Origin of the sequence: Mycobacterium sp., assembly GCF_044223235.1 — a bacterium.
Taxonomy (GTDB): Bacteria; Actinomycetota; Actinomycetes; order Mycobacteriales; family Mycobacteriaceae; genus Mycobacterium.
The window spans coordinates 393,095-562,619 of the sequence record NZ_JBGAME010000002.1 but is presented as its reverse complement, the minus strand read 5'-3'; the positions used below and the strand labels follow the sequence as shown (position 1 = coordinate 562,619).

The 169,525-nt window shown below is 66.9% G+C and carries 147 protein-coding genes, 1 tRNA gene and 3 pseudogenes (1 of these 151 only partly in view); 65 read left to right on the top strand and 86 right to left on the bottom strand.

What is annotated here, in order from left to right; translation table 11 throughout:
* The 3 genes from ADBZ6K_RS05705 to ADBZ6K_RS05695 all read left to right on the top strand — a co-directional run.
* Window positions 1-1,107: sugar transferase (locus tag ADBZ6K_RS05705; protein WP_526344850.1), on the top strand; the 1,107-nt coding region annotated here is incomplete at its 5' end.
* 73 nt (window positions 1,108-1,180) lie between these two features.
* The gene (locus tag ADBZ6K_RS05700) at window positions 1,181-2,917 is read left to right on the top strand and encodes an ArnT family glycosyltransferase (protein WP_526344849.1); all 1,737 of its coding nucleotides are present in this window, start codon (window positions 1,181-1,183) and stop codon (window positions 2,915-2,917) included.
* Window positions 2,918-3,742: 825 nt separating this feature from the next.
* On the top strand, window positions 3,743-5,074 hold the full coding sequence (locus tag ADBZ6K_RS05695; RefSeq protein WP_526344848.1) for a right-handed parallel beta-helix repeat-containing protein: 1,332 nt from the start codon (window positions 3,743-3,745) through the stop codon (window positions 5,072-5,074).
* A gap of 87 nt (window positions 5,075-5,161) precedes the next feature.
* On the opposite strand, the gene ADBZ6K_RS05690 is transcribed toward ADBZ6K_RS05695, so the two are convergent.
* From ADBZ6K_RS05690 to ADBZ6K_RS05605, 18 genes are all read right to left on the bottom strand, one after another.
* Window positions 5,162-5,611 carry a hypothetical protein gene (locus tag ADBZ6K_RS05690; RefSeq protein WP_526344847.1) on the bottom strand — a complete coding sequence of 150 codons (450 nt, stop codon included), beginning with the start codon at window positions 5,609-5,611 and terminating at the stop codon, window positions 5,162-5,164.
* Between the two features lie 713 nt (window positions 5,612-6,324).
* Window positions 6,325-7,578: a glycosyltransferase gene (locus tag ADBZ6K_RS05685; protein ID WP_526344846.1), complete on the bottom strand. Its 1,254-nt coding sequence runs from the start codon at window positions 7,576-7,578 to the stop codon at window positions 6,325-6,327.
* A gap of 64 nt (window positions 7,579-7,642) precedes the next feature.
* A complete protein-coding gene (locus ADBZ6K_RS05680; RefSeq protein ID WP_526344845.1) occupies window positions 7,643-9,121 on the bottom strand; it encodes a hypothetical protein in 1,479 nt (492 codons plus the stop codon).
* 113 nt (window positions 9,122-9,234) lie between these two features.
* Window positions 9,235-10,287, bottom strand: a complete 1,053-nt coding sequence (locus ADBZ6K_RS05675; RefSeq protein ID WP_526344844.1) for a glycosyltransferase family 2 protein — start codon at window positions 10,285-10,287, stop codon at window positions 9,235-9,237.
* A 35-nt stretch (window positions 10,288-10,322) separates the two neighbouring features.
* The gene (locus ADBZ6K_RS05670; protein ID WP_526344843.1) at window positions 10,323-11,678 is read right to left on the bottom strand and encodes an O-antigen ligase family protein; all 1,356 of its coding nucleotides are present in this window, start codon (window positions 11,676-11,678) and stop codon (window positions 10,323-10,325) included.
* A gap of 91 nt (window positions 11,679-11,769) precedes the next feature.
* On the bottom strand, window positions 11,770-13,092 hold the full coding sequence (locus tag ADBZ6K_RS05665) for a tyrosine-protein kinase domain-containing protein (RefSeq protein WP_526344842.1): 1,323 nt from the start codon (window positions 13,090-13,092) through the stop codon (window positions 11,770-11,772).
* A 14-nt stretch (window positions 13,093-13,106) separates the two neighbouring features.
* Window positions 13,107-14,843, bottom strand: a complete 1,737-nt coding sequence (locus ADBZ6K_RS05660; protein WP_526344841.1) for a lipopolysaccharide biosynthesis protein — start codon at window positions 14,841-14,843, stop codon at window positions 13,107-13,109.
* Window positions 14,844-14,846: 3 nt separating this feature from the next.
* Window positions 14,847-15,836, bottom strand: a complete 990-nt coding sequence (locus ADBZ6K_RS05655) for a glycosyltransferase family 2 protein (RefSeq protein WP_526344840.1) — start codon at window positions 15,834-15,836, stop codon at window positions 14,847-14,849.
* A gap of 139 nt (window positions 15,837-15,975) precedes the next feature.
* Window positions 15,976-16,845 carry a hypothetical protein gene (locus ADBZ6K_RS05650; protein WP_526344911.1) on the bottom strand — a complete coding sequence of 290 codons (870 nt, stop codon included), beginning with the start codon at window positions 16,843-16,845 and terminating at the stop codon, window positions 15,976-15,978.
* Window positions 16,846-16,868: 23 nt separating this feature from the next.
* On the bottom strand, window positions 16,869-19,289 hold the full coding sequence (locus ADBZ6K_RS05645) for a Gfo/Idh/MocA family oxidoreductase (protein ID WP_526344839.1): 2,421 nt from the start codon (window positions 19,287-19,289) through the stop codon (window positions 16,869-16,871).
* 10 nt (window positions 19,290-19,299) lie between these two features.
* Complete coding sequence (locus tag ADBZ6K_RS05640; RefSeq protein ID WP_526344910.1) at window positions 19,300-20,400, bottom strand: transferase; 1,101 nt, start codon at window positions 20,398-20,400, stop codon at window positions 19,300-19,302.
* Between the two features lie 10 nt (window positions 20,401-20,410).
* Complete coding sequence (locus ADBZ6K_RS05635) at window positions 20,411-22,051, bottom strand: lipopolysaccharide biosynthesis protein (protein WP_526344838.1); 1,641 nt, start codon at window positions 22,049-22,051, stop codon at window positions 20,411-20,413.
* 58 nt (window positions 22,052-22,109) lie between these two features.
* A complete protein-coding gene (locus ADBZ6K_RS05630; RefSeq protein WP_526344837.1) occupies window positions 22,110-23,027 on the bottom strand; it encodes a glycosyltransferase family 2 protein in 918 nt (305 codons plus the stop codon).
* 23 nt (window positions 23,028-23,050) lie between these two features.
* On the bottom strand, window positions 23,051-23,947 hold the full coding sequence (locus tag ADBZ6K_RS05625; RefSeq protein WP_526344836.1) for a hypothetical protein: 897 nt from the start codon (window positions 23,945-23,947) through the stop codon (window positions 23,051-23,053).
* A gap of 52 nt (window positions 23,948-23,999) precedes the next feature.
* The gene (locus ADBZ6K_RS05620; RefSeq protein ID WP_526344909.1) at window positions 24,000-25,226 is read right to left on the bottom strand and encodes a class I SAM-dependent methyltransferase; all 1,227 of its coding nucleotides are present in this window, start codon (window positions 25,224-25,226) and stop codon (window positions 24,000-24,002) included.
* Window positions 25,227-25,228: 2 nt separating this feature from the next.
* On the bottom strand, window positions 25,229-26,029 hold the full coding sequence (gene rfbF / locus ADBZ6K_RS05615) for a glucose-1-phosphate cytidylyltransferase (RefSeq protein ID WP_526344835.1): 801 nt from the start codon (window positions 26,027-26,029) through the stop codon (window positions 25,229-25,231).
* Window positions 26,026-27,210 (bottom strand): DegT/DnrJ/EryC1/StrS family aminotransferase, encoded by a 1,185-nt coding sequence (locus ADBZ6K_RS05610; RefSeq protein ID WP_526344834.1) that lies wholly within the window; start codon window positions 27,208-27,210, stop codon window positions 26,026-26,028. Before ADBZ6K_RS05610 ends, rfbF begins: the two co-directional genes overlap by 4 nt.
* On the bottom strand, window positions 27,207-28,238 hold the full coding sequence (locus tag ADBZ6K_RS05605) for an NAD-dependent epimerase/dehydratase family protein (protein WP_526344908.1): 1,032 nt from the start codon (window positions 28,236-28,238) through the stop codon (window positions 27,207-27,209). The genes ADBZ6K_RS05610 and ADBZ6K_RS05605 overlap by 4 nt, the downstream gene beginning before the upstream one ends.
* Before the next feature lie 753 nt (window positions 28,239-28,991).
* Between ADBZ6K_RS05605 and rfbA the strand changes: the two genes are divergently transcribed.
* Window positions 28,992-29,861: a glucose-1-phosphate thymidylyltransferase RfbA gene (gene rfbA / locus ADBZ6K_RS05600; RefSeq protein ID WP_526344833.1), complete on the top strand. Its 870-nt coding sequence runs from the start codon at window positions 28,992-28,994 to the stop codon at window positions 29,859-29,861.
* A 10-nt stretch (window positions 29,862-29,871) separates the two neighbouring features.
* Here the strand turns inward: rfbA and ADBZ6K_RS05595 are convergent.
* Window positions 29,872-29,970, bottom strand: a pseudogene (locus ADBZ6K_RS05595) (hypothetical protein); the annotation flags it as partial.
* Window positions 29,971-30,271: 301 nt separating this feature from the next.
* Between ADBZ6K_RS05595 and ADBZ6K_RS05590 the strand changes: the two are divergent.
* The 4 genes and pseudogenes from ADBZ6K_RS05590 to ADBZ6K_RS05575 all read left to right on the top strand — a co-directional run.
* Window positions 30,272-30,781 (top strand): annotated as a pseudogene (locus ADBZ6K_RS05590) (nitronate monooxygenase); the annotation flags it as partial.
* A 42-nt stretch (window positions 30,782-30,823) separates the two neighbouring features.
* The gene (locus ADBZ6K_RS05585) at window positions 30,824-31,474 is read left to right on the top strand and encodes a SatD family protein (RefSeq protein WP_526344832.1); all 651 of its coding nucleotides are present in this window, start codon (window positions 30,824-30,826) and stop codon (window positions 31,472-31,474) included.
* Complete coding sequence (locus ADBZ6K_RS05580) at window positions 31,471-32,220, top strand: hypothetical protein (protein ID WP_526344831.1); 750 nt, start codon at window positions 31,471-31,473, stop codon at window positions 32,218-32,220. Before ADBZ6K_RS05585 ends, ADBZ6K_RS05580 begins: the two co-directional genes overlap by 4 nt.
* A 147-nt stretch (window positions 32,221-32,367) precedes the next feature.
* A complete protein-coding gene (locus tag ADBZ6K_RS05575; protein ID WP_526344830.1) occupies window positions 32,368-33,528 on the top strand; it encodes a pyridoxal phosphate-dependent aminotransferase in 1,161 nt (386 codons plus the stop codon).
* A gap of 27 nt (window positions 33,529-33,555) precedes the next feature.
* Here ADBZ6K_RS05575 and ADBZ6K_RS05570 read toward each other — a convergent pair whose 3' ends face one another.
* Genes ADBZ6K_RS05570 through ADBZ6K_RS05560 form a run of 3 tightly spaced genes read right to left on the bottom strand, consistent with a single transcriptional unit; the run spans window position 33,556 to window position 37,630 of the window.
* On the bottom strand, window positions 33,556-35,502 hold the full coding sequence (locus ADBZ6K_RS05570; protein WP_526344829.1) for an acetoacetate--CoA ligase: 1,947 nt from the start codon (window positions 35,500-35,502) through the stop codon (window positions 33,556-33,558).
* Window positions 35,499-36,245, bottom strand: a complete 747-nt coding sequence (locus tag ADBZ6K_RS05565; RefSeq protein ID WP_526344828.1) for a 3-hydroxybutyrate dehydrogenase — start codon at window positions 36,243-36,245, stop codon at window positions 35,499-35,501. The genes ADBZ6K_RS05570 and ADBZ6K_RS05565 overlap by 4 nt, the downstream gene beginning before the upstream one ends.
* Entirely contained in the window at window positions 36,242-37,630 is a 1,389-nt protein-coding gene (locus ADBZ6K_RS05560; RefSeq protein ID WP_526344827.1) for an MFS transporter, read from the bottom strand. The genes ADBZ6K_RS05565 and ADBZ6K_RS05560 overlap by 4 nt, the downstream gene beginning before the upstream one ends.
* Window positions 37,631-37,806: 176 nt before the next feature.
* On the opposite strand from ADBZ6K_RS05560, the gene ADBZ6K_RS05555 reads away from it, so the two are divergent.
* Both ADBZ6K_RS05555 and ADBZ6K_RS05550 read left to right on the top strand, forming a co-directional pair.
* Entirely contained in the window at window positions 37,807-38,715 is a 909-nt protein-coding gene (locus tag ADBZ6K_RS05555) for a LysR family transcriptional regulator (protein ID WP_526344826.1), read from the top strand.
* 63 nt (window positions 38,716-38,778) lie between these two features.
* Window positions 38,779-39,546 carry an alpha/beta hydrolase gene (locus tag ADBZ6K_RS05550; RefSeq protein ID WP_526344825.1) on the top strand — a complete coding sequence of 256 codons (768 nt, stop codon included), beginning with the start codon at window positions 38,779-38,781 and terminating at the stop codon, window positions 39,544-39,546.
* Window positions 39,547-39,630: 84 nt separating this feature from the next.
* On the opposite strand, the gene hsaB is transcribed toward ADBZ6K_RS05550, so the two are convergent.
* Window positions 39,631-40,197, bottom strand: coding sequence for a 3-hydroxy-9,10-secoandrosta-1,3,5(10)-triene-9,17-dione monooxygenase reductase subunit (gene hsaB, locus ADBZ6K_RS05545; protein ID WP_526344824.1), 567 nt, complete (start codon window positions 40,195-40,197; stop codon window positions 39,631-39,633).
* Window positions 40,198-40,500: 303 nt separating this feature from the next.
* On the opposite strand from hsaB, the gene ADBZ6K_RS05540 reads away from it, so the two are divergent.
* The 6 genes from ADBZ6K_RS05540 (at window position 40,501) to ADBZ6K_RS05515 (ending at window position 47,676) form a co-directional block, all read left to right on the top strand.
* Window positions 40,501-41,607 (top strand): 2Fe-2S iron-sulfur cluster-binding protein, encoded by a 1,107-nt coding sequence (locus ADBZ6K_RS05540; protein WP_526344907.1) that lies wholly within the window; start codon window positions 40,501-40,503, stop codon window positions 41,605-41,607.
* Between the two features lie 175 nt (window positions 41,608-41,782).
* Window positions 41,783-42,676: an ATP-binding protein gene (locus ADBZ6K_RS05535; RefSeq protein ID WP_526344823.1), complete on the top strand. Its 894-nt coding sequence runs from the start codon at window positions 41,783-41,785 to the stop codon at window positions 42,674-42,676.
* Between the two features lie 4 nt (window positions 42,677-42,680).
* Window positions 42,681-43,796 carry a vWA domain-containing protein gene (locus tag ADBZ6K_RS05530; protein ID WP_526344822.1) on the top strand — a complete coding sequence of 372 codons (1,116 nt, stop codon included), beginning with the start codon at window positions 42,681-42,683 and terminating at the stop codon, window positions 43,794-43,796.
* Between the two features lie 108 nt (window positions 43,797-43,904).
* Window positions 43,905-44,435, top strand: a complete 531-nt coding sequence (locus ADBZ6K_RS05525; protein ID WP_526344821.1) for a 2Fe-2S iron-sulfur cluster-binding protein — start codon at window positions 43,905-43,907, stop codon at window positions 44,433-44,435.
* Window positions 44,432-46,825, top strand: coding sequence for a xanthine dehydrogenase family protein molybdopterin-binding subunit (locus ADBZ6K_RS05520; RefSeq protein WP_526344820.1), 2,394 nt, complete (start codon window positions 44,432-44,434; stop codon window positions 46,823-46,825). Before ADBZ6K_RS05525 ends, ADBZ6K_RS05520 begins: the two co-directional genes overlap by 4 nt.
* Entirely contained in the window at window positions 46,822-47,676 is an 855-nt protein-coding gene (locus ADBZ6K_RS05515) for an FAD binding domain-containing protein (RefSeq protein ID WP_526344819.1), read from the top strand. The genes ADBZ6K_RS05520 and ADBZ6K_RS05515 overlap by 4 nt, the downstream gene beginning before the upstream one ends.
* 47 nt (window positions 47,677-47,723) lie before the next feature.
* Here ADBZ6K_RS05515 and ADBZ6K_RS05510 read toward each other — a convergent pair whose 3' ends face one another.
* Entirely contained in the window at window positions 47,724-50,600 is a 2,877-nt protein-coding gene (locus tag ADBZ6K_RS05510) for an ATP-binding protein (RefSeq protein WP_526344818.1), read from the bottom strand.
* Between the two features lie 218 nt (window positions 50,601-50,818).
* Between ADBZ6K_RS05510 and kstR the strand changes: the two genes are divergently transcribed.
* The 3 genes from kstR (at window position 50,819) to ADBZ6K_RS05495 (ending at window position 55,827) form a co-directional block, all read left to right on the top strand.
* Window positions 50,819-51,490 carry a cholesterol catabolism transcriptional regulator KstR gene (kstR, locus tag ADBZ6K_RS05505; RefSeq protein ID WP_526344817.1) on the top strand — a complete coding sequence of 224 codons (672 nt, stop codon included), beginning with the start codon at window positions 50,819-50,821 and terminating at the stop codon, window positions 51,488-51,490.
* Window positions 51,491-51,537: 47 nt separating this feature from the next.
* Window positions 51,538-54,117, top strand: coding sequence for a trehalose-phosphatase (gene otsB / locus ADBZ6K_RS05500; protein WP_526344906.1), 2,580 nt, complete (start codon window positions 51,538-51,540; stop codon window positions 54,115-54,117).
* Window positions 54,118-54,279: 162 nt separating this feature from the next.
* A complete protein-coding gene (locus ADBZ6K_RS05495) occupies window positions 54,280-55,827 on the top strand; it encodes a virulence factor Mce family protein (protein ID WP_526344816.1) in 1,548 nt (515 codons plus the stop codon).
* Between the two features lie 34 nt (window positions 55,828-55,861).
* On the opposite strand, the gene ADBZ6K_RS05490 is transcribed toward ADBZ6K_RS05495, so the two are convergent.
* From ADBZ6K_RS05490 to ADBZ6K_RS05475, 4 genes are all read right to left on the bottom strand, one after another.
* Entirely contained in the window at window positions 55,862-56,962 is a 1,101-nt protein-coding gene (locus ADBZ6K_RS05490) for an Rv3575c family transcriptional regulator (protein ID WP_526344815.1), read from the bottom strand.
* A 58-nt stretch (window positions 56,963-57,020) separates the two neighbouring features.
* The gene (locus ADBZ6K_RS05485) at window positions 57,021-57,821 is read right to left on the bottom strand and encodes a metal ABC transporter permease (protein ID WP_526344905.1); all 801 of its coding nucleotides are present in this window, start codon (window positions 57,819-57,821) and stop codon (window positions 57,021-57,023) included.
* 65 nt (window positions 57,822-57,886) lie between these two features.
* A complete protein-coding gene (locus ADBZ6K_RS05480) occupies window positions 57,887-58,672 on the bottom strand; it encodes a metal ABC transporter ATP-binding protein (protein WP_526344814.1) in 786 nt (261 codons plus the stop codon).
* Entirely contained in the window at window positions 58,659-59,657 is a 999-nt protein-coding gene (locus ADBZ6K_RS05475; RefSeq protein WP_526344904.1) for a metal ABC transporter solute-binding protein, Zn/Mn family, read from the bottom strand. The genes ADBZ6K_RS05480 and ADBZ6K_RS05475 overlap by 14 nt, the downstream gene beginning before the upstream one ends.
* Window positions 59,658-59,772: 115 nt before the next feature.
* On the opposite strand from ADBZ6K_RS05475, the gene ADBZ6K_RS05470 reads away from it, so the two are divergent.
* Together ADBZ6K_RS05470 and ADBZ6K_RS05465 are read left to right on the top strand one after the other, a co-directional pair.
* Window positions 59,773-60,933: a GTP-binding protein gene (locus ADBZ6K_RS05470; protein WP_526344813.1), complete on the top strand. Its 1,161-nt coding sequence runs from the start codon at window positions 59,773-59,775 to the stop codon at window positions 60,931-60,933.
* On the top strand, window positions 60,930-61,319 hold the full coding sequence (locus ADBZ6K_RS05465; protein ID WP_526344812.1) for a hypothetical protein: 390 nt from the start codon (window positions 60,930-60,932) through the stop codon (window positions 61,317-61,319). Before ADBZ6K_RS05470 ends, ADBZ6K_RS05465 begins: the two co-directional genes overlap by 4 nt.
* A gap of 33 nt (window positions 61,320-61,352) precedes the next feature.
* On the opposite strand, the gene ADBZ6K_RS05460 is transcribed toward ADBZ6K_RS05465, so the two are convergent.
* On the bottom strand, window positions 61,353-62,210 hold the full coding sequence (locus tag ADBZ6K_RS05460; protein ID WP_526344811.1) for a sulfurtransferase: 858 nt from the start codon (window positions 62,208-62,210) through the stop codon (window positions 61,353-61,355).
* 37 nt (window positions 62,211-62,247) lie between these two features.
* Here ADBZ6K_RS05460 and ADBZ6K_RS05455 point away from each other — a divergent pair, with 37 nt between their 5' ends.
* Window positions 62,248-63,027: a LamB/YcsF family protein gene (locus ADBZ6K_RS05455; RefSeq protein ID WP_526344903.1), complete on the top strand. Its 780-nt coding sequence runs from the start codon at window positions 62,248-62,250 to the stop codon at window positions 63,025-63,027.
* Here ADBZ6K_RS05455 and ADBZ6K_RS05450 read toward each other — a convergent pair.
* Complete coding sequence (locus tag ADBZ6K_RS05450; protein ID WP_526344810.1) at window positions 63,014-65,212, bottom strand: heavy metal translocating P-type ATPase; 2,199 nt, start codon at window positions 65,210-65,212, stop codon at window positions 63,014-63,016. The genes ADBZ6K_RS05455 and ADBZ6K_RS05450 overlap by 14 nt on opposite strands.
* Window positions 65,196-65,480, bottom strand: a complete 285-nt coding sequence (locus ADBZ6K_RS05445; RefSeq protein WP_526344809.1) for a DUF1490 family protein — start codon at window positions 65,478-65,480, stop codon at window positions 65,196-65,198. The genes ADBZ6K_RS05450 and ADBZ6K_RS05445 overlap by 17 nt, the downstream gene beginning before the upstream one ends.
* A gap of 227 nt (window positions 65,481-65,707) precedes the next feature.
* On the opposite strand from ADBZ6K_RS05445, the gene ADBZ6K_RS05440 reads away from it, so the two are divergent.
* Entirely contained in the window at window positions 65,708-66,652 is a 945-nt protein-coding gene (locus ADBZ6K_RS05440) for a permease (protein WP_526344902.1), read from the top strand.
* Window positions 66,649-67,252, top strand: a pseudogene (locus ADBZ6K_RS05435) (TIGR03943 family putative permease subunit). Before ADBZ6K_RS05440 ends, ADBZ6K_RS05435 begins: the two are co-directional and overlap by 4 nt.
* Here ADBZ6K_RS05435 and rpsR read toward each other — a convergent pair.
* Genes rpsR through rpmB form a run of 4 tightly spaced genes read right to left on the bottom strand, consistent with a single transcriptional unit; the run spans window position 67,249 to window position 68,215 of the window.
* The gene (gene rpsR / locus ADBZ6K_RS05430) at window positions 67,249-67,506 is read right to left on the bottom strand and encodes a 30S ribosomal protein S18 (protein ID WP_526344808.1); all 258 of its coding nucleotides are present in this window, start codon (window positions 67,504-67,506) and stop codon (window positions 67,249-67,251) included. The pseudogene ADBZ6K_RS05435 and the gene rpsR overlap by 4 nt on opposite strands.
* 3 nt (window positions 67,507-67,509) lie before the next feature.
* Window positions 67,510-67,815 (bottom strand): 30S ribosomal protein S14, encoded by a 306-nt coding sequence (gene rpsN / locus ADBZ6K_RS05425; protein WP_526344807.1) that lies wholly within the window; start codon window positions 67,813-67,815, stop codon window positions 67,510-67,512.
* Window positions 67,815-67,979, bottom strand: a complete 165-nt coding sequence (gene rpmG / locus ADBZ6K_RS05420; protein ID WP_526344806.1) for a 50S ribosomal protein L33 — start codon at window positions 67,977-67,979, stop codon at window positions 67,815-67,817. Before rpmG ends, rpsN begins: the two co-directional genes overlap by 1 nt.
* Window positions 67,979-68,215 carry a 50S ribosomal protein L28 gene (gene rpmB / locus ADBZ6K_RS05415; protein ID WP_526344805.1) on the bottom strand — a complete coding sequence of 79 codons (237 nt, stop codon included), beginning with the start codon at window positions 68,213-68,215 and terminating at the stop codon, window positions 67,979-67,981. Before rpmB ends, rpmG begins: the two co-directional genes overlap by 1 nt.
* A gap of 81 nt (window positions 68,216-68,296) precedes the next feature.
* Between rpmB and mrf the strand changes: the two genes are divergently transcribed.
* The 4 genes from mrf (at window position 68,297) to ADBZ6K_RS05395 (ending at window position 71,367) form a co-directional block, all read left to right on the top strand.
* Window positions 68,297-69,490 (top strand): ribosome hibernation factor-recruiting GTPase MRF, encoded by a 1,194-nt coding sequence (gene mrf / locus ADBZ6K_RS05410; RefSeq protein ID WP_526344804.1) that lies wholly within the window; start codon window positions 68,297-68,299, stop codon window positions 69,488-69,490.
* Window positions 69,487-69,762, top strand: coding sequence for a type B 50S ribosomal protein L31 (locus tag ADBZ6K_RS05405; protein WP_526344803.1), 276 nt, complete (start codon window positions 69,487-69,489; stop codon window positions 69,760-69,762). The genes mrf and ADBZ6K_RS05405 overlap by 4 nt, the downstream gene beginning before the upstream one ends.
* A gap of 109 nt (window positions 69,763-69,871) precedes the next feature.
* Complete coding sequence (locus ADBZ6K_RS05400; protein ID WP_526344802.1) at window positions 69,872-70,135, top strand: hypothetical protein; 264 nt, start codon at window positions 69,872-69,874, stop codon at window positions 70,133-70,135.
* Window positions 70,132-71,367 (top strand): SLC13 family permease, encoded by a 1,236-nt coding sequence (locus ADBZ6K_RS05395; protein ID WP_526344901.1) that lies wholly within the window; start codon window positions 70,132-70,134, stop codon window positions 71,365-71,367. Before ADBZ6K_RS05400 ends, ADBZ6K_RS05395 begins: the two co-directional genes overlap by 4 nt.
* A 25-nt stretch (window positions 71,368-71,392) precedes the next feature.
* Here ADBZ6K_RS05395 and rlmB read toward each other — a convergent pair whose 3' ends face one another.
* The 5 genes from rlmB to carD all read right to left on the bottom strand — a co-directional run bounded on the left by rlmB (window position 71,393) and on the right by carD (window position 75,436).
* Window positions 71,393-72,334, bottom strand: a complete 942-nt coding sequence (gene rlmB, locus ADBZ6K_RS05390; protein ID WP_526344801.1) for a 23S rRNA (guanosine(2251)-2'-O)-methyltransferase RlmB — start codon at window positions 72,332-72,334, stop codon at window positions 71,393-71,395.
* Window positions 72,335-72,337: 3 nt separating this feature from the next.
* Window positions 72,338-73,747: a cysteine--tRNA ligase gene (gene cysS / locus ADBZ6K_RS05385; protein WP_526344900.1), complete on the bottom strand. Its 1,410-nt coding sequence runs from the start codon at window positions 73,745-73,747 to the stop codon at window positions 72,338-72,340.
* A 61-nt stretch (window positions 73,748-73,808) separates the two neighbouring features.
* Window positions 73,809-74,285: a 2-C-methyl-D-erythritol 2,4-cyclodiphosphate synthase gene (gene ispF / locus ADBZ6K_RS05380; protein WP_526344800.1), complete on the bottom strand. Its 477-nt coding sequence runs from the start codon at window positions 74,283-74,285 to the stop codon at window positions 73,809-73,811.
* Window positions 74,282-74,941 (bottom strand): 2-C-methyl-D-erythritol 4-phosphate cytidylyltransferase, encoded by a 660-nt coding sequence (gene ispD / locus ADBZ6K_RS05375; protein ID WP_526344799.1) that lies wholly within the window; start codon window positions 74,939-74,941, stop codon window positions 74,282-74,284. Before ispD ends, ispF begins: the two co-directional genes overlap by 4 nt.
* A 6-nt stretch (window positions 74,942-74,947) precedes the next feature.
* Complete coding sequence (carD, locus tag ADBZ6K_RS05370) at window positions 74,948-75,436, bottom strand: RNA polymerase-binding transcription factor CarD (protein WP_003921720.1); 489 nt, start codon at window positions 75,434-75,436, stop codon at window positions 74,948-74,950.
* A gap of 305 nt (window positions 75,437-75,741) precedes the next feature.
* Here carD and ADBZ6K_RS05365 point away from each other — a divergent pair, with 305 nt between their 5' ends.
* From ADBZ6K_RS05365 to disA, 3 genes are read left to right on the top strand one after another with little or no spacing between them, the layout of a single operon-like run.
* Window positions 75,742-76,326 carry a copper chaperone PCu(A)C domain-containing protein gene (locus ADBZ6K_RS05365; protein ID WP_526344798.1) on the top strand — a complete coding sequence of 195 codons (585 nt, stop codon included), beginning with the start codon at window positions 75,742-75,744 and terminating at the stop codon, window positions 76,324-76,326.
* Window positions 76,327-76,359: 33 nt separating this feature from the next.
* Window positions 76,360-77,763, top strand: coding sequence for a DNA repair protein RadA (gene radA, locus ADBZ6K_RS05360; RefSeq protein WP_526344797.1), 1,404 nt, complete (start codon window positions 76,360-76,362; stop codon window positions 77,761-77,763).
* 30 nt (window positions 77,764-77,793) lie between these two features.
* On the top strand, window positions 77,794-78,915 hold the full coding sequence (disA, locus tag ADBZ6K_RS05355) for a DNA integrity scanning diadenylate cyclase DisA (RefSeq protein ID WP_526344796.1): 1,122 nt from the start codon (window positions 77,794-77,796) through the stop codon (window positions 78,913-78,915).
* Window positions 78,916-78,924: 9 nt separating this feature from the next.
* On the opposite strand, the gene ADBZ6K_RS05350 is transcribed toward disA, so the two are convergent.
* The gene (locus ADBZ6K_RS05350; protein WP_526344795.1) at window positions 78,925-79,704 is read right to left on the bottom strand and encodes a hypothetical protein; all 780 of its coding nucleotides are present in this window, start codon (window positions 79,702-79,704) and stop codon (window positions 78,925-78,927) included.
* Window positions 79,705-79,763: 59 nt separating this feature from the next.
* Entirely contained in the window at window positions 79,764-80,384 is a 621-nt protein-coding gene (locus ADBZ6K_RS05345) for a carbonic anhydrase (RefSeq protein ID WP_526344794.1), read from the bottom strand.
* A gap of 29 nt (window positions 80,385-80,413) precedes the next feature.
* On the opposite strand from ADBZ6K_RS05345, the gene ADBZ6K_RS05340 reads away from it, so the two are divergent.
* A complete protein-coding gene (locus ADBZ6K_RS05340; protein ID WP_526344793.1) occupies window positions 80,414-81,292 on the top strand; it encodes an iron-sulfur binding domain-containing protein in 879 nt (292 codons plus the stop codon).
* A 54-nt stretch (window positions 81,293-81,346) separates the two neighbouring features.
* Here ADBZ6K_RS05340 and ADBZ6K_RS05335 read toward each other — a convergent pair whose 3' ends face one another.
* Entirely contained in the window at window positions 81,347-82,339 is a 993-nt protein-coding gene (locus tag ADBZ6K_RS05335; protein ID WP_526344792.1) for a GlxA family transcriptional regulator, read from the bottom strand.
* 71 nt (window positions 82,340-82,410) lie between these two features.
* Between ADBZ6K_RS05335 and ADBZ6K_RS05330 the strand changes: the two genes are divergently transcribed.
* Entirely contained in the window at window positions 82,411-82,653 is a 243-nt protein-coding gene (locus ADBZ6K_RS05330; protein WP_526344791.1) for a hypothetical protein, read from the top strand.
* Here ADBZ6K_RS05330 and ADBZ6K_RS05325 read toward each other — a convergent pair.
* Window positions 82,627-83,331: an alpha/beta fold hydrolase gene (locus ADBZ6K_RS05325; RefSeq protein WP_526344899.1), complete on the bottom strand. Its 705-nt coding sequence runs from the start codon at window positions 83,329-83,331 to the stop codon at window positions 82,627-82,629. The genes ADBZ6K_RS05330 and ADBZ6K_RS05325 overlap by 27 nt on opposite strands.
* 105 nt (window positions 83,332-83,436) lie before the next feature.
* Here ADBZ6K_RS05325 and mhuD point away from each other — a divergent pair, with 105 nt between their 5' ends.
* Window positions 83,437-83,754, top strand: coding sequence for a mycobilin-forming heme oxygenase MhuD (gene mhuD, locus ADBZ6K_RS05320; RefSeq protein WP_526344790.1), 318 nt, complete (start codon window positions 83,437-83,439; stop codon window positions 83,752-83,754).
* Window positions 83,755-83,776: 22 nt separating this feature from the next.
* Window positions 83,777-85,096 carry a serine hydrolase gene (locus ADBZ6K_RS05315; RefSeq protein WP_526344789.1) on the top strand — a complete coding sequence of 440 codons (1,320 nt, stop codon included), beginning with the start codon at window positions 83,777-83,779 and terminating at the stop codon, window positions 85,094-85,096.
* A 106-nt stretch (window positions 85,097-85,202) separates the two neighbouring features.
* On the opposite strand, the gene ADBZ6K_RS05310 is transcribed toward ADBZ6K_RS05315, so the two are convergent.
* The 6 genes from ADBZ6K_RS05310 to lysS form a co-directional block, all read right to left on the bottom strand.
* Window positions 85,203-85,745 (bottom strand): histidine phosphatase family protein, encoded by a 543-nt coding sequence (locus ADBZ6K_RS05310; protein ID WP_526344788.1) that lies wholly within the window; start codon window positions 85,743-85,745, stop codon window positions 85,203-85,205.
* Window positions 85,742-86,536, bottom strand: coding sequence for a CbtA family protein (locus tag ADBZ6K_RS05305; protein ID WP_526344787.1), 795 nt, complete (start codon window positions 86,534-86,536; stop codon window positions 85,742-85,744). Before ADBZ6K_RS05305 ends, ADBZ6K_RS05310 begins: the two co-directional genes overlap by 4 nt.
* Before the next feature lie 27 nt (window positions 86,537-86,563).
* Window positions 86,564-86,779 carry a CbtB domain-containing protein gene (locus tag ADBZ6K_RS05300; RefSeq protein ID WP_526344786.1) on the bottom strand — a complete coding sequence of 72 codons (216 nt, stop codon included), beginning with the start codon at window positions 86,777-86,779 and terminating at the stop codon, window positions 86,564-86,566.
* A 285-nt stretch (window positions 86,780-87,064) separates the two neighbouring features.
* Complete coding sequence (gene clpC1, locus ADBZ6K_RS05295) at window positions 87,065-89,587, bottom strand: ATP-dependent protease ATP-binding subunit ClpC (RefSeq protein ID WP_526344785.1); 2,523 nt, start codon at window positions 89,585-89,587, stop codon at window positions 87,065-87,067.
* A gap of 344 nt (window positions 89,588-89,931) precedes the next feature.
* Window positions 89,932-90,273 (bottom strand): histone-like nucleoid-structuring protein Lsr2, encoded by a 342-nt coding sequence (gene lsr2, locus ADBZ6K_RS05290; RefSeq protein WP_526344898.1) that lies wholly within the window; start codon window positions 90,271-90,273, stop codon window positions 89,932-89,934.
* A 113-nt stretch (window positions 90,274-90,386) separates the two neighbouring features.
* Complete coding sequence (lysS, locus tag ADBZ6K_RS05285) at window positions 90,387-91,865, bottom strand: lysine--tRNA ligase (RefSeq protein ID WP_526344897.1); 1,479 nt, start codon at window positions 91,863-91,865, stop codon at window positions 90,387-90,389.
* Between the two features lie 149 nt (window positions 91,866-92,014).
* On the opposite strand from lysS, the gene ADBZ6K_RS05280 reads away from it, so the two are divergent.
* A complete protein-coding gene (locus tag ADBZ6K_RS05280; protein ID WP_526344784.1) occupies window positions 92,015-93,280 on the top strand; it encodes an alanine racemase in 1,266 nt (421 codons plus the stop codon).
* Between the two features lie 9 nt (window positions 93,281-93,289).
* On the opposite strand, the gene mmsB is transcribed toward ADBZ6K_RS05280, so the two are convergent.
* Genes mmsB through chvE form a run of 3 tightly spaced genes read right to left on the bottom strand, consistent with a single transcriptional unit; the run spans window position 93,290 to window position 97,184 of the window.
* Entirely contained in the window at window positions 93,290-94,540 is a 1,251-nt protein-coding gene (gene mmsB, locus ADBZ6K_RS05275; protein WP_526344783.1) for a multiple monosaccharide ABC transporter permease, read from the bottom strand.
* Window positions 94,537-96,069, bottom strand: a complete 1,533-nt coding sequence (gene mmsA / locus ADBZ6K_RS05270; protein ID WP_526344782.1) for a multiple monosaccharide ABC transporter ATP-binding protein — start codon at window positions 96,067-96,069, stop codon at window positions 94,537-94,539. The genes mmsB and mmsA overlap by 4 nt, the downstream gene beginning before the upstream one ends.
* Window positions 96,070-96,080: 11 nt before the next feature.
* A complete protein-coding gene (gene chvE, locus ADBZ6K_RS05265) occupies window positions 96,081-97,184 on the bottom strand; it encodes a multiple monosaccharide ABC transporter substrate-binding protein (protein ID WP_526344781.1) in 1,104 nt (367 codons plus the stop codon).
* A gap of 363 nt (window positions 97,185-97,547) precedes the next feature.
* Here chvE and ADBZ6K_RS05260 point away from each other — a divergent pair, with 363 nt between their 5' ends.
* The 8 genes from ADBZ6K_RS05260 to araA all read left to right on the top strand — a co-directional run bounded on the left by ADBZ6K_RS05260 (window position 97,548) and on the right by araA (window position 107,231).
* A complete protein-coding gene (locus ADBZ6K_RS05260) occupies window positions 97,548-98,522 on the top strand; it encodes an ABC transporter substrate-binding protein (RefSeq protein WP_526344780.1) in 975 nt (324 codons plus the stop codon).
* 103 nt (window positions 98,523-98,625) lie between these two features.
* Window positions 98,626-100,215: a sugar ABC transporter ATP-binding protein gene (locus ADBZ6K_RS05255; RefSeq protein WP_526344779.1), complete on the top strand. Its 1,590-nt coding sequence runs from the start codon at window positions 98,626-98,628 to the stop codon at window positions 100,213-100,215.
* Window positions 100,212-101,333: an ABC transporter permease gene (locus ADBZ6K_RS05250; RefSeq protein ID WP_526344778.1), complete on the top strand. Its 1,122-nt coding sequence runs from the start codon at window positions 100,212-100,214 to the stop codon at window positions 101,331-101,333. The genes ADBZ6K_RS05255 and ADBZ6K_RS05250 overlap by 4 nt, the downstream gene beginning before the upstream one ends.
* Window positions 101,330-102,331: an ABC transporter permease gene (locus ADBZ6K_RS05245; RefSeq protein WP_526344777.1), complete on the top strand. Its 1,002-nt coding sequence runs from the start codon at window positions 101,330-101,332 to the stop codon at window positions 102,329-102,331. Before ADBZ6K_RS05250 ends, ADBZ6K_RS05245 begins: the two co-directional genes overlap by 4 nt.
* A complete protein-coding gene (locus tag ADBZ6K_RS05240; protein WP_526344776.1) occupies window positions 102,328-103,344 on the top strand; it encodes a LacI family DNA-binding transcriptional regulator in 1,017 nt (338 codons plus the stop codon). The genes ADBZ6K_RS05245 and ADBZ6K_RS05240 overlap by 4 nt, the downstream gene beginning before the upstream one ends.
* Window positions 103,345-103,351: 7 nt before the next feature.
* Window positions 103,352-105,019 carry a ribulokinase gene (gene araB / locus ADBZ6K_RS05235; RefSeq protein ID WP_526344775.1) on the top strand — a complete coding sequence of 556 codons (1,668 nt, stop codon included), beginning with the start codon at window positions 103,352-103,354 and terminating at the stop codon, window positions 105,017-105,019.
* Window positions 105,016-105,714, top strand: coding sequence for a class II aldolase/adducin family protein (locus tag ADBZ6K_RS05230; protein WP_526344774.1), 699 nt, complete (start codon window positions 105,016-105,018; stop codon window positions 105,712-105,714). The genes araB and ADBZ6K_RS05230 overlap by 4 nt, the downstream gene beginning before the upstream one ends.
* Before the next feature lie 5 nt (window positions 105,715-105,719).
* Window positions 105,720-107,231, top strand: a complete 1,512-nt coding sequence (araA, locus tag ADBZ6K_RS05225; protein ID WP_526344773.1) for an L-arabinose isomerase — start codon at window positions 105,720-105,722, stop codon at window positions 107,229-107,231.
* A gap of 20 nt (window positions 107,232-107,251) precedes the next feature.
* Here the strand turns inward: araA and ADBZ6K_RS05220 are convergent, their stop codons facing one another.
* The 11 genes from ADBZ6K_RS05220 to ftsH all read right to left on the bottom strand — a co-directional run bounded on the left by ADBZ6K_RS05220 (window position 107,252) and on the right by ftsH (window position 117,269).
* On the bottom strand, window positions 107,252-108,067 hold the full coding sequence (locus ADBZ6K_RS05220; RefSeq protein ID WP_526344772.1) for a type III pantothenate kinase: 816 nt from the start codon (window positions 108,065-108,067) through the stop codon (window positions 107,252-107,254).
* 5 nt (window positions 108,068-108,072) lie between these two features.
* Window positions 108,073-108,480 (bottom strand): aspartate 1-decarboxylase, encoded by a 408-nt coding sequence (panD, locus tag ADBZ6K_RS05215; protein ID WP_526344771.1) that lies wholly within the window; start codon window positions 108,478-108,480, stop codon window positions 108,073-108,075.
* The gene (panC, locus tag ADBZ6K_RS05210) at window positions 108,480-109,424 is read right to left on the bottom strand and encodes a pantoate--beta-alanine ligase (protein ID WP_526344770.1); all 945 of its coding nucleotides are present in this window, start codon (window positions 109,422-109,424) and stop codon (window positions 108,480-108,482) included. The genes panD and panC overlap by 1 nt, the downstream gene beginning before the upstream one ends.
* Window positions 109,421-110,368 (bottom strand): Rossmann-like and DUF2520 domain-containing protein, encoded by a 948-nt coding sequence (locus ADBZ6K_RS05205; RefSeq protein ID WP_526344769.1) that lies wholly within the window; start codon window positions 110,366-110,368, stop codon window positions 109,421-109,423. Before ADBZ6K_RS05205 ends, panC begins: the two co-directional genes overlap by 4 nt.
* An 83-nt stretch (window positions 110,369-110,451) precedes the next feature.
* Window positions 110,452-111,924, bottom strand: coding sequence for a DUF6779 domain-containing protein (locus ADBZ6K_RS05200; protein ID WP_526344768.1), 1,473 nt, complete (start codon window positions 111,922-111,924; stop codon window positions 110,452-110,454).
* A 116-nt stretch (window positions 111,925-112,040) separates the two neighbouring features.
* The gene (locus tag ADBZ6K_RS05195; protein WP_526344767.1) at window positions 112,041-112,514 is read right to left on the bottom strand and encodes a DUF3180 family protein; all 474 of its coding nucleotides are present in this window, start codon (window positions 112,512-112,514) and stop codon (window positions 112,041-112,043) included.
* Entirely contained in the window at window positions 112,514-113,047 is a 534-nt protein-coding gene (gene folK, locus ADBZ6K_RS05190; protein WP_526344766.1) for a 2-amino-4-hydroxy-6-hydroxymethyldihydropteridine diphosphokinase, read from the bottom strand. Before folK ends, ADBZ6K_RS05195 begins: the two co-directional genes overlap by 1 nt.
* 10 nt (window positions 113,048-113,057) lie before the next feature.
* A complete protein-coding gene (folB, locus tag ADBZ6K_RS05185; RefSeq protein WP_526344765.1) occupies window positions 113,058-113,456 on the bottom strand; it encodes a dihydroneopterin aldolase in 399 nt (132 codons plus the stop codon).
* Window positions 113,449-114,270: a dihydropteroate synthase gene (folP, locus tag ADBZ6K_RS05180; protein ID WP_526344896.1), complete on the bottom strand. Its 822-nt coding sequence runs from the start codon at window positions 114,268-114,270 to the stop codon at window positions 113,449-113,451. Before folP ends, folB begins: the two co-directional genes overlap by 8 nt.
* Before the next feature lie 44 nt (window positions 114,271-114,314).
* Window positions 114,315-114,923, bottom strand: coding sequence for a GTP cyclohydrolase I FolE (gene folE / locus ADBZ6K_RS05175; protein WP_526344764.1), 609 nt, complete (start codon window positions 114,921-114,923; stop codon window positions 114,315-114,317).
* Window positions 114,924-114,941: 18 nt separating this feature from the next.
* A complete protein-coding gene (gene ftsH, locus ADBZ6K_RS05170; RefSeq protein WP_526344763.1) occupies window positions 114,942-117,269 on the bottom strand; it encodes an ATP-dependent zinc metalloprotease FtsH in 2,328 nt (775 codons plus the stop codon).
* A 199-nt stretch (window positions 117,270-117,468) separates the two neighbouring features.
* On the opposite strand from ftsH, the gene ADBZ6K_RS05165 reads away from it, so the two are divergent.
* Together ADBZ6K_RS05165 and ADBZ6K_RS05160 are read left to right on the top strand one after the other, a co-directional pair.
* Complete coding sequence (locus ADBZ6K_RS05165; protein WP_526344895.1) at window positions 117,469-118,422, top strand: alpha/beta fold hydrolase; 954 nt, start codon at window positions 117,469-117,471, stop codon at window positions 118,420-118,422.
* A complete protein-coding gene (locus ADBZ6K_RS05160; RefSeq protein WP_526344762.1) occupies window positions 118,419-119,633 on the top strand; it encodes an LLM class flavin-dependent oxidoreductase in 1,215 nt (404 codons plus the stop codon). Before ADBZ6K_RS05165 ends, ADBZ6K_RS05160 begins: the two co-directional genes overlap by 4 nt.
* 7 nt (window positions 119,634-119,640) lie before the next feature.
* On the opposite strand, the gene ADBZ6K_RS05155 is transcribed toward ADBZ6K_RS05160, so the two are convergent.
* Window positions 119,641-121,194 carry a hypothetical protein gene (locus ADBZ6K_RS05155; protein WP_526344761.1) on the bottom strand — a complete coding sequence of 518 codons (1,554 nt, stop codon included), beginning with the start codon at window positions 121,192-121,194 and terminating at the stop codon, window positions 119,641-119,643.
* 155 nt (window positions 121,195-121,349) lie between these two features.
* Between ADBZ6K_RS05155 and ADBZ6K_RS05150 the strand changes: the two genes are divergently transcribed.
* Entirely contained in the window at window positions 121,350-121,832 is a 483-nt protein-coding gene (locus ADBZ6K_RS05150; protein WP_526344760.1) for a TspO/MBR family protein, read from the top strand.
* A 16-nt stretch (window positions 121,833-121,848) separates the two neighbouring features.
* Here the strand turns inward: ADBZ6K_RS05150 and ADBZ6K_RS05145 are convergent, their stop codons facing one another.
* The 5 genes from ADBZ6K_RS05145 to ADBZ6K_RS05125 form a co-directional block, all read right to left on the bottom strand.
* The gene (locus ADBZ6K_RS05145; protein WP_526344759.1) at window positions 121,849-122,544 is read right to left on the bottom strand and encodes an SDR family oxidoreductase; all 696 of its coding nucleotides are present in this window, start codon (window positions 122,542-122,544) and stop codon (window positions 121,849-121,851) included.
* 22 nt (window positions 122,545-122,566) lie between these two features.
* Entirely contained in the window at window positions 122,567-123,340 is a 774-nt protein-coding gene (locus ADBZ6K_RS05140; protein ID WP_526344758.1) for an MBL fold metallo-hydrolase, read from the bottom strand.
* Between the two features lie 9 nt (window positions 123,341-123,349).
* Entirely contained in the window at window positions 123,350-124,153 is an 804-nt protein-coding gene (locus ADBZ6K_RS05135) for an alpha/beta hydrolase (protein WP_526344757.1), read from the bottom strand.
* Between the two features lie 12 nt (window positions 124,154-124,165).
* Entirely contained in the window at window positions 124,166-124,993 is an 828-nt protein-coding gene (locus ADBZ6K_RS05130) for an alpha/beta fold hydrolase (RefSeq protein ID WP_526344756.1), read from the bottom strand.
* A 91-nt stretch (window positions 124,994-125,084) separates the two neighbouring features.
* The gene (locus ADBZ6K_RS05125; RefSeq protein WP_526344755.1) at window positions 125,085-126,038 is read right to left on the bottom strand and encodes a helix-turn-helix domain-containing protein; all 954 of its coding nucleotides are present in this window, start codon (window positions 126,036-126,038) and stop codon (window positions 125,085-125,087) included.
* A 110-nt stretch (window positions 126,039-126,148) separates the two neighbouring features.
* Here ADBZ6K_RS05125 and ADBZ6K_RS05120 point away from each other — a divergent pair, with 110 nt between their 5' ends.
* Window positions 126,149-126,892 carry an SIMPL domain-containing protein gene (locus ADBZ6K_RS05120; protein WP_526344754.1) on the top strand — a complete coding sequence of 248 codons (744 nt, stop codon included), beginning with the start codon at window positions 126,149-126,151 and terminating at the stop codon, window positions 126,890-126,892.
* On the opposite strand, the gene ADBZ6K_RS05115 is transcribed toward ADBZ6K_RS05120, so the two are convergent.
* From ADBZ6K_RS05115 to dacB, 5 genes are read right to left on the bottom strand one after another with little or no spacing between them, the layout of a single operon-like run.
* On the bottom strand, window positions 126,885-129,122 hold the full coding sequence (locus ADBZ6K_RS05115) for a molybdopterin-dependent oxidoreductase (RefSeq protein ID WP_526344753.1): 2,238 nt from the start codon (window positions 129,120-129,122) through the stop codon (window positions 126,885-126,887). The genes ADBZ6K_RS05120 and ADBZ6K_RS05115 overlap by 8 nt on opposite strands.
* A gap of 20 nt (window positions 129,123-129,142) precedes the next feature.
* Window positions 129,143-129,772 carry a hypoxanthine phosphoribosyltransferase gene (gene hpt, locus ADBZ6K_RS05110; protein ID WP_526344894.1) on the bottom strand — a complete coding sequence of 210 codons (630 nt, stop codon included), beginning with the start codon at window positions 129,770-129,772 and terminating at the stop codon, window positions 129,143-129,145.
* Window positions 129,773-130,747 carry a tRNA lysidine(34) synthetase TilS gene (tilS, locus tag ADBZ6K_RS05105; protein WP_526344752.1) on the bottom strand — a complete coding sequence of 325 codons (975 nt, stop codon included), beginning with the start codon at window positions 130,745-130,747 and terminating at the stop codon, window positions 129,773-129,775.
* Window positions 130,726-131,817, bottom strand: coding sequence for an Rv3626c family coenzyme F420 biosynthesis-associated protein (locus ADBZ6K_RS05100; protein ID WP_526344751.1), 1,092 nt, complete (start codon window positions 131,815-131,817; stop codon window positions 130,726-130,728). The genes tilS and ADBZ6K_RS05100 overlap by 22 nt, the downstream gene beginning before the upstream one ends.
* Complete coding sequence (dacB, locus tag ADBZ6K_RS05095; RefSeq protein WP_526344750.1) at window positions 131,814-133,196, bottom strand: D-alanyl-D-alanine carboxypeptidase/D-alanyl-D-alanine endopeptidase; 1,383 nt, start codon at window positions 133,194-133,196, stop codon at window positions 131,814-131,816. Before dacB ends, ADBZ6K_RS05100 begins: the two co-directional genes overlap by 4 nt.
* Before the next feature lie 150 nt (window positions 133,197-133,346).
* On the opposite strand from dacB, the gene ADBZ6K_RS05090 reads away from it, so the two are divergent.
* The 7 genes from ADBZ6K_RS05090 to lpdA all read left to right on the top strand — a co-directional run bounded on the left by ADBZ6K_RS05090 (window position 133,347) and on the right by lpdA (window position 142,925).
* Window positions 133,347-133,835 carry an inorganic diphosphatase gene (locus ADBZ6K_RS05090; protein WP_526344749.1) on the top strand — a complete coding sequence of 163 codons (489 nt, stop codon included), beginning with the start codon at window positions 133,347-133,349 and terminating at the stop codon, window positions 133,833-133,835.
* A gap of 124 nt (window positions 133,836-133,959) precedes the next feature.
* Window positions 133,960-134,493 carry a 2-oxo-4-hydroxy-4-carboxy-5-ureidoimidazoline decarboxylase gene (locus ADBZ6K_RS05085; protein WP_526344748.1) on the top strand — a complete coding sequence of 178 codons (534 nt, stop codon included), beginning with the start codon at window positions 133,960-133,962 and terminating at the stop codon, window positions 134,491-134,493.
* A gap of 23 nt (window positions 134,494-134,516) precedes the next feature.
* The gene (gene alc, locus ADBZ6K_RS05080; RefSeq protein ID WP_526344747.1) at window positions 134,517-135,554 is read left to right on the top strand and encodes an allantoicase; all 1,038 of its coding nucleotides are present in this window, start codon (window positions 134,517-134,519) and stop codon (window positions 135,552-135,554) included.
* Between the two features lie 229 nt (window positions 135,555-135,783).
* A complete protein-coding gene (locus tag ADBZ6K_RS05075; protein ID WP_526344746.1) occupies window positions 135,784-136,947 on the top strand; it encodes an NAD(P)-dependent malic enzyme in 1,164 nt (387 codons plus the stop codon).
* Window positions 136,948-137,133: 186 nt separating this feature from the next.
* Window positions 137,134-139,812, top strand: a complete 2,679-nt coding sequence (gene aceE, locus ADBZ6K_RS05070) for a pyruvate dehydrogenase (acetyl-transferring), homodimeric type (protein ID WP_526344745.1) — start codon at window positions 137,134-137,136, stop codon at window positions 139,810-139,812.
* 34 nt (window positions 139,813-139,846) lie between these two features.
* Window positions 139,847-141,121, top strand: a complete 1,275-nt coding sequence (locus tag ADBZ6K_RS05065; protein WP_526344744.1) for a 2-oxo acid dehydrogenase subunit E2 — start codon at window positions 139,847-139,849, stop codon at window positions 141,119-141,121.
* 46 nt (window positions 141,122-141,167) lie between these two features.
* The gene (lpdA, locus tag ADBZ6K_RS05060; protein WP_526344743.1) at window positions 141,168-142,925 is read left to right on the top strand and encodes a dihydrolipoyl dehydrogenase; all 1,758 of its coding nucleotides are present in this window, start codon (window positions 141,168-141,170) and stop codon (window positions 142,923-142,925) included.
* A gap of 179 nt (window positions 142,926-143,104) precedes the next feature.
* Here the strand turns inward: lpdA and lhgD are convergent, their stop codons facing one another.
* Window positions 143,105-144,301 carry an L-2-hydroxyglutarate dehydrogenase gene (gene lhgD / locus ADBZ6K_RS05055; RefSeq protein ID WP_526344742.1) on the bottom strand — a complete coding sequence of 399 codons (1,197 nt, stop codon included), beginning with the start codon at window positions 144,299-144,301 and terminating at the stop codon, window positions 143,105-143,107.
* Window positions 144,302-144,481: 180 nt separating this feature from the next.
* Between lhgD and ADBZ6K_RS05050 the strand changes: the two genes are divergently transcribed.
* The gene (locus ADBZ6K_RS05050) at window positions 144,482-145,621 is read left to right on the top strand and encodes a serine hydrolase domain-containing protein (RefSeq protein WP_526344741.1); all 1,140 of its coding nucleotides are present in this window, start codon (window positions 144,482-144,484) and stop codon (window positions 145,619-145,621) included.
* Here the strand turns inward: ADBZ6K_RS05050 and ADBZ6K_RS05045 are convergent.
* Both ADBZ6K_RS05045 and ADBZ6K_RS05040 read right to left on the bottom strand, forming a co-directional pair.
* A complete protein-coding gene (locus ADBZ6K_RS05045; protein ID WP_526344893.1) occupies window positions 145,618-146,013 on the bottom strand; it encodes a hypothetical protein in 396 nt (131 codons plus the stop codon). The two genes, ADBZ6K_RS05050 and ADBZ6K_RS05045, sit on opposite strands and share 4 nt — an antisense overlap.
* Window positions 146,014-146,069: 56 nt before the next feature.
* Complete coding sequence (locus ADBZ6K_RS05040; RefSeq protein WP_526344740.1) at window positions 146,070-147,065, bottom strand: TerC family protein; 996 nt, start codon at window positions 147,063-147,065, stop codon at window positions 146,070-146,072.
* Window positions 147,066-147,364: 299 nt separating this feature from the next.
* Here ADBZ6K_RS05040 and ADBZ6K_RS05035 point away from each other — a divergent pair, with 299 nt between their 5' ends.
* The 5 genes from ADBZ6K_RS05035 (at window position 147,365) to ADBZ6K_RS05015 (ending at window position 155,176) form a co-directional block, all read left to right on the top strand.
* Window positions 147,365-151,303, top strand: a complete 3,939-nt coding sequence (locus ADBZ6K_RS05035) for a Pls/PosA family non-ribosomal peptide synthetase (protein WP_526344892.1) — start codon at window positions 147,365-147,367, stop codon at window positions 151,301-151,303.
* Between the two features lie 92 nt (window positions 151,304-151,395).
* Window positions 151,396-152,709, top strand: a complete 1,314-nt coding sequence (locus ADBZ6K_RS05030; RefSeq protein ID WP_526344891.1) for a M1 family metallopeptidase — start codon at window positions 151,396-151,398, stop codon at window positions 152,707-152,709.
* Window positions 152,706-154,103: a hypothetical protein gene (locus tag ADBZ6K_RS05025; RefSeq protein WP_526344739.1), complete on the top strand. Its 1,398-nt coding sequence runs from the start codon at window positions 152,706-152,708 to the stop codon at window positions 154,101-154,103. Before ADBZ6K_RS05030 ends, ADBZ6K_RS05025 begins: the two co-directional genes overlap by 4 nt.
* A 12-nt stretch (window positions 154,104-154,115) precedes the next feature.
* On the top strand, window positions 154,116-154,829 hold the full coding sequence (ppgS, locus tag ADBZ6K_RS05020; RefSeq protein WP_526344738.1) for a polyprenyl-phospho-N-acetylgalactosaminyl synthase PpgS: 714 nt from the start codon (window positions 154,116-154,118) through the stop codon (window positions 154,827-154,829).
* Window positions 154,826-155,176 carry a DUF2304 domain-containing protein gene (locus ADBZ6K_RS05015; RefSeq protein WP_526344737.1) on the top strand — a complete coding sequence of 117 codons (351 nt, stop codon included), beginning with the start codon at window positions 154,826-154,828 and terminating at the stop codon, window positions 155,174-155,176. Before ppgS ends, ADBZ6K_RS05015 begins: the two co-directional genes overlap by 4 nt.
* On the opposite strand, the gene ADBZ6K_RS05010 is transcribed toward ADBZ6K_RS05015, so the two are convergent.
* Window positions 155,107-156,093: an NAD-dependent epimerase/dehydratase family protein gene (locus ADBZ6K_RS05010; protein ID WP_526344736.1), complete on the bottom strand. Its 987-nt coding sequence runs from the start codon at window positions 156,091-156,093 to the stop codon at window positions 155,107-155,109. The genes ADBZ6K_RS05015 and ADBZ6K_RS05010 overlap by 70 nt on opposite strands.
* Window positions 156,094-156,173: 80 nt before the next feature.
* On the opposite strand from ADBZ6K_RS05010, the gene ADBZ6K_RS05005 reads away from it, so the two are divergent.
* The gene (locus tag ADBZ6K_RS05005) at window positions 156,174-157,940 is read left to right on the top strand and encodes a hypothetical protein (RefSeq protein ID WP_526344890.1); all 1,767 of its coding nucleotides are present in this window, start codon (window positions 156,174-156,176) and stop codon (window positions 157,938-157,940) included.
* A 148-nt stretch (window positions 157,941-158,088) separates the two neighbouring features.
* Here the strand turns inward: ADBZ6K_RS05005 and ADBZ6K_RS05000 are convergent.
* Window positions 158,089-158,164, bottom strand: a tRNA-Thr gene (locus ADBZ6K_RS05000).
* A 61-nt stretch (window positions 158,165-158,225) separates the two neighbouring features.
* Window positions 158,226-159,443 carry a DNA polymerase III subunit delta' gene (locus ADBZ6K_RS04995; protein ID WP_526344735.1) on the bottom strand — a complete coding sequence of 406 codons (1,218 nt, stop codon included), beginning with the start codon at window positions 159,441-159,443 and terminating at the stop codon, window positions 158,226-158,228.
* A gap of 82 nt (window positions 159,444-159,525) precedes the next feature.
* Between ADBZ6K_RS04995 and ADBZ6K_RS04990 the strand changes: the two genes are divergently transcribed.
* Window positions 159,526-161,115, top strand: a complete 1,590-nt coding sequence (locus ADBZ6K_RS04990) for an adenylate/guanylate cyclase domain-containing protein (protein WP_526344734.1) — start codon at window positions 159,526-159,528, stop codon at window positions 161,113-161,115.
* 5 nt (window positions 161,116-161,120) lie between these two features.
* On the opposite strand, the gene topA is transcribed toward ADBZ6K_RS04990, so the two are convergent.
* The 3 genes from topA to ADBZ6K_RS04975 form a co-directional block, all read right to left on the bottom strand.
* Window positions 161,121-163,934 (bottom strand): type I DNA topoisomerase, encoded by a 2,814-nt coding sequence (gene topA / locus ADBZ6K_RS04985; RefSeq protein WP_526344733.1) that lies wholly within the window; start codon window positions 163,932-163,934, stop codon window positions 161,121-161,123.
* 208 nt (window positions 163,935-164,142) lie between these two features.
* Entirely contained in the window at window positions 164,143-164,733 is a 591-nt protein-coding gene (locus ADBZ6K_RS04980) for a hypothetical protein (protein WP_526344732.1), read from the bottom strand.
* A 157-nt stretch (window positions 164,734-164,890) separates the two neighbouring features.
* On the bottom strand, window positions 164,891-165,094 hold the full coding sequence (locus ADBZ6K_RS04975; RefSeq protein WP_011562175.1) for a cold-shock protein: 204 nt from the start codon (window positions 165,092-165,094) through the stop codon (window positions 164,891-164,893).
* A gap of 318 nt (window positions 165,095-165,412) precedes the next feature.
* On the opposite strand from ADBZ6K_RS04975, the gene sftH reads away from it, so the two are divergent.
* Both sftH and ADBZ6K_RS04965 read left to right on the top strand, forming a co-directional pair.
* Window positions 165,413-167,755, top strand: a complete 2,343-nt coding sequence (gene sftH / locus ADBZ6K_RS04970; protein ID WP_526344889.1) for a DNA 3'-5' helicase SftH — start codon at window positions 165,413-165,415, stop codon at window positions 167,753-167,755.
* A gap of 266 nt (window positions 167,756-168,021) precedes the next feature.
* Complete coding sequence (locus ADBZ6K_RS04965) at window positions 168,022-169,176, top strand: PAS domain-containing protein (protein WP_526344731.1); 1,155 nt, start codon at window positions 168,022-168,024, stop codon at window positions 169,174-169,176.
* Here the strand turns inward: ADBZ6K_RS04965 and ADBZ6K_RS04960 are convergent.
* A complete protein-coding gene (locus tag ADBZ6K_RS04960; RefSeq protein ID WP_526344730.1) occupies window positions 169,173-169,508 on the bottom strand; it encodes an Rv3654c family TadE-like protein in 336 nt (111 codons plus the stop codon). The genes ADBZ6K_RS04965 and ADBZ6K_RS04960 overlap by 4 nt on opposite strands.
* Before the next feature lie 7 nt (window positions 169,509-169,515).
* Window positions 169,516-169,525 carry the 3' portion of a TadE family type IV pilus minor pilin gene (locus tag ADBZ6K_RS04955; RefSeq protein ID WP_526344888.1) on the bottom strand. Its footprint extends 296 nt past the window's final position, so the window shows 10 of its 306 coding nt (coding positions 297-306); its start codon lies off the right edge, out of view — the gene reads right to left on this strand; the stop codon is at window positions 169,516-169,518.

Sequence of the window (169,525 nt, the reverse complement as noted above, 5' to 3'; positions counted from 1 at the left end):
GGCTATCTCGCGGTGGCACTTCCGGTGGGCGTACTCGGCTTGGTGCTGAGCAGGTGGATGTGGCGCGAATATTTGATGCGCAAGCGCGTCGATGGCCAATACCGAACCGCCGTCATGGCCATCGGTGAACGCGAAGCGGTCCAGAACCTCGCGAACGAGATCACGCGAAACCCCACCGATGGATATCAGGTCGTGGGGATCGGGATACCGGGCTACGGTCCGTCACGTGGCGAAAGCCTGATGGTCAACGGTCAATCCGTTCCTATCGTTGGCGGGGAGACCGATGCGCTGAACGCGATCCACACATGCGGCGCCGATACGGTGGCGGTCGCCGACACGGGACAGTTCGGGGTACTGGGACTCCGCAGGCTTATCTGGGAGCTCGAGCCGATGGGCGTGAATCTCGTCGTCTCACCCGGAGTGATGGATGTGGCGCTCAATCGACTTGTGATGCGACCGATTGCCGGTCTTCCGCTGTTGCACATCGAGAAACCTCAGTATCACGGGGCGAAGCGCTTTCAGAAGCGCGCCTTTGATTTTTGCTTCGCGATGGCCGCCCTCATCGGCACCCTACCAATACTTGTTATCACTGCCATCGCGATCAAGTTGAGTAGCAAGGGTCCCGTCTTCTACGCCTCCGAGCGCATTGGAATAGACGGCAGGCGGTTTTCGATGCTGAAGTTCCGCACCATGGTTGAAGACGCTGATAAACAGCTGGAGATGCTGCTGGACAGGAATGAAAGTGATGGTCTTCTCTTCAAAATTCGAGATGACCCTCGAGTAACACCTATCGGCCGCGTACTTCGACGCTTCAGCGTGGACGAACTACCACAGTTCATCAACGTGCTGCGGCAAGATATGAGTGTCGTCGGACCGCGGCCGCCACTGATGCGGGAAGTGGAAGCCTACGATTGTGACGTACAGCGAAGGCTGCTCGTGAAGCCGGGCATCACCGGTTTATGGCAGGTGAGCGGCCGATCCGATCTCTCGTGGCATGACTCCGTCCGCCTGGATCTCTCGTACGTCGACAACTGGTCGATGGTCGGAGATATCTTGATTATCGGGAAGACGATGCGCGCAGTGTTCCAGCGCACTGGCGCTTACTAGTGATATCTCCTCAGGCCGGGCAATGGCGGCTTCTCCAGGAACGGGCCAGGCCCTCCGCCGCGTACGAGTTTGATTGCTGAGTCCGGACATCAAGCTTCAGCCGGCGTCAGTTGAGGAGCGGTCGTTCCCGAGGCAGGGTGACCTCGCCGCGGCGCTGTTCGTCGTCGTTTGGGGTATCGGCTGGCCTGTACTGGTGTCAACGCTCAATTGTCCTTTGACGATTCCCCGCAACGACGCGTTCGCGTACAGCAGGATCGCCGAGGCGCTGGCCGACGAGGGCACGATCCACCTGGTCGGATACGGGAAGATGTCGCTAGTCGGCCACATCGCCCTCGCGCAACCATTCTTCGGGCAGATCGATGATCGCGAGGTCGCGGGAAACATCTTCGGCATCGTCATGATGACGATGGCGATTCTTCTGAGTTACACACTCGCTCGGTGTTTTCTGCGACGTGGGCTTGCGGTTCTGGCCACACTCACCCTGGCGTTCACGCCGGGCCTGGCCAACACGACGCCCACATACATGACCGAGCCGACGTTCCTGTGCCTCATTGTCGGGACTCTGCTCGCCGGTGTGGTCGGCTTTAGATCATCGAGCCACGCCCGGCACTGGCTGGTTCTTGGTGCGGTCCTCGGACTCACCAGCTTCACGGTTCGCGAGTTCGGGATAGTCGCTCCCCTCACGATTGTCGCAGTCTTTGCTGTCACGAACCGGGTCTCGCGGGCCTTCGCGGTCAGCGTAGCGGGTGCGGTCGTCATCGCATGTTTGGCCTTTTACGAATGGCACCAACACCTTCCCGGCCTCCAGACGACGGCGTTCGAACTGCACCCCCATGGGCTCGTCTTGCCCCCACGCGCACTGTTCACACTGGGCTTCTATGTGTTGCCGGCGACGCTGCGGCCGGCACTGGTGTTACTGCGCGCCCCCAGCCGACTCACCATCACCGGCGCAATCACCGCGGCTGTGCTGGCACTACCCGCACTCGCCGTCAGTCATCAACTCTTTCTCGACGACATGCTCGGACGATGGGGCGTCAGCGGACAAGCCGTCTTGAGCGGCACACGGCCGATGCTCTTTCCGCGGCCCGAGTGGATGGTGCTCCATGCAATCGCGCTTGTCGGCGGAATCTGCCTCGTTGTGGTCCTACTAGATCTCGGCAGGCGCCGACGACAGAAGCGCGGGCGCGATGCTCTCCTGCTGCTGGAGGCCTTTGCCGTCGCCTACGCGATCGGGATCGTGGTGTACGGGACGGTCGCAAACCAGCTCGACGACAGATACATCTGGCCACTGGTGCTACCGGTCGCAATCATCATCATCGGGCGCACACAGCGCCCTGTCGTCGACCAAGAGAAGCTGCGCACCCCATGGCTCGCGGTGGCGCCATTGCTCGTGCTTCTCGTGACCAGCACTGCCCTGAATCAGGATGCGGCCGCCTACGATGCTGCGCGCTGGGAGGCCGCTCAGGGGCTGGTCGACGCGGGTGCTTCGCCGCGTGACGTTGACGGCGGGCTGGAATGGGAGGGCGCTCACTCGCCGGCCATTGCGAATCTGGACACAGCCCACAATCTGGCGATCGACCCCTCGGATCCGTACTACACCGGCTTCTGGCTCCCGGCACACCGGTGCTTCGTCGTCAGCAATTCACCACCTGATCCCGGTGCAGAGCCCCTGACGACGCGGACCTACCGATCGCAGCTTGGCCTCAACACCCGAACGTTGTACGTGTGGTTACGGCCCGGACCAGGGTGCGAATCGAAGCTCGGCGGGTTGGGCGGCCTCGGAGTTCTGACGACGGACCGCCCAGCATAGACCTGTCGATTCACGAATGGCAGAAGCGATTTAGCTCTCGTACTTCATGAGGGACGTGTGCCCATGACACGGACTGGGCGGACGCCGCCGTTTGTTGAAAACGGTTCCAGCGCTGACTCTTCTGACTCTCCAACTGCCGTACACGGGCGGGGCTCGTATCTGCACGGACTGCGGCCGCCAACCCGGTGGTGGATACTCGCCGACGCGCCTGTCAACGGCCTCGCGGAGCAGGTCGCCATGTCCGGTGTGACGGGCCGCACTCGTCAATGAGATCACACAGCAGCCCGCGTAGGCCGGCATGCCGTCCGTCACCGCCCCCGAGACGTGCTGCTCGGGGGATGTCGGCCGCGGCCGGTCATCCGGCTGCCCTGGGCGTGGACATCGAGCACGTTGAGTAAGACTGGGTGGCAGCGGTGATTCAGCGTCATTGCCTCAGCCACTACATCGAGATCCAAACCAATTGGGGTGTTGAGAGATTCGTCCGCTTCGCACATCCCATCGTGGAGATCCGCCGTTGTTCTGACCGCCTCCGAACCCGACCTCGCTGCCGTTCCGCGACGCCGACCAATCCGCGATCAGCCTCGTAGCGGTCCCACGTCTGAGGGGCATATCTCCGTACCCTTGCGGGACATTCTGTGCCACAACATCTTCCGTGATAGTGTTCGAGATAAGAGAAGTGGTACCAAGTGGTCCTCGCCGTTGTAGAGCCAACGATGCCACAGCACCGCCGGCGGACTCTGACCCGCCAATGACCACGCCAGGCAGAATAAGGTCGTGGCGTCGGGGGGTATCACAGGCCTGTGATGAGTAGCGAGCGGAGCAAGCGTGACAAGTACAGAATCCGACGACGGAGTACCGCTCCTACCTTATCCACAATCCAGCGGCGAGCGGGCGCCGAACGGCAGCACGTTCTTCGTTTCGGCGCACGGAGACGACGGAAATCTCGGGACTTCCGCCGACGCTCCGTGGAGAACCCTTGGGCGTGCCATGAACGAAGATTTTGCCGCGGGGGATCTACTGCTGCTTGAGCGTGGTGGCACATTCTTTGGGCAGATCAGAAAGACACCAAGGCCGAGTACGGGCTTGCGGTGGACGATCGGAGCGTACGGATCGGGACCACAGCCCGTTGTGAGTGGTTACAAGATCCTCGATCAAGCCGCCCGGTGGGAGGCCGTTGGCGGCAACATCTGGCGAATCGATATCACGGAGCCCGCCGCATTCAGTGGTAACACGTCCAACACCAGCTGGAACATCGGTCATCTCCGGGTCGGAGAGGATGTTTTCGGCGTCTTGCGGGAATCGACATCGGCGCTGACGGGCCAGTGGGAGTTCCATTGCGCCGCTCCACATCTGTATGTCTACTCCGCGCAGAATCCGACCGTCGCGGCGGTCTCAGCGGGAGGTCTCCGCGCTGCCCCCGACGGCCCTCTGATCAACGTCCGAAGCAATACCGAAATCCTGGACTTGACCCTGACAGGCACTGGCGGGACAGCGATCACGAGCCTGGGTGAATTTGTGGACAACGTTCGAGTAGCCGGAAACACGATTCACCACGTTGGCGGTTCGGTGCTCACAGATCAGGGAAACGTGCGCTATGGAAACGGCGTGGAAGCCTGGATACCGTCGAACGGTTGGATTGTCGAGGACAATCTCATCTATGAATGCTACGACGTAGCGCTAACGTGTCAGGGCAACCAAACGTACGGCTTGACGATCAGCGATATTACGTTTAGGCGCAACATTTGTCACCATAATTCGCAGAGTATCGAGTTTTGGTCGTCGGGAAACCCAACCATCGATGGAACTGGCTTTTTCAGGATCCTCGTTGAGTCGAACATATTCTCGTGGGGTGGATACGGCTGGGGTGGCCCGGTGCGTCCGAATCAAGATCTGAGATGCCAGATCTGGACGGGTTTTTGGGAGTTGCCGACTGACATCAAGGTGCAGGGGAACACTTTCAACCAGGCCTTCTCGTTCTACCGATTTTCGTACCCGCATCGGCCTGTCGGCTTGATATGTCAACGCAACGATATAAGACTCTCATCGGGCACAAGGATGGAATTCCTCGAGCCAGACACGATTAATGACGCACAGTCGTGGGCATTGCGAGAAGCCGTTGAGTTCGATTCAACCTTTACGGTATTCGACGGTTCATAAGGGCGCGCCTCCACCGGCGCCGGACCGCCGCGCGCCGATCCACGCACCCTCATGAAGCTCGTGACGGATCACTACCGGCACTAGTCGCTACGGACATCCTTGGAACAAGCCGTGGGCCTCCCATTCGGGATGCGACTTCATACTCTCGGAGCACCAGGCCTGGCCTTCGGGCGTGCTACTCCTCCAGTACTCCATGTTCTTCTCTTCCCTGGCCGCCCGGCCTTCTGGACTTGCCGCCGAGTTGCCAACTTCGGTGGCCGATGCCAACCCTGCATTGCAGTTCAGGGAGAGCAGGAACCTGCTCTTATCGTTGCTGTCTTTCTGCCAATGGGTAACGATGCACTCGTCCATCGGCAGCCTGGTGCCAAAAACGGTCGCGATGACAGGGGTCGAACTCCACGCGCCAATCTGCGTTCGGGCATCTGCGTACGTCTTGCCCGTCAGGGAATCCGCCATGGCGACGCCACTGCCGAGTGCGGCCGCCGACACCGCCGCAGCACCGACGACAGCGCCACCCCGAGCAATGACCCTTTTCACGTGTGACCACCCTCCAAATCCGGTGTTAGCGACACGCGTGTCCACCGCGTGCCACGGCCAGCCGCGGGGGCGCCTGTAGCGTCTGTCCCCCACTGGATTCTCAGCCGAGCCTGACTGAGGTGAAACGTTCGGAGACTGAATGGATTCGTACACGGCATTCCTGCTCCGATCCCCCCGACGATCTAACTCGCAAATTTCTGCTTGTTAGCTTCATTGACAACGTTGGCCCGAGATCGCATCCCCGGGTTCCACGAAGCTACCATCCCGTTGCGCGCGCGGCAATGCACTTTTGGCAAATTGATACCGAGACTTGACATCAACGGTGGGCGGAGACTTCGATCTTGTCTGATCAGGCATCTATATGCACTACAGACAGTGTGATCACCGCACCGACACTGCGCCCCGACAATCGCACCCGGGCGAGCAGCGTGCACCACGGTGCCGTACATAGCAATCTCTAGTCGAACATGCCCCGGCCATCCGGAGCCCGCCGCTGATTCGGCGGCGACGCGGCCTACCCACGCCGAAAACTGCATCGACAGATCACTTAGTGGCAAAACAAGCATCGACTTCGGCCATGAACCCACGACTACGCAGAAGAGAGCCCCCACACTCAGCAGGACGTCGCAGTCCCCGCTACCGGGCCGCCCGGATGCCCCATCCCACCGAGCACGCTGTCCCGGGCTGCTGCGGCCTCAGAGAGTGCGCTGTTCCTACGGGCGCTGAAGAAGTGCCAGATCGTAGATGCGGTGAAGCCCATCCAGATGATCGCCGTCAGTAACGATTCGGCGCGCTACCGCCTGCCTGAACTCACGCGTTCCAGCTCGATGGACCGCGAGTTCGCTCTGGATAGCCCCCGCGAGGCCCTCCACATCCTCAGCCGCAAAGACCGTACCGGTGTCAGGGGAAACCATCTCCGGAAGCCCCCCGCGGTTGCTTACTATCGCCGGAACTCCGTGCTGAAGACTCTCCCGCACGGTGTAGGGACTATTCTCATCCCAACGAGAAGGATGAACCGTAACTGCTGCGCCATCGAGGATCTGCTTTAGCTCGCTCGGTTCGTATCGTCCCAAGAACTCAACATTTCGAAGTGCAAGCTCGGATGCCAACATCCGCAACTCCCCCGCCGCGTTTCCGGAACCAGCGATCCGAAGTCGAGCGTTCGGAATTCCAACCTGAACAAGTTTCCACGCCTTCAGAAGTGTGTCGACGCCTTTCTCGCGGGACAATCTGCCGGTGTACGCCACGGTGTTCTCCCAACCGTCTGCCGCATTCCGCGCAACCTCCGAACCCCAAGAGAGATCGAGGTATTCGATCGGCCCTGCAATCCAGGGGGACGCGCGCAGTGTAGACGCCATGAATTGCGACGGTGCGTGAATGACAGTGCCCGAGCGACGCCATACCTTGTCGGATATCGGAAGTTCCACTGCGGCGATGGCGCTCGGAACAATCGAACCGCGAACGCATTGCTTAACCAGAATATTCGAAGCGCGCTTCAATGTAGTTTGGTGTAGGCAGGCCGTACATCTTGTCTGATCATGGTCGTTCCAAAGTCGTTGGCTTGCGCATACGAACTTGTATTCGTGCGCTGTCGTTACGCTCGGTATGCGATTGACCCGTACGACGTGCCCCACGCTCGGGGTGAGTTGTCGACAAGTCATGTGAAAGTGGACCATTTCGGGATTGAACTCGCCGACGACCTTCTCGAGCTTGCGAGCGACTGTCCGAGAGTAGACGGAACTCGCTGCACTGATGGCCGCGTGAGCCCCGTGTCCGGAGAAGTCTCGATTTGGAGTGAAGGTGGCGCGGCCAGCTATCGAGTCCAACACTTGAGAACCCGGCGGAGGCGACATTCCGAAGAAATGCAGTTCGTGACCGGCGTTCTCGAGGTTGCGCGAAAGCCAATCGATGTACGTTTCCACCCCGCCAACGTGATGGAGAAACTTATTTACAATGAGGATCTTCATGCACAAATCTCCATTTGACGGGCGTGATTGCAGGGACTGACCATGCCGGCTTCTCCCTTCGGGGCTAATAAGCGCAGGTGCGCCCGGACCGGTTGGAAGTGAGGAGCCTGTGGCGGTCCTCAGCCGTATCTGAGTGCCGTGCCACGTACTTCATCGCATCGTGCGGCGACGGGAAGAACGCCAGTGTCTGAAACCACTCACTGTTCGAGTCTTGGCCGGTGGCAGCAGCCCACGCATGAGCATTATCGACCGTATATCGACCGGGGAATTGAATGCGAGTCTGCGGCCGGAGCACGATCACGTTATGGTCCATCGTGTATCCGCTGAGTTTGTCGTGCCCGCCGGCGGGAGTTGCTATGTATGAGTCGTACGCATTGAAGATCGTGTTTCTCGAGAAATCGATTCCGGCAGGATGCTGTCCGTCTATAAGGATGACGCTACCAATTCCAGGCTGGACCGGTACCGTCGAGCTTCCCCATGGACGTCCGGTGTTCATGCAGAAGTTGCTATTAACGCTGCATCCGATCGACGCGCCCTCCGGGCTGCGAACAGGGCCATATGCGCCGTATCGGAAGACCCGTGCCGTATTCCAGACCCTGTTGTACTCAAATGTGCAGCTTGAGGCCGCGACTACCGACCCGTGAATGCCGTCTGTCACCGAATACGCAGTGTCATAAACATCAAAGATGTCACTAGACCTCACGTGCGCAGACGATGCGCCCATGGCCAAGTCGATGGCGTTGCCGTATCGACGGCCCGCAGCCAATTCGGCGCCACCGATCTCGTGAATGAAGCAATCAACGATCTCCGTATTATATGCGCCATTTTGCTGATAGCCGCTGCCCCCTGAACCAACGATGTCGAGACCGGCTATCAATAAGTCACTGGTCGCGCCGATTATCGGGCCGTCGACCGCTATCCGCAGGTCCTCTGTTGCGCTAGTAGGATTCTCCGGTAGATATACGAATAGATGCCTTCCATCACTATAGAAATCCCATTCCAACCTGAGTTCGTGTATGCCCCACTTCTTGGAGCCCTCGATGCTTCCATCCACTCGTAGGAAGCCGACATTTCCTGAACGATTTTCCGTGTTCCCGCCCAATTTGGCGGTGTCCACGAGGTCGACGCGCCATATACGCGGCGCAACCGGCGTCCACGCATCCGCGCGGTCGACCACTTTGTATGCGCTGATGATCGGCCGCGCACCTGAGCCGTAGCCGGTGATACCGAGTCGCGATGGAGGCTGGCCGGCGGGACGCTCAGTTCTGATGTTTCCGAAAAACTCGTCACCGCGGCGAAATTTGATCGTATCGCCAGACAGTATTGTGCCATCGGCAATTGCATTGTTTATACGGGCAATCGACTGCCAAGGATCGTCGCGTGTGACGCCGGAATTGCTGTCATTGCCAGATGCCGAGACGAAGTAATCGCGACCCGATTCGAACTTATAGGCGACCGCACCTACCGTCACCGCGGTGACGATCCCCGCACCGGCTGATATCCGTAGGAAGGATCGGCGATTCATATTCTGAAATCGGCTCACATCAGCAAGTCTAACCCGGTTTTAATGCCTGCATCGTCCTGCAACATCGCCCTCCTGCCGGGACGCGATGGCGTATAGCGCACACCTCCCCGAGCGCGAAAATTTACTAAATACTAGGTAAGTCCCCGATCGGTTTCAATAGAGGACGGTCGCAATGCCCACTGTATGAGCCATACGCTCAAGCGAATCTGTTCGACAGCCCAACCACGGCCGCCCCGACGGAGTGCGGATGCACTGAAAGCGCACGACGCCGCGATCAGCCGCAGAATTCCGCCGATCAGAACGGCGAGCCGACCACGCCGAATGGATTCCGAACCACTCCAATCAGCCATCGATATGCTCGGCGCCAGCGCAAGCTCGGCGATACGTAACCATCTTTGCGAGTCGTCGTTCTTCTTCCGGCTTGCGCCGCCAACGTGCTCAGCAGCCAGGCGTTGATCCACCACGACTCGGTAGCCGTTGACACGGGCCCGATGGCAGATCTCTTGGTCTTCCAGGTACATCGGCATGCGTGTGTCGAGGCCCTTACCGAACACCTCGCCCGCAATCGCCATGAATGCGCCGCTGGTGATATCGACGTCGATCAGTGCAGCGTCAGCCTGGGGCTCGATGTTCCGTCGCCGGGTCAACATCAGCGCGGCGGCGTTCGGCGTGCCCATCGTATCGGCGATCAGCCGTCGCGCATTCCAGCGACGACGCATACTTCCGCGTTCGACCACCCCCTCGCCTGTCACCAACTTTGGAGCGGCCACACCCACGCCAGTCACCTCGAGAGCGCTGACCACTCCAGCGATGGTCGCCGAACTCGTTGCCACATCGGGGTTCAGCAGCACCACGACCCTCGGGGCGCCCCATTTCGCCACCGCAAGCGAGTACCCCGTGTTGACACCAAGGGCGAAGCCCGAGTTGAACTTGTTGACCAGGCTGATCGCGCGATCGGCGTGATTGGACAACTCCTCAGCAGCGAATTTCACCAGCTGCGCGTCGTCGCTGTTGTCCAGAACCACCAACCGGTTCACCGTGTCACCGGCCAACCACTCTTGTAGTGCCGGAAGCAAATTCCGAAACGTCGTCGCCGATTTGTAAGTGACGACGATCGCCAGCACATAGCCCGGCTGCGCCACACTCAAGTGCCGACCGGCGCGTCCCGCCTGATTTGAATTCATACTCACGAGCATGTTGGAAACCGACTCTCCCCTGATTAACGAGCTTCAAGCCTGAATTCGGCCAGCCCGGAGCGGACTGGCACATCATCTTCTGGGACGCCAGCACGATATTGGTAGCAAGCGGCTCCGACGACAAACCAGAACAGCATCTGATGTTGCGTAAAGAAGCCGGCACTGAGCAATCCTGGCAATTGCAGAACGAGCACGCTCCACATCGGATTCCGGAGATTCCAGACGGACTTTATAGCGATGACGGCGTATAGGATCGCCAAACACACGGCCGCCACCCAGCCCGCGCCGACAAGCGTCTGAATCAGAGAATTGTCCAGGAAAAGGAACCTCATGAAGCGGGCGCCCGCCTCGGTTATCTTGTACTGATCCGCCGGACCCCACAGATTCGATCCGTCGAGTGCTGCCGCGACCAATCGTTCACGATACGCACTCGAAGCTGAATAGTCGGTCTGCGTCTGCATATCGACTTTGGCCGAATAGACGGCATATACGGACACGCCGACCACGGCGAACGCGGCCGGCAATATCAACTGCCGTGTAGCGCTGCCATACGACCACCGAAGTATCGCCAGTCCCATTGCTATGCCGACGCATATCAATCCCGACCTACTGCCGGAAAGGAACACTGCCGCGGTGCACAATGCGGCCGCCGGATACTTAAACCGGCTGTGCGAGGTTAACCATAGATATAGTGCCGCCGCGAGGATTCCGCTCAATGCGATGCTGTGCCCCCACGTTACCTCCGCCCGGAGCATGCCACCGCGAGTTTGTACGTCCTGAAGAGATCCTGATCCCTCATTCAGGATGGGGAACAATTTGCCAATAGTTATGCAGGTGTCCGCTGTCTTCCCGTCGTAACCGGTACGCTGCGCGGGCGTGAGGGCGGCAATCTCACTTGCGCCTGGACCGGTACAACGCGATGTGCCATTCAACAGGGTTTCGAATATTGCGAACACAGCCAGCGTGAGACCGCCCCACCGAATAGAGTCGAGGATCTTGGCTGGAGAATTGTGCTCGCGCTGCGCGAGGAGCCCGAATACGAACGGCACAGCCCAAAAACCGACCGGAACGGTCGACGCGGCCGCGATTCCACCGAGGACGTAGCCGCCGACGGTAAAGGTCAAGAACAATCCGGCGACGACCGCGACCAATGGCGCGTCAATCCGTATGTCGGCACGCCCGCGACATATGACAGACACGATCCCGATAAGAGCAATCGCACACGGCGGGTACAGGTGTCCCGCGCCTGGAACTGCCGGCGCGACCCAGACCGGCAATACGACCATCGACCAGATGAACGTCTGGATGGGGTATCGCCACGCACAGACAAGGACGATAGGCACGGCCAATAGGGCGCATACCAAGAGCAAAATACTCATGACTGCGCTCCTCTCAGCTACGAATGTTGGATGACGATGTCGATTTGGATGACGATGGCGGAAGGTGCTTCGCCGACTGGCAGAAATACGACTAGAACCGCCGCGACTTTGGAGTGTTGCTGACGACGACGCCTACCGGGTTCGCGCCAACCGCGCGCAACTCCTTTACCGCGTCGCGAAGCTCCGCCTGTTTGGTGTCCTTGTAGCGGGCCACGACCAGCGTGCCATCGGATTCGTGTGCGAACACTTGTGTATCGGATCCGGACGATAGTGCGCCGCCGTCGATCAGTACGTAATCGAACTTGTCGCGAAGATCGTCCATCAGACCTCTGAACCTGTTGGAGCCGATCAGTTCGCTGGCGACGGCCGATGAGGGCATGCCTGAAGGAAGCACACTCACTCCATCGAAAGCTGTGGTTTGCAGCACCTCGGCCAGGTCCGCTCGTCCATCCAGAATGTCGGTCAGGCCCGAGTCGTTGGGAATGCCCAGATAACGGGCTACCGCTGGGGCCTGCAGATTGCCGTCGACGATGACGACCGCCAGATTCGCCCGCGCCAACGATCGGGCGAGGTTGATCACGACCGTGGTTGTGCCTGCGCCGGGCCCAGGACTCGCAACGGTGATCGCCTTCGGCGGCACGTTGGAGTTCAGGAGAACCAAACTGGTCCTCAGTTGCCGGTACGCGACACCGCTGGGTGTGGGCGGATCCAGGCTCACGACGTGGGATGCGCGGGCTTCGGAATCGACCGGGACCGCGACGAGGACGGGGAGGTCGCCTGATTCTTCAACTGCTTCCCTACTCTGTATCCGCGTATCGAATTGCTGGCGGAGGGCGGCCAATGCGATGCCAAGGAGTAAGCCGGCAATTATCCCAAGCGCGATATTGCGATCAGTCTGGGGCGTGACCGGAGCGCCGGGGACCGTAGCGTGCTGGTCCACGACGACCTGTACGTACGATGCACTCGGTGGCTGCCACGGCGGTATCTCGAGCTCTGTGACCATCGAGACGAACTCTTCCGATAGTGCGTTTGCGAATGTCGCGGCCCGCTCGGCCGAGGTATCCCGGACGCTGACATCGATCAAGACGTTCTCGGGGCTGGACACTGCGGTCACCTTCGCCGCGAGATCCGGCGCACTTATGTCGAAGCCATTGTGATCGATAGTCCGCTGGGCCAGGTCGGTTCCCATGATGAGCTGCGCGTACGACGCGACTCGCTGCTGGGAGAACAGGTTCCCGTTATACGCTTCGTTGAGTGAATTTGCGGGGGTGGCAACGAACAGCCTCGCGGATGCCGAATATATTGGCGTCACGTTAAGTGAATAAGCAACTGCCAACGCGGCGACGACAAACGTGGTCGCCAAGACCGTTATCCAGCGGTCACGAAGTATCTTAAAGTAGGCGTCGATTTTCATGCGTGTCAGCTTTCTTATTCGTTACCGAGCTTTGAAAGATCAGTAGTCACGTATCCGGATCCGTTGCGTTCACCTTCTCTGCGCGCATCGAACGCGTCCGGATCCTGGGATGCCGTCGATCGACTACTATCTCGAGAATCTCGAGCCAGGATCATTTCGCGGCTCACCCCGCCGCGCCACCGCGAACCGCGTTGTTCCCGAAGTCTGTGGCGTCCCTCGCCTCGAAGGGTGACTCGCCGGCGGAATGCGGCGAGCGCCGGCATTACCGATGGAATGTATTTCAGGCGCGATCCGAGAAGAACGTACACGACCATGAACACTGCCGCTCCGGTGCACAGCGGAACCAGAGCCTCCCCGCGCGTCGCCGGCGATGAAATGAAGCTGATCGGTGCGGCGAAAGCGGCTGCAACGATTCCGATGCAGAAGGGCCCGCAGACCGGAACGAAGAAGTCCCGTAGCGGGATCCGCAGTACCCGATGAATCAGCGTTACCGCGATTATCTGGCCGCTCGCGCTCGCGACGGCAACGCCGACCAGCACTCCGAAGAACCCGAACGCATGACCAAGGAACGTCGACAGGACCACAACCAATACAGTCGTGATTCCCGCCGCTACCACGATGACGCCCATCTCGTTGATCGCGAGGACGGTCGAGGTGAGAACTCCGGTGGCTACATTCAGCGCAAATGTCAGCGAAAGTACGATAGTCGCCGTGCGCACATCCGAGTGAGGGATTCCCAGCCAGAATGGGATGGCACTTGCGGAGACCGCCACCAGGAGGAAGGGAAGAAATACGCTGACTGCTGCGTTTTTCGTGGTGAGTTCTACGTACTGCTTGCGAATAGCGTCCCGACCGTCGGCGGCAAATGATCGCGTGAACTTGGCAGTCATCGCAGAGCATGTCGCGACGCCAACAGAACGTGTACCGAGCGCCAGCCTGTTTCCAAGCTCGTAAGCCGTTGCCGCCGCTGGGCCAACCACGATTCCTGCTACCAACTTGCCCGTATGCAACTGAATGATGTCGGCGACTGCGATCGACTGACTCTTCAGTCCGAATGGCAGGATCTGAGACAACGTGCTCCACCGGGGCAGACCCACATGGATAGCTCGTTCATCTGCTACTACGCACACCAGGATGACAAGCAGACCGACTGCACTACCCGCGACGCTGCCCGTTGCGAACCCACGAAGCGACGGTTGCACGATGAGGAGGCCGGCAACGCCCCCGATGGCGACACCGCTGGTGTAGAGAGCGATTCCCAGTCCAGACGGTAGGACACTTCCTCGCCCGAACGAGGCGGCAGCGAAAGCTTTCCCGATCAATCCCGCGATCAGGATGCAGATCGAGGATAGGAACAAGTACTGGGTGAGGGCCTCGTCCCCGGTCCTGATGACCGATTCCAGAAACGACGGAAAGGTCAACGGAACGAGCAACAGCGCTCCACCGAGGATTACGAGGACCATCAAACTCGTACCCAGCGTTGCACGTTCGCCGTGCCGGTCCCCCCTCGCATGGAAAAGCGCTACGAACCGCGTCACCGATTGCGATACCCCGAGATCGAACATTGCACCGTACTGGGCGATTGCACCGGTCATCGCCCAGTACCCGTACTGCCGGAACCCGAGCTTATTCACGACAAAGGGAACCGTGGCGAAGTACGCGATATAGCCGATGAACAGCGGAATGAGTTGAGACGTTGCACCAGCCTTCAGTGAGCTGGTGCCGATCTTACGAGTTCGCGTTTCGGTCACGACTCAACAGCCCATCATCGGACGCAGCGGTTTTGTCGTGCAGACGCTCCACAGATGTCGCCTGAGCTCAGAAGTCCGGTCACGCAAGGGTATTGGCGAAGACACGACGACGGTCCTTGCCGCCTTTGCCATCTCACGAACCCACAGCCAGCGAGCGGCGTTGCGGAGCTTCTTGTCGAGTTTGTCGTTCTTGGCTATGCCCGCGGCTAGCCACGCGCTATCGAGCCACGCCCTTCCGCTGTGTCGGTTCACCCCAGTAACGGAATCGTCGTGGTGCCACCTGATCGAAAGTTCGGTGTCGACCCACGAGGCGTCAGACTCGGCGAGGATTCGGATCCAGGCTTCCATATCGTTCAACTGCTGCACATTTGAGTTGAACCCGCCGACCGCGATGATCGTTTCGCGGCGGACCATCACAGACGTTGGCTCGCCAATCCAGTTTGCCGAGGAGTGTGAGCGCAGGTACCGGTAGATGATCGATCGACCATCGTTCATTTCAGACAGTGGCTCGAGTGGACCGTGCAGTGATGAACACCGGCGGCGCCAGTCCTCATCGTTCGTCTCGATACGCCTCGGCGCAAACGCGAGACCGATCGAGGGGTCGCGGAAGCGTGGAACGAGGGTTGCGAGGCATTCCGGGAGGAGCTGGTCGTCACTGTGGACGAACTGCACGACCTCGCCCCTGGCCTCCATCAGGCACTTATTGTGGTTACCGATAACCCCAATATTTGTGGGGTTCCTGATGTATCGGATCCGCGGGTCGTCAAACCGTGCAATTTCTTCGCGGGTCGCGTCCGTCGACGCATTGTCCACGATCAAGCATTCGAAATCCTGGTACGTCTGAGCGAGGACGCTCGATATACACCGACCGATGGTCGTCGCGCGATTGTGGGTCGGGATGCAGACGCTGACGTACGGCGAGCCGGGATCCTTGCGTGGACCGCGCGACTCGTCTGCGACGGCGTCGTCGCCTGGCATCAGAGCCTGCCCCACGTAGGCCTCCCACCGTAGACGGCGGCAATTCTAATCGTTTGCCCGCGGCTCCTGCGGACGTTTGCTGAACACGGATCGCGCAACAGCACGCCAGCACCCCGACCTATCGGCTGCACTTTGTGATTCAGTCGGCCGGGTGTCATGTTCTGACCGGCCAGTACTCATCCACCAGAGCCCGGGTAGAGGCGATATTGCCGCGACTGGAGGCACCGAACACTATTGATTCGATATTCGGCAGCTGACATACCCATTCGATTGCTTCGCGTGGCGGAATCGCGCCACTGGCGAACACCGACATGGCCACGGCACGGAACCGGCGCGTCTCCAGCGCGTCGACGTAGGCGTCGACGCCGCCTGACATGCGGAAGCCCAGTTTGTTGATATTCGAGCAGACGATCGGGTTGTCCAGGCCGACCCTGTCCAGCGCATCGAGCAGCCGCGGCAGATTCATCGTGATGAAGGCCGGTTCGGCGCCGTAGCGATTGCGAACGTGAGTGGCGAAGACCCGAAACGCCTCGTCGAAACCCAGTCCGAGCAGCAGGTCGACAATGACGTTCTGCATCCAGATCACGGGGGTGGGCAGGTCCGCGAACATCTTCAGTTCGGCGTCGATCAGCAGCGTGGAGATGCCCTCGACATCCTTACCCGCAAGGGATTTCGTGCCCCGCACGACGCTGTCGAGAAGACCCTCCTGCGGCAGAAATCGGCGGATCGCGCCGATGAAGCCGTCGTCGGTGATCGCGTTGGCGTACTTATGCGCATACGGCATGCACGGATAGAACTTCAGGTCTGCGTAGCGCTCCGGGTGGGCCCGGGCGATGTCGCAGATATCGCGGATACGGTCGTGCGTGGTGCACATGAATGTGGTCACGCCCTCCTCGTAGGCCGTATCGAGGACGCTCATGATTGCGGCGGTGTTCTGGAACCGCATCTGCTGGCTCCGAGCTTTCTCCTCGGACATGTGGTTGACACCAAAGAACTGATTGTCCCCGAACAGCAACCGATCCATGACCGGTGGTCTGGTCGCGATAGTCATGTGCTGATCCTTCCTCGTACGGCGCGAACCGTCGCGGACGCGCTCTGCTTGAGCAACTGGGCAACCTGGCCTGCCTGCCTCGGCTGGTGTACAGAAACACCCGCACGGTTCGCCACGCCACTGTCGGGCGACCCGATCGGAACGACCGCCCGCGCCGCGTCGTCGACGATCGCAGCAATCACCCGATCGGTGACTGTTGCAGAAGCGAAGTCGTTCTCCCCTTCAGTCTTGCCGGCGCGGGCCCGCTGGACGAAGGCATCCAGCTGCGCGCTGTACTCCTCGCCGCGCAGATAGAACCATGGGGCTTCGGTCATGTCGGTGGTGTAGCGGACATTCCAGCCGGCGCGGTACCCCTGTGGTATCGGTGCCGTGTCGCGGAGATAGACCTGGATCTCCTGCCGGTCGGCGTAGATCCGGCCGTTGGGGCCCCACAAGGTGATCTTGGTTGTCATCTTGCGCTGCGACTCGTCGGACCAATTCACGCACAGCTGGGCGGTACCTCTCGGGTAGTACAGCGTGGCCGCCACCGCGTCATCGATCTGTGCGGAGAAAACGCTTGTGAGCGCACCTCCGCCGACCCCGATCGGCTCGCCCAAATACCACGTGAGCAGGTTCAGCGGGTGGGCCGCGTAGTCATACAGGCTGCCGCCACCGGTGGTCCGCTGGCTGCGCCAGGTCTGGCCCGATTCCTTCAGCACGACTGGCCCGTAAGCCTCGACAAAGGCAGTGTTGACCGGTCCGATCGCGCCGAGCTCGAGTAGCCGCCGCACCTCACCGAAGGAAGCCACGAAGCGGTTGTGGTAGCCGACCTGGGTCACCACGTTGCGTTCGGCGGCCAACGCGGTGAGGGCCGCGCTCTCGGCCGGGTCCGTGAAAAGCGGCTTCTCACAGAAGACGTGGATGCCACGCTCGAGGGCCTCACGGACCATACTTGCGTGCAGGTGAGTCGGCGTGGCGATGATCACCGCAGCCGGCTTGGCCTCGTCAAGCATTCCCGTGAAGTCGGCGTACGTCGGTACACCCGTGTACTTGCTCAGCACATCGCGCATGTACTTCGTGGCGTCACAGACGCCCACCACACGCACACTTGGGTGGGCCTTGATCATCGACAGATGGGACAGGCCCATCTTCCCAAGCCCGACAACCGCGACATCGATCACGCCGGACAAACCTTCTCGATCGGGGCGGCGTTGAGCCGACGTGGACGGGCGTACGGCCGACGTGGATGGACGTTCGGCCGACGTGGTGGACGGGGTGGCCGGCGGCATACTCCGCAGAGACCTGCGCGGCTTGTCCGCTTTGGCCATGGCGGAGCGCAGCGCCCGTTCGTACTGTTCGCCAATGTGCTCCCACGTGAACTCGGCGCGGTATCGGCTGCGGCTGAATCTGCCCATCGCGTCAAGTCGCTGCCGATCGTCGAGCAGTCCGTCCAGGAGCGACGCCAGGTCGTCTTCCCCAGTGAAATAAGCGTTTCCGGTACCAGCGACCCAGCGGTTGAAGGAGTTGTTGTGTGCGACAACCGGGTTGCCAGCGGCCATCGCCTCGACCAGTGACGGATTGGTCCCGCCCACGGTGTGCCCGTGGAGATACAGCGCGGAATGGAACCGCAGCGCCCCCAGTCGTTCCGTGTCGAAAATCGCTCCGGGGAAGATGACCTCGCTTGAGGCCGCAGCGCGAACCTCGCGATGATAGGCATCGGTGTCGGTGTACGGACCGACGACAAGCAGCGATCTACCGCGCTCTCGCTGCGACCATGCCGACACGATCTCCAAGATCGAGTTCTCCGGGATCGGCCGGCAAACCACCATCGCGTACTTGCCCGGTTCAAGACCGAGCTCAACGACCGGCGCGGTCGATGCCGAGTTCACCTCGTGAGCGCCGTAGGCGATCGTCGTCACCCGGCGGGATCCGAAGTGCCGCTTGAGATATTTGGCGATCTCGGGGTGATCGGCGATCAATACGTCGGCGACGGCGCCCGCGATGCGCTCATTGCCAAGCAGAATTCCCTGCTTGGCAAGACCCCAGCGCGCCCGGGTCCACTCCATCCCGTCCATGTTTATGACGTTGGGGATGCCGCGGAGCCGCGGAGCGATGTCGAAGACCCCGGTGTTATAGCCGAAGGTCAACCATGCCTCGCGCGGACCCCGATGGCGCATCGCGTGACGTACCGACTTTAGATCGAACGACGAAGTGCCGAGCCAACCGTCACGCGCTTCGGGGATGCGGACCCGTTCCAGACCCTGCCATTCGTCCGTCTCGATGGGGCCGGTACCAGGTATCTGGCAGTACACGATCACCCGCCACCCGTGATCACGCAGATATCGCCCGACGTTCTCCGCGGCAGTTTCGAAGCCCCCGTACGCCGCGGGCACGCCGTGCGTTCCGAGAATTCGTACCGTCGGTATATCTGAATTCACCGTCATGGGACTAATGCGCCGCATCGATGCTCTCAATGTTCACCCATTTACCACCGTTCAACTCGATTTCGGGTAACTGCGCACGCACTTCGTCCATCAGATATGGGACCAAGGTCACCACGTAATCTGGCCGCGAATTTATCAATTCCGCCGGGCTGATAATTGGAATGTTCGTGCCAGGCATACGGCGCCCCCATTTCGCTGCAGATGCGTCCGCGATACCAGAGATTTCTGCGCGATCGACGTCCGCCATGGCGAGCGTCGCGACTACTCGGGATGCCGCGCCGTAACCGAACACGGTGTGTCCGGCTTCCCTCTGGGAGATAAGCCATGCTCTGAGGCTGTCAACAGAGGTCTTGGCCCTATCTTGGAGCCGAGCGACGTATGCGGGCTCACGAACGCCAACTTCTTCTTCTTCGCGCAGGATCCGCAAGACGGTCTCGTCCGGTGAACCATCACGTGTTGCTGCCAGCAACACTGTTCCGCCATAGAGGTCGAACGTCCAAGCCGTTCGCGGACGAAAACCCACGTCTGCCAGACTCTCGACCAGCGTGGATAACGAGTGATATGCGTAATGACCGAGCCGGAGAATGTTCCATTGTCCGTGCTCGACCATCGCCCGCAGCTCATGATATTGCAGCAGCAATACCCCATCGTCGGATACGCGGTGCGCGCGTTCCGCAATTGCGGCGGCCTGGTCTCTGAAATGCATCAGACCGAAAGAATCGATGACCACATCCGCAAGTTCGTCATCTGCGGCTATGTCGAGCCCTCGGTCGGCAATCAACTTCAACCATGACGCACCATGAGAACTTCGATACTCCGCGACTTTAGTACCAGGACGCAACCATCCTGCAGCTGCGAGGCGCTCCACTGCGTCCGCCGACTGCAGCACCGAAACTGCGGGCTCTACACCCCGCGGCTCTTCGGCGTCGGTGGGGTCGTCCATGAGCTGTGGCAACCCACATTCGGCGCATTGCCACATTTGCAATGAGTACGTGGCGTCCGGTCCGGGATCATCGACCAGCGGAAAATAGTCGGACGGTGGCTGGTCGCCAAGGTCGAGGACGATGGTCCCCGAGTTCTTGGCGCAGAGGCGACAAGACGGCATCGGCAAGGTTCTACCTCTCCCTACGGTGGCTTTGGCAGTCGCCGGACGACCCCTCGAAGTCCTGTGGGCCGCTTCGCGACGAAACGGGCGACAGCGCCACGGCGGCTTGAGGACCTGAATGCGTATCTCCAGGCGGAACGGTCTCCGGCTGAGCAACTCCTCCGTTCGTTGACGCATCGATCGGCGCGAGACCACGGATGCGAGGCAGATAGTCGAGCCGCCACCCAAGCGCGAGATAGAGAAGGCAGAACGCCACGCTCGACGCCAAGAACGGCACGACAGCCGAGGCGCGGTCATGCGGCGCCGCGATCAAACTGATCGGCAATGCCACGATTGACGCAAGTACGGCGACCGCGAACGGCCCGGAAATGGCGCCGAGGAATCTCCTCATCGGAATCCCAATCCGCGATTGCAGGAACCACACGCCGAGAAGATTCTCGACTATCAGCCAGCCGCCGTAAGCGGCGACGAGACCGTTGAACCCGAGCGTGACCGCCAGCGGAATCGCCAGGGCCACCGACATGGCGGCCGATGCGACCGCAGTCGCCGCGATGATTCCGGACCGGCCCGTGGCGAAGATCGTTGCGACACAGACGGCGGTCGACACATTTACCGCAATCCCCAGAGATAGAGCCGAGACCACGGTGACCACAGCGTCATGGCGAGCGCCGAGCCATAGAGGGACAGCCGAGGAGCCCGTCGACAAGAGGAGAAAGGGCAGGAATATCGCTACCGCCGCGTTTCGTCGGGTGAGTCGCGCGTACTGCGTGTGGATCGCACTCATCCCGCCGGTCGCGTATGCGCGGGTCAAATGGGTAGTGATCGCAACCGATGCGACCGAGCCGAACGCCTGAACTCCCTGCACCAGCCGGATTCCGAGTTCGTAGACTCCAGCAGCGGCGGGACCGATCACGATTCCGGCGATGAGCTTGCCCGATTGGAACAGGACGACATCGGCCGCACTGACCGCTTGGCCCTTTATTCCGAAAGCCATGATTTCACGAGCCAGGGCGCCGTTCGGGCGGCCCATCGTCACCCGACCTTCGTCGACGACAATGGCGACAACGACCGCGCACAAACCGAGGGCCGCCCCCATCGCAGTTCCGAATGCAAAGTTGCGCAGGGTCGGAGCGACGCCGAGCCCAACGAGACCGCCGACGACCTGTGCCGTCCCCAGTACCGCGAGGCCGATGTTCGCAGGGACTTGCCGACCGCGCCCGAAGGACGCCGCAGCCAACATTCTGGCCAGGAGTCCGCAAGTGAGCATCGCCGCCACACAGAGCAACAAGTACCTCGCCAGTTCGACATCGCCTGTGCGCAGCACGATTTCGGCCGCACCAGCGAACAGATAAGCAATCGCACAAAGCAGAGCGCCGAGGCCGAGGATCGCTGTCAAGCAGATGCCGACGACCGCGCGGTCTTTGTCCGATTCTCCGCGAGCGTGGAACAGGGCGACGTATCGGTTGGCCGCTCGCGATGCCCCCAGATCGAACAGCGCGGCATACTGTGCGACCGCACCCGTGATCGCCCAGATGCCGAAGTCGTGCAGGCCGAGTTCACTCACGACGTACGGAGTCGCGAGCAGGTTCACGCCATAGCCGGCGATCAATGGCAGGGTCTGCGCAATCGCTCCGATCTTGAGCGACTGCACCCCGGCGACATTTCGCGAATCACCGGGGTGCGCCTCGACCGGCGCGCGACGGAGGAGGTTACGCAATGTCGTCCGCCGGGAACCGGAGCGGCGGTCCTGCCGCGAGATAGCGTGCTTGGCCGATGAATCTTCTGACCTGTGACCAACGCTGAACACGAGGTGCCTGGAAAATCGGCTGCGGGCAGCGCGCGAAAGCCCGCAACCACAGTGCCAGCGCTCGGGCACGAACAGAACGGCTGAGTTCGGGGCTGCGCACGAGATCGGAGAGCACCCAGAGTTTGTCGAGGGTTGCCGAGCCCGCGTAGTGGTCCGTCGCCGAACCGGCATGATGCCATCGCACCGCAAGCTCTTCGTCGATGAACGCGGCGTCGCAATGACTCAACACCCGCATCCAGGCGTTGACATCCTGCAGCTGCGGCACTTCGGGCCGGAACCCCCCCGCAGCGATCAGAGTTTCCCGCCGAACCATTACCGATGTCGGTTCGCCGATCGGATTCCCGTACCCGCCGGCGGCGAGGTACTTCCGCACCAACTCGCGGCCGTCATTGACCGGTGCCAACGGCTGGAGGGGTCCATCGAGCCTGCCGTAACTTGCCTTCCACGACGCGTCCGTCGTTTCGACGCGCCGCCGGGCGAATGCGATTCCCACATTCGGGGCGTCAAATACGGGCACCAGTTTCTCAAGGCAGCCCGGAAGCAACCAGTCGTCACTGTGGACGAACTGGATAAGGTCGCCCCGTGCAACCTGGACGCACCTGTTGTGGTTCCCGACGAGGCCGACGTTTGTCTTGTTGCGCACCAGCCGAACGCGTGGATCGGTGACCGCCGAGACCTTCTCCACAGTGGCGTCGGTCGAATCGTTGTCGACCACTACGCACTCGAAGTCGCTGTACGACTGCGAAAGCACGCTTTCAATGCTTCGTTCGATGGTGTCCGCGCCGTTGTACACCGGTATGCAAACGCTGAGCTTCGTCACTGGGGTTCGGTCCGAGTCCGTGATCAGATGTTCAGTACAGACGGATCGAATACAAGGACACCGTCCTTGCTGCCGGCCTGGTCATAGAGTTCGATGACCTCATCGGGCAACGAATCACCCGTATCGATACGGCGATAGTCGCGAACGGAGGTTCCGGTCGCCAGCGAATCAACGTTCTCCGGCCCGATCTGGCCGATCAGATCGTCGATATGGACGGTGCGGAAGTCGACGCTCAAACGCGCTTTTGCGGTCGCGTTCGGGACCGTCGAATGAAGCTGTGCACCAGAGAAGGACAGAATCGACCCAGGATCGCCAACGATTCGAACCTTTGCTCCGGGATCTCCTGCCCTCAATGTCGGATGCGGGCGGGGATCGTCCTTCACGTAGTTCGCGGCATCCCGTCGGGACGTCAGGTTCCATTCGTAGGCGTCGAAGTCATCGCTCGAGTTCGACGTCGGACGCTGCCAATAGTCGGGATGAAACTGCATACCGGTCACCGCCGAATTACCCGCGATCGGTGTCCACCAATTGTTTTGGCATTGCGGGGCCGAGTACCACGTATCGCGATGAGCTTTGTAGTTATAGCCCAGTCCAGCGGACAAGTATGCAGACGGTGGAACCACTCGCAGCTTCGGAACATCGAAGTATGTCTTGGTCGGATCGGCACCGAGGTCGGTGAGGATGTTACGTAGCAATTCCTTCGACCTCGGGTGATGAGTGAACCCGGGCTTCAAGGGCTTGAGGATTGCCACGTACTCATCGACGGACAGTTCGTCGTGCGCGGTGAGTGGATCGCGACCGCCGAAGGCGTCAACGATCATTTCAAAGGCGAAGTCGCACAGCGCTTTGACCGACTCGCGCGGCGGGATGCAAAAAACCTCGCCCTCGTAAAGTCGCCGGCGTCGTTCATCGTCCGGCACGCTAGATTCCGTCGAAACTACCCACGGCATGGGACTCACCTTTCTCGTATTGTCAATCGATGACTGATAGTTCGGGGATCGGGACTACGAACTTGCCGCCCCAATCGCGGATAAACGACATATCGCCGATGATCTCGTCCTTCAAATTCCAGGGCAGGATCAGCAAGTAGTCGGGACGCGTCTCGCGAATATGCGATGGCGGATAGATCGGAAGGTGCGTCCCGGGAAGGAAATGCCCCTGCTTGTACGGACTTCGATCGACGGTGTAGTCGATCAGGTCATCCCGGATGCCGCAGTAGTTGAGCAGGGTATTCCCCTTGGCCGGGGCCCCATATGCGGCGGTCTTGAGCCCGCGTTCACGGGCATCGATCAGGAACTTCAGCAGCATCCGCTTGGCCCGCTGCACTCGCAGTGGGTAATCGAGATAGCCAGCCAGGCTATCGAGGCCCGCCGCGCGCTCGACGTCCTTCAAATCCTGCACCCGCAGCCCCGTCTCCTGCCTGGACGAGCCGGTGTGACAAGCAAAGATACGCAATGAACCGCCATGGGTCGAAAGCTGTTCGACATCGAAAATCCGCAGATTCTGGGCGGCGAAGACACGTTCTACTGTCAGGAGCGAGAAATATGAGAAGTGCTCGTGGTAAATGGTGTCGAACTGATTCTGAAGGATCAATTGAAGGAGGTGGGGGAACTCCATCGTGATCACACCGTCGGGGGCGAGCACGACCGACATACCCTTCACGAAGTCGTTCAGATCGGGCACGTGCGCAAGGACGTTGTTGCCGATCAGCAGATCGGCACGAGTCCCCCGTTCCGCCAATCCACGTGCAAACGCCTCGCCGAAGAATGCCACTTCAGTGGCTATCCCACGCTGCTGGGCCACCTCCGCAACATTGGCCGCCGGCTCGATGCCGAGCGAAGGAATTCCGGCCGAAACGAAGTTCTGCAGGAGATAGCCGTCGTTGCTAGCGATCTCGATCACTTGCTTCGAGCCATCCAGGGAAAAGCGTGCCATCACCTCGAGTGCATAGGCTCGAGCGTGATCCAGCCAACTTTGCGAATACGATGAAAAGTATGCGTAGTCGCTGAATATCGAGTCGGGCGGTTCGAATTCACCGACCTGCACCAGCAGGCAGTCCGAGCAGACATACGCGTGGAGCGGATAGAATACTTCGGCCCGATCCACCTGCTCCTGGGTAAGGTAAGAGTTCGCCAACGGCGACATACCGAGGTCACAGAATGAATGCTTCAGCGGCAATCCGCAATGACGGCAGTTCATCTTCACACATCCGATCTCACGGTCGGGTCATCAGACCAAATTTTCCAAGGCGCTTTGCCGCTGTTCCACATCTCGTTCAGATTGATCTTGTCCCAGAGTGTGTCCATTCCGAGCCAGAACCCTGAATGGCGGTATGCGGACAATTCTCCGTCCGAGGACAGACGGTTCAGCGGGGTCTGTTCGAAAATCGTCTCGTCGTCGTCGATATAGTCGAGTATCGCCGGTGACGCGACGAAGAATCCCCCGTTGACCCAACCGCTGCTGCCGCGTGGTTTCTCCGCGAAATGCACCCTACTGCTGGTGTCATCGAAATCGAGAGTTCCATAGCGGCCGGGCGGTTGGACGGCCGTAATCGTCGCAATAGCGCCGGAGTTCCGGTGAGATTCGACGACTTTTCGCACATCCAAATCGGTTACCCCGTCGCCATAAGTGAATGAAAAGTCTTCATCCCCGATGTGGTCTTTTGCGCGCAGCAGGCGACCGCCGGTCATCGTCGCCGCACCGGTGTCGAGAAGCGTCACCGACCACGGTTCGATATTCGACTGCAGTGTCGTCATCGTGTCGGTTCGCAGATCGATCGTTACGTCCGAGGAATGCAAGAAGTAATTGGCGAAATACTCCTTGATCATGTATCCCTTGTAGCCCAGCAGAATGACGAAGTCGGTGATGCCGGCCGCGCCGTAGATTTTCATGATGTGCCAGAGGATCGGACGTCCGCCGATCTCGACCATCGGCTTGGGCCGCGACTGGGATTCTTCACTGATCCGGGTGCCGCGCCCTCCGGCAAGAATGACGGCCTTCATTTTTGATCCTCGCATGAGTTGAGTAGGTCTCGGAAATGAGTGCAGACTCGGTCGACATGTCTCTCTTCGAGCATCAGTGCCGAAGGCAAGTTAATCGAGCGCGCGCCAATGTCGTACGCGACCGGATTGTGGCTTGCACCACCACGTAATGTTGTGTGCGTTTCGAAAGCTGGCAATGAGCTGAGCGGAGGAAGGAACGGGCGGGTGTCGACCAAGTGCCGGTCGAACCACTCCATCATCTTCTTGGCTGACAAACCGTACGATTCGTCGACCACGACGGTGACCATCCAGTACGTATTTGTGGCGCCGGGCCGATCGAAATTGAGTCGGATGCCGGCGACATCGGAAAGTCTGGCGTTGTACCACTCGAAAAGCTGCTTCTTTTTGGCCAGCAGTTCGTCGATGCGAGACAGCTGTGCCCTACCAAATGCGGCCTGAAGGCTGCTCATTCGATACTTGTAGCCGATCTCATCCGTGGAGAAGTATCTGTGATTTGATGCGCTACGTCCGTGGTTACGCAACGTTGATACACGATCGAATAGGTCCCCGCGGTTGGTGACAACCATTCCGCCTTCACCGGTTGTGAGGGTCTTCGTCCCGTGAAAGCTGAAGACCGCGATATCGCCCAGCAGTCCAGCCGGTTGACCACGCCAGCTGGCGCCGATGGCCTGAGCTGCGTCTTCGACAATCGGAATGCCCGGGGCGACCTCGCGGATCGAGTCCATGTCGGGAACGCTGCCGTACAGGTCAACCGTCACGATTGCTTTGGTCCGTGGACTGATGCAGCTTTCGATCGAGTCTGCGCGGATGCACCATGTGTCGGGGTCGACATCAGCGAATACCGGTGTGGCGCCGGTGTAGATGATCGGTGCGGCGCTTGCGACCCATGTGGACTCCGGGACGATGACCTCGTCGCCGGGCCCGAGGGACAGAGCGAGCATGGCCAAATGAAGACCCGAGGTTCCGTGGGGTACGGCGGCCGCGTATTGCGCACCTAGGTAGCGGGCGAAATCCTCCTCGAACCGGTCTACTGACTGGCCCGCATTTCCGTACCAGTCGTTGACCGCCGCTTCGGCGACGTACCGAGCTTCGAGCGCGGTTACCCACGGACCGGCGACCGGAATTCGTTCTGCGGCAACCTCCACACCGTCCTGGACGGTCTCTACCGACGTGATACTCATCGGCGAACAACCTGTCGCAGTTCGCGATCGACATCGCCCCGCTCGATGAGCTCTTTGACGGTCCGGATACGGAAGTACTTGGGACCCTCGAACAGGGCCGGCGTCATTCGGCCGTCCGTGTAAGCGGCCCAGAGTTGTTCGATACCGCGCCTCACGGTCCACTGCGGCCGATAGCCAGGCAGTTCGCGCTCGATCTTGCTGAAATCGACTTGGTAGTCGCGGATATCGGGCGCAGCGCCGGCCGCGAAGCTGACGGTCGAGTTGGGCACGATCTCAGCCACCAAGTTGGCCACGTCCCGTATGCGGTAGTTCTCGCCGACACGGCCGACATTGAATGCCTGATTGTGGACGACCTCCCGGGGAGCAACGAGAACCTGAGCGAACGCGTGCGCGATGTCGAGAACGTGCACCAGAGGTCGCCACGGGGAACCGTCGCTCTGCATCATCACCTTGCCGCTCGTAACCGCGTGCCCGACAAGGTTATTGACGACGACATCCGCTCTCAGCCGGCGCGACAGGCCGTACGCTGTCGCGTTGCGCAGATACACCGGCGAGAAGGCATCGTCGGCGAGCAGTGATACTGCCTGCTCCACCTGGACCTTCGACTCGCCGTACGGAGTCACCGGATTGAAATCGGCCCGCTCGTCGAGCTCTTCACCTCCGCCCTTGCCGTACAGGCTGCACGACGACGAGAAGATGAACCGCCCGACTCCCGCCGCCTTTGCCGCTTCCGCAAGGCGTATGGACGCATCTCTGTTGATCTCGTAGGTAAGTAGCGGGTTCAGATCAGACAGGGGATCGTTTGACAACGCGGCGAGATGAATGACTGCGTCGAATCCGACGAGATCCTCTGGGGCGACATCGCGTACGTCGATCCCCAGGTTTGGCACCAGGTCGGGTGCAGCCCCGAAGTCGCAGTCGGCAAAGAGGTCGGTGTCGAGCCCGACGACATCGTGTCCCTGATCGCGCAGAAACGACGTCATCTCCACGCCGAGGTAGCCCAAGTGGCCGGTAAGTAGGATCCTCATGCGCGGTAAGACTTCCCGTCGCACGGGGCCATGATTGCGCCGATTCTGATACCCACTGACTGCGCGCCTCCTCTTATCAGACGATGGTTTCCAGCTATCTGGACGAATTCCGCATTCTGCGTTCGCTCAATAGATTCCGAGCCGCTACCGATTGACCTCGGCGGGACTGCCGACAACACACTTACGCTCGATACCTTCGCTGTCATCGTCTTCATCGCGCCGACGCCAGCCCTAAGGACGATTTGCTGTTGTGAGCAGTCCCGGACCACTCGCTCGCATGCCGAACCCCCTGTGGCCCATCGCCGCTCCCCCGCTCTTGGCACAGTGTAAACCTGACGCTGTAGTGCAAGTATGGTCATTATGCGGAAGTTTGCCATAATCTGCAAGTCATGTCGTGAAATCGGACGACTTATCTCAAACTGACGTGACTATCCTGGTAGAAGGAGGATACTAGCAGCAGCTTCGGTTGGATCCGAAGTGACAACAACGTTGCTCGTATATGTATTGGCGAACGTATCTAGGCGCAACGACGGTCGCCGGGCGTGGTCTCGCCAAGGGTTTCTGGCCGGCACCTGTAAGGTGGCTGGGACACTCTGGTCACTGCCGTCACACGGGCTGCGTGACCAGGTTCGCTGGCAGGCAACATCCGTGTGGAGTCGCTCGTCTGTTCGAATTAACCAGTGTATGCACCAGCAAATAAATTCTTTGGCGCTTCCTATGGCGCTATCAACGCAAGGTTGTCAGACTTATCGCATGCGCGGAATCATTCTCGCCGGCGGAACCGGCTCCCGGCTGCACCCAGTCACGATCGGTACCAGTAAGCAATTGCTGCCGGTCTACGACAAGCCGATGATCTACTACCCGCTCTCCACGTTGATGCTCGCAGGCATCCGCGACATCCTGGTGATAACGACACCGGCGGATGCAACTGCGTTCGGCAAGTTGCTAGGTGATGGATCCCAGTTCGGGATCTCCATCACCTACGCAGTGCAGGCCGTCCCGGACGGGCTCGCCAAGGCATTCATCCTCGGACGACGTCATATCGGGGGGGAAGCGGTGGCACTCGTACTCGGCGACAACATCTTCTACGGTCCTGGGTTGGGATCACGCCTAGAGCGGTTCAGCGAGATTGACGGCGGGACCATCTTTGCCTACCGGGTCTCCGATCCCAGCGCATACGGCGTTGTCGAGTTCGACCATCAACACCGTGCGATCTCTCTGGAGGAAAAGCCGAAGCGACCGAAGTCCGGCTACGCGGTACCGGGACTGTACTTCTACGACAACGATGTCATCGAGATCGCCGCCGGTCTGCAACCATCCGATCGCGGCGAGTACGAGATCACCGACGTGAATCGCACGTACCTCGAACAGGGAAGGCTGTCGGTCGAGGTGCTGCCGCGGGGGACTGCGTGGCTTGATACCGGGACATTCGATTCGTTGCTCGACGCGGGCACCTATGTGCGCACGCTCGAGGAGCGCCAAGGCCTGAAGATCGGTGTGCCGGAGGAGATTGCCTGGCGCCGCGGCTTCATCACCGATGACGAACTGCGCGAACGGGCTGAACTTCTCGTCAAGTCGGGATACGGGACCTACTTGCTCGATCTTCTCGACAGGGAGCTGTGAGCTGCCGGCATCAGCCCAGGATCAACCCCGATGTGGGCGCACCCGTACCGGCTGTCACCAGCACATGCTCGACGTCGGGAACCTGATTGACCGACGTTCCCCGCAGCTGGGCACCCACCAGCCCCAACTCGGGCAGCCCCGGCTCGGGCCAGTAGTAGCCGATCATCGAGTACCTCGGTGACGCACGCGGCAGGCACCGAAGCCGATCATCAAGCCGCGGTGTGCAGGTTCGGGCCGGTCGATCCATCGGGTACAGCAAGTGATCTCCGTCAGTCGCGCCGAGGGAGCAGCGCCGGTGGCCGGATGCCGTTCGCGCGGGTGTTCAAGTCGCTGGCCTGGCGCCGCAGGCACCGTGTCCTGGGCCCCACCGGTGACGAACAGAAGCTGATCCAGACCGTCATCTATCCGAAATCGAAGCGGGACAGCGAGATTCGGGTACGAGCCGGTCGGCGACGCCGTTATCCGACCTGGTCAAGCGGCGGTACCTGGTCGCGGACCTCATCGGTACCGTCGCGCCCACCCGGGGCGACAGTATGCCGCACCGGGTGTTGCGGACCGGGCTCGTCGACAAGCTCGAAAGCGGATCACGCCTAAGGGGTTTCGCCACGGCCATCGGCAATGCCCATACGTTCGAACGACCCTCGGGGATGGGCTGCAGATCGATGATCGGCGACGGCCTGGCGATGCGCCACGGCAGGGAGCTCGCGTGGTCGCAGGTTCTGATGGCGGCCGACGCCCCGATGCTGCTCAAAGCCGGACTGGTCGACGGCAACTCCGATGCTGGAGTGCTCCCCTCGGGTCAGGTCGCGGGAATTCTCCAGGATCTGCCGTCCTGCGACGAACTGATCGACGCCATCGTCAGGGACGCCGTCAAGCACCTCCTGGCCGCGGCCGGACTTGCGCCGATCGAAACTGACTAAGCCGATTGCTTAATTCGACTGATATGAAGCTATTGTCTTCATATGACGCGAATCAAGCCAGGTGCTTCACGGTGGTGCGCGGCGCTCATCGGGGATGTGGTCGGGTCGCGCAGGAGCCCCGACCGCGCGGGGCTGCACCGCCGCCTCACCGAGGCACTCCGGACGATCGGTGCGGACGCGATCGATCCACCGGCGTTGACCGTCGGCGACGAGTTCCAGGGCACCTACCCGACCGTCGGTGCGGCCATCGATGCGGCGTTCGCGCTGCGGCTGGCCGTGTCGCCGGTCATCGACATGCGGTTCGGAATCGGGTGGGGTGAGGCCACGATTCTCGATGCGGGCGCGGGGATTCAGGACGGGCCGGCGTGGTGGGCGGCGCGCGAGGCGATCGAGTGGACGGCCGCAGCCCAGCGTCAACCCGGCCTGGCCCTGGTCCGGACCGCCTTTCGGGCACAGGACAGCCACCGAGCCGACGCCGGGTCGATCAACGCCGCCCTGCTCTGTCGGGACCATCTGATTGGATCCCTCGATGACCGGTCGATGCGAATCCTGGGGGGCCTGATGGACGCCAAACCCAAGAAGGACCTCGCCGCCGAGGAGGCCATCAGCCCCTCGGCCGTCTCGCAGCGGGCGGGCCGGGACGGCTTGGACCTGGTCGTGCTGGCCTCCGAGTATCTGAGGAGCGTGCCGTGAGCGCCGTCGCGGTACTGCTGATCGCCGTCGGCATCGCCGACATCTGCCGGCGGGCCGTACCCCTGGTCTGGGTGTCGGTGGCCGCCGGACCTGTCACCGTCGTCGCGCTCGCCGGACTCGCGGCGCTGTGGCATCCCGGCGACATCGCACTGCTCCTCGTCGCCATCGCGGCGGTGGCGTGCTGGGAGCTGCTGTGCGAGCGCGCCGAGCGTAGCGGCGGCGGGCAGGTGCGCCCGCTGGTGACGCTCGGCGTCGCGGTGGCCGTCCTGATCCTGCTCTCGGGCTGGGGATCTCGGGTGGGCGGCGTGGTAGCGGGCTGGTTCAGCTGGGCCGACCTGCCCGGCCTCGAGCCGACACGAGCGCTGATGGTGTGCGGGGTCGTGCTCCTTCAGTTCGTCACCGGCAACCGACTGGTCCGGCTGCTGCTGTCCGCGATCGGTTCACTGCGGCCCGCTGGTCAGCCGCAGCCGTCTGACCATCTCAAGGGCGGCAGGCTGCTCGGTCCGATGGAACGGGTGATGATCGTGGGGCTCGGCCTGGCCGGTCAGCTGGCCGCCTCCACCGCGGTGATCGCCGCCAAAAGCATCATCAGGTTCCCCGAGATCAATGCCCAGCGTAAGAACGGGGCGACCGGCGATCCGGCCACCGGGATCGATGACGTCACCGAGTACTTCCTGATCGGCAGTTTCGCCAGCTGGCTGCTCGCGTTGACGGGGCTGGCCCTCGTCGGGGCGGTGCCACCGTGACATGTCGGGGCAGTGCCCGAGCGGATCGCGGCGAAGGCACGTTCGTGGCTGGTCAGCGCGAACAGCTGCATCCCCTCACTCCGCTTTTGGGTCCACCGCGCAACGATCTGCGCCGGCTGGAAGCCGAGGTGCTCTAACCTCGAACGGGTGATTGATCGAGTCGCGCTGAGAGCGGGCATCCCGCCGTTCCACGTGATGGACGTGTGGTTGGCGGCCGGCGAACGTCAGCGCACTCACGGTGACCTGGTCAACCTGTCGGCGGGGCAGCCAAGCGCGGGCGCGCCGGCACCCGTGCGGGAGGCGGCGGCGGACGCGCTGCGGCACAACCAGCTGAGCTACACCGTCGCGCTGGGCATCCCGGAGCTGCGCGCCGCGATCGCCGGTTGGTATGCAGGCCGCTACGGACTCGATGTCGAGTTGGATGACGTGGTAATCACCACCGGCTCGTCCGGCGGTTTCCTACTGACCTTCCTCGTCTGTTTCGACGTCGGCGACCGGGTGGCGATCGCCAGTCCGGGCTACCCCTGCTATCGCAACGTCCTGGCGGCGCTGGGCTGTGAGGTCGTGGAGATTCCGTGCGGCCCGCAGACCCGGTTCCAGCCGACCCTGGAGTTACTCGAGGCGCTGGACCCGCCGGTTCAGGGCGTGATCGTGGCCAGCCCGGCCAACCCGACCGGGACGGTCATCGCGCCGGCCGAGCTGTCTGCGATCGCGTCGTGGTGCGCCGCCTCGGGCATCCGGCTGATCAGCGACGAGGTCTACCATGGCCTGGTCTACGACGGGTCGCCCGCGGCCAGCTGCGCGTGGCAGACATCGCGAGATGCCGTGGTGGTCAACAGCTTCTCCAAGTATTTCGCCATGACCGGCTGGCGGCTGGGCTGGCTTCTGGTGCCCGCGGCACTGCGGCGCGCGGTGGACCGCCTGGCCGGAAACTTCACCATCTGCCCGCCCGCACTCGCGCAGATCGCGGCGGTCGCGGCATTCACCCCCACCGCGGTCGCCGAGGCCGACGGCCTCTTGCACCACTACGCAGGTAACCGGCGCCTGCTGCTCGACGGACTGCGCGCGATCGGGATCGACCGTCTCGCACCGACCGACGGGGCGTTCTACGTGTACGCCGACGTCTCCGACCTCACCGACGACTCGCTGTCGTTCTGCTCGAAACTGCTGGCCGACACCGGCGTGGCCATCGCGCCTGGCATCGACTTCGACACGAAGCACGGCGACTCCTTCGTCCGGCTGTCGTTCGCCGGCCCGACAGGTGACATCGAGGAGGCGGTGCGCCGCATCGGCGGGTGGCTCGCATAATCGAGCCACCCGTCCGCGCGGCGGCGGCTAGCGCCGCACCGTCGAGAACCAGTCCAACAGGTCGGGATTGTCAACCGCGCTGCGCGCCACCACTTTCGACGCGTCGCCGCCCTGGAGCAGCTTCTTGATCGGCACCTCCAGCTTCTTGCCGGTGCGCGTATGCGGGACCCCGGGCGCGACGATGATGTCATCGGGCACGTGGCGCGGCGAGACCTCGGTGCGGATCGCGCCCTTGATGCGCCCGGCCAGTTCGTCGGTGAGCTCGACGCCGTCGGCGAGCACCACGAACAGTGGCATCCAGTAGCCGCCATTGGGTTGCTCCGCGCCGATCACGAGCGATTCGACGACCTCCGGCAGTTGTTCGACCACCTGGTAGATGTCGGCGCTACCCATGCGGATGCCGTGACGGTTCAGCGTCGAATCCGACCGGCCGTGCACGACGATACTGCCGTGCCCGGTGATGGTGATCCAGTCGCCGTGGCGCCACACGCCCGGGAACATCTCGAAATACGCGCTGCGGTACCGGGATCCGTCGGGGTCATTCCAGAACCTGGTCGGCATCGACGGCATTGGTTTGGTGACGACGAGTTCGCCGACCTCACCGCGCACCGGATTCCCGGCTTCATCCCAGGCATCCAGTGCCACACCGAGATACGGCACGGACAGTTCGCCCGGCCACACCGGCACCGTGGGCGCGGCACCGATGAACGCCGACACCACGTCCGTGCCGCCGCTGATGGAGGCGACCTGGACCTGCGCGCCGACGTTCTCCGCCACCCACAGCGACAGTGCGGGCGGCAGGGACGAACCCGTGATGCCGACCGTGCGCAGCCTCGACAGATCGTGGTCCTTACCGGGGACCGCACCCGCCTTTTCGCAGGCGAGCAGGTAGCCCGGACTGGTACCCAGCACCGTCGCGCCCAGCTTCTCGGCGATCGCCCACAGCGAGTCGGCGTCCGGGAAGGTGGGACTGCCCTCGTAGCAGACGATGGTGGCACCCACGAGCAGCCCGGCGACCTGGAAATTCCACATCATCCAGCTCGGGCTCGTGTACCAGAAGAAGGTGTCGTCACATCCGATATCCGATTGCAGGGCAACGGCTTTGAGATGCTCGATGAGCACGCCACCGTGCCCGTGCACGATCCCCTTGGGCAGGCCCGTCGTGCCCGACGAGTACAGGATCCACAGCGGGTGGTCGAACGGCACCGGTGTGGCGGTGAGCAGATCGCCACCCTCGGGCGCGGCCTCACTCCAGTCCGTCCATCCGTCTCCCGGACCGTCGGCCAGCCCCAGCCGCGACACCACAACGCTGAGCTTCAGCGAAGGCAGTCCGGCGCGGACGGCGTCGATGTCGGCGCGCTTGTCGTGGGCCTTACCGGCGAACCGGTACCCGTCGGCGGCCACCAGCACGGCGGGTTCGAGCTGGCCGAGCCGGTCCAGGGCCGCCTTCGGGGTGTAGTCCTGGCCACAGGCGCTCCAGATGGCACCGACACTCGCGGTTGCCAGGAAGGCGATGATCGCCTCGGGGATGTTCGGCAGGTAACCCGCCACCCGGTCGCCGGGACCGACTCCGCTTTCCCGCAGTGTGTGCGCGAATGCCGCTGCGCGCCGGATCAATTCCTCCCACGACACGTCCTTGGTGTAGCCATCCTCCGAAACGGCGGTAATGGCGGGACGGTCACTGCGGACGTTTCGGATCACCTGGTCGACGTAGTTGAGTTCGACGCCGGGAAACCAGATGGTGCCAGGCATCTCGGTGTCGGCGAGTACTTCGGCCGGCCGGTCGCCGAGTTCGAAGTAGTCCCACACCGCTGCCCAGAATCCGGGAAGGTCGGCCACCGACCACCGCCACAGCGAGTGGTAATCGGAGAATGACGTGCCGGTCCGGCCGGTGGCGAAGCGTGCGAAATCGGTGATCCTGGCCGCCGCGATGCCACGCTCGGTCGGAACCCATTGCGCAACAGCATCACTCATCGCGCTGTCCATCCGCCGTCCATCAGGTAGGAGGTGCCGGTGACCATCCCGGCTTCCGGGGACGCCAGCCAGGCCACCAGAGACGCCACCTCTTCGGGTTCGACGAGGCGCTTGATCGCGCTCTCCTTGAGCATGATCTCGGTGACCACCTGATCCTCCGGGATACCGTGCGTGCGGGCCTGATCGGCGATCTGCTTGGTCACCAACGGCGTCCGGACATAACCCGGGTTCACGCAGTTGCTCGTCACACCGTGCGGGGCACCCTCCAGCGCCGTGACTTTCGACAGCCCCTCCAGCCCGTGCTTGGCGGTGACATACCCGGATTTGAATGCCGAGGCCCGCAAACCGTGCACGGACGAGATGTTGATGACCCTGCCGAAACCCTGTTCGTACATGTGGGGCAGGGCCGCCCGGATGAGCAGGAACGGCGCCTCCAGCATCAGGGTGATCAGCATCCGGAACTTCTCGGGCGGGAAGTCCTGAATCGGATGGATGCTCTGTACACCCGCGTTGTTGACCAGGATGTCGGCCGTCAGCTGGAGATCCTCCAGCGCCGCGGTGTCGAGAAGGTCGACGGGCCAGGCCTTTCCGTTGATCTCCTGGGCCAGTTCCTTGGCGCCGACGTCGTCGAGGTCGGCGACGGTGACCACCGCACCCCTGGCGGCCAGCTCCCGTGCGCAGGCCGCACCGATCCCGCTCGCTCCGCCGGTGACCAGTGCGGTCCGTCCCGTCAGGTCGCTCACTTGGCGCCCACCTTTGCCTGCGTACGGGCCAGATCCTCGGCGTCGGCCCGGTCCAATTCGGCCAGATCCAGCCCGGTGGTCTCGCGGGTGAACAGCACCGCGACGACGGTGACGGCAGCCGCGATGGCCAGGTAGATGGCGATCGGCACCGACGAGCCGTAGATGTCGAGCAGTTTGACCGCGATGATCGGCGCGAGCGAGCCCGCCACGATAGAGGTCACCTGATAGCCAAGGGAGACACCGGAATAGCGCATCCGCGTCGGGAACATCTCGGCCATGATCGCCGGCTGCGAGGCGTACATGAAGGCGTGGATGACCAGACCGATCACGATGGCGCCCATGATGATGAGATGGTTGCCGCTGTTCATCATCGGGAAGGCGAAGAAGCCCCAGGTGCCGGCGAGGATCGCCCCGACCAGGTACACGGGCTTGCGTCCGATCGTGTCGGACAGGCGGCCCATCTGCGGGATCACCAGGAAGTGCACCGCGTGCGCGGCCAGCAGCCACAACAGGATGTCGCCGGTGTCGGCCCCGACCTGCTGCTTGAGGTAGACGATCGAGAAGGTGACCACGAGGTAGTACATGATGTTCTCGGCGAACCGCAGCCCCATCGCGGTGAAAACGCCACGCGGATAACGCTTCAGCACCTCGAACACACCGAACGACGTGGCCTTGACCCGCTCGGCCTCCTGCTGGGCGGCGATGAAGATCGGCGCGTCGGTGACCTTGGTCCGGATGTAGTAGCCGATAAGTACCACGACGGCCGACAGCCAGAAAGCAACGCGCCAACCCCAGGACAGGAATGCCGCATCCGACAGCGTCGAGGTCAGACCCAGCAGCACGAGCGTCGCAAGCATGTTGCCCACCGGCACAGCCGCCTGCGGCCAACTGGACCAGAACGCACGGCTGCGATTGGGGCTGTGCTCGGCGACCAGCAGCACCGCTCCACCCCATTCGCCGCCGACGGCGAAGCCCTGCAGGAAGCGCAGCACGACGAGCAGTACCGGCGCCCAGAATCCGATCTGTCCATACGTGGGCAGGCAGCCCATCAGGAAGGTCGCGACGCCGACGAGCAGGAGGCTGAACTGCAGCAGCTGCTTGCGGCCGTACTTGTCGCCGAAGTGTCCGAACACCACGCCACCGAGCGGACGCGCCACGAAGCCGACCGCGTAGGTGCCGAGTGCGGCGATGGTTGCGGTGGCCTGGTCCGTGCCCTGCGGGAAGAAGATCTTGTTGAAGACCAGGGTCGCGGCCGTCGCGTACAGGAAGAACTCGTACCACTCGACGATGGTGCCCGCCATCGAGGCGGCAACCACTCGTTTCAGCCCGGTCGAGATCGACCCCGGCTGGCCCGGCGCAGCCGGGGCGGTGTTGGGCGTGCTCATCAATCACTCCTTCATGACGTGTCGTCGTTATGACTGCAGTTTTCGTGGCCAGGTTGAGACCGAGGCCACCGCGGCTTCCCGCTGTGATGCCCCCCACATGTGCTTGTGAGTATTCCTGCAGAATGGTTGGGCCTGCAATGACCAAGTCTGCAGGACATATCTGCAAAAATGCAGAGATGACAGATTTCCCGATCGGCCACCGGCCCAGCGCCGATGACCTGCTGATTCTGCTGGCCGTAGGCAGGTCGGGCCGGTACACCACCGCCGCCGAAGAGCTGGGTCTCAACCATACGACCATCTCCCGCCGCATCGCCGCACTCGAGCAGGCGATCGGCGGCCGCCTGCTGGCCCGGGTGGCCGGCGGATGGGAACTCACCGACCTCGGACGGCAGGCGCTGTCGGCGGCTGAGGCGGTCGAGTCCGCGGTTCGCTCCCTGACCAGCGGCATACGCACCCTTGAAGGGGTCGTCCGCATCTCGGCGACGGATGGGTTCAGCGCCTACATCGCCGCCCCCGCCGCCGCTCAGGTGCGGCGCGGCCACCCGGGCATCGCGGTGGAGATCGTCGCCGCCACGCGACGCGCCAGCCAGCAGCGCTCCGGGCTGGACATCGAGGTGGTCGTCGGTGAACCGCAGGTGCACCGGGCCGAGGCGATCCGCCTCGGTGACTACTGCCTCGGGCTGTACGGTGCCCGCACCTACCTGTCCGAATACGGCACCCCGTCCACGATCGAGGAGCTGCGGCGTCACCCGCTCGTCTACTTCATCGACTCCATGCTCCAGGTCGACGACCTCGACCTCGCAGCCAGTTTCGCCCCGGCCATGCGGGAATCGGTGACGTCGACCAACGTGTTCGTCCACGTCGAGGCCACCCGTGCCGCAGCGGGCATCGGGTTGCTGCCCTGCTTCATGGCCGACCGCCACGACGACCTGGTCAGGGTGCTGGCCGACAGCGTCATGGTCACGTTGACCTATTGGCTTGTAGCGCGGGTCGAGACGCTGCGCCGCCCCGAGGTGGCGGTGTTCGTCGAGGCGATCCGGTCCAGGATGAGCGAGCTGCACGACGTGCTGCTCGGGGTGCGGTAGCGAGGACGTTCGCCACGCGCGAAAGGCTTGCGGAGACGCCTACGTCTTGGTGCAGTCGTGGGCATGCCCCACATCGACCATCCGCATGGCCGCGCCTACTACCGCCACTGGTCCACACCCGAACCGCGGGCGGCGGTCATCTTCCTGCACGGGTTCGGCGAGCACACCGGCGTCTACCACCGCTACGGTTTCGCGCTGAACGCCGCAGGCATCGACCTGTGGGCCGTCGACCAGTTCGGGCACGGTCTCAGCCCCGGTGAGCGCGGCAACTTCGGGACGATCGAGGACAGCGCCGCCCTTGGCACATCGCTGGCAGAGCTGGCGGAACGCGCTATCCCGGGCCTGCCCCTGATCGCCCAGGGGCACTCTTTCGGCGCGGTCGTCACCCTGTTTCAACTGTTCGCACAGCCCGAGCGGTACCGCGCGGGCGTCATCTCAGGGGCCCCGCTGGTGCCGATTCCGGGATTGGTCGACCGCGACCGGACCTTCGAACTGGACCCGCTCTGGCTCTCCGAGGACCCGTTCTACCTGGATTCGCTGGACAACGACCCGCTGGCGTTCGTCGACGCAGACGGTCTGGCCCTCGCGCGCGAACTGGACCGGGCGTGGGACCGGCTCGGTGGACTGCTTCCGAAGCTGGCGGTGCCCACCCTCGCGGTGCACGGGACCGCCGATCCCATCGCCGACGTCGGAGCCGTTCGCGCCTACGCCGATCAGGTCGACGCGCTGCGGGTGACGGAGTTCCCCGGGGCGCACCACGACATCCTCAACGAGACCGTGCACCGCGAGGTCGCCCGGACCATCGTCGAGTTCGTCGAATCCCACCTCTGACCCCCGGCGAGCGTGCGGATTCGTACGGCCCGGGCGGCGTGTCGGTGTGCAGACACGCACGCTCGTGGCAGTGAAGGCGATCGGTCAGAGCCGGGTGTCGGGGGTGGTTGCGGTCAGGAAGGCCTCCAGGTCGTCGCGCCACTGGGCGGGTGAGTTCTTGTCCGGCTCGATGCCGGTGTATTCGCCTCGATAGAAAAGCAAGGGTCGCGGCTTCGTCCTCGGCACATCCGACAGCGACTGCACCGCGCCGAACACCACGAGGTGGTCGCCGGCGTCGTGCACCGAATGCACCGTGCAGTCGACGTGCGCGAGCGTGCCCTTGATCACCGGAGAGCCGAGTTTGGAAGGCGTCCAATCGATTTCGTCGAACTTGTCGGCCCCTTTTGACCCGAACCGGGCGGACACGTCCTTCTGATGCTCGTGCAGGATGTTGACGCAGAACTGGCCGGTGGCCTCGATCGCCCTCCAGGACCGCGACACCTTCCTCGGGCAGAACAACACCAGGGGGGGTTGCAGGGACAGCGCCGCAAACGATTGGCAGGCAAACCCGACCGGCTTGCCGTCATGCACCGTGGTGATCACCGTAATGCCGGTGCAGAACTGGCCCAGCACATTTCGGTACATGCGTGGATCGATGTCCGCAGTGGTCATCGTCCGATGCTATTCGCGTGGGGCACCCGGTGGTGCGGCATTCACCATCACGAGGCGCGCGAGCCCGCCGGTCGGCCAGCTCGGCCCGGGTCGGATCGTCACCTCACGCGTCTTCCTGCGCCCGCTGGGACGGTTCGCACGTCACGCTGTTCAATGGACGTCACCGATCGCTCCCGAGAGCACGGACAGCGGATGACCCAGATCGGCGCTTGCGCGAAGATCAAACCGCAGGACCAGAGCCTAGAACACGCTTATAACATGTTCTAGTTGCGGCCCGAAACGGACGAGAGGGAGGGTATCGACGTGTCGCAGGGCGTTCCGGACGAGCCGCTGGGCAGCCACGTGGTGGAACTGCAGATCGCCGAGGTCGTCAACGAAACCGCCGACGCGTGCTCGCTGGTCTTCAGCGTGCCCGAGGGCCGCGAGGACCCCGACGGCGAGGCCGTCGACGCCGACGGGCTGCGCTATTCGCCCGGGCAGTTCCTGACGCTGCGCATCCCCAGCGAGCGGACCGGCTCGGTGGCGCGCTGCTACTCGCTGTGCAGCTCACCGTCGACCGGCGAGGCGATGACCGTCACCGTCAAACGGACCGCGGGCGGGTACGCGTCGAACTGGCTGTGCGACCACGCCCACCCCGGCATGCGCATCCACGTGCTGGCACCGTCGGGCGTTTTCGTGCCCGACACGCTGGACACCGACTTCCTGCTGCTGGCGGCGGGCAGCGGCATCACGCCGATGATGGCGATCTGCAAGTCGGCACTCGCCGAGGGCACCGGCAGCGTGGCGCTCGTCTACGCCAATCGCGACGAGAAGTCGGTCATCTTCGCCGGCGCCCTGCGTGACCTGGCCGCCAAGTACCCCGACCGGCTGACGGTCGTGCACTGGCTGGAGACCGTGCAGGGGCTGCCCAGCGCCGCGGCCCTCGGTGCGCTGGCCGCACCCTACGCGGGCCGGGAGGCATTCATCTGCGGCCCCGGCCCCTTCATGTCAGCGGCGCGGGAGGGGCTCGCGGTGGCGGGCACCCCGGCCGAACGTATTCACATCGAAGTGTTCAAGTCGTTGGAGTCCGATCCGTTCGCAGCGGTCGTGCTGGCCGGGGACAGCGACGGAGAGGACGGGGCGGGCGGGAAGAACCCCGCCAACGTGATCGTGACGCTCGACGGCGTCACCCACGAACTGCGGTGGCCGCGTACCGCCAAGCTGCTCGACGTCCTCCTCGACAAGGGGCTCGACCCGCCGTTCTCCTGCCGCGAAGGCCATTGCGGGGCATGCGCGGTGGTGATGAAGAGCGGCGAGGTCGACATGGAGGTCAACGACGTGCTCGAGCAGTCCGACCTCGACGACGGCCTGGTTCTGGGCTGCCAGGCCCGGCCGAAATCGGATTCGGTCGAGGTCACCTACGACGAATAAGCGCGAAGCGAGACGGATGACGCGAGGCGAAGGGCGACTCGAGTGAAGCGACCGGCCGGATTCCTTGCGGTGAGCACCGCGACGTGGCTGGCGTCGAGGCCGACCGCCGGTCCGCGTGCGCGCAGACCACCTACCGCTGAGTTTGCCGCGGCGGCGGGCGCCTAGGCTCGCGGTGGTGAGCGATTCCACGCCGAGCGTCGAATCACCGGAAGCACTCGCCGCGGCGCTGGAGGGCACCGGCTACCTCGCCGAGAACGGTGTCGTCATGGCTGCGTTCCTGGCGGTGCGGATGCGCCGCCCGCTGTTCTGCGAGGGCGAACCCGGCACCGGCAAGACCTCGCTGGCGACCGCGCTGGCCGAGGCGTTCGGGCTGCCCCTGATCCGGCTGCAGTGCCACGAGGGCATCGACGCCGCCCAGGCGCTCTACGACTGGGATTTCCCGCGCCAGCTGCTGCACCTTCGCACCCTCGAGGCGGCAGGCGGCGGACATCTGGAGGCCGACGCCGCCGAGCGCTCGCTGTACACCGAACGGTTCCTGCTGGCGCGGCCGCTGCTGCGGGCGCTGACCGACGCGCCCTGCGTGCTGCTCGTTGACGAAATCGACCGTGCCGACGATGAATTCGAGGCCTTCCTGCTCCAGGTTCTCGACGAGAACGCGGTCGCGATCCCCGAGCTGGGCGAGATCAGGGCCGCGGCGCCGCCGCTGGTGGTACTCACCTCCAACCGCACCCGAGAAGTCCACGACGCCCTCAAACGCCGGTGCCTGTACGTCTGGCTCGACCATCCGGACCTGGCCAGGGAGGTCGCGATCCTGCGCAGGCGCATCCCGGGTGTCTCGGCGGCACTGGCCGATCAGGTCGCCACCGCCGTGGCCAACCTGCGCGCCATGGAACTGCTCAAGCCGCCGGGTGTGGCCGAATCGCTCGACTGGACGCGTGCACTGCTCGAACTGAGCCGCGACGTGCTCGACGCGCAGACCGCCGCGGCGACCCTCGGCGCCGTCCTCAAGTACCGCGAGGATCTCGATCGGGTCGCCCGGACGGGACTCGACCGCCTGTTCGCGGGGTGAGCCGATGACCACGGCGCCGGATGCCACGGACCCGCTCGCCGGCATCGCCGGGTTCACCCACGCGCTGTCCGCCGCCGGGCTGACAATCGGATCGGACGCCGTCGCGACCTACACCACGGCGCTGCGCCACATCGACATCGGCGAACCGCTGCAGGTGTACTGGACCGGCAGGGCGACGCTGTGCCGCACCCCCGATGACTCCGCGCGCTACGACCTCGTCTTCCAAAGCTGGTTCAGCGGAATGCCTTTGGTGTTCGTACCGCGGCGAAACCCGCGGTCGCGACGGGCGCGCGCCGCGGCGCTGGAACCGGCGGGCGGCGCCGAGACCGCCGGCGACGCACCTGCCCTGCGGGTGGCCGCCGACGATACCGACATCCTGCGCCACCGCGACATCGCCGAACTCAGCGCCGCCGAACGGGCACACCTCGCCGAGCTGATCAGCGCGCTGCGGCCCAGCCCGCCCATCCGGCCGGCCGCCCGGCTGCGGCCGTCCCGGCGCGGACCCATCGACCCGCGGCGCACGGTGCGCGCCATGCTCGCCGCAGGCGGCGAACCCGTCCGGCCGCGCCACCACCGCAAGGCCACCAAGGCTCGACGGGTGCTGCTCCTCGTCGACGTGTCCGGCTCGATGAGCCCCTACGCCGATGCGCTGCTGCGGTTCTCGCACGTCGTGGCCCGCGCGCACCCCGCCAGCACCGAGGTCTTCTCTCTGGGCACCAGGATGACCCGGCTGTCACGGGCGATGCGCATCCGCGACCCCGAGCTGGCGCTGGCCGCGGCGGGCCGCGCCGTACCCGACTGGGCGGGCGGCACCCGGCTCGGTGAGACGCTGCGGGCGTTTCTGGATCGCTGGGGCAGGCGCGGGCTGGCCCGCGGCGCGGTCGTGGTGATCTTCTCCGACGGCTGGGAGCGCGGCGACCCGTCGCTGCTCGCCGAGCAGATGGCCCAGCTGCGCCGGCTGGCACACGCGGTGTTCTGGGTCAACCCGCACGCGGGCGCCGACGGCTACCTTCCGGTGCAGTCGGGGATCGCGGCCGCGCTGCCGTACACCGATCGCCTACTGGCCGGGCACAGCCTCGCGACGCTGTCGGAGCTGCTCGCCGAGGTCCGCCGCGCGTGACCAGCCGCGCCGGCGGGAGAACGCATTTGGCCGTTTCCGGCGTCCGCCACCGCCGGTCGGAGCACAGTGGAACCCATCACCTGACGTTCTCCCCGCATTGGAGGCTCGATGCGCATCACAGTCACCGTTGACGGCACGGTGTACACGGACGAGGTGGAGCCGCGGCTACTCCTCGTGCACTACCTGCGTGACCGCCTGGGCAAGGTCGGCACCGTGGTCGGCTGCGACACCAGCAACTGCGGCGCATGCACGGTTCATCTCAACGGCCACAGCGTGAAGTCCTGCGCGGTGCTCGCCGTGCAGGCCGACGGCGGGGACATCCTGACCGTCGAGGGGCTGGCACGCGACGGGAAGCTGCACCCGATCCAGGAGGCATTCCGGGACAACCACGCCCTCCAGTGCGGCTTCTGCACACCCGGGATGATCATGCAGACCCTCGACCTGCTCGCCGACGAACCCGATCCCGACGACGAGGCCGTGCGCCATGGCCTGGAGGGAAACCTCTGCCGGTGCACCGGATATCAGAACATCGTGCGCGCGGTCCAGGACGCCGCGCAGCGCCTGCGCGGCAGACGAGTCGCCGACACGCCGGCCGAGGCGGGTGCTCCGGCAGCCGGACTCGCCGGAGGTGTGCGATGACCGTCACCGCCGAACCGGAAGTCGGGAAGGCCAGACTCCGCAAGGAGGATGAGCACCTCATCACCGGGCGGACCCGGTGGACGGACAACCTCGTCCTGCCGGGCATGCAGTATCTGGCGATTCTGCGAAGCCCGCTCGCACATGCCCGCATCACCGGCATCGACGTGTCCGCGGCCCGCGGCATGCCCGGTGTCGTCGGGATCTTCACCGGCGCGGATCTGGCCGCCGAACAGGGCAGCCTGCCGTGCGCGTGGCCGATCACCGAGGACATGAAGTCACCGTCGGCGCCGTCGCTGGCGGTGCACACGGTCAACTTCTCCGGTGAGGCGGTCGCCGTCGTCGCGGCCCGCAGTGCCTACGAGGCGCATGACGCGCTGGAGGCCATCGCGGTCGACTACGACGAACTCCCGGTGGTGCTCGATATGGCAGCGGCTGCCGCCGAGGGCGCCGACCTGGTACACGACGACCTCGGCACCAACATCAACGCCACGTGGACGTTCGACTCGGCCGAGGCGCAGACCGGCGGCGACGTCGAGCAGGCGATCGCCGACGCGGAGGTGGTGGTGTCTCGCACCTTCCGCCAGCAACGGCTCATCCCCGCGTTCATGGAGCCCCGCTCGGTGGTCGTCGACCCGACCGGACAACAGATCACGATGTGGTCGGCCACCCAGGTCCCGCACATCCTCAAGCTGATGCTCGCCATGACGCTGGGGATCTCCGAAACCCGACTGCGGGTGATCGCGCCCGACGTCGGCGGCGGTTTCGGCGGCAAGCTGCAGGTGACACCCGAAGAGGTGATCGCACTGCTGATCGCGCGTCGGCTCGGCAAACCCGTGAAGTACACCGAATCGCGCAGCGAGTGCATGCTCGCCGCGCACCACGGCCGCGACCAGATCCAGAAGCTCACGCTGGCCGCCCGCCGCGACGGCACCGTGACCGGCCTGAAGGTGGAGCTGCTCGCCGACATGGGCGCCTACCTGCGTCTGGTCACCCCGGGCGTCCCGATCCTGGGCGCGTTCATGTTCAACGCCATCTACAAGTTCCCGGCATACCACTTCACCTGCACCAACGTTTTCACCAACAAGGTACCCACCGACGCCTACCGCGGTGCGGGCCGTCCGGAGGCCACGTTCGCCATCGAACGGATGATGGACGAACTGGCCGCCGAACTCGGCCGCGATCCACTGGAGCTGAGGGCGCAGAACTGGATCGCCCACGAGGAGTTCCCGTTCGATACCGTCGCGGGCCTGACCTACGACTCCGGAAATTACGAGGCCGCCACCGAGCAAGCCCGCGACCTGTTCGGCTACGACGAATTACGCCGCGAGCAGGCCGAGCGCCGGGAACGCCGGGATCCGGTGCAACTGGGCATCGGGGTGTCGACGTTCACCGAGATGTGCGGCCTGGCACCGTCGCGGACGCTGGGCGCCCTGTCCTACGGCGCGGGCGGCTGGGAGCACGCGTCGATCCGGGTGCTCCCCACCGGCAAGGTGGAGGTGGTGACCGGTTCGTCCGCACACGGCCAGGGACACGAGACGGCGTTCAGCCAGATCGTGGCCGACCATCTCGGCGTTCCGTTCGACGACGTCGAGGTGCTGCACGGCGACACCCAGAGCTCGGCACGCGGCATGGACACCTACGGGTCGCGCTCCCTCGCGGTCGGGGGCATCGCCTTGGTGAAGGCCGCCGACAAGGTGATCGCCAAGGCCAAACCCATTGCGGCACACATGATGGAGTGCGCCGAGGAGGACGTCGAGGTGGTCGCGGGCCGGTTCCGGGTGCGGGGTACCGAGAAGGCGGTCGGTCTGGCCGACGTCGCAGGCGCGGTGTTCGCCGCACACGACCTGCCCGAGGGCGTCGAACCGAACCTGGATTCGGAAGCCACCTACGATCCGGAGAACTTCTCGTTCCCGCACGGTACCCATCTGTGTGCCACCGAGGTCGACACCGACACCGGGATGGTGCGGATCCGTTCGTACGTATGCGTGGACGACGTCGGACACGTGGTCAATCCGCTGATCGTCGACGGCCAGATCCACGGCGGCCTGGCCCAGGGCATCGCGCAGGCACTGTTCGAGGACGCCGAATACGACGAGTCCGGCACCCTGCTGTCCGGTTCGTTCGCTCAGTACCTGGTGCCGTCGGCGGTCGACCTGCCCTCCTTCACCACCGGCCGCACGGAGACTCCCGCAACAGGAAACCCGTTGGGCGTCAAGGGAGTTGGCGAGGCGGGCGCCATCGCATCCACACCGGCCGTCGTCAACGCGGTGATCGACGCGGTGCGTCATCTGGGGGTCAGCGATATCACGATGCCCTGCTCCCCGATGCGGGTGTGGCAGGCGATCAACGCAGGCCGGCAGGAGACATCAGCCAACGGAGGTGCCAAGTGATCCCCGCCGACTTCGCCTACGTCGCCCCCAAAACCGTCGACGAGGCGATCGCCGCCCTGGCCGACGGCGGCGAGGACGCCAAGGTCATCGCCGGCGGGCAGAGCCTGATGCCGGTGCTGCGGCTGCGGCTCGCGGCGCCCACCATCGTCGTCGACCTCGGGCGCATCGGTGAGTTGCGCGGTGTCAGCGAGGACGGCGACAGCTTGGTGATCGGCGCCATGACGACCCACTACGACGTGCTGCGCAGTTCACTCGTGCATCGGCATGCGCTATTGCTCGCCGAAGCGACACACACTGTCGCGGACCCCCAGATCCGGCACCGCGGCACACTGGGCGGAGCGCTGGCGCATGCCGACCCGGCGGGTGATCTCTGTGCTCCCGCACTGGCTCTCGAGGCGTCGCTGACCATAGCCGGGCCGTCCGGACGGCGGACGGTTCCTGTCGCCGACTTCTTCGTCGACTACTTCACCACCGCGCTGCAACCCGACGAGATCCTGGTCGGCATCCGGATTCCCAAGCACACCGACTGGCCCGCGCGCTACGAGAAGTTCACCCGCATCGCCCAGGCCTGGTCGATCATCGCGGTGGCCGCGACCGTCGACGTCGACGGCGGCGTGATCCGCACAGCCCGGGTGGCGCTGACCAACATGGCGGCGGTGCCGGTGCGGGCCCGCGGTGTCGAGGACGCCCTGACCGGCCAGCCCGCGAGTGACGACGTGATCCGCGCGGCTGCCGAACACGCCGCCGAGGGCACCAATCCGATCGCCGACGGCAACGCCGACGTCGAGTACCGCAGCCACCTCGCGCGGGTTCTCACCAGACGGGCGGTGGCGACGGCCGCGGGCGTCTGACATTCACCGGAATCGTTGCCGCCCAGCGATTCCGGGTCGGTCGATGGTCACAGGTGACGAGCCAGGCTTTCGCGCGCCCGCACCACCGCCTGGGGTCCGCTCAGCGGCGCGCCGGGCTCCGGGGCGGGCAGGGCGGCGAGTTGACCCGCGCTCAGCGGCGACGGCTTGCCCGCCGCGACGAGCGCGCCGTGTACGGCGACGGCGTCCTCACCGGCGCCCAACCGCACCAGCAGCCGCGTCACGTAGCGCAGGTTGAGCCATTGCTGGCTCCAGTCGCCCACCCGGTCCCAATGGCCAAGCACCACAATGAGTTCGGCGGCCGCCGAGGCGGCGTCGCCGTGCACCGAACGCGTCGCGGCCGCCTCCATCAGCGCGATGCCGTGCCACCAGAAGTTGTGTACCGATTCCGACTGCGCGGCGGCGCCGGCGAAGAGCCTCAGCGCCCGATCCGGGTCGGACTTCTTGAGTACCAGGCCGAGCGCGTAGCCTGCCATGGCGCGCGCGGTGGGGTTGCCGGTGTCCTCCGCGACGCGGACGGCCTCCTCCGCTGCGGCGCGGCCTTCGTCGGGTGTGCGCAGGGCGGCATGGCAGATCGCGACGTAGAACAACGTCCACACCAGCCGGATCGGATCTCCTTCTCGGCGTGCGCGTTCCATCTCCGCGCGGTAGTGGTCCAGCGCCGCCACCGCATCGCCCTCATACAGAGCGACGTCGGCGCGCACGTCGGCGGGATAGGCCACTCGGCCCGTACCCCGGCCTGGCACGCGGTCCCTTGCGAGGTCCGCGAATTCGACCGCGCGGGCGTGGTCGCCGCGGTTCCAGGCGCCGCGGGCGGCAAATCCCACCGCAGCGGCGAAGAGTCGATGGCCCGGGTCGGTACGCTCGATCGTCCGCTCGGCCCAGCCCGCGGATTCGTAACCAAGGCGCAGGTGGACGAGTTCGGGTATCGACGTCACCAACCGAACGGCAAGGTCGGTGTCGTCGACTGCCATCGCGCGTTCGAACGCCGCACGCAGGTTGTCGTTGTCCGGCAACATCCGCTGCACCCAGGCCCGCTCGTCGGGGCCCTGCAACTCGGCCGACGCCCGCTCGGCCAGCCCGGTGAAATACGCGGCATGCCGCGCGGCGCACATGCCGTCGATGCCCTGCTCACCCAAGCGCTCTCGACCGTAGGCGCGCAGCGTCTCCAACAGGCTGTACCGGGTCGATCCGGTTTCCCCGCGCACCACCACCATCGACTTGTCGACGAGGCCGGTGAGCATTTCGAGGGTGTCATCCTCGGTGGCGTCCGCCTCGGCGCACACCCCGTGCACGGCATCGAGATCGAAGCCACCGGCGAACACCGACAGCCGCGTGAACAACGCCTGTTCCGGTGGGGTGAGCAGGCGATAGGACCAGTCGATCGTCGCGATCAGGTTCTGCTGCCGGGGATGTGCGGTGCGGGCGCCACCGCTGAGCAGCCGTAACCGGTCCAGCCGGCGGGCGACGTCGATGGAGCTCATCACCCGCATCCGGGCGGCGGCGAGTTCGATGGCAAGCGGCAGCCCGTCGAGCCTGCGGCAGATCTCGGCAACGGCGCCGGCGGGCTCGTGGTCCAGCCGGAAGTCGGGGCGGCCGGCCCGGGCCCGGTCGGCGAACAGCAGCGTCGCGTCGTCCACCGACAACGGCGGCACGGGCAGAATCTGTTCGCCCGCGATGCCCAGCGGTTCCCGGCTGGTGGCCAAGACAGCCACCCGTGGGCATTGCCGCACGATCCGGTCCAGCAGCCGCGCCGTGGCCTCGAGGACGTGCTCGCAGTTGTCGACGAGGAGCAGGCCGTGCCGGGTCCGCAGGAACTCGATGAGGGAGTCCTCGATGGTGAGACCCTGCTGTTGTTGTAGGCGAAGACCAGCGGTCAGCGCATGGATCACGGCGTCACCCCCCTCGACCGGGGCCAGCTCACAGATCCACGCGCCATCGCCGAACCGGGCCGCTTCGGTGGCGGCGACCTCGAGCGCCAACCGCGTCTTGCCGACACCGCCCACCCCGGTCAGCGTGACCAGCGGGGCATCCCGCAGGGCCGCGGCAACGTCGGCGACGTGGTCCTCGCGGCCGATGAAACTCGTTGTGCGCCTTGGCAGATCGTCAGATGGTCGGGTTTCCGCGACCGGCCGCGGTTGGGCGGGGCGCACCTCCCGGGCCGCCGCGGTGCGGTCCGGGTCGCCGCATAGGATCCGTTGGTGCACGTCGCGCAGTGCCGAACCGGGGTCCACCCCGAGTTCGTCGACGAGCCGTTCGCGGATGGCGCGGAAGGTGTCGAGCGCATCGGATTGCCTGCCATTTCGATACTGCGCCAACATGAGCTGCCCGGCCAGCCGCTCGTCGAGCGGCTGAGCCTGCAGCGCCGCGGCCAGCTCGCCGAGCAGTTCGGCATGCCGTCCGGCGCGCAGCGCCGCGTCGTTGCGGTCGAGCACGACCGAAAGTCGTTCGGCCTCCAGCGCAGTGCGGACATCACTCACCCAGGGGGTGTCCAGCGCGGCGAACGGTTCACCGTGCCACAGGTCCAGCGCCGCGTCGAACAGGCCGGCGGCGTCGGGTTCGGATCCCGCACGGGCTCGGCTCACCAGGCTGCGGAAGCAGTGCAGATCGACCGTGAGCGGATCGGTCCGCAGGACATAGCCGCCGGGCTCGCGGGAGATCAACACTTCGTCTGCGTCGGCAAGCAGGGTGCGCAGCCGGGACAGGTAGCCCGCCAACACGTTTCGAACTCGGTGCGGAGGGTCATCGGCCCACACCCGATCCACCAGCTGCGCCGTCGGCACCGGCCGGTTCACATCGACGAGCAATGCGACGAGAACGCACCGCTGGCGGGCATGCCCGATCTCGACTCGACGCCCGCCGATGCGGGCCTCGATGTCGCCGAGCAATCGGAACTCCGCCACCATCGGCCCTAGCCTGCCACTTCGGGGCACCCGGGTGGGCCCACGCGACCGCGGAGGCGCGAAGGACCAGCGCGGAAGACCGAGCAGACGGTCAGGCAGCGCGTGTCGAGAAAGCCATGCGAGTCACTAGAACGTGTTCTAGTATTGCCTGCGCTCGACCGTCAGGTCGACCACCAGAGCTGGACACAACCCAGCCCGCACGATGAAGGAGTTTCCGCCGGATGCCGTCGCCAACACATCCCGATCCGCCCTCAGGGTCTGGGGCACGGCCGCGTGAGGTGACGAACGCGGCAGTCCGCGCAGAATCCGCGTTGGGTTCAGAGGCGCAGCGCGAACGTCGTAAGCGAATCCTCGATGCAACGCTGGCCATCGCATCGAAGGGCGGTTACGAAGCCGTTCAGATGCGCGCCGTGGCCGAACGCGCCGACGTCGCCGTGGGCACGCTGTACCGGTATTTCCCGTCGAAGGTGCACCTGCTGGTGTCCGCGCTCGGGCGGGAGTTCGAACGGATCGACGCCAAGACCGACCGGACCTCCCTGACCGGGGGCACGCCCTATCAGCGGCTCAACCTGATGATCGGCAAGCTCAACCGGGCCATGCAGCGCAACCCGATGCTGACCGAGGCGATGACACGGGCGTTCGTCTTCGCCGACGCGTCCGCGGCCGGTGAGGTTGATCACGTCGGCAGGTTGATGGATTCGATGTTCGCACGGGCCATGAGTGACGGAGAGCCCACCGAGGATCAATACCATATTGCCCGTGTCATCTCGGATATCTGGCTGTCCAACCTGCTCGCCTGGCTAACCCGGCGGGCGTCGGCCACCGACGTCAGCAAGCGCCTCGACCTCGCTGTGAGGTTGCTCATCGGGGATGGCGAGCACCCTAAAATCTAGGGGTGTCCACCCAGCCCCCCGGTGCGCGTCGCCCGCACGACCTTCCCCTGGAACTCAAGCGTGCGCTGACCACCGCAGCGCGGGTTCCACGGCTTCTCGTCGCCTGTGATTACGACGGCACGATGGCGCCCATCGTGTCCAACCCGGACGACGCGCGACCGCTGGCCGGGTCGGCGGCCGCGCTGCGCGACCTGGCCGGCCTGCCGTCGACGACGGCCGCCGTGATCTCCGGGCGGGCGCTGCGCGATCTGGCCGCGCTGTCGCGCATGCCCGCCGAGGTGCATCTGGTCGGCAGCCACGGCTCCGAGTTCGACACCGGCTTCGTGCGCGCCATCGACGACGCCGCCAAGGCCCTGCTCGGCAGGATCAAGGACGCCCTCGGCGCGATCGCCGCCGAGCATCCCGGGGTTGCGCTCGAGATCAAGCCGGCCAGTGTGGCACTCCACGTGCGCAATGCCGACGCCGCCGACGCCGCCGAGGCGCTGCAGAAGGCCCACACCGCGGCGCAGGCGTGGGACGCCGAGATCACCGAGGGAAAGGCGGTCCTGGAGTTCGCGGTGATCCAAACCGACAAAGGACAGGCCCTCGACATCCTTCGGCATCAGGAGGGCGCGTCGGCCGCGGTCTTCATCGGCGACGACGTCACCGACGAGAAGGCGTTCCGCCGCCTGCACGGTCCGGACATCGGGATCAAGGTCGGGCCGGGCGACACCCTGGCGGGATTCCGGGTCGAGTCACCCGAAGACGTGGCGGCCGCACTGGAACTGTTGTTCGACGCACGGCGCATCTGGCTGCATGGCGGGCACAGCACACCCATCGAGCGGCTGACGATGCTGTCGAACTCCCGCACCGTCGCGCTGCTCACCCCCGACGCGGACGTCGTGTGGATGTGCCACCCGCACGGGGATTCGGCCGCGGTGTTCTCCCGACTGCTCGGGGATGCCACCTCCGGCCACTTCTCCATCGGGCCGCAACGTCAGGCACTGCCGCTGAGCCAGCGCTATGTCGACGGCACCATGACCACCGAAACACGCTGGGCCAGCCTCCTTGTCACCGACTACCTGTCCCACGACGTCGGCGCGGGCCGCACGGACCTGATCCGGGTGATCAGTGGCCGGGCCAAGGCCGTGGTCTCGTTCGCACCGCGTCCCGAGTTCGCCCAGGCACCGGTGCAACTGCGCGCAGACGACGGCGGACTGCGGGTGTTCGCCACCAACGAGCCGATGGTGCTGCGGTCGCCTGGGGTCGAATGGACCGTGGTCCCCGACGGTGTGCACGAGACCGCCCATGCCGTCATCGACCCGTCCAAGGGCCCGGTTGTCCTCGAACTGCGTTGCGGCACAGAGGATCTCACCGAATCTCCGGTTGACGCGGTATCGCGCCTCGAGCGCGCGGGGAGCTATTGGTCCGACTGGGCGGCCGGCCTTGCGCTGCCGCCGCGCAAGCCGGATCTGATGAAGCGCTCGGCGCTGACCCTGCGCGGGCTGGTACATGCCGACACGGGTGCCATCATGGCCGCGGCCACCACGTCACTGCCCGAAGAGATCGGCGGGGTGCGCAACTGGGATTACCGCTACTGCTGGATCCGCGACGCCGCCCTGACCGCATCGGCGCTGGTGTCGCTCGGTTCGACCGATGAGGCCGAAGGCTACCTGAACTGGCTGCACCGCGTCATCGAGACCACACACGGGCCCGAGCGGCTGCACCCGCTGTACACGCTGGCCGGCACCCAGCTCGGGCCGGAGGCGGTCATCGACTCGCTGCCCGGCTATGCCGGATCGCGGCCCGTGCGGGTGGGCAACGCCGCGAACGCCCAGGTTCAGCTCGACGTCTTCGGCCCCGTGGTGCAGCTCATCTCCGATCTCGCGCACCGGCGGAAGGCGGGCGGGGCCGCCGATCCGTTGACCGACGCGGACTGGAACCTGGTCAGCGAGATGGTGTTCGCCGTCGCCAGCCGGTGGGTGGAACCCGACCACGGCATCTGGGAGATCCGGGGCGCCCCACGGCACCACGTGTACTCGAAGGTGATGTGCTGGGTGACCGTCGACCGGGCGCTCGCGCTGGCCGCGGAATTCGGCAGGGACGCCCCGCCAGGATGGTCCACGCTGCGTGACGTGATCGCCAAACAGGTCTGCAATCGCGGCTGGAACGACGAGGTCAGCTCATTCACCGCCGCCTACGATGGCACCGACCTGGACGCCGCCACCCTGCACATCGGGCTATCGGGCCTCATCGACCCCGCCGACGAGCGGTTCGCGGCAACGGTGGCCGCGACCGAGGCCGAGTTGCGCAGCGGGGCGACCGTGTACCGCTACCGCGGCGACGACGGGCTGCCCGGCACCGAAGGCGGCTTCCACCTGTGCGCGGCGTGGCTCGTCGAGGCGTACCTGCTGATCGACCAGCGGTCCCAGGCCGAGGCCCTGTTCGACCGGCTCGTCACCGCCGCGGGACCCACCGGATTGCTCTCCGAGGAATACGACCCGGTTGCCGAGCGGGCGCTAGGCAATCATCCGCAGGCCTACAGCCACATCGGGTTGCTGCGATGCGCGCAGCTACTGGCCACGACGTCGGCCCCCCCACGGATCAAGCCATCGCCTCCCAAGCCGGTGGGGCCCACCCCGGCCTGAGCCTTCGGCAGCTTCATCAGCGGAATCCCAGCGCCGCGGCCCCCAGGTCAGATACAGTCCTGTCACTCGCGATACGTGGTCAGCGGGGACGGCTATGGGGGTCCAACCGAGGAGGGGCCGTGCGTCAGGTTCCGCCGCTCGACGGCGTGAGGTGAATCGGCGTTGCTCACACGGTTCATAAAGATTCAACTGATCCTCTTCGCGATACTGACGCTGGTCGCTCTCGGCGCATTGGGTTTCTACTATCTGCGGGTGCCGACGCTGGCCGGGATCGGTCAGTACACGCTCTACGCGGACTTCCCCCGTTCGGGCGGGCTGTATCCGACGGCGAACGTCACCTATCGGGGAACCACCATCGGCAAGGTCACCGCGGTCGAGCCGACCACGACAGGTGCCCGGGCGACGATGAGCATCGGCCACGACTTCCGGATACCCGTTGACACCACCGCCAACGTCCGCTCTGTCACAGCCATCGGTGAGCAGTACATCGACCTGGTACCCGCGAGCGAGTCGGGTCAGTACTACAGCGATGGCCAGACCATCACCCACACCACGGTGCCAAGCGAAGTCGGTCCCGCGCTGGACCAGGCTTACAAGGGCCTGGCGGTGCTACCCCGGGAGAAGATCGATGCGCTGCTGACCGAGACGTCGGAGTCGGTGGGTGGTCTGGGGCCCGCGCTGCAGCGGCTGGTCGATTCGACCACCAACATCGCCCAGGATTTCAAGGACAACATCGACCCCGTCAACGACATCATCGCCAACTCCGCCCCCATCCTGGACAGCCAGGTCAACTCCGGCGACGCGATCGAACGCTGGTCACGCAACCTGAACACCCTGGCCGCCCAAGCCGCCGAACAGGACCGGGCGCTGCGCAGCGGACTGCAGCAGGCCGCCCCTACCGCCGACCAGCTCAACGCGGTGTTCAGCGGGGTGCGCGAGGCGCTGCCGCAGACCCTGGCCAACGTCGCCGTCATCACCGACATGCTCAAGCGCTACAACAAGGGCCTCGAGCAGGCCTTCGTCTACTTCCCTCAGGGCGCCTCGCCCCTGGAGATGGGCACCGTGTTCCCCGGTGAGGGTCTGCTGCACTTCGGGTTGTCGATCAACCAGCCGCCTGCGTGCCTGACGGGATTCCTGCCCGCATCGGAGTGGCGCTCGCCCGCCGACACCAGCACCGCGCCGCTGGAGTCCGGGCTGTACTGCAAGATTCCCAAGGACTACCAGGCCAACGCGGTGCGCGGGGCGCGCAACTATCCGTGCGCCGACGTGCCGGGTAAGCGGGCGGCCACCCCGCGGGAGTGCCGCAGCGACGAACCGTATGTGCCGCTGGGCACCAACCCGTGGTTGGGCGACCCCAACCAGATCCGCAACTGCCCCGCACCGGCGGCGCGCTGCGATCAGCCCGTGTCCGGGGGCCGGGTGATCCCCGCGCCGACCATCAACACGGGCAACAATCCGCTGCCCGCCGACCGGCTGCCCGGTACGCCGGCCCCCGTCAGCGACCCGCTGAGTCCGCCACTGCAGGGCACGGTGACCTGCAGCGGACAGCAACCCAACCCGTGCATCTACACTCCGGCACCTGGAACGACCGCGATCTACAACCCGGCCAGCGGCGAAGTCGTGGGACCCGATGGCGTCAAGTACTCGGTGAGTAACTCCGACAACCCGGCAGACAGTGGTTGGAAGGAGATGCTGGCACCGGCCGGCTGAGCGTTCCCTGGCCGTCCCCTGCAGTGCCCCTGAGCTAGGCGGGCGGCCCCGAGGTGCGGCCACGCACCACATCCGTTGCCAGTACGTCGAGCACCGGAAGACCCGACCGCGGCGGGTTGTGCAGCAGCCGCCCGGCCCTGCGTCCCTTCTCCATACTCGGCTGCGCGACGGTCGTCAGTCCCCGCCGCAGCGCATCGGGAATGCCGTCGAACCCGGTGACCGTCATCTGCCCGGGAACATAGATCCCCCGCGCCCGCAGGTGGTCCATCGCCGACAGCGCGAGCACGTCGGCCGTGCACATCAGCGCGGTGAGACGCGGATTGGCTTCCAGCGCCACCTCCGCGGCCACCCCGCCCGAGGAGGGCAGGTGTTCGTAGCTCTCCACCACCGTCAACGACGCGGGGTCCAGCCCCGCGGCCTCCATGGCGTCATACACGCCCCGGATGCGGTCGCGCTGGACGTGAAAGTGCGGTGTCCGGACACGCTCCGGATCGGCGACGGCAGGCTGGCGGCTGTCGTGTGGCCACTCCCTGCCCAACCGCATGGTCAGCAGGCCGATCTCCCGATGTCCAAGTCCGACAACATATTCGGCCAACCTGCGCATCGCGTCGCGGTCGTCGATGCAGACCCGCGAGGTGCCAGGAACATCCATCGGCTGGTCGACCACCACGATGGGCAGGTGCCGCTGCAGCACCACCGACAGGTAGGGGTCGTCATCGGAGGCCGAGTACACCACGAAGCCGTCGACGCCGGCGGCCAGCACCGCGGCCATCCCTTCGCTGACGCTGCGGTTCGGGCCGATCGCGACGAGCAGGAGCCCCTGACCGGCCTCCTCACACGATTCGGCCAGCCCAGCGACGAAATCGAGCGCTGCCGGATCGCTGAATGAGTAGTTCAGCGGCTCGGTGATCATCAGCCCGACGGCACCGGCTTTACGCGTGCGCAGCGATCTCGCCACGGGGTCGGGACCGGGGTATCCCATGCGTTTGGCGGTCGCCAGCACACGTTCCCGAAGATCCGCGGAAAGTTGATCGGGGCGGTTGTAGGCGTTGGAGATCGTGGTGCGGGACACCTTCAATTCGGCCGCCAACGAGGCCAGGGTTGCCCGCCGTCTGGGGTTGGGAATCCTGGACATGTTCTCTGAGATTAGCCGATGCCGGTCGATGGCACGGATTACTAACCGGTGCGGCGCCTCACGTGGCGAGAACCTGGCCGGCCGACCGAGTCAGCACCCGCCCGCTCGCCCAGACCACCGCCCACACCCCGCAGGTGATAGTGACGACGAGAAAGCTGGGCGGCGCGTTGAACATCGCCGAGAGCCCGAGACCGGCCCACACCGACAGCACGCTCAGCGCGGCGGAGACTCCCATCGCGACCGCCGGGCGCGCCGTGAGCATGATCGCCACCGCGGCGGGGGTGACGATGAGCGCGAAGAGCAGCAGTGTTCCGACCGCCTGCACCGCCATCGTGACCGACAGTCCGAGCAGCATCATGAACACGATCGACAGGCCCCGAACCGGGACGCCCTTGGCCTCGGCCACCTGCGCGTTGACCGACGAGAACAGCAACGGGCGATAGATGATGCCCATGCACAGCGCCAGCAGCGCCAGCAGCACACCGAACGTGACGATCTGTTCGTGGGTGATGGCAAGCAGGTTCCCGAACAAGACATTGGTCATCGTGCTCGAACTTCGGGTGGCCAGTGAACTGAAGAACAGGCCGAGTCCGGTGGCCATGGCCAGCACGGTGCCCGTCGCCACCTCCCGGTCACTCGCCCGCTTGCCGAGGGCGCCGATGACCAGGGCCCCGCCAACGCAGAACACGCCCAGCCCCAACGCCACCGGTAGGCCGAGCAGCACGGCCCCCGTCGCGCCCGGCAACCCGATGTGCGCGAGCGCATGCGCGGCGAAGACGGTGTTGCGCACGATCACGAAGTACCCGATGAGGCCTGCGGCCAACGCCACGATGGTGCCCCCGACGAGCGCGTTGCGCATGAACGCCGACGTCAGGATCTGCCACCAGTTGTCCTGGTAGCCCACCGCGGCCAGATAGGTGGTGGTCAACTGGTCCTGCGCAGGTACGGGTCGGAGTGCGGGTGCGCGATCTCGATCGGCGCGCCGTAGAGGCGGGTGAGCAGGTCTGGTTCCGCGGCATGGTCGAGAGGCTCGTAATGGGCGACGCCGTCCTTGAGGTAGATGGCGCCGGTCAGCACCCGCAGCAGCGGGTTGAGGTCGTGTGCGACCACGAAGATGGTTACCCCGACGTCCCTGTTGATCCGGTCGAGCAGGGCGACGATCTCACGCTGGTTGGTGAGGTCGAGTGAGGCAAGCGGTTCGTCGAGGATGAGCAGCCGCGGCCGTCCGACCAACGCGGCGGCCAGCGCGACGCGCTGCCGCTGGCCGCCGGACAGCTGCGACAGCCGCCTGCCCGCCAGCGCCGCGGCATCGACGGCGGCCAGGGCTTCGTCGACGCGAGCCTGCTGCGGCCCACGTGTCTTGCCGAAACCCCAGCGGTGCCCGTTGAGGCCCAGCATGACCGCGTCACGCACGCGGATGGCTTCGTCGGAGTTCGAGGTGTAGTTCTGCGGCACGTACCCGATCTGGTGGTTGATCTCTCCGGGCGGATGTCCGAATACCTCGACGCTGCCCGACGCCCGCGGGATGAGGCCGAGAACGACCTGCAACAGGGTCGTCTTACCCGATCCGTTCGGTCCGATGACCGCGACGATGCCTCCCTCCGGCACATCGAAATCGGCACCCGACCACACGGCGTGGCGGCCGCGAACGACGCTGACGTCGTGAAACGTCAGCGCAGGCAGCGTGGGAGCGGAGTCAGGCAGGGACATCGAGCGCCTTGGCGAGTCGGTTCAGCTGGTCGGTCTGCCAGGCCTGGAACGACGCCGTACCCGGCGGTACGGTCTCGGTCACCTCGACGACGGGCACATCCGCCTGCTCGGCCGCGGCACGGATCCGTTCGGGCAGCGAACCTTCCGTCTGCGTGTTGTAGATCAGCACGTCGACACCGCGGTCGGCGAGTAGACGCAGGAACTCGTCGAGGTCGGCCGGTGACGGATCGGTCTCGTTCGCCGACGCCACCTGATAGCCCTCGGGAGTGCGGTCGACCAGCCCGAGCGCTCCGGCCATGTCATCGAACACACCCTCGGTGGCCGCGTAGGTCTTTCCGGACGCGTTCGCCTTGATCGACGTGATGAGCGCATCGTACGGCCCGAGGTCACTGGCGAATTCGGCACGCCGCTGGGTGAAGTACTCCGCCGCACCGGGCGCCAGTTTCGTCAACTCGGCTGTCACGGCGTCGGCGACGCCCGTCACCGCGGCGGGGCTGTACCAGACGTGCGGATTGTCTTCGCCGCCGTGGTCGTACCCCTCCGCGTCGCGACCATGGCCCGCGGCCTCGTTGGTCGCGCCACCGTGGCTGATATCGACCGCGTTGACCACCGGGGCATCCGGGGCTGAACTCGCTGCGAGTTTGGCGGCCCATTCGTCGTAGTGCCCGCCGTTGATCACGACGAGCTGGGCACCCTCGAAGAGGGCGGCATCCTTGGGTGCGGGTTCGTAGTCGTGCGGATCGATCGCCGAACCGGCCAGCACGGTGGCGACCGTGGCGCACTGGCCGCCCACTGCCGAGACGATGTCGCCCCACTGGTCGACGCTGACCAACACGGCCACTGGCGCGGTCGGGCATGCGCCGCCCGCCGCCTCCCCGGTTGCTGACGCGGACGGAGACGCGGCAGGCGCGGACTCTCCGCCACTTGAGCATGCCGTAGCGGCGAAGGGGGCGGCGAGGACCAGTCCGGCTATCAGCGACCGGATCGCAGGAGAAGCAATCACATGATAACGATAACCGTTTGCAATTGCGGCGCGCGAGTTCGGGGGGAGTTGCAAGGTCCCGACGCGACCCCTTAATGAAAACGGTTATCATTACCGAGTGGATGCCACCTCACCCGATCTACTGCCCGTCACCGTGCTGTCCGGATTCCTCGGAGCGGGAAAAACCACCCTTCTCAACCACATCCTGGCCAACCGCGACGGCAGGCGGGTCGCCGTGATCGTCAACGACATGAGCGAGGTGAACATCGACGCCGCGCTGATCGCAGGGCAGGGCCATCTGGATCGCACCGAAGAGAAGCTCGTCGAGCTGACCAACGGCTGCATCTGCTGCACCCTGCGTGAAGACCTCATCGAGGCCGTCGACGCACTCGCCCGTCAGCGGCGCTTCGACCAGCTGGTGATCGAGTCGACGGGAATCTCCGAGCCGATGCCGGTGGCGGCGAGCTTCAGCTGGGAGTTCGACGGCGGGTTCAGCCTCGGCGATGTGGCCCGGCTGGACACCATGGTGACCGTCGTAGACGCCTCGACGTTCCTGACCGAACTCGCCCGCGGTGAAGCTCTGGCCGACCGGTGGCTGGCGGCCGGCGACGGGGACACACGCAATATCGCCGACCTGCTGGTCGATCAGGTGGAGTTCGCCGACGTGATCGTGCTCAACAAGACCGACCTGGTGGCCCCCGGCGATCTGGGCGCGGTCGAGGCGGTGGTGCGGCGGCTCAATCCGACCGCCAAGCTGATCCGCTCCGATCATGGCGCCGTCGATATCGCCGAGGTGCTCCAGACCGGCCGCTACGACCCGGTCGCCGCCGCCCAGGTCGCGGGTTGGGATGAGGAACTCGCCGGCGGTCACACGCCGGAGACCGAGGAGTACGGCATCGGGTCGATGACGTTCCGGTCCGCGCGCCCGTTTCACCCCAAACGGCTGTGCGACGCGCTCGACCGGATGACGGGGCTGCTGCGCAGCAAGGGCTTCTGCTGGATAGCCAGCAGGCCGGATATCGCGGCGATCTGGTCGCAGGCGGGGCCGAACCTGGTCATCGAGCCCGCACAGTACTGGTCGACCGCCGAATTCGAACCCGGCCAGGAGATCGTGTTCATCGGCGTGAACATCGATCGCGCCACCCTCAGGCACCTGTTGAGGGCCGCGCTGCTGACCAACGCGGAGTTGGCACAGGGCGAACGGCGGTGGCGCACCTTCGAGGATCCCCTGCCCCGCTGGGGCGCCACCCACCACCACGCGACCCTTGACCGGCCATGACGCGGCCCGGCCGCGCCACACAGCGCGCCTTCACCGCCGTCGTCTGCACCGGCTGCGCCGACGACCTGGCCACCTCGGTGCTGGAAGCGCTGCGTGACACCATCGGCCGCTGTCGGCACGGTGTGCTGGTACGGGCCGACTGCATGCTCGGCCGGTTCATATGTGCGGTGCGCCCCACCGGCCCCGGCGTGATGGTGCTGCTGCAGCCCTGCTCCACCGATCGCAAACCGACCGGACCCGCGCTGCGGGTGGGGCCGATCGACGCCCGCGAGGACATCGAGACCCTGTGCGGGTGGCTGGAACGCGGCGATTGGAGCCAGCACAGCCTGCCCCCGACGATGGGGACGCATGCCGACTGGATCCGCCGGTCGCGAGCGACGAACTGAGCTCGCCAGCCGGTCAGTCGGGGTCAGTCTGGGTCAGTCTGGGCCGGTGGCCACCGGCCGGGCGGGCTCGGAGACCCACTCCGACCAGGAGCCGGGGAACAGCGCCCCCCGCACGCCCACCGCGGCCAGTGCGGCCAGCGTCACCGCGGCGGTCACGCCGGAACCGCAGTAGACCCCGGTCGGCTCACCGCCGCCGACGCCCACCCCGGCGAAGAACCGGGTCAGGTCCTCATCGGAGGGGAACAGCCCGTCCGGGGTCAGCCCGGCGGTACTCGGCGCATTACGTGCGCCCGGGATGTGTCCGGCCACCGGGTCAACCGGCTCGACATCACCACGGAACCGCTCCGGGGCCCGCGCGTCGAGCAGCACACCGCCGAAGTCCGGCAACTGCGCGGCGGACAGCGTCGGCAACGCCCCCAGGTACAGGTCCTCGTGGAGCACCGTCACGTCACCGGGTTGCGGTGTGACAGAACCCGTTTCAATCGGATACCCGGACTCGGTCCACGCGCGCAAGCCGCCGTCGAGGATCCGGACATCGGCGATTCCGGCGGCGGTCAGCACCCACCACGCACGGGCCGAACCGGCGCGATTCCAGTCGTCGTACACCACCGTCGGCACGTTGCGGCGGATACCCCAGCGCCGCGCCGCGGCCTGCAGCTCTCCGCCCGACGGCAGCGGGTGACGCCCACGGCCGCTGACGGAATGATCGCTGAGTTCGTCATCCAGCGACACGTACACCGCACCCGGCAGGTGCCCGGATGCGTACTGCTCGGCACCGTCGGGGCGCATCAGCTCCCATCGCACATCGAGGATCGTCGTCGGCACGCCCGCGTTCCTGCGCCGGGCGAGTTCGTCGGCGGTGATCAGCACCGCGTCGCGCGCCTTACCCACGACGTCACCGTACTCGCCGAACGCGAGCGCGATTAGGCTGGCAACCGTGTCACCCCCGCGCGTGGATCTCAATGCCGATCTCGCCGAGAGCTTCGGGGTATGGCAGATCGGCGACGACGAGTCGATGCTCGACCTCGTCACGAGCGCCAACATGGCGTGCGGATTCCATGCCGGCGATCCGGCGCTCATCTTGCGCACCTGCAGGGCGGCAGCGGCCCGCGGGGTGCGGATCGGTGCGCAGGTCGGCTACCGCGATCTCGCCGGCTTCGGCCGGCGCTTCCTCGATGTCGAGCCCCACGACCTGGCCGCCGATGTCATCTATCAGATCGGAGCGTTACAGGCCCTGGCCGGGGTGGCTGGGACAGCCGTGACGTACGTGAAACCCCATGGTGCACTGTACAATTCGATTGTTTCACATCGCGACCAGGCGCGTGCGGTCGCCGAGGCGGTACACGCCGTCGACCCCGAACTCCCGGTGCTGGGCCTGGCCCGGTCGGCCTTCTTCGCAGAGGCCGAACGACTGGGTCTGCGCACCGTGCCGGAGGCGTTCGCCGACCGCGCCTACCGGCCCGACGGCCAGCTGGTGTCCCGTCGGGAACGCAATGCGGTGCTGCATGACGCGGCCGAGATCGCCGACCGCGTGGCCTCGATGGTCACCGCGGGCCGGGTGGTCGCGGTGGACGGGTCGACGATCCGCATCTCCGTCGAATCCATTTGCGTGCATGGTGATTCACCGTCAGCGGTGGATATCGCCGCGAGCGTGCGGACCCGTCTTCACAATGAGGGCATCGAGCTGGCGCCGTTCACCGCTGGGTAGCCGAGGGCTCCTCGTCGAGTTGATACCTGATCAGCCGGGCGCTGTTGGCGACCACCGCAACCGATGACGCATTGTGCAACATTGCCGCCAGCACGGGTGAGAGGGCTCCACCGGCCCCGACGAGCAATCCGACCGCGTTGACCGCGATCGACATCGCATAGTTCTGCCGGATCACGTCGACGGCGCGACCGCCGAGCGCGGTGACGTCGAGCAACCGCCGCAGATCGTCACTGGCCAGCGCCACGTCGGCGGTTTCGACCGCGACGTCGCTGCCGCCCAGTCCCATCGCGATGCCGATGTCGGCCTCCGCGAGCGCGGGGGCGTCGTTCACCCCGTCCCCCACCACGGCGACGGTGTGACCTTCGGCCCGGAGCGCCCGGACCACCTCGAGCTTTTCCTCAGGCATCACCTCCGCGCGCCATTCCGTGATGCCCAGCTGCTCGGCCACCGCGCGCGCGACGTCGGGATGGTCGCCGGTCAGCATCACCACCCGCCGCACCCCCGACGCCCGTAGCGCGTCGATGACGGCGACCGATTCGGGCCGGATCTCGTCGCGCAGGCCCACCAGCCCCACCAGCCGGCCGTCCACCGCCAACAGCAGGGGTGTTTCAGATCGGCTCCGCAGCTCATCCACCCAGTCCGTGGCCCGCTTGGTCACCCGGACCTTCTCGCGGCGCAGCAGCGACGGGCTACCCAACAGCAACGTTCGGCCGTCGGCGCGGGTCCGCATGCCCAGGCCCACGATCACCTCGCACTCTTCATGCGGCGGAATCTCGATATGCCGCTCCTTCGTGGAGCGAATCACGGCTTCGGCCAGCGGGTGTCGCGAGTGGATCTCGGAGCTCGCCGCGTAGGCCAGCACCTGCTCAGGATCCCAATCCTTGTGGAATGCAACAACATTGGTGACCACCGAACGGCCGAGCGTGAGCGTTCCGGTCTTGTCGAACACGACGGCGTCCACCCGGCCCGCCTCTTCGAGATGCGAGCCGCCCTTGATCAGGATTCCCCGCCGCGCGCCGTTGCCGATCGCCGCGCTGATCGCCGTCGGTGTGGACAGCCCGACAGCACACGGGCACGCGACGAGCAGCATGGTCATGGCGCGCCGTACGTCGCGGGTTACCACCAGCGTCGCCGCAGCCAGCAGGAACGACGCGGGCACAAACCGCCGCGAGAAGTTCTCGCCGACCGTCTGGATGCGGGCCCGGTGCTGCTGGGCCTCCTCGACCCGGCTGACGATGCGGCCGATCGTCGTGTCCCGCCCGACGGCGTCGGCGCGAACCACCAGACGTCCTTTGACGACCACCGAACCGGCGTAGATGGGTGCGCCCGGCATCGCCGTCACCGGCAGGTTCTCACCCGTGATCGCCGACTGGTCGACGATCGCCTCGCCGTCGGTCACCACCCCGTCCACCGGGATCGCCACCTGTTCGTGGACGACAACCTCGTCACCGATGTGCAGACCATCGATGGGCACTTCGACCTCGGTGCCGTCGGCCAGCCGAAGCCATGCAGTGTCCTGGGTGCCCTGCAGCAGGTTCGCGATAGCCCGGCGGGTCCGCCGCAGGGTCAGATCCTGCAGATATTCACCGATGTTGAGCAGCCACAGGACGGTGAGCGCCACTACGTTCTCCCGCAGCACCAGACTCGCCACCGTCGCCGCAGAGACCAGCACATCGGTCCCCGCGCGCCCGTCACCGCGCAGCGTGCGCAGTGCCCCGCGCAGGAACGGGTAGCCGGTGACGATGGCGGCTCCCGTCGCGAAGAGCCGGCTGGTAGGACCGAGCAGCGGCGGCCGCGCGAAGACGTACCGCCTGACACCGAGCGCCACCAGCGCGAACGCACCCAGTGCCATCCGCAGCACGTCGGCGTTGCGGACGTCCGCCGATCGCGGCGGCCGCGCCGGGATCAAGGCGCGCGCCACCTCGGCGGCCGAGGACACCGCCGCGACGACCGCGTCGCGATCACACCGACGCGGCGAGTACCACACCACCACCGATGCGGTACGCGGATACGCGTGCACGGCACGGACGCCGACAACCTGGTCGACGGCGTCCTCGATGCCCACCGCCCGCCGCACGTCGTTGCGGAACCACGGCGCGTGCAGCCGCATCCGGCCGCCGGCATCCGACACCACCGTCAGCCCGGCCACTGAGGTCAAGGGTCGCCGATCAGTGGTCGTGGTCATGCGGGACATCGGCAACGGCAGGCGGCGGAACCTCCTCGCCGATCCGCTCCCGAGCCTCGGCCATCACATCGGCCACCGTCAGCCGCGCGGACTCGGCTCCCTCCTCAGCCTTCCTGATACCGCGCAGCGCCCAGGCCGTAGTGCTCACTGTCGCCTCGCGGACCGGCGCTTTCGCGAGGGCCTTTCGGATCCCCTCATAGGCCGCGACCCCGACCGCACCCGTTACGACCGTCGTTGCGGCTTTCGCCAGAAGTCCGTGAATGATCATCTCGTTACCTTACCGTGCAGGTAGCGGTGTTGCGGCGCTACAGGTTTCGCTAGGTTTGCTGGTTTCTTCATTACTTTTCCCAACGCTGGCTCTTCGCTGACTGTCACCCGCGTTCGCCGGAGTTCGACGCGTACCGGCGCGCCTGGCCGGTTCGCGGACGAACGTGGCGCTGGCAGAATGACCCAGTGACCGCCGACCCGCCGATCAGACGCGGCCGCATCGATTCAATGCGAATATTGGTGGTCGGAATAGTGGCGCTGGCGTTGTTGGGCAGCACATTGCGCTCGTTCGTCAACGGCCAGCCAGTGCTGTCAACCGCGGCAACCGTGTTCTGCGGAATCTTCGTGCAGGCCATGCCCTTTCTCGCACTGGGCGTGGTGGTCAGCGGTGTGATCGCGGCGTGTGTGACACCCGAGCGGCTGCTGCGCTGGCTGCCGCGGCGCCGGGGTGCGGCGATCATGGTCGCCGGCGCCGGCGGCGCCGTGCTGCCCGGATGCGAATGCGGCTCGGTCCCGATCGCGCGCAGACTGTTCGGCGACGGCCAGGTCGGGGCCGCGGCCCTGACCTTCATGCTCGCGGCGCCCGCCATCAACCCGGTGGTGCTCACCTCCACCGCGGTGGCGTTCCCCGGCCAGCCGAAGATGGTCGTCGCGCGATGCGTGGCGTCACTGGTGACCGCGCTGATCATGGGAGCCCTCTGGTCGCGGTGGGGCCGGCCGGAGTGGATCACCCGCCGCCTGCCCGACACGCGGCGCACCGATGAGTCACGGTGGAGCCTGTTCACCGAGGCGGCGCGGCACGATTTCCTGCAGGCGTGCTCGTATCTGGTCATCGGCGCCGCCGCCGCGGCCGCGCTGCATGTCGCCGTTCCCGCATGGGTTTTCGAGCATCTGGGCGGCCAGCTGGCGCTGGGCATCCTGACCATGGCTCTGCTGGCGGTCGTGCTGGCGCTGTGTTCGGAAGCGGATGCCTTCGTGGCGGCCAGCCTGACGATGCTGCCCTTGATTCCGCGGCTGGTCTTTCTGGTCGTCGGCCCGGCGGTGGACCTGAAGTTGTTTGCCATGCAGGTGGGCATGTTCGGCCGCTCCTTTGCCGTGCGGTTCGCTCCGTTGACATTCGCAATCGCGACGGCGGCCGCGGTATGCGTGGGTTTCCTGATGGGTCCGCGATGAGCCGCGAGACCGAGAACGTCGTCCTGCTGCTGGTCGGGCTCAGCATCGCCATCATCTCCGTCACCGGCGCGTACACCCGCTACGTCAAACCGGCGCTGCTGCCCTGGCTGGCCTGCACGGCGCTGCTGCTCATCGCCCTGGCGCTGATCGCCATGGTCCGCGACATCCGCCATGGACGCCGGCATCACACCGATAGCGCCGCACACAGCCACCGATCCGGGATCGCCTGGTTGCTCATTGTGCCGATTGCGTTGCTGGCCTTCGTCGTTCCGCCCGCCATTCGCCCCCAGGCGACGACGCCGTCGGTGGTCGACGTGTCGGCGGACGATCACCGTCACCGGGTTCACGATGAAGGAGGGCGGACAGACCGACCTCGCCAGGGTGGTGATCATCTGCTGTGCGGCCGACGCGCGACTGGCCCGCATCCATGTCAGCGGACCCGCGGCCCCGACGCTGCGCCGGCTCCCCGACGGTGCGTGGATCGAGGTCGAGGGCACAGTTCCTCCGGGACAGCATGATTCCTCGGGATTGGCCATCCCGGTCATGGAGATCCACCGCGCAACCGAGATCCCGCCCCCACGAAATCCATACGGGTACTAGCGACCTCCCCGCGGGAGCAACGCCATCTCGCGCGCGTTCTCGATCGCGGCCGCCACCCGTCGCTGCTGCTGCGGGGTCAGGCCGGTCACTCGCCGGGAGCGGATCTTGCCCCGTTCGGAGATAAACGTACGCAGCAGCTGGACGTCCTTGTAGTCGACCGCCTGAATACCACGGGAGTCCAGCGGATTCGGCTTGCGCCGCACCGGCACGGGTTGAACCTTCACCCGCCCCGCGCGAAGTTTCCGTTGTGCCATGGTTCACCAACTCGCCTTTCTCACACCCGGCAGTTCGCCGCGATGCGCCATCTCCCGCATCCGCACCCGGGACAGCCCGAACTTGCGCAGGTGGCCCCGCGGCCGGCCGTCGACGGCGTCGCGGTTACGCAGCCGCACCGGGCTGGAATCACGCGGAAGTCGTTGCAGTGCAACGACAGCGGCCGCTTTCTCATCGGGCGTGCTGGACGGTCGACGAATGATGTCCTTGAGTTTGGCGCGCCGCTCGGCGTACCGCTCCACCAGCATCCCGCGCCGCTCGTTGCGGGCGATCTTCGCCTTCGTCGCCATCAGCGCTCCTCGCGGAAGTCGACATGGCGGCGCGCCACCGGATCGTACTTGCGCAGCACCAGCCGATCCGGGTCGTTGCGGCGGTTCTTGCGGGTGACATAGGTATACCCGGTACCCGCCGTTGACCGGAGTTTGACGATCGGCCGAATCTCGTTGCGCGCCATCAGATCTTCTGCCCCCGCCTGCGGAGCCCGGCGACGACCGCCTCGATACCGTCGCGGTCGACCGTCTTGATGCCCTTGGCGCTGACCTTCAGCGTGATCCGGCGCCCTTCAGACGGCAGGTAGTAGGTCTTGGTCTGAAGGTTGGGATTCCACCGTCGCCGGGTGCGCCGGTGCGAGTGCGAGACGGTGTGGCCGAATCCCGGCTTGCGGCCGGTCACCTGGCAATGGGCGGACATGAGCCTCCTCGTGAAGTTGGATGTATCGTGTCTAATGATAACGACAACCATTTTCAATAGTTGAACGAGGTGTGCGGAAACATGCGGACTCCGGTCGTCCTGGTCGCCGGTCAGAGCGAAACCGAGGAGGTAGTCGACGTCGTCGACGTTCTGGCCGCCGCCCCGGGAACCGTGACGGTCTGGCACCGCTTCGACGGTCAGGTCGTCGTGCGCACGGTCGGCACGCGGCAGAGCCGCTCGGAGTGGGCGCTGGAGCTGGCCAACGGGTGCGTGTCGTGCACGATCCGCGACGACCTGCTGGTGCTGCTGCGCAGGCTGCACCGCCGCAGCGACGTCACCCGCATCGTGGTGGCCCTGCCGCCCTGGCTGGAGCCCGAGCCGGTGTGCTGGGCGATCGACAACATGGCCGTTCGGGTTGGGCCCGGATACATCGACGGCCCGGCCGCGCGCGACGTGTCCGTCCACGGGGTCGTGACCTGTATCGACACGGCCAACTGGCGCACCCAGGCCGTGGGCGACGAGGAACTGCACGATGGCCGCACGGTTGCCCAGGTGGTCGTCGGGCAGGCGGAGTTCGCCGATGTCCTCGTGCTGAGCGAGCCGGAGCGGACCACCCTCGCACTGCTGCGCCGGCTGACACCGTGGGCGCGGATCACCGTCGGACCGACCCGGCTGGAGACCGCTCTGGGTCATCTGGACCCGAACAGTTCCCGCGGACGAGCCCGGCAGCCGCACGACCCACTGCTGGCCGGGCAGCCGCCGCTGGAGCCCGACGGTGAGGTGGCGCTCGTCGAGTTCTCGGCGCGCAGGCCGTTCCACCCGCACCGGCTACACGCCGCGCTGGACCTCCTGCTGGACGGTGTGGTGCGCACCCGCGGCAGGGCCTGGCTGGCAACCCGCCCCGAGAACGTGATGTGGATCGAGTCGGCGGGCGGCGGGTTGCGGTTCAGCAACGCCGGGCGGTGGCTGGCCGCGATGAGTTCGCGTGAGCGTGCCTATATCGATCCCCAGCGGTTGGCCCTGGCGGCAACGCAGTGGGACGACGTGTTCGGCGACCGGCACATCGCGATGACCATGCTGGTCTGCGGAGCCGTACCTGCCGAGCTGCTGGACGCGCTCAACGGCGCCCTGCTCGACGACGACGAAGCGTCGCGCCCGGACGAGTGGGAGACCTACGGAGATCCGTTCGGCGACTGGCATGAGGAACCCTGCGGCGACATGGCCGCCCCCGCGGCGGACAACGCCGGCAGACACGACACCGGAGAGGACATATGAAGCGAAACATTCACCCGGACTACCACCCGGTGGTGTTCAGGGACGCCACCACCGGCGATGCGTTCCTGACCAGGTCGACGATCACCAGCACGCGCACGATCGAGTGGGCCACCGAATCGGGTGTAGACACCTACCCGTTGGTGGTCGTCGACATCAGCGCGGCATCCCATCCGTTCTGGACGGGTTCGGCGCGCCATGCGGACACCGCGGGGCGCGTCGAACGATTCACCCGCCGCTACGGCCGGTCCTACCGTGGAGGCCGCCGACCCTAGGGTTCGACGTCACGCTGATCGACTTCGCGCACAGTCCCCCGACCGCTTTCCCGGAGCGATCGTCGAACCCGTCGTGCCGCCTGTCCGGGCCTCCGCCTACTGTTGCGGCGTGGCGTGGTCGGCGGTGGTGCATCATGGCCTCACCGGTCGGCGGCTGCTGGTGGTGGGCAGCGCGGGCTTCGTCCCCGGCGCGCGCGCGAGCGTTCAGGCCGACGTGGCGTGTCTGGGCGTCGGACAGCGCGACCTGCAGTCCGAGCGCTATCCGGCCGAGTACTGGGTGGAGACGCTGCGGGTGCTCGGCCGGCTGGCCGAGGAGGTCGGCGTCTCGCTCCATCTGCCCGCGCTGTGGGAGCGCACCGACCCGTGGAGTTGACACTGGCGCTGGTGGCGCTGGTCGTTGTACTGGCGTTCGCCCTGGTGCGGCCACGAGGATGGCCCGAGGCGGTGGCCGCGGTGCCCGCCGCGGGGGTGCTGATCGCTGCCGGGGTGCTCTCGTTCGACGACGCCGTCGCCGAGGTCAACAGCCTGCTTCCCGTCGTGGCGTTCCTCGCGGCGGTGCTGGTTCTGGCCCAGCTGTGCGACGACGAAGGGTTGTTCCACGCCGCCGGCGTGGCGATGGCGCGCTGGAGCAGGGGCAGCCCGCATCGCCTGTTGGCTAGCGTGTTCTCGATCGCCGCGGGCGTCACGGCGGTGCTCAGTCTCGACGCGACGGTGGTGCTGCTGACGCCCGTCGTGCTCGCCACCGCACGGACGCTGGCGGTGTCCGCGCGGCCACACGCGTACGCCACCGCGCACCTGGCCAACAGCGCGTCGCTGCTGCTGCCGGTGTCGAATCTGACCAACCTGCTTGCTTTCACCGCGGCCGGACTGTCGTTCCCCCGGTTCGCCGCCCTGATGGCGCTGCCATGGCTGGTGGCGATCGCCACCGAGTTCATCGTGCTGCGATGGATTTTCGCGCGCGATCTGACCGCCGCCCCACCGGACACCGCGCCGCCGCCTGCGGAGATCCCGGTGTTCGTCCTCGTCGTGCTGATGCTGACACTGATCGGGTTCGTCGTAACGTCTCTGGCCGGCCACTCCCCCGCATGGGCTGCCCTGGCCGGCGCGGTGGTGCTCGGCGTCCGCGGGTTGCTCCATCGGCGCAGCACCGTGGCGGGCATCCTCAGATCCTTCAACGTGCCGTTCTTGGCGTTCGTCCTGTGCCTCGGGGTGGTGGTCGACGCCGTGATGGAGCAAGGCCTCGACGGCGCCATGCGTTACTTGCTGCCCGCGGGCAGTTCCCTTCCGTCGCTGCTCGCCATCGCGGGCATCGCCGCCGTGCTGTCGAACGTCGTGAACAACCTGCCCGCGGTGCTCGTGCTGCTCCCGCTGGTCGCCGGCTCCGGTCCGGCCGCGGTGCTGGCGGTGTTGATCGGCGTGAACATCGGTCCCAACCTGACCTATGTGGGTTCGCTGGCGAATCTGCTGTGGCGCAGCGCGGTGCACCGCGAGGGTATGGCGGCGGGATTCGCGGAGTTCAGCCTGATCGGGTTGCTGACCGTGCCGCTGACGCTGGCGGCCTCCGTGCTCGCCCTCTGGGCGGGCATCAAGCTGTTCGGCATTTGAGCGCTGTTCGGGATTGGAGCGGCGGTCAGCCGCGGCGCTGGCGGGCGATCTCGGCCAGCACGACACCGGCCGCCACGGATGCGTTGAGCGACTCGGTCCGGTCGGCCATCGGGATCGACACGATCGCATCGCAGTTCTCGCGCACCAACCGCGACAGCCCCTTGCCCTCGGATCCGACGACCACGACGACGGGTCCGGTGGCATCCAGGTCGTACAGTGCGGTGTCACCCCCGGCGTCCAGTCCGACGATCTGCAGTCCGGCGTCGGCCCAGCCCTTCAGCGTCCGGGTGAGGTTGGTGGCCCTGGCCACTGGAACCCGTGCGGCGGCACCGGCGCTCGTGCGCCACGCGACCGCGGTGACCGAGGCCGAGCGGCGCTGCGGGATCAGCACGCCCTGGCCGCCGAATGCCGCGACCGACCGCACGATGGCGCCGAGATTGCGAGGATCGGAGATGTTGTCCAGCGCGACCATCATCGCCGGTTCGCCGCTTCCGCGGGCGGCGGCAAGCAGGTCGTCGGGGTGAGCGTACTCATAGGGTGGCACCTGCAGCGCCACGCCCTGATGAAGCGCATTGGACGTCATCCGGTCCAGGTCGATGCGGGGCACCTCGAGGATCGCGATACCGGTGTCGGCAGCGATGCGGACAGTCTCGGTGAGGCGCTCGTCGGCATCGATGCCCAGCGCGACGTACAGGGCGGTGGCGGGAATCCCGGCGCGGAGGCATTCCAGCACGGGGTTGCGACCGAGGACCAACTCGGTGTCGTCGGTCTTCTTGGCCGGCCGGCGTTGCGGGGCCGCTTTCTTGGCCGCCCGTTTGGCCGCGGGGTGGTTGGGCCGCAGATGCGCGGGCGGGGTCGCGCCCCTGCCTTCGAGTGCCCGTCTGCGCACCCCACCGGAGCCTACGGTGGGTCCTTTCTTGGTTCCGGCCTTGCGCACTGCACCCCGGCGTTTGGAGTTCCCGGCCATCGCCTACCTGACGTTCTTGCTGTCGATGTCGAGCAGCGACCACTGCGGGCCGTCGGCGGTGTCGGTGACCTCGATGCCGGCCTCCTTGAGGCGGTCGCGAATCTGATCGGCCGTCGCCCAGTCCCTGCGGTCGCGCGCTTCGGCGCGGCTGGCAAGCGCCCACTGCACCAGCACATCGACGGCGGCCAGCGCCGCCGACGCCTCGTCACGCGATTCCCAGCGCTCATCGAGCGGGTCGCAACCCAGAATGCCCATCATCACCCGGATCGCCCCGGCCTGCGCGAGCGCGGTGTCGTGGTCGCCCGCGTCGAGCGCACGATTGCCCTCTGCGCGCGCCGCGTGCACTTCGGCCAGCGCGATCGGCACGGACAGGTCGTCGTCAAGCGCGGCGGCGAATCTCGGGGTCCACTCGCCGGGCACCACCCCGCCGACCCGGTTGCACACCCGATGCAGGAAGTCCTCGATACCCGTGTAAGCCTTCGCGGCGTCCTGCAGCGCGGTCTCGGAGAACTCCAGCATCGACCGGTAGTGGGCGCTGCCCAGGTAGTAGCGCAACTCGGCGGCGCGCACGCGCTGCAGCACTGCCGGGATGGCGAGCACGTTGCCCAGCGACTTGCTCATCTTCTCGCCGCCCATGGTGACCCAGCCGTTGTGCAGCCAGTACCGGGCGAACGGATCGCCCGCGGCGCACGCCTGCGCGATCTCGTTCTCGTGATGCGGAAACACCAGATCCATACCACCGGCGTGGATGTCGAATTCTGGCCCCAGATAGCGCTCGCACATCGCGACGCATTCGGTGTGCCAGCCCGGCCTGCCCCGACCCCATGGTGTTGGCCAGGACGGCTCACCAGGCTTGGCGCCTTTCCACAGCGTGAAGTCACGCTGGTCGCGTTTGCCGGTCGCGACGCCCTCGCCCTGGTGCACGTCGTCGATCCGATGCCCCGAAAGCCTGCCGTAGTCGGTGAGGCTCAGCACGTCGAAGTACACATCCCCGCCGCCGGTGTACGCGTGTCCGCGGTCCAGCAGCCGCTGAATCAGTTCGATGATCTCGGTGATGTGGCCGGTCGCCCGCGGCTCGGCCGACGGCGGCAGCACCCCGAGCGCGTCGTAGGCAGCACTGAACGCCCGCTCGTAGGTCGCGGCCCATTCCCACCACGGCCGTCCCGCGTCGGCGGCCTTGTTGAGGATCTTGTCGTCGATGTCGGTGACGTTGCGGATGAAGGCGACGTCGTAACCCTTCGCGATCAGCCAGCGCCGCAGCACATCGAAGGCCACCCCGCTGCGTACGTGGCCGATGTGCGGCAGCCCTTGAACGGTGGCGCCGCACAGATAGATCGACACGTGGCCGGGCCGCACCGGCACGAAATCGCGCACGGCACCCGTCATGGTGTCGTGCAGCCGCAGGCCAGCCAAAGACCCTTGGTCCGACCCCTGGCCGTTGGCGCGATTCGTCACGACGCGCCAGCTTACCGGCCTATCCGCCGCGAACCACCAGAGCGGTGGCGATCGCTGCCAATCCTTCTCCCCTACCGGTCAGCCCCAGCCCGTCCGTGGTGGTCGCCGAGACCGAGACGGGCGCGTCGAGCAGTTCGGACAGCACCCGCTGGGCCTCGATCCGCCGCGGCCCCACCCGGGGCCGGTTGCCGATCACCTGCACGGCGGCGTTTCCGACCTGGAAGCCTTCGGCATTCAGCAATCCCTTTACGTGGCAAAGCATTTCGACGCCCGTGACGCCGCGCCACTCGGGCCGGTCGGTGCCGAACACCTCACCGATGTCGGCCAGCCCCGCGGCGCTGAGCAAGGCGTCGCACAGCGCGTGCGCCGCGACGTCACCATCCGAGTGTCCTGCGCAGCCGTCGGCACCCTGGAACAACAGACCCAGCAGCCAGCACGGCCTGCCCGGTTCGATGGGGTGCACGTCGGTTCCCAGCCCCACCCGCGGCGTGTTCACCCACGCCCCGAAAGCACGGCCTCGGCCAACAGCAGATCCATCGGCGTTGTGATCTTGAATGCCAGCGGGTCGCCGTCGACAGTCTGGACCCGCCCGCCGATGTGTTCGACGATCGACGCGTCGTCGGTGAACTCGCCTGCGTGTGCGTAGGCGCGCCGCAGCAGGTCGGAGTGGAATCCCTGCGGTGTCTGCACCGCACGCAGCCCGGCCCGCTCCGGCGTCGCGATTACCACCCCGTTCGCATCGACGGCCTTGATGGTGTCCTTCAGCGGCAGCGCCGGAACCACGGCGGGATGACCCGCCTGAAGGGCGCGCACGACGCGGACGATCAGCGACGGCGGCGTCAGCGCGCGTGCGGCGTCGTGAACGAGCACGAAGTCGGCCGAGTTCACAGCGTTCAAACCGAGCCGGACGGATTCGGTGCGATCGGCCCCACCCTCGACGATGATCGCATCGGATCCGAACACGAGCGTGGCCTCATCGGTACGGCCCGGTGGGACAGCGACCACGATGGAGTCGACGACGCCCGAATCACGCAGGCCGCACAACGCCCACTCCAGCATGGGGCGGCCGCCCAATTCGACGAATGCTTTCGGCGCGCCGGCAGCAAGCCGCTCGCCCGAACCTGCGGCCGGGACGACGGCCACTGTGGTCATTGCGGGTCAGGAAGCGGCGGCCAGCACCTCATCGAGGATGGTCTCGGCCTTCGCGTCATCGGTGTTCTCGGCCAGCGCCAGCTCACCGACCAGGATCTGCCGGGCCTTGGCGAGCATCCGCTTCTCGCCTGCCGAGAGCCCACGCTCCTGATCGCGGCGCCACAGATCCCGCACCACCTCGGCGACCTTGTTCACGTCGCCAGATGCGAGCTTTTCCAAGTTGGCCTTGTAGCGGCGCGACCAGTTCGTCGGCTCCTCGGTATGGGGAGCACGCAGAACCTGGAAGACCTTGTCGAGGCCCTCCTGCCCAACAACATCACGGACGCCGACGTACTCGGCGTTCTCAGCGGGAACTCGAACAGTGAGATCGCCCTGGGCGACCTTCAAGACGAGATATTCCTTCTGCTCGCCTTTGATGGTCCGGGTTTCGATCGCTTCGATCAACGCAGCACCGTGGTGTGGATAGACAACGGTGTCTCCGACCTTGAAAATCATCAGTTTCGAGCCCCTTTCACCAGTCCATGCTAACACGGGCACCGGACAGACGTGGAACAACGATGCAGGTCAGGGGCACAACGAGTGAAGAGTAGGGGTTGACAGGGTGACGAATTCGTGCAACCGCGAGCCGTCCCGACGACCCACCCGGCCGGCAAACCATACGGCACCGCAGGAACCGCTCAGGGCCGCGTGAGCGTGCGGCGCAACCGGAACCGACGATCCCCGGCCCTCCGGTACCGCGACACACGGCCACCTACTACTCTGCATAGTCGAAGCATGGCGAGCAGACGCAGGAGGCCACGGTGAACCCCTTGAAGTTGCGCAGATCTGCCGTCAGCACAGGCGTGGCGGCCTGCGGGCTGGTGACCGCCCTGGCTCTCGCCGGGTGCGGCGCGGGGCAGATCTCCCAGGTTGCCACGCAGGAGCCCGCGGTCAACGGCGTCAACGCCGCCGCAGGCCAGGTCTTTCTGCGCAACGTCCACCTGCGCGCACCGCAGGAGAGCGACTACGTCCAGCCGGGCAGCTCGGTGGAGTTGATCTTCGTCGCCACGAACGAGTCACCCGACGAACCCGACAAGCTGGTCTCGATCACCTCCGACGTGGGAACGGTGTCGCTCAGCGGCGACAGCGCGGTGCCCGCCGGTGGGGCCCTCCTCGTCGGCGAGCCCGACGGCCAGATCAGCGCGCTGGAGAGCGTCGAGGCGGCCGATGCCGTCACCGCCGACGTCACGCTGACCAAGCCGATCACGAACGGTCTCACCTACGACTTCACCTTTGAGTTCGAGAAGGCAGGCCAGGCGACGGTCGGGGTCCCGATCTCCGCGGGCAACGTGCCCCGGCGCGACAAGAGTGGCGAATCCGGCGGCAACACGGGCGGTCATCACTAGGCCTATGTCGGTAGCGGCGGATACCGTCACGGCGTGAGCAGGGGTGGATCGAAAGCGCGTCCGCAGCATCGCTGCTCGGAGTGTCACCACGTCATGGCCAAATGGGTGGGCCGATGTCCGAATTGCGGGACCTGGGGCACCGTCGACGAGGTAGCGGTGCTGGCGGCCGTCAACGGCACGTCCAATGGCGCGGCACTTCGGCGGGCGGTGGCTCCCGTGTCGCCCGCTGTGCCGATCAGCTCCATCGACCCTGGCCGCACCCGCCACTTCCCCACCGGGGTCAGCGAACTCGACCGGGTTCTGGGCGGCGGGTTGGTGCCCGGGTCGGTGACCCTTCTCGCAGGCGATCCCGGCGTCGGCAAGTCGACACTGCTGCTGGAGGTGGCGCACCGCTGGGCGCAGACCGGCGGGCGCGCACTGTATCTGTCGGGTGAGGAGTCGGCCGGACAGATCAGGCTGCGCGCCGGGCGCACCGGCTGCACGCACGACGAGGTATACCTGGCCGCGGAGTCGGATCTGCAGACCGCGCTGGGCCACATCGACGCGGTCGCTCCCAGCCTGGTCGTCGTCGATTCGGTGCAGACCATGTCGACCGCCGAGGCCGACGGTGTCACCGGCGGGGTCACGCAGGTGCGCGCGGTGACCACTGCGCTCACGTCGCAGGCCAAGGCCAGCGGTGTCGCCATGATCCTCGTCGGACACGTCACCAAGGACGGCGCCATCGCCGGCCCGCGTTCCCTGGAACACCTCGTCGACGTGGTCCTGCATTTCGAGGGTGAGCGAACCTCCGCGCTCCGCCTCGTCCGCGGCGTCAAGAACCGGTTCGGCGCGGCCGACGAAGTCGGCTGTTTCCTGATGCACGACAACGGAATCGAATGCGTGGCAGACCCGTCGGGATTGTTCCTGGACCAGCGCCCTGCGCCGGTGCCCGGCACCGCGGTGACCGTGACCCTCGACGGCAAACGTCCCCTCATCGGCGAGGTGCAGGCGCTCGTCGGTGCACCGACGTCCTCCACGCCGCGACGGGCAGTCAGTGGCATCGACTCCGCCCGCGCCGCCATGATCGCCGCGGTGCTGGAGAAGCGCGCCGGGCTCAAGCTCGCGTCATCCGACATCTACCTGTCGACCGTGGGCGGGATGCGGTTGACCGATCCTTCGTCGGATCTGGCCGTCGCGATGGCCGTCGCCTCCGCCTACTCCGACCTAGCCCTGCCCACGACGACGGTGGCCATCGGAGAGGTCGGCCTGGCGGGAGATCTCCGCAGGGTCAGCGGGATGGATCGCCGGCTCGCCGAAGCCGCCAGGCTGGGGTTCACGACCGCGGTGGTGCCCGCAGGGGTCGTCTCGGTGCCCGCCGGACTGCATACGCACGCCGCCGGGGACATCAGCGCGGCGTTGCGGGTGCTCAAAGCGATCGGCAAGGATGTGCGAGGGTAGCGTCAACTGCGGCCGATCCAAGGAGAGACGATGGCCGTGAAGCCGGGCAACCGCACCGCGGGCAGCAATGTGGTGCAGCTGGTACGTCCCACGCTGCGCGAGACCCTGGGCAGGCTGGCGCCCGGAACACCACTGCGTGACGGGCTGGAACGCATCCTGCGCGGTCGGACGGGCGCGCTGATCGTGCTCGGATACGACGACAGCGTGGAGGCGATCTGCGACGGCGGATTCGCCCTCGACGTCCGCTACGCACCGACCCGCCTGCGCGAGTTGTCGAAGATGGACGGTGCGGTGGTGTTGTCCAGCGACGGAACGCACATCCTGCGCGCCAACGTCCAGCTGGTGCCGGACCCGTCGATACCCACCGACGAGTCCGGCACCCGGCATCGCTCCGCCGAACGGACCGCGATCCAAACCGGCTATCCCGTCGTGTCCGTCAGCCATTCGATGAGCATCGTGACCGTATACGTGGCGGGCGAACGGCATGTCGTGCCCGACTCGGCGACCATCCTGTCGCGCGCCAACCAGACCATCGCCACGCTGGAACGCTACACATCCCGCCTCGACGAGGTCAGCAAGCAGCTGTCGACCGCCGAGATCGAGGACTTCGTCACGCTGCGCGACGTGATGACGGTGGTCCAGCGCCTCGAGATGGTCCGCCGGATCAGCCTCGAGATCGACGCCGATGTCGTCGAACTGGGTACCGACGGCAGGCAGCTCAAGCTGCAGCTGGAAGAACTCGTCGGCGACAACGAGACCGCCCGTGAGCTGATCGTCCGCGACTATCACGCCTACCCGGAACCGCCCACCGCCGCCCAGGTGAGCGCCACACTCGACGAGCTGGACTCGCTTTCGGACCCCGACCTGCTCGATTTCACAACCCTGGCAAGGGTTCTCGGTTACCCGTCCACGCCAGAGGCGCAGGACTCCTCGATGAGCTCACGCGGTTACCGCGCGATGGCGGGCATCCCGCGGCTGCAGTTCGCCCATGTAGACCTGCTGGTGCGCTCATTCGGTTCGCTGCAGGGACTGCTGGCCGCCAGCGCCGACGATCTGCAGTCCGTAGACGGCATCGGCTCGATGTGGGCACGCCACATTCGGGAGGGGCTGTCGCTGCTGGCCGAGTCGACGATCGCCGACCGACTGGCCTGACGCCGGATTTCAGTTGCCGACGGGACCCGGCAGAGGGCCGTTGCCGTTGGCCGGCCCGTGCGCCCCGTCCGCCGCCGCGGGTGCGGCGAGGACGAACGGCACTGCCGCCGATCTCAGATTCCCCAGCTGGACGATCAGGTTGTAGGTGCCCGGCCCGATCGGTTGGCGTGGCAGTGGGCATTCCGGCGCCGAACCCATGCCGGTCCAGGTGACCTCGGTGGTCACCTGCTCACCGGGACTGAAGGTCTTCACCAACGTCTCGTTGGACGGCGCGCAGTCCAGGTTCGACCACAACCGGGTGTTGTCCAGCGAGTAGACGTAGGCCGCGAGCACCGCGGCGCCGACGTCGCGCTGGCAGGCGACCAACCCGATGTTGGTGACGACCATCGTGAACTTCGGCTGGTCTCCCACGACGTACTCCGGCTGGCTGGTGATGCCCTTGACCGCGAGCGTCGAATCCGGGCAGTCGTCGCCCTCCTTGAGCACCGGCGGCGGCGTCACCGCGGCGGTCGGCGTCGCCGTCGGCGGTGGCGCCTGCTGCGCCGGAGGCACCACGGGGGTCTTCACCTCGGGATTCTCACCGGGCAACGGGGTGGGGGCCGCGGCGGGTGTCTCGGTCGCGGAGGCCGGAGTATCCGAGTTGGTCTCGGCACCCGACCTGGTGGTGATGACCATCACCACCACCGCGGCGACCACACCGATCACCAATACTGCGATGCCGATGGCCAGCGCCCTGCGCCGCCAGTAAATTTGCGAGGGCAGCGGGCCATGCGGTTCCAGATCCAACACGACTTCACGGTAAGGCCAGGTCACGCCCAGTCGTCCGACCCGACCCGGCGTGTCGCGGCTCAGCCTTCGCCGATGTCGCCGAGATAATCCCGCAAGGCGATCCGGCCGTCGGCCAGATGGTAGGTGACACCGGCGATCGCAAGGGTGCCCGCGGCGATGCGGGTGGCGATGGCGGTGGACCGGTCCCGCAGCTGCACCGCGGTCTCGTTGACGTGTCTGGCTTCGAATTCGTCAACGCGGGTCAGCCCGTCGCGGCGCCCGAGCAGGATCGACGGCGTCACCCGCTCGACCACGTCGCGCACATAGCCTCCGGGTACGGCGCCGTCGTCGATCGCAGACAACGTCGCCTTGACCGCCCCACAGCTGTCGTGGCCCAGGACGACCACCAGCGGCACGTTGAGAACCGTGACGGCGTACTCGACCGAGCCGAGCACCGCTGCGTCGATCACGTGGCCCGCGGTGCGTACGACGAACATATCGCCGAGACCCTGGTCGAAGATGATCTCGGCGGCCACCCGGCTGTCGGCACAACCGAACACGACGGCGGTCGGTTTCTGTGCCTCCGCGAGACTCGCCCGGTGGTCGATGCTCTGGCTTGGGTGCTCCGGGTGGCCGGCGACGAATCGCTCGTTACCCTCTTTGAGGGCCTTCCACGCGGTCAGCGGACTTGTCTGTGGCATGGCATACATTATGCCGGAGGGTACGCGCTGTGATCGATTCGGACAGGCTGATTCGTTGGTATTCGGGTGCTCAGCGTGATCTCCCGTGGCGGCGACCCGGCGTCACGCCGTGGCAGATCCTGGTGAGCGAATTTATGCTGCAGCAGACGCCGGTTGCCCGGGTAGAGCCGATCTGGCTGGCGTGGGTGGCGCGCTGGCCGACCCCGTCCGCGACGGCCGCGGCGAGAGCGGCCGACGTGCTGCGCGCCTGGGGCAAACTCGGCTATCCACGGCGCGCCAAGCGGTTGCACGAGTGTGCCGTCACGATCGCCAACGAGCACCGCGACGAAGTGCCGTCCGACGTGGACACGTTGTTGACCCTGCCCGGCGTCGGTGCCTACACGGCGCGGGCGGTGGCCTGCTTCGCCTACCAGCAGCGGGTGCCCGTCGTCGACACCAACGTCCGGCGCGTGGTGGCCAGAGCGGTCCACGGAACGGCGGACCCCGCCCAATCCGCAGGCCCGCGGGATCTCGCCGACGTCGAGGCGCTCCTGCCCGGCGATGCGCATGCGCCCCGCTTCTCGGCGGCACTGATGGAACTCGGAGCGACCGTCTGCACCGCGAGGGCGCCGCGCTGCGGGCTGTGTCCCCTCGGCGCGTGCGCGTGGCGATCGCTCGGCTACCCACCGGCGACCACTGCCAGGCGCGTGCAGCGCTACGCGGGGACAGACCGGCAGGTCCGCGGCCGCCTGTTGGACGTGCTGCGCGCGAGCCGGGGCCCGGTCACCCGCGCCCAGTTGGACGTGGCGTGGCTGACCGACCCGGCGCAGCGAGATCGTGCGCTCGACTCGCTGCTCGTCGACGGACTGGTGGAGCAGGCGGGCGACGGCCGGTTCGCACTCTGTGGCGAGGGCGACGACGCAGACTGATCTGCCGCGCCGAGATCTGCGCAGCGGTCGCCCTACCCGGCCACCGCACAGCCGTCACGCGGAGGTCGCGAAGCTTCCGCTGTCGGCGCGAATGTCCGTGCGCGAGAACCTGCGCCGGTAATCCGACGGCGTCACCCCGATCACGCGGCGGAAGTGATGCCGCAGCAATGTCGAGTTCCCGAAGCCAGTCCGGTCGGCGATCCGGTCGATGTCGAGATCGGACTCCTCGAGCATGCGTCGCGCGAACAGCACCCGCTGGTCGGTGACCCACTGCATCGGCGTGGTGCCGGTCTCCTCGACGAACCGCCGCGCGAACGTCCGCGTCGACATCGCAGCGCGCTTGGCAAGGGTGCCGACGGTATGCGGCTTCTCGAGGTTGCCGAGAATCCAATCCAGCTGCGGCGCAAACCCTTCCGAGCAGCGCAGCGGAATCGGCTGATCGATGTACTGCCGCTGGCCGCCCTCCCGCTGCGGCGGGACCACCATCCGCCGCGCAATCGTGTTGGTGACCTCGCTACCCAGCTCACGGCGGACCAGGTGCAGGCAGGCATCGATGCCCGCCGCGGTGCCCGCGCTGGTGATGAGGTTGCCGTCGTCGACATAGAGCACGTTGCGATCGACCTTGGCGGTCGGGAACAACCGGGCCAGCTCGCCCGCGTGCATCCAGTGTGTCGTGCACGCGCGCCCGTCGAGCAGCCCCGCGGCACCGACGACGAACGCCCCCGAGCACACCGTGAGAATGATCGACCCCGCCGCCGCGGCGTTGCGCAGCGCCTCCAACGCCTCCGCCGGATAGTTTTCCACCGGCCCGCTGATAGCGGGAACGGCAACCAGGTCAACCCCGGCCAGCGCACTGAAGTCGTGGTCGGGAGTCAGCTGGGCGCCGACCGAGGTCCGCAACGGCTTACCCGCCTCCGGTCCGCACACCTTGAAATCGAAATTCGGCACGCCGTCGTTGGACCTGTCGATGCCGAAAACCTCGCAGACGACGCCGAACTCGAACATCGCCACACCATCGAGAACCATCACCGAAACGCTATTGAGCATGGCAGCATTTTATCCCACGGCGTCTCGCCTGCCACTGTTGGCTGAATCTTTATTGGCGAATGATTACTGCCATGAACACCGTCTTCGCCGTCCTGATCCTGACCATCCCATTCCTCCTCGCCGCCACGCTGAGCTGGGCGGCGTACCGCTCGCACTCGCTGCGCGTCCGTCGCGACCAGTTCCATCTCGCCGCGCCGATGTCCGGGAGGGTGTCCGACCTTGAGTGGGCGGAGCACGACCCAAACTCCGTGCGCACCCGCTTCGAGCACCACCCCAGCTGGCCCGCGTCAGGTGCGCTCGGCGAGCGCCGATAGGAAGGATTCGACGGCCGCCCGATACGTGGCGGCCTGGTCGTCGTGAATCAGGTGGCCAGCGCCGGGAACGTGGAGATACGTTGTCCGGTACCCGGTTTCGGCCATCCGACGCATCTGCCCCGGCGGAGTCACCGAATTGGCGGCCTCGAGCAGGAGGGCCGAAACGCGGACCGCCTGCCACTGCTGCCAGTAGTCGCGGGTGCCCCACTCCGCCGCGATCTGTATCCACACCCCCGCGTGACCATGCAGGCGCCAGCCGGTAGGCGTCCGGTCGAACGCCTCCAGGAAGTACTGCCCCGCGACCGGTCCGAACTCGCCGACGACCTGTTCGGCAGTGGAGAACTCCACCGGCAGGGCGTGCAGCCAGGGTTCCCATGGACCGGTGGTGCGGCCCCGGAAGTCGGGCGCCATATCCTCGACGACCAGCGAGCTGACCAACTCGGGACGGACCGCCGCCAGACACCACGCGTGCAGTGCGCCCATCGAATGACCGATCAGGGTGGCGGGTCGCCCGAGTTCCGACACCGCTCCGCCGAGGTCCTCGACGAACCGTTCGGTGCTGATCGGTTGCGAGTCGGCGACGTCGCGACCGCGGTGCCACAGCGCGTCGTACGTGAAGACCTCACCCCGACGGGCCAGCCACGCCAGCTGACGCGTCCAGGTGCTTCCCCGCCCCATCAGGCCGTGGACCAGCACGATCGGCGGACCTTCACCGCCTCGCCGGGTCAGCAGTGCGGGGTCCACGCTGCTATCTTGCACTGGGCGCGGAGTAACCTGGCCGTCATGCCCGTGGTGAAGATCAACGCAATCGAGGTTCCGCCCGACGCAGGTCCGGAACTGGAGAAGCGGTTCGCGCACCGCGCACACGCCGTCGACAACCAGCCCGGTTTCCTCGGCTTCCAGTTGCTGCGCCCGGTCAAGGGCGAGGACCGCTACTTCGTGGTGACGCAGTGGGAGTCGGAGGAGGCGTTCCAGGCCTGGGCGACCGGCCCGGCGATCGAGGCCCACAAGGGCCAGCACGCCAACCCCGTGGCCACCGGGGCCTCGCTGCTGGAGTTCGAGGTTGTGTTGGACGTTGCCGGGTCTGACGCGAAAGCGTAACCGCGGAGGACCGTTCCGGCGGATGGCGGCGCTGCTGTGCAGCGCCGCTTTGATGAGCACCCTGGTAAACGGCTGCGGTCCGTCACGTTCCCCAGCTGCCAACGCCGGGGACGTCGACGTACGCATCAGCTTGAACACCCCGCAGGGCGTGCGCGCCAAGCAGGTGATGGACATGCTCAACTCCGACTGGCCGATCGGCGCCCCCGGCGTCAGCACGTTGGCCTCCCCCGAGACCGTCGACTACATCAGCCACGTCATGGACGGGATGTGGTGGGAGCGCCCGTACACCGTGGCCGGTGTGGAGATCGGTGCGGGCTCGGCGACGCTGCACCTGATCTCTTCGTACGGTGCCCGCCAGGAGATCGAACTGCACACCGACGACGACACCATGGTGGACAAGTTCATCGTGACCACCCGCACGCCGACAATCAACGTCTGGTCCGACGTCGATGCCGCGCTGTCGAAGTCGGGCGCCCGCTACTCGTACCGGGTCTCCAGGGTCGTCGACGGCAGGTGTGAACAGGTCGCCGGTACCAACACCGCCGAATCTTTGCCGCTGGCTTCGATTTTCAAGATGTACGTGCTCTACGCCGTCGCGGAGGCCGTCAAGGCAGGCACCCTGTCCTGGGACGATCAGCTCACCATCACCGATGAAGCGAAAACCGTTGGATCGTCGGCCTTCGACTCGCTGCCCGAGGGATCGCAGATCTCCGTGCGGACGGCGGCGGCCAAGATGATCGCAAACAGCGACAACATGGCCACAGATCTGCTCATCGGCCGGATCGGCAGCAAGGCGGTCGAACAGGCGCTGGTCGACGCCGGCCATCACGACCCGGCAAGCATGGTGCCTTTCCCTACGATGCACGAACTGTTCTCGATCGGCTGGGGTGAACCGGATCTGCGGGAGCAGTGGAAGGACGCCACCCCGGAAGTCCGGGCGCAGCTGCTGAAGGAAACCAATACCCGCCCCTACGAGCCGGATCCGATGCGCACGCACTCGCCGGCGTCTGCGTACGGCGCGGAGTGGTACGGCAGCGCCGAGGACATTTGCCGCGTGCACACCGCCCTGCAACAGAACGCGGTCGGTGTGATCGCACCGGTGCGCGACATCATGTCGGAGATCCCCGGCATCGACCTGGACCGCACCCAGTGGCCCTATATCGCCGCCAAAGCGGGCAATCTGCCCGGCGAGCTCACGTTCAGCTGGTATGCGATCGACCGCACCGGCCAGCCGTGGGTGGTGAGCCTGCAGACGAATTGGACGCGGTTCCACGGTCCTCAGACGGGTGGGTGGCTGATGTCGATCATCAAGCAGATGTTCGCGCTGGTGCCCGTCGGCTGACGATGCCGCGAGGAACGAGCGGAGGAGGAAGCGGGCGCATCCAGCCCCGTCGGCTGACGATGCCGCGAGGAACGAGCGGAGGAGGAAGCGGAGGAGGAAGCCGGCGTCAGAGCCGCAGGGTCCAGCCCGACGCGCGATGGTGCAAGGTCGTCGAGCTCATCGGAGCGATGTCGATGCGCCAGAACGCCTTCGGCGGGGCGTCCAGCGCCGCCAGTATCGCCGCACGGACCACCGCAGGGTGGGTGACGCCAAGAACACGGGCGGGCGCCGCAGTCAGCGACTGCAACCAATCACCCACCCGCGCAACGAGTTGAACGACCGACTCGCCGCCGTGCGGCGCCGCCGCGGGGTCGGCGAGCCAGGCGGCAGCGGCGTCGGGCCCGATCTCGTCGAGTGACCAGCCGTGCCAGGCACCGACATCCAGATCGGCCAACCGCGGCTCGACGGATGCCGTAAGCCCGGCCAACTCCGCGGTCTGCCGGGCACGGACCTCGGGTGCGCAGACGGCTGCGTCGGCGACGCTCAACCGCGCAGCACCGACCTGTCGGTGCCCCAGACCGTTCAACGGCTCATCGGCGGGAAACCGTCCGGCCGACATGGCGTCGGTCATCGCGTGCGACACCAATGTCAGCCGGACGACTTCGGTCACGCAGAAACTGACTGCCGCTTGCCCTCGAGGAGTCGCGAAACCAGCGCACCGAACACCAGCCCGATCGTCGCCCACATCAGCACCTGGGTGCCAAGGGCGAACAACCGGAACTCGTAAAGATCGTCGGCAGGGAATCCATCGAAGACGATGGTGCCCGCCCCGTCGCGAATCGGCCCGGGTGTCTCGTCGATGGTCGGCAGAACCAGCATGACCACCACTACCGCAACGATGTACGCAGCCGCGGCGCCCAGCGTCGCATTCCAAGCGCCCAAGGTGGGCACAAGCCGCCGACCCAGGTAGATCGCCGCGACGAACAACGCCGCCGACAGCACCACCATCAGCAGGTACAGCAGGGTGCGCTGCTTGATGGTCTCGTCCAGGCTCACCGCGGGCGGGTTGGGCGGGTACTTCAACGCGGGAACGATCCACAGCGACACGAGCATTCCGCCCGCGGTCAACGCTGACAGCGCCCGCGCCGACAGGCTGGTGCGGCCGTAGGTCGCGCAGAAGACGACCGCCAGCAACGCGCCCATGGCCACGCTGAAGACGAGTACGCCGAGTCCCATGCCGATATTGGATTGGATCGCACGGGTGAACACTTCGCCGCCCTCTCCGTGCGCGTGTCCGCCGCCGTGCGCGGCCTCGATGGCTTCATGCGCCGCAGAGGTGCCGTCCTCGAAGTCGATGGCACGACCGATGACGGGCTCGATGAAGACCTTGGCCCAGATGAACGCGAGAGCCCCGGCAAGGGCGCCGGCCAGGATGCCGCGCCCGATGATGTGTTTTTCCATTGTGTTGTGTGTGTGGCGTCGACCGCGTCAGTGGCAGGGGAAGCCGAGGAGATGGCGGGCGTCGTGGACGAACTCGTGCACGTACGTGTTGGAGCCGAAGACCGAGGTGGCGCCCTGATCCATCCCGACGAAGTAGATGACCAACAACGCAAGGAACGCCGTGAGTGTCAGCCACACGACGGCCTTGGTGGCCGACAGATCTATCGCGGGTACTCGGGTCTTACGAGCTTCTGGGGATGTCATCGAAGGTCCTTTCGGGGATCACGCGTCCCGGTATCAGGCGGTGACGGGTCTCGGGTCTGACTGTGAACAGTGGCGCGACCGTTCCGGACTTTCACCGGATTCCTCGGCCCGTCGGACTACATGTGCATCGTAGACAACGGCGGTGTCGACCTGCGCGGCAACCGAAGGTTCGGCCCAGCTGAGTGCAAGGCTCTGCACCGATCGGTGACGTGCTCGCCCGCACCAGCTGATGCGAAACGGGCGGCCACCCCTGAGGGTGTCCGCCCGTTTCGTAACAACCTGTCGCTACTCGGCTGCCGTCTTGGCCAGATCCGGTTCGGATGTCTCGGGCCGCTTGGGTCCGCCGACGAACGTGAACCGGGCGTCCTCGCCAGGACCCTCGCCGTCCCAATTTTCGACGTCCACCGTGACGAGCTGGCCCGGTCCGATCTCCTCGAACAGGATCTTCTCCGAGAGCTGGTCCTCGATCTCACGCTGGATGGTCCGGCGCAGCGGCCGGGCACCCAACACGGGATCGAACCCCCGCTTGGCCAGCAAGGACTTGGCCCTCGGCGACAGCTCCATCGCCATGTCCTTGGCCTTGAGCTGGTTCGCGACACGCCCGATCATCAGGTCGACCATCTTGATGATCTCGTCCTGCGTCAGCTGATGGAACACGATGATGTCGTCGATGCGGTTGAGGAACTCCGGCCTGAAGTGCTTCTTCAGCTCGTCGTTGACCTTCTGCTTCATCCGTTCGTAGTTGTTCTCGCCGCCACCCTGGGTGAAGCCGAGACCGACCGCCTTGCTGATGTCGCTGGTACCGAGGTTCGACGTGAAGATCAGCACGGTGTTCTTGAAGTCGACCGTGCGGCCCTGACCGTCGGTGAGGCGGCCGTCTTCGAGCACCTGCAGAAGGCTGTTGTAGATCTCCTGGTGTGCCTTCTCGATCTCGTCGAACAGCACCACCGAGAACGGCTTGCGGCGCACCTTCTCGGTGAGCTGGCCGCCCTCTTCGTAGCCGACGTACCCCGGAGGGGCACCGAACAACCGCGACGCGGTGAAGCGGTCGTGGAACTCGCCCATGTCGATCTGGATGAGCGCGTCGTCGTCGCCGAACAGGAAGTTGGCCAGCGCCTTGGAGAGCTCGGTCTTACCGACACCGGACGGACCGGCGAAGATGAACGAGCCCGACGGCCGCTTCGGATCCTTCAACCCGGCACGGGTGCGGCGGATGGCCTTGGAGACAGCCTTGACGGCGTCCTCCTGGCCGATGATCCGCTTGTGCAGCTCATCCTCCATGCGCAGCAGACGGGTGGTCTCCTCCTCGGTCAGCTTGAACACGGGGATGCCGGTCCAGTTGCCGAGCACCTCGGCGATCTGCTCGTCGTCGACCTCGGCGACCACGTCCAGATCACCGGAACGCCACTGCTTCTCCCGCTCCGCGCGCTGGGCCACCAGCTGCTTCTCGCGGTCACGCAGCGCCGCGGCCTTCTCGAAGTCCTGCGCATCGATGGCGCTTTCCTTCTCCCGGCGGGCATCGGCGATCTTCTCGTCGAACTCGCGCAGGTCTGGCGGCGCGGTCATCCGGCGGATGCGCATCCGCGCACCAGCCTCGTCGATCAGGTCGATGGCCTTGTCCGGCAGGAAGCGGTCGTTGATGTAGCGGTCGGCCAGGGTCGCGGCGGCCACCATGGCGCTGTCAGTGATCGAGACGCGGTGGTGCGCCTCGTACCGATCGCGCAGACCCTTGAGGATCTCGATGGTGTGCTCGACCGTCGGCTCACCGACCTGCACCGGCTGGAACCGGCGCTCCAGGGCGGCGTCCTTCTCGATGTACTTGCGGTACTCGTCGAGAGTGGTCGCGCCGATGGTCTGCAGTTCACCGCGGGCCAGCTTCGGTTTGAGGATGCTCGCCGCGTCGATGGCGCCCTCGGCGGCACCCGCCCCGACCAGCGTGTGCAGCTCGTCGATGAACAGGATGATGTCGCCGCGGGTGTTGATCTCCTTGAGCACCTTCTTGAGGCGTTCCTCGAAATCACCGCGGTAGCGCGAGCCGGCCACCAACGAACCGAGGTCGAGCGTGTAGAGCTGCTTGTCCTTCAGCGTCTCGGGCACCTCGCCGTGCACGATCGCCTGCGCCAGACCCTCGACCACGGCGGTCTTGCCCACGCCGGGCTCGCCGATCAGAACGGGGTTGTTCTTGGTGCGGCGGGACAGCACCTGCATCACCCGCTCGATTTCCTTCTCGCGGCCGATGACGGGATCGAGCTTGCCCTCCATCGCGGCGGCGGTCAGGTTACGTCCGAACTGGTCGAGCACCAGCGACGTCGACGGGTTGCCCGACTCGCCCCCACGACCGCCGGTGCCGGCCTCGGCAGCTTCCTTGCCCTGGTAGCCGGACAGCAGCTGGATCACCTGCTGGCGCACCCGCGTCAGCTCGGCACCGAGCTTGACCAGCACCTGGGCGGCCACGCCCTCGCCCTCGCGAATCAGACCGAGCAGGATGTGCTCGGTGCCGATGTAGTTGTGGCCGAGCTGAAGGGCCTCGCGCAGGGACAGCTCGAGCACCTTCTTGGCACGCGGGGTGAACGGGATGTGCCCGGACGGCGCCTGCTGGCCCTGGCCGATGATCTCCTCGACCTGGCTGCGAACGCCTTCGAGGGAAATGCCCAGCGACTCCAGCGACTTGGCGGCTACGCCCTCACCTTCATGAATAAGGCCCAGCAGGATGTGCTCGGTCCCGATGTAGTTGTGGTTGAGCATCCGGGCTTCTTCTTGAGCCAGGACGACGACCCTGCGGGCACGGTCGGTAAATCTCTCGAACATCGGCGGTTACCTGCTCTCCATCAGTAACACGGCGCAGCGCATATCAGACACACACTGTGCCTGCCGTCCACTGTAATGGGCGGCGGCGCCGGGCGCGGTGGTTGGGCGGTCCTTCCGCCCCGCGCGGGCCCGAGCTGCTTCGCGGTTCGATCCGCCGCTATCAGCCCAGGCCCGGCGCTCGAGAAGAGCAACGCGGTGGCTGTGGAAATCGTTTCCTGACAGGTCGGGCAGCCAGTTCGCCCCTAGCGAAAGACCCATGGCCGGCGCTACCGCAGCCACCCCGCCGTGGCAACCGCCGATTTCGTTGCGGGTTCTGCGGTGCGCGGCTTCTGAGTTGCGAGCTTTTACGTGGCCGCGTGGAAGGCGTCGATGACGTCGGCGGGGATCCGCCCGCGCGTCGAGACGTTATGTCCGTTGCGACGTGCCCAGTCCCGGATCGCGGCGCTCTGCTCGCGGTCGATCGCGCCGCGGCCCCGCCCAGGCGCCACCGTGCGTCCGCGCCTGCGGCCTCCGACCCTACGGCCCGCCTCCACCCACTGCTTCAGATCGTTACGAAGCTTGGAGGCATTCTTGTTGGAAAGATCGATCTCGTAACTGACACCGTCGAGGCCGAATTCGACCGTTTCGTCGGCGGTGCCGGCACCGTCGAAATCGTCGACCAATGTGACGGTCACCTTCTTTGCCATTCCCCACTGACCCTTCTGCTCGCGCATTGGTTCACTCCGTTGCGCCCGAACCCAGAACTCCAATGTGCCATAGGAACGCAGACCATTCAACAACGCGAGCTCCGAGTGTTCTGTCAGTTGATGTGACGTCGAACAATCGGGAACAAAACCGTCTCACGAATTGAGAGGCCCGTCAGCGCCATCAACAACCGATCGATACCCATTCCGGTGCCCGTGGTGGGCGGCATCCCATACTCCAACGCGGCCAGAAAATCCTCATCGAGGACCATTGCCTCATCGTCGCCTGCGGCCGCAGCGCGCGCCTGCGCCTCGAATCGCTCCCGCTGGACTATCGGGTCGATCAGTTCGGAATAGCCGGTGGCCAACTCGAACCGTCGCATGTATAGGTCCCACTTTTCTGTGACACCAGGAATGCTGCGGTGCGACCGGGTAAGTGGGGCCGTCTCGACCGGGAAGTCGCGAACGAAGGTTGGCGCCCACAAAGCGTGCCCGACCGTATGCTCCCAGAGTTCCTCGACGAGTTTCCCGTGCCCATATCCGCGGTCCGTCGGGACCTCGACTCCGAGCCGTTCGGCGAGGCGCCACAAGTAGTCGGCGGGCGTGCTCGGAGTGATCTCTTCACCGAGGGCATCCGACAGAGAGGGGTACATTTCTATCGTGTCCCATTGCCCATCCAGGTCGTAGATTGTGCCATCGGGCAATGGCACTTGACGCGTCCCGATCGCCTCGTCGGCGACCTCCTGAATTAGTTCCCGCGTGACGATCGCAGAATCGTTGTAGTCGCCATACGCCTGATATGTCTCAAGCATCGCGAATTCGGGCGAATGCGTCGAATCAGCGCCTTCGTTTCTGAACACCCGATTGAGTTCGAAGACCCGCTCGAAACCGCCCACCAAGCATCTCTTCAGGAACAGTTCCGGAGCGATGCGCAGGTACAGATCGACGTCGAGCGCGTTGGAGTGGGTGACGAACGGACGGGCCGCGGCGCCCCCCGCGAGCGTCTGGAGTATGGGCGTCTCGACCTCGAGAAAACCTCGCCGTTCCAGCGCAGACCGCACCGCACGCACGACGGCGACGCGCTGACGGGCGATGGTCCGCGCCTCGGGTCGCACGATCAGATCGACGTACCGCTGCCGCACTCGGGACTCTTCGCTCATCTCCTTATGCGCGACGGGCAGTGGCCGCAGAGCCTTGGATGCGATTTGCCAGAAATCGGCCAGCACAGACAATTCGCCCCGGCGCGAACTGATCACCTCACCACGGACGAACACAATGTCACCGAGGTCGACATCGCTTTTCCACTGGTCGAGGGATTCCTGCCCCACCTTCGCCAGACTGATCATCGCCTGGAGCTGGGTGCCGTCGCCCTCCTGAAGCGTCGCGAAACACAGCTTGCCGGAGTTACGAGCGAACACCACCCGGCCCGCGACGCCGACACGGTCACCCGTTTCCGCCCCTGCGGGCAGGTCGGGATAGACGCGCCGGATGTCGGCGAGTGTGTGGGTGCGCCCGACGTCAACGGGGTAGGGATCGCGGCCCTCGGCGAGCAGCCGCTCTCGTTTGGCCTGACGAATCCGGAACTGTTCGGGGATGTCGGCGTCGGCGGCGGACGACTCGCTCGCCCTGCCCTCGACATTCGGCGGCCCGCCGCCCTCAACATTCGGCGGCCCGCCGCCCTCAACATTCGGCGGCCCGCCGCCGTTATCGGCTGATATCACGAGGTGCCAGCTTAAATGAACGAATGTCCCTCGGACTTGACGCCGCAAGCGTTTCCGCGCTAGCGGACGAACCGATCGATTGGCGCTTCAAAGGCCTGCCCGCCTCGTGGTGGGGATCGACCCCGGCGCAGATCTGTCACCGATCCCCCGGCCTGTTCGACGACGGGCCGGTGTCCCCGGTGTGCGTGCTACACGCCAGTGCCCTCGCGCATAACCTCAGCACCATGGCGCGCTGGTGTCGCAAGCACCGGGTGGAGCTCGCCCCGCATGGCAAGACGCATATGGCGCCGCAGCTCATCGAACGGCAGCTCGGTGCGGGCGCGACCGCCATCACGGCGGCGACCATCAGTCAGGTCCGCACTTTGCGGGCGTTCGGGGTCCGCGACGTGATACTCGCCAACGAGCTGGTAGATCCCGCCGGATTGCGGTGGCTGGCCGATGAGATGGCGCGCGATCCCTTGTTCGACCTCGTCTGCTGGGTCGATTCCATCCGGGGAGTGGAGCTGATGTCGACCGCGCTGTCGGCCGCCGGCGCGGCGCGCCCGGTGGACGTGTGTGTCGAGGTCGGCATGCCCGGCGGACGGACCGGCTGCCGGGCAGCGGCGGCCAGCGATGCGGTGGCCCGCGCGGCGGCTGCCTCGCCACAGCTGCGGCTGGTCGGGGTGGCCGGCTACGAGGCGGCGCTCGGCCACGACGTGACACCGGATGCGCTTGCCCGGGTCGGGGGATATCTCGCCGAGCTGCGGGCCACCGCGGTCCGCCTTGCCGGACTGTTCGAGACCGAGCACGTGATCGTGACCGCCGGGGGGAGCACGTATTTCGATGAGGTCGCCGACGCGCTCGGCGGTGAGTGGCCCCAGGGCATGTCCGTCCGCACGGTGTTGCGCAGCGGGTGCTACCTGACCCACGACGACGGGCTGTACCGGCGCACGTCGCCGCTGGCCAGAACCGGGCTGACCGGTTCGTCGCACCTGCGCCCGGCACTGAGCGTGTGGGCGCAGGTGATCTCACGTCCCGAACCCGATCTCGCGCTGGTGGCGATGGGCCGGCGCGACGTGTCGTTCGACCAGGACCTACCGATCCCCTACGGGCTCTCCGGGCAGGTCACCAAACTCAACGATCAGCACGCCTACCTGCGACTCGGCCCCGAGGACCGAGATGCCGCCGAGGTCGGAACCTGGCTGCAGTTCGGCATCTCACACCCGTGCACCGTCTTCGACAAGTGGGCGATGATCCCGATGCTCGACCACGACAATCGCGTGGTCGAGCTGATCAGGACGTTCTTCTGATGCGGCCGGTCACCTGCCGCCCTTGCGCCGGTTGTACACGTCGAACCCGACCGCGGCCAGCAGCACCAGGCCCTTGATCACCTGCTGGACGTCACTGCCGATACCCAGGATCGACATTCCGTTGTTGAGCACGCCGAGCACCAGTCCGCCGACGATCGCACCGAGAACGGTCCCGACGCCACCGCTCGACGAGGCGCCGCCGATGAAAGCCGCCGCGATCGCCTCGAGCTCGAAGTTGATGCCCGCCTGCGGCGTTGCGGAGTTCAGTCGCGCCGCGAACAGCAGTCCCGCGACCGCAGCCAGCGCACCCATGTTCACGAAGACGAGCATCGTGATCCGCTTGTTGCGGATGCCCGACAGCTGCGCCGCGGCGGCGTTGCCACCCACGGCATACACCTGACGGCCGAGCACCGTGTTACGCATGACGAAGGCGTACACCAGCGTCAGCACCACCAGGATGATGCCGACGATCGGCACACCGCGGTAGCTTGCGAGCAACAGGGTCACCACCGCCAGCGCCGCGACGATCGCCGCGCACTTGCCGATGAACAACGGTGTGGCCAGAACCTCCTGGCCGTACCGGATCTGGGACCGCCTGCGCCGGATCTGGGTCAACAGTGCGGCGACCATCATCACGGCGCCGAGGATCACCGTCGGCCAGTGGTACACGCTGTTCACACCGATCTCGGGCAGGAATCCACTGCTGACCTGTTCGAGACCATGCGGCATCGGCGCAATCGACTGACCCTCCAGCAGATACTGGGTGGCGCCGCGGAAAACCAACATGCCGCCCAGGGTGACGATGAAGGACGGGATGCCGACATAGGCGATCCAGAAGCCCTGCCACGCACCGATCAACGCGCCCATGGCAATACACAGCACGACGCCGACCGGCCACGGCATGCCGTGGCTGACCATCAGCACCCCCGACATCGCGCCGATGAAACCGGCTATCGACCCGACCGACAGGTCGATGTGGCCGGAGATGATCACGATCACCATGCCGATCGCGAGCACCAGGATGTAGCCATTCTGCTGAATGATGTTGGTGACGTTGAGCGGCTTGAGCAGGATGCCACTGGTCCACACCTGGAACAGCAGCACGATGGCGCAGAGCGCGACCACCATGCCCGACTGACGCACATGTGCCAAAAGGAAGGCGCTGGTCCTGCTCCACAGCGAGGGATGTTGCGGCGGAACGCCGTTCGGCGTACCCGGTGCGACAGGGTTCTCGGATGTCTGTTCGACGGTGGTGGTCACTGTGTTCGTCCCTTCATCATGTATCGCATCAAGGTCTCCTGGGTGGCATCCGCCCTGGCCACCTCACCGGTGAGCCGACCTTCGTTGAGTGTGTAGATCCGGTCGCAAAGACCAAGCAGCTCAGGAAGTTCCGACGAGATGACAATGACTGCCTTGCCGCGCGCCGCGAGTTCATTGATGATCGTGTAGATCTCGTATTTGGCGCCGACATCGATGCCGCGGGTCGGCTCGTCGAGGATCAGCACATCGGGGTCGGTGAACAGCCACTTGCTGAGTACGACCTTCTGCTGGTTTCCGCCGGACAGCTTGCCGGTCACGACACTCGCCGAGGGCGCCTTGATGCGCATCGAGTTACGGTATTGCTCGGCGACGCGGGCCTCGTCGTGCGCGTTGATCACCCTTCTGCGACTCACCTTTCGCAGCGACGGAAGGGTGATGCTCTGGGCGATGCTGTCCATCAGGTTCAGCCCCAGGTGCTTTCGATCCTCGGTGGCATACGCGATCCCGTTCCTGATCGCCTCCGGTACGGACCTGGTGCTGATCTCGAGTCCTTGTTTGTAAACCGTTCCGCCGGAGTACTTTCCGTAGGTACGGCCGAAGACACTCATCGCGAGTTCAGTTCGGCCCGCTCCCATCAACCCGGCGATGCCGACGATCTCGCCGGCGCGTACGTCGACGGACACGTCGTCGACGACCTTTCGGTGCTGATCGATCGGATGCAGCACGGTCCAGTTCGCCACGGCGAACGCAACATCGCCGATCTCGCGCTCGGGCCGCGGCGGGAAGCGCTGGGTGAGATCGCGGCCCACCATGCCCCGGACGATGCGATCCTCGGTGAGGTCGTCGTTCACGGCGAGCGTCTCGATGGTCCTGCCGTCACGCAACACGGTGATCGAGTCGGCCACCCTGGTCACCTCGTTGAGCTTGTGCGAGATGATGATGCTGGTGATGCCGTGCTCTCGGAGGTCGACGATGAGATCGAGCAGGTGGCGGCTGTCGGAGTCGTTGAGCGCGGCCGTCGGCTCGTCGAGGATAAGCAGGCGAACATCCTTGGCCAGTGCCTTGGCGATCTCGACAAGCTGCTGCTTGCCCACTCCGATGTCGGCGACACGTGTCTGCGGGCTCTCCCGCAGGCCCACCCTCTCGAGCAGGGCACGGGCCTCGCTGAGCGTTCGGTCCCAGCTGATCACCCCGCCCCGCGCGAGTTCGTTTCCCAGATAAAGGTTTTCGGCAATCGACAGATACGGCACCAGCGCGAGCTCCTGGTGGATGATGACGATGCCCGCCCGCTCGCTGCCGCGGATGTCCTTGAACTCACAGCCTGACCCGTCGAGCAGGATCTCGCCGTCGTAGCTGCCATGGGGATACACCCCGCTGAGGACTTTCATCAGCGTCGACTTGCCTGCGCCGTTCTCCCCGCAGATCGCGTGGATCTCACCACGCCGGACCGTCAGATCCACCTCCGACAGGGCCTTCACTCCGGGGAACTGCTTGGTGATGCCGCGCATCTCGAGCAATGTTGTGGTCATCGTCGCGCCGATCAGCTGATCTCGGACTCGGAGTAGTAGCCGGAGTCCACCAACACCTTCTGGTAGTTCGACTTGTCCACGCTGACCGGATCGAGCAGGTAGGACGGCACGATCTTGGCGCCGTTGTCGTAGGTCTTGGTGTCGTTGACCTCCGGCGTGCCACCGGTCAGAACCGCGTCGGCTTCCTGGACGGCGGCCCCCGCCAGCTCCCTGGTGTCCTTGAACACCGTCTGCGTCTGCTCACCGGCCACGATCGACTTCACCGAGGCCAACTCCGCGTCCTGGCCGGTAACGATCGGTAGCGGCTTGGCCGAATTGCCATACCCGGAACTCTTCAGCGCCGAGATGACGCCGCGGGAGATCCCGTCGTAGGGTGACAGCACCGCGTCGACCCGTGCGGTGGTGTAGGCCTGGCTGAGCAGGTTGTCCATCCTGGACTGTGCCAGCCCGCCGTCCCACCGGAGCGTGCCGACCTGGTCGAACGACATCTGACCGCTTTTGACGACGAGGCTGCCCTTGTCGATGTAGGGCTGAAGCACACTCATCGCGCCCTGGAAGAAGTACGTGGAGTTGTTGTCGTCGGGCGAGCCGGCGAACAGTTCGATGCTGAACGGCCCCTTGCCCTGCTCGAGGCCGAGCTTGTCGACGATGTACGAGCCCTGCAGAACACCGACCTTGAAGTTGTCGAAAGTGGCGTAGTAGTCGACGTTGGGCGTGCCCTTGATCAGGCGGTCGTAGCTGATCACCGGGATGTTCATATCCGCGGCATGTTGCAGGGTGTTGGTCAGCGACGACCCGTCGATGGGCGCGATCACCAGCAACTTCACCCCCTTGGTGATCATGTTCTCGATCTGCGACACCTGGTTCTGCACCACGTCGTCGCCGTACTGCAGATCGGTCTGGTAGCCCAGCGCCTGAAACTGATCCACCATGTTCTGGCCGTCGGCCACCCAGCGCTCCGACGCCTTGGTGGGCATGGCGATGCCGATGGTGCCCTTGTCACCGCCCTCGGCACCGGCTGCGCCTGCCCCGGCGCCGGTCTCCCGTCCACACCCGGTGAGCAGCAGGGTGATCAGCACTGTCGCCAGCGTGGCGACCCACATGAATTTCCGCACAAGATCCTCCTGACTTTGCGCACCCGATGTCGGCTGACCGGAAAACGTCATCGGACCGAGCGGTCCAGATACCAACATGTGAGCGTTAACATTGTGCGGCGTCAGTATGTGATGGGCCTCACGTGATTGTCAACACATGACCGGTTCCATGGCATTTAACTGCGGCTTCATTGAATATGACCGACGGGTCCGGTGCCCGTAGTCTCGGATCGGCGCAATCACCGACGACCGTTGACAGCTTACGATTGTTAGCGTTAACATCAACGCCCTGTAACCCCGGTCACACTCTCCGGCGACGAGCGGCCAGCACCCGTACACGACCCGCGAGCGGACCGACCCCATTCGAGACAGTGAGGGCACGCGGTGAAGAAAATCCTTGCAGCGGCGCTTGGAACGATGGTCGCGGCGGCATTGACCGCATGCGGTAGCGGTCCAGCGCCGGGCGGCGGTTCCGATGACGGCACCATCACCATGGGCTTCTCCCAGGTGGGCGCCGAAAGCGGTTGGCGCACCGCAAATACCAAGTCCATCCAGGACGCAGCGGCCGCAGCGGGTATCGACCTGAAGTTCTCCGACGCCAACGGTAAGCAGGAGAACCAGATTTCGGCGATCCGCTCGTTCATCCAGCAGCACGTCGACGTGATCGCGTTCAGCCCCGTCGTGCGAACCGGATGGGACGCAGTGCTGTTGGAGGCGAAGAATGCCGGCATCCCGGTGATCCTCACGGATCGCGCCGTGGACACCGAGGAGACCGATGTCTACAAGACGTTCGTCGGTGCCGATTTCGTCGACGAGGGCCGCCGCGCCGGGGAGTGGGTGGTGCAGCAGTTCGCCACCGCACCCGGTCAGGTCAACATCGTCGAACTCGAGGGGACAACGGGAGCCGATCCCGCGCTCGATCGGAGCAAGGGCTTCGCCGAGGCGATCAGCGCGAACCCGAATCTCAAGGTGATCGCCTCGCAGACTGGAGATTTCACACGGTCCGGCGGTAAGCAGGTGATGGAGGCCTTCCTCAAGGCCAACCCGGATATCGACGTCGTGTTCGCGCAGAACGACGACATGGGGCTCGGCGCGGTCGAGGCCATCGAGGCGGCCGGGTACAAACCTGGGCAGGACATCAAGATCGTCGCGGTGGACGCGACGCATGATGGCATGCAGGCCCTCGCCGACGGCCGGTTCTCCTACCTCGTGGAATGCAACCCGTTGCTGGGGCCGCAACTGATGGATCTGGCCAAGAAGGTCGTGGCGGGTGAACCGGTACCACCGCGCGTCGTCGTTCCCGATCAGACCTTCGACCAGCAGCAGGCGATCGCGGCTCTGCCCGACCGCAAGTACTGACCTGCAGCGACATCGAGCGCCGTCCCGACGGGCGGTGACATCCCGACGCCCGTCCGGGCCGGCGCTCGAAATACCAAGTCACTAAACATGAAAGCGACATCTGATGACTTCCACCCTCACGCCTGCCATCGCTCCGGTGGTGCAGCTTCGTGGCATCAGCATCGCCTTCCCGGGCGTCAAGGCTCTCGACGACGTCGACTTCCGGTTATTCCCCGGTGAGGTGCACGCCTTGATGGGTGAGAACGGGGCGGGCAAGTCGACACTGATCAAGGCGCTCACGGGCGTCTACGAGGTCGACGGTGGCTCGATCACGGTCGAAGGCACGCCGCGCCGGTTCACCGGGCCGCGGCAGGCGCAGGAAGCCGGCATCAGCACGGTGTACCAAGAGGTCAACCTGTGCCCCAACCTCACGGTCGCAGAGAACATCCTGCTCGGCCGTGAGCCACGCAGGTTCGGCCGCATTCACTACCGGGAGCTCAATCGTGTTGCCCGGGAGCTGTTGTCGCATCTGGAACTGGACATCGATCCGCGCTCGACGCTGGGCAGCCATCCGATCGCCGTGCAGCAACTCGTCGCGATCGCCAGGGCCACCGCGGTCTCCGCCCGCGTGCTGATCCTCGACGAGCCGACCTCCAGCCTCGACGCCGACGAGGTCACCGAGCTGTTCCGGGTGATCCGACGGCTGCGCAGCGGCGGTACCGCTGTGCTGTTCGTCTCCCACTTCCTCGATCAGGTCTACGAGATCTCCGACCGGATGACCGTGCTTCGCAACGGCCGCCTCGTCGACGAATACCGAACCGCCGATCTCACGCACCACCAGTTGGTCGCCGCGATGCTCGGCCGCGAGGTCGACCTGCTCGACGAGATCGCCGACACCTCCCCGGGCGCCCACCGCGATGACAGCGTGCCGCCGATCGTCCGCGCGGTCGACACCGGCCGCAAGCCGCGGATCCAGCCGATGAACCTCGACATCTTCTCGGGCGAGGTGGTGGGTCTGGCCGGGCTCCTCGGTTCGGGGCGAACGGAGTTCGCGCGTCTGCTGTTCGGAGCCGACCGCGCCACCAGCGGTCACATCACCGTCGACGGCGTTGCTGCGAGGATGCGCTCACCGCGTGCGGCGGTCGCCAAGCGGTTCGCCTTCACCTCGGAGAACCGCAAGGGTGAGGGGATCGTCGGGGAGCTCAGCGTCCGTGACAATCTGGTGCTGGCGCTGCAGGCCAGGCGCGGATTCGTCCGCCCGTTGTCCAACAGAGCCAAAGACGTGCTTGTGCAACGGTATATGGAGATGCTGGACATCCGGCCGCGCAACCCCGATGTCCTCATCAAGAATCTCAGCGGCGGCAACCAGCAGAAGGTGCTGTTGGCCCGGTGGCTGATCACCGAGCCGCGGCTGTTCATTCTCGACGAACCAACCCGCGGCATCGACGTCGGGGCCAAGGCGCAGATCCAGAAGCTGGTCGCCGACCTCGCCGCCGACGGCATGGGCGTCCTGTTCATCTCGGCCGAACTCGATGAGGTCGCGCGCATCAGTGACCGCATCGCGGTGCTGCGCGACGGGTACAACGTGGCCCAGATAGCCGGGGGGTGTGGGGTTTCGGACCTCACGAATCTCATCGCGGGCGCGAGCCCGCAATCCGGCCCAGCGGGCGCGAGCCCGCAATCCGGCCCAGCGGGCGCAGGAGGTCAACGATGATGCGTCGCCTGACCGCCTCTGCGCTGATCTGGCCGGCACTGGCCCTCGTCCTGCTGCTCGCGTTCAACACCGCTCTGACGCCGAACTTCCTGAGCGTGCGGGTCGAGGACGGCCATCTGTACGGCAGCGTCATCGACATCCTGCGCAACGGCGCCCCGACCATGCTCGTCGCGCTGGGCATGACCTTGGTCGTCGCGTCGCGCGGCATCGACCTGTCGGTAGGCGCGGTGGTGGCGATCTCGGGCGCCCTGGCCTGCGCCCACATCGCCGCGTCCACCGACCCCGCCGGCTTGCCGACCATCGTGTCCGCGATGGCCATCGCGCTCGGAGCCGCGGTACTGCTCGGGCTGTGGAACGGCGTGCTGGTGTCCGTCTTCGGGATTCAGCCGATCATCGCGACACTGGTGTTGATGACGGCCGGCCGCGGCATCGCGCTGCTGATCACCGGCGGCCAGATCGTCACGGTCACCAGCGATCCGTTCAAGGCCCTCGGTGCGGGTTACGTGTTCGGGCTACCGGTCGCGATCCTGGTGAGCCTGGCGGTGTTCGCCGCGGTCGGGCTCATCACCCGGCGAAGTGCGCTGGGCATGCTGCTGGAATCGGTGGGGATCAACCCCGCGGCGAGCCGGCTGGCCGGTGTTCGCTACCGCACGATCGTGTTCGCGGTGTACGTGTTCTGCGCCCTGTGCGCAGGTATCGCAGGACTGATGATCGCCTCCAACATCTCCGCTGCCGACGCCAACAACGCCGGTCTGTGGATCGAGATGGACGCGATCCTGGCCGTGGTGATCGGCGGCACGTCGCTCCTGGGCGGACGGTTCAGCCTCACCGGAACCATCCTCGGCGCCCTGATCATCCAGACACTGACCACCACGGTCTATACGGCGGGGATCACCCCGGAGACCACGCTGGTGTTCAAGGCGGTGGTGGTGATCGCGGTCTGCCTGCTGCAGGCGCCCAAGTTCCGCCAACTGACAAGGCGCAGGCGCGGCACAGCGCCCCCGTCGGAACCGCGATCGGCCCCCGGGCAATCCGCCGACGCTCCTCGAAATCCGTCTGAGCGGGTCTTGAGCCCCACATCCGGTCCGGCAGGGACCGACAAGGTAGGCGCATCGTGAGTACCCAGACACTGCACCGGTCCACGTTCAGCACCCCCGCCGCGGCGGCGCGGGTGCGCGGGCGCTACCTGTCGCCCATGGCGTCGCTCGCGTTGTTCGTGGTGTTGTTCTGCGCCGTCATCGCGCGCTACGACTTCGCCAATCCGGACCAGGTTTTCCTGAACCTGTTCGTCGACAACTCGTATCTGATCGTGCTGGCGGTCGGGATGACCTTCGTGATCCTCACCGGCGGCATCGACCTCAGCGTCGGTTCGGTGGTGGCGCTGTCGACGGTCATCCTCGCGAAGGCCCTGCAGTCCGGTTGGCCCGCACCCTTAGCCATCGCGACGGTCCTGGTGGTCGGGCCCCTACTCGGGCTGATGATGGGCGCGGTGATCGAGTACTTCGATGTGCAGCCGTTCATCGTGACCCTGGCGGGCATGTTCCTGGCCCGCGGCCTGTGCTACGTCATCAGTGTCGAGACGCTGCCCATCAAGGACCCTCTGCTGCGTTCCCTCGGCCTGAACTACCTGTACCTGTACGCCGACAAATTCATCCGCTGGACCGTGGTCATCGCGCTGACCGTCGTGGTGGTGGCGGTATACGTCCTGCACCAGACCCGTTTCGGCAGAACCGTTTACGCGATCGGCGGCAACCGCCAGTCGGCCCAGCTGATGGGGCTGCAGGCGCGCGGTGCGCGGGTGTCGGTGTACGTGATCAGCGGCTTCTGCGCGGCCCTTGCCGGCCTGCTGCTCGGTGTCCAGAAGCTGTCGGGGTACAGCCTCAACGGTGTCGGGCTGGAACTCGACGCCATCGCCGCCGCGGTGATCGGCGGTGTGCTGCTTTCCGGCGGAGTGGGATTCGTGCTCGGATCGCTGATCGGGGTACTCGTCCTTGGCACCATCCAGGTGTTCGTCACCGCTGAGAACCTGGACTCCTACTGGACCAGGATCATGACCGGCATCCTGCTGCTCATCTTCGTGCTGGTGCAGCGAATCCTCGTGAGGAGCGACAAATGACCAGCGAACCGAACCCGCCGCGCAGGCCCGTCATGGCCGATGTCGCCCGCCTGGCCGGTGTGTCACACCAGACCGTGTCGCGGGTCATCAACGGCGCCGAGAGCATCCGGCCCGAGACACGGGCCCGCGTCGAGCGCGCGATCGCCGACCTCGGCTACCACCCCAACACCGCCGCCCGCGCACTGGTCACCAAGAAGTCCAAGACCATCGGGATCATCGGCAGCAACACCGCGCTCTACGGTCCCGCCAGCATCCAATACTCGGTTCAGGAGGCGGCGCGCACCGCAGGCTATTTCACCAGCCTGGTGACGCTGGCCGCGGTGACCCACGACGAACTGCGCGGTGCGCTGGACTATCTGAGCCGCCAGTCGGTCGAAGCGATCATCATGATCGTCACGCAGCAGGATGCGCTCGCCGTGGTCCGCGCCGAGGCGACCACCACCCCCCTGATCGTCGTCGAGGGTGAACTGTCGGGCCGCGGACTGAGCGTCGGCGTCGACCAGACCGAAGGTGCACGGCTGGCCACCCGCCACCTGATCGACCTCGGGCACCGCGACATCGTGCACGTCTGCGGTCCGCTCACCTGGACGGAGGCACGCGCCAGGCGCAGCGGCTACATCGAGGTGATGCGCAGCGCGGGGCTGTCCGTGCGAACCGACCTCGAAGGCGACTGGAGTCCGGCCAGGGGCTACGAGATCGGCCTCGAACTGGTTGCCAGACGGGACTTCTCGGCGGTCTTCGCCGCCAACGACCAGATGACCATCGGGATGCTGCACGCGTTCGCGCAGGCGGGTATCTCGGTGCCGGAGGACATCAGCGTGGTCGGGTTCGACGACATCCCCGAAGCCGCGTATCTCAATCCCGCCCTGACCACCGTCCGTCAGGATTTCCGCGCAGTCGGTCAGCGTGCGATCGACCTGCTCACCGCGGTACTCGACGGTGTCCCTTCGGCAACTCCGTTGCTGGCACCCGAGCTCATCGTCCGCGACAGCACCCGTCCCCACGCAAGTTGAGGAAGATATGAACAGCGAGAAATACACCATAGGAATAGATTTCGGCACACTGTCCGGCAGGGCAGTGGTGGTAAGGGTCGATGACGGACTCGAATTGTCCAGTGCCGAACACGTTTACGAGCACGCCGTGCTGACCCGGACACTGCCCGGCGGGGACGTCAAGCTGGGCGCCGAGTGGGCGCTGCAGGTGCCCGAGGACTACCGCAACGTGCTGCGCAACGCCGTCCCCGAGGCGATCCGCCGTGCCGGCATCGATCCCGGCGACGTGGTCGGCGTCGGCACCGACTTCACCGCGTGCACGATGGTGCCGGTGCGCTCGGACGGCACTCCCCTGTGCGAGCTGCGCCAGTTCAGCGATCGGCCACACGCCTACGCCAAGTTGTGGCGCCATCATTCACCGCAATCACAGGCCGACCGGATCAACGCCGTGGCCGCCGAACGCGGCGAACCGTGGCTGAAACGCTACGGCGGCTTCATCTCCACCGAGTGGGAATTCGCCAAGGCACTGGAGATCCTCGAGGAGGATCCCGAGGTCTACGCAGCGATCGATTGCTGGGTGGAAGGCGCGGACTGGATCGTCTGGCAGTTGTGCGGCACCTACGTGCGCAACGCGTGCAGCGCCGGGTACAAGGGCATCCTGCAGGACGGGCGCTACCCGAGCCGCGACTTTCTGTCGGCGGTGAATCCCGGCTTCGCCGATTTCGTCGAATCGAAACTCGCCCACCCCGTCGGCCACCTCGGTCAGGCCGCCGGGCAGCTGACGGAGGAGGCATCGCGCTGGACGGGTCTGTCGGTGGGCGTGCCCGTCGCGGTCGGCAACGTCGACGCGCACGTGACGGCCGCCGCGGCGAACTCGCTGCAACCGGGCCAGCTGTTGGCCATCATGGGCACATCGACCTGCCATGTGATGAATTCCGATGTTCTGCAAGAAGTCCCCGGTATGTGTGGGGTTGTCGACGGCGGCATCGTCACCGGCTACTGGGGATATGAGGCAGGCCAGTCCGGTGTCGGCGACATCTTCTCCTGGTTCGTCAACAACTGCGTGCCCGCCCGGTTCGAGCAGCAGGCCAGGCAACGCGGAATCACCACCCACGAACTGCTGTCGGAGCTGGCCGCCGAACAGAGTGTCGGACAGCACGGGCTGGTGGCGCTGGACTGGCACAGCGGCAACCGGTCGGTGCTGGTCGACCACCAGCTGTCCGGCGTGATGGTCGGCCAGACCCTGGCCACCACCTGCGTCGACATGTACCGGGCACTGCTGGAGGCGACCGCCTACGGCACCCGCATGATCGTCGAGACCTTCAACAACAGCGGGGTACCCGTGGTGGAGCTGGTGGTCGCGGGCGGTCTGCTCAAGAACCCCCTCCTCATGCAGATCTATGCCGACGTGGTGGGATTGCCGCTCTCCACGGTGAATTCGGCACAGGCACCCGCGCTCGGCTCGGCCATCCACGCGGCCGCGGCAGCCGGCTGCTACCACGACGTGCCCGCGGCGGCCAAACAGATGGGCGGCCGAACCCGCAACGCGTACACCCCGATTCCGGAGAGCGTGGCACGGTACGACGAGCTGTACGCCGAGTACGTCCGCCTGCACGAATGGTTCGGACGGGAGCACCGGATGATGCGCGCACTGCGCGAGATCGGCGCCCCAGCCGTCGCGGGAGCCTCGCGATGACCGTCACCTCCGACATCAGCGCGGTCGTCGACGAACTGCGCCACGAGGTCTGCGAACTGCATGACCACCTGACCCGCTATCAGCTGGTGATCTGGACGGCGGGGAACGTGTCGGCACGGGTGCCCGGGCACGACCTGATGGTGATCAAGCCGTCCGGCGTGGACTACGCGCGGCTGACCCCCGCCGACATGGTGGTGTGCGACCTGGACGGCAACCTGGTGGACGGCGCGCTCGCGCCGTCGTCGGACACCGCGGCGCACGCTTACGTGTACCGGCACATGCCGGAGGTGGGCGGCGTGGTGCACACCCACTCCACCTATGCCACCGCCTGGGCGGCCAGGGGTGAGCCGATCCCATGTGTGCTCACGATGATCGCCGACGAATTCGGCGGCGACGTGCCCGTCGGCCCGTTCGCCCTGATCGGCGACGACTCCATCGGGCGCGGCATCGTGGAGGCGTTGCGCGGCAGCAGGTCTCCGGCAGTGCTGATGCGCAATCACGGACCGTTCACCGTCGGCAAGGACGCCCGCTCGGCGGTGAAGGCCGCCGTGATGGTCGAAGACGTCGCCCGTACCGTCCACATCAGTAGGCAGCTGGGCGACCCCGACCGCATCGAACGCCGCGACATCTCGCGGCTGTTCGACCGATACCAGAACGTCTACGGCCAGGCGTCGACCACCCTCGAAGAAAGATGATGACGATGATCGACTCACGAATTGTGGACAGCCAGGTGTGGTTCCTGACCGGCAGCCAATCGATGTACGGGCCGGAAACGCTGGAGCAGGTCGCCGCCCAGTCCCGCGAGATCGCCGAACGGCTGGACTTGTCCGCCGAGATTCCGGTCCAGATCCATTGGATCCCAGTGGTTGTCACATCCGACAACATCGAGAACGTGATCCGGGAGGCGAACAACAGCCCGCAGTGCGTCGGCCTGATCGCCTGGATGCACACCTTCTCGCCTGCCAAGATGTGGATCCGCGGGCTGCGCGCACTGCAGAAGCCACTGCTGCACCTGCACACCCAATTCGGCATCGAGTTGCCGTGGGACACCATCGACATGGACTTCATGAACCTCAACCAGGCCGCGCACGGCGACCGCGAATTCGGTTACATCCAGTCCCGGCTGTCCACCCCCCGCAAGACGGTGGCCGGGCACGCCGAGGACAAACGGACCCGGCAGCGCATCGGTTCATGGGCGCGGGCCGCGCTCGCCAGGGCCGAGGTGTCGAACCTGCGGGTCGCGCGCTTCGGCGACAACATGCGCAACGTCGCCGTCACCGAGGGTGACAAGGTCGAGGCGGAGTCGCACTTCGGCGTCTCGGTCAACACGTATTCGGTCAACGAACTCGTCGACGTCGTCGAGCGGGTGACGCCGGCCGAGATCGACAAGCTGATCCGCGAGTACGACAACGCCTTCCGGGTCGCACCCGAACTGCGGCCGGGCGGCGAGCGGCACAGCTCACTGCGGCACGGAGCGCAGATCGAGGCGGGTCTACGGAAGTTTCTGGAACACGGTGGTTTTCACGCGTTCACCACCAACTTCGAGGACCTTGGCGGCCTGCGGCAACTGCCAGGGCTTGCGGTACAGCGGCTGATGGCCGACGGTTACGGCTTCGGCGGCGAAGGGGACTGGAAGACCGCGGTGATGTTGCGCGCGGTCAAGGTGATGGGCGAGGGCCTGCCCGGCGGCACGTCCTTCATGGAGGACTACACCTACGACCTGACCCCCGGCGCCGAACGCGTGCTGGGTGCCCACATGCTCGAGGTGTGTCCGTCGATCGCCGACGGTGTGCCGGCGCTCGAAGTCCACCCGCTGTCGATCGGCGATCGCGAAGACCCCGTGCGGTTGCGGTTCACCGCAGCCCCCGGCGAGGCCGTGATCCTGGGTATCAGCGATATGGGCAGCCGATTCCGGTTGGTGGCCAACGAGGTACGGGTCGTCGAGCCCACCGCCGCGCTGCCCCGGCTTCCCGTCGCCTGCGCGGTGTGGGAACCCCGTCCGACCTGGTCGGTCTCCACCGAGGCGTGGCTGATGGCGGGCGCGCCGCATCACACGGTGCTGAGCACCGCGGTGGCGACGGAGACCATCGACGATTTCGCCACGATGACCGGCACCGAGCTGCTGGTGATCGACGCCGAGACGACGTTGCGCGGCTTCAGCCGTGAACTGCGGTGGAACGACGTGTACCACCACGCCGCCGCCGGGCTGTGACTCTTTGCCCGCGGGGGACTTCAGCGGGCGGGTTTGAGGCGGCCGCGTTGACCGTCGCGGTTGCGCTCGAACACCAGCCGCAGCCCGTCAAGGGTGAGATGCCGGTCGTAATGCTCGACCGTGCGCAGATCGGGGAGCACCAGCGGCGCGGTGTGGCCGGTGGCCACCACCGCCACATCGTTGCCGCCGAACCCGTCGACGTCCTCACGCACCCGGTTCACCAATCCGTCCACCAGACCGGCGAATCCGAACACCGCCCCCGCCTGCATGCACTCGACGGTGTTCTTTCCCACCACTGATCGGGGCCGGGTGAGCTCCACCCGGCGCAGGGCCGCCGACCGGGCCGCCGCCGCGTCGGAGGACACCTGCACGCCCGGCGCGATCGCACCGCCGAGAAACTCGCCCTTGGCCGAAACCACGTCGACGCAGATCGACGATCCGAAGTCGACGACGATCGCCGCCCTGCCGAACTTGTGGTAGGCCGACAAACAGTTCACGATCCGGTCCGCCCCGACTTCTTTCGGGTTGTCCACCAGCAGCGGGATGCCGGTGCGCACGCCAGGTTCGATCAGCACATGCGGAACCGACGGCCAGTACTGGTCGAGCATCAACCGGACCTCGTGCAGCACCGAGGGAACGGTGGACAGCCCCGTCGCACCGGTCAGCCGTTCGGCGTCGTCACCGATCAGCCCGTCGATGGTCAGCGCCAGCTCGTCGGCGGTGACCTCGGATTCGGTGCGAATCCGCCAGTGCTGCACCACCTTCGCGTGATCTCCCGATCCGGAGATGAGCCCGACGACGGTGTGGGTATTGCGGACGTCGATCGCGAGGAGCACGGTAACTACCGCGGCGAGAGCAGGCCGATGGCGTCATCGGGCACGCGGGCGGGATCGTCGCTGAGATCGATCTGCTTGTTGGCGTCATCGACGAACACCACCCTTGGCCGGTAGGAGCGCGCCTCGGCGTCCTCCATCGTGGCGTAGGCGATCAGGATCACCAGATCGCCGGGATGCACCAGATGCGCTGCGGCCCCGTTGATCCCGATGACGCCGGTGCCGCGCTCGCCGATGATGGCATAGGTGACCAACCGGGCGCCGTTGTCGATGTCGACGATGGTGACCTGTTCACCCTCCAGCAGGTCGGCGGCCTCCATCAGATCGGCGTCGATGGTCACCGATCCGACATAGTGCAGGTCGGCGTGGGTCACCGTCGCACGGTGGATCTTCGACTTCAACATTGTCCGCTGCATCAGTTCCTCCATGGAAGTTCGTGGCTCTCGTACACCCCGACCCGGGGGTGTCCGTCGGTGCCCGCGGTTGCGCCGATGTCGATGGCGATGTTGTCCAGCAGTCTGGTGCGGCCCAGCCGGGCCGCCACGAGCAGGCGCGCCATACCCTCCGCCGGTTCGGGTCCGAGCCCGGCATCCCGGATCTGCAGGTAGTCGACGTCGATCGCGGGCACCTCGTCGAGCACGGCGCGTGCGGCGTCCAGCGCCGCGGCGGCACCTCCGGACGCGGCGTACATCGCGGCCAGCAGCGCCGCCGACAGCGCGCCGGCCTGCTCCCGTTCGACCTCGTCGAGGTAGCGGTTGCGCGACGACAGGGCAAGCCCGTCGGCTTCCCGCACGATCGGCACACCGACGATCTGGACGTCCACGTCGAGGTCGGCGACCATCTGCCGGATCAGTACCAGCTGCTGGTAGTCCTTCTCCCCGAAGAACGCGCGGTCCGGCCGCACGATCTGCAGCAGCTTCATCACCACGGTGAGAACTCCGGCGAAATGCCCTGGCCGGGAGGCACCTTCGAGTTCGAGCCCAAGCGGCCCCGGGTGCACGGTGGTCCGCATACCGTCCGGGTAGACATCGGAGGCCGTCGGCGTGAACGCGATGTCGACCCCTTCGGCGCGTAGCGCGGCGAGATCGTCGTCGAGGGTGCGCGGATAGGCTTCCAGATCCTCTCCGGCACCGAACTGCAACGGGTTGACGAAGATCGACACCACGACGACGGCACCCTGGACGCGTTTGGCGGCGCGAACGAGCGCCAGGTGCCCGTCGTGCAAGGCGCCCATGGTGGGCACCAGCGTCACCCTGCGCCCGGTGGTGCGCAGGGCCCGGGACACGTCGGACATATCGCGCGGGCGGGTGTAGACATCCAGCTCCCCGGGGGTGAATCTGGGCGGTTTGCGCATGCTCATGGCCTATTCGCTTCCGTGAGGACCGCGAGGACATCGTCGGATGCGTGGGCCCGTTGCGCGGTCCGCAGCGAGCACACCCGATACGCCTGGGCGAGTTGGGGATCCACCTCTGACAGCGCCCGCAGGTGACCCGCGATCGCTTGCGCGTCACCACGGGCCACCGGCCCGGTCAGCGCCGCCTGACCCCGTTGCAGCGCATTCTCCAGAGATGCCCGCGCCAGCGGCGCGATCACTCTCTCGGCAAGGCCCCCGGGGGCATCCCCGACCAGTTCCTGGCCGAGCAGTTCCTGACCCCACAGCGCCGCGCGCAACGCTTCGAGGGCGTCGAGGATGACGGTGGTGACGTGATTGCCCGCGTGGGCCAGCGCCGCGTGGTAGAGCGTCCTGGCGTCTTCGCGGACGCGGAACGGCTCGCCACCGATCTCCAGCACCAGCGACTGCGCGATCGCGTATCCGGTCTCATCGGCCGCGGTGACGCCGAAGCACGTGCCCGGCAGCCGGGCGATGTCCTCGTCGGAGCCGGTGAACGTCATCGCGGGATGTATCGCCAGGGGGATGCAGCCACCTTCGCTCAGCGGTGCGAGGATTGCGACGCCATTGGCTCCGGAGGTGTGCGCCACGATGGTGCCCGGACGCACCGCTTCGGTGGCGGCGAGCCCGGCCACCAGCCCGGCAAGTTCGGAGTCCGGCACCGCCAGCAGCAGCAGTTCGGCGCGGTTGGCCACCGCGTCCACCGGCAACACGGCGGTATCGGGAAGGCGGTTCTCCGCCCGCCGCCGCGATGCGTGCGAGATCGCGCTGCAGGCCACGACGACGTGGTCGGCACGCTCCAGCGCGACGCCGAGCGCCGTTCCGACCCGGCCGGCGGAGATGACGCCGACCGAGAGCCGGGCGGGACGCAGTCCATCGTGGGGGTGATTTCCGCTGGGGGCGGACTGCTCCATCGCAGGCGACCTCGCAGGATGTCGTGGGTTCGTTTCGTTCCAGTCCCGCGTGGCGGGTACCGGACGGTCGATACGAGACTAGCTCACTCGTCACGACGGCGGCGACGCCCACCGCCCGAGGGGGTCGCCTGGAGGCGGGCCAGCAACTCGGCGACCGAATGCCCGCCGGTGTGGTGGCCCTCGGACTCCTCGTCCTCGGCGGTGCGGTGCCGGGCGGCGTCCTCCTCGTCCTCCTCGTCCTCGTCTTCCTCTGCCGGGACCTCCTCGACGTCCGCGTATTCCTCCTCGGCCTCACCGGCCTCGTCCTCGCCGACTCCCTCAACATCTTCGGCCTCGTCGGCCTCAGCGGCTTCCCCGACGTCTTCGGCGACGTAGGCGGCCTCGTCGATCTCCCCGACCGCGTCGTCCTCGGCGTCCTCGGCGTCCTCAGCGTCCTCGGCGTCGTCAGCGTCTTCAGCGAATTCAGAAACCTCGTCAATGATGTCAGCGTCTTCGGTGGCACCGACCTCGGCGGCCGCCTGATCCTGCGCTTCCTGCTCGGTCTCGTCTTCCGCTGCGGGTACGACCTCGTCAAACTCAGCGTCGGCCTCATCAGGCGCCCGCCGCCTGCCCACGTAATCGGCGGCCGAGCCGTTCTCCGCAACCGGCGAGAGCCAGTTGCTACCCGGCGCGCCCGCCGGAATCCACTGCCCCTCAGCCGGGGCAGGCCGCCACCCGGCGGGCGGCGTGTCCAGGTCGGCGTTCAGGTGCAGTCCCTGCAAACCCTCGGGTTCGGCGGGCTGCTGTTCGGACTGCGGAGCCCAGGTCGGCTGGTCGGGCAACCGCCCGAAATCGCCCACCCGGTGACGACGGCCCCGGTGCTCCTCCGGCTCCACCTCCGACGGCCTGCGGTGCGCGCCGCCGAACCCGGCGGGTGCCCCCCAGTCCGCGTCGGCGGGCTGCGGCTCAGCCGGCACGTCGATGATCGGACTTTCCTCCGTGCGCACGTCGATGTCGTCGGCGTCATCGCGGAACTCGGCATCGATGCGGCTGCTGCTGACCCGGCCGGTGGTCTCCTGGTCAGCGGCCCAATCGCTGTACGCGTGCACCGTGGTCCGGTCGGTCTCGATGGCGGGCCGGTTGCCCAGATCCGTGTCGAACAGGATCTCCAGGTTGGTTCGCAGCGCGGCCAGCTCGGCGCGAAGCGCGGCGACCTCGTCGGCGGACTGTGCGCGGAACTCCGATGCCAGCTCGCGGCGCAACTGGGTCTCGACGGTCAGTTCGTACTCGCGCCGTGCCGATATCTCACGGTCGAGCTGCAGGTCGTAGACCAACTTCAGATCGCGCACCTTGGCCTGGTCGGCGTCACTCTGCCTGCGATAGATGACGGAGACGAACGCCGCCACCACCGCCGCCCACAGCGCGAGAACGACGGCGAGTTTCAGCAGTTCCACGCGATTGGTGAACACCAGCGCGGAACTCGCCGCAATGGCCAGGACCAGCAACACCGTCAACAGCAGCCAACCCGGCCTGCGGCCGCTGCGCCGACCCCGGGCGCCGCGGGACAGAACGGTCATGGGCCGACTGTACCCGTCACAGGTCATTGATCGTGTCGACCACCACGGCGATTCGGCCGCCGGCATTTTTCCTGTTGTTCACACCGCCGCGGCTTGCTCATTCCGCCGCGGCTTGCTCATTCTGACGCGCCGTTGTCGGGTGGCTCGGGCGGCGACTTGCAGCAATGCTGCAGCCATAGCGCCGCGACGGCCAGCGCCAGCGCACACGCCGCCGCGACCAGTACACCCGCGGCGTCCTCGCCCGCCACCCGCAGCACACCCCGCCTCGGCAACAGGTAGGCCGCCAGCCCGATCCACCATCCGAACACCAACGCACCCGCCCATGCGGAAGCCTTGGCGATCGTCAGCGACCGGGCCACCGCGAGCGGGTGCAGCCGCCCGCCGCCGACTCCGATCTCGCCGCCCGCGATCCTGGCCCTGACGTAGACGGCCCAGCTCGCCTCCGCGATCGCGACACCGAGCAGCGACAGGCCGGTCCATATCGTGATCGGCGGGTAGGCCCCCGGATAGAGAAGCACGGCCAGCAGGTAGCCGGCGACCGCGGCCGCCACCGCCGCGGCCGTCAGGTCACGTTTGCGGGTGGGTCCCATCAGATGCCGGGCTCGCAGATGCGGGTCAGCACCCAATCGGTCGGTCGGACCCCGGCGCGCTCGGCGGGGTCGAGTTCCTCCAGCAGACAGGTGATCGGCCTGCTTCGGCCCGTCACGGTCAGCGCCGCCACGGGGTCGATCGCCTGCCACGGGACCAGCACGAACGCCCGCAGGTGAGCCAGCGGGTGCGGGAGCGTCAGGTCGGGGTCGGCCGAGATGATCTCCGTCGTGCCCACGTGGCAGGTGACCAGGTCCACGTCCAGGGTGCGTGGGCCCCAGCGCTGGGCGCGGACCCGGTTGGCGGCACGCTCCAGCTCGTGGGCACAGTGCAGCCAGCCGCGGCAGTCGAGGGCGGGATCGTCGGCGATCAGCACCGCGTTGAGGTACGGCCCCTGCTCGACGCCGCCCCATGCGTCGGTTTCGTATACCGGCGAGACGGCGCACACCGCACCGCCAAGCGCATCGAGCACCGATTGCAGCCGCAGCAGCCGGTCGCCCAGGTTCGAACCGATCGACAGCACCACCCGCGTCACGTCCGGCTCCTCACGCCGCGCCGCCCCGGCCGTGCGGTGGTGGCCCGCCGCGCCGGGACCGCCGGGCCACCACGGCGACGTCTGCGAACGTCAGCGGAATCGGCGCGTCGGGTTTGTGCACGACGACCTCTACCGCGTGAATGCGCTGGTCACCCATCACGTCGTCGGCGATCTCGGCGGCCACGGTCTCGATGAGATTCCTCGGCGGTCCGGCCACCACCCCGGCGGCGCGGCGGGCGAGCTCACCGTAGTCGACCGTGTCGCCGAGATCGTCGCTGGCCGCGGCGGCCACCAGGTCGATCCACACGGTGATGTCGACGACGAAGTCCTGGCCGTCCCGACGTTCGTGCTCGAACACGCCGTGATGGCCGCGCACGGTCAAGCCCCGCAGTTCGATCCGATCAGCCATCGCCGGCTGCCCGGCCTCTGCCCGCACCCCAGGCCTGGACGACCTTGAGCGCGTCGACGGAGGCGCGCACGTCGTGCACCCGAACTCCCCACGCGCCGTGCAGAGCCGCAAGGGCCGAGATCACCGCCGTCGCCGTCTCCCGTCCCGCAGGCGGCCGCGGCTCGCCGTCCTCGCCCGCGAGCAGGGAGCCCAGGAAGCGTTTGCGCGACGCGCCGACCAGCACGGGCATACCCATCGCGACGAACTCGGGCAGTGCGTGCAGCAGCGCCCAATTGTGTTGTGCCGTCTTGGCGAAACCCAGACCGGGGTCGATGATCAGCGTGCCGGGATCGACGCCCGCGGCGACCGCGGCGTCCACGCCTGCCAACAGCTCGGCGCGCACCTCGGCGACCACGTCGGCGTACGTCGGAGCGTCGTGCGGGCGGGCGGCGCAGACCGATCGCCAGTGCATGAGCACCCACGGCACCTTGGCGTCGGCGACCACCGCGGCCATGTTCGGGTCGGCGCGACCACCGGACACGTCGTTGACGATCTGCGCCCCGTTCTCCAGCGCGGAACTGGCCACCTCGGCGTGCATGGTGTCGATACTGACCGTGATCCCTTGTGCGGCAAGCTCTTTGATCACCGGCGTGACGCGGGCGATCTCCACTCTCGGATCGATCCGGACCGCACCTGGCCGCGTCGACTCGCCGCCGACGTCGACGATCGACGCACCCTGGGCCGCCAGCGCCATCCCGTGTTCCACCGAGCGTTCGCGGTCGAGGAACAGGCCGCCGTCGGAGAACGAGTCGTCCGTGACGTTCACGATCCCCATCACGCACACACGGGCAGCCGACGGGAACGACAGGCCGGGTCGGTTCACTTTCGCAAGATCAGGTCCAGCGCCTCGGCGCGCGACGCGGCGTCGTGCTTGAACTGCCCGCGCACGGCGGACGTCGTCGTGATCGCGCCGGGTTTGCGCACACCCCGCATGGCCATGCACAGGTGCTCGGCCTCGATCACCACGATCACCCCGCGCGGATCGAGTTTGCGCATCAACGCATCCGCGATCTGGGTGGTCAGCCGTTCCTGAACCTGGGGCCGCTTGGCGTAGAGGTCCACCAGGCGAGCGATCTTGGACAGTCCGGTCACCCGGCCGTCGGAGCCGGGAATGTAGCCGACATGTGCCGCACCGTGGAACGAGACCAGATGGTGCTCGCACGTCGAGTACAGCGGGATCTCCTTGACCAGCACCAGTTCGTCATGCTGCTCGTCGAAGGTGGTGTCCAGCACCGAATCCGGATCGGTGTACAGCCCGGCGAAAATCTCCCGGTAGGCGCGCGCAACCCGCGCCGGGGTCTCGGTCAGGCCGTGCCGGTCCGGATCCTCGCCGACCGCGATCAGGAGCTCACGGACCGCCGCCTCGGCGCGCTGTTGATCGAAGACCGGGCTGCCGAGCGTGGCCGACTGGCGGTGCGACCGCATCATCGTGGCCTCCGTTCGCGATCAGCCGTGTGCGGGCGGAGTTGACCGGCCTGGCGAACGGCCGTCGTCCTGACCCGGCTCGTCCGGCGGGTTGGCATCACCCTGGGGCGGCCGGTATCCCGGCTGCGGGTAGGGCTGATACGGCGGATAGGGCGGTGGCGAATGCCACCCCGACGGGTGCGGGGCCGGCGGATACCAGTAGCCGCCCTGCGGGGGCTGCTGACCGGGTGAGGGCTGCGGCGGCCATCCGGGGGCGTGCCAACCGGCAGGGGCGCCGTAGTCGGGCTGCGTGCTGGCGGGGGCGGGAGCGCGGTTGCTGTTGGGGCCGCCGGCGCCATTGGAGCCGTTCTGACGGGCCGCCTCGGCCGCCCTGGAGGCCTGTGCGATCGCGGCCTTGAAGGCTGGTTCGGGCACCGGCTTGGGCCACGGTTCGCCGCGCTCGATGGCGAGCTCGCCCGGCGTCTTGATCGGCGGTTTGTCGGAGGGGATGCGCCCGCCGAAGTCGTCGAACATGGTCAGCCGGGGCCGCTTCTTGACCTCGCCGAAGATCGCCTCCAGCTCGGCGCGGTGCAGCGTCTCCTTCTCCAGCAACTCACCGGCGAGGATGTCCAGCACGTCGCGGTACTCGGTGAGGATCTCCCAGGCTTCGGTGTGCGCGGCCTCGATCAGCTTGCGCACCTCGTCGTCGATGATCTGGGCGACCTCGTGGCTGTAGTCGGCCTGGGTACCCATGGTGCGGCCCAGGAACGGATCGCCGTGCTCGGTGCCGTAGCGCACCGCACCGAGTTTGGAGCTCATGCCGTACTCGGTGACCATCGCACGGGCGATCTTGGTGGCCTGCTCGATGTCGGACACGGCACCGGTGGTGGGCTCGCGGAACACCAGCTCCTCGGCGGCGCGCCCGCCCATCGCGAACACCAGCCGCGCGATCATCTCCGAGCGGGTCATCAGGCCCTTGTCGTCCTCGGGCACCGCGACGGCGTGGCCGCCGGTGCGGCCGCGGGCCAGGATCGTCACCTTGTAGATGGGTTCGATGTCGGGCATCGCCCAGGCGGCCAGCGTGTGACCGCCCTCGTGGTAGGCGGTGATCTTCTTTTCGTGCTCGCTGATGATCCGGCTCTTGCGGCGCGGTCCGCCGACGACCCGGTCCACCGCCTCCTCCAGCGCGGCGCCGGTGATGACGGTGCCGTTCTCGCGGGCGGTCAGCAGGGCGGCCTCGTTGATGACGTTGGCCAGGTCGGCGCCCGACATGCCGACGGTGCGCTTGGCCAGCCCGTCGAGATCGGCGTCGGGGGCGATGGGCTTGCCCTGGGAGTGCACCTTCAGCACCGCCCGCCTGCCTGCGAGGTCGGGGCTGGACACCGGGATCTGGCGGTCGAACCGCCCCGGCCTCAGCAGCGCCGGGTCGAGGATGTCGGGCCGGTTGGTGGCCGCGATCAGGATGACGCCCTGGCGATCGCCGAAGCCGTCCATCTCGACCAGCAGCTGGTTGAGGGTCTGCTCGCGTTCGTCGTGGCCGCCGCCGAGGCCGGCGCCGCGCTGGCGGCCGACGGCGTCGATCTCATCGACGAAGATGATGCATGGGCTGTTCTGTTTGGCCTGTTCGAACAGATCGCGCACGCGGGAGGCGCCGACGCCGACGAACATCTCCACGAAGTCCGAACCGGAGATGGTGAAGAACGGCACCCCGGCCTCACCCGCGACGGCGCGCGCCAGCAGCGTCTTACCGGTACCCGGCGGGCCGTAGAGCAGCACACCGCGGGGGATCTTGGCACCCAACGCCTGATACCTGCTCGGGTTCTGCAGGAAGTCCTTGATCTCGTAGAGCTCCTCGACGGCCTCGTCGACGCCGGCGACGTCGGCGAACGTCGTCTTCGGCATGTCCTTGGAGAGCTGCTTGGCGCGCGATTTGCCGAAGCCGAAGCCCATCCGGCCGCCGGACTGCATACGCGAGAACATCACGAACAGTGCCACCAACAGCAGCAGCGGCAGCATGTAGATCAACAGCGAACCCAGCACGCTGCCCTGGTTGACCACGGTGTTGATGGAGGCGTTCTTGGCCGAAAGCGCGTCGAAAAGCTGGACCGCATAGCCCGTCGGGTACTTGGTGAGGATCTTGTCGCTGTTCTCGGTGTCGCTGGTGGCGTTCTTGAGCTCCAGCCGCAGCTGTTGCTCACGGTCGTCGATCTGCGCACTCTTGACGTTGTCGTCGTTGATCTGGGTCATCGCCACAGATGTGTCGACGGGTTTGTAACCGCGGGTGTCGTCGCTGAAATAGAAGAACGACCAACCCAGCAACAACACGACCGCGATCACGGTCAGTGTGCGGATCACATTTTTCCGGTTCATCAAGCATCGGCCGGGATCGGCCAGGTCCTTCCAGTTGCGCAGCTGGGCCTGTTAAGGCTACCGCTAGACCAACGATCCGCAGTTCCCGACGGAGGAGGGAACGGTCGATGGGGTCCGACGGAGGAGGGAACCGTCGATGGGGCCCGACGGAGGAGGGAACGCACTTCCCGGACCCGACGCGCTGTGCTTGGCTGAAACAGTGATGACGTCGACCGAGCGGCTCATCGACACCAATGGCGTTGCGCTCCGCGTCACCGAGGCCGGCGACCGCGGCGCACCGCTGGTTGTACTCGCCCACGGGTTTCCCGAACTCGCGTACTCGTGGCGTCGTCAGGTCCCGGCGCTGGCCGGGGCAGGCTACCACGTACTGGCCCCCGACCAGCGTGGATACGGCGGCTCGTCACGACCCGACGCCGTCGGGGACTACGACATCGCGGCGCTGTGCGGGGACATCGCGGGCCTGCTGGACCATGCGGATGCCGATCGGGCGGCGATCGTCGGGCACGACTGGGGCGCGGTCGTCGCATGGACTTTCCCGCTGCTGCATCCCGACCGGGTCGCCGCGGTCGCCGGACTGAGCCTGCCGCCGATTCCGCGACCGCCCGTTCCGCCGACCGAGATATGGCGCAAGAGGTTCGGCGAACACTTCTTCTACATCCTCTACTTCCAGCAGCCCGGAGTGGCCGACGCCGACCTCGGCGGTGATGTCCGGGCAACACTGCGAAGGCTGGTCGGCGGCTCGGCACACGGTGCCGCGTGGCTGGCGAGGCCGGGCGCGCGGGGCTGGGTATCGGGGATGCCGGAGCCGCAGGCCCTTCCCGAGTGGCTCACCGAGGAGGAGTTCGAGCACTACGTCGCGGAGTTCAGCCGGACGGGGTTCACCGGCGGACTGAACTGGTACCGCAACTATGAGCGCAATTGGGAGCTGACCGCTCACCCACCTGCGACCGCGATCACCGCACCCGCCCTCTATGTCGCGGGCACCGCCGACCCGGTGCAGTCGTTCACGCCGACCGACCGGGTGCGCGACGTCGTCCGGGGCGACTACCGGGCGGTCATGATCGAGGGCGCGGGCCACTGGCTGCAGCAGGAGCGCCCCGAAGAGGTCAACGCGGCCTTGCTCGGCTTCCTGTCCGGGCTGGATCTCCGATGACGGCGCCGCTTCGCTTCGGCGTGTTCATCACGCCGTTCCACGCCGTCGGCCAGTCCCCGACCGTCGCGCTCGAATACGACCTGGAACGCACGGTGGCGCTGGACCGGCTGGGGTTCGACGAGGTGTGGTTCGGCGAGCATCACTCCGGCGGCTACGAACTGATCTCGTGCCCCGAGGTGTTCATCGCGGCCGCCGCCGAACGGACCCGGCACATCAGGCTGGGCACCGGTGTGGTGTCGCTGCCCTACCACCACCCGCTGATGGTTGCCGACCGGTGGGTGCTGCTCGACCATCTCACCCGCGGCCGGGTGGTCTTCGGTGCCGGACCCGGTGCATTGCCGTCGGACGCGTACATGATGGGCATCGACCCCGTCGACCAGCGCCGGATGATGCGGGAGTCGCTCGAGGCGATCCTCGCCCTCTTCCGCGCCGCACCCGACGAACGCATCAGCAGGCACTCCGACTGGTTCACGCTGCGCGATGCCCAGCTGCAGATCCGTCCCTACACCTGGCCGCATCCCGAGATCGCCTGCGCGGCGATGATCTCCCCGTCCGGGCCGCGGCTGGCGGGAGCGCTGGGCACCTCATTGCTGTCGCTGTCGATGTCGGTGCCCGGTGGCTACGCGGCCCTGGAATCCGCGTGGGACATCGTCGTCGACCAGGCCGGGAAATCTCAGCGCGACGTGCCGGACCGGGCCCACTGGCGGGTGCTGGCCACCGTGCATCTGGCCGACACCAGGGACCAGGCGATCGAGGACTGCACCTACGGGCTCGAGGCGTTCGCCAACTATTTCGGCTCCGCGGGTTTCGCCCCGCCCCCCACCTCGATGGACGAGGCCGGGCGGCCCGGCGCGAAGAACCCGCGCGACTATGTTGAGCGGTACGCAGCGACGGGCAACTGCTGCATCGGCACCCCCGGCGATGCGATCGCGTTCATCGGAGACCTGCTGCACAAGTCCGGCGGATTCGGCACCCTGCTGCTGCTCGGACACGACTGGGCCGCACCGCAGGCCACCTATCACTCTTACGAGCTGTTCGCCCGCGAGGTGATCCCGCACTTCAACGGCCAGCTGATCGCTCCGCGCGCCTCGCACGACTGGGCCAGCGCCATGCGCGATCAGCTGCTGGGCCGCGCGGGCGAAGCCATCGTCAACGCGATCTCCGAACACGCGGCAGAAGCGTCCGATCCCGCCGACGAAGGGCGGCCCTGACGCGCCCTCAAGCGGCCATCGCAGCGGAACCGAGGACGACAGCTGTCGCCCCGCCGACGGGGATGCGCTGCCCCGGCTCGCCATAGACGCCGACGTCCGATCCGGTGAAGGCGTCAACGATCCAGCCCGCGGCGATGGCAGGCACAGCCTCCACGTTGCGCGGCTGCGGGTAACCGCACGCCAGCCACGCGAGCGGTCCGGCGCTGCTGCCTTCGGCATCCACATGGGTGCCGCCCTCAAGTCTGACCCCGACGAACCGGTCCGGCCGCGCATCGGTCAGCGCCACGGTGCCCGAGCCGAATGCGTTGCAGGACGAGCATTCCCCGGCGATCTGATAGATCGGGCGATCGTACGCGCCGGTGAGCCGGCCCGCCGCGGAGGCGATCGCCCCGCCATTGTCGACGCCGTCGAACATCACCACCGCCCGTAGGTCGCCGACGGCGTCACTGGTGGTGGTGTAACCCGCGGCCGCTGCGGCGAGATTGCCACCGGCGGAATGACCGGCGATGACATACTGCCGCGGCAGCGTCACGGGCCGGCCCGCCGCGGCGCTGGCGCTGTCGGTCAGCGCGGTGCGATCACCGCTGAACAGGTTGGCCACCGCCCGGTGCATCGGATCCCCGTTGATCCAGCAACCGTCGGGATCCAACGGGTTTGACGAGACGGTGGGCACGACGACGATGCTGTTGGTGTGCTCGGCCAGCTGCACCGCCAGCCCCGACATGTTGCTCTTCGACCGCAGGAACCCGTGCTGGAGGTAGATCGTCCCTACCGGCTCCTCGGGCTGATTCGGGAAGTACCAGTCGGCTTCGAGTTGCTGACCGCACCCGCAGCCGACATCCAGTGTCGACATACCGCGGGTGACCGAGCTGGTGGACGGGATCGTCGGCGGCGGGTCGAACACCCGGACGGCGGCGGCCACCGCGTCGATGAGTACCGAGCCGGCCGCATCGATCGGATTCATCGGTTCCCGCGCGGGCTCGATCCGCGCGGATTCGGTGCGCAGGAGGGGGGATCGGTCCAGGATCTGTCTGCGCAGCGCCGCCGGGGCCTGTCGTCGAGCCGGTGCCGCGGTGACGGAATCCGCGGATGCGGCCGCCGTCCGACCCGGGTACCGCTGTTCGGCGTCAGCCTCCACTGTCCCCTCTGCGGTTTCCCGATCGGTGTCGGCGTCGCGCGGCCGCGCCGGTGCGTCCCCGCGGCCATCCACATCGGTATCTTCCCCGGGCGCGTTCGAAGCATCGTGCCCCGCACGGCTCAACGTCCGGGCCGGGTTGCGCACCGCGATCGGGCGCGCCGAGAAGCGCATCGCCGGTCTGTCGACCGCGACTGCGGGGGCAGCGGAGCGAGTGTCGGCTGACGTCGAAGGCGGTTGCGGGTCGGACGTGTCCGCCGGGGCTGTGCCGCCGTCGGCTGCGGCACCGGGGTCCGGACCGGTTGAGGCGGACGTTGAGGTGGTCGCCGACGTCGAGCCCTCGCCGGTGTCGGCCTGCGCCACCGCTTGACCTACCAGAAGTGCAGCGGCGACGCCCAGCATCGCGGCCACGACTCGCAGCATCACGCTCCGCCACCCTCCGCCACCGTCCACGACCCCCCGGCCATCATCCGCCCGGGGCGAGGTGGGCGCGGGCAAGCGTCATGGTTTCGTCACACCTGCCGTGGGATGGGTCCTGGCCGATTCGGTAAACCGGAAAGGACACTTGGAGGAGGTCTCACATGCGTGGGAAGACGTTGGGTAAGACCGCTGCCGCCGTGGCGGCGGCCGCGGTGACGGGAAGCCTGGCCAGCGGGTCGGCCCGGTCGCCGTGGTACCAACGGCTACGCAAACCGCCGTACAACCCGCCGCAGCAGGTGTTCCCCGTGGTGTGGCCGGTGCTGTACACCGACATCGCCGTGGTGTCCGCCGACACCATCGACGCGCTGCGCAAACGGGGCGACCGCGACGGTGCGCGGGCATACATCACAGCGCTGGCGGTCAACCTTGTCCTGAACGCTGGGTGGTCGTGGCTGTTCTTCTCACGGCACTGGCTGGGCGCATCGGCCGTCGGGGCGGCCGCCCTCACGGCCAGCAGCACAGACCTGTCCCGCCGGGCCCTCGCGGCCCGGGGAGCGCCCGCCGCGCCGCTGGTCGCCTATCCGCTGTGGACGGCGTTCGCCACTCTGCTGGCCTCCCGCATCTGGTGGCTGAACCGGCGCTGACCGATTCGGAGCCGTCTCAATCCGGGTAGAGCACGCTGAGATCCTCGGCAAGCGCGCGTTTCACGGCGCGGGTGAAATCGTCGAACAGCAGCTCGTCCCGTCCTGTATCGATCGCCTCGACGATCGCGTCGGCGACGTCGCGCGCGGAATGCTTGGGTGCATCGGCGAATTCGGCAGCGAGCTCGGTGTCGATGAAGCCGACGTGCACACCGGTCACCTGGGTGTGTTGCGATTTGAGTTGCTGCCGAAGGCCGTTCATCAGCTGCCACTCCGCCGCCTTGGACGCGCTGTAGGTGACCAGCGGCGGCCTGCTGACGAACGACGCCACCGAAAGCACAGCGGCGATGGCACCGCCGCCGTTGGCCGCCAGCACGGGCGCCAACGCGAGCGAGACGCGAAGCGTCCCCAGGTAATTGGTGAGGATCTCATCGGTCGCGCCCTTCAGCGTGACCAACGGCCCCGGGCGGGCCACCCCGGCGTTGTTGATCAGGATGGTGGTGTCCGAACAGCGCGCGGCCACATCGTCGACGCTCTCAGAGTCGGTGACGTCGAGGGCGACCGGCACCGCGGCCGGGTTGGTGACCTGGTCCGGGTTGCGCGCCGCGGCGTAGACCTTGCCCGCCCCGTGGTCGAGCAGCGACGCGACGATCGCCGCACCGAGGCCGCGATTCGCCCCGGTCACCAACGCGACAGAGTCCTTGACAGCCGTCATGGTCAGAGTTCCTTTCCGTCGGTCAAATATCTTCGGGCACACCGCGGGTGAGCCAGTGAATGCGTTCCGCGACAGGGGAATCGGCCAGGACGGCACGCATCGTCGCTTCGGGCTCCCGGAAATGGGACCAGCCCTCGTAGTGCACCGGGACGACCGTTCTCGGTCGCAGCGCCGATATCAGTTCGACGGCCTCCGAGGCGGTCATCGAATAGCGCACGGGACCGGTGAACCCGAACCGCACGCCGCCCAGGTGCAGCAGCGCGACATCGGCAGACACGCGGTCGGCGACCTCACGAACGCCGTCGTAGAGCACGGTGTCACCCGACATCCACAACGCCGCGCCATCCTGCCCCTCCACCGTCACCGCGAACCCGATCACCTTGCCCGCAACAGGTCTGCTGAACCGGGGTCCGTGGCGGCAAGGCGTCGCGGTCACCGTCAGCGTCGGCCTGCCCTCGCCGCGCACACTGGTCGACGACCAATTGTCCAATCCTCGAATATTGTCGGCACCCAATCGGTAAGCCCCGGGGACGGTGGTGATCACCGTCGATGCCGCCGTCAGGGTGCCGCGCCCGGCATCGTCGAGGTTGTCGGCGTGGTGATCATGGCTGAGCAGCACGACGTCGATGTCGCCGAGATCCTCCACCGCAAGCGCAGGCCCGACGATCTTGCGCGACGAGGTGCCCCAGCCGAACGTGTAGCGACGGCCGGGCGGATCGAACGTCGGGTCGGTGAGAATCCGCCAGCCCGCGATCTCGATCAGCACGGTCGGGCCACCGATGTGCGTCAGGCGCATTCGCCGGCCTCAGCGCGCGTGCGCAAGCGCCCAGTCCAGTGCATAGTCGGCCACCGCCTCCCAGCCGGGCGCACCGCACGTCCAGTGATCGCGGCCGGCGAACTCGTGATAGTCCGTGTGTGCGGCGGACCCATGGTAGTGCTTGGCATTCGACTTGTTCACCGCAGGCGGCATGATGTGGTCGGAGCCCCCCGCGATGAACAGCAACGGTGCGCGGTCGTCTCGGCGGTAGTCCACCCACGTCTCCTGATGGCCGGGTTTGAAGTTCGCGATCAGCCCATAGGCCCACACCCAGTTACCCGGTGCGGCAATCGCATACCGGTCGTAGACCTCCTTCGACTCCTCCTCGGAGAGCGTATTGGTGAAGGCGTAGTGGAACTCCTTGGGAGTGAACGCGACCGCCCGGTGGTAGTTGGCCGGGTTCTTCAGCGCGGGGAACAACGACCGCACCTGCGAGAGCGGATTGACCCTGACACCCTCGGTGGGCGCGGAGTCGATCACCACGGCCGCCGCGCCAAGACCGCGATCGACGAGCAGCTGGGTCATTGTGCCGCCAAACGAATGGCCCATGATGATCGGCGGGCTGCCGAGCGCGCCGATGATATCCGCAAGGTGGTCAACGGTTTGAGGGACGGTGAGTTTCGCGATGACGTCGGGATTCTCGCGCAGCGCCTCGACCTCGATCTCGAAGCCGGGATACGCGGGTGCGAGCACCCGGAATCCCTTGGCCTCGTAGTACGAAACCCAATGCTCCCAGCTTCTCGGGGTCATCCACAGTCCGTGTACCAGAACGATCGTGTCCGGGGCGGCCACAGCTTCTCCTTGTCAGAATCGGTTCACGAAGGTGAGCAGGTCAGCGCCGAGCCGCTCCTTGTGGGTGTCAATAATGCCGTGTGGCGCACCGGGATACACCACGAGTTCGGCATCGGCGATGCGTGCGGCGGATTTCCTGCCCGCGATCTCCATGGGGATCATCTGATCGTCGTCGCCGTGGATCACCATCGTCGGCACGTCGACGGCATCGAGGTCGGCACGGAAGTCGGTCGCCGAGAACGCCGCGATGCATTCGTAGGCGTTCTGCGCACCCGCCTGCAACCCCCGCGCCCAGAATGCGTCGCGCACGCCCCGCGAGCGCAGCTGACCCGGGCGGTTGTTTCCGTAGTACGGACCGTCGGCGAGGTCCCGGTAACACTGCGACCGGTCCGCCAGCGATCGCTCGCGCAGGGCGTCGAACACCGCGACGGGTAAGCCTTCGGGGTTGTCCGGACCGCGGAGCAGAAACGGCGGCACCGCGGCCACCAGGGCGAGCTGGGCCACCCGCGACGTGCCGAGCCTGCCGATGTAGCGCACGACTTCGCCACCGCCCGTACCGAATCCGACCAGTGTCAGCTGACACAGATCGAGGTGGTCGATCAGCGCGGCGAGATCGTCGGCGTAGGTGTTCATCTCGTTACCGCCCCACGGCTGCGATGACCTGCCGTGTCCCCTCCTGTCGTGCGCGATCACCCGGTAGCCGTGGCCGGCCAGGAGCCGCTGCTGGGCCTCCCAGCTGTCGGCGCCCAGCGGCCAGCCGTGGCTGAGGAGTACGGGTCTGCCCGTTCCCCAGTCCTTGTAGTGGATCTCGGTCCCGTCGAGGACCGTCAGCATCGGCATCGCCTCCGAACCTATCCGTCGACGGCGTCGTCACATCGGCTGTGCGTGCACGGTTGTGGTCTCAAAATGCTGAGCCGCCTGCCGGGCCGGTCTACTGGCGCGCCCGCCAATCACGCGGCGTCTCACCGTATGCCGCGCGGAACCGGCGCGCGAAATGCGTCGGATCGGTGAACCCGTACGCCCGGCCGATCGCCGCCACCGTGAGGTGCGCGGACGCAGGATCGGCCAGCCTACGCCGTGCAGATTCGAGTCGGCGCTTGATGATCCAGTTGGCCAGGCTCAGCTCCGTGACGTCTTGGGCGCGCCAGAGGTTGTAGAGATGACGCACCGATATGTGGTGTGCCGCCGCGATACGGTCGGGACCGAGGTCAGGGTCGGTGATGTTCGCCTCGATGTACATCCGGATGCGCTCGCCCAGGCTGGCCGCCAGCGAGTCCCGCTGCCTGCCGTCTCCGGCAGCGGCGCAGATGACGGCGCGGATGAGGTGCACCGTCGTCGCAGCGATATGCACGAGCGCTCCGGGGCTGTCGCCCGCCGTCTTCGACAGGCTTACCAGGTAGCTGCACACCAGGGAATGCAGTGGGCTGGCCTCGCCGAGGTTGCGGCCGGCGCGGATCACGGTGTCCACCGGGACGTCCAGGACGGATCGGTCCATGTTCACCGCGATCGTGGTGCCGCGGCTCAGCCGCCGGTGGTCGTAGGCGGCGCCCTGATAGACGAGGACCAGCCGCGGCGATCCGCTCGCGGCGTGGTCGGTGCGGAACTGGTGGAACGTCCACTCCCCCGGGGGAAGCAGCGTCAGGCCTATCCGATCGGGATCGGCCGTCCGCACCTGCCTGGCGGTGCGCTCGAGCCACACCCCCGTGCCCGTCCTGCTCATCAGGGTGGTGCCGTTACCGTCGAGGTTCCACAGATCCAGCCGGGTGTGCACGTCGGAGGTCTGCAAAGGGGTCACGTTCGCGGGCACCCCCGCGGTGCGCATGGCCTCCCGCAGCGCATCCGCGCGATCGGCCTTGGCGAGGCCGGCGGTGTCCAGGACCAGCACCTGGTGGACGTTAGTTCACCGACGGGTGGGCCGCAGCGACCGATCACGCTGACGGCGAACACGGCCGCAAGCCGCCGTCGGCGCTTCGGCCGGCGGGTACGGTGCCAGGCATGCCGATAGCCCGCACCGCCGGAGTGCTTCTCCGCGCCTCCCGCACCCGAGTCGTCCTGCTTTGCGGGCTGGCGATCGCCGCGCTGGCGGCGTGTGACGCGGCATCCGGACCGGCCACCGCGCCGGCGACCGAAACCCGTCAGGTCACCGTGGTGGGATCCGGCGAGGTCCAGGGCAGCCCCGACACGCTCACCACCAACGTCTCGATGGAGTTCATCGCCCCCGACGCGACCGCGGCGATGGATCAGGCCAGCGAGCGGCAGCGGGCGGTGATCGACGGCCTGGTGCGCAGCGGCATCCAGCGCCAGGACATCAGCACTACACAGGTCAGCCTGCAGCCGCAGTTCGGCGGCCAGGACAGCACCATCACCGGCTACCGCGCGAGCAACTCGATCGACGTGCGGATCCGTCAGCTCGACAAAGCATCCGAGGCGCTGGCGCTGATCACCGAGACCGGCGGGGACGCCACCAGGATCAACTCGGTGAACTACTCGATCGAGGACGATTCCCAGCTGATCCGCGACGCACGCAGCCGGGCCTTCGAGGATGCCAAGAGCCGCGCCGAGCAGTACGCGGAGCTGTCCGGCCTGACCCTGGGCAAGATCCTGTCGATATCGGAGGCGCCCGGCGCCGGGCCGCCCGTCCCCGCGCCGATGCCCCGTGCGGCGATGGAAGCGGTGCCGCTCGAACCCGGACAGCAGACCGTCGGCTTCAGCGTCACCGCCGTCTGGGAGCTCACGTAAGCGCCGGCGACACTTCCACGGGCACCCCGTTGAGCACCGCCGTGCCCGACAACGGGTCGAGCGCGGTGCCGTCGTTGAGCTGATTGACGTTGACACCGGGGTGGCGGGCGGCCACCGCCAGCCGCGTGCCGTCCTGGCCGTGGCCCCAGCCGTGCGGCAGCGAGACGACACCGCGGCGGATGTCGCCGGTCACCTCGACCGAGACGGTCAGCTCACCGCCCGCACCCTTCACCACGGCGGTGTCACCGAGCCCGAGTTCCTCGGCGTCGCGCGGGTTGATGAACAGCGTGCAACGATTGGTGCCGCCGGCCAGAGCGGGCAGGTTGTGCATCCAGCTGTTGTTCGACCGCAGGTGCCTGCGTCCGACGAGCACGAAGGCGCCCGGCCGCCGGGACAGCGAGTCGCGCAACCGGCCGACGTCGGCCACCAGCGCAGCCGGGGCCAGTTCGACCCGGCCCGACGGGGTCCGCAGCATCTCGGTGAGCCGCGGGCGCATCGGCCCGAAGTCGACGCCGTGCGGCCACTCCGCGAGGCGCTGCAACGTCAGCCCGTCCGGCTTGGCGCCGAACGCATCCCCGTACGGGCCGACACGCAGCATCATGTCCAGCCGCCGCTCGTAGCCCGGCGCGGACGGCAGCATCGCGACGAGTTCGTCGACCGGCCGTCCGGCGATCGGTGAATTCGGGTCAGCGACCTCCTTGGCCATCGCGGCTGCGATGACCTGCTCGTCGACCAGCGCCGGATCGGCGTCGGGCCCCGCGCCGTAGAGGATGAGCGCCAGCCGGGACAGGATCTCAGGCTCGTCGGGGCGCCCGGCCGCCGTCGGCAGCGCGGGCGGGGAATAGCGGGCGGTGTTGCGGATCGCCAGATTGTTCAGCGCGACATCGAAGTGCGCACTCTGCGACGGCGGCGGGGGCGGCAGGATCACGTCGGCGTAGCGGGTCGTCTCGTTGAGGTACGGGTCGACGCTGACCATGAAGTCCACGCCGCCCAGCGCCCGGGCCAGCCGCCTGCCGTCCGGGGCCGACAGCACCGGATTGCCCGCGACGGTGATAATCGCCCGGATCCGGCCGTCGCCCTCGGTGTCGATCTCCTCGGCGAGGGCGGGCGCGGGCAACTCCGAGAGCACCTCCGGGTAGGCCGATACCCGGCTGCGCCACCGCCCGGTGACAAATCCGCGACCCTGATGCGGCGGTCGCGGCGCGGGCGCCACCGGAGACAGTGGGAACATGACACCCCCCGGCCGGTCCAGATTGCCGGTGAGGACGTTGATCACATCGATCAGCCAGCTGCCCAGGGTGCCGAACTCGACCGTGCACGTGCCGATCCGCCCGTAGACCGCCGCGGAGGGCGCGGCGGCGAGTTCGCGGGCCAGCACCCTGATGTCCTCTGCGGGCAGCCCGCAATGCGCGGACACGTCTTCGGGGGCGAAACCGCCCGCCAGCTCGCGGATCTCGTCGAGCCCGTTGACATGCGGTGCCAGCCCGCCCAGCCCGGGTGCCACCAGATCCTCGTCGAACAACACGTGCACGACGGCGAACAGCAGCGCGGCGTCGGTGCCGGGCCGGGGCGCGAGATGGCGATCGGCCATCGCCGCGGTGCGGGTGCGGACCGGGTCGATCACGACGAGACGTCCGCCCCGGGCGCGCAACGCTTTGAGCTTTCCGCCGAAGTCGGCGGCGGTGGCCAGGCTGCCGTTGGAGACCAGCGGATTGGCGCCGATGACGACGAGATGATCCGTGCGGTCGAGGTCGGGAACCGTGAATGCGATGGGGCTGCCGAACATGTAGCCCAGCGCGACGTGTTTGGGCATCTGGTCGAGCGTGCTGGCGGAGTAGACGTGGCGGGTGCCCAGCGCACGGATGATCAGCGGCGCGTAGAGGCTGCCTGCGATCGTGTGGGCGTTGGGGTTGCCGAGATAGACGCCGACCGAAGCGCCGCCGTGCGCGCGCACGACGGCACCGAGACCGTCGGCCACCGCAGCGAACGCCTCGTGCCAGGTGGCATCGGCGAGGCCGCCGTCCCTGCGGACCAGCGGGCGGTGCAGACGGTCAGGGTCGGCGTCGAGTTCGGGGAAGCTCGCGCCCTTCGGGCAGATGAACCCGGCGCTGAACACGTCGTCACGGTCGCCGCGCGCCCCGGTCACCCGGCCGGCGGTGTCGTCGACGGTGAGCGCGAGACCACAGGTGGCCTCGCAGAACGGACAGATACGAAGCGCGGTGCGGGTCATCGGACTTCCCTAACGGCGCATCAGTGTTCGTAGACCTTCGGATCCAGGGTTCCGATGTAGGGCAGGTCGCGGTAGCGCTCGGCGTAGTCCAGGCCGTAGCCCACGACGAACTCGTTGGGGATGTCGAAGCCCACGTAGGCGATGTCGACGTCGGCACGCACGGCGTCGGGTTTACGCAGCAGCGTGCACACGCGCAGCGACCGCGGGCGGCGGGTGGCCAGGTTGCGCAACAGCCAGGACAGGGTCAGCCCGGAGTCGACGATGTCCTCGACGATCAGCACGTCGCGGTCGTTGATGTCGCGGTCGAGGTCCTTGAGGATGCGCACGACGCCGGACGACGACGTCGACGAACCGTACGAGCTGACCGCCATGAACTCCAGCTGGGTCGGCATCGGTATCGACCGGGCCAGGTCCGTGACGAACATCACCGCACCCTTGAGCACCGTGACGAGCAGCAGATCCGCGTCGTCGGAGCCGACGATGGGCAGGTAATACTCGCCGATCTGCCTGCCGAGCTCGGCCGTGCGGGCCTGGATCTGGTCCTCGGAGAGCAGCACCGACTTGATGTCGCCCGAGTACAGCTCGGCGGCGGATTCTGCAGGCACGTGCCCAGCGTGCCATGCGGAGCCGCCGACAACCAGCGGACGGATTCACGCGGGCTCGATGTGGAGCCGCAACACGCCGTCGCGGCGTGCCGCGATCAGCCGCTGCAGGCGCAGCGGCGACCCGACGGCCACTCCGCCCTGACCCCGCCACGCGGTGACGAGGGCGTCGACGCCCCTGATGTGTTTGTCGGTGAGCCCGCTGGCCCCGCCCGACAGCAGCCACCCCCGAATGACCCTGCGCCGGATGGCATGCGGCAGCAGCGCCAGCTTCGCCGTATCCAGCCCGCCACCGTCGTGCGCGTCGGCCCGCGACCCGGCTAGCGCCCGCTGGGCCAGGTCGTCGAGGAGGTCGTTGTCGTCGCGCAGCGCCGTCGCGGTTCGGGCCAGCGCTTCGGCAACCCCACCGCCTAGCACTTCCTCCAGCAGCGGCAGCACCTCGGTGCGCAGCCGCACCCGGGTGAACCGCCGATCGGCGTTGTGCGGATCGCGCCACGGTGTGACACCCAGCTCGTCGCACGCCGCGTGCGTCACCCCGCGGCGGGTGCCCAGCAGCGGGCGCAGCCACGGCGGATCGTGCGGCCGCATACCGGCGATCGAACGTGCACCCGACCCGCGCCCGAGACCGAGCAAAACGGTCTCGGCCTGGTCGTCGAGCGTGTGGGCCAGCAGCACCGGCGCGTCGCCACGCGCACCGCCCAGCACCTCGTAACGCGCCGCGCGGGCGGCGGCCTCCGGCCCGCCGGCCGTCCCGACCGTCACGCAAAGAACCTGGGCATCGACACATCCCAGAGCCAGCGCCTGCTCACGGGCGGTGCGGGCGACCTGGGCGGATTCGGGTTGCAGCCCATGGTCGACGATCAGTGCCGTGGTCGGCCGCAGCCGGGCGGCCGCCGCGGTCAGGGCAAGCGAATCCGGACCGCCGGACAACCCGACGCACCAGCGCGCGGTGTCGGCGGCGTAGCGGCCGGCGAACGTACCCACCGCGGTGTGCAGCGCGGCTAGAGCACCCTGTCGATCCATCGCTGCGGCTCGTCGATTTCGGTTGGCAGGGGCAGGGTTTCCGGTCCGGACCAGATGGCGTTGAACCGGGCCATCCCCACCTTGGACACCACGTCGTCGACGAACGCCTTACCCCTGGTGTACTGGCTGAGCTTGGCGTCGACGCCCAGCAACACCCGTACCAACCGCTGCAGCGGGGGTTGCTTGCGTTTGCGGCGTTCGTCGAACCTGCGCCGGATGGTGGTCACGGTCGGCACCACGGCCGGGCCGACGGCATCCATCACGTGGTCGGCGTGACCCTCCAGCAGCGTGCCCAGCACCAGCAAGCGGTCAAGCGCCTGACGTTGCGGCTCGGACTGCACCGCACGCAGCAGACCGATCACGCCGTCCGAATGGGGCGCTCCGGCCGCGTTCGCCGGAGCTTGCCTGCGGTTACGCACGAATTCGGCCAGCCGCCCGACCACCGCGGTGACATCCTCGGCCGCGTCTTCGGTGAGCACCGCGAGCGCCGCAGACATGTGGTCGGCCAGCCACGGGTTGGCCCGGAACTGCACGCGGTGGGTGACCTCGTGCAGGCACACCCACAGCCGGAAATCGGCGGGCACCAGCCGGAGCTGACGCTCGACGCCGATGACGTTGGGGTAGACCAGCAGCAGTGCTCCCCCGTTCGGGGCGAACGGGTCGTACTGGCCCAGAATGCCCGCGGAGATGAAGGCGAGCACCGCCCCGGTCTGCGCTCCGGTGAGATGCCCGGTGATGAGCTTCGGTCTACCGGGGCCACCGGGGCCGTTCGGGCCATCGGAGCCGCCCTGGCCGCCGGTCATCACCCGCATGGACTGGGTCGCCGCGCGGATCCACTCGGGCCGGTCGACCACGCGCGCCTCGGTCACCGCGGCGCCCTCGTTGAGCCCGGTCACCTCGCGAACGGGCAGTTCTGCGTCACGCGCCGCCGCCGCCAGCTGGTCGATCACCTGGCGGCGGGTGTACTCGGTGGCCGCCGGGCCGGGCCGGACCAGCCGGGTGCCGACCGTCGCCGCGAACTGCCAGTCGACGGTGTGTCCGACGGTCAGTTTCGTGGCGGACGCGTTCACGCGGCGCACCCGCAGGATCGCAGGGTGGCCGCCACTGCGTCGATCGCCGTTCGCCCGGTCGGCCCGGCGTTGTTGGAGATCAGCGCGAACGTCAGCACCCGGCCGCTGGCGTCGGTGACGATGCCCGCCAGCGCGTTGGTGCCGGTCAGCGAACCCGTCTTGGCCCGTAGCCAGCCCGCGGCCGCACGACCGGACTCGGTGTCGAGGTAGCGGTTGGACAGGGTGCCGCTGCCACCCGCGATCGGCAGCAGGTCCACCAGCGGGCGCAGCGCGGGCTGTCCGCTTCCGGCGGCGGCGGTGACGACCTCGTCGAGCGTCTCCGCGGTCAGCCGGTCGTCGACGGACAGCCCGCTCGAATCGACGAGCGTGGCGCCCGTGGTATCGATGCCCGCCCCGGCGAGCTGCGTCAGAACCGCCTTCGCGGCGCCGTCGAAGCTTTGCGGACGGTTCAGGTGATCGGCCACCTCGCGGCCGATCGACTCGGCCATGACGTTGTCGGAGGCGTTCATCATGTCGCGCAGCCGCTCGATCAGCGGCGGCGACTGGACCACCGCGATCTGTTGTCCACGAACGGACGACGGCGCCACGGTGACCATCGCGGGGTCGACCCCCAGCGCACCGGCCAGCGCGCGCCCGGCGTCCAGCGCCGGTGTCGGCGACCGGCGCGAATCGACGGTGACCGGCTGGGTACGACCACCGTCGAGCATCACGGGCTCGATGGGCGCGATGTCGCCGCCCTGAATGTCCATCGGATCCCAACCCGGCGCCATGGTGGGACCGCTGTAGGCGCTGAGGTCCACCTGTACCGCCGTCACCGTCATCCCGGTGCGGCGCACCTGGGCTGCGAGGTCGCCGATGCGGGCGGCATTGCGGTACCAGGTCGGTTCCCCCGGGGGCGCGGCCGACAGGGTCGGGTCACCGCCGCCCTTGAGCACGACGACACCCGGCGCGACCCGTTGGTCGGCCACCACGGTGGTGGGCAGCGTCGCGTCGCGGTCGAGGGTGAGCAGCGCGGCGGCGGCGGTGAGCACCTTGTTGGTCGACGCGGGCTGCATCGGCAGTTCCGGTCCGCTCGCCCACAGCTGAGTCCCGGTCATGGCGTCGGAGATGCGCCCGGTGAGATCGCCCAGGTTCGGATCGGCAAGGACCGGCGCCATCGTCGCGGCCAGCAGCGCAGGCACCGGTTTAGGCGCCGAGTCCGCGACCGGGATGATCCCGGGGTTTGCCGATGCAGGCGCGGGAACCGGCTTGATCGTGTCGGCGCCGTCGGAGTCGTCCGTCGTGAGCACGGCGGCAGCAGCGACCACGACGGCAACCAGCAGCAGAACTGCCACGCCGAACACGATGTGGGTGGATCGACGCCACCGCGCGGGCCTCATAACTCTCCTGATCCCGATTGACGAAACGAACCAACCCTGTAGAGCAGGGTAACTCTCGTTTAGTGTTGATCCGCGTCGTCGCCTCGACGACCCGGACCCGAGAAGCCCGAGAAGCCCGAGAACAGCCCGAGAAACTAAGGAGTCGCCGCGGTGGAGTTCGACGTCGTCATCGAGATCCCGAAAGGTTCGCGCAACAAGTACGAGGTGGATCACGAAACCGGCCGGGTAAAGCTGGACCGCTACCTGTACACGCCGATGGGGTATCCGGCAGACTACGGCTTCATCGACGACACCCTTGGTGAGGACGGCGACCCGCTCGACGCCCTGGTTCTGCTGCCCGAATCCGTGTTCCCGGGAGCGATCGTCGAGGCTCGGCCCGTCGCGATGTTCAGGATGACCGACGAGGCAGGCGGCGACGACAAGCTGCTCTGTGTGCCTGCGGGCGACCCGCGCTGGGATCACATCCAGGACGTCGGGGACGTGTCGACGTTCGAACTGGAGGCGATCAAACACTTCTTCGTGCACTACAAGGACCTCGAGCCGGGCAAGTACGTGAAGGCCGCCGACTGGGTGGGCCGCGCCGAGGCCGAAGCCGAGTTCCAGCGCTCGGTGGAGCGGTTCAAGACCTCCGGTCACTGAGCCGGCCGTGATACGCGCGCGTTACCTTTTGTTACGCGCGCGCTAAATTCGCCATTCCCGGCTGGAAATCTGTAGCGGGGAACTCCGATCATTGCGGTGACAGATACACGGAGGTGTCACCGCAATGTTGATGCATCAGGGCATCGGCCTGGACGCATTCAACGAGCTGCCCGAGCGGAAGGCCGTGCACGCGCTCTACGAATGTGTCAACAGCGTGCCATTCGCCGCCGACATCGCGCGGGGCAGGCCGTATCGCGACCACAATCAGCTTTTCCGGCGCGCCGATTCGCTGCTGTTCAACCTCCCCGAGGACACCATCGACACGATCGTGCAGGCCTATCCGCACGTCGGGCGGCGGCCCCGGAGCGCGAAGTCGCAGGCGGAGCAGTGTTCCGTGTGGGATGACCGGTGCGAGGTGATGGCCGGGCTCGACTCGGCCGCGCAGCGTTACGCGGAGCAGTTCGGCTTCGGATTCGTGATGCTCGTCGACAACGTGAACGCCGAGGACCTCGCCGAGATTGTCCTTGCGACGATCACCGATCGCATGCACAACGACGCCGAAACCGAGCGCAAGGTCGTGCGCAACGAGCTGGGCAAGATCAACCGGACCCGGCTCGAGCGGATGCTCGGGCCGGAAGGCGGATACAGCAACTGGTAACGGCCTGGCCTAGTCTCGGCGGAGTGAACACCCCGCCAACTGGACCCGCGACGCACTCACACTTCCTGGCGCTGCCCGATCTGGCATCCCGCTCTGCCGGCGGAGCGGTGCTGTGGGCCAATGACGACCTGTTCGCCGAGAAGGAAAACCTGATCACCCCGGCCGCCGCGGAGTTCCGGCCCGCGACGTTCGGCCACAAGGGCCAGGTCTATGACGGGTGGGAGACCCGGCGGCGGCGTGGCAGCACCGCCGATTCCCATGATTCGGCGATCGTCCGGCTTGGCGTGCCGTGCCTCATCCGCGGCGTGGTGGTCGACACCGCGTGGTTCACCGGTAACTACCCCCCGCAGGTGTCGATCGAGGCCGCGTACGTTCCGGGCTACCCGTCCGTCGGCGAATTGGTCGACAAAGCCGACTGGACGACGATCGTCGAGCGGGTGAACGTCAACGGCGACACCCGAAATCCCTTCAAGGTCACCTCCTCCCGGCGCTGGACCCACGTCCGGCTGTCGATCTACCCCGACGGCGGGGTGGCGCGGCTACGGGTGCACGGCGAAGGTCAGCTCAATCCGCGGTTCGCCGAGGACATGACGCTGGATGTGGCCGCGCTGGAGAACGGCGGTCGAATCACGGCGTGCTCCAACATGTTCTACAGCTCGCCGAACAACCTGCTGCTGCCGGGTGCGGCGCGCACGATGGGTGAGGGCTGGGAGACTTCGCGGCGGCGCGATGCCGGAAACGACTGGGTGCAGGTCCATCTCGCCAGCGAGAGCGTGCTCAACGCGGTCGAACTGGACACGTCGTACTTCGTCGGCAATGCCCCCGGTTCCGCGCGTCTGAGCGGGCGCAACGGCACCGAACCGTGGTTCGAGGTGCTGCCCACCACCGAACTGCAGCCAGACACCCGGCACCGGTTCCTCGTCGACGACGACCGCCCGCTCACCGATGCCCGGCTCGATATCTACCCCGACGGCGGCATGGCGAGACTTCGCCTGTTCGGCCGCTTGACCCCCGAGGGACTCCAGCGGGTGCGCGACAGCTGGGATTCCAGCGGTCGATAGCCGTTCTCTCACCGGGATGCAGCGTGTAGCTCGGCGACCAGTCGGGGCGTGAACGAAATTTACGCAAACGTGACGTGGTGTACCGCCTACGCCACCATCAGTCACGTGATCGGCCTCACTTCGCGCAGTTTCCTCGGAGCAGAACACTCCATACTCCAGCCGAATGCTGCGCGGCCGAGGCTCTCGCCGAAGTTCGATCCGTCCCGACCACCCCCCTGGAGCGCAAACGATGACCGAAGCAACCGCACCGCAACGCACCGACCCCACGCACGAGGAGATCTTTGCCGGCCATCTCGGTGGCAAGCTGTCGGTCGAGTTGGCCGCACCGCTGGACACCCAGCGCGACCTGTCTATCGCTTACACGCCGGGAGTCGCCGAGGTGAGCCGCGCGATCGCCGCGGACGAAACACTCACCAAGCGCTACACCTGGACCGACCGCCTGGTCGTGGTGGTCAGCGACGGGTCGGCGGTGCTCGGCTTGGGCGACATCGGGCCGCGAGCGTCGTTGCCGGTGATGGAAGGCAAATCGGCACTGTTCAAGAAGTTCGCCGGGCTCAACTCGATCCCGATCGTGCTGGACACCAAGGATCCCGATGAGATCGTCGAGACGCTGATCCGGCTGCGGCCCAGCTTCGGCGCGGTCAATCTCGAAGACATTTCGGCACCGCGGTGTTTCGACATCGAGCGTCGCGTGATCGAGGCGCTGGACTGCCCGGTCATGCATGACGACCAGCACGGCACCGCGATCGTGGTGCTGGCCGCGCTCAAGGGTGCCGCCCGGGTTCTCGGCCGCTCGGTCGAGCCGTTGAAGGTGGTCATTTCCGGCGCAGGCGCGGCCGGTGTCGCGTGCGCGAACATCCTGCTCGCCGCCGGTGTGTCCGACGTGGTGGTGCTGGACTCCAAGGGCATCATCGGCCACACCCGCACCGACCTGAACGACGTCAAGACCGAGTTGGCGGGGCGGACCAACCCACGCGGGCTGGCCGGCGGGGCAGCCGAGGCGCTCGCGGGTGCCGACGTCTTCGTTGGACTGTCGGCGGGCAAGGTGCCCGAGGAACTGATCGCTGCGATGGCGCCGGAGGCGATCGTCTTCGCGCTGTCCAACCCCGATCCTGAGATCGATCCCGACGTTGCGCACCGCTACGCCGCGATCGTGGCGACCGGGCGCAGCGACTACCCGAACCAGATCAACAACGTGCTCGCCTTTCCGGGCGTGTTCAAGGGCGCGCTCGACGCCGGTGCCCGCCGAATCACCGAGCGGATGAAGATCGCCGCGGCCGACGCGATCCTCTCCGTGGTGGCCGACGAGCTGGCCGTCGACAAGATCGTGCCCAGTCCGCTCGACCCGCGAGTAGCGACCGCGGTCGCCGAGGCCGTCGCCGCGAGCGTCTAGCCGGCCGTAGTCCGCGCGAATCGCCAGTTCCCGCGTTGCGCCAATCGACGGTAGCGTGCCGAACACAACCGTCCCGGCGATTCGCCCCCAGCAATCAGTAAGTTCAGACAGAATCTCCCACCAACTGAGCACGCCAGAAATTGAGTCCGCTGGAACCGGACCGCCTGAAAGAGGAGACGAACCCCAATGCGCAATGACACAGATCCGGTCGAGACCTCCGAATGGCGGGAGGCGTTTGAATCGGTAATCAAGTTCGACGGGGCGGAGCGCGCGGAGTTTCTGCTCGAGGAACTGGACGGCGAGGCCCGGCGCAACGGGGTGCCGGTGCCGTACTCGGCGAATACGCCGTATCTGAACACAATCCCGCCACATGCACAGCCGACGCATCCCGGTGACGCGGCGATCGAACAGCGGATACGGTCGCTCGTCCGGTGGAACGCGGTGGCGACGGTGCTGCGTGCCAACAAGGAATCGTCCGAGCTGGGCGGACACATCGCCAGCTTCCAATCCGCGGCGACGCTGTACGACACCGGATTCAACCACTTCTGGCACGCCCCGACCGAGGGCCACGGCGGCGACCTGATCTTCGTGCAGGGCCACTGCGCGCCCGGTGTCTACGCGCGTTCCTTCCTGGAGGGGCGGCTGACCGAGGAGCAGATGCTCGGGTTCCGCCAGGAGGTCGACGGCGGCCTGTCGTCCTATCCGCACCCGTGGCTGATGCCGGAGTATTGGCAGTTCCCCACGGTGTCGATGGGGCTGGGTCCGCTGATGGCGATCTACCAGGCGCGGTTCCTGAAGTATCTGGCCAACCGGGACCTGGCCGACACCGCGAATCGGCATGTGTGGGCGTTCCTCGGCGACGGCGAGATGGACGAGCCCGAATCGTTGGGTGCGATCTCGTTGGCCGGCCGGGAGAAGCTGGACAACCTGATTTTCGTGGTGAACTGCAACCTGCAGCGCCTCGACGGCCCGGTACGGGGCAACGGGAAGATCATCCAGGAGCTGGAGGGCGTCTTCCGTGGCGCCGGCTGGAACGTGGTCAAGGTGATTTGGGGCTCGGGCTGGGATCCGCTGATCGCCGCGGATAAGTCCGGACTGCTGCTCAAGCGCATGGAGGAGTGCGTCGACGGCGAGTACCAGGACTTCAAGTCGAAGAACGGTGCCTATGTGCGCAAGCACTTCTTCGGCAAGTACCCCGAGTTGCTCGACCTGGTCGCGGACATGTCCGACGACGAGATCTGGGCGCTGAGCCGCGGTGGCCACGATCCGGCCAAGGTGTACGCGGCGTACAAGTCGGCGGTGGACAACGTCGGCTCACCCACCGTCATCCTGGCCAAAACGGTCAAGGGCTACGGCATGGGTGAGGCCGGTGAGGGCCAGAACATCACCCACCAGCAGAAGAAGATGGGTGAGGATGTGCTCCGCGCATTCCGCGACCGGTTCTCCATCGCCCTGGCCGACGACAAGATCGCCGAGGTGCCATTCCTCAAGCTGCCCGCGGACGGACCCGAGGAACGCTACCTGCGGGAGCGCCGGACCGCGCTCGGCGGGGCGCTTCCGGTGCGGCGGCAGCGCTCGGCAGATCTGGCGGTCCCGGACCTCTCGGCCTTCGCGGCACAACTCAAGCCGACCGGCGACCGCGAGATATCGACCACGATGGCGTTCGTCCGGATCCTGACGACCCTGTTGCGGGACAAGGTGATCGGCAAGCACGTGGTGCCCATCGTTCCCGACGAGTCGCGCACGTTCGGCATGGAGGGCCTGTTCCGGCAGTTCGGGATCTTCTCCCAGGTCGGGCAGCTGTACCAGCCCGAGGACGCCAACCAGCTGATGTATTACAAGGAGGACCGTTCCGGTCAGATGCTGCAGGAGGGCATCAACGAGGCCGGCGCGATGTCGTCCTGGATCGCCGCGGCGACCAGCTACAGCGTGTCCGACACCCCGATGATCCCGTTCTACATCTACTACTCGATGTTCGGGTTCCAGCGCATCGGGGACCTGGCCTGGGCGGCAGGGGACTCGCGGGCCCGCGGCTTCCTGATCGGCGGCACCGCCGGCCGTACCACGCTCAACGGCGAGGGGCTGCAACACGAGGACGGCCACTCGCACCTGATGTCGGCGACCATCCCGAACTGCGTCTCCTACGACCCGACCTTCGCGCATGAGGTCGCGGTGATCGTGCAAGACGGTCTGCGCCGCATGTACGCCGAGCAGGAGGATGTCTACTACTACCTGACTGTGATGAACGAGAACTACCAGCATCCCGGCATGCCGGAGGGGCGGGAGGACGAGGTTCGCGAGGGCATCATCCGCGGCATGTACCTGCTACGCGAGGGCCCCGCCGCCGCGAAGAACGCGAAGAAGAAGCCCCGGGTGCAGCTGCTGGGCTCCGGCACCATCCTGCGCGAGGTGCTCGCGGCCGCCGAGCTGCTGGAACAGGACTTCGGCGTGACCGCCGACGTGTGGAGCGTGCCCAGCTTCACCGAACTGCGCCGCGACGGCATCGACGTCGAGCGCTGGAACATGCTGCACCCGGGACAGGAAGAACGGCTCAGCTTCGTCCAGCAGTGCCTGGCCGGACGCCCGGACGGGCCGGTCGTCGCCGCGACCGACTACATGCGGTCGTTCGCCGACCAGATCCGGCCGTACGTGGACCGCCGGTTCCGGGTGCTCGGCACCGACGGCTTCGGACGCTCGGATTACCGGCGAAATCTGCGCAGGCACTTCGAGGTCGACCGGCACTACGTCGTGCTTGCCGCGTTGACCGAGCTGGCCGCCGAGGGCGCCGTTCCGGCCTCGGCCGCGGCGGACGCCATCGCCCGATACGACATCGACACCGACAAGACCGCACCCGCGCGCGCCTGAGCATTCGGGCCCGATCAGGAAAGAGACGACCGACATGACAGCTCCTACCGAGGTCAAGGTTCCCGACATCGGCGACTTCGGCGTTGTGCCCATCATCGAGGTACACGTCAGCGCCGGCGATCAGGTCAACGCCGAGGACCCGCTGGTCACCCTCGAATCCGACAAAGCCACCATGGACATACCCTCTCCCGTCGCCGGCTCGGTGGCCGAGGTGCTGGTCAGGGTCGGCGACGAGGTCAGCGAGGGCAGCCGCATCCTGCTGCTCACTCCCGGCGACGGCGCGATGAGCGCCCCGCCGTCACTGGTGGAACAGCAAGAACCCGCCCCCGCGCGCTCGGCCCCAGCGCCCGCTCCGGCGGCGGCCCCGGCACCGGCACTGGCGGCGGCGGGTGGACTCGACACCCCCGCCGGGGTGCACGCCGGACCCTCGGTCCGGCGCACCGCCCGGGAACTGGGCGTGGACCTGTCCGCGGTCACCCCGACCGGGCCCAAGGGCCGCATCACCAAGGACGACCTGCTGAAGTTCCTGAAGGGCCCGGCCCAACCCGCCGCCACGGCGAGCGGCGCTGGGATCCCGGAGATCCCCGCGCAGGACTTCTCCAAGTTCGGGCCCGTCGACACCGCGCCCCTGCCGCGGATCAAGAAAGTCTCCGGCCCCTTCCTGCACCGCTCCTGGCTGAACGTCCCCCACGTCACGCATAACGACGAAGCCGACATCACCGACCTCGACCGCTACCGCAAAGAACTCGATTCCGCCGCGAAGAGCGACGCCGACCCCTACCGGGTCACCCTGCTCGCCTTCCTCATCAAGGCCTGCGTCGCCGCCCTGAAAAAGTTCCCCGAGGTCAACTCCTCCCTGTCCCCGGAGAAGGACGCCCTCATCCTCAAGCAGTACTACAACATCGGCGTCGCGGTGGACACGCCCGGCGGCCTCGTCGTCCCGGTGGTGACGGACGCCGACCGCAAGGGCATCGTGGACCTTTCCCGCGAGCTGATGTCCATCTCGGCCAAGGCCCGTGACGGCAATCTCGGGCCATCGGACATGGCCGGTGGCACGTTCACCATCTCCAGCCTCGGCGGTATCGGCGGCACCAGCTTCACCCCCATCGTCAACGCACCCGAAGTCGCCATCCTGGGCGTGGTCCGCTCCAAGGTGAGCCCCGTCTGGAACGGCACCGAGTTCATCCCACGAAACATGCTGCCTCTGTCCCTGTCCTACGACCACCGCGTCATCGACGGTGCGCTGGCCGCCCGATTCGCCCGGCACCTGTGCTACCTGCTCGAAGACGACCGGCGGCTGCTGCTGTGATCGTCATCGTTGGCGGCCAACCACTTCCACGATCAGGAGCAACTCGATGAGCGCGCAGGAGATCAACGTCCCAGACATCGGCGACTTCTCGAACGTCCCGGTGATCGAGATCCACGTAGCGGTCGGTGACACCGTCGCGGCCGAGGAGCCGTTGGTCACGCTGGAATCGGACAAGGCCACGCTCGATATCCCGGCCCCGGTGGCCGGGACGGTGACCGAGCTGCGAGTCGCGGTGGGCGACGACGTGTCCGCAGGCAGCGTGATCATGGTGATCGACGCCGACGCCGGCCCCGCCGCCGCCGCGGCAGCTTCGGCCACGGCACCCAGCCAGCAGGTGGCCGCGGCTATGGCGGCGCCGGTCGCCGCCGCGACCGGTGAACGCGGCGACCAGCATGCCGAGGTGCTCGTGCTCGGCGCCGGGCCGGGCGGCTACACCGCGGCGTTTCGGGCCGCCGACCTCGGCAAGAGGGTCGTGATGATCGACAGCCGCGGACCGCTCGGCGGAGTGTGCCTGAACGTGGGCTGCATCCCGTCCAAGGCGCTGCTGCATGCGGCCAAAGTGATCGCGGAGACCAAGGAGATGTCCGGTCACGGGCTGACCTTCGCGGCGCCGACCGTCGACCTGGACGCGCTGCGGGACTGGAAACAGAACGTGGTCAACCGGCTCACCGGTGGGCTGTCCGGGCTGGCAAAACAGCGCAAGGTCACCACCGTGGTCGGCACCGGCAGGTTCATCTCGCCGAACCTCGTCGAGGTCACCGCCGATGACGGGTCGACCAGCACGATCAGCTTCGAGCAGGCCATCATCGCGGCCGGCTCCGAGCCGGTCAAGCTGCCGTTCGTCCCCCACGACGATCCCCGGGTGATCGACTCCACCGGCGCGCTCGAACTCGACGGGGTCCCGGAGCGGCTGCTCATCCTCGGTGGCGGAATCATCGGCCTGGAGATGGCCACCGTCTACCACGAACTGGGCTCGAAGGTGAGCGTGGTGGAGTTGCTCGACCAGCTCATCCCCGGCGCGGATGCCGACCTGGTCAAGCCGCTCACCCGGTGGCTGTCCAAGCGCTACCAGGACATCTGGGTGAAGACCAAGGTGACCAGCGTGGAGGCCGGAAAGGACGGGCTGACCGTTCACTTCGAGGGCGGCAAGGCCCCCGAGTCGGCCGTGTTCGACAAGGTGCTGGTCGCGGTCGGGCGCAGACCCAACGGCAAACTGATCGGTGCCGAGGCCGCGGGTGTCCACGTCGACGAGCGCGGCTTCATTCCGGTGGACAAGCAGCAGCGCACCAACGTGGGACACATCTTCGCCATCGGCGACGTGGTGGGCCAACCGATGCTCGCGCACAAGGCCACCCATGAGGGCAAGGTCGCCGCCGAAGTCACCGCAGGGCACAACAGCTACTTCGACGCCACCGTCATCCCCTCGGTGGCCTACACCGACCCCGAGGTCGCCTGGGTCGGCGTCACCGAGAACGAGGCGAAGGCCGCCGGCATCAAGTATGGGACGGCCAACTTCCCGTGGGCCGCCAGCGGCCGCTCGCTGTCGCTGGGCCGCGACGAAGGCGTGACCAAGGTGATCTTCGACGAGAGTACGGACCGGCTGATCGGCTGCGGGATAGTCGGGCCGAATGCGGGAGACCTCATCGCCGAGGCCACGCTGGCTATCGAGCTGGGCGCGGACGCCGCCGACATCGGACTGACCATCCATCCGCACCCCACCCTCTCGGAAACCGTGGCGATGGCCGCCGAAGCCTTCGAGGGCACCATCACCGACCTCTACATGCCCAAGAAGGCGTCGAAATGACCCACGGCGAAGCAGACGCGACGCCACGACGCCGGCGTTCGTCGAACGGGCGGCCGCCGGCGCCGGTAACTGCCCGATATCCGTAGCACGTCACGTTCGCGGTCACCTTCGGGCCGTCACCGGCCCGGAGGACCGACCGGATCTGCGATTGCAACCGGCTGACAGCCCACCACGGGGATTCAATCGAGCTGGGTGACCGCCGCGGCGATGTGGGCGCCGATCGGCAGCGCTGCGGTGGCCGCTGGCGACGGCGAATTCAGCACGTGCACCATCCGATCCGTCTTCTCGATGACGAAGTCGTGCACGAGGGTCCCATCCCTGCGCACCGCCTGGGCCCGAATGCCCGCCGGGTACGGCAGCAGATCCGCCTTCGTCAATGCGGGCGCGTACTTGCGGCACTCGGTCAGGTAGCTCCCCTTGAACATGGAATTGCGAATCTCCCTGAGCCCCAGGCCGACATTGGACCGGGCGACGCGCCACAACCCGGGAAATGCGGCCATCCGCGCCACATCCCGCGGGCTGACCGACATCTTGGGATAACCCTCGCGTGCCAGACCCAGGATGGCGCTCGGCCCAACGGTGATGTCGCCGTTGATCGTCGGGCTCAGATGGACCCCGAGGAACGGCAGCTCCGGATCGGGGACGGGATAGATCAAACACCGCACGAATCCCGCCCTGCTCGTGGGGAGCTTGAAGTACTCACCCCGGAACGGGACGATCTGCACGTCGGGCCGCAGACCCGCCATCTCCGCCAGCCGGTCGGATTGCAGGCCACCGCAGACGATCAGCCGATCGCACGTTAACGTCTGTCCCGCAGCGGATACCACCACTCGGTCGGACATTTCGGCGATACCGGTGACCCTGGTGTTCAGCCGCAGCTCACCCCGGTCACCAGACATCAGCTCCGCCAGCGTCGTCGAGATCGTGCGGTAGTCGACGATGCCGGTCCTCGGCAGGTGCAGCGCTCCGACACCGGTCACATTGGGTTCCAGCGCGGTCAATTCGTCGCGGTCCAGCCGACGGCACTCGATGCCGTTGACCGCGGCGCGCTGCTCGAGGGCGTCCATCCGGGACAACTCCAGCTGGTTGGTTGCAACGATGAGCTTTCCGCACTCCTCGAAGGCGATGCCGTGTTCTCGGCAGAACTCCTTGGTGGCCTGTTCGCCCGCCTTGGACAGTCGCGCCTTGAGGCTGCCGGGCTCGTAGTAGATCCCGGAATGGATCACACCGCTGTTGTGACCGGTTTGGTGGCCGGCGACGGCCCCCTCCGCCTCCAGCACCACCACCGTGGCGTCCGGCTCGTTCGACAACAGGTGATAAGCCGTCGACAGGCCGACGATTCCGGCGCCGACCACGCAATAACGAAACTGCCTCAACGAAGCGCACTCCTCATCGTGGGAATCATCGTGGGGAATCATCGTGGGATATCGGAGACCTACCGGGGGCCTACGGTACGTACATACCAGCGGAGGAGAACCCGTGTCTGTCGCCAACGATCCTGCCTGTCCTCACCGTGTCCTGCAGGTGGTACCGGTGACACCCGTTCCGCACTCCCGATGAGTCTCGTGCACGGTCACTGTGACCCGCGGTTCGCCGACGTCGCCGCCGCACTGGCCGACGAGGTCGACAGCGGCGCCGAACTCGGCGCCTCGATCGCCGTCGACATCGACGGCGATCTGGTGGTGGACATCTGGGCCGGTCACGCCGACGCGGCGCGGACGGTCGAGTGGTCGCAGAACACCATCGTCAATTTCTGGTCCTGCACCAAGACGCTGACCGCACTGGCCGCCCTGATGGTGGTCGATCGCGGGCTGCTCGACCCGTTCGCGCCGGTGGCCGAATACTGGCCCGAATTCGCCGCCAACGGGAAGCATCGGATCCAGGTGCGTCATCTCCTCGCGCACACATCGGGCGTGTCGGGCTGGGAACCTCCGTTCACGCTGGAGGACATCTACGACTGGGAGAAGTCCACCGCCCACCTGGCGCGGCAGGCGCCTTGGTGGCCGCCCGGCTCGGCGTCGGGCTACCACGCCGTCAACTACGGTCACCTGGTCGGCGAACTGCTCCGCCGGGTCACCGGCATCACCCTCAAAGATTTCGTGCACCGCGAGATCGCCGAACCGGTGCACGCCGATGTCCAGATCGGCGCCCGCGCGGGCGACGAGCACCGCATCGCCGAGTTGATCCCACCGCCTGCTCTAATACCCCGTGCGCCTGCTCGAACACCCCGTGACGCCCGGCCCGAGGATCACCTCCGGCGCAGGACCTTCGCCGCCGTCCCGCCCGACGCGGCGTCGGTCGCGGTGGCGCACAGCGCCGCGTGGCGGGGTGCAGACATCGGTGCGAGCAACGGCCACGGCAATGCACGATCACTGGTCCGTGCCCTGTCACCGATCTCGCGGGGCGGCTCGGTCAACGGCGTGCGGTTGCTGAGCCAGGACACGATCGACCTGATCTTCCGGGAGCAGTCCAACGGGGTCGACCTGGTGCTGGGTGCGCCGGTGCGCTTCGGCATCGGCTTCGCCCTGACCGAAGGCCGCGGCTGCTTCTGGGGCGGCTGGGGCGGTTCGCTCATCGCGATGTATCCGCGGCGCCGCACCACATTCGCCTACGTGATGAACAAGATGGGGGACGGCACGCTCGGGAACAGGCGCACCGCGCGGTACGCCCAGCTGGTCCGGGAGGCCGCCCGCTAAGACGCCCGGGCCCGACCCCTCAGCGCCAGGTGGTCGAGGACGTCGCGGGCTAGGTTCTGCAGGGTCTGCGGTTCCTGACGCGGTGACGCCGCGATCAGCGTCACCCCGTCGGCGACACCCGCCGACACGATGTCGCCGACCAACCCGGCCAGCCCGTCCACCGTGCCCGCGTAGTGCACCGTCCCCGAGGTGTCCACCGCGGCGAGCGCGGAGCGGAAGTCGGCCGCGACCGCGACGACGATGTCGAGAATGACCGACACGTCGTCGCGACCCGCCCGGACCTGTGCCCGCTTGCGTCGCGCCTGCTGCAGATCGCGGGCCGCCACGCGCACCGCCTGCCGGTCGCCGGACGTCAGCTCCTGCCATGCGGCGGCGTCGACGAACACCCGCACGCCACCTCGTTGACCATCGACCACGCATCCGACGCTACGGACGCGCGGCGCCGAGGTCAGTGGTTGCGCTCAGCCGGAGCAGAATCGCCGGAGCTGGACATCCTGGTCTTGACCAGGCTGGCGATCATCGTGATGAACAGCGTCAGGATGATCACGCCGAGGCTCCACAGCGTCGGGATCTCGGGTACGTGCACACCCTCGCCGCCGTTGATGAACGGAAGCTCGTTCTCGTGCAGCGCGTGCAGGATCAGCTTCACGCCGATGAAGAACAGGATGAACGCCAGGCCCTGCGACAGGTACACCAGCCGGTCCAGCAGGTCGCCGAGCAGGAAGTACAGCTGGCGCAGGCCCATCAGGGCGAACACGTTGGCGGTGAACACCAGGTAGGGCTCGCGGGTCAGGCCGTAGATCGCCGGAATCGAGTCAAGCGCGAACAGCAGGTCGGTGGTGCCAAGGGCGACGATGACGAGGAACATCGGCGTCATCACGCGCTTGCCGTTCTCGTTCATCCACAGCTTCAGGCCATCCCACTTGTCGGTGAACTGGAAGTGGGTCCGCGCGAATTTGACGATCTTGTTCTCGGCGTCGTCGTCGTGGTCGGTGTCCTTGACCAGCTTGGCCGCGGTGTACACCAGGAACGCGCCGAAGATGTAGAAGATCCACGAGAAGTTCTCGATCGCCACCGCACCGAGCGCGATGAAGATGCCGCGGAAGATCAGGGCCAGGATGATTCCGACGAGCAGCGCCTGCTGCTGGTACATCTTGGGCACCTTGAAGCTGGCCATGATGATGATGAAGATGAACAGGTTGTCGATCGAGAGGCTGTACTCGGTCAGCCAACCTGCGAAGAACTCCAACCCGTACTGGCGGTCGTGGAAGTTCCACACCCAGATGCCGAAGGCGATGGCGAGCCCGACATAGACGGAAAGGTAGATCGCGCATTCCCGCATCGTCGGCTCGTGCGCTCGTCGCCCGATCACGACGACGTCGAATAACAGGACCGCGATCGTCACACCGAGGGTGATGCCCCACTCCAGTGCGGTCACATTCATGTACTAAGCCTCCGGTCGTCAAAAAAACGCCGGAGGTCTCTTCCACTGAAGTGCACTGCGGCGCGTCAGCCCGCAGCACCGATCGTCCGATGGGCGGACAGATGTGATGACGACACCGCGGCGAAGGAATACTCCCCTCCGGAGACAAGTGTGCATTATGAAGCGCCCTTTGCGAAATCGTGACCTTCGCCACACCCGCCCAACGGCTGGCTGCGCGGGGTCGGCGCAATCGGATCACACGCCGTTCGGAGATGGTTGCGCGCCGCGCCCCACCACGGCGGGCGGCTTAGTAGCTTGTACTGGTGACAGCCTCGGTGTCTGGGCCTGGAATTCCCGCTCAGTACGTGCTCTCGCCGTTCGCCCCTGAGCCGCGCACCCTCATCGACGTCCTCTACGAGACGGCGGGGCGCTACCCCGACGCCCCCGCCCTTGACGACGGAACGGTGCAACTCACCTACGCCGAACTCATCGCCGATATCGAGGACAGCGTCGGGTGGCTGGCCGCCCGGGGCGTCGGTCGCGGCGACCGGATCGGCATCCGGATGCCGTCCGGCAGTTATGCGCTCTACGTGGCGATCCTGTCGACGCTGGCGGCGGGTGCGGCGTACGTGCCGGTGGACGCCGACGACCCCGAGGAGCGCGCCCGGCTGGTGTTCGGGGAGGCGCAGGTGGTCGCCGTAATCACCGAGCAGGGTCTGGTTCGCGGCCCAGGGACGTCGCGCGGCTGGCGCGCGGCGGCCCCGCTCAGCCGCGACGACGCGTGGATCATCTTCACGTCCGGGTCGACGGGGACCCCGAAGGGCGTCGCCGTGTCGCACCGCAACGCCGCCGCGTTCGTCGACGCCGAAGCGCAAAAGTTTCTCCAGGGCAATCCGCTGGGACCCGGCGATCGGGTGCTGGCCGGCCTGTCCGTGGCGTTCGACGCGTCCTGCGAAGAGATGTGGCTGGCCTGGCGGCACGGCGCCTGCCTGGTCCCGGCCCCGCGATCGCTGGTGCGCAGCGGCATGGACCTCGGGCCGTGGCTGGTGTCGCGGGACATCACCGTGGTGTCGACGGTGCCGACCCTGGCCGCGCTGTGGCCGGCTGAGGCGCTCGAGGCGGTGCGGCTGCTGATCTTCGGCGGCGAGGCCTGCCCGCCCGAGCTCGCCGAGCGGCTGGCCTCCGGAGAGGACGGCGCGCTGCGGGAGGTGTGGAACACCTACGGCCCCACCGAGGCCACCGTGGTCGCGTGCCTGGCCAAGCTCGATGGAAAGAGCCCGGTGAGCATCGGGCTGCCCCTGCCGGGATGGGACCTCGCGGTGATCGGCAAGGACGGCCAACCGGTCGCGATGGGAGAGACGGGCGAGCTCGTCATCGGCGGCGTCGGCCTGGCCCGCTACCTCGACCCGGACAAGGACGCCGAGAAGTACGCCGCCATGCCGACTCTGGCCTGGTCGCGTGCCTACCGCAGCGGCGACCTGGTGCGGCTGGAACCGGAGGGTCTGTATTTCGTCGGCCGCGCCGACGACCAGGTCAAGGTGGGCGGGCGCCGCATCGAGCTGGGTGAGGTGGATTCCGCCCTCGTGCATCTGCCCGGGGTGAGCGGCGGCGCGGCGGCGGTGCGGCGCACGGCCAGCGGCACCCCGCTGCTCGTCGGCTATATCGCAAGCGCCGATCCGGCGTTCGACCTGGCGAGGGCGCGGGTCGCGTTGTCCGAATCGCTGCCCGCAGCGCTGGTGCCGCGACTGGTCCTCGTCGACGAGCTGCCGACCCGGACGTCGGGCAAGGTCGATCGCGACGCGCTGCCGTGGCCGCCCCCCGGCGAGTCCGACGAGGACGCCTCGCCTGACCTCGGCGGCACCATGGGCTGGCTGGCGACACTGTGGCGCAACGTGCTGGCCGCCCCGATCGACGGCCCCGAGGCGGATTTCTTCGCACTGGGCGGCGGCTCGCTGTCGGCGGCGCAGCTGGTGGCGGCGCTGCGTCAGCGCTACCCGCAGGTGACCGTTGCCGACCTCTACGACCATCCGCGCCTCGGCTCACTGGCCGGGTACCTCGATGAACTGGCACCGCCGCCCGCCGTCGAAACCCGGGTGGTGCGGCCGACACCGTTTGCGACCCAGGCCCTGCAGGCGGCGCTGTCGCTGCCGCTGGCCACCCTGACGGGTCTGCAGTGGGTCGTCTGGCTGGCCGGGCTCAACAACGTCGCGGCGGCGTTTGGCCTCGTCCCGTGGGCGGCGACGTTGAGTTGGTGGTGGGTCGCGGCCGGGTTCGTGCTGTTCATCTCGCCGCTGGGCAGGATGGCCATCGCGGTGCTGTTCGCCCGCATGCTGCTGACGGGCCTGGAGCCTGGCACCTATCGCCGCGGCGGCCCCGAACACCTGCGGGTGTGGGTGGCCGAACGCCTCGCCGAGGCCAGCGGTGCGGAGAACCTGGCCGGTGCGCCGTGGATGGTGTACTACGCGCGGGCGCTCGGCAACACCGTCGGCAAGGGCGTCGACCTGCACTCGGCTCCCCCGGTGACCGGGATGCTCAAACTCGGCCACCGCTGCTCCATCGAGCCGGAGGTCGATCTCTCCGGACACTGGATCGACGGCGACCACTTCCACGTCGGCGCGATCACCGTCGGCAACGACGCGACGATCGGCGCCAGAACCACCTTGTTGCCCGGTGCCGTGATCGGCAAGGACGCCGACGTCGCGCCGGGCTCGGCGGTGGTCGGCAAGGTGAAGAACGGCCAGTTCTGGAAGGGCTCGCCCGCGGTCAAGTCCGGCAAGGCCCGTCACCCCTGGCCGGACTACCGGCCGCCTCGGGCGCCGCTGTGGGTCGGCGTGTACGGCGTGACGTCGATGGTTCTAGGCGCCGTCCCGCTGGCCGCCCTCGGGGTGGGTCTGGCGGTGCTCGCATGGGCGATCCGGGACACGGCCACACCGCGTGACGCCATCCTGCCCGCGCTGGCCTGGATCCCGGCGGCCACCCTTGCCGCCCTGCTGTCCTACGCCGCCATGACGGTGGTCGGGGTGCGGTTGCTGTCGTTGTGGGTACGTGAGGGCTACCACCCCGTGCGCAGCCGCATCGGATGGCAACTGTGGGCCACCGAACGCCTGATGGACGCCGCCCGCAACTACCTGTTCCCGCTGTACGCCAGCCTGCTCACGCCGTGGTGGCTGCGGATTCTCGGCGCCAAGGTCGGGCGCGGCACCGAGATATCGACCGCCCTGTTCACCCCGAAGTTCACCGTCGTCCAGGACGGCGCGTTCCTAGCCGACGACACCATGGTGGCTTCCTACGAGCTCGGCGGTGGCTGGATCCACGTGGCCAAGGCCACCATCGGTAAACGCGCCTTCCTCGGCAATTCCGGCATCACCCAACCGGGGCGCAAGGTGCCCGACGACGGTTTGGTGGCCGTGCTGTCGGCGACGCCCCACAAGGCCAAGGCCGGGTCGTCGTGGCTGGGCAGTCCACCGGTACGGCTGCGCCGCCAGCCCACCGCCGCCGACGTACTGAGGACCTTCCACCCGTCGATGCGGCTCAAGGCCATGCGCGGCGCGGTCGAAACCTGCCGACTGATCCCGGTGGTCGTGACGTTCTCAATCGGGGTGGCGGTGCTGGCCGCCCTGCAGGCCCTCGCGCTGTCATTCGGTTATCTGTGGGCGGTGGTGGCCAGCGGTGTGGTGCTGCTTGTTGCGGGCGCGGTCGCGGGCACCGTTGCCGTCGTCGCCAAGTGGGTCGTGGTGGGACGCATCCGGGCGGTGGAGCATCCGCTGTGGTCCTCGTTCGTATGGCGCAACGAGGTGTCCGACACGTTCGTCGAGACGGTGGCGGCGCCCTGGTTCGCGCGTGCGGCCAGTGGCACCCCGGTGATGAACGTCTGGCTGCGGGCGCTCGGCGCGTCGATCGGATCCGGTGTTTGGTGCGAGACCTATTGGTTGCCCGAAGCGGATCTGGTCACCCTGGCCAAGGGCGCCACCGTGAACCGCGGCTGCGTGGTGCAGACGCACCTGTTCCATGACCGCATCATGCGGCTGGATACCGTGGTGCTCGAGGAGGGATCCACTCTGGGCACCCACTGCGTGGCGCTGCCCGCGGCCCGGTTGGGAGCCGGAGCGACCGTGGGTCCTGGGTCGCTGGTCATGCGCGGCGACGAGGTCCCCCCGTCGACGCGCTGGCAGGGCAACCCCATCGCGCCGTGGAACGTCTTCCGCAAGAAGGATTCCGAGCGACCCCCCGGCAAGGCCGCCAAGGAATCCGCCGCGTGACGAGGTCGAAGAAGTCGTCACCGGCCAAGGCGGGCGACCGGGGCAGGCGCCCCGGTCAGGAGGCGGGTAAGCAGCGGGCTGGCCAGGGATCTGTGCCACCCGTGATCGACCCCTATCTGCCTGCCAACGGCAACTTCGGCTACCGGGTGTCACGCTACGAACTCGACCTGGAGTACAAGGTCTCCATCAACCGGCTCTCGGGGACGGTGATCGTCACGGCCGTGACGCTGGCCGAGCTACGCACCTTCACGCTGGACCTGTCCCCGGCGCTGGCGGTGTCGAAGGTGTCGGTCAATGGCCGGCGCCCGTCACATTTCGGCTGTTCGGGCGGCAAGCTGCACATCACGCTGTCGTCCCCGCTGCCCGCGGGTGCGGCGATGTCGATCACGGTCCGCTACAGCGGCGCTCCCCGGCCCATCGAAACGTACTGGGGTGAGGTCGGTTTCGAGGAGCTTTCGAACGGCGCCCTGGTGGCCGGCCAGCCGAACGGCGCCGCATCCTGGTTCCCCTGCGACGACCATCCCAGCTCGAAGGCCAGCTACCGCATCCAGATCAGCACCGACAGCCCGTACCGGGCGGTCGCCAACGGCCACCTGCTGTCGCGGCGGGTGCGTGCCGCGCAGACGGTGTGGACGTACGAGCTGGCCGAACCGACGTCGACGTACCTGATCACGCTGCAGATCGGCATGTACGAGCCGATCAGGTTACCCAAGGCGCCCGTGCAGATGTATGCGGCGTTGCCCGAGCGGTTGCGCCGCAACTTCGAGCACGATTTCGGCAGGCAGCCGCAGATGATGAAGCTATTCGTGAAGCTGTTCGGACCGTATCCGCTGTCGACGGGGTACACGGTGGTGGTGACCGACGATGACCTGGAGATACCCCTCGAGGCGCAGGGCATCTCGATCTTCGGCGCCAACCATTGCGACGGCAAACGCAGCGCGGAACGGCTGATCGCCCACGAGCTGGCCCATCAGTGGTTCGGCAACTCGGTCACCGCCCGGCGCTGGCGCGACATCTGGCTGCACGAGGGCTTCGCCTGCTACGCGGAATGGCTGTGGTCGGAGCATTCCGGCGGCCGGTCGGCCCACGAGCTCGCGCGCTATTACCATCAGCGGCTGGCGGGTCTGCCGCAGGATCTGCTGCTGGCGGATCCTGGACCGCGCGACATGTTCGACGACCGGGTGTACAAGCGGGGGGCGCTGACCCTGCACGCGCTGCGCAGTCGCATCGGCGACAAGCGCTTCTTCGCGCTGCTGCAGGATTGGACGACGCGTCACCGGCACGGCACGGTTTTCACCGACGACTTCACGGGGCTGGCGGCCGGGTACACCAACGATTCGCTGCGTCGGCTGTGGCAGACATGGCTATTCTCGACGGCCCTGCCCCCGCTGGATTCGGGGACGTGACCGACGCGGCTGCGCCGCTGGACCCGCTTGGTGCGGGCGGGGCCGGACCTGCCGCCCGCGGCGGGGCTGGACCTGCCGCCCGCGGCGGGGCTGGACCTGCCGCCCGCGGCGGGGCTGGACCTGCCGCCCGCGGCAGTGTCGCCCGGGTCGGAGTTGCCACCGCGGTCACCGCGGTCTGCGGATATGCGGTGCTGTACTTGGCGGCGCGCGACCTCGAGCCGGCCGGCTTCTCGGTGTTCGGCGTGTTCTGGGGTGCCTTCGGGCTGGTGACGGGCGCGGCCAACGGCCTGCTTCAGGAGGCGACGCGAGAGGTGCGGTCGACGCCCTACCACGTCGAGACCGGAGCCGCCCCGGCGGCGACATCAGAGCCCGGAGCCGCCCCGGCGGCGACATCAGAGCCCGCGGCGCGCACACACCCGATGCGGGTCGCCGCCGTCGTCGGTCTGGCCGCCGCCGCCTCGATCGCGCTCACCTCCCCTCTGTGGTCGCCGCACGTGTTCGCCGAATCGCGGCCGCTGAGCGTGGCGCTGCTGAGCGCCGGGCTGGCCGGCTTCTGCCTGCACGCCACGCTGCTGGGGATGCTGGCCGGGGTGAACCGCTGGACGCAGTACGGCTCGCTGATGGTGACCGACGCCGGAATCCGGGTGGCCGTCGCCGTCGCCACCTTCGTGCTGGGCTGGGGCTTGGTCGGGTTCCTGTGGGCCACCGTCGCAGGCTCGCTGGCCTGGCTGATCCTGGTGGTCGTGTCGCCTGCGGCGCGCTCGGCGGCACGCCTGATGACGCCGGGAAGCACCGCGACGTTTCTGCGCGGGGCGTCGCATTCGATCGCCGCCGCGAGTGCCAGCGCGATCCTGGTGATGGGGTTTCCCGTGCTGCTCAAGGCGACGTCGGGTGATCTTGGCTCGGCGGGAGGGGTGGTCATCCTCGCCGTCACGTTGACCCGCGCACCCCTGATGGTGCCGCTGACCGCGATGCAGGGCAACCTGATCGCGCACTTCGTCGACCAGCGCAGTGGGCGGTTACGGGCGCTGGTCGCGCCTGCGGCGATCGTGGCGGGGATCGGCCTGCTCGGTGTGGTGGCCGCGGGCACGCTGGGGCCGTGGCTGCTGCGGACCGCCTTCGGCGCGGACTATCGAGCCGACGGCGCCCTGCTCGCGTGGCTCACGGTGGCCGCGTTGGCCATCGCCCTGCTGACGCTGACCGGCGCTGCGACGGTGGCGGCGGCCCTCCACCGCGCGTACTCGGCGGGCTGGGTGGGCGCCACCGTCGCGGCGGTGCTGTTACTGCTGTTGCCGATGGATCTGGAAACCCGCACGGTGGTCGCGCTGCTGTGCGGACCGCTGGTCGGAATCGCCGTCCACCTGGCCGCGCTTGCCAGCTCATCGGGTGGTTGAGCGTGTACTTTGATGCGCATCGACACCGGAGACACCCGCTACCACGACGTCTGGATCGTCATACCCGCCTTCAACGAGGCGGGTGTCATCGGCGATATCGTGGCCGATGCTCGGACCGTCTTCAGCCATGTCGTCTGTGTGGATGACGGCAGCCGCGACGAAACCGGCGACGTGGCGCTCGCCGCAGGCGCGCACGTCGTGACCCACCCGGTGAATCTGGGCCAGGGTGCGGCGATCCAGACCGGTGTCGAGTACGCGCGCGGGCAGCCGGGGGCGCGGGTGTTCGCCACCTTCGACGCCGATGGCCAGCATCAGGTCAAGGACCTCGTCCGGATGATCGACCGGCTCATCGCCGAGGACGTCGACCTGGTCATCGGCACCCGGTTCGCCGACCCGGGGATCGTCAATCACGCGCCCTTGCCGAAGCGGCTGGTGCTGCGCTCGGCGGCCCGGCTGAGCCGCCGCAGCCGCAAACTGGGGCTGACCGACGCCCACAACGGGTTGCGCGTCTTCAACAAGAGGGTCGCCGACGGGCTCGACATCACCATGAGCGGGATGAGCCATGCCAGCGAGTTCATCGCGCTGGCGTGCGACAACCGGTGGCGGGTTACCGAGGAGCCCGTGGAGATCCTTTATACCGAGTATTCGAAGTCGAAGGGCCAGCCGTTGTTGAACGGGGTGAACATCGCCTTCGACGGCCTGTTGCGGGGGAGGTTGGCGCGGTGAACGGGATACAGCCGCTGCTGATCGGATCGGTGCTGGTGCTGCTGGTCTACCTGCTGCGGTCGCGCTCCAGCGCGCGAACCAAGGCCTGGGTGAAGGTCGGTTACGTCCTATTCGTCGTCGCCGGGATCTACGCGATCCTGTGGCCCGACGACACCACCGTCGTCGCGAACTGGGTCGGCGTCGATCGCGGGACCGACCTGCTCGAGTATGTGCTCATCATCGCCTTCGCGTTCACCACCCTCAGCACCTACATGCGGTTCAAGGAACTCGAGCTGCGCTACGCCCGACTGGCGCGCGCCGTCGCGCTGGACAGCGCCCGCGAGCCCGCGCCGGAGTCCCTGAAGTAGGCCACCGTTCGGTTGACCCCGTCGTGCAGCGACATCGTCGGCCGCCAACCCAGCATCCGTCCGGCACTGGCGGAATCCAGGCACGACCGCTTGAGGTCACCGAGGCGGGCCGGAAGGAATTCCGGCTGGTCGGGGGCGCCTGCGGCCGCCGCGACGGCGCTGTGAAGCCTGCGCACCGACGTTTCCACCCCGGTGCCGACGTTGAACCGCCGCCCTCCCCCGCCCTCGCCGGACGCCTTGACGAACGCGTCGACGACATCGTCGACGAACACGTAGTCGCGGGTGTCGGCGCCGTCGCCGTAGATTCTGGTCGGCCGGCCCGCCAACAGCGCCGTGGCGAAGATCGCCACCACACCCGCCTCGCCGTGCGGATCCTGGCGGGGGCCATACACGTTGGCCGGCGCGATATGCGAACACTCCAGGCCGTAGAGGTTGCGGAAGGCGTTGAGGTAAATCTCGCCCGCCACCTTGCTCGCGGCGTATGGGGACACCGGATCGGGGGAGATGTCCTCACTGGTCGGGTAGACCGGGGGTATTCCGTAGATCGCTCCGCCCGACGAGGTGTGCACCACCTTGCGCACGCCCGCCCGGCGGGCCGCCTCGGCCAGGCGCACGGTGCCGACCACGTTGACCGTCGCATCGAAGGGCGGGTCGTCAACCGAACGCCGCACGGAGATCTGCGCGGCGAGGTGGAATACGACTTCGGGCCGGGCGTCGGCGAGCAGCCCGATCAGATCGGCGTCGACGATGTCGGCCTCGACGAATGCGAAGTGGGGGCTGCGCTGCGCCCGGCCCAGATTCTCACCGTGGCCGGAGCTCAGGTTGTCCACGCCGATGACCGCGTGGCCGTCGTCAAGGAGGCGGTCGACCAGCGCCGACCCGATGAATCCGGCCGCGCCCGTCACCACCGTCCGCATCCGGTCACGGTACCGACGCTCCCTGGAGTTTCCTGTGAACCGTACAGTCGGCAAGAGTGAACTGGGTTCGGCGGGCGGGAGTGAACCGTGTTGCCTGCGTCGCCGCGGCGCTCGTCGTGCTCCAGTTGCTGGTTCGCTCGGCACTCGCCTTCGGTGGCTACTTCTACTGGGACGATCTGATCCTGACCGGCCGGGCGGGAACCCAGAGCCTGCTCTCCGCCGGTTACCTGTTCGACGACCACGACGGGCACGTCATGCCGGCCGCGTTCCTGCTGGCGGGTGCGATCACCCGGGTTGCGCCGCTCGACTGGATCGGCCCCGCAGTGAGCCTGATCGTGCTGCAGCTGCTGGCGTCGCTGGCGCTCCTGCGGGCACTGCACGTGCTTCTCGGCTGGCGTCCCGTCCTGCTGGTGCCGTTGACGTTCGCGTTGTTCACCCCGCTCGCGGTGCCGGGTTTCGCGTGGTGGGCGGCGGCGCTGAACTCCCTGCCGATGCTGGCGGCACTGGCCTGGGTATGTGCCGACGCGCTGTTGCTGGTGCGCACCGGCAACAAGCGGTACGCGATCACCGGTGCCGCCGTGTACTTCGGGGGCCTGCTGTTCTTCGAGAAGGCGGCGGTCATCCCGTTCGTCGCTTTCGCCGTGGCGGTGCTGGTGAGCTACGTCGGGGGCGACGATTCCCCGGTGCGGGCGGTGCGGCAGCGCGGACAGCGCCTGTGGACGGCGTCGCTGGCGCTCACCGCCGCCTGGATCGTCGTCTACCTGGTCGTCGTCGACCAGCAGCGGTGGAGCTTCGACCTGGCGATGACCGGAGATCTGCTGGCCCGCTCGATCACTCACGGCATCGTGCCGGGTCTGGCCGGCGGCCCGTGGAGCTGGCAGCGGTGGGCGCCGTCATCACCGTGGGCCACCCCGCCGGTCACCGTGATGGTGCTCGGCTGGCTGGTGCTGATCGCCGTCGTCGCGGTGTCGGTGCTGCGTAAACGGCGGATCCTGCCGGTGTGGCTGGTGGCGGTCGGATACGCCGTCGCCTGCCAGGTCCCCATCTACCTCATGCGCTCCTCACGGTTCACCGCGCTGGAGTTGGCCCAAACGCTGCGCTACCTGCCCGACCTCGTCGTCGTGCTGGCGTTGCTGGCCGCGGTGGGCTTCTGCGCGCCGAACCGCGAAGGGACGCGGTGGCTGGACGCGTCGGCGGCGCGCACCTGTTTGGTGGTCGGTGCGGCGCTGGCGTTCGTCGCCAGCAGCCTGTACTCGACGGGCACGTTCCTGCGCGTGTGGCGGGACAGTCCGGTGCCGTCCTACCTGCACAATGTGCGGGCGGGGCTGGCCGCGGCGCATCGCGCGTCCGACGCCCCGCTGCTCGACCAGGAGGTCGACCCGCTGATACTGCAGCGGGTGGCGTGGCCGGAGAACCTGGCCAGCCACATGTTCGCCCTGCTGCGGGACCGCCCTGAGTTCGCAGGCGCGACCAGTGAGCTGCGGATGCTCGACAGCGCTGGACACCTGGTGGATGCCAAGGTCACCTGGGTGCGCACGATCGACCCTGGCCCCACGCAGCAGTGTGGTTACCTGGTTCAGCCGGACTTCCCGGTCCGGATGCCGCTGGACGGTCCCCTGCTTCCGGCGGACTGGACGGCCGAGATCAACTATCTGGCCAACACCGAGGGGTCGATGACCATGTCGCTGACGGAAGGGCCCGCGACGAAGGTGCCGGTACATCCCGGGCTGAACCGAGTCTTCGTCCGCCTGGCGGGCGCGGGGGACGCGATCACCGTGGACGCCACCACCACTGCGCTGTCGGTGTGCCTCGCGTCCGGACCGGTCGGGTTCCTCGCGCCCCGGTAGACCAAGCCGGGAGCAGGTTCCGAGTCTCGCCCGTCTTCGCCGAGAGGAACGTCAGGGCGGGATCCGGCGCCAAATCCCACCGTGGCGTTACCGTCGGCGATCAGCTGGCCCGAAGAAGCCGTCGGCGATCAGCCGGGCGCAGGGAATGTGGAGCCGCCTGGGGGAATCGAACCCCCGACCTATTCATTACGAGTGAATCGCTCTACCGACTGAGCTAAGGCGGCGCACCTCACCACCGGATGGCGGGCGGCACGAGTCTACGGCAGACGCGCCCGGCCGCCCAAGTCAGTCCCGCAGCGCCCCACCGACGGTGGCCACCATCGCGTCCACGGCGAACTTCGGCTTCACGTTCACCGCCAGCGCCTCACGGCACTCCAGCACCGCCTCGATGCAGCGCAGCAGCCGCTCCGGCGACGCGTGTGCGGCCAGCGCGGCGGCCCGCTCCGCCATGTCGGGGTGGTTGGCGGTGACGGCACCGGCACCCGACGCGAGCAGCAGCGCGTCGCGGAAATAGCTGGCCAGGTCGATGAGCGCCCGGTCGAGCGCATCACGCGACGCCCTGGTCTGGCGGGACTTCTGCCGCCGCTCGAGGTCCTTCATCGCCCCGGCGGCGCCCCGCAGGGTGCCCGCGGTGCCCTTTCCGGTGCCGCCGGCCCCGAGCGCGGTGCGCAGTTCGTCGGCCTCGGCCTCGTTGCGGCCCTCGGTCAGCGCCCTGGCCTCCGCCTCCGCGGTGGCCACGAGTTCCTCGGCGGCGGCGTAGGCCCGGGACGGAGTGGCCGCGTCACGGGCCAGGCTCAACGCCCGCTGGCGACGCTGCCGCGCCTCCTCATCGGTGGCCAGCCTGCGGGCACGCCCGACGTGCCCGCCGCTGACCGACGCCGCCCACCGGGCATCCTGCTCCGCCAGCCCGTCGGTGTCGCTGAGGACGTGCGCGATCGCCTCCACCGACGGGGTGACCAGGGCGACGTGCCGACACCGCGACCGTAGCGTGATCGAGATGTCCTCGGGATCCACCGACGGCGCGCACAACAGGAACACCGTCGACTGTGGCGGCTCTTCGACGACCTTCAGCAGCGCGTTGGCCGCCCCCTCGGTCAGCCGGTCGGCGTCCTCGATGAGCACGATCTGCCAGCGGCCCGTCCCCGGTCGCCTCGAGGCGATCTGCACGATGGCGCGCATATCGTCCACCCCGATCGACAGCCCCTCGGGGATGATCCGCCGCACGTCGGCGTGGGTGCCTGCCATCGTCGTACTACAGGCGCGGCAGTGCCCGCACCCGGGGATCCCGTCGGAGGTGCATTGCAGAGCGGCCGCGAAACACAGCGCCGCGATGGATCGCCCCGACCCCGGCGGCCCGGTGATCAGCCACGCGTGTGTCATGGACGACGGCGCCACGCCCGAAGGAACGGTGTGAATCGCATCACCGCGGGCCGCCATCGCGGCGGCGACGAGTTCCTCTTCCACCGCTCGCTGGCCCACCAGCCGACCGAAAACCCCGCTCATCACCGCCAACAGTAGTGGTCGGACCGACACAAACCGGCGTTCGTGGGTCGGCTAGGTCGACGCGGACCGATACGGTTAACAGGTGGCCGCGGAGGTGATACCGATCGGGCGAATCACCGGATTCGCCCGATGGGTGGCTCGTACCCCGTGGCCGGTGTTCACCCTGGGGATGCTGCAGGCCGACATCATCGGCGCACTGTTCGTGCTGGGTTTCCTTCGTTTCGGGCTTCCGCCGGAGGACCGGGTCCAGCTGCAGGACCTGCCGGGCTTCAACTTGGCGATCTTCGTCGGCTACCTCGTCGTATCGTTCTCCGTCGGGGCGTACCTGAGTCTCAAACTGCTCGTCCCGGTGATCCGCTGGCAACGCCGCGACACCCTGTTCGGTGAGGGCGACCCCGCGCTGACCGACCTGGCCCGGGTGCGCGCACTGAAGATGCCGTTCTACCGATCGGTCATCAGCGTCACCAACTGGTGCCTTGGCTCGGTGGTGTTCATCGTGGCCAGCTGGCCGGTGGCCAGCCGGTCGGCGCCGGTCGTCGCGGTCGCCGTAGGCCTCGGCGCGACGGCGACGGCGATCATCGGCTACCTGCAGTCCGAGCGGGTGCTGCGTCCGGTGGCGGTGGCCGCGCTGCGCAGCGGTGTGCCGGAGAACTTCCACGCGCCCGGTGTCATCCAGCGCCAGGTGCTCACCTGGGTGCTTTCCACCGGTGTGCCGGTGCTGGCCATCGTGCTCGCGCTGGTGGCCAGCAAGTTCGAGATCCTCACCGCTCCGGCGGACAAGCTCATCACACCGCTGCTGTTGTTGGCCGTCGCGGCGCTGATCATCGGGCTGGCCGGCACCGTGCTGGTGGCGATGTCGATCGCGGACCCGCTGCGCCAGCTGCGGTGGGCGCTTGGCGAGGTACAGCGCGGCAACTACAACGCGCACATGCAGATCTACGACGCCAGCGAGCTCGGCCTGCTGCAGGCCGGGTTCAACGACATGGTTCGCGACCTTTCCGAGCGGCAGCGGCTGCGTGACCTGTTCGGTCGCTACGTGGGCGAGGACGTCGCCCGCCGGGCGCTGGAACGCGGCACCGAGCTCGGCGGGCAGGAACGTGACGTCGCGGTGCTGTTCGTCGACCTGGTGGGCTCGACGCAGCTGGCCGCGACGATCGGGGCCGCCGACGTGGTCAGCCTGCTCAACGACTTCTTCCGCGTCGTCGTCGACACCGTCAACCGGCACGGCGGGTTCGTCAACAAGTTCCAGGGTGACGCCGCGCTGGCGATCTTCGGTGCCCCGATCGAGCATCCCGATGCGTGCGGCGCTGCCCTGGCGGCGTCGCGCGAACTGCACGACGAACTCATCAAGGTTCTCGGCCAGATCGACTTCGGCATCGGTGTTTCGGCCGGGCGGGCCATCGCCGGGCACATCGGGGCCAAGGCGCGGTTCGAGTACACCGTGATCGGCGACCCGGTGAACGAGGCCGCGCGCTTGACCGAGCTGGCCAAGGTCGAGGAGGGCCGCGTGCTGGCGTCGGCGATCGCTGTGGCCGGTGCGCTGGACGCCGAGGCGCTGCGATGGGATGTCGGCGAGACGGTGGAGTTGCGGGGGCGCACCGCCGCAACCATGCTGGCCCGCCCGGTCAATTTGCTGTTACCCAGCGAGGTCGCCAGCGACGTGCACGGCTAGGCCTTCTAGGTGGCCTTCTTCTTCGCGACGGCCTTCTTCGCGACGGCTTTCTTGGCGGGCCGTTTGGCGGGACCGCGGGCGCGGCGGTCGGCCAGTAGCTCCGACGCGCGCGCGTCGGTGATCGACAGCACGTCGTCGCCCTTGCGCAGGCTCGCGTTGGTCTCGCCGTCGGTGACGTAGGGCCCGAAGCGCCCGTCCTTGATGACCATCGGTTTGCCGCTGACCGGGTCGCTGCCCAGTTCGCGCAGCGGCGGCGTCGCGGCACCCTGGCGCCCACGGCGTTTCGGCTCGGCGTAGATCTTGAGCGCCTCGTCGAGCGTCACCGTGAACATCTGGTCCTCGGTGGCCAGCGAGCGGGAGTCGGTGCCGCGCTTGAGGTATGGGCCGTAGCGTCCGTTCTGCGCGGTGATCTCCTCGTCGGTGGTCGGATCGACGCCGACCAGCCTCGGCAGCGACAGCAGCTTGAGCGCATCCTCCAGTGTCACCGTCTCAAGATCCATTGAGCGAAGCAGGGATCCGGTGCGGGGCTTGGGGCCCGTCGGCTTCTTGCCCTTCTTGACGGCCGCCGCGTCGCCCGGGTCCTCCGGGGGTTCGGGCAGGATCTCGGTGACGTAGGGGCCGTATCGGCCGTCCTTGGCCACGATCTCGTGTCCGGTCTGTGGGTCCACCCCGAGCACGCGGCCCTCTTGCGGTGTGGCGAACAGCTTTTCGGCCAGGTCGAGGGTCAGTTCGTCCGGCGTCAGCGAGTCGTTGAGGTTGGCGCGCTGCGGTTTGAGTTCGCCGTCGGCGCTGTCGGGGTCGGCGACCATCCGCTCGAGGTACGGTCCGTTCTTACCGACCCGAACGTTGATGGCCCGGCCCTCGGCGTCATCGAAAAGCTTGATGGAGTTGACTTCTCGGGCGTCGATCCCCTCGAGGTTGACGCCGACCAGCTTCTTGAGGCCACCGGCGCGGGCGACCGAACCCTCCACACCGTGCTCGCCGCCGAAGTAGAAGTTGGACAGCCAGTTGGTCCGCCGCTCCTGACCCGACGCGATCTCGTCGAGCTCGTCTTCCATCGCGGCGGTGAAGTCGTAGTCGACCAGGCGGCCGAAGTGCTGCTCGAGCAGACCGGTGACGGCAAACGCCACCCACGACGGCACCAGCGCGCTGCCCTTCTTGTGTACGTAGCCGCGGTCCTGGATCGTCTTGATGATCGAGCTGTACGTCGACGGCCTGCCGATGCCGAGGTCTTCGAGCGCCTTGATCAGCGAGGCCTCGGTGTAGCGCGCGGGCGGCGAGGTGACGTGCCCGTCGGGGGTCAGCTCCCTGGCGTCCACGCGCTGGCCCTGGGTCAGATTGGGCAGCCTGCTCTCGGCGTCGTCGGACTCGCCGCCTGCGAGCTCGTCGATGCTCTCCACGTAGGCCTTCAGGAAGCCGGGGAAGGTGATGGTGCGACCGCTGGCGCCGAACACCACCTGCCGACCGTCGCTGGAGGCTCCGGTGCCCGATGTCGCCGCCGGGGCGGCTGCCGTGCCCGATGTCGCCGCCGGGGCGGCTCCGGCGATCCGCAGGGACAGCGTGGTCCCCCTGGCATCAGCCATCTGGGATGCCACCGTGCGCTGCCAGATCAGCTCATAGAGCCGGAACTCGTCGGTGTCGAGCTGGGCGTGCAGCTGCCCGGGGGTCTGGAACACGTCGCCCGCGGGGCGAATCGCCTCGTGGGCTTCCTGGGCGTTCTTCACCTTGCGGGTGTACTGCCGCGGCGACGGGTGCACGTACTCGTCCCCGTAGAGCTGGCGGGCCTGGTTGCGCGCAGCGTTGATCGCCGACTCCGACAGCGTCGTGGAGTCGGTGCGCATATACGTGATGTAGCCGTTCTCGTAGAGCCGCTGGGCGATGCTCATCGTGCGCTCCGAGCTGAACCGCAGTTTGCGGCCCGCCTCCTGCTGCAGTGTGGAGGTCATGAACGGCGCGTAGGGCTTGCGGGTATACGGCTTCTGCTCGACGGACGACACCGCCAGCTGCGCGCCGCGAAGGGCGCCGGCCAGCGCGCCCGCGGCGGCCTCGTCGAGGACGAGCACCTCGGCGGGCTTACGCACCTGGCCGAGCGAGTCGAAGTCGCGCCCGGTCGCCACGCGCAGCCCGTCGACGCTGAGCAGCTTGGCGCTGAAGGTCGGCGGGGAGGCCTGCGGGTCGGACACGCTGGCGTCAAGCTCGGCGGTGACGTCCCAGTACCCCGCACTGCGGAAGGCCATCCGTTCGCGTTCGCGCTGCACGATGATGCGGGTCGCCACCGACTGCACGCGGCCGGCCGACAGCTTCGGGGCGACCTTCTTCCACAGCACCGGGCTGACTTCGTAGCCGTACAGCCGGTCGAGGATGCGCCGCGTCTCCTGGGCGTCGACCAGATCATTGTCGAGGTCGCGCGGATGTTCGGCGGCGTTGCGGATGGCCGGCTCGGTGATCTCGTGGAACACCATCCGCTTGACGGGGACGCGCGGCTTCAGCGTCTCCAGCAGATGCCATGCGATGGCCTCACCCTCGCGGTCGCCGTCGGTGGCCAGATACAGCTCGTCGACGTTCTTGAGGAGGTCTTTCAGCTCACTGACGGTGGCCTTCTTGTCGGGGCTGATGATGTACAGCGGCTCGAAGTCGTGGTCGACGTTGACGCCCAGTCGGGCCCACGGTTCAGACTTGTACTTGGCGGGGACGTCGGCCGCGGCCCTGGGCAGGTCACGGATGTGCCCGCGGGACGACTCGACGATGTAGTTGCCACCCAGGTAGCTTGCGATTTTGCGCGCTTTGGTGGGCGACTCGACTATGACGAGTCGCCTCACTGAACCGTTCGCTCTGCGCGCAAGCGGCTCATCGCCTCCGTTTCGACGACTGCCGCGGTCACCTTCAGCCAACTGTGCCCTGCTCCACTTCCTATGCTGCCAGTCAGCGCCGGGCGCACCGCCTCAGCGGGTGACCCTACCCTGCCGGCAACAGACAATTTCGCATCCCCGGCCAGCCGACGCAAACCGACCCCCCCGTCGGCGGACCCTAGATTCGGGGCCACTGAGCCAACGCCTCGGCGTTGTCCGGAGGTTCCCCCAGCGTCTCTACCAGGCGTAATAGGCGCCGGCGGCCACTGATCCGTAACGCGGGCCGGGAGCCCCGTGTGCCGATCAAGGTGGGTGCGATCCCAACCCGCATCATCGCCGATGCGAGGGGGGCGTGGGTGTCGGGTGCGTGCGGATCGAGGCCGAGGAGGTACCGATCGGCCTCGGGTGTGCCTGCGGCCAGTGCCCACGCGCGTATCTCCCGCGGCCCGGGCAACCACTGAGGCGGCACCCTCTTGACGGCGCCGCGCGTCCAATCTGCGGCCATCGCCGTCAGCCGCGGGTCGACGGTGGTCCGCACCAGCGGTGAGCCCTCGTCGGTGCGGGTGATCTCGGGCTGCAGACCCGCCTCGGTGATCATCTCGGCGAGGGCTTCCGCGCGCCAGGTGTGGTCCACCACCACCGACAGCCGCGCCCCCTGTTCCTCCGCGGAGCTGACGAGCACGACCTGGCCGGGGCCGGCGAGCAGCCCGGTGAGATCGGCGACCGCGGGGGGCACCGATTCCGCCGAGAAGAACGACAGCTGGCTCACCACACGACAGTAAGCCAGCGCTGCCGGTCAGGGGTGCAGCCGGGCCGCGCGGCGGCGGCTACCCCACGCGGCCGACGGCGGGCGGCCGGGGCAGAAACGAAACACCCCCGCCCATTCGTCACCGAACGATGCGGGGGTGTTCGTCAGAGTGCATTGCTCAGATGGTGCGCACACCAGTGGCTTGCGGGCCCTTCGGGCTCTGGCCGACCTCGAACTCGACCTTCTGATTCTCCTCCAGGGTGCGGAAGCCGCTTCCCTGGATTTCCGTGTAGTGGACAAAGACGTCCGCGGAGCCGTCCTCGGGTGCGATGAACCCGAATCCCTTCTCCGCGTTGAACCACTTCACAGTTCCCTGTGGCATTTCTTGTTCTTTCCTTCTCTTATTACCGGGTGCGGTCCACCGTCTTTCGGTACACCGGGCCCGTTCCGACCGCCATACCTTCGTGGAGTCGCCGGAACTTGACCCGACCTACAACCCTCGCAGGAACCGCGATCGCAACGTCGATCCTGCGAGTGCAAGTACACGAACACAGAAGCTGCGACCGTGGTAAGTCAATCATGTTCGGGGCCCCGGCGACAGTCTCCGAGCAATCACGTGGTGAACAATTAACCTACGGGCGCGTGCTGGGGGTTGACCTGCGCGGTCGGGTGGGTTCCGGAAAGGTAGGCGGTGGCGAATCTGGGGTCGGATTTCGGCCGCGAACTGCTTGCCTTCGTGCTCGACGGCACCGCACCCGACGAGCGTCCGCTGCGGCATGTGGCCGACCTTCCGCCGCGGCAGGGCCGACCGCAGGGCTGGCCGCCGTGGGCCGAGCCAGATGTGGTGCAGGCGTTCATCGATCGCGGTATCGCGGTTCCGTGGTCGCATCAGTTCGCGGCGGCGCAGCTGGCGCACGACGGGCGCCACGTCGTGATCAGCACGGGGACGGCTTCGGGCAAGTCCCTTGCCTATCAACTTCCGATACTGTCGGCGCTGGCCCGCGACCGCCGCGCGCGAGCGCTGTATCTGTCCCCCACCAAGGCGTTGGGGCACGATCAACTGCGCAGCGCGCACGAACTCACCGACGCGGTGGACCGCCTGCGCGATGTCGCGCCGAGCAGTTACGACGGCGACAGCCCGGGCGAGGTACGACGATTCGCGCGGGAGCGCTCCCGCTGGATCTTCTCCAACCCCGACATGATCCACCTGTCGCTGCTGCGTAACCACGCCCGCTGGGCGATGTTCCTGCGCAATCTGCGATTCATCGTCATCGACGAATGTCATTACTACCGTGGTGTTTTCGGGTCGAATGTGGCGATGGTGCTGCGCAGGCTGCTGCGGCTGTGCACCCGCTACTCGGCCGCGCCGACGGTGGTGTTCGCCAGCGCGACGACCGCCGAACCGGCCGCCACCGCAGCGGAGTTGATCGGTCAGACCGTCGCCGAGGTGACCGAGGACGGCTCACCGCAGGGGGCGCGTACGGTCGCGCTGTGGGAGCCGGCGCTGCGGACCGATCTCGTCGGTGAAAACGGGGCTCCGGTACGCCGTTCCGCGGGGGCGGAAGCCGCGCGGGTGATGGCCGACCTGATCGCCGAGGGTGCCAGGACGCTGACGTTCGTCCGGTCGCGGCGCGGGGCGGAACTCACGGCGCTGGGAGCACGCGCCCGGCTGGCCGACGTCGCGCCCGACCTGGCGGAGCTGGTGGCGTCCTACCGCGCCGGCTATCTCGCCGAGGATCGGCGCGCGTTGGAGCGTGCCCTTGCCGACGGTGAACTGCGGGGCCTGGCCACCACGAATGCCCTTGAGCTGGGGGTGGACATCGCCGGGCTGGATGCCGTGGTGCTGGCAGGCTTCCCCGGAACGGTGGCATCCTTCTGGCAGCAGGCGGGCCGATCCGGACGACGAGGCCAAGGCGCATTGATCCTGTTGATCGCGCGGGACGACCCGCTCGACACGTATCTGGTACACCATCCCGCAGCTCTGCTGGACAAGCCGATCGAGCGGGTCGTGATCGATCCGACCAACCCGTATGTCCTTGGTCCGCAACTACTGTGCGCGGCGACCGAGTTGCCGCTGACGGATGCCGAGATGCGGCTGTGGAGCGCCGAGGCGGTCGCCGAATCGCTGGTCGACGACGGACTTCTGCGGAGGCGATCCAACGGCTATTTCCCGGCCCCCGGCCTCGATCCCCATCCCGCCGTCGACATTCGCGGCGCCGCCGGCGGTCAGATCGCCATCCTGGAGGCGGGGACCGGGCGGCTTCTGGGCAGCGCGGGCGCCGGGCAGGCCCCGTCATCGGTGCACCCCGGGGCCGTCTATCTGCATCAGGGCGAAACCTACGTCGTCGACGAGTTGGACTTCGAGGAGGGCGTGGCGTTCGTGCGCGCCTTCGATCCCGGCTATTCGACGTTCGCCCGCGAACTGACCGACATCGTCGTCACGGGTCCCGGTGAGCATGCGGCGTTCGGGCCGGTCACCGTGGGCCTGGTACCGGTGTCGGTCACCAACACGGTGGTCGGGTATCTGCGGCGGCGACCCGACGGCGAGGTGATCGATTTCGTCGAGCTCGACATGCCCGGCCGCACCCTAGACACCATGTCGGTGATGTGCACCATCACCCCAGAAGCCTTGCAGGACAACGGTATTGATCCACTACGCATTCCGGGTGCGCTGCATGCGGCCGAGCACGCCGCGATCGGCCTGCTGCCGTTGGTGGCCAGCTGCGACCGCGGCGACATCGGCGGGGTGTCGACGGCTGCGGGGCCGGGCCCCGGCGACCTGGCCGGGCTGCCGACCATTTTCGTCTACGACGGATACCCGGGCGGGGCGGGCTTCGCCGACCGGGGATTCCGCGAGATCGAGGCATGGTGGGGGGCCACCGCGGCGGCGATAGCGGCCTGCGAGTGCCCGAACGGCTGTCCGTCGTGCGTGCAGTCACCGAAATGCGGAAACGGCAATGATCCGTTGGACAAGTCCGGTGCACTGCGCGTGCTTCGCCTGGTTCTCGGGGAACTGGGCGACCGACGGCGTCAGGCGCCGTGATGCCGACCGACCCCTCGACGGTCCACTCCCACGGCTTACGACGCCTGACATCATTGCGCCGGTCACATTGACGATAGCCATGAACGGTCAGACAACGCGATCCGTTCCGATTGCCCGCAACCACGGGCAATCGAAAACTACCTCGTTAAAGCCGTGCGTGCAACCGTGCGGTGAGCTGTGACAATGCCGCAAGCGACGACGTCGTGCGGATTCCGCATTGCGGTTTGGAACCGTTGCTCGCGGGCGCCGACGGTAAAATCCTCATCATGACCCACGACTGGGTCCTCGTGGAGACACTGGGTGCCGAACCCGCCGTCGTAGCCAGAGGTCGTCAATCCAAGAATCTCGTTCCGGTCAGGACGTATCTTCGCAGGGATCCCAACCTGATGGCGATCCAGACAGCCATCGCAGAAACCGTGGCCGCCGGTCAGGGTCTGAGCAGCATCACGCCGAAAAGTGACCGCGTCATCCGCACCGAGGTGGTGCAGATGACGGACGGCCGGATCCACGGCGTTCATGTCTGGACCGGACCACCCGACGCCGACCCGCCCGAACGCCCCATTCCCGGACCCCTCAAATGGGATCTGACATCGGCTATCGCCACTGACACCCGCCAATCGCTGCTGAACAGCGGCGTGGGTGTCGACGAGGAACGGCCGCAGGGCAGGCCGCTGTTCGCCGCGCCCGCCGACGACGAGCCCGGCTCCGCCGCTGGCGGTATCGTCACAGCCGCTGCCGGCATCGGTTCCGGCGCGCCAACCGGGGTGGCGGCTCCGGCGTCCCGGCCGGCCGCAACGCCGGAGCCGGGTAAGACGTTCTGCGGCACATGGGATGTCACCGACTGCCGGGGGAATCCGATCACGGTCGGCTATGTCGCGCGGACCTTGGTGGAGGAACACGACGACGGCACCGACCACACCGTGTGCCGGGCGATGAACTGGCGCAGCGAACACAACGGACCGATGGTGCCGGTAGATCAGGTGGTCCAGCGGATCATCGACGGGCTGATGCAGTCAGGGGCGCACCGGGCACTCGTCGATACCGACGACTGGTCGCTGCTGAAGTGGCTGGACGCCCCTCCGGAGTTCCTCGACTGGCGCACCGAGGACTCGGGACTGTCCCTGGTCAATCCCGATGACGCCTTCCAGATCGCCCGGATGACCGTGGAGCTGGCCGACGGCGTCGCGACGGGAATCCTGCGACTGCGCACGATGGGCGGTGGCTGGACCCCGGTCCATGTCACGATCGACCGCGTCGAGCTCGAGTCGGACTCCTCCTCGGCCGGTCTGGTGTCGCTGCGGATGCCCACCCCGGACGAGCTGTCCGCCGCGGGACTCGAATCCGGGAGTGTCGCCACGGTCGAGAACCGCAGGTCCCCGCGGCGGGGCCGGGCCCGCAGGCGTAGATCTGGCGGCCGTTAACGAGACGCCTCCGTCGGCCCCGCGCGCGATGCGGCCCTGGCGGGTCCCAGGCCCCAGATCCCGACCGCGGTGTCGGCGTGCACAGTGACGATCACGTCGAGCCCGTCGACCTCGCAGCCGGTGACGACGGTCCTCACCGCCGCGGCAACGGCTGCGGCGTGGGCACATGCCGCAGCGGCGCCCTCAGCGACCCGCCCCGCACCGGCCAGCGCGGCAAGGTCGGCGGCGGACTGGGCGCGGTGCCGTCCGATCATCGCGGCCCCGATCGCCGCCGTACCGACGGTGACCGCCACCAGGACGGCGATCGCCGTCGCACCGATCAGACTGGCCATCCCGCAGTCACCGGCCC

Excerpts from the sequence above, each read along its gene's own strand:
- ADBZ6K_RS05480 (WP_526344814.1), bottom strand. The coding sequence starts at position 58,672 with ATGTCCCTGCCTGACTCCGCTCCCACGCTGCCTGCGCTGACGTTTCAC.
- ADBZ6K_RS05300 (WP_526344786.1), bottom strand. The coding sequence starts at position 86,779 with ATGACATCCCCAGAAGCTCGTAAGACCCGAGTACCCGCGATAGATCTG.
- ADBZ6K_RS05010 (WP_526344736.1), bottom strand. The coding sequence starts at position 156,093 with ATGCGGACGGTGGTGACGGGCGCGGCCGGATTCATCGGGTCGGCGCTG.
- ADBZ6K_RS05585 (WP_526344832.1), top strand. The coding sequence starts at position 30,824 with ATGACGCGAATCAAGCCAGGTGCTTCACGGTGGTGCGCGGCGCTCATC.
- ADBZ6K_RS05530 (WP_526344822.1), top strand. The coding sequence starts at position 42,681 with ATGACCACGGCGCCGGATGCCACGGACCCGCTCGCCGGCATCGCCGGG.
- panD (WP_526344771.1), bottom strand. The coding sequence starts at position 108,480 with ATGCAGCGGACAATGTTGAAGTCGAAGATCCACCGTGCGACGGTGACC.
- ADBZ6K_RS05205 (WP_526344769.1), bottom strand. The coding sequence starts at position 110,368 with ATGGAGCAGTCCGCCCCCAGCGGAAATCACCCCCACGATGGACTGCGT.
- ADBZ6K_RS04975 (WP_011562175.1), bottom strand. The coding sequence starts at position 165,094 with ATGCCACAGGGAACTGTGAAGTGGTTCAACGCGGAGAAGGGATTCGGG.
- tilS (WP_526344752.1), bottom strand. The coding sequence starts at position 130,747 with ATGGATCGACAGGGTGCTCTAGCCGCGCTGCACACCGCGGTGGGTACG.
- ADBZ6K_RS05570 (WP_526344829.1), bottom strand. The coding sequence starts at position 35,502 with ATGAGTGATGCTGTTGCGCAATGGGTTCCGACCGAGCGTGGCATCGCG.
- araA (WP_526344773.1), top strand. The coding sequence starts at position 105,720 with ATGATCGACTCACGAATTGTGGACAGCCAGGTGTGGTTCCTGACCGGC.
- ADBZ6K_RS05550 (WP_526344825.1), top strand. The coding sequence starts at position 38,779 with ATGCCCCACATCGACCATCCGCATGGCCGCGCCTACTACCGCCACTGG.
- aceE (WP_526344745.1), top strand. The coding sequence starts at position 137,134 with ATGCGCAATGACACAGATCCGGTCGAGACCTCCGAATGGCGGGAGGCG.
- ADBZ6K_RS05445 (WP_526344809.1), bottom strand. The coding sequence starts at position 65,480 with ATGATCATTCACGGACTTCTGGCGAAAGCCGCAACGACGGTCGTAACG.
- ADBZ6K_RS05440 (WP_526344902.1), top strand. The coding sequence starts at position 65,708 with ATGCGAATATTGGTGGTCGGAATAGTGGCGCTGGCGTTGTTGGGCAGC.
- araB (WP_526344775.1), top strand. The coding sequence starts at position 103,352 with ATGAACAGCGAGAAATACACCATAGGAATAGATTTCGGCACACTGTCC.
- ADBZ6K_RS05085 (WP_526344748.1), top strand. The coding sequence starts at position 133,960 with ATGTTGATGCATCAGGGCATCGGCCTGGACGCATTCAACGAGCTGCCC.
- ADBZ6K_RS05485 (WP_526344905.1), bottom strand. The coding sequence starts at position 57,821 with ATGCGCAACGCGCTCGTCGGGGGCACCATCGTGGCGTTGGCCGCAGGC.
- ADBZ6K_RS05145 (WP_526344759.1), bottom strand. The coding sequence starts at position 122,544 with ATGACGGCTGTCAAGGACTCTGTCGCGTTGGTGACCGGGGCGAATCGC.
- ADBZ6K_RS05650 (WP_526344911.1), bottom strand. The coding sequence starts at position 16,845 with ATGGATCGGTTGCTGTTCGGGGACAATCAGTTCTTTGGTGTCAACCAC.
- mrf (WP_526344804.1), top strand. The coding sequence starts at position 68,297 with ATGCGGACTCCGGTCGTCCTGGTCGCCGGTCAGAGCGAAACCGAGGAG.
- ADBZ6K_RS05330 (WP_526344791.1), top strand. The coding sequence starts at position 82,411 with ATGAACACCGTCTTCGCCGTCCTGATCCTGACCATCCCATTCCTCCTC.
- ADBZ6K_RS04995 (WP_526344735.1), bottom strand. The coding sequence starts at position 159,443 with ATGAGCGGGGTTTTCGGTCGGCTGGTGGGCCAGCGAGCGGTGGAAGAG.
- ADBZ6K_RS05560 (WP_526344827.1), bottom strand. The coding sequence starts at position 37,630 with ATGAGCACGCCCAACACCGCCCCGGCTGCGCCGGGCCAGCCGGGGTCG.
- ADBZ6K_RS05510 (WP_526344818.1), bottom strand. The coding sequence starts at position 50,600 with ATGGTGGCGGAGTTCCGATTGCTCGGCGACATCGAGGCCCGCATCGGC.
- ADBZ6K_RS05315 (WP_526344789.1), top strand. The coding sequence starts at position 83,777 with ATGGCGGCGCTGCTGTGCAGCGCCGCTTTGATGAGCACCCTGGTAAAC.
- kstR (WP_526344817.1), top strand. The coding sequence starts at position 50,819 with ATGCCGTCGCCAACACATCCCGATCCGCCCTCAGGGTCTGGGGCACGG.
- ADBZ6K_RS05610 (WP_526344834.1), bottom strand. The coding sequence starts at position 27,210 with ATGAGTATCACGTCGGTAGAGACCGTCCAGGACGGTGTGGAGGTTGCC.
- disA (WP_526344796.1), top strand. The coding sequence starts at position 77,794 with ATGGCCGTGAAGCCGGGCAACCGCACCGCGGGCAGCAATGTGGTGCAG.
- ADBZ6K_RS05040 (WP_526344740.1), bottom strand. The coding sequence starts at position 147,065 with ATGAATGTGACCGCACTGGAGTGGGGCATCACCCTCGGTGTGACGATC.
- mmsA (WP_526344782.1), bottom strand. The coding sequence starts at position 96,069 with ATGACCACAACATTGCTCGAGATGCGCGGCATCACCAAGCAGTTCCCC.
- folE (WP_526344764.1), bottom strand. The coding sequence starts at position 114,923 with ATGATGCGGTCGCACCGCCAGTCGGCCACGCTCGGCAGCCCGGTCTTC.
- ADBZ6K_RS05250 (WP_526344778.1), top strand. The coding sequence starts at position 100,212 with ATGATGCGTCGCCTGACCGCCTCTGCGCTGATCTGGCCGGCACTGGCC.
- mhuD (WP_526344790.1), top strand. The coding sequence starts at position 83,437 with ATGCCCGTGGTGAAGATCAACGCAATCGAGGTTCCGCCCGACGCAGGT.
- ftsH (WP_526344763.1), bottom strand. The coding sequence starts at position 117,269 with ATGAACCGGAAAAATGTGATCCGCACACTGACCGTGATCGCGGTCGTG.
- ADBZ6K_RS05670 (WP_526344843.1), bottom strand. The coding sequence starts at position 11,678 with ATGAGTATTTTGCTCTTGGTATGCGCCCTATTGGCCGTGCCTATCGTC.
- ADBZ6K_RS05150 (WP_526344760.1), top strand. The coding sequence starts at position 121,350 with ATGCGTGGGAAGACGTTGGGTAAGACCGCTGCCGCCGTGGCGGCGGCC.
- hsaB (WP_526344824.1), bottom strand. The coding sequence starts at position 40,197 with ATGACCACTGCGGACATCGATCCACGCATGTACCGAAATGTGCTGGGC.
- ADBZ6K_RS05200 (WP_526344768.1), bottom strand. The coding sequence starts at position 111,924 with ATGACCGTTCTGTCCCGCGGCGCCCGGGGTCGGCGCAGCGGCCGCAGG.
- rpmG (WP_526344806.1), bottom strand. The coding sequence starts at position 67,979 with ATGGCGCGCAACGAGATTCGGCCGATCGTCAAACTCCGGTCAACGGCG.
- ADBZ6K_RS05620 (WP_526344909.1), bottom strand. The coding sequence starts at position 25,226 with ATGAACTGCCGTCATTGCGGATTGCCGCTGAAGCATTCATTCTGTGAC.
- ADBZ6K_RS05240 (WP_526344776.1), top strand. The coding sequence starts at position 102,328 with ATGACCAGCGAACCGAACCCGCCGCGCAGGCCCGTCATGGCCGATGTC.
- ADBZ6K_RS05130 (WP_526344756.1), bottom strand. The coding sequence starts at position 124,993 with ATGCCGATGCTGACGGTCCTCGACGGGACCGAGATCCACTACAAGGAC.
- rpsN (WP_526344807.1), bottom strand. The coding sequence starts at position 67,815 with ATGGCGACGAAGGCGAAGATCGCCCGCAACGAGCGGCGCGGGATGCTG.
- ADBZ6K_RS05065 (WP_526344744.1), top strand. The coding sequence starts at position 139,847 with ATGACAGCTCCTACCGAGGTCAAGGTTCCCGACATCGGCGACTTCGGC.
- ppgS (WP_526344738.1), top strand. The coding sequence starts at position 154,116 with ATGCGCATCGACACCGGAGACACCCGCTACCACGACGTCTGGATCGTC.
- ADBZ6K_RS05280 (WP_526344784.1), top strand. The coding sequence starts at position 92,015 with ATGTCCCTCGGACTTGACGCCGCAAGCGTTTCCGCGCTAGCGGACGAA.
- carD (WP_003921720.1), bottom strand. The coding sequence starts at position 75,436 with ATGATTTTCAAGGTCGGAGACACCGTTGTCTATCCACACCACGGTGCT.
- ADBZ6K_RS05335 (WP_526344792.1), bottom strand. The coding sequence starts at position 82,339 with ATGCTCAATAGCGTTTCGGTGATGGTTCTCGATGGTGTGGCGATGTTC.
- ADBZ6K_RS05115 (WP_526344753.1), bottom strand. The coding sequence starts at position 129,122 with ATGACCCGCACCGCGCTTCGTATCTGTCCGTTCTGCGAGGCCACCTGT.
- ADBZ6K_RS05525 (WP_526344821.1), top strand. The coding sequence starts at position 43,905 with ATGCGCATCACAGTCACCGTTGACGGCACGGTGTACACGGACGAGGTG.
- ADBZ6K_RS05345 (WP_526344794.1), bottom strand. The coding sequence starts at position 80,384 with ATGCCACAGACAAGTCCGCTGACCGCGTGGAAGGCCCTCAAAGAGGGT.
- ADBZ6K_RS04960 (WP_526344730.1), bottom strand. The coding sequence starts at position 169,508 with ATGGCCAGTCTGATCGGTGCGACGGCGATCGCCGTCCTGGTGGCGGTC.
- rpmB (WP_526344805.1), bottom strand. The coding sequence starts at position 68,215 with ATGTCCGCCCATTGCCAGGTGACCGGCCGCAAGCCGGGATTCGGCCAC.
- ADBZ6K_RS05640 (WP_526344910.1), bottom strand. The coding sequence starts at position 20,400 with ATGCCGTCTTGTCGCCTCTGCGCCAAGAACTCGGGGACCATCGTCCTC.
- ADBZ6K_RS05450 (WP_526344810.1), bottom strand. The coding sequence starts at position 65,212 with ATGACCACGACCACTGATCGGCGACCCTTGACCTCAGTGGCCGGGCTG.
- rlmB (WP_526344801.1), bottom strand. The coding sequence starts at position 72,334 with ATGGCCGGGAACTCCAAACGCCGGGGTGCAGTGCGCAAGGCCGGAACC.
- ADBZ6K_RS05160 (WP_526344762.1), top strand. The coding sequence starts at position 118,419 with ATGACGGCGCCGCTTCGCTTCGGCGTGTTCATCACGCCGTTCCACGCC.
- clpC1 (WP_526344785.1), bottom strand. The coding sequence starts at position 89,587 with ATGTTCGAGAGATTTACCGACCGTGCCCGCAGGGTCGTCGTCCTGGCT.
- dacB (WP_526344750.1), bottom strand. The coding sequence starts at position 133,196 with ATGAGGCCCGCGCGGTGGCGTCGATCCACCCACATCGTGTTCGGCGTG.
- ADBZ6K_RS05405 (WP_526344803.1), top strand. The coding sequence starts at position 69,487 with ATGAAGCGAAACATTCACCCGGACTACCACCCGGTGGTGTTCAGGGAC.
- rpsR (WP_526344808.1), bottom strand. The coding sequence starts at position 67,506 with ATGGCACAACGGAAACTTCGCGCGGGGCGGGTGAAGGTTCAACCCGTG.
- ispD (WP_526344799.1), bottom strand. The coding sequence starts at position 74,941 with ATGACCACAGTGGCCGTCGTCCCGGCCGCAGGTTCGGGCGAGCGGCTT.
- ADBZ6K_RS05685 (WP_526344846.1), bottom strand. The coding sequence starts at position 7,578 with ATGAAGATCCTCATTGTAAATAAGTTTCTCCATCACGTTGGCGGGGTG.
- ADBZ6K_RS05140 (WP_526344758.1), bottom strand. The coding sequence starts at position 123,340 with ATGCGCCTGACGCACATCGGTGGCCCGACCGTGCTGATCGAGATCGCG.
- lsr2 (WP_526344898.1), bottom strand. The coding sequence starts at position 90,273 with ATGGCAAAGAAGGTGACCGTCACATTGGTCGACGATTTCGACGGTGCC.
- ADBZ6K_RS05520 (WP_526344820.1), top strand. The coding sequence starts at position 44,432 with ATGACCGTCACCGCCGAACCGGAAGTCGGGAAGGCCAGACTCCGCAAG.
- rfbF (WP_526344835.1), bottom strand. The coding sequence starts at position 26,029 with ATGAAGGCCGTCATTCTTGCCGGAGGGCGCGGCACCCGGATCAGTGAA.
- ADBZ6K_RS05195 (WP_526344767.1), bottom strand. The coding sequence starts at position 112,514 with ATGGGACCCACCCGCAAACGTGACCTGACGGCCGCGGCGGTGGCGGCC.
- panC (WP_526344770.1), bottom strand. The coding sequence starts at position 109,424 with ATGAGCATGCGCAAACCGCCCAGATTCACCCCCGGGGAGCTGGATGTC.
- folB (WP_526344765.1), bottom strand. The coding sequence starts at position 113,456 with ATGGCTGATCGGATCGAACTGCGGGGCTTGACCGTGCGCGGCCATCAC.
- ADBZ6K_RS05230 (WP_526344774.1), top strand. The coding sequence starts at position 105,016 with ATGACCGTCACCTCCGACATCAGCGCGGTCGTCGACGAACTGCGCCAC.
- rfbA (WP_526344833.1), top strand. The coding sequence starts at position 28,992 with ATGCGCGGAATCATTCTCGCCGGCGGAACCGGCTCCCGGCTGCACCCA.
- ADBZ6K_RS05555 (WP_526344826.1), top strand. The coding sequence starts at position 37,807 with ATGACAGATTTCCCGATCGGCCACCGGCCCAGCGCCGATGACCTGCTG.
- ADBZ6K_RS05605 (WP_526344908.1), bottom strand. The coding sequence starts at position 28,238 with ATGAGGATCCTACTTACCGGCCACTTGGGCTACCTCGGCGTGGAGATG.
- ADBZ6K_RS05490 (WP_526344815.1), bottom strand. The coding sequence starts at position 56,962 with ATGTCCAGGATTCCCAACCCCAGACGGCGGGCAACCCTGGCCTCGTTG.
- ADBZ6K_RS05050 (WP_526344741.1), top strand. The coding sequence starts at position 144,482 with ATGAGTCTCGTGCACGGTCACTGTGACCCGCGGTTCGCCGACGTCGCC.
- ADBZ6K_RS04965 (WP_526344731.1), top strand. The coding sequence starts at position 168,022 with ATGACCCACGACTGGGTCCTCGTGGAGACACTGGGTGCCGAACCCGCC.
- ADBZ6K_RS05465 (WP_526344812.1), top strand. The coding sequence starts at position 60,930 with ATGACGCGGCCCGGCCGCGCCACACAGCGCGCCTTCACCGCCGTCGTC.
- folP (WP_526344896.1), bottom strand. The coding sequence starts at position 114,270 with ATGGGGATCGTGAACGTCACGGACGACTCGTTCTCCGACGGCGGCCTG.
- ADBZ6K_RS05305 (WP_526344787.1), bottom strand. The coding sequence starts at position 86,536 with ATGGAAAAACACATCATCGGGCGCGGCATCCTGGCCGGCGCCCTTGCC.
- ADBZ6K_RS05325 (WP_526344899.1), bottom strand. The coding sequence starts at position 83,331 with ATGGGGCGGGGAAGCACCTGGACGCGTCAGCTGGCGTGGCTGGCCCGT.
- lpdA (WP_526344743.1), top strand. The coding sequence starts at position 141,168 with ATGAGCGCGCAGGAGATCAACGTCCCAGACATCGGCGACTTCTCGAAC.
- ADBZ6K_RS05255 (WP_526344779.1), top strand. The coding sequence starts at position 98,626 with ATGACTTCCACCCTCACGCCTGCCATCGCTCCGGTGGTGCAGCTTCGT.
- ADBZ6K_RS05675 (WP_526344844.1), bottom strand. The coding sequence starts at position 10,287 with ATGAATTCAAATCAGGCGGGACGCGCCGGTCGGCACTTGAGTGTGGCG.
- ADBZ6K_RS05665 (WP_526344842.1), bottom strand. The coding sequence starts at position 13,092 with ATGAAAATCGACGCCTACTTTAAGATACTTCGTGACCGCTGGATAACG.
- ADBZ6K_RS05075 (WP_526344746.1), top strand. The coding sequence starts at position 135,784 with ATGACCGAAGCAACCGCACCGCAACGCACCGACCCCACGCACGAGGAG.
- ADBZ6K_RS05120 (WP_526344754.1), top strand. The coding sequence starts at position 126,149 with ATGCCGATAGCCCGCACCGCCGGAGTGCTTCTCCGCGCCTCCCGCACC.